Source organism: Microcoleus sp. ARI1-B5, assembly GCF_036705795.1.
In the GTDB taxonomy this organism is placed as follows: domain Bacteria; phylum Cyanobacteriota; class Cyanobacteriia; order Cyanobacteriales; family Microcoleaceae; genus Microcoleus.
The window spans coordinates 163,987-394,672 of sequence record NZ_JAUBVK010000001.1 but is presented as its reverse complement, the minus strand read 5'-3'; the positions used below and the strand labels follow the sequence as shown (position 1 = coordinate 394,672).

At 46.3% G+C, this 230,686-nt stretch carries 208 protein-coding genes, 1 tRNA gene and 3 pseudogenes (1 of these 212 cut by a window edge); 107 read left to right on the top strand and 105 right to left on the bottom strand.

Going from position 1 to position 230,686, the window contains the following annotated elements; translation table 11 throughout:
* Positions 1–1,239: the 5' portion of a family 10 glycosylhydrolase gene (locus QUB63_RS01800; protein ID WP_332943053.1), read on the bottom strand. It extends 264 nt beyond the left edge of the window; 1,239 of the gene's 1,503 nt are visible here — the first part of the coding sequence; the start codon lies at positions 1,237–1,239; the stop codon falls past the left edge of the window.
* A 292-nt stretch (positions 1,240–1,531) separates the two neighbouring features.
* Between QUB63_RS01800 and QUB63_RS01795 the strand changes: the two genes are divergently transcribed.
* Both QUB63_RS01795 and QUB63_RS01790 read left to right on the top strand, forming a co-directional pair.
* Positions 1,532–1,825 carry a hypothetical protein gene (locus tag QUB63_RS01795; RefSeq protein ID WP_332943052.1) on the top strand — a complete coding sequence of 98 codons (294 nt, stop codon included), beginning with the start codon at positions 1,532–1,534 and terminating at the stop codon, positions 1,823–1,825.
* Positions 1,826–2,365: 540 nt separating this feature from the next.
* The gene (locus QUB63_RS01790; RefSeq protein ID WP_332943051.1) at positions 2,366–2,662 is read left to right on the top strand and encodes a hypothetical protein; all 297 of its coding nucleotides are present in this window, start codon (positions 2,366–2,368) and stop codon (positions 2,660–2,662) included.
* On the opposite strand, the gene QUB63_RS01785 is transcribed toward QUB63_RS01790, so the two are convergent.
* The gene (locus QUB63_RS01785; RefSeq protein ID WP_332943050.1) at positions 2,659–3,843 is read right to left on the bottom strand and encodes a DNA cytosine methyltransferase; all 1,185 of its coding nucleotides are present in this window, start codon (positions 3,841–3,843) and stop codon (positions 2,659–2,661) included. The two genes, QUB63_RS01790 and QUB63_RS01785, sit on opposite strands and share 4 nt — an antisense overlap.
* Before the next feature lie 171 nt (positions 3,844–4,014).
* Here QUB63_RS01785 and QUB63_RS01780 point away from each other — a divergent pair, with 171 nt between their 5' ends.
* Both QUB63_RS01780 and QUB63_RS01775 read left to right on the top strand, forming a co-directional pair.
* Positions 4,015–5,637, top strand: coding sequence for an Eco57I restriction-modification methylase domain-containing protein (locus tag QUB63_RS01780; protein ID WP_332943049.1), 1,623 nt, complete (start codon positions 4,015–4,017; stop codon positions 5,635–5,637).
* A gap of 297 nt (positions 5,638–5,934) precedes the next feature.
* Positions 5,935–7,308, top strand: a complete 1,374-nt coding sequence (locus tag QUB63_RS01775) for an MFS transporter (protein WP_332943048.1) — start codon at positions 5,935–5,937, stop codon at positions 7,306–7,308.
* A 376-nt stretch (positions 7,309–7,684) separates the two neighbouring features.
* Here the strand turns inward: QUB63_RS01775 and QUB63_RS01770 are convergent, their stop codons facing one another.
* On the bottom strand, positions 7,685–9,043 hold the full coding sequence (locus QUB63_RS01770; protein ID WP_332943047.1) for a calcium-binding protein: 1,359 nt from the start codon (positions 9,041–9,043) through the stop codon (positions 7,685–7,687).
* Positions 9,044–9,275: 232 nt separating this feature from the next.
* Entirely contained in the window at positions 9,276–10,646 is a 1,371-nt protein-coding gene (locus tag QUB63_RS01765; protein WP_332943046.1) for an Mbeg1-like protein, read from the bottom strand.
* A 345-nt stretch (positions 10,647–10,991) separates the two neighbouring features.
* On the opposite strand from QUB63_RS01765, the gene QUB63_RS01755 reads away from it, so the two are divergent.
* The 4 genes from QUB63_RS01755 to QUB63_RS01740 all read left to right on the top strand — a co-directional run bounded on the left by QUB63_RS01755 (position 10,992) and on the right by QUB63_RS01740 (position 14,588).
* Entirely contained in the window at positions 10,992–11,507 is a 516-nt protein-coding gene (locus QUB63_RS01755; protein ID WP_332943044.1) for a GNAT family N-acetyltransferase, read from the top strand.
* 344 nt (positions 11,508–11,851) lie between these two features.
* Positions 11,852–12,598, top strand: a complete 747-nt coding sequence (locus tag QUB63_RS01750; protein WP_332943043.1) for a HEAT repeat domain-containing protein — start codon at positions 11,852–11,854, stop codon at positions 12,596–12,598.
* A 55-nt stretch (positions 12,599–12,653) separates the two neighbouring features.
* The gene (locus QUB63_RS01745; protein WP_332943040.1) at positions 12,654–13,553 is read left to right on the top strand and encodes an Rpn family recombination-promoting nuclease/putative transposase; all 900 of its coding nucleotides are present in this window, start codon (positions 12,654–12,656) and stop codon (positions 13,551–13,553) included.
* A 36-nt stretch (positions 13,554–13,589) separates the two neighbouring features.
* Positions 13,590–14,588 (top strand): Rpn family recombination-promoting nuclease/putative transposase, encoded by a 999-nt coding sequence (locus QUB63_RS01740; protein WP_332943039.1) that lies wholly within the window; start codon positions 13,590–13,592, stop codon positions 14,586–14,588.
* Positions 14,589–14,714: 126 nt separating this feature from the next.
* On the opposite strand, the gene QUB63_RS01735 is transcribed toward QUB63_RS01740, so the two are convergent.
* From QUB63_RS01735 to QUB63_RS01710, 6 genes are all read right to left on the bottom strand, one after another.
* Positions 14,715–15,488: a class II aldolase/adducin family protein gene (locus QUB63_RS01735; protein WP_332943038.1), complete on the bottom strand. Its 774-nt coding sequence runs from the start codon at positions 15,486–15,488 to the stop codon at positions 14,715–14,717.
* Complete coding sequence (locus tag QUB63_RS01730; RefSeq protein ID WP_332943037.1) at positions 15,485–16,198, bottom strand: hypothetical protein; 714 nt, start codon at positions 16,196–16,198, stop codon at positions 15,485–15,487. Before QUB63_RS01730 ends, QUB63_RS01735 begins: the two co-directional genes overlap by 4 nt.
* A 149-nt stretch (positions 16,199–16,347) precedes the next feature.
* A complete protein-coding gene (locus QUB63_RS01725; RefSeq protein WP_332943036.1) occupies positions 16,348–17,607 on the bottom strand; it encodes an NAD(P)/FAD-dependent oxidoreductase in 1,260 nt (419 codons plus the stop codon).
* Positions 17,608–17,755: 148 nt separating this feature from the next.
* Positions 17,756–18,523, bottom strand: coding sequence for a ChaB family protein (locus QUB63_RS01720; RefSeq protein WP_332943035.1), 768 nt, complete (start codon positions 18,521–18,523; stop codon positions 17,756–17,758).
* Positions 18,524–18,697: 174 nt separating this feature from the next.
* A complete protein-coding gene (locus tag QUB63_RS01715; RefSeq protein ID WP_332943034.1) occupies positions 18,698–19,069 on the bottom strand; it encodes a DUF5615 family PIN-like protein in 372 nt (123 codons plus the stop codon).
* Entirely contained in the window at positions 19,066–19,359 is a 294-nt protein-coding gene (locus tag QUB63_RS01710; protein ID WP_332943033.1) for a DUF433 domain-containing protein, read from the bottom strand. The genes QUB63_RS01715 and QUB63_RS01710 overlap by 4 nt, the downstream gene beginning before the upstream one ends.
* Positions 19,360–19,439: 80 nt before the next feature.
* Here QUB63_RS01710 and QUB63_RS01705 point away from each other — a divergent pair, with 80 nt between their 5' ends.
* From QUB63_RS01705 to QUB63_RS01695, 3 genes are all read left to right on the top strand, one after another.
* Positions 19,440–20,114 (top strand): polysaccharide deacetylase family protein, encoded by a 675-nt coding sequence (locus QUB63_RS01705; protein ID WP_332943032.1) that lies wholly within the window; start codon positions 19,440–19,442, stop codon positions 20,112–20,114.
* 134 nt (positions 20,115–20,248) lie between these two features.
* A complete protein-coding gene (locus tag QUB63_RS01700; RefSeq protein ID WP_332943031.1) occupies positions 20,249–22,354 on the top strand; it encodes a M10 family metallopeptidase C-terminal domain-containing protein in 2,106 nt (701 codons plus the stop codon).
* A gap of 186 nt (positions 22,355–22,540) precedes the next feature.
* Entirely contained in the window at positions 22,541–24,022 is a 1,482-nt protein-coding gene (locus QUB63_RS01695) for an S-layer homology domain-containing protein (RefSeq protein WP_332943030.1), read from the top strand.
* Between the two features lie 258 nt (positions 24,023–24,280).
* Here the strand turns inward: QUB63_RS01695 and QUB63_RS01690 are convergent, their stop codons facing one another.
* From QUB63_RS01690 to QUB63_RS01675, 4 genes are all read right to left on the bottom strand, one after another.
* Entirely contained in the window at positions 24,281–25,456 is a 1,176-nt protein-coding gene (locus tag QUB63_RS01690) for a sulfotransferase family protein (protein ID WP_332943029.1), read from the bottom strand.
* 12 nt (positions 25,457–25,468) lie between these two features.
* Positions 25,469–25,609: a hypothetical protein gene (locus QUB63_RS01685; RefSeq protein WP_332943028.1), complete on the bottom strand. Its 141-nt coding sequence runs from the start codon at positions 25,607–25,609 to the stop codon at positions 25,469–25,471.
* Positions 25,606–26,460, bottom strand: a complete 855-nt coding sequence (locus tag QUB63_RS01680; protein WP_332943027.1) for a hypothetical protein — start codon at positions 26,458–26,460, stop codon at positions 25,606–25,608. Before QUB63_RS01680 ends, QUB63_RS01685 begins: the two co-directional genes overlap by 4 nt.
* A 206-nt stretch (positions 26,461–26,666) precedes the next feature.
* Positions 26,667–27,329 (bottom strand): glycerol-3-phosphate ABC transporter substrate-binding protein, encoded by a 663-nt coding sequence (locus QUB63_RS01675; protein WP_332943025.1) that lies wholly within the window; start codon positions 27,327–27,329, stop codon positions 26,667–26,669.
* 205 nt (positions 27,330–27,534) lie between these two features.
* Here QUB63_RS01675 and QUB63_RS01670 point away from each other — a divergent pair, with 205 nt between their 5' ends.
* Positions 27,535–28,209 (top strand): acetoacetate decarboxylase family protein, encoded by a 675-nt coding sequence (locus QUB63_RS01670; RefSeq protein ID WP_332943024.1) that lies wholly within the window; start codon positions 27,535–27,537, stop codon positions 28,207–28,209.
* A 152-nt stretch (positions 28,210–28,361) separates the two neighbouring features.
* On the opposite strand, the gene QUB63_RS01665 is transcribed toward QUB63_RS01670, so the two are convergent.
* The gene (locus tag QUB63_RS01665; protein WP_332943023.1) at positions 28,362–28,841 is read right to left on the bottom strand and encodes an orange carotenoid protein N-terminal domain-containing protein; all 480 of its coding nucleotides are present in this window, start codon (positions 28,839–28,841) and stop codon (positions 28,362–28,364) included.
* Between the two features lie 283 nt (positions 28,842–29,124).
* Between QUB63_RS01665 and QUB63_RS01660 the strand changes: the two genes are divergently transcribed.
* Positions 29,125–29,715, top strand: a complete 591-nt coding sequence (locus tag QUB63_RS01660; protein ID WP_332943022.1) for a Uma2 family endonuclease — start codon at positions 29,125–29,127, stop codon at positions 29,713–29,715.
* 82 nt (positions 29,716–29,797) lie between these two features.
* Here the strand turns inward: QUB63_RS01660 and QUB63_RS01655 are convergent, their stop codons facing one another.
* The 4 genes and pseudogenes from QUB63_RS01655 to QUB63_RS01640 form a co-directional block, all read right to left on the bottom strand.
* Positions 29,798–32,935 carry an MFS transporter gene (locus QUB63_RS01655; protein WP_332943021.1) on the bottom strand — a complete coding sequence of 1,046 codons (3,138 nt, stop codon included), beginning with the start codon at positions 32,933–32,935 and terminating at the stop codon, positions 29,798–29,800.
* Positions 32,936–33,292: 357 nt separating this feature from the next.
* Positions 33,293–33,562: a hypothetical protein gene (locus tag QUB63_RS01650; RefSeq protein ID WP_442921741.1), complete on the bottom strand. Its 270-nt coding sequence runs from the start codon at positions 33,560–33,562 to the stop codon at positions 33,293–33,295.
* Between the two features lie 84 nt (positions 33,563–33,646).
* A pseudogene (locus tag QUB63_RS01645) lies at positions 33,647–34,565 on the bottom strand (hypothetical protein).
* Between the two features lie 45 nt (positions 34,566–34,610).
* Positions 34,611–34,925: a hypothetical protein gene (locus QUB63_RS01640; RefSeq protein WP_332943020.1), complete on the bottom strand. Its 315-nt coding sequence runs from the start codon at positions 34,923–34,925 to the stop codon at positions 34,611–34,613.
* 86 nt (positions 34,926–35,011) lie between these two features.
* On the opposite strand from QUB63_RS01640, the gene proS reads away from it, so the two are divergent.
* The 3 genes from proS to QUB63_RS01625 all read left to right on the top strand — a co-directional run bounded on the left by proS (position 35,012) and on the right by QUB63_RS01625 (position 41,974).
* Positions 35,012–36,817 carry a proline--tRNA ligase gene (proS, locus tag QUB63_RS01635; protein ID WP_332943019.1) on the top strand — a complete coding sequence of 602 codons (1,806 nt, stop codon included), beginning with the start codon at positions 35,012–35,014 and terminating at the stop codon, positions 36,815–36,817.
* Between the two features lie 98 nt (positions 36,818–36,915).
* On the top strand, positions 36,916–39,894 hold the full coding sequence (locus QUB63_RS01630) for an adenylate/guanylate cyclase domain-containing protein (RefSeq protein ID WP_332943018.1): 2,979 nt from the start codon (positions 36,916–36,918) through the stop codon (positions 39,892–39,894).
* A gap of 16 nt (positions 39,895–39,910) precedes the next feature.
* Positions 39,911–41,974: an adenylate/guanylate cyclase domain-containing protein gene (locus QUB63_RS01625; RefSeq protein WP_332943017.1), complete on the top strand. Its 2,064-nt coding sequence runs from the start codon at positions 39,911–39,913 to the stop codon at positions 41,972–41,974.
* A 150-nt stretch (positions 41,975–42,124) separates the two neighbouring features.
* Here QUB63_RS01625 and rpmB read toward each other — a convergent pair whose 3' ends face one another.
* The 4 genes from rpmB to rppA all read right to left on the bottom strand — a co-directional run bounded on the left by rpmB (position 42,125) and on the right by rppA (position 46,992).
* Positions 42,125–42,361 (bottom strand): 50S ribosomal protein L28, encoded by a 237-nt coding sequence (gene rpmB / locus QUB63_RS01620; RefSeq protein WP_293150949.1) that lies wholly within the window; start codon positions 42,359–42,361, stop codon positions 42,125–42,127.
* Between the two features lie 204 nt (positions 42,362–42,565).
* Positions 42,566–44,554, bottom strand: a complete 1,989-nt coding sequence (gene htpG, locus QUB63_RS01615; RefSeq protein WP_332943016.1) for a molecular chaperone HtpG — start codon at positions 44,552–44,554, stop codon at positions 42,566–42,568.
* Between the two features lie 254 nt (positions 44,555–44,808).
* Positions 44,809–46,140, bottom strand: coding sequence for a two-component system sensor histidine kinase RppB (gene rppB, locus QUB63_RS01610; protein WP_332943015.1), 1,332 nt, complete (start codon positions 46,138–46,140; stop codon positions 44,809–44,811).
* A gap of 162 nt (positions 46,141–46,302) precedes the next feature.
* Positions 46,303–46,992: a two-component system response regulator RppA gene (gene rppA / locus QUB63_RS01605; protein WP_332943014.1), complete on the bottom strand. Its 690-nt coding sequence runs from the start codon at positions 46,990–46,992 to the stop codon at positions 46,303–46,305.
* A 344-nt stretch (positions 46,993–47,336) separates the two neighbouring features.
* On the opposite strand from rppA, the gene QUB63_RS01600 reads away from it, so the two are divergent.
* The 4 genes from QUB63_RS01600 (at position 47,337) to QUB63_RS01585 (ending at position 52,391) form a co-directional block, all read left to right on the top strand.
* Positions 47,337–48,341, top strand: coding sequence for a multicopper oxidase domain-containing protein (locus tag QUB63_RS01600; RefSeq protein ID WP_332943013.1), 1,005 nt, complete (start codon positions 47,337–47,339; stop codon positions 48,339–48,341).
* A 165-nt stretch (positions 48,342–48,506) separates the two neighbouring features.
* Positions 48,507–49,553: a helix-hairpin-helix domain-containing protein gene (locus QUB63_RS01595; RefSeq protein ID WP_332943012.1), complete on the top strand. Its 1,047-nt coding sequence runs from the start codon at positions 48,507–48,509 to the stop codon at positions 49,551–49,553.
* A 77-nt stretch (positions 49,554–49,630) separates the two neighbouring features.
* Complete coding sequence (locus QUB63_RS01590; RefSeq protein WP_332943011.1) at positions 49,631–50,575, top strand: FTR1 family iron permease; 945 nt, start codon at positions 49,631–49,633, stop codon at positions 50,573–50,575.
* Positions 50,576–50,918: 343 nt separating this feature from the next.
* Positions 50,919–52,391, top strand: a complete 1,473-nt coding sequence (locus QUB63_RS01585; RefSeq protein ID WP_332943010.1) for a sensor histidine kinase — start codon at positions 50,919–50,921, stop codon at positions 52,389–52,391.
* An 11-nt stretch (positions 52,392–52,402) separates the two neighbouring features.
* Here QUB63_RS01585 and QUB63_RS01580 read toward each other — a convergent pair whose 3' ends face one another.
* From QUB63_RS01580 to QUB63_RS01560, 5 genes are all read right to left on the bottom strand, one after another.
* Positions 52,403–52,567 (bottom strand): hypothetical protein, encoded by a 165-nt coding sequence (locus QUB63_RS01580; protein WP_332943009.1) that lies wholly within the window; start codon positions 52,565–52,567, stop codon positions 52,403–52,405.
* Positions 52,568–52,855: 288 nt separating this feature from the next.
* The gene (locus tag QUB63_RS01575; RefSeq protein ID WP_332943008.1) at positions 52,856–53,341 is read right to left on the bottom strand and encodes a hypothetical protein; all 486 of its coding nucleotides are present in this window, start codon (positions 53,339–53,341) and stop codon (positions 52,856–52,858) included.
* 102 nt (positions 53,342–53,443) lie between these two features.
* A complete protein-coding gene (locus QUB63_RS01570; RefSeq protein WP_332943007.1) occupies positions 53,444–56,596 on the bottom strand; it encodes an efflux RND transporter permease subunit in 3,153 nt (1,050 codons plus the stop codon).
* A gap of 265 nt (positions 56,597–56,861) precedes the next feature.
* Positions 56,862–58,775 (bottom strand): efflux RND transporter periplasmic adaptor subunit, encoded by a 1,914-nt coding sequence (locus QUB63_RS01565; RefSeq protein ID WP_332943006.1) that lies wholly within the window; start codon positions 58,773–58,775, stop codon positions 56,862–56,864.
* A 158-nt stretch (positions 58,776–58,933) separates the two neighbouring features.
* Complete coding sequence (locus QUB63_RS01560; protein ID WP_332943264.1) at positions 58,934–59,896, bottom strand: glycosyltransferase family 9 protein; 963 nt, start codon at positions 59,894–59,896, stop codon at positions 58,934–58,936.
* A gap of 341 nt (positions 59,897–60,237) precedes the next feature.
* Between QUB63_RS01560 and ispD the strand changes: the two genes are divergently transcribed.
* On the top strand, positions 60,238–60,921 hold the full coding sequence (gene ispD / locus QUB63_RS01555) for a 2-C-methyl-D-erythritol 4-phosphate cytidylyltransferase (RefSeq protein WP_332943005.1): 684 nt from the start codon (positions 60,238–60,240) through the stop codon (positions 60,919–60,921).
* A 77-nt stretch (positions 60,922–60,998) separates the two neighbouring features.
* On the opposite strand, the gene QUB63_RS01550 is transcribed toward ispD, so the two are convergent.
* Positions 60,999–61,907, bottom strand: a complete 909-nt coding sequence (locus tag QUB63_RS01550) for a LysR family transcriptional regulator (RefSeq protein ID WP_332943003.1) — start codon at positions 61,905–61,907, stop codon at positions 60,999–61,001.
* Positions 61,908–62,312: 405 nt separating this feature from the next.
* Here QUB63_RS01550 and QUB63_RS01545 point away from each other — a divergent pair, with 405 nt between their 5' ends.
* The 3 genes from QUB63_RS01545 to QUB63_RS01535 all read left to right on the top strand — a co-directional run bounded on the left by QUB63_RS01545 (position 62,313) and on the right by QUB63_RS01535 (position 64,204).
* A complete protein-coding gene (locus QUB63_RS01545) occupies positions 62,313–62,606 on the top strand; it encodes a hypothetical protein (protein WP_332943002.1) in 294 nt (97 codons plus the stop codon).
* A 131-nt stretch (positions 62,607–62,737) separates the two neighbouring features.
* Positions 62,738–62,998, top strand: coding sequence for a hypothetical protein (locus tag QUB63_RS01540; protein ID WP_332943001.1), 261 nt, complete (start codon positions 62,738–62,740; stop codon positions 62,996–62,998).
* A gap of 105 nt (positions 62,999–63,103) precedes the next feature.
* Positions 63,104–64,204: a tetratricopeptide repeat protein gene (locus QUB63_RS01535; protein ID WP_332943000.1), complete on the top strand. Its 1,101-nt coding sequence runs from the start codon at positions 63,104–63,106 to the stop codon at positions 64,202–64,204.
* A gap of 330 nt (positions 64,205–64,534) precedes the next feature.
* Here QUB63_RS01535 and QUB63_RS01530 read toward each other — a convergent pair whose 3' ends face one another.
* The 4 genes from QUB63_RS01530 to QUB63_RS01515 all read right to left on the bottom strand — a co-directional run bounded on the left by QUB63_RS01530 (position 64,535) and on the right by QUB63_RS01515 (position 69,582).
* Positions 64,535–66,775 (bottom strand): phosphoketolase, encoded by a 2,241-nt coding sequence (locus QUB63_RS01530; RefSeq protein WP_332942999.1) that lies wholly within the window; start codon positions 66,773–66,775, stop codon positions 64,535–64,537.
* Between the two features lie 316 nt (positions 66,776–67,091).
* Entirely contained in the window at positions 67,092–68,330 is a 1,239-nt protein-coding gene (locus tag QUB63_RS01525; protein ID WP_332942998.1) for a COP23 domain-containing protein, read from the bottom strand.
* A gap of 2 nt (positions 68,331–68,332) precedes the next feature.
* Entirely contained in the window at positions 68,333–68,992 is a 660-nt protein-coding gene (locus QUB63_RS01520; protein ID WP_332942996.1) for a S1 family peptidase, read from the bottom strand.
* Positions 68,993–69,003: 11 nt separating this feature from the next.
* Positions 69,004–69,582 (bottom strand): COP23 domain-containing protein, encoded by a 579-nt coding sequence (locus QUB63_RS01515; protein WP_332942995.1) that lies wholly within the window; start codon positions 69,580–69,582, stop codon positions 69,004–69,006.
* 817 nt (positions 69,583–70,399) lie between these two features.
* Here QUB63_RS01515 and QUB63_RS01510 point away from each other — a divergent pair.
* Positions 70,400–71,011 (top strand): hypothetical protein, encoded by a 612-nt coding sequence (locus tag QUB63_RS01510; protein ID WP_332942994.1) that lies wholly within the window; start codon positions 70,400–70,402, stop codon positions 71,009–71,011.
* Between the two features lie 138 nt (positions 71,012–71,149).
* On the top strand, positions 71,150–72,526 hold the full coding sequence (locus QUB63_RS01505) for a cytochrome P450 (protein ID WP_332942993.1): 1,377 nt from the start codon (positions 71,150–71,152) through the stop codon (positions 72,524–72,526).
* 774 nt (positions 72,527–73,300) lie between these two features.
* On the opposite strand, the gene QUB63_RS01500 is transcribed toward QUB63_RS01505, so the two are convergent.
* Positions 73,301–73,588 (bottom strand): hypothetical protein, encoded by a 288-nt coding sequence (locus QUB63_RS01500; protein ID WP_332942992.1) that lies wholly within the window; start codon positions 73,586–73,588, stop codon positions 73,301–73,303.
* A 497-nt stretch (positions 73,589–74,085) separates the two neighbouring features.
* Here QUB63_RS01500 and QUB63_RS01495 point away from each other — a divergent pair, with 497 nt between their 5' ends.
* From QUB63_RS01495 to QUB63_RS01485, 3 genes are all read left to right on the top strand, one after another.
* Complete coding sequence (locus QUB63_RS01495; RefSeq protein ID WP_332942991.1) at positions 74,086–74,346, top strand: MoaD/ThiS family protein; 261 nt, start codon at positions 74,086–74,088, stop codon at positions 74,344–74,346.
* 518 nt (positions 74,347–74,864) lie between these two features.
* Positions 74,865–76,163, top strand: a complete 1,299-nt coding sequence (gene thrC, locus QUB63_RS01490; protein ID WP_332942990.1) for a threonine synthase — start codon at positions 74,865–74,867, stop codon at positions 76,161–76,163.
* Between the two features lie 111 nt (positions 76,164–76,274).
* On the top strand, positions 76,275–76,550 hold the full coding sequence (locus QUB63_RS01485; RefSeq protein WP_332942989.1) for a MoaD/ThiS family protein: 276 nt from the start codon (positions 76,275–76,277) through the stop codon (positions 76,548–76,550).
* Positions 76,551–76,653: 103 nt separating this feature from the next.
* Here QUB63_RS01485 and QUB63_RS01480 read toward each other — a convergent pair whose 3' ends face one another.
* The 3 genes from QUB63_RS01480 to QUB63_RS01470 all read right to left on the bottom strand — a co-directional run bounded on the left by QUB63_RS01480 (position 76,654) and on the right by QUB63_RS01470 (position 81,043).
* Complete coding sequence (locus tag QUB63_RS01480; RefSeq protein ID WP_332942988.1) at positions 76,654–78,543, bottom strand: ribonuclease J; 1,890 nt, start codon at positions 78,541–78,543, stop codon at positions 76,654–76,656.
* Between the two features lie 317 nt (positions 78,544–78,860).
* Positions 78,861–79,754, bottom strand: a complete 894-nt coding sequence (gene dapA, locus QUB63_RS01475) for a 4-hydroxy-tetrahydrodipicolinate synthase (RefSeq protein WP_332942987.1) — start codon at positions 79,752–79,754, stop codon at positions 78,861–78,863.
* Between the two features lie 245 nt (positions 79,755–79,999).
* The gene (locus QUB63_RS01470; RefSeq protein WP_332942985.1) at positions 80,000–81,043 is read right to left on the bottom strand and encodes an aspartate-semialdehyde dehydrogenase; all 1,044 of its coding nucleotides are present in this window, start codon (positions 81,041–81,043) and stop codon (positions 80,000–80,002) included.
* A gap of 559 nt (positions 81,044–81,602) precedes the next feature.
* Here QUB63_RS01470 and tig point away from each other — a divergent pair.
* The 4 genes from tig (at position 81,603) to QUB63_RS01450 (ending at position 86,636) form a co-directional block, all read left to right on the top strand.
* Positions 81,603–83,036: a trigger factor gene (tig, locus tag QUB63_RS01465; RefSeq protein WP_332942984.1), complete on the top strand. Its 1,434-nt coding sequence runs from the start codon at positions 81,603–81,605 to the stop codon at positions 83,034–83,036.
* A 772-nt stretch (positions 83,037–83,808) separates the two neighbouring features.
* Positions 83,809–84,498, top strand: a complete 690-nt coding sequence (gene clpP, locus QUB63_RS01460; RefSeq protein WP_332942983.1) for an ATP-dependent Clp endopeptidase proteolytic subunit ClpP — start codon at positions 83,809–83,811, stop codon at positions 84,496–84,498.
* A 9-nt stretch (positions 84,499–84,507) separates the two neighbouring features.
* Positions 84,508–85,851, top strand: coding sequence for an ATP-dependent protease ATP-binding subunit ClpX (clpX, locus tag QUB63_RS01455; RefSeq protein WP_332942982.1), 1,344 nt, complete (start codon positions 84,508–84,510; stop codon positions 85,849–85,851).
* Between the two features lie 26 nt (positions 85,852–85,877).
* Positions 85,878–86,636 (top strand): GNAT family N-acetyltransferase, encoded by a 759-nt coding sequence (locus QUB63_RS01450; protein ID WP_332942981.1) that lies wholly within the window; start codon positions 85,878–85,880, stop codon positions 86,634–86,636.
* 107 nt (positions 86,637–86,743) lie between these two features.
* Here the strand turns inward: QUB63_RS01450 and QUB63_RS01445 are convergent, their stop codons facing one another.
* Positions 86,744–88,801, bottom strand: coding sequence for a DNA polymerase III subunit gamma/tau (locus QUB63_RS01445; protein ID WP_332943261.1), 2,058 nt, complete (start codon positions 88,799–88,801; stop codon positions 86,744–86,746).
* A 545-nt stretch (positions 88,802–89,346) separates the two neighbouring features.
* Here QUB63_RS01445 and QUB63_RS01440 point away from each other — a divergent pair.
* Positions 89,347–90,258 (top strand): hypothetical protein, encoded by a 912-nt coding sequence (locus QUB63_RS01440; protein ID WP_332942980.1) that lies wholly within the window; start codon positions 89,347–89,349, stop codon positions 90,256–90,258.
* A 175-nt stretch (positions 90,259–90,433) separates the two neighbouring features.
* Here QUB63_RS01440 and QUB63_RS01435 read toward each other — a convergent pair whose 3' ends face one another.
* The gene (locus tag QUB63_RS01435; RefSeq protein WP_332942979.1) at positions 90,434–90,688 is read right to left on the bottom strand and encodes an ATP-binding cassette domain-containing protein; all 255 of its coding nucleotides are present in this window, start codon (positions 90,686–90,688) and stop codon (positions 90,434–90,436) included.
* Between the two features lie 432 nt (positions 90,689–91,120).
* Positions 91,121–91,858: a phycocyanobilin:ferredoxin oxidoreductase gene (locus QUB63_RS01430; protein WP_332942978.1), complete on the bottom strand. Its 738-nt coding sequence runs from the start codon at positions 91,856–91,858 to the stop codon at positions 91,121–91,123.
* A 303-nt stretch (positions 91,859–92,161) separates the two neighbouring features.
* On the opposite strand from QUB63_RS01430, the gene tatA reads away from it, so the two are divergent.
* Complete coding sequence (gene tatA, locus QUB63_RS01425) at positions 92,162–92,350, top strand: twin-arginine translocase TatA/TatE family subunit (RefSeq protein WP_332942977.1); 189 nt, start codon at positions 92,162–92,164, stop codon at positions 92,348–92,350.
* A 281-nt stretch (positions 92,351–92,631) separates the two neighbouring features.
* On the opposite strand, the gene QUB63_RS01420 is transcribed toward tatA, so the two are convergent.
* Positions 92,632–92,853, bottom strand: a complete 222-nt coding sequence (locus tag QUB63_RS01420) for a hypothetical protein (protein ID WP_332942976.1) — start codon at positions 92,851–92,853, stop codon at positions 92,632–92,634.
* Between the two features lie 41 nt (positions 92,854–92,894).
* Between QUB63_RS01420 and QUB63_RS01415 the strand changes: the two genes are divergently transcribed.
* Positions 92,895–93,149 carry a hypothetical protein gene (locus QUB63_RS01415; RefSeq protein ID WP_332942975.1) on the top strand — a complete coding sequence of 85 codons (255 nt, stop codon included), beginning with the start codon at positions 92,895–92,897 and terminating at the stop codon, positions 93,147–93,149.
* Between the two features lie 111 nt (positions 93,150–93,260).
* Here QUB63_RS01415 and QUB63_RS01410 read toward each other — a convergent pair whose 3' ends face one another.
* Positions 93,261–93,596 carry a hypothetical protein gene (locus tag QUB63_RS01410; protein ID WP_332942974.1) on the bottom strand — a complete coding sequence of 112 codons (336 nt, stop codon included), beginning with the start codon at positions 93,594–93,596 and terminating at the stop codon, positions 93,261–93,263.
* A gap of 91 nt (positions 93,597–93,687) precedes the next feature.
* On the opposite strand from QUB63_RS01410, the gene QUB63_RS01405 reads away from it, so the two are divergent.
* Entirely contained in the window at positions 93,688–93,999 is a 312-nt protein-coding gene (locus QUB63_RS01405) for a DUF6679 family protein (protein ID WP_006633466.1), read from the top strand.
* A 402-nt stretch (positions 94,000–94,401) separates the two neighbouring features.
* On the opposite strand, the gene QUB63_RS01400 is transcribed toward QUB63_RS01405, so the two are convergent.
* The 4 genes from QUB63_RS01400 to QUB63_RS01385 all read right to left on the bottom strand — a co-directional run bounded on the left by QUB63_RS01400 (position 94,402) and on the right by QUB63_RS01385 (position 97,449).
* Positions 94,402–96,036 (bottom strand): MBL fold metallo-hydrolase, encoded by a 1,635-nt coding sequence (locus QUB63_RS01400; RefSeq protein WP_332943260.1) that lies wholly within the window; start codon positions 96,034–96,036, stop codon positions 94,402–94,404.
* A gap of 758 nt (positions 96,037–96,794) precedes the next feature.
* Positions 96,795–97,007, bottom strand: coding sequence for a helix-turn-helix domain-containing protein (locus QUB63_RS01395; protein ID WP_332942973.1), 213 nt, complete (start codon positions 97,005–97,007; stop codon positions 96,795–96,797).
* Entirely contained in the window at positions 97,007–97,219 is a 213-nt protein-coding gene (locus QUB63_RS01390; RefSeq protein WP_332942972.1) for a helix-turn-helix domain-containing protein, read from the bottom strand. Before QUB63_RS01390 ends, QUB63_RS01395 begins: the two co-directional genes overlap by 1 nt.
* Before the next feature lie 17 nt (positions 97,220–97,236).
* Positions 97,237–97,449 (bottom strand): helix-turn-helix domain-containing protein, encoded by a 213-nt coding sequence (locus QUB63_RS01385; protein ID WP_332942971.1) that lies wholly within the window; start codon positions 97,447–97,449, stop codon positions 97,237–97,239.
* A gap of 133 nt (positions 97,450–97,582) precedes the next feature.
* On the opposite strand from QUB63_RS01385, the gene QUB63_RS01380 reads away from it, so the two are divergent.
* The 13 genes from QUB63_RS01380 (at position 97,583) to QUB63_RS01320 (ending at position 112,856) form a co-directional block, all read left to right on the top strand.
* Positions 97,583–97,816 carry a hypothetical protein gene (locus tag QUB63_RS01380; RefSeq protein ID WP_332942970.1) on the top strand — a complete coding sequence of 78 codons (234 nt, stop codon included), beginning with the start codon at positions 97,583–97,585 and terminating at the stop codon, positions 97,814–97,816.
* A gap of 111 nt (positions 97,817–97,927) precedes the next feature.
* Complete coding sequence (locus QUB63_RS01375; protein ID WP_332943268.1) at positions 97,928–98,248, top strand: hypothetical protein; 321 nt, start codon at positions 97,928–97,930, stop codon at positions 98,246–98,248.
* Positions 98,167–98,469 (top strand): HNH endonuclease, encoded by a 303-nt coding sequence (locus QUB63_RS01370; protein ID WP_332942969.1) that lies wholly within the window; start codon positions 98,167–98,169, stop codon positions 98,467–98,469. Before QUB63_RS01375 ends, QUB63_RS01370 begins: the two co-directional genes overlap by 82 nt.
* 499 nt (positions 98,470–98,968) lie before the next feature.
* Positions 98,969–99,235: a DUF4926 domain-containing protein gene (locus tag QUB63_RS01365; protein WP_332942968.1), complete on the top strand. Its 267-nt coding sequence runs from the start codon at positions 98,969–98,971 to the stop codon at positions 99,233–99,235.
* Between the two features lie 239 nt (positions 99,236–99,474).
* Complete coding sequence (gene dxs / locus QUB63_RS01360; RefSeq protein WP_332942967.1) at positions 99,475–101,382, top strand: 1-deoxy-D-xylulose-5-phosphate synthase; 1,908 nt, start codon at positions 99,475–99,477, stop codon at positions 101,380–101,382.
* Between the two features lie 451 nt (positions 101,383–101,833).
* A complete protein-coding gene (locus QUB63_RS01355; RefSeq protein ID WP_332942966.1) occupies positions 101,834–107,770 on the top strand; it encodes an AAA family ATPase in 5,937 nt (1,978 codons plus the stop codon).
* A gap of 210 nt (positions 107,771–107,980) precedes the next feature.
* Complete coding sequence (locus QUB63_RS01350; protein ID WP_332942965.1) at positions 107,981–108,385, top strand: response regulator; 405 nt, start codon at positions 107,981–107,983, stop codon at positions 108,383–108,385.
* Positions 108,382–110,046, top strand: coding sequence for a response regulator (locus QUB63_RS01345; RefSeq protein ID WP_332942964.1), 1,665 nt, complete (start codon positions 108,382–108,384; stop codon positions 110,044–110,046). Before QUB63_RS01350 ends, QUB63_RS01345 begins: the two co-directional genes overlap by 4 nt.
* Positions 110,047–110,228: 182 nt before the next feature.
* The gene (locus QUB63_RS01340) at positions 110,229–110,489 is read left to right on the top strand and encodes a hypothetical protein (protein ID WP_332942963.1); all 261 of its coding nucleotides are present in this window, start codon (positions 110,229–110,231) and stop codon (positions 110,487–110,489) included.
* A 66-nt stretch (positions 110,490–110,555) separates the two neighbouring features.
* Positions 110,556–110,873, top strand: a complete 318-nt coding sequence (locus QUB63_RS01335; protein WP_332942962.1) for a hypothetical protein — start codon at positions 110,556–110,558, stop codon at positions 110,871–110,873.
* Between the two features lie 66 nt (positions 110,874–110,939).
* Positions 110,940–111,257 carry a hypothetical protein gene (locus QUB63_RS01330; protein WP_332942961.1) on the top strand — a complete coding sequence of 106 codons (318 nt, stop codon included), beginning with the start codon at positions 110,940–110,942 and terminating at the stop codon, positions 111,255–111,257.
* On the top strand, positions 111,254–111,622 hold the full coding sequence (locus tag QUB63_RS01325; protein WP_332942960.1) for an aspartyl protease: 369 nt from the start codon (positions 111,254–111,256) through the stop codon (positions 111,620–111,622). Before QUB63_RS01330 ends, QUB63_RS01325 begins: the two co-directional genes overlap by 4 nt.
* Positions 111,623–111,629: 7 nt before the next feature.
* Entirely contained in the window at positions 111,630–112,856 is a 1,227-nt protein-coding gene (locus QUB63_RS01320) for an NAD(P)/FAD-dependent oxidoreductase (RefSeq protein WP_332942959.1), read from the top strand.
* 132 nt (positions 112,857–112,988) lie between these two features.
* Here the strand turns inward: QUB63_RS01320 and QUB63_RS01315 are convergent, their stop codons facing one another.
* From QUB63_RS01315 to QUB63_RS01285, 7 genes are all read right to left on the bottom strand, one after another.
* A complete protein-coding gene (locus QUB63_RS01315; RefSeq protein WP_332942958.1) occupies positions 112,989–115,391 on the bottom strand; it encodes a sulfotransferase in 2,403 nt (800 codons plus the stop codon).
* A 174-nt stretch (positions 115,392–115,565) separates the two neighbouring features.
* Positions 115,566–117,638: a Wzt carbohydrate-binding domain-containing protein gene (locus tag QUB63_RS01310; RefSeq protein ID WP_332942957.1), complete on the bottom strand. Its 2,073-nt coding sequence runs from the start codon at positions 117,636–117,638 to the stop codon at positions 115,566–115,568.
* Positions 117,639–118,430, bottom strand: coding sequence for an ABC transporter permease (locus QUB63_RS01305; RefSeq protein WP_332942956.1), 792 nt, complete (start codon positions 118,428–118,430; stop codon positions 117,639–117,641).
* Positions 118,427–119,671 carry a glycosyltransferase family 2 protein gene (locus QUB63_RS01300; RefSeq protein WP_332942955.1) on the bottom strand — a complete coding sequence of 415 codons (1,245 nt, stop codon included), beginning with the start codon at positions 119,669–119,671 and terminating at the stop codon, positions 118,427–118,429. Before QUB63_RS01300 ends, QUB63_RS01305 begins: the two co-directional genes overlap by 4 nt.
* 230 nt (positions 119,672–119,901) lie before the next feature.
* A complete protein-coding gene (locus QUB63_RS01295) occupies positions 119,902–121,368 on the bottom strand; it encodes a glycosyltransferase family 2 protein (protein ID WP_332942954.1) in 1,467 nt (488 codons plus the stop codon).
* Positions 121,369–121,426: 58 nt separating this feature from the next.
* A complete protein-coding gene (locus QUB63_RS01290) occupies positions 121,427–122,605 on the bottom strand; it encodes a glycosyltransferase family 2 protein (protein ID WP_332942953.1) in 1,179 nt (392 codons plus the stop codon).
* Positions 122,606–123,065: 460 nt separating this feature from the next.
* Positions 123,066–125,183 (bottom strand): thioredoxin domain-containing protein, encoded by a 2,118-nt coding sequence (locus tag QUB63_RS01285; RefSeq protein ID WP_332942952.1) that lies wholly within the window; start codon positions 125,181–125,183, stop codon positions 123,066–123,068.
* Positions 125,184–125,730: 547 nt separating this feature from the next.
* Here QUB63_RS01285 and QUB63_RS01280 point away from each other — a divergent pair.
* The 4 genes from QUB63_RS01280 to QUB63_RS01265 all read left to right on the top strand — a co-directional run bounded on the left by QUB63_RS01280 (position 125,731) and on the right by QUB63_RS01265 (position 130,180).
* A complete protein-coding gene (locus QUB63_RS01280; RefSeq protein WP_332942951.1) occupies positions 125,731–126,402 on the top strand; it encodes a PEP-CTERM sorting domain-containing protein in 672 nt (223 codons plus the stop codon).
* Between the two features lie 166 nt (positions 126,403–126,568).
* On the top strand, positions 126,569–127,405 hold the full coding sequence (gene crtA, locus QUB63_RS01275; protein WP_332942950.1) for a cyanoexosortase A: 837 nt from the start codon (positions 126,569–126,571) through the stop codon (positions 127,403–127,405).
* Between the two features lie 547 nt (positions 127,406–127,952).
* Positions 127,953–129,548: an outer membrane protein assembly factor BamB family protein gene (locus QUB63_RS01270; protein WP_332942949.1), complete on the top strand. Its 1,596-nt coding sequence runs from the start codon at positions 127,953–127,955 to the stop codon at positions 129,546–129,548.
* Between the two features lie 134 nt (positions 129,549–129,682).
* Entirely contained in the window at positions 129,683–130,180 is a 498-nt protein-coding gene (locus QUB63_RS01265; protein WP_332942948.1) for a 2TM domain-containing protein, read from the top strand.
* A gap of 112 nt (positions 130,181–130,292) precedes the next feature.
* Here the strand turns inward: QUB63_RS01265 and QUB63_RS01260 are convergent, their stop codons facing one another.
* Together QUB63_RS01260 and QUB63_RS01255 are read right to left on the bottom strand one after the other, a co-directional pair.
* The gene (locus tag QUB63_RS01260) at positions 130,293–131,168 is read right to left on the bottom strand and encodes a Uma2 family endonuclease (protein WP_332942947.1); all 876 of its coding nucleotides are present in this window, start codon (positions 131,166–131,168) and stop codon (positions 130,293–130,295) included.
* Between the two features lie 92 nt (positions 131,169–131,260).
* Positions 131,261–132,664: an NB-ARC domain-containing protein gene (locus tag QUB63_RS01255; protein ID WP_332943259.1), complete on the bottom strand. Its 1,404-nt coding sequence runs from the start codon at positions 132,662–132,664 to the stop codon at positions 131,261–131,263.
* Positions 132,665–133,274: 610 nt separating this feature from the next.
* Between QUB63_RS01255 and QUB63_RS01250 the strand changes: the two genes are divergently transcribed.
* The gene (locus QUB63_RS01250; RefSeq protein WP_332942946.1) at positions 133,275–133,718 is read left to right on the top strand and encodes a hypothetical protein; all 444 of its coding nucleotides are present in this window, start codon (positions 133,275–133,277) and stop codon (positions 133,716–133,718) included.
* Positions 133,719–133,765: 47 nt separating this feature from the next.
* Positions 133,766–134,005, top strand: a complete 240-nt coding sequence (locus QUB63_RS01245) for a hypothetical protein (protein WP_332942945.1) — start codon at positions 133,766–133,768, stop codon at positions 134,003–134,005.
* Between the two features lie 121 nt (positions 134,006–134,126).
* Here the strand turns inward: QUB63_RS01245 and QUB63_RS01240 are convergent, their stop codons facing one another.
* The 11 genes and pseudogenes from QUB63_RS01240 to QUB63_RS01190 all read right to left on the bottom strand — a co-directional run bounded on the left by QUB63_RS01240 (position 134,127) and on the right by QUB63_RS01190 (position 141,890).
* Positions 134,127–134,438 (bottom strand): DUF4926 domain-containing protein, encoded by a 312-nt coding sequence (locus QUB63_RS01240; RefSeq protein ID WP_332942944.1) that lies wholly within the window; start codon positions 134,436–134,438, stop codon positions 134,127–134,129.
* Positions 134,435–134,722 (bottom strand): annotated as a pseudogene (locus QUB63_RS01235) (DUF6883 domain-containing protein); the annotation flags it as partial. The pseudogene QUB63_RS01235 and the gene QUB63_RS01240, both read right to left, overlap by 4 nt.
* A gap of 310 nt (positions 134,723–135,032) precedes the next feature.
* A complete protein-coding gene (locus QUB63_RS01230) occupies positions 135,033–136,100 on the bottom strand; it encodes a CHAD domain-containing protein (protein ID WP_442922314.1) in 1,068 nt (355 codons plus the stop codon).
* A 455-nt stretch (positions 136,101–136,555) separates the two neighbouring features.
* Positions 136,556–136,894 carry a cytochrome c6 PetJ gene (gene petJ, locus QUB63_RS01225; RefSeq protein ID WP_332942943.1) on the bottom strand — a complete coding sequence of 113 codons (339 nt, stop codon included), beginning with the start codon at positions 136,892–136,894 and terminating at the stop codon, positions 136,556–136,558.
* Positions 136,895–137,021: 127 nt separating this feature from the next.
* Positions 137,022–137,522 carry a photosystem II cytochrome PsbV2 gene (gene psbV2, locus QUB63_RS01220; protein ID WP_332942942.1) on the bottom strand — a complete coding sequence of 167 codons (501 nt, stop codon included), beginning with the start codon at positions 137,520–137,522 and terminating at the stop codon, positions 137,022–137,024.
* Positions 137,523–137,669: 147 nt separating this feature from the next.
* Positions 137,670–138,158, bottom strand: coding sequence for a photosystem II cytochrome c-550 (gene psbV / locus QUB63_RS01215; protein WP_332942941.1), 489 nt, complete (start codon positions 138,156–138,158; stop codon positions 137,670–137,672).
* 151 nt (positions 138,159–138,309) lie between these two features.
* Positions 138,310–138,501, bottom strand: coding sequence for a translation initiation factor IF-2 (locus QUB63_RS01210; protein WP_332942940.1), 192 nt, complete (start codon positions 138,499–138,501; stop codon positions 138,310–138,312).
* Positions 138,502–138,986: 485 nt separating this feature from the next.
* A complete protein-coding gene (accD, locus tag QUB63_RS01205) occupies positions 138,987–139,940 on the bottom strand; it encodes an acetyl-CoA carboxylase, carboxyltransferase subunit beta (protein WP_332942939.1) in 954 nt (317 codons plus the stop codon).
* 223 nt (positions 139,941–140,163) lie between these two features.
* On the bottom strand, positions 140,164–140,385 hold the full coding sequence (locus QUB63_RS01200) for a hypothetical protein (RefSeq protein WP_332942938.1): 222 nt from the start codon (positions 140,383–140,385) through the stop codon (positions 140,164–140,166).
* 70 nt (positions 140,386–140,455) lie between these two features.
* Positions 140,456–141,277, bottom strand: a complete 822-nt coding sequence (locus QUB63_RS01195) for a prepilin peptidase (RefSeq protein WP_332942937.1) — start codon at positions 141,275–141,277, stop codon at positions 140,456–140,458.
* 352 nt (positions 141,278–141,629) lie between these two features.
* Complete coding sequence (locus tag QUB63_RS01190) at positions 141,630–141,890, bottom strand: hypothetical protein (RefSeq protein ID WP_332942936.1); 261 nt, start codon at positions 141,888–141,890, stop codon at positions 141,630–141,632.
* A gap of 91 nt (positions 141,891–141,981) precedes the next feature.
* On the opposite strand from QUB63_RS01190, the gene QUB63_RS01185 reads away from it, so the two are divergent.
* A complete protein-coding gene (locus QUB63_RS01185) occupies positions 141,982–142,413 on the top strand; it encodes a hypothetical protein (protein ID WP_332942935.1) in 432 nt (143 codons plus the stop codon).
* Between the two features lie 66 nt (positions 142,414–142,479).
* Here the strand turns inward: QUB63_RS01185 and QUB63_RS01180 are convergent, their stop codons facing one another.
* Complete coding sequence (locus tag QUB63_RS01180) at positions 142,480–142,695, bottom strand: DUF4258 domain-containing protein (protein WP_332942934.1); 216 nt, start codon at positions 142,693–142,695, stop codon at positions 142,480–142,482.
* 129 nt (positions 142,696–142,824) lie between these two features.
* Here QUB63_RS01180 and QUB63_RS01175 point away from each other — a divergent pair.
* A pseudogene (locus QUB63_RS01175) lies at positions 142,825–143,895 on the top strand (IS630 family transposase).
* 176 nt (positions 143,896–144,071) lie between these two features.
* Here the strand turns inward: QUB63_RS01175 and QUB63_RS01170 are convergent.
* Positions 144,072–144,581 (bottom strand): GNAT family N-acetyltransferase, encoded by a 510-nt coding sequence (locus tag QUB63_RS01170; protein WP_332942933.1) that lies wholly within the window; start codon positions 144,579–144,581, stop codon positions 144,072–144,074.
* Between the two features lie 94 nt (positions 144,582–144,675).
* Complete coding sequence (locus tag QUB63_RS01165) at positions 144,676–144,903, bottom strand: hypothetical protein (protein ID WP_332942932.1); 228 nt, start codon at positions 144,901–144,903, stop codon at positions 144,676–144,678.
* A 71-nt stretch (positions 144,904–144,974) separates the two neighbouring features.
* On the opposite strand from QUB63_RS01165, the gene QUB63_RS01160 reads away from it, so the two are divergent.
* Entirely contained in the window at positions 144,975–145,163 is a 189-nt protein-coding gene (locus QUB63_RS01160; RefSeq protein WP_332942931.1) for a hypothetical protein, read from the top strand.
* Positions 145,151–145,390, top strand: a complete 240-nt coding sequence (locus QUB63_RS01155; RefSeq protein WP_332942930.1) for a type II toxin-antitoxin system Phd/YefM family antitoxin — start codon at positions 145,151–145,153, stop codon at positions 145,388–145,390. Before QUB63_RS01160 ends, QUB63_RS01155 begins: the two co-directional genes overlap by 13 nt.
* Before the next feature lie 200 nt (positions 145,391–145,590).
* On the opposite strand, the gene QUB63_RS01150 is transcribed toward QUB63_RS01155, so the two are convergent.
* Positions 145,591–145,911, bottom strand: coding sequence for a type II toxin-antitoxin system RelE/ParE family toxin (locus QUB63_RS01150; protein ID WP_332942929.1), 321 nt, complete (start codon positions 145,909–145,911; stop codon positions 145,591–145,593).
* Complete coding sequence (locus tag QUB63_RS01145) at positions 145,908–146,327, bottom strand: hypothetical protein (RefSeq protein WP_332942928.1); 420 nt, start codon at positions 146,325–146,327, stop codon at positions 145,908–145,910. The genes QUB63_RS01150 and QUB63_RS01145 overlap by 4 nt, the downstream gene beginning before the upstream one ends.
* A gap of 292 nt (positions 146,328–146,619) precedes the next feature.
* Between QUB63_RS01145 and QUB63_RS01140 the strand changes: the two genes are divergently transcribed.
* Positions 146,620–146,850, top strand: a complete 231-nt coding sequence (locus QUB63_RS01140) for a type II toxin-antitoxin system Phd/YefM family antitoxin (RefSeq protein ID WP_332942927.1) — start codon at positions 146,620–146,622, stop codon at positions 146,848–146,850.
* A gap of 93 nt (positions 146,851–146,943) precedes the next feature.
* A complete protein-coding gene (locus QUB63_RS01135) occupies positions 146,944–147,237 on the top strand; it encodes a type II toxin-antitoxin system VapC family toxin (RefSeq protein WP_332942926.1) in 294 nt (97 codons plus the stop codon).
* Between the two features lie 253 nt (positions 147,238–147,490).
* Here QUB63_RS01135 and QUB63_RS01130 read toward each other — a convergent pair whose 3' ends face one another.
* The 3 genes from QUB63_RS01130 to QUB63_RS01120 form a co-directional block, all read right to left on the bottom strand.
* On the bottom strand, positions 147,491–148,138 hold the full coding sequence (locus tag QUB63_RS01130) for an AHH domain-containing protein (RefSeq protein WP_332942925.1): 648 nt from the start codon (positions 148,136–148,138) through the stop codon (positions 147,491–147,493).
* 4 nt (positions 148,139–148,142) lie between these two features.
* The gene (locus QUB63_RS01125; RefSeq protein WP_332942924.1) at positions 148,143–148,610 is read right to left on the bottom strand and encodes a hypothetical protein; all 468 of its coding nucleotides are present in this window, start codon (positions 148,608–148,610) and stop codon (positions 148,143–148,145) included.
* A gap of 232 nt (positions 148,611–148,842) precedes the next feature.
* Positions 148,843–149,388: a hypothetical protein gene (locus QUB63_RS01120; RefSeq protein ID WP_332942923.1), complete on the bottom strand. Its 546-nt coding sequence runs from the start codon at positions 149,386–149,388 to the stop codon at positions 148,843–148,845.
* A gap of 324 nt (positions 149,389–149,712) precedes the next feature.
* On the opposite strand from QUB63_RS01120, the gene QUB63_RS01115 reads away from it, so the two are divergent.
* Together QUB63_RS01115 and QUB63_RS01110 are read left to right on the top strand one after the other, a co-directional pair.
* Entirely contained in the window at positions 149,713–151,089 is a 1,377-nt protein-coding gene (locus QUB63_RS01115) for an NB-ARC domain-containing protein (protein WP_332942922.1), read from the top strand.
* An 83-nt stretch (positions 151,090–151,172) separates the two neighbouring features.
* The gene (locus QUB63_RS01110; protein WP_332942921.1) at positions 151,173–151,769 is read left to right on the top strand and encodes a Uma2 family endonuclease; all 597 of its coding nucleotides are present in this window, start codon (positions 151,173–151,175) and stop codon (positions 151,767–151,769) included.
* 498 nt (positions 151,770–152,267) lie between these two features.
* On the opposite strand, the gene fba is transcribed toward QUB63_RS01110, so the two are convergent.
* The 6 genes from fba to panB form a co-directional block, all read right to left on the bottom strand.
* A complete protein-coding gene (gene fba / locus QUB63_RS01105; protein WP_332942920.1) occupies positions 152,268–153,347 on the bottom strand; it encodes a class II fructose-bisphosphate aldolase in 1,080 nt (359 codons plus the stop codon).
* Positions 153,348–153,541: 194 nt separating this feature from the next.
* Positions 153,542–153,613 (bottom strand) — tRNA-Lys (locus QUB63_RS01100).
* Between the two features lie 67 nt (positions 153,614–153,680).
* Entirely contained in the window at positions 153,681–154,550 is an 870-nt protein-coding gene (locus QUB63_RS01095; RefSeq protein ID WP_442921747.1) for an aldose epimerase family protein, read from the bottom strand.
* 135 nt (positions 154,551–154,685) lie between these two features.
* Positions 154,686–156,764, bottom strand: coding sequence for a CapA family protein (locus tag QUB63_RS01090; protein WP_332942918.1), 2,079 nt, complete (start codon positions 156,762–156,764; stop codon positions 154,686–154,688).
* Between the two features lie 477 nt (positions 156,765–157,241).
* A complete protein-coding gene (locus QUB63_RS01085; RefSeq protein WP_332942917.1) occupies positions 157,242–157,370 on the bottom strand; it encodes a hypothetical protein in 129 nt (42 codons plus the stop codon).
* 332 nt (positions 157,371–157,702) lie between these two features.
* Positions 157,703–158,482 (bottom strand): 3-methyl-2-oxobutanoate hydroxymethyltransferase, encoded by a 780-nt coding sequence (gene panB, locus QUB63_RS01080; protein ID WP_332942916.1) that lies wholly within the window; start codon positions 158,480–158,482, stop codon positions 157,703–157,705.
* 719 nt (positions 158,483–159,201) lie between these two features.
* Between panB and QUB63_RS01075 the strand changes: the two genes are divergently transcribed.
* On the top strand, positions 159,202–160,239 hold the full coding sequence (locus QUB63_RS01075) for a bifunctional transcriptional activator/DNA repair enzyme AdaA (RefSeq protein WP_332942915.1): 1,038 nt from the start codon (positions 159,202–159,204) through the stop codon (positions 160,237–160,239).
* A gap of 192 nt (positions 160,240–160,431) precedes the next feature.
* Here QUB63_RS01075 and QUB63_RS01070 read toward each other — a convergent pair whose 3' ends face one another.
* Complete coding sequence (locus QUB63_RS01070; protein WP_332942914.1) at positions 160,432–162,192, bottom strand: serine/threonine-protein kinase; 1,761 nt, start codon at positions 162,190–162,192, stop codon at positions 160,432–160,434.
* A gap of 792 nt (positions 162,193–162,984) precedes the next feature.
* On the opposite strand from QUB63_RS01070, the gene QUB63_RS01065 reads away from it, so the two are divergent.
* The 3 genes from QUB63_RS01065 to QUB63_RS01055 all read left to right on the top strand — a co-directional run bounded on the left by QUB63_RS01065 (position 162,985) and on the right by QUB63_RS01055 (position 165,344).
* Positions 162,985–164,415 (top strand): form I ribulose bisphosphate carboxylase large subunit, encoded by a 1,431-nt coding sequence (locus QUB63_RS01065; protein ID WP_332942913.1) that lies wholly within the window; start codon positions 162,985–162,987, stop codon positions 164,413–164,415.
* Positions 164,416–164,552: 137 nt separating this feature from the next.
* On the top strand, positions 164,553–164,963 hold the full coding sequence (gene rcbX, locus QUB63_RS01060) for a RuBisCO chaperone RbcX (RefSeq protein ID WP_332942912.1): 411 nt from the start codon (positions 164,553–164,555) through the stop codon (positions 164,961–164,963).
* Between the two features lie 45 nt (positions 164,964–165,008).
* Positions 165,009–165,344 (top strand): ribulose bisphosphate carboxylase small subunit, encoded by a 336-nt coding sequence (locus tag QUB63_RS01055; protein ID WP_332942911.1) that lies wholly within the window; start codon positions 165,009–165,011, stop codon positions 165,342–165,344.
* A 237-nt stretch (positions 165,345–165,581) separates the two neighbouring features.
* Here QUB63_RS01055 and QUB63_RS01050 read toward each other — a convergent pair whose 3' ends face one another.
* The 3 genes from QUB63_RS01050 to QUB63_RS01040 form a co-directional block, all read right to left on the bottom strand.
* A complete protein-coding gene (locus QUB63_RS01050; RefSeq protein ID WP_332942910.1) occupies positions 165,582–166,217 on the bottom strand; it encodes a restriction endonuclease subunit R in 636 nt (211 codons plus the stop codon).
* A gap of 121 nt (positions 166,218–166,338) precedes the next feature.
* Positions 166,339–166,572 (bottom strand): hypothetical protein, encoded by a 234-nt coding sequence (locus QUB63_RS01045; protein WP_332942909.1) that lies wholly within the window; start codon positions 166,570–166,572, stop codon positions 166,339–166,341.
* 10 nt (positions 166,573–166,582) lie between these two features.
* Positions 166,583–167,809 carry a hypothetical protein gene (locus QUB63_RS01040; protein WP_332942908.1) on the bottom strand — a complete coding sequence of 409 codons (1,227 nt, stop codon included), beginning with the start codon at positions 167,807–167,809 and terminating at the stop codon, positions 166,583–166,585.
* Positions 167,810–168,062: 253 nt separating this feature from the next.
* On the opposite strand from QUB63_RS01040, the gene QUB63_RS01035 reads away from it, so the two are divergent.
* Positions 168,063–168,332 (top strand): hypothetical protein, encoded by a 270-nt coding sequence (locus tag QUB63_RS01035; protein WP_332942907.1) that lies wholly within the window; start codon positions 168,063–168,065, stop codon positions 168,330–168,332.
* Between the two features lie 95 nt (positions 168,333–168,427).
* Here QUB63_RS01035 and QUB63_RS01030 read toward each other — a convergent pair whose 3' ends face one another.
* Positions 168,428–168,802 carry a hypothetical protein gene (locus QUB63_RS01030; protein WP_332942906.1) on the bottom strand — a complete coding sequence of 125 codons (375 nt, stop codon included), beginning with the start codon at positions 168,800–168,802 and terminating at the stop codon, positions 168,428–168,430.
* A 329-nt stretch (positions 168,803–169,131) separates the two neighbouring features.
* Between QUB63_RS01030 and QUB63_RS01025 the strand changes: the two genes are divergently transcribed.
* Positions 169,132–169,701: a Uma2 family endonuclease gene (locus QUB63_RS01025; protein WP_332942905.1), complete on the top strand. Its 570-nt coding sequence runs from the start codon at positions 169,132–169,134 to the stop codon at positions 169,699–169,701.
* Between the two features lie 115 nt (positions 169,702–169,816).
* Here QUB63_RS01025 and ruvC read toward each other — a convergent pair whose 3' ends face one another.
* Together ruvC and QUB63_RS01015 are read right to left on the bottom strand one after the other, a co-directional pair.
* The gene (ruvC, locus tag QUB63_RS01020) at positions 169,817–170,350 is read right to left on the bottom strand and encodes a crossover junction endodeoxyribonuclease RuvC (RefSeq protein WP_332942904.1); all 534 of its coding nucleotides are present in this window, start codon (positions 170,348–170,350) and stop codon (positions 169,817–169,819) included.
* A gap of 304 nt (positions 170,351–170,654) precedes the next feature.
* Positions 170,655–170,879 carry a hypothetical protein gene (locus QUB63_RS01015; protein ID WP_332942903.1) on the bottom strand — a complete coding sequence of 75 codons (225 nt, stop codon included), beginning with the start codon at positions 170,877–170,879 and terminating at the stop codon, positions 170,655–170,657.
* Positions 170,880–170,937: 58 nt separating this feature from the next.
* Between QUB63_RS01015 and aspS the strand changes: the two genes are divergently transcribed.
* The 4 genes from aspS (at position 170,938) to QUB63_RS00995 (ending at position 175,433) form a co-directional block, all read left to right on the top strand.
* Complete coding sequence (gene aspS, locus QUB63_RS01010; protein WP_332942902.1) at positions 170,938–172,725, top strand: aspartate--tRNA ligase; 1,788 nt, start codon at positions 170,938–170,940, stop codon at positions 172,723–172,725.
* Between the two features lie 222 nt (positions 172,726–172,947).
* A complete protein-coding gene (locus tag QUB63_RS01005) occupies positions 172,948–173,232 on the top strand; it encodes a hypothetical protein (protein ID WP_332942901.1) in 285 nt (94 codons plus the stop codon).
* On the top strand, positions 173,181–173,435 hold the full coding sequence (locus tag QUB63_RS01000) for a Txe/YoeB family addiction module toxin (protein WP_332943257.1): 255 nt from the start codon (positions 173,181–173,183) through the stop codon (positions 173,433–173,435). The genes QUB63_RS01005 and QUB63_RS01000 overlap by 52 nt, the downstream gene beginning before the upstream one ends.
* A 408-nt stretch (positions 173,436–173,843) precedes the next feature.
* On the top strand, positions 173,844–175,433 hold the full coding sequence (locus tag QUB63_RS00995) for a GmrSD restriction endonuclease domain-containing protein (RefSeq protein ID WP_332942900.1): 1,590 nt from the start codon (positions 173,844–173,846) through the stop codon (positions 175,431–175,433).
* Between the two features lie 252 nt (positions 175,434–175,685).
* Here the strand turns inward: QUB63_RS00995 and QUB63_RS00990 are convergent, their stop codons facing one another.
* Positions 175,686–175,919, bottom strand: coding sequence for a hypothetical protein (locus QUB63_RS00990; protein WP_332942899.1), 234 nt, complete (start codon positions 175,917–175,919; stop codon positions 175,686–175,688).
* Between the two features lie 222 nt (positions 175,920–176,141).
* Here QUB63_RS00990 and QUB63_RS00985 point away from each other — a divergent pair, with 222 nt between their 5' ends.
* Entirely contained in the window at positions 176,142–176,366 is a 225-nt protein-coding gene (locus QUB63_RS00985) for a helix-turn-helix domain-containing protein (protein WP_332942898.1), read from the top strand.
* A 58-nt stretch (positions 176,367–176,424) separates the two neighbouring features.
* Here the strand turns inward: QUB63_RS00985 and QUB63_RS00980 are convergent, their stop codons facing one another.
* Positions 176,425–177,576, bottom strand: coding sequence for a glycosyltransferase family 87 protein (locus QUB63_RS00980; protein ID WP_332942897.1), 1,152 nt, complete (start codon positions 177,574–177,576; stop codon positions 176,425–176,427).
* 616 nt (positions 177,577–178,192) lie between these two features.
* Between QUB63_RS00980 and QUB63_RS00975 the strand changes: the two genes are divergently transcribed.
* The 6 genes from QUB63_RS00975 (at position 178,193) to QUB63_RS00955 (ending at position 181,292) form a co-directional block, all read left to right on the top strand.
* Positions 178,193–179,380 carry a M20 family metallopeptidase gene (locus QUB63_RS00975; RefSeq protein ID WP_332942896.1) on the top strand — a complete coding sequence of 396 codons (1,188 nt, stop codon included), beginning with the start codon at positions 178,193–178,195 and terminating at the stop codon, positions 179,378–179,380.
* Between the two features lie 190 nt (positions 179,381–179,570).
* The gene (locus QUB63_RS34965; RefSeq protein ID WP_442921748.1) at positions 179,571–179,636 is read left to right on the top strand and encodes a zinc finger domain-containing protein; all 66 of its coding nucleotides are present in this window, start codon (positions 179,571–179,573) and stop codon (positions 179,634–179,636) included.
* A 198-nt stretch (positions 179,637–179,834) separates the two neighbouring features.
* Positions 179,835–180,173 carry a DUF6972 family protein gene (locus QUB63_RS00970; RefSeq protein WP_332942895.1) on the top strand — a complete coding sequence of 113 codons (339 nt, stop codon included), beginning with the start codon at positions 179,835–179,837 and terminating at the stop codon, positions 180,171–180,173.
* On the top strand, positions 180,163–180,390 hold the full coding sequence (locus QUB63_RS00965; RefSeq protein ID WP_442921742.1) for a hypothetical protein: 228 nt from the start codon (positions 180,163–180,165) through the stop codon (positions 180,388–180,390). Before QUB63_RS00970 ends, QUB63_RS00965 begins: the two co-directional genes overlap by 11 nt.
* Before the next feature lie 132 nt (positions 180,391–180,522).
* Positions 180,523–180,921, top strand: coding sequence for a hypothetical protein (locus QUB63_RS00960; protein ID WP_332942893.1), 399 nt, complete (start codon positions 180,523–180,525; stop codon positions 180,919–180,921).
* Positions 180,922–180,935: 14 nt separating this feature from the next.
* Positions 180,936–181,292 (top strand): hypothetical protein, encoded by a 357-nt coding sequence (locus QUB63_RS00955; protein ID WP_332942892.1) that lies wholly within the window; start codon positions 180,936–180,938, stop codon positions 181,290–181,292.
* A 56-nt stretch (positions 181,293–181,348) separates the two neighbouring features.
* Here QUB63_RS00955 and QUB63_RS00950 read toward each other — a convergent pair whose 3' ends face one another.
* Genes QUB63_RS00950 through QUB63_RS00940 form a run of 3 tightly spaced genes read right to left on the bottom strand, consistent with a single transcriptional unit; the run spans position 181,349 to position 186,877 of the window.
* Positions 181,349–183,100 (bottom strand): GTPase, encoded by a 1,752-nt coding sequence (locus tag QUB63_RS00950; protein WP_332942891.1) that lies wholly within the window; start codon positions 183,098–183,100, stop codon positions 181,349–181,351.
* 6 nt (positions 183,101–183,106) lie between these two features.
* Positions 183,107–185,641, bottom strand: a complete 2,535-nt coding sequence (locus QUB63_RS00945) for a GTPase (protein WP_332942890.1) — start codon at positions 185,639–185,641, stop codon at positions 183,107–183,109.
* A gap of 36 nt (positions 185,642–185,677) precedes the next feature.
* Positions 185,678–186,877 carry a hypothetical protein gene (locus QUB63_RS00940; protein ID WP_332942889.1) on the bottom strand — a complete coding sequence of 400 codons (1,200 nt, stop codon included), beginning with the start codon at positions 186,875–186,877 and terminating at the stop codon, positions 185,678–185,680.
* A 215-nt stretch (positions 186,878–187,092) separates the two neighbouring features.
* Here QUB63_RS00940 and QUB63_RS00935 point away from each other — a divergent pair, with 215 nt between their 5' ends.
* Together QUB63_RS00935 and QUB63_RS00930 are read left to right on the top strand one after the other, a co-directional pair.
* The gene (locus QUB63_RS00935) at positions 187,093–188,583 is read left to right on the top strand and encodes an ATP-binding protein (RefSeq protein ID WP_332942888.1); all 1,491 of its coding nucleotides are present in this window, start codon (positions 187,093–187,095) and stop codon (positions 188,581–188,583) included.
* 590 nt (positions 188,584–189,173) lie between these two features.
* A complete protein-coding gene (locus tag QUB63_RS00930) occupies positions 189,174–190,829 on the top strand; it encodes a SpoIID/LytB domain-containing protein (protein WP_332942887.1) in 1,656 nt (551 codons plus the stop codon).
* A 342-nt stretch (positions 190,830–191,171) separates the two neighbouring features.
* On the opposite strand, the gene QUB63_RS00925 is transcribed toward QUB63_RS00930, so the two are convergent.
* Positions 191,172–191,471, bottom strand: coding sequence for a ferredoxin (locus QUB63_RS00925; protein ID WP_332942886.1), 300 nt, complete (start codon positions 191,469–191,471; stop codon positions 191,172–191,174).
* A gap of 697 nt (positions 191,472–192,168) precedes the next feature.
* Between QUB63_RS00925 and QUB63_RS00920 the strand changes: the two genes are divergently transcribed.
* Positions 192,169–193,182: a Gfo/Idh/MocA family protein gene (locus QUB63_RS00920; RefSeq protein WP_332942885.1), complete on the top strand. Its 1,014-nt coding sequence runs from the start codon at positions 192,169–192,171 to the stop codon at positions 193,180–193,182.
* A gap of 293 nt (positions 193,183–193,475) precedes the next feature.
* Positions 193,476–194,516 (top strand): chemotaxis protein CheB, encoded by a 1,041-nt coding sequence (locus QUB63_RS00915; protein ID WP_332942884.1) that lies wholly within the window; start codon positions 193,476–193,478, stop codon positions 194,514–194,516.
* A gap of 163 nt (positions 194,517–194,679) precedes the next feature.
* Here the strand turns inward: QUB63_RS00915 and QUB63_RS00910 are convergent, their stop codons facing one another.
* Positions 194,680–195,285 carry a glutathione S-transferase family protein gene (locus QUB63_RS00910; RefSeq protein ID WP_332942883.1) on the bottom strand — a complete coding sequence of 202 codons (606 nt, stop codon included), beginning with the start codon at positions 195,283–195,285 and terminating at the stop codon, positions 194,680–194,682.
* A gap of 161 nt (positions 195,286–195,446) precedes the next feature.
* Here QUB63_RS00910 and QUB63_RS00905 point away from each other — a divergent pair, with 161 nt between their 5' ends.
* The 9 genes from QUB63_RS00905 to QUB63_RS00865 all read left to right on the top strand — a co-directional run bounded on the left by QUB63_RS00905 (position 195,447) and on the right by QUB63_RS00865 (position 202,099).
* Complete coding sequence (locus QUB63_RS00905; RefSeq protein WP_332942882.1) at positions 195,447–196,355, top strand: DMT family transporter; 909 nt, start codon at positions 195,447–195,449, stop codon at positions 196,353–196,355.
* A 352-nt stretch (positions 196,356–196,707) separates the two neighbouring features.
* The gene (locus tag QUB63_RS00900) at positions 196,708–196,866 is read left to right on the top strand and encodes a hypothetical protein (RefSeq protein WP_332942881.1); all 159 of its coding nucleotides are present in this window, start codon (positions 196,708–196,710) and stop codon (positions 196,864–196,866) included.
* Positions 196,867–196,931: 65 nt separating this feature from the next.
* Positions 196,932–197,669, top strand: coding sequence for an SDR family oxidoreductase (locus QUB63_RS00895; RefSeq protein WP_332942880.1), 738 nt, complete (start codon positions 196,932–196,934; stop codon positions 197,667–197,669).
* A gap of 14 nt (positions 197,670–197,683) precedes the next feature.
* Positions 197,684–197,821, top strand: coding sequence for a hypothetical protein (locus tag QUB63_RS00890; protein ID WP_332942879.1), 138 nt, complete (start codon positions 197,684–197,686; stop codon positions 197,819–197,821).
* Positions 197,818–198,663 (top strand): aldo/keto reductase, encoded by an 846-nt coding sequence (locus QUB63_RS00885; RefSeq protein ID WP_332942878.1) that lies wholly within the window; start codon positions 197,818–197,820, stop codon positions 198,661–198,663. The genes QUB63_RS00890 and QUB63_RS00885 overlap by 4 nt, the downstream gene beginning before the upstream one ends.
* 251 nt (positions 198,664–198,914) lie before the next feature.
* A complete protein-coding gene (locus QUB63_RS00880) occupies positions 198,915–199,913 on the top strand; it encodes an NADP-dependent oxidoreductase (protein ID WP_332942877.1) in 999 nt (332 codons plus the stop codon).
* A 418-nt stretch (positions 199,914–200,331) separates the two neighbouring features.
* Positions 200,332–200,610, top strand: coding sequence for a hypothetical protein (locus QUB63_RS00875; RefSeq protein WP_332942876.1), 279 nt, complete (start codon positions 200,332–200,334; stop codon positions 200,608–200,610).
* A gap of 176 nt (positions 200,611–200,786) precedes the next feature.
* Positions 200,787–200,891 carry a DUF6544 family protein gene (locus QUB63_RS00870; RefSeq protein ID WP_332942875.1) on the top strand — a complete coding sequence of 35 codons (105 nt, stop codon included), beginning with the start codon at positions 200,787–200,789 and terminating at the stop codon, positions 200,889–200,891.
* A gap of 107 nt (positions 200,892–200,998) precedes the next feature.
* A complete protein-coding gene (locus QUB63_RS00865) occupies positions 200,999–202,099 on the top strand; it encodes a glycosyltransferase family 4 protein (RefSeq protein ID WP_332942874.1) in 1,101 nt (366 codons plus the stop codon).
* Positions 202,100–202,220: 121 nt separating this feature from the next.
* On the opposite strand, the gene QUB63_RS00860 is transcribed toward QUB63_RS00865, so the two are convergent.
* Together QUB63_RS00860 and QUB63_RS00855 are read right to left on the bottom strand one after the other, a co-directional pair.
* Positions 202,221–203,186 (bottom strand): glycosyltransferase family 2 protein, encoded by a 966-nt coding sequence (locus QUB63_RS00860; RefSeq protein ID WP_332942873.1) that lies wholly within the window; start codon positions 203,184–203,186, stop codon positions 202,221–202,223.
* 47 nt (positions 203,187–203,233) lie between these two features.
* A complete protein-coding gene (locus tag QUB63_RS00855; protein WP_332942872.1) occupies positions 203,234–205,171 on the bottom strand; it encodes a glycosyltransferase family 39 protein in 1,938 nt (645 codons plus the stop codon).
* Positions 205,172–205,226: 55 nt separating this feature from the next.
* Here QUB63_RS00855 and QUB63_RS00850 point away from each other — a divergent pair, with 55 nt between their 5' ends.
* On the top strand, positions 205,227–205,904 hold the full coding sequence (locus QUB63_RS00850) for a TenA family protein (protein ID WP_332942871.1): 678 nt from the start codon (positions 205,227–205,229) through the stop codon (positions 205,902–205,904).
* Between the two features lie 466 nt (positions 205,905–206,370).
* On the opposite strand, the gene QUB63_RS00845 is transcribed toward QUB63_RS00850, so the two are convergent.
* The gene (locus tag QUB63_RS00845; protein ID WP_332942869.1) at positions 206,371–207,666 is read right to left on the bottom strand and encodes a pentapeptide repeat-containing protein; all 1,296 of its coding nucleotides are present in this window, start codon (positions 207,664–207,666) and stop codon (positions 206,371–206,373) included.
* A gap of 119 nt (positions 207,667–207,785) precedes the next feature.
* Between QUB63_RS00845 and QUB63_RS00840 the strand changes: the two genes are divergently transcribed.
* The gene (locus QUB63_RS00840) at positions 207,786–208,241 is read left to right on the top strand and encodes an aspartyl protease (protein ID WP_332942867.1); all 456 of its coding nucleotides are present in this window, start codon (positions 207,786–207,788) and stop codon (positions 208,239–208,241) included.
* Positions 208,242–208,345: 104 nt separating this feature from the next.
* On the opposite strand, the gene QUB63_RS00835 is transcribed toward QUB63_RS00840, so the two are convergent.
* On the bottom strand, positions 208,346–208,858 hold the full coding sequence (locus tag QUB63_RS00835; RefSeq protein WP_332942865.1) for a DUF1648 domain-containing protein: 513 nt from the start codon (positions 208,856–208,858) through the stop codon (positions 208,346–208,348).
* A gap of 101 nt (positions 208,859–208,959) precedes the next feature.
* On the opposite strand from QUB63_RS00835, the gene def reads away from it, so the two are divergent.
* From def to QUB63_RS00820, 3 genes are read left to right on the top strand one after another with little or no spacing between them, the layout of a single operon-like run.
* Positions 208,960–209,520 (top strand): peptide deformylase, encoded by a 561-nt coding sequence (def, locus tag QUB63_RS00830; RefSeq protein ID WP_332942863.1) that lies wholly within the window; start codon positions 208,960–208,962, stop codon positions 209,518–209,520.
* Positions 209,520–209,720, top strand: coding sequence for a hypothetical protein (locus QUB63_RS00825; protein ID WP_293187114.1), 201 nt, complete (start codon positions 209,520–209,522; stop codon positions 209,718–209,720). Before def ends, QUB63_RS00825 begins: the two co-directional genes overlap by 1 nt.
* Before the next feature lie 59 nt (positions 209,721–209,779).
* Positions 209,780–211,117 carry a PrsW family glutamic-type intramembrane protease gene (locus QUB63_RS00820; protein WP_332942862.1) on the top strand — a complete coding sequence of 446 codons (1,338 nt, stop codon included), beginning with the start codon at positions 209,780–209,782 and terminating at the stop codon, positions 211,115–211,117.
* Positions 211,118–211,128: 11 nt separating this feature from the next.
* On the opposite strand, the gene QUB63_RS00815 is transcribed toward QUB63_RS00820, so the two are convergent.
* The gene (locus tag QUB63_RS00815; protein ID WP_332942861.1) at positions 211,129–211,809 is read right to left on the bottom strand and encodes a PEP-CTERM sorting domain-containing protein; all 681 of its coding nucleotides are present in this window, start codon (positions 211,807–211,809) and stop codon (positions 211,129–211,131) included.
* A gap of 559 nt (positions 211,810–212,368) precedes the next feature.
* Between QUB63_RS00815 and QUB63_RS00810 the strand changes: the two genes are divergently transcribed.
* Positions 212,369–213,421, top strand: a complete 1,053-nt coding sequence (locus QUB63_RS00810; RefSeq protein WP_332943256.1) for a Gfo/Idh/MocA family oxidoreductase — start codon at positions 212,369–212,371, stop codon at positions 213,419–213,421.
* A 326-nt stretch (positions 213,422–213,747) separates the two neighbouring features.
* Here QUB63_RS00810 and QUB63_RS00805 read toward each other — a convergent pair whose 3' ends face one another.
* Complete coding sequence (locus tag QUB63_RS00805) at positions 213,748–214,734, bottom strand: SGNH/GDSL hydrolase family protein (protein WP_332942860.1); 987 nt, start codon at positions 214,732–214,734, stop codon at positions 213,748–213,750.
* Between the two features lie 372 nt (positions 214,735–215,106).
* Here QUB63_RS00805 and btpA point away from each other — a divergent pair, with 372 nt between their 5' ends.
* From btpA to QUB63_RS00780, 5 genes are all read left to right on the top strand, one after another.
* Complete coding sequence (btpA, locus tag QUB63_RS00800; RefSeq protein WP_332942859.1) at positions 215,107–215,994, top strand: photosystem I biogenesis protein BtpA; 888 nt, start codon at positions 215,107–215,109, stop codon at positions 215,992–215,994.
* Between the two features lie 439 nt (positions 215,995–216,433).
* The gene (locus tag QUB63_RS00795; protein ID WP_332942858.1) at positions 216,434–217,360 is read left to right on the top strand and encodes a vitamin K epoxide reductase family protein; all 927 of its coding nucleotides are present in this window, start codon (positions 216,434–216,436) and stop codon (positions 217,358–217,360) included.
* A 625-nt stretch (positions 217,361–217,985) separates the two neighbouring features.
* Positions 217,986–220,121 (top strand): CHASE2 domain-containing protein, encoded by a 2,136-nt coding sequence (locus QUB63_RS00790; protein WP_442921743.1) that lies wholly within the window; start codon positions 217,986–217,988, stop codon positions 220,119–220,121.
* A gap of 934 nt (positions 220,122–221,055) precedes the next feature.
* Positions 221,056–221,316 (top strand): hypothetical protein, encoded by a 261-nt coding sequence (locus QUB63_RS00785; RefSeq protein WP_332942856.1) that lies wholly within the window; start codon positions 221,056–221,058, stop codon positions 221,314–221,316.
* Positions 221,317–221,483: 167 nt separating this feature from the next.
* Complete coding sequence (locus QUB63_RS00780) at positions 221,484–222,299, top strand: alpha/beta hydrolase (protein WP_332942855.1); 816 nt, start codon at positions 221,484–221,486, stop codon at positions 222,297–222,299.
* A gap of 38 nt (positions 222,300–222,337) precedes the next feature.
* On the opposite strand, the gene QUB63_RS00775 is transcribed toward QUB63_RS00780, so the two are convergent.
* From QUB63_RS00775 to QUB63_RS00760, 4 genes are all read right to left on the bottom strand, one after another.
* A complete protein-coding gene (locus tag QUB63_RS00775; protein WP_332942854.1) occupies positions 222,338–223,312 on the bottom strand; it encodes an alpha/beta fold hydrolase in 975 nt (324 codons plus the stop codon).
* A 24-nt stretch (positions 223,313–223,336) separates the two neighbouring features.
* Positions 223,337–225,001: an L-aspartate oxidase gene (gene nadB, locus QUB63_RS00770; protein WP_332942853.1), complete on the bottom strand. Its 1,665-nt coding sequence runs from the start codon at positions 224,999–225,001 to the stop codon at positions 223,337–223,339.
* A 486-nt stretch (positions 225,002–225,487) separates the two neighbouring features.
* Entirely contained in the window at positions 225,488–225,922 is a 435-nt protein-coding gene (psbU, locus tag QUB63_RS00765; RefSeq protein WP_332942852.1) for a photosystem II complex extrinsic protein PsbU, read from the bottom strand.
* A gap of 193 nt (positions 225,923–226,115) precedes the next feature.
* Positions 226,116–227,102: an adenylate/guanylate cyclase domain-containing protein gene (locus tag QUB63_RS00760; protein WP_332942851.1), complete on the bottom strand. Its 987-nt coding sequence runs from the start codon at positions 227,100–227,102 to the stop codon at positions 226,116–226,118.
* Positions 227,103–227,570: 468 nt separating this feature from the next.
* On the opposite strand from QUB63_RS00760, the gene hisF reads away from it, so the two are divergent.
* A complete protein-coding gene (gene hisF / locus QUB63_RS00755; RefSeq protein ID WP_332942850.1) occupies positions 227,571–228,341 on the top strand; it encodes an imidazole glycerol phosphate synthase subunit HisF in 771 nt (256 codons plus the stop codon).
* A 689-nt stretch (positions 228,342–229,030) separates the two neighbouring features.
* Positions 229,031–229,372 carry a low temperature-induced protein gene (locus QUB63_RS00750; protein ID WP_332942849.1) on the top strand — a complete coding sequence of 114 codons (342 nt, stop codon included), beginning with the start codon at positions 229,031–229,033 and terminating at the stop codon, positions 229,370–229,372.
* Between the two features lie 205 nt (positions 229,373–229,577).
* Here QUB63_RS00750 and QUB63_RS00745 read toward each other — a convergent pair whose 3' ends face one another.
* Positions 229,578–230,594 (bottom strand): sulfate/molybdate ABC transporter ATP-binding protein, encoded by a 1,017-nt coding sequence (locus tag QUB63_RS00745; protein ID WP_332942848.1) that lies wholly within the window; start codon positions 230,592–230,594, stop codon positions 229,578–229,580.
* Between the last annotated feature and the right edge of the window lie 92 nt (positions 230,595–230,686).

The window sequence follows — 230,686 nt, the reverse complement described above, 5'->3', positions numbered from 1 at the left end:
CATATCGGGAACGACTGCCGGCATTGCCCACACAGGCTGAGTTTGAATGGTTTTACCCGTCGCGCCGTCAACGTATTGACTCGGCACAGAAAGCGCGGTGTAAAACAAATCGTTGCTTTGGGGTACGTATTTCCAAGGCTGGCGGGGCAAATCTCCGCTGCTGCCACCCGATCGCAGTTCGACGTTCGCGTACACGTTGCTGCTAGCGTAGGAATACAGCACCGTACCCGCGACGTGATTTCCTTGCGCAGAGGGGGCTTCGGCGCGGCGGATTTGCGCTAGGGTGTCTTCGATGTAGTTGAGATAGTTGCCGGGGCCGATCGCGATTTGGCGGTTGTACTGGTGGTCTTTAGCGTACTCGATCCAGTGGTTGTAACCCAGCTTCTGCTGCGGCTTGTACTCGCGCTGGTAAGTCATCGGCATCGCCATGTCTAGGATTCCTTCTTCGAGCCAAGCGCGCCAATCCTGCAATACTTCTTGGTAAGGCTGCGTTTTATACCAGCCTGCATCGTTGCTTGGGCCGTCTCCCCAGGCGATCGTCGCCGCCGTAATTTTAACGCGCGGTTTGATGGCAAGGGCTTCTACATAAAGCTTGCGCACTAAATTTGTCACCTGATCGCGCCGCCACTGCATCCACAGGGGATCGCTGGCTGCGGGTTTGCCCGAGCGAGCGTTTTGTTGGTTGAAACGGGCGATCGAAGTAGGATTGTAGCCCCAATTCGGCCCGCCGTAGCGCACGTAATCCAACTGTACGCCGTCCACATCGTAGCGCTTCAGCAAGTCCAAATAGACGGAAACAGTATAATCTAGGGCGTCGGGATGGCCGGGATCGAGGAAACCTTTAGCTTCGCCGCCCTCTGTCAGCATCGCCCAATTGTCGCTGCCAGGGGCATCTGGGCCGTGTTGTTGCCAAACGTGATTCGGGGGAAGTTTGCCGCCGGAAACCACGGGTAGCGTCACCATCCAGGCGTGTACTTCTATACCTGCGGCGTGGGCTTTGTCGATCAAATCTTGGAGGGGATCGAAACCTGCTGGAACGTTGGGATCGAGGGTGCGGGGTTCGATCGCACTCGTGTAAAAGGCATCGCCGCGGCGGCGGACTTGGGCGACGATCGCGTTGGCATTTGCCCGCTGTGCGTCTGCAATCAACTTTGTGACTTCTTGAGGGGTTTTGAAACCTGGGTTGAATGCGTCTACCCAGAAGGCGCGAAATTCGCTGGTTCGGGTTTGTGGGGGCATAAGTGCCATCGCCCGTGAGGGGAACCAGTTTGATAACCAACCGGGAGTCAGCAGAAAACTAATTGTTAAGCCGATCGCGAACAGGCTTGACAAATAGAATGTTTTGTGTTTTCGCATGAGGAATGTGTGAGAAAGCGTTTAACTGTCGTTTACGGACTTTTGGTTCGATCGTCCGCTTGACATTTTCGCACATCTTTGTATTAAAGCAACTGATGGCGCGAAACTGTGTTCTAGAATAGCGATCGCCTATACTGAACTCTGGTATTTTGTATACAATTGCCCGAATTTTTCAATGTACGAACGCACTGATAGTGAGATTGAAGCAATTCAAGAACTGCTCTCGCCACACTTTGGAACTGGCTTTGAGCCTGACGAACTGGCTTTGAGCGAACAGACAATCATCGAGCACGTATTGGAGTATGTAGGTAGCCGATTTACCCGGATGAAGTATATCCTGGGTCTTGCCCTTGATTTTGCGATCGTCGCACAGCGTCTATCTAATGTTGATGACTCTGCCAAAAGACTAAGAGAGTATCTGACAATTGAACAATTATTTCAACGTTATCAAGTTGTCACTGAACGGTGAGAACAACAGGCAAATACACTAACTTTAAAATTTGGTCAATCAACTCAAGTAGGTATCCGACGTATAGAAGAGTCAATTGTTCAATTTTTTCACAGTCTCAATCGTTCTAAATATCCCAGTGCGTATGTTTACAATACAGGTCAATGGCAAAAGTTTCAATACCTGCTGATTCTCTGTTTTCGTCTGTCCGAGTCGGGACGATTTCAACTCTGTCAACAACTTATTGATTTTGGTCTTGAACGATTACCAAGGAACATATTTGTTACTAGAGACTCTTTACGAGTTCGCTTATTTTCCGATATCGTAAGCAATTACCCGCGCAGCGCTCCAGATGAGAATGGAGGTTTAGTTTTTCAAGCCATTGCTTGCGGTTATTTCAAAGCCGATCGACCTCATCTCAGCTTTGTCGTTGATAAGGTACGCACAGGTTCGTCCAGACAGCGGCGTTTTGGAGATATTGACTGTTATTACGGTCTGGATCTAGAAATATCAATAGAAGTAAAAGACTGCCACATTTCCCTGAAAAACCTCAAGCAACAATTGGGAAGTTTCCAGAAACAAGTAACAGGCAATCAAATTCTTGGTGTGGCTTTTGTACTCTCCATAGACGGCGAAGCGAGTTCTGTACTTAGCGACAGCGGTATCATTTCGTTCGCACAAGACGATCTCATTAAATCCGTGATGATCTGGGATTGGCAAAAGCAGGATGCAGCCGTGCATGAAATGCTTCACTATCTTGCTCACATCGAACAAAATCCTAGTGCGGTTAACAGGCTGCTGGGATTTATTCGCGATCGAGACCCCGAACACAACTCTCTTACTTATTATCAAAGTTAAACTGAGATTTCAAGAGCAAGCTGAATGGGAAAGTTTAGGTCTGCATTCAGCGATTTGATTGGTTGCGATCGCGCTCTAACAATTTCCTCATCTGAGTGACTTTGATAAGCCTTGACAACTTCCTTGCCTACCGCCAATCCGAGTAGTGGGGGTACGGCATTTCCGACTTGAATATACTGCGATGTTCTCGAACCAATCACCTCAAAATCATCATCAAAAGATTGCAACCTCAATCCTTCGCGGACAGTCAATCCCCGATGCTGGGTTGGATGAGTGGCTCGTGCAGACGAAGGTTTTCTCATGTTAGAAGTTACAGCAATAGCTGGTTTATTACTAGCTAGTCGAGCATAGCTATTGTGAAAACCGCTGGCTGGTTGAAGGATCTCGGGAATTGACTTTCGGTTTCCTCCATCTGGGATATGCTTCAGAATTTCAATTAAGTTTTGTGAATGATTGGCAGCCTCGTGATGTAGCAGTACATTGGTGGTTTTACGCCTAGCTATTTGATAGTCTGTTTGCGGCTCACTTTGGTAAAATTTACATATTTCCCCTGCATTTAATGGCGGTAAATCTGAAATTGCATCAGCTACAGTCACATAATAGTGAGAACTGGGCACGGGAAACTCAGGCGGCAGCAATCCATCAAGCCAACCTATAAAAAAAGCACGTTTTCGCAGTTGGGGTACGCCGTAGTCAGCGGCTTTTAAAAGGCGACATTTCATGTGATAGCCGATATCAGCAAAGCTAGCAATGACTGAATCGCGCACTTTGCCTCCCTGCATTACCAGCATTCCTTCAACATTCTCGATAATCACATAAGCAGGACGAATTTCTGCCACCAAGTCGCGAAAATTGCGCCATAAAGAATTGCGAGGATCGGCGCTTTCTCGCTTGCCAACGGTGCTAAATCCTTGGCATGGTACTCCCCCAGTAATAATGTCGATTTCTGCGGCCGAAATTTTCAATAATTCCTCTATTTCGGCAACGGTTGTCTGGGTTAAGTCAGATACCAGACAGGGAAGTGGAGATAAGTTGCGTTCAAAAGTTTGTTTGGCGTTTTGACAGTAATCTATGCCGCCGATCGCTTGGATGCCAGCACGTTTAAAACCCAGAGTTAACCCTCCCATACCGCAAAACAAGTCAAGGCTGCGCGGAAAACGCTTGGTTTGAGTTTTTGTCATCGTTAGCTACCTCCTGATAGAACTATATGAACAGTCAACATACTTTCGCAAAAGTTATATATTTTCGCCTGTGCTTGACATTTTCGCACATCGGTGCCAGTTTAGGCGACAATAGACTGAACAGGCGATTCACGCTCGGGATAGCTACGCTTCACAGACTTTTATCAACAAATGACAGCACCCCACTTTCAAACCCTAGCCCTTCCGGGTGACAGCAAGACAACAGCCAGCAATTTACTCGATCGAGTAGACATCCTACGCTTAGAAGCAACCCAAAAATTGCAGCAAAGCCAGAGGGGAGAAAAAGGACAATTTTTAACACCTTCCTCCGTGGCAAGTTTGATGGCTGGAATGTTTGAATTCAAGTGTTCAGATATATCTCTATTAGATGCCGGCGCAGGTATTGGTTCCCTGTTAGCAGCCGTTGTTTGCGAACTTTGCCAGCGCCAAAACAAGCCACGCAGCCTGCACGTTACCGCTTATGAAATAGACATTATTTTGATTGATTACCTCAAACAAACCTTAGAATTGTGCAGGATTGAATGTCAGGGTTTGGGGATATATTTTACCAGTGAAATTCGTCAAATGGATTTCATACAAGACAGCGCCGATATGTTGCAGCCCAGTCTATTTACAAAGCAAGTAAAACAGGAATTTACCAATGCAATTATCAATCCTCCCTATGCAAAGATTGACGCTAAATCCCAAGTCCGCACCTGGCTGCGTTCTATAGGAGTAGAAACCAGCAATCTCTACGCCGGCTTCACAGTTGCAGCAGCTAAACTGCTGAAACCAAACGGTGAATTAGTATCGATTACTCCCCGCAGCTTTTGCAACGGTTTATACTTTCGAGATTTCCGCCAAGTCTTCCTGCAAATGATGGCTTTACGCCAAATACACATCTTTGAATCGCGACAGCAAATATTTCGCGATGATGCGGTGCTGCAAGAAACTATTATTGTGCGCGCTACGAAACAAAGAGAAAAGCCCGATACTGTAATGATTACCTCAAGCAATGGCGTTGGCGACGAGCTAATTTTGTCTCACCAACTGCCTTATGCCGCTCTAATCAATCCCAACGATTCCGAGCAATTTATTCGGATTTTACCGGATGCTGTCAGCCAGGAAGTAGTCGAGCAAATGGCTCAATTTACTGGCACTCTCGATGAATTAGACTTAACTGTTTCTACCGGGAAAGTTGTAGATTTCCGCGTGCGATCGGACTTGCGGCTAGAACCAGAAAACGGTACTGTTCCGCTGATCTATCCAGCACATTTCTCGGCTGGCTGTGTTGAATATCCCACTACCACGAAAAAACATCAAGCTTTAGCAGTCACGGAAAAAACTGCTGCACAGCTTGTACCTAACGAACATTATGTTTTGACCAAGCGCTTCTCGTCAAAGGAAGAGAAAAAGCGAATCGTTGCAGTTGTCTGGAATGCCAACAAAATTAATAGTTCTAGCGTTGGTTTTGAGAACCATTTGAATTATTTTCACCAACAGGGACGCGGATTAGACCTCACCCTCGCGCGCGGATTGACAGTTTATCTAAATTCGAGTTTGGTAGATGCGTTTTTCCGACTGTTCAACGGAAACACTCAAGTTAATGCTACTGATTTGCGTAATTTGAAGTATCCTAATTTAAAGCAATTACTTTTAGTTGGCGCTCAAATAGGAGAAATATTTCCTACACAGCGGGAGATTGATGAACTTGTCGAGAGACAACTGCTGAACGCGACGAATCCGTTAGAAAATAGCCCGATGACAATCAAAAACCGCATTGATGAATATTAGGTTTGATCGTTCGGAATGCAAGTCCTGTGATTTGATGAGAACTTGCATTCCGATGCTGCGAACAGCATTAGTTTGATCGTGATGACTTTAGTCCTCTGATTTTATGAGGACTAAAGTCATCACTGCGAACAGCTTTGATTGCAGGCAATTTAACATGATGGTAAAATAGACTGTTTATATGGCTGCGGCTGGCATCGCAATGGCATATACTGCGATCGCACCAGTTTAATTGACCGGAAATTGTCGATCGCACTCAGTAAATCAAATCAGTAAATCAGCTCAGTAGTTAGCCCAAATATGTCTGCAATGGAAAAAAAACCGATCGATGGATTGTGGGTATCAGTATTGTACTTCGCTCAGGGTCTCCCTTACACCGTCGTTAATTTAATGTCGGTGATTTTTTTGAAAGGTATGGGAACCAGCAACGAGCTGATCGGATTGACAAGTCTGTTGTCTTTTCCCTGGGTATTAAAAGGTTTGTGGGGGCCCGTCGTTGATTTGTATTCCACTAAACGCAAGTGGATTTTAACAACGGAAATTATTTCTATTTTTCTGTTTGCGTTGCTGGCTTTTGGTGTATTAACGCCGGAACCTGTTATTATATCACTTGTGCTCTTTACGGCGATCGCCTTTGTGTCAGCTACTCACGACATCGCCATTGATGGATTTTATTTAAACGCTCTGAATAAAGACAAACAAGCGCTATTTGTCGGCGTTCGCAACACCGCCTACAGGGGCGCAGTCATTGCCGGCAGCGGTGTATTGGTGTTTTTAGCGGGGAAACTGGCAGAACAGCATTTAGTAACCGGAAATACTGGCGATACCAAAATATATCAGGACATTCAGTTGTCACTTTTGGGTTCATCTTTTAGCGTGTCTGCACTTAAATATGGATGGGCGACAGCGTTTGGCATTTGTGCCATTATATTTGTGCTGATTTATCTGTTCCAGCGCTGGTATCTTCCCTATCCCAAAAATTATGCTCTCGAAGCCGGCGCACCCCAGCAGACAACGAGCTTTATCGAGGCATTTAAAACCTATTTCGAGCAAGATAAAATTGGCTGGATTGTCACTTATGTCTTGATTTTTCGATTGGGCGATGCCTTAACATTTAAAATGGCTCCTCCTTTTTTAATGGATAAAGTTGAGAAAGGAGGGTTAGCTGTTTCTACGTCGGAGATGGGTTTGCTGTCGGGTACTGTTGGGGTAATTTTTCTGTTAATCGGAGGGTTGCTGGGCGGCTATTTGATTGCTACACAAGGATTGAAAAAATGGATGTGGCCGACGGCAATTCTGCAAAATTCGACTAACTTGCTGTATTGGATGTTGGCAATCAATCAACCGGGGATTGAATGGGCTTATGCCGTAAACTCGATCGAGCAATTCACTTACGGACTGGGCGTAGCTGCCTATACAGTGTTCTTAATGCGGACTGTCCGGCCCGAATACGAAGCATCCCACTACGCGATTACAACGGCTTTTATGGCAGCAGGAGTGCTGATTCCTGGGGTTTTTAGCGGCTACTTACAGGCAGGACTCGGCTATCAAAATTATTTCTTGTTCAGTTCACTGGCTGTGATTCCCGGTATGCTGACGATTTTCTTTTTGCCGCTAGAGGATGAGAAAAAATTAGTATCCATGCCCAGACCTGGATTGGACGATCCAGATTAATTAAATTGCATCTGTTGAGAACCCGCCGAACAACGGATACAAGGCGCAGACTTAAGTCGTGGAGAAATCAAAATTTTAGACCAAAGTTCAAGCTCTTATATTCATCTATGGAGTAAATCTAAAATCTAAAATCTAAAATCTAAAATCGACTGACGTTCCTAGTTGACTCCAGAAAATAGAGGACACAACATTGTTGTGTCCCTACTTAATACCAAATCCGGGTTATTCATCCCGGCGATAAGTTGCATGGTGCGTCGCTCGTTTAATCTGGAGCTACAGCGATAATTTTTCTCAGGCGACACACCCTACAAGGGTGAAATGATCGAGGGGGTTGGGAACCCGGATTTGGTATAATATCTGTATTGTCAGCCGCGAACTAAATCGAAATAAAATCCCTAGCTGTTAGCGGACTCCCTGGAATGCCGGTAATACTGGCAAGAACTTCGCCGCTGCTGGCAATTTCGATCGTTGTGGAAATATCGCCTTGAGTAACTCTCAGTTGGTTGAAGCTCAAACCTCTAGTCAAACCGATTAAATCTTGACCCTGTTGAAAGTCTATAAGTGTATCTGTACCGGCGCCTGTTCCTAACACTAATACGTCGCGTCCACCCCCGCCAATTAAGAGATCCGCACCCACTCCGCCAACGAGGGTATCGTCCCCGTCTCCCCCATTCAAATTGTCATCTCCTTTGCCGCCGAATAGCAGGTCGTTGCCGGCGCCACCGCTGATAATATCGTTGCTTTTGTTGCCGCTGAGAGTGTCGTTTCCCCCATTACCAACGATAAAATCTTCCCCGGCAAAACCTGAGGCTGTATTGTTGGCAGCGTCGCCCAATAAATAATTAATTTGCGACGGATCGAGAGCAGTTTTTATTGCCACAACGTTTCCGATAAAGGAGGTTCCCGGAGCGGTTCTCAATTGCTCTAAACTGCTGCGCGATTGCAATGCCTCTCCTAATTCCGGCAGCGCAAATTCTAAGCCAGCTAACAGCTCTAAATAATCTGAATCTGTAAAAGTAAAGTCAGGACTGCTCAACTGGTTGACCGAGATTTCTGCCTGAGTCAGGCCGGGAGGAGGAGTTGTTAATAAGCCTGCTTGCGTGTGCTTGTCTAACACCAGTAACGGGTTAATAATCGGGTTAGTAAATGTTTGCAAAACAACTTTTCCTGGCAGAAAAGCTTCTCCCCCTAAACTCACAAAATCTCCGCTAACAACGTAGTGAGTTACATTCTTGCCGGCGCCGGCTTTCTGCGTAAAAGTATTGACTGTACTCCGAGCAATTCCGGGAGAATTAAAGGTGACAATATCTCCGATCGCAGATGTGAATTCTGTGGCTGCTAGCTGCGTTATGGCGCCGCCCAAGCTGTGCCCGAGAAGGTCTGGCGGCAAGCGTCGGGGGTTTTTTGTTGTATCTTGACCGATCTGTGTCAGCCAAGTTCCTAGGGCTTGTTTGTTGGCTTCAAATTGGTTGAAACCGACGCCGCGCTTGTCTCCGTTGGCAATATCGTCTACGAGGGAGTCGGTGCCGCGAAATACCAATACGGGCGGTTTGTCTGGGGTGGTGGAAATTAAGCCGATCGCGTGAAATCCAGTTAGGGGATCGTCAAAGGTGCGATCGATTCGGTAGCCGGCTGCCGTCAAACCAGCTTGAACTACAGTTTGTAACTGGGGGTTGTTATCTATGTAAGCTAATTGCTTGGCTATAGTTTCGTAAGCGGCGGGGGAGGATGGCATATTCTTTTTATTTCCTGTCGTTTGATTGGGATTGGCTTTTTAAGCTACTCCACTCATTTTACAGTAAATTAGGTTGATCAACAATATTTATTTCTCCGATTGCGCGTTCCTAAATCAGCCAATAGTCGGCTTGTGGCAGCGGATTTCGCAAGAGCAAAAAACACACACTAAAAAAGATTTTTGCCCAATAACTTGCTGTTTTTGCGCTACCCAAACTACCATTTTTTATCCATTAAATCTGCACAAAATCCGGTCGCGTCAGGTCGTTAGCCGACACGCCTCTGACAGTCGCCAGAATTTCTCCAGTAATCGGGATAGTAATTACAGCTCCGTCAACACTTGGGGTAACAATAATTTGAGGGAAAGTTAGACCCCGCGATAGGCCAATTAAATCTTCACCCTTTTGAAAATCGACAATCGCATCTGCTCCGCCACCGGATTCTAATACAAAGCGATCGCGCCCTGCGCCACCAATTAAAAAATCGTTACCAAATTCGCCGGAAATCAAATCGTTTCCGTCGCCGCCTTCCAAATAATCGTTATTTCTGCCGCCGTACAAGAAGTCGTCGCCACCGCCGCCGATGATGCTGTCATTACCTCTATTGCCTCTGAGAGTATCGCTACCGCCGTTGCCGATAATTGTATCCTCTCCAGGGCCGCCGCTAGCAGCATTGTTGCGATCGTCGCCTAATAAGTAATTCGGTTGCAGAGGAGCTAAACCGAATTGCATTTGTCTGATTAAGTCCACAAAAGAAAATTCTGGGGCTGTTCTCAAACTCTCTGCACCCGCTCTATTTCTGATTGCTACTGACACATTTGCCAGGGGAAAATTTAGCGCAGCTATAAACTCGTTAAAATCTGAGTCGTTGTTGTTATAAGCAAAGTCGGGACTGTTTAAGTCTTGGAGGGAAATTTGCCTCTGGAAAAAACCCGCTGGCGGAGCAGTTAACAAATTTTCTGTTCGGTGTTTTGCCAAAACAGTTAAGGGATTAATACTCGGGTCAGTAAAAGTTTGGAGAAATACTTTTCCCTGTATAAATGCTTCGCCAAACAAGCTGACAATATCTCCGCTGACAATGTAGTGACTGACATTTTTGTTGCCTGCCCTACTGAGATTTTTCCGAAAATTGCTGGCGGTACTCGCTGAGACTCCGGGAGAGTTGAAAGTAAAGATATCGCCGGTGATAGATGTATATTCGCTCGCTACAATTTGAGCGATCGCTCCGCCCCAACTGTGCCCGACGACATCGGGCAATAACTTGCTGGGGTTTTTAGCAGTATCTTGACCGATTTCTGTGAGCCAGTTTTTGACATTATCTTTGTTTTTTTCAAATTCGGGTAAGCCGATGTCCCGGGAGGCGGAAAACATAGCGTCGCCGTCGATGAAATCTGTACCTCGAAATACGAGGACGGGCGGTTTTTGGGGGTCGGAGGAACCGAAGCCGATCGCATAAAATCCGGTTTCTTTGTCGTCGAATATGCGATCGATATAGTAGCCGTTAGTGTCCAGGAAGCGCGAAACTTGATTTTGCGCGTTCGGCTTTTGATTCAAAAAAATAATTGACTTGGCGAGAGCTTCATAAACAGCAGGCGAGGCACTCATAATATTTTATTGTGTGTGGGTTGGTATTTGCGATCGCTCTCGGATTGAGCTAGTTGTCCAATGCCAGCGATTATAACTGACAAGATTTGTATGGTACACTCGATCGTATCAACTCAAGAATCAATTTTTTGCGGTTATGACTATCATTCGTCAATATATTGCTCCATTGATAGCGATATTAGTATTTTTCGTGGCTCTGGTAGCAGTCAGCGCTCGCATCTTTTTGCCGGCTGACATGGCTGCCCCGGCACCGATTGAGGAAGCGATCCCGCCTCATCAAGCGGGAGGAGTGAATCCGATTTTCTTGGGGCTAAATTATTCCCCTCTCCCTGTCCGAATCCGCTGATGTCGGCGCTGTTGATACCGGGCTACGGGCTGCGATCGGGATCGGGACTCGATCGCGCAAAACTGCTAAAGTTCCTCCACCATACTTACAGAGAGCTTTACCCGGATCGGGAATTGGGACATTTGGCTCAAACTGTCGAGCAGTATTTTTCTAACCAGACGCCGGTTTGGTGGGTAGAGTGCCTGAAAAACAACCCCTTTGAGGCAGAAAGTTTTTCCGGGCTGCCCGAGGGGTCTCTAAATCCCAAATCTGTTGTCGGATGTTTGTGGTTGGGAAATGCGATCGACCAAACCACTGGAGAACGCCACGGTCACATTTTCCTGCTTTACATAGCACCGGAACACCGCCGTCAGGGACTCGGGGCAGCTTTAGTTATTCATGCGGAAAATTGGGCGCGTTCAAGGGGCGATCGACAAATTGGTTTGCAAGTTTTTTTGAGCAATCAGCCTGCGATGAATCTCTATCAAAAATTAGGCTATGAGAGTCATTCTGTCTGGATGATAAAATCTCTTTGAAAAACTAGAAGTATAGCCATTCTCAAGGACGGCGAGGTATAGACGGTAATGGGTAATGGGTAATGGGGAAAAAGGTAATTGGTAATAAAGCAATCGCTCGTGCTTGACCGAAATTGAGAACCACTATATTTGTTTGTAGTCAGGACTTGAGTTCTGATTCATCCAAATGATCGGGACTATTCGTCCTCACTGCGAAGTTTATGGAGGACTCTTCGTCCGAACGATCAAACTTAGGTAACAGCAGAGGTATTTGTTTGTAGTCATGTGCGCCCGATCGCACCCTACAATTATTGACCGTTGACTGAGTTGCACTCGGAGCATCCTCTGTGCGGTAAAGTTTTTTTATGAACAATAACGACTATTCCAACGCCCTCGATATTGACACGGAACTGGAAAGCCCTTTGGATCAATTTGACGAATCCGAACCCCCGCTGCCAGATCCAGAAGAAATGCTGCCTTTGCTGGAATCGCCGGAACCTCAGCACCGAATGATTGCGGCGCGGGCTTTTTGCGAACTCCAGGACGATCGCGCGATTTCGCATTTAATTAATTTGTTGAGAGACGGTTGCCCCTTGGTGCGGGTGAGCGCGGCCTATGCGTTGGGGCGAAATCCGAGTCCCGATGCTGTGGAACCGCTGATTCTTCAGCTCAACCGCGATTGGAACGGTTACGTTCGCAAAGGGGTAGTTTGGGCCCTGGGAAATTGCAGCGATCCCCGCGCTTTGCCATCTTTAATTGATGCTCTGAGAACTGATATTTCGGCGGTGCGTTTGTGGGCGGCGAGTTCTCTGGGTCAAATGGCAAAAGTTGGTTACTATGTCGTAATTGCTGCGATTCCGCCGTTGATTGAATCGCTGCGGGGAGATGCTGTGTCTGCCGTGCGAAGTAACTCCGCTTGGGCGATCGGGCAACTGGCGCGGGAGTTGCCGAATAATGTAGTGTACGCTGGGGCGATCGACGCTTTAATTGAAGCATTAGAAGAAGATGAAGATATGGGCGTGCGGGAAGATGCTAAATCTTCGCTCTTGCGAGTCGGCGATCCGCGCGGTTTGCAGATAATTGAAGACTTAGAAATGGAAGGACTGTTATGAGGAAATTTTCACAATTAAACACCGTTTATCAATTACCCCTTAGCCGTTACCAATTATGATATTCATCAATCCCAAGACAGATTTTGGCTTCAAAAAAATCTTTGCATCGCCCCAGCACAAAGAAGTGTTGATTAGCTTCCTGAATGCCATGCTCTACAACGCAGAGCCGACCATTCAAGACTTAGAAATCATCGATCCCTACGCCGCACCGACAATTACTGGTTTAAAAGACACTTACCTGGATGTCAAAGCCAAAATTACGGGCAACAAAACTGTCATTATCGAAATGCAGGTAATTAATGTAGAAGCTTTTACCAAGCGCGTCATCTATAATGCAGCCAAAACCTACGCAACTCAACTCAAACCGAGAGAAGGCTACTCAAAATTAAATCCTTTGATTGCTTTAACAATTACCGATTTTGTTCTGTTTGAAAATACAGAGAAATTCCTCACTCATTTTGTCTTTAAAGAAGTTGAAGAAAACATCGAATATTACAGAGAAATAGAGTTGTTTTTTCTGGAACTCCCCAAATTCAATAAAAGATTAGAAGAAGTTGAAGGTTTGATTCAAAGTTGGGCTTATTTTATCAAAAATGCTCCCGATCTGGAGGAAATACCGGATAAATTTGCATCAGTACCTGAAATGCAAACAGCTTTTAACATCGCCAACAGGTCAAATTTAAACCTTGAGGAATTACAAGCATTAGAAAAACGGGAAATGTTTTTTGAAGACCAACGTGGTGCTGTAATTAAAGGTCGTCGAGAAGGTAGAATTGAGGGGCAAATAGAATTAATTATGCGTCAAATTGCGCGGCGTACTGGTGAGATTTCGCCAGAAATTCAAACTCGCATCCAGCAGCTATCTCCCGAACAATTGGATGATTTAGGTGAAATTTTGTTAGATTTTACCACTCAAGAGGATTTGATTGCTTGGCTTGAATCGGCTTCCAAGTAAATTTTTACCGACCATACAATCGCTCAATTACCCATTATGCCTTTCATCAATCCCAAAACAGATTTTGGTTTCAAAAAGATCTTTGCTTCGCCCCAAAGCAAAGACATTTTGATCAGCTTCCTGAATGCTATGCTCTATGATGCACAGCCAACCATTGAAGATTTAGAAATCATCGATCCTTACAGCGCACCGAGTGTGACTGGATTAAAAGACACTTACCTGGATGTCAAAGCCAAAATTACAGGCAACAAAACTGTCATTATCGAAATGCAGGTAATTAATGTAGAAGCTTTTACCAAGCGCGTCATCTATAATGCAGCCAAAACCTACGCAACTCAACTCAAACCGAGGGAAGGCTACTCAAAATTAAATCCTTTGATTGCCTTGACAATTACCGATTTTATTCTGTTTGAGAATTCCCCGAAATTTCTCACACATTTTGTTTTCAAAGAACTGGAAGAAAACTTTGAGTATTACAACAGAGAAATTGAATTAGTGTTTGTCGAACTACCCAAGTTCAACACAGAACTCGAACAAGTGGAAAACCTGATTCAAAGCTGGATTTATTTTATCAAGAATGCTCCTCAATTCGATGAAATTCCCGAAAAGTTTGCATCAATGCCTGAGATTCAAACAGCTTTCTCCATTGCGAACAGGGCTAATTTAAGCGTTAAGGAATTAGTGGAATTTGAAAAACGGGAAATGTTTTTTGAAGACCAGCGAGGTGCTATTACTAAAGGGATAGAACAAGGTCGTCAAGAAGGTCGTCAAGAAGGTCGCCAAGAGGGCATACAAGAAGGTCTCCAGCAAGGTCTCCAACAAGGTCTCCAACAAGGTCTCCAACAAGGCGTAATTGAGGGACAAACAGGATTAATCATGCGTCTAATTGCGCGACGAACTGGTGAGATTTCGCCGGAAATTCAAACTCGCATCCAGCAGCTATCTCCTGAACAATTGGATGATTTAGGTGAAATTTTGTTGGATTTTACCAATCAAGAGGATTTGATTGCTTGGCTTGAATCGGCTTCTAGATAAATCTCTAAAAAAGTGATTAAGTTGGTAGTGAGGACTTTAGTTCTCTTCTTCTCTATGAGTCAATCAGGACTAAAGTCCTTACTACGAAACTACGAACCAATTTTATTGTGGATAATATCAAAGCGGCTAATCTAACAAGTCTGGTTCCCGGCGCACAATCATGTCGTAAAGCGGTTGAAAGCTAAACCATCCCATGCGGTGCGAGCCTACTTGCTGCTGTGTCAAACGCGCACATTCAGGCTTGATGAGAATGGGTTTTCCCGCTGCTTCGGCCATTAACTGCGCTTGACAAGAACGTTCCATTGCAATAAACCACCAAGCTGCTTCATCTACTGTTTGACCGACTGTTAACAGTCCGTGATTTTGTAAAATAATTGCTTTTTTGTCACCTAAAGTTTTGGCGATGCGTTTAGCTTCTTCGATTTCCAAAACAACACCGGTGTAGTCGTCAAATAAAGCTTGGTCTTCATAAAAAGAACAAGCATCTTGCGTCAGCGGGTCAAGCAGGCGGCCGAGACTCGACCAACTTTTGCCGTAGGGAGAATGGGCGTGGGCTGCTGCGATTACGTCGGGGCGGGCGCTGTGCACTTGCGAATGAATGGCAAATGCTGCTTCGTTTACGGGTTTGTTTCCTTCAACAACTTCGCCTTTGTGGTTGACTAAAATTAGGTCGCTGACTCGAATTAAACTAAAGTGCATTCCAAAGGAATTGACCCAGAAATGATCCAGGTGTTCGGGGTCGCGGACGGTGATGTGTCCGGCAATTCCTTCGCTGAATCCGAAGCGACCAAATAATCTGAGTGCGGCAGCTAAACGCTGTTTGCGGTGGCGGCGTTCTTCTTCAATTGAGTTGAATGTTGGAGGTTGAAAAGTAACTTTTGGAACTTTTACTGCAATCATAAGCTGTTTGGTAATTGGTGATTAGTCCTGCCGTCATTAGTCATTGTTTCATATTCGCTGAGGCGGAGGCCTGCTATGTTTTTGCAGTCGAAAGTGGCGTTATTGCCCGGACGCCGTTCGATTAATTCGATGATTTGTCCGGCGGGGTTTTGCAGAAACCACTGGGTTAATGAGCCGTAGTCTAAAGGTCGATCGGACAGCGGTTGAAAGTTTTTGTTTTGCCATATTGTAGCAGCATTCTGCACGTTTTCGACTCGAATCGCGACGTGGTGAACTGCTGCTAATCCTCTTTCTTCCTGGAAGCGGTTTTTTTGGTCGCCGGCTGCGTGGGGCGCATCCAATACTACTAAGCCGCCGGCTGGCATTAATAAGGTCATTAAATGCAGCCACAAATCCGAGGGAACATTGATGTTTTCCGAACAAAAGTTGATCGGGAATAAGTCGGGGCCTTCGACTGTTGTGGCGCCGAAGGGCCCAAAAGATTTGGCGTAGTTTTCGAGGGCGGTGCGGCTGGGAAATGTGATGACAAAGTGGTCGATCGCAACTGGTTCGCAATACAGGTGTGTTTCAAACGTCCAGGTTGTTAAAAAGTCGGGCGTGATAAATTTGGGGTTGAATTCCAGCAAGCCATTTTTTTCGATGAAAGGTGAGTCAAGATGGCTGTCAAGGTTGCGATCGAACTTTAGGGTTGGTAGGTTCAAATTTTTCATGTCTCTCACCCGATGTTAACTTTGCAAAACTGCGAATTTTGTTTACAGGCTGAAGTTGACTCACATTTAGTGCGCGTTACTTCAAAAATAACACAAAATTTAATACTGGCAAGCCGATCGCCCGATCGCAAGTCCCAAACCTCGATCGATCAAAAATCGGCTGATTTGCCGATCGCGATTCCAGCCAACCACGCCGTAGTCCACGCACTTTGGAAATTAAAACCGCCCGTCACGCCGTCGATATCCAAGATTTCGCCAGCAAAGAAAAGTCCGGGACAGCGGCGGCTTTCCATTGTCTTAAAATCAACTTCTTTGAGGCTGACACCGCCGCAAGTGACGAATTCTTCCTTAAATGCGCCTTTTCCTGCAATCTGATATTCGCCTTGGACGAGTTCTTGTAAAAGGCGATCGAGAATTTTGTTAGATAAGTCGGCCCAGCGTTTTTGGTCATCAATGCCGATCGCACTTGTCAAACGTTCCCAAAGGCGGTGCGGCATCGGAAACGGACAGCTAGAGACGATTAATCGGTGCGACAACTGCGATTTAACCCCTAGGAGTTGCTGCCGCAAAACCTCCGCATTGTACTGGGGAAGCCAATTAATCAGCACAGAAGTCTTATAATGGCGATCGTGCAAAAATCTCGCACCCCAAGCCGAAAGTTTGAGTACAGCAGGCCCGCTGACACCCCAGTGAGTAATTAACAAAGGTCCGCTTTGTTCTAATTTAGCACCAGGCAATTTCACCTTAGCATTAGGAACAGAAACCCCGGCTAAATCTTTGATTCTGCTGTCGGAAATATTAAAAGTAAATAGAGAAGGAACGGGCTGTTCTACAGTATTACCTAAGTCTTTTGCCCACTTGAAACCGGAGGGATTGCTACCTGTAGCGAGAAGAATGCGATCGCACCGCAATGTCTCCCCCGATTTCAACTCAATTGTAAATGTCGGGGCGCTGCCTTCGGGCCCGCCCTCTGCGGTATTCCCCGGTAATTTCTTTACTGAAACGACTGCATCGCCGGTGCGAATTTTCACGCCTGCATCCTCAGCGGCGCGGATCAAACAGTTAACAATTGTCGCCGAATCGTCTGTAATCGGAAACATTCGCCCGTCTTCTTCTGTTTTCAATTTCACGCCGTGACTGGCAAACCATTCTACAGTATCGCGGGGTTGAAATCGAGTAAAAGCACCGCGCAGAGCTTTCCCTCCTCTGGGGTAATTCTGCACTAAAACACCGCTGTCAAAACAAGCGTGAGTTACGTTGCAGCGTCCGCCGCCAGAGATGCGAACTTTTGCCAGGACTTGGCGGCCCGCTTCTAGTAAAGTGACGCGGGCCTGCGGATAGGTTTTGGCACAGGTAATTGCACTAAAAAAACCTGCTGCACCGCCACCTATGACTGTAATTTTTAGCATTCGATCGGACAAATTTTTTCTCGCTTATTCTGGTTCACAATGGGATTTTGCCGCCCCGCAAGTGGGACAAACCCAATTGTCAAAGCCTCTAGAACCGAAGTTCTAGAGGCTAGATGGTATCTTTTATTAGTTTACCACTGTCAGGGGACTAGACTTTTGCTAAAGGCTTAGTCCAAACGCCACTTTCATCTTCTTCGTACTCCTTGTGAATGGCGTCCCAGGCGGTGTGTTCTGCTTGGATCGAGTCGTTGCTTTCGTCAAATGCGGCGTTGTAGGATTCCATAAAGGTTTTTTGTGCTGCTTCCGACAGGTGCGATCGCACTTCTGGAGACAAGTCAGCCGGACTGTTGCAGCGACCTTTTACAGCGCGCGGTAGCGTCATTTCGCTAACTGAAACTTCTTCGCCGCCTGCGCTTTCAAGCAGGAGTTGAAATTCGCCAGATTTATCTGCGGGAACTTCGGCCATCACGAGAAATTCGCCTGCTTCGACGCGGGTTTGATAGATAGTTGCTTTGTCTTCGGGCATTCCCAAAGCGACTAATGCCGAAACTAAGCCCGCACCGGCCGAACCTGCGATCGCGCCGCTAGCTGCACCCAATAATACAGCACCCAGCGGGCCTGCGGATACTACTGCACCGACAAAGGGAATAAACAGCACGCCGACGCCAGTTAGCAAACCCAAAAAAGAACCGAATAAGGAACCAAAAATCGCGCCGCTTCTCAGGCCTCCTAAAATCACATCTTTTTTAGTCAGAAAGCCAGCAATTTTAGTTTTGGACTGAAAGTTTTTGCCCATTACGGAAATGTGGTCGCGGGAGACTCCCCGATCGAGCAACCGCCGAATTACGCCGTCTAATTGTTCTTCTTCCTTAAATACGGCTGAAACTGTGCGTTCTGCTAGATATTCCTCTGTCATTGTTCCTCCTTGATGGTTTGTCGATTATTTGTGCTTGTTTTTAGTATATGAGGACACTGTAGGGCGATCGCATCGATCTTGAGGTAGAGGTCGAGCGACTGCTGGTAGATTGAGTCTATATCAAAGGGGTTAAAGAGGCTGGTAGTTTCCGGTGCTAGCGGTTATTTTAGGCTTTTATTCAGCTCTAATGTACTCGGCTAGAAATACCAATTGATCGATCATTTCTTCGGCTGACTTAGCAGCAATCAAGTTGAAAAAACCCCGCAACTGCTCGCCAATCGAGTACCGCTGTTGAACACCCATAATAATTCCAGCATGACCGATATCTTCGGAAATAAAGGTACTGTGCAAACGACAAAAATCTTTAGTGTTGAAACTGTATATGGCACGCCCTTGCTCTGCTGCCCAGATGAGTTGTTCCTCATCTGAACAGCTAAGCTTGTTAGCGTCCGAGGTAGTTATCACGTCTACACCAGAAGTTCGCAGAGCGAGTATCAGCGAGCGTTGGAGAATATCCTCATCCATGTATAAACAAATTCGGCTCACGATAGCTTACCTGCCATATATTCTGCTTCCAAACGGTCATACTCTTCATAGTAAGCTGCTATGGATGCGTCCGTTGCTTCCTTGTTCGCGTAATAGTAAGTGAGCGCTGCATAAATTTGTGCTAAAGTCAAGTGCGGTATTTCATCAATGATTTGTTGTGGAGTCATCCCGGCATTAAAATCAATAGCAATGTTTTCTACTGTAATTCTAGTTCCTGCGATGCGGGGGCGGCCGCCGCAAGTTCCCGGCGTGCGGATAATTAGCGTTCCAATATCAACGGCAGTTGTCATATTTACCTCGATTGAGTTAACTTTATTCTATTGTAACGCAGCTTCATTTCTACCCGATCGCACTTTCGCAACATTAACCAATGCCACTAGCACCTTTGTTTCCTGTCGTTCATCCCATTCTCAAAACAGCTTTTCCCAGATGCCTGTGGACGGGAGATATCAACAGCCGAGAAATTGCCCTAACATTTGACGACGGGCCGCACCGGCTGCACACACCTCAACTGCTAAAAGTTTTAGATAAATACGACATCAAAGCGAGTTTTTTCTGGCTGGGATTTTGCGTGGACAGGCATCCAGAAACGGCTAAAGAAGTATGCGATCGCGGACACTGGATCGGCCTCCACGGCTACCAGCACGTATCCTTTGCCAAACTCAAAACCCACGAACTAAAACAAAGTTTAGCAGACACGCAAAAAGCAATTAGCAAAGCTTGCGATTTAGACCCAAAATTAATCCGCGACGTGCGGCCTCCGAACGGCATTTTTACGCCGCGAACATTAGAGTTATTGAAACAGTGGGAATATCGCCCGGTAATGTGGAGTGTTGTCCCGGAAGATTGGGTGCGGCCGGGGGTGAAGAAAGTTATCAGTCGCGTCGTGCAGCAAACAGAAAACGGTTCAATTATTGTACTGCACGACGGCTATTGCGGCGGCGAAGATGTTGCCGCTTCGGCTGATAAAATCATTCCCTTGCTTTTGTATAAAGGTTACAAATTTGTAACAGTCGATCGCCTTTGGGAACAAGTTTCTGCCTGATGGTGTCAGTGCGATCGCCACTCCGAACACAGAAACCGGGTTTTTTAACCGAGATTCAGGGGTTTTCAGCAAGTATTGCGATTAAAAACTCCGGTTTCTTGCCAAAAGTTCAATTTAGCAAAGAGGACGCGAAGATGGCACTAAAAGCAGACACTTTTTATAACCCGCCGCGCTTGGTAGGAGACGACACATCGGAAAATCTTACGCTTTCCGTGGGACAGCTTGCTAATTTTCCAGGTGGCGCGTGGTTGTTAGCTGGAGGGGATACTGTAACGGGTTCCTCAGATGCAGAATTGATTCTAGGAAATGCTGGTGACGATCGCATTTTTGGCAATGACGGCAACGACTCACTTTACGGTGGCAAAGGTGACGATGCGCTGGTAGGAGAAAATGGTAACGACTTGCTCAAAGGCGAAGTAGGCAACGATGATCTCTTCGGTTTAGCCGACGACGACATTTTGCGGGGAGGAAAAGGTAACGATGCACTGTTTGGGGGCCTTGGCAACGATACTCTCAACGGCGATATTGGTGTAGATACTCTCACCGGAGACGAAGGCAATGACGTATTTGTACTCACAAATAAACTCGGCGGTTCTACTGTTGCTCTAGCAGATACCATTACTGATTTTGACAAAGGCAAGGATAAAATTGCCTTAGCAGATGGGCTTCTGTTTGAAAATATCAGAATTTTGCCGGACTCCCAAAATTCAAACGATACTGTAATTCAGCAAGATACAGGGGAGTTTTTGGCAGTTTTACAAGATGTTAGCAGTAGCAGTTTAGAGCGATCGGACTTTATTGTTCCCGGCACGTTAGCCTTTAGCACCAATGATTTCATAACCAATGAAAGCAGTGTTTCCAAAACTGTCACCGTGACTCGCACGGACGGCAGTGACACTGCTGTCAGCGCCACAGTAACGCTGGATTATACCAATCCATCTGTTGCGGCAAACCTGCGGCCATCAAACTTAAATGCTGCCTTTTTTCCAGTCAAGTTAGGTACGGTCAATTTTGCCGCTGGAGACACTACACCTAAAACTATTAATATTCCTTTAGTCGATGATGCAATTCGTCATTATCCTCGATCGGCTTTGCTGACATTGACCGAACCTACGGGCATCACGAATATTAGCACGCAGAATACAGCTACATTAAAAGTTCTAGACGATAGCAACCCACCCTCTCCGATTCAAACCTTCGATTTCGTCAATGCGATCGCAGCCGACGGCAATCGACTGCTCCTCGGAAGCATAAGCATTAACTACAAATCCCCAGGAAATGCTTACTTGTTTGATACCAATACGGGGAAGAAGCTCCAGACTTTTTATCCACCTACTTATTCTGTTTTCTTTGGTAACAACGTCGCTATAGCTGATAACAAAGCCCTGATTTCATCTGGCGGCAACGAATCATACCTGTTTGATACGAATACAGGTGCACTACTGCAAAGCTTCAGCACTGGGGATACCAAACCTTTTAGCTCCGGCACTGATAGAAAAGTCGCCTTTGTGGGTAACAACGTCTTGATTTCTCCTACTCCAGACTTACCTTTGGGTTATCAAAAAGTTGCTCCTGCATACGTGTTTGACTCCAATACAGGCGGGCTACTGCAAAGCTTTTTTAGTCCCATCCCTAGAAATCTTTTTCCGGTTGAATATGCAAGTGCTGTCGGAAACAAAGTTGCGATCGCAGCCCAATCAAAACAACCGTCGGAAGCTTCCATGAATGCAGCAGTTTATCTGTTCGATAGCATCAGCGGTCAACTCCTCCAAACTTTGCCAAGCCCAGATCCTGCCGACAATAGTGCTACTTTCGGCAAGGCGATCGCAGCAGTTGGTAACGATATTCTCATAGGAGCGCCATTTGCCGATCGCGGTAGGGGTGCAGCGTACCTGTTTGACGGCAATACAGGCTCATTGATCCGAAAGTTTTCCAACCCAAACCAACCCGATTCCAACTTATACACAAACGATGGTTTCGGAGGTAGCTTGGCAGTTACAGGCAGTGAGATTCTGATTGGAGCCAGCTCCTACGAGTCTCAAGGCGCTGTATATCGCTTTAACAGTAACACAGGAAACCCGATCGAGACTTATTTGGGTACAGACTTTGGTTCCGTTTTGGGTAATGTTCAACCAGCTAGTTCCTTTGGGGATAACATCGCGATCGCAGGTGACAAAGTTGCTATCAGCTATTCTATTCCACGCTTCCGTGTATCAGGCGCTACTGCTGCTTTGTTTTAGCAGAGATAGTCAGAAACGAGGGTTTTTTACAATAGGACTTACGCATTCCCACCAAATAAACCGGGTTTTTCACCTAATTTGAGGGCTACAGCCAAAGATTTTCGTCCATCAAAGCCGGTTTCTTTAATATGAGTGCATAAGTGCTGTAGGTTTTGGTATATTTGCGAATTATGAGGAGGCTGTTATATGGTTCGATCGCACAAACGTCAAGCTGTCATCGCTTTAGTGGTAGCCCTGGGGATAATCATCGGGAATTTAGTGTTTCCAGGCTTGAATGTAGCGCCGGCATTGGCAGAAGCCAAATTTAAAGATGTTAAAGACCATTGGGCTCAAGCTTGCATTGAAGAATTAGCAGAGAAAAAAATCATCAGCGGCTACTACGAAGACGGCACTTTTCGCCCGAACCGCCCAGTCAGCCGCGCTGAGTTTGCGGCGATGCTGCGCAGGGCTTTTCCTGATGCGAAAACCGTCCGCAATCCGATCGACTTTGCAGATATCCCCACGAACTACTGGGGTTATAAACCAATTAGAGAAGCTTATCAGACGGGTTTTCTATCCGGATACAGCGGCAGTATTTTTAACCCGACTTTGAACATTCCCCGCTGGCAGGTTTTGGTAGCTTTAAGCAGCGGCTTGAAATATACGCCTGCAGGGCCTGCGGCTGAGATTTTGGATGCGACTTTTGAAGATGCGCGGGAAATTCCCGAACTGGCGAGAAATGCGATCGCCGCCGCTGCAGAAAAAAAACTCGTTGTCAATTATCCCGCCGTCAAACAGCTAGAACCTACACGCAATGCTACTCGCGCCGAAGTAGCAACTTTTCTGTGTCAGGCGATCGCCAAACCCGGACAAACAGCCCTAGTTCCCTCGCAATACATCGCGCAAGTTCCGCCGGATATCGGCCCGCCCAGAACCACAGAAATTTCGGAGTCTGGGAAAGTTAGGGCAGAAGTTTCTTTCGTGAAAGAAGCAGAAAATGCTAAAAATATCCGCATCAAAATCATCCGCGACGGTCAAAGTTTATTAGAAGAACCAGTGCTAATTCCGACTCGTTCTCTAGCAGACAATCCCGACAAAAAAGCCAGCGATGAAGTATCCGAAGGGCGTTTGTTATCGGTGCGAATCCGCGATTTGGACGGCGACAAAGAACCGGAAGTGCTGGCAGATTTAGTCTCAATCAACAGCGGCGTTCGCTGCTGCAATTATTCGTTTATTTACCGCTACGATTCGGCGGCCAAGAAATACACGCACATCAAGCATTTCTGGGGCAATGTGAGTTACGAAATAGTCGATTTTGGCAAAAATGATATCCCGGAGTTCAAGAGTCTAGACGGGCGATTTGCAGAGGCTTTTACAAATTATGCCGATTCTCGCTTGCCGCTGCAAATTTGGCAGTACCGCCAAGGTAAAATGGAAGATGTTACCAAGCAGTATCCGGTGGAAGTATACACGAGTTCTGCTGAGCTGTGGCTGGAATCTCGGAAGCGATCGAGCGAAGATGCAGAGGTGAAAGGGGTGTTGGCGGCCTTCATGGCGAGCAAGTATGTCGCGGGCCAGGAGGCGGAAGGTTGGCAATTGTTGGACAAAGTTTATCAAGGGCGCGATCGCACTCAATTCTTTGGGAAGTTGCGCGAGTTTTTGGTGAGCGCGGGTTATGCGAGTAAGTAGGTTTGGAGTTTTTTAACCGCAGGTGAACACAGGATATGCGAGTAAGTAGGTTTGGAGTTTTTTAACCGCAGATGAACGCGGATAGTCCGGCAGGGGTTGAAACCCCTGCCTCAAAGCTAAAGTCCTCGCTATGAGGACTGAGAAGAAGAATTGTCAACTGATTAGTCCTCTGAGCGAGGACTTTAGCTATTAGCCAGGGGTTTAAACCCCTGGCGGACTGGACTGAAGTGAAGTGATTTGATATAATTCCTCTAGTTTTTACCAGCTAAATTCCCTGTTCAAATATTCGGCTAATTCTAGATTGTGCGGCTGAAAATACTCGCGCAATCGCTGACAGACAACATCATCCGCAGGCTGATAATTACCACCGTTATATTGTTTGTAATCGCTGAGTTGATAATCTGGCAAATCTAAAAACTCAAAAACTAGGCTGAGTGTTGCAGCCGGATTCGCATAAAATTCTTCACTCTGCAAAATTAAAAACTGTTCTCTGGGAAAAAATTTCATCCACTGTTTGAGGCTGGAAGCATAAAGACTCTTGTAAATGTAGTGACAGTCTTTCCAATAATTTCTATCTTCTAAGCTTGTTTCTGTTGCGCCATCAAGCAACTGCAACTCAACACCGATCGCCTTTTCAAAACTTCTGCGTTCAGTACCGCGCCTCACCAGCATTTGATAGTGCGAAAAAGCCCGAGCGACTGGATTTCGCAAAATCGCAATCAGCTTGATTTTTGGCAAACACTCGTGCAATCTTTCCGCAGCTAGCGGGTGAGTCAGATAAGTCGGAGTTGCTTCTCCTGTCAAAAAATGATGCGCGTCTATTTGCGGCGGAAAGTGCGCTTGATACCAAGCTAATCCTTTGTTGAAATGTTCTGAAAAAAAACAGATTTCTTTATTGGCAGCCTGTAAAATCTGAGGGTGCGCAGTGATATATTTGTAGAGAGAAGTTGTGCCGCACCTCGGAGAACCGATTATCATGAAATCGGGTTCGCGCAATGCGGTTGAATTCCATTCAACTTGGGACAGTTCCGGGCGAGATGCTACAGTTTGCAGGCGGACTGCGGTTTGAAAAAGCGATCTCGACTCCTGGATTTTTCCCTGCTTGCTCAGCGCTACAGCTAAGTTAATGTACGCTAATGGAAAATTTGGCAAAATCTCGATAACTTCGCGGTAAAGAGCCACCAAACCGTCAATGAGAGGAGAATTTTTGGGCAGGGGCGCGTACATTAACGGGAAGTAAGCGGCGGTAAAGTTTGGTTGCAGGAGAATGGCTTTTTGGTGGCAGGCGACGGCTTCGGCAATTTGCCCGTTTTGTTGCAGGGCTTTTCCTAAATCGTGGTAAGCTGAGGGCGAATTGGGATTTTGGGCGATCGCATTTTCGTAAAGGGCGATCGCCGAGTGCAATTTTTCGCGATCGTTTAAGCTGTGCTGCATTTAAATTGTATTTTAAGAAACAATCAAATTTTTGTGGGGTGGGCTTTGAGCACCGCCCAAAATATGCAATTTTTCCCCATTGTTTTGGGTATGTGTAAAAATATCTTTAAAAGTGCGATCCTCTCCGAGGGCTTCGCTAACGGCAAAACTCATACTGGAATCCTGTAATAACCGCGCATCATCACCTTAACATCCAAGTGCTTCATTTCAGCAGTAGAAGCATCGTGAATCATATTTTCAGTCGGTGCAATATAAGCCTCGCCCGGTGCAATTCTCAGCTTCACCACCGGATATTCCCGATAGCGCTGCATAAACTCATAAGTTAACTGTCGCGTCCAAGGTTTCCCAACATCGGAATCAGAACATCCCAGCATTTCAAAAATATCCATCTCCGTCAAATTCACAAACAAAAAATAACGGCTATCCCGCCCTAAATTCACGCAAATCCGATTAGTAGCCTCCTGCTTTTTAGCCAGCGGCCGATTGTCCCAACTATCAGTATGCAAACCGTTGCGACAACCGCGTTTGTTATCAATTGTTGCCGTACTCAATCCCGGCTGCCGGCCTCCCATACCGCTGATAACTGGCGGCGCATCGGAAAGACAAAAAGGCTGAAAATAGTCAATTAGTCGATCGAGTATCTGTCCGCATCTTTCCTGAGATTTAAACTCAGCAACCTGTCGCGGAGTTGTTAGCGAAGAGATACCGGAATCAGCAAACAAAGCCAAAACATCCGCAGGTAAACGCACAATTCCTACACCCGAATAGTGCGGCGGCGGTTCATCAACCCAAAGCAGGGCCGACTCTGCGGGTGTCGGTTCCCTCCAAGGTTCTTTCGGCATAAAAGCACCTTCACAATACTGAATGCGATCGGGCGCAGTGTCAACAGCTAGCTGCGTGCCGGAACTCAACCGCACTCTGGGAATTGGGAACTCTGTTTCTGTCGCTTCCGACTCCAGATTTTGACAGTGATAAATTACTATACTTTGACGGAGATTGGACATTCTTTAATATTTATTAATCGCACTTACTAAAAACCCAGTTCGTAGTAAGGACTTTAGTCGTTTCTTTTCAGTTTCAGGACTTAGGTAAAAAGTGGTTTGACGCGCTACTTATAGCGGTAAGGTGCGCTGTGCGCACCCTACATATATACGAAATTTTTAGGATTGAAGTCAGAACGATCGAACTTTTTACCCTTTGGCAATTTTGCCTAATGAGTGCAATGTGTGCAGTGAGTGCAGTGACTGCACATCGCCCCAACCTCAAACCCTTCAGCATTGGGAAACTGCCAGAGAGTTTGTGTTAAAGTTGCGCGATCGACATTTTGGCGGGGAACTGAAGAAAGAGTCAAGACGCGGGCTTCGTCGTCTGTGCTTTCTACCAAAATTTCGCCCTCAGCAACCTTAATTGCATCTCGGTGCAAAATGCTGATGCCCAACATTCCAGTCATCCCCAATTCTGACAGTTTAGCTGCAATTTCATTGAGAAATTCCGAGTTGCTGACAACTGCTGCTGAGCGTTCTACTGCTGGCGATACAGCTTCAGTAACGCGGACAAATTCTAAGGGAAACCAAACCCATTCACCTGATACTTGATTTTGTTCTACCTTCCACATATACGGAATAGCATCGCTGTATTCTGCCGTCGGCTTGACATAAGCATTGTTGCCGTCAAACTCTTCGACCAACCTTTCGTTATCCCACAGGTCAAAGTGTTTGTGAAGCAAGCAAATACCTACCTGCTTTTGCAAGCCGTGACGGCGGATAACAGCACCCAGTTCGGTCATGTTGTCTTGGGCTTGTTCCAGCAGGTCTCTTGCCGTGAAAAAATGCTCTAAACTATCGAAAACATCTCGCTTGTAAGATGTCAGCATACAGGTTTAGGTTTCCTTCTAAATATTCACTCTTATAGACCATATTTAACTTTCTCTCGAATGTCAACTGTTTGCCGACAATCAACACATTAATCTTTTTTATACGTAAAATTACTAAGAATTTGTGAAGAAATACAAAAAACTGTTGCTCTTTGAGGCGCTAAGCTAAAATAAATATAAAATATCAGACATAAAATCACTTAAAATGGTATATCCACCTGCACCTTGGAATCTGCAAGGTTATGCTGTTGGGACTTTACAATTGGTAGATGTGGCACTCGTGCGCCCCTTGGTTCCCTCAGAGTTAGAAATTGTCTCTTTGTTGCCGGGGAAAACGCTAGGCGGCATTTATATATCCTCCTACGGGTTGGGTTCCGTGATGGAGTACAATGAGTTAATTGTAGTTAGCGCGATCGCCAGCTATGCAGGGAAATGGGGCGCTTGGGTTTCCCACATCTACGTAGACAATCATAACTCAGTAGCTGGCGGGCGCGAAATTTGGGGACTTCCTAAAGAATTAGCTCAATTTAGTTGGGAAGGCAGCGATTCGGTAAAAGCATCACCGCTAGGCTACCGCGTCAGAGTTAGCCAAGGAAACCGTCAACTGTGCAATCTCAATTACAGCAAACAAAGTTTAGCCTTACCGCTGCCTTTGAGCGGAAATGTTTTCAGCGTATCAAGCAGCAATTTGCTATTGTTTAAAGGAGAATTTCAGTCTCGCGTCGGTTTGATTAAAGGCGAATTAGAAATAGATCGAGAAAGTCATTTTGCCAGTTTGAATTTAGGTCAGCCCTTGCTAACAGTTGCCTGCGAAGATATGCGTTTAGCCGCAGGTGTGCCGGAAGTTGTAGGGAACAGAGCCGCTGAATTCAGTTATTAGTTGGAATTGGTAGGGCTGGCAATGCCCGCTTTACTCTCGCAGGAATTGCAGGTCAATACCAAAGAAACCGGGTTTTTTACCATTAAAAGCGTTGATGCAGTATTTTCGCAAAAAAACCCGGTTTCTGATTGCTCGTGCTGATTGTACTTAAATTAAATCCCAGCGCCCGGAGCGGCTTCAGCACCCATTTCTAAAACTGTACCGCGAAGGAAATCAATTTGCTGCTGAAAGTCCATCCCCTGAACCTTTCCTAATAAAGCTTTTCCTTCATCGGGAAGTTTATAGTCGGGAGGCACGGGAATAATCGTTCCTTCGTCCATTCCTACTGCTAGGAAATACCAAAAAGCCAGCTTGGTTTCAGGGCTCATCGAGCCGTAGATCCGGCTGATTTCAGTATTGGCTTTTGAGGCAATGTCGCGCATTACTTGTAGTTGTTCTTGGTGGGGCAGCGCTTTGACTCGATCGAACAAACCCTGAGCAATTTCGGAACCGGAAGCACCGGGAGCCGCTGGCGTTATTGACTTGCCCATTTCGGTGTAAACAAACCACAGCAAACCTAATTGGTCGTCTACACTCAAGCTTTGAATATCTGCTTTTCCTTGGTCGTAAGCACCGGCAGTAGTAAATGTCATTCAAGCCTCCAAAATAATATGTATTGCTCAGCTTTCTTAGTGAGAAAACTTTTTTTGCTACTTAATAAAAGTTAGCGAATAAATACCTAGGCTAGAATCTTGCTTAAGGTAGAGATGCTCCCGGACAGTAATTAAGGATTGAGGTGAGGAATCGGCTAGGAAATTTACAACTAAAGGATGATGCGATCGCCCAAAACACACTTGTTAGCCACACTGCTTATTAAGTAGTTTTTGTCAAGCAAACCAGTATAATTTCAACAGACCTGTACTGAGGTGACTTGTTATGACGATCGCAACTGCTAAACGCTTCACCACAGCCGAATATCACCGCTTGACAGAACTGGGATTTTTTGCTGAGGACGATCGAGTTGAGTTAATTAATGGAGAACTTGTAAAAATGGCAGCTAAAGGTACCGCTCACGAAACCTGTCTGAGAAGATTATTGCGGGAATTAAGCGCCATAGTAGCAGATCGCGCAACTTTACAGTGTCAGTCTCCCATCGTTTTACCTACAAACAGCGAACCTGAACCGGATTTTTCGCTCGTGCAAAATCGCCCTGACGACTATCTATCCTCTCACCCCAGTCCAGCAGATATACTGTTGCTGATTGAGATTGCAGATTCTTCTTTGAGTTACGACAAACAGGTTAAGTTGCCTCTTTATGCTGAAGCGGGAATCTCTGACTATTGGATATTTAATTTGTCAGACACTTGCTTGGAATGTTACAGCGAACCCTATCAGAATGCACCCGGTCAATTTGGTTATCGCAGGACACTGATTTTTCTGCCAAACGAGTCTGTTAATCTGCCTTGTTTTCACGACTTGGCACTTGATTTATCGAGAGTGTTTCCGCCACAGGTGAATTTTGAATGATTTTGATATTATTCCCAAGAAAATAGGCTGGCACACAGCCAGCCTAGAATCAGGAGAACTTTAATTGAAACTTGTTGAAATTCTAGCTAAACAAACCCGAAATACCGCCGACTGCTATTGCTCCAGCCAAAGCCGAAACCACCACAGAAGTCAGAGCCGTACCGAACAGCCACCAAGCAGCAGTTGCGGCGGCTTCCCGCGCATCTTCTGCTTGCTGCTTGGTCTTGTTCTTGATCTCTTTAATGCGTTTTTTGGCTTCAGTTTGCAAGCGTTCTGAGCGCAATAAAACGCTATCCCTGGCTCCTTCCATTTGGTCAACAATTCGGTGAGCGTCAGTCTCGGAAATATCGGAACGAGAACTCAGCAGCGCCACTAAAGTACCGCGATCGAACTCGCCCAAACGCTGCTTGATCGCGTCAAATCCGGCCTGCGGATCGTCAAATACTTTGCGGAAGTCCCGCTTGATGCCTTCGTAGTTGAGCTCCGGGCGATCGAGCGAATTGAGGTAATCCCGGATTTTCGCGAAAATACCGTCAATTGTTGACTGGAATTTGTCTTGCACCATTTGAATTTGTTCGACAAACTCGTTGCGCACAGATTCAATACGATCGGCAATTTGGTTGGCTTCCTCTTGGGAGATGTCTTCCCGCTGCGACAGCAAGGCTACCAGCGTACCGCGATCGAAGTGCTTGAGCCGATCGCCCAAACTTTGCATCCCAATGGACGGCTCGCTAAACAGCAACTGCAAATCGCGTTTGATGCTGTCAGGATTAAGTTCTTCCTTGTCCGTATTCCGCAAGTAATTTTCCAAACTTCCTTGGAAATCCTTTACAGTTTTTTGAGCGCGAGATGCCAATCGGCGGGGCGATTTCACGATGCTGCGAATCGAATCTTGCACGCGATCGATGGTCTGATTGATTTGTTCTTCGCTCAAATCTTCCCGCTGCGAAAGCAGCTTGACCAAAGTTTCGCGATCGACCTGAGACAGTCTTTCCCGAAGCGCCAAGGCACCTTCTTTCGGATTTTCAAACAATTTGGTCAAATCCCGATTGATGGCTTCTGGATCGAGTTCTTCCAGGTTTGTATTGCGCAGGTACTCGCCAATTTTCGCAGTAATTTCTTCGTACTGCTGCTTAGCTTTATCCGCAACCAGTTGCGGCGCGTGGATAATGTTGTCGCGCACCGATTCGATTTTGTCGATCGCCCCATTTACCTGTTCCTCGCTGAGGTCTTGGCGCTGCGACAGCAACTGCACCAGCGTCTCGCGATCGAATTGAGACAAGCGTTCTCTCAGCGCTTTCAAGCCAGCTTGCGGGTCGCTTAACAGCGTTTGAAACTCGCGCTCGATCGCTTCAGGATTGAGTTCTTCCTTATTAGTATTGCGGAGATACTCTTCTACCTTTTGCCGCACTTCTTGCGCTTTTGATTTCGCTTGCTCTTGCAATTCTTGAGCTTGGGAAATTACGCGATCGCGCGAACTTTCGAGCCGCCCGATTAACTGATCCGCTTCCTCGGGGCTGAAATCCTCCCGCTGGCCGAGCAACTGTACCAGAGTATCGCGATCGAATTGTGACAGGCGATCGCGCAAAGCCTCAAAACCAGCATCGCGATCTTCCAACAGGGCTTGGAAGTCCTTCTCGATACCTTCAGGATTCAATTCTTCCTTGCCGGTCGATCGCAAATAATTCTCAATCCGGCTGCGCAAATCCTGAGACTGTTCATCACCAGCAGCAACTTGCACAATTTCCAAAACTTCTTGGCGCACGCTTTCAAGCTGTTCGGCAATTTCCGCCGCCTGTTCCTGACTAAACCCCTCGCGGCGGCCCAGAATCCCTACAAAATAATCGGGATTAAACATCTCTAACTGGCGCAACACTGCTCCCGGAGAAGCTTCGGGATCGTAAATAACATCCCTAAATTCCTGCTTGATAGTTTCTCGGTTGAGATGCCAAGGTTGAGCATTCAGCAAGTAATTTTCCACATCAGCCTTAGCTGTATTAAAAGGCAGCGCAGGCACTTTGTCGCCCACCTTAGAAGCCAAAGATTTAGCTTGTTCCTTCCCTTTTTCTGTCAGTTGCTGCAACTGACCAGAGATTTTTTCCACATCCAAATCCGACAAATCCGTCCGCGACAAAACAGTGCCGACAAGAGCTTCCACACCCAACTGCATCGCTCGCTTCATACCGCCGCCGCTGCTGGATTCCGATGTGTTTTCCCTACTTTCCAGAATTTGAGACAGCTTGGCGTTTAGTTCGTCAGACTTGAGCAAATCGGGAGCGGCAAACTTGAGAAAATCAACCAACTCTAAATTCGGGTCTTTCTTGTCTTGCTGCTTGCCGAATGTTTGCTGCCAAACGCCTTCGAGTTGGTCGGCAACTTGATTTACTTCCTCTTTAGAAAAATCGCTGCGACTGCTAATTAAATCCACAAAAGTCTGGCGGTTAACATTCTTCAGAACGTCGCTTCCCGCAAGAGATTTGATATCGTTATCGCCCAGCAGCTTTTCAAATTGACCGCGAATTTCCTTGACATCCAGCTTCGGCAACTGCAAAGAACCGACATAATCTTGCAGTGTTTCGCGAATGCTATCCGGGTCTACAGCCGAACTCAATTCGCGGCGGACAGCGGCAACAGATGCCTCTACAGTATTGACCATTTGGTCGCTGGCCATCTTGCCGCCGATCGCTGCACCGGCAGTACCCATGACGCCTTGAACGCCGGAAAAAGCAGTTTTGATCAAGGAGCCAATCATGGAACCGACGGCGCTAGAACCGAGCCATACCAGGGTTAAAAAGTACGCCGACCAAATGACCACACCAATAATTGCCGCTCCATCTACCGAGGCAATTGAAGTTAGTTTTACTGCCAGAAAACAAGCTAAAAATAAAGCTAAGTTAACTGTGACTAAAATCCAACCCCCGACTAAACCTTCGATCTTGCGAACTTTAGTGCCTAAACTTTCGGACTCGCCATCATCGTCGTCATCGGGCAAAGCCTCGTCCCAATTTGATATTTTGGCAGCGATCGAGAAATTTGTTAACAAGAATTGGAAGCCGAAAGCCATGATGACTCCGGCGATTAATGCCACGAAAAACTGAGGGCTTAAAAACATCAGCCCTCCGATATCGGGGTGGTCAAACGGCACATCTATTTCTACTGGCATTTGGGCAATATTGAGTTTGGGACTGTACAGCGACATTAATAACTCGCTTTCAAACATACATTACCTCCTAAAGTTTTATGCCGACTCAGGCATATTGAAATTCACCCCTAACTTTTACCTAGGGGATTTGGAACTTTTTAGATGGTGGTTTTTTTGGTCAGGCTTTATCTTACGGAAGCCCTTACTGGTGAAATCGGGATGAGTAGTAAATCTGTTCTCTAGTTATGTCATCCTTACTGCTGATTATGGCTCTTGAAGCTGAAGAATAAATCCGTCTAAAGTCAGAAATCAGCTTTTTTTTTGCGAGTGGTAGCAGCAGAGTTCGCCCAAAAAAGGCAAGTTTGAGGCGGGGGCGATCTATAGTCGTAAGGTACGGTGCGGCGCACCCTACATATCGTAGAGTGCGCTACTGATTTAGGATTCGGTTTGATTTTGAGTATTGAAATGTGCTAGTAATTGCGATCGATCTAGCTGCATAATCAGCCGCGCAATCTCGATGGATTCTAGTTGAATTAAAGGCTCGATTAGTTGAGATAATTCTTCATCGATTTCGCCAAAATACACTTGTAACATACTTTCAACTATCGGACGTTTACCTTCCTGGATACCTTGCTGGATACCTTGCTGGATACCTTGCTGAGTTGCATCTTCAAGCCGTTGCAAGTAGAGGGGTGACAGTTCCATAATTAACTCCCGATCTTCTCGATCTCTAATAAATGGTAAAGTGATATTCAGCGCACCCGACATATTGTAGAGTGCGCTGCTGAGTTAGGATTCCGTTAGACTGTTAGGCTCAAAACGTGCTAGTAATTGCGATCGATCGAGCAGCATAATAATTCGCGTGATTTCGATGGTTTCTAGTTGAATCAAAGGCTCGATTATTTTGGTTAATTCTTCATCAATCTCGCCAAATTTTACTTGTAGCATACTCTCAACCATCAAGCGTTGATTGCGCTGAATACCTTGCTGGATACCTCGCTGAGTTGCATCTTCAAGTCGTTGCAAATAGAGGGGTGACAGTTCCATAATTAACTCCCGATCTTCTCGATCTGTGTCTTGGCGGACTTCTAAAATCGTTCGCAAGTTGTACAACAATTCTAACGCGCTCAACCGAAATAAATTATCGGAGGGTAATTCTCTCAATTCGGCAATAGCTTGCTTTTGGACGTTTCCCTTCCCCAAAACTCTCAGCCACAGCGTTTCGGGAGTGCGGGGGAGTTGGTGAATTGCAACGATCGCTGCTTTCAGAGACACATTCAAAAAATAAACTCCAGTTACCCAATTTTCAGGTTCAGAAGTCGCCCCAAATCCAGCTAGCATCGCGTCGGAAACAGTCGGCGACAGTATCCAGAGTTGGGGTAAATCAGCCTCTGCAATCCGGGTATTATCTCTAGTGGCGACTCGTTCATATTCGGCATGGACATCAAAGAGTTTACCCAGACAACTGCGAATTTCTCCGGTTTGCACGCTTACTGCGGAATGGTTCAATTACAGCGGGTTTTGCTGCGATTTGACCCAGAATGCCGAGGGCTGTTGGTTCGACATCAGGTTCCGCTTTCGGGGCAAAGAAAACGTCAATCTGCCTCACTTCTCCAGCAATGTCGCGGCTGGTTTCGACATTGCCGAGAGGGGTTAATAGTTCTTTGAGATATTGTTTTGCGAATTGGTCGTGAATGAATCTGGTCATGAGAATTATCAGCTATAAACTGTTTAAAAACCTCACTGTCAACTGTCAACTGTCAACTGTCAACTGTTTGCAGCATTTACCCTCACAGTTGCGCCGGCTGCGAATGCAGCCGTACTCCTCAAAACGTTCGCTGTGTTTGCGAACAGTAGGATAGGCCAGTAAATGTAAAGGAATTCCGATTAGTTTGTACAGCAATCGACCCGCAGCATGAAGAATATCCCAAAGTTCGCTCAAATTAGGTTCTCGAACAAATTCTCCTATTTCATCTTTTAAGGCAATCCACTGAGATTGCAGAGTAGGATTGTGACAATTATCAAATGCTGTCATACCTTTTTGATAATTTTCCCAAATTTTATTCATAGATTTAATCAAATCAGGCTGAGTTCTGATAATATCAGAAGTTAATCTGAGATGACAATTATCCGGTATTTTAAGGAAATCAGCCAATGCGACTCTCTCAAATGCTTTTCGTCACCCTGCGGGAAGACCCCGCAGAAGCAGAAATCCCCAGCCACAAACTATTGCTCCGTGCTGGATACATCCGCCGGATCGGTAGCGGCATTTACGCTTATCTCCCTTTGATGTGGCGAGTTCTCAAAAAAGTCTCCCAAATTGTGCGCGAAGAAATGGACGCTACCGGCGCTCAAGAATGTCTCCTCCCGCAACTGCAACCTGCCGATTTGTGGCGAGAATCCGGCCGCTGGGATACCTACACTCAAGCTGAAGGTATTATGTTTGCTATGACTGACAGGCAGCAGCGAGAAGTGGGACTGGGCCCAACTCACGAAGAGGTAATTACTACAATTGCTAAGGATATGATTCGTTCTTATCGGCAATTGCCCGTACATCTCTATCAAATTCAAACTAAGTTTCGCGATGAAATTCGCCCGCGTTTTGGGTTGATGCGCGGTCGCGAATTTATTATGAAAGATGGCTATTCTTTTCACACTAGCGAAGAAAGCCTGAAGAAAACTTATCAGGATATGGCTCAAGCTTACAGCAATATGCTGCGCCGGTCGGGCTTGGAATTTCGGGCAGTAGATGCTGATTCTGGTGCCATTGGCGGCTCTGGTTCTCAAGAGTTTATGGTGCTGGCTGAAGCGGGTGAGGATGAAGTTCTCTATACTGAAGACGGTCAGTATGCTGCTAATGTGGAAAAGGCTGTGTCTATGCCTGCTGATGCGGAACCTTCGCCTTTTGCAAGTTTTGAAAAGCGGGAAACGCCGGGGACTGAAACAATTGATAAACTTTGCAAGTTTTTGAAGTGTTCTCCGACGCAAGTTGTCAAAAATGTGCTTTATCAGGCTGTTTATGATAATGGCACCACTGTCTTGGTATTGGTAAGCATTCGCGGCGACCAAGATGTGAATCAGGTAAAGTTGTTGAATGAGTTGACGAAGTTGGCGGGCAACTATCAAGCTAAAACTGTTTTGTTTTTGACGGTTCCTGATGCGGAAGCTCAACGGAAATGGGCTGCTAAATCTTTGCCTCTGGGTTATATGGCTCCGGATCTTGCTGATGATTATATCGCTGGGAGTAAGGAGGTAAATTCTAAGTTTTTGCGTTTGGTCGATCGCACCGCCGTCGATCTGACAAACTTTGTCACCGGTTCTAACGAGTCAGGATACCACGTTGTCGGCGCTAATTGGGATAAAGAATTTCCCCTACCAGCAATGGTTGTGGGCGTTAGAACTGCTAAAAAGGGCGATCGGGCCGTGCACAATCCCGAACAAACCTTGCAAACCGCCAGAGGCATCGAAGTGGGGCACATCTTCCAATTAGGCACCAAATACTCGCAAGCAATGGGCGCCACCTACACCAGCGAACAAGGCGAAGAAATGCCCTTTATCATGGGCTGCTACGGCGTCGGCGTGTCGCGGCTGGCTCAATCTGCCGTAGAACAATCCTACGACAAAGATGGGATAATCTGGCCGGTGGCGATCGCCCCGTATCACGCCATCATTAGCATCCCCAATATTTCCGACGCCCAACAAGTCGAAGTCGCCGAAAAACTCTATGCAGAACTCAATCAATCGGGCATTGAAACCTTATTAGATGACCGATCCGAACGAGCCGGAGTTAAATTCAAAGATGCCGATTTAATTGGCATTCCCTATCGAATTGTGACTGGCCGTTCCCTGAAAACAGGCAAAGTTGAAGTTGTGGAAAGAGCAACTCACAAATCACATGAAATTCTGATTGAGGAAGTCAATTCTACTTTAAAACAGTGGATTGATGCCGCCATCAAATAAGTTTTTGTAACGGTAAGGTGCGTGCTGCACCTACATTGAGGCTAGCAAGGTGCGCAGTGCGCACCCTACATAAACTTCTATAAAACTTAAAACTCGATATGAATCTGAACCTAAATCAGTTTCTTCGATTCCCTCAATCCCGAATTGGGCGATACTTAGCCCAAGTAACTGTCGTGGCGATCGCTTACGCCGTGGGGGCGAGGCTAGCATTTGCAATTCAAGGTGTCAATCCCTTTGCTGCCTCGGTGTGGCCGCCCGCAGGAATTGCACAAGCCGGACTTTTATTGTTTGGCCCAAAAGTCTGGCCTGCGATAGTTTTGGGTGTATTTTTCCTCAATTTTGTTAACCCAACTGAACAGATATTCGCGGTTTGGCTGGGAGGAAACGTCGGTGCTATTCTGCAAGCTGTTTTTGCAGCAACTGCGCTGCGCTGGCTGGGGTTTCGTCCCTCTCTAGAACGTTTGAAAGATGTAGTTAATTTAATCTTGTTTGGCGGTCTAATTTCTACTCAAATCAGTTGTACTATTGGCGCATTTTCCATATATTTAGCGGGTAAAGTTGATTTGACAGAATATTGGTCGGTTCGGTGGAATTGGTGGTTGGGAGATACAATGGGAGTTTTAATTTTCACTCCCTTAATCCTCATATTTTTTCGCCCTAAAGTAACTGCCGACCGTTTAAAAAGACAAACCGAACTCCCGAAAAATTATTTAATTTGGCGGGGAGTATGGTTGATATTATTAATTGGAGCGAGCTGGCTTGTCTTTGAATCGAAAAATGAAGCTTCTATTTCTCGCTATCCCCTGGAATATTTGCCGTTTCCTTTGATAATTTGGGCGGCGCTCCAATTCGGTCAGCGGGCCGCTGTCCTAGCATCGTTCATTGTCTCAAGTATCGCAATTTTTGGCAGTTCTCAGGGAGGCGGGCCGTTTATAGCCAAAGCCGAAAATATCAATCAGGCTATCTTATTTTTACAAGCTTTTATGGCGGTGGTTACGATTACCTCGCTGTTGTTGGCAGCGACGGTAGCTGAACGCGCGGAGGCAGAAAATTGTCTGCGAAAAAGCGAAATTAAATATCGAGAATTGGTGGAAAATGCTAACAGTATTATTGTGAGATTGGCTCCAGACGGCACGATTACTTTTTTTAATGAGTTTGCCGAAATATTCTTTGGGTACAATCAGGAAGAAATCCTTGGCAAAAGTGCAATGGGGACAATTGTTCCCGTGAGCGACACGGAAGGGAATAACTTGGAGTTGGTTTATAATAAAATTTTACAAAATCCCGATCGCTTTACTAGCTATGAAAATGAAAATATCCGGCGCAGCGGCGATCGCGTTTGGGTGGCTTGGGCAAATAAGCCGCTGGTTGATGCAGCGGGAGAACTGTTGGGCATCCTCTGCATCGGCACAGATATCACCGATCGCCGAAAAGCTGAAATAGCGCTGCTTCATCTGAACGAAAAGCTGGAAATCCGAGTTGAAGAGCGGACAAATGCCCTGAAACAAAGCGAAATTCAGCTACAGAAACAGAAATCGGCATTAATTGATTTAGCCAAAAATAAAGCGCTGAATCAAGGCGACTTAACCAAAGCGCTTCAAGAAATAACTGAAACTGCTAGCCGTACTCTGGAAGTTGCCCGATCGAGCGTCTGGCTGTACGATCGCCCTAAATCCAAGATGGAGTGCCTGGATTTGTTCGATCGCGCTCTCAACCAGCACTCAGAGGGTATGGAATTAGCAGCAGCAGACTATCCTGTCTATTTTCAAGCACTGCGAGAAGAACGCGCAATTGCTGCCTTTGACGCGCAAAAAGATTTTAGAACTAGAGAATTTCTGGAATCTTACCTAATTCCGTTCGGCATCACTTCCATGCTAGATACACCGATTCAAATAGGCGGAGAAACAGCAGGAGTTCTCTGTTTGGAACACGTAGGAATGCCGCGCTATTGGACTATCGAAGAACAAAGTTTCGCTGTTTCTCTAACAGACTCTGTAACTTTCGCAGTGGAAGCGCGAGAACGCCAGCGCGCTGAATCAGCGCTGCGGCAAGCTGAGGCAAAATACCGCAGCATTTTTGAGAATGCGATCGTCGGTATCTTTCAAACTACTCCAGATGGGGAATATCTCAGCGTCAATCCTGCTTTGATTCGCATTTACGGTTACAGTTCCTGCGAGGAGTTGATGGGAAATTTAACTGATATCAACCGCCAGCTATATGTATACCCGGAACGCCGCGCCGAAGTCATCCACTTAATGCAAACAAACGGCAAAGTATCGGATTTTGAATCTCAAGTTTACCGCCAAGATGGCAGTATAATTTGGATTTCCGAAAATGCTTATACTGTCTGCGACATACATGGAAATTTGCTTTATTACGAAGGTACTGTCGAAGATATCACAACTCGCAAAGAAGCTGAGGCAGCTTTGCGCTTAGAACAAGAAAAATCTGACCGTCTCCTGCTCAACGTTTTGCCGCAAGCGATCGCCGAAAGACTCAAACAAGACCAAAGCATCATCGCCGATACTTTTGCCGAAGTAACAGTATTGTTTGCAGATATAGTGGGTTTTACCCAAATTAGCTCCCAAATTTCTCCGCCGGAATTAGTTTCCTTGCTTAACGACATTTTTTCCACATTCGATCGCCTAGCCGAAAAGCACGGATTGGAAAAAATTAAGACGATTGGCGACGCTTACATGGTAGTTGGAGGGCTGCCGATGCCCCGCCAGGATCACGCAGAGGCGATCGCCCAAATGGCCCTGGATATGCAGCAGGCAATTAAGGAATTCAGCAATACCCAAAATCAAGATTTCAGCATCAGAATCGGCATCAACAGCGGCCCGGTTGTCGCCGGAGTCATCGGCATCAAAAAATTCATCTACGATTTGTGGGGAGACACCGTTAACACCGCTTCCCGCATGGAATCCCACGGCTTACCGGGGTGCATTCAAGTCACGCCTGCAACTTATCAGCGATTGCAGGAAAAGTATTTATTAGAAAGTCGCGGCACAATTGAAGTCAAAGGCAAAGGTGAGATGAACACTTATTTTCTGAATGGCATAAAATTACTTGATTAGAAATATAAAACTCTGTATGAACTCAAACAAAAATCAGTTTCGGCGATTTACTCAATCAATAAATTGGAAATACTTAGCAAAAATAGCTGCCATTGCTTTTGCTTACGCTTTAGGAGCAAAAATAGCATCTTCAATCCCCGGCGTGAATAAATTAGCTACCTGCGTCTGGCCGCCCGCAGGAATTGCACAAGCTGCAATTTTATTATTTGGTCGGCGCGTTTGGCCGGGAATAGCTTTAGGCGTATTTTTTTACGAGACTATTAACCTCAAGGTATCCTTAACACTTGCAACACTTAGTGCCTTTTGCGCTTGTTTACAAGCTTTATGCGCATTTACTTTGCTGCAACGGCTCAAGTTTCGCCCCTCACTCGAGCGGCTCATCGATGTAGTCAATTTAGTCTTTTGCGGTGCTGTAGTTGCCACTCAAATCAACTGCACTCTCGGCACGCTGCGCCTGTGTGTAACTAATCTAGTTGACTGGAGCGAATATTGGCAAATTCGATGGAATTGGTATCTCGGAGATACATTAGGAGTTTTAATTTATACTCCACTGCTGTTGATAACATACCAAAAAATAGCGGCAGGCAATCAACAAAATACAGGCAGTCAAACAATTGTCAATAGAATCGGGCGCGGCATCTGCTTGCTGTTATTAATAACAGTAAGTTGGCTAGTCTACACCTCAAAAAATGAAGGTAATCTCTCCGGTTATCCCCTCGAATACTTGCCATTTCCCTTGGTAATTTGGGCAACCATTCAATTCGGACAGCGCGGCGCTGTTTTAGCATCTTTTCTTGTATCCAGTATCGCCACTTGGGGCGGTTCTCAGGGAAGCGGCCCCTTTATTGCGAAAGCCCTAACTATCAATCAATCAATTTTATTTTTGCAGGCTTTTATGAGCGTAATTGTAGTTACTTCGCTGCTATTGGCCGCCACAGTGACCGAACGTGCATCAGCAGAGTATTCGTTACGGGAAAGCGAAATTAAGTATCGGGAATTGGTGGAAAATGCTAACAGCATTATTTTAAAAATAGATACGGAAGGCAATATTACTTTTTTTAACGAATTTGCACAGAAGTTTTTTGGTTACAGGGAAGAAGAAATACTGGGAAAAAACGCTGTTGGCACAATTGTCCCCCAGATAGATACAGCGGGAAACGACCTGGCCGTATTATTGAGCAATATTTTAAAGAACCCGGAAGAGTATACGACCAATGAAAGTGAAAGCATCCAGCGTAACGGAGATCGCGTTTGGGTATCGTGGGCAAATAAACCGCTGTTTGATGCGGCAGGAAAGTTCGCGGGATTGCTGGCAATCGGTACTGATATCACAGACCGCAGGCGGGCTGAAATTGCGCTTTACAAGCTGAATGAAGAGTTAGAATTTAGAGTGAAAGAACGAACTAATGCTCTGAATGATACTTTAAATGCACTGCGAGTTCAACAGGAACAATCAGAACGCTTGCTGTTGAATATTTTGCCTGAAGAAATAGCAAATCGGTTGAAGCGGGGAGACAGTACGATCGCAGATACTTTTGCTGATGTTACTGTCTTATTTGCGGACATAGTAGGTTTTACTCCATTGAGTGCGCGAGTTTCTCCAACAGAATTAGTGGGCTTGCTGAATGACATTTTTTCGACATTTGACAACCTAGCCCAAAAGCACGGTTTGGAAAAAATTAAGACGATTGGCGACGCTTACATGGTAGTTGGAGGGCTGCCAATTCCTCGCCCGGATCATGCAGAGGCGATCGCAGAAATGGCCCTAGATATGCAGAAGGCAATAATTGATTTCAGCAATACCCACAATCAACATCTTAGCATCAGAATCGGCATCAACACCGGCCCGGTTGTCGCCGGAGTCATCGGCATTAAAAAATTTATTTACGATTTGTGGGGAGACACCGTTAATACCGCTTCGCGCATGGAATCTCACGGCTTGCCGGGGAGCATTCAGGTAACAGCGGCAACTTATCAGCAATTGCGAGAAAAGTATGTATTTGAAACCCGCGGTGCGATCGAAGTTAAAGGCAAAGGGATGATGACTACTTATTTACTGCAATGCAGAAAATGGCTCTAATCAAGGTTTGTAGTGAGGACTGAAGTCCTTTCTTTTCTTACTTAGGAAGAAGGACTAAAGTCCGATGCTGCGAACAGGTTTTTTCGTAAAAGTAAGGGCGATCGCACTTTTAATTTGCGCGATCGCCCTTTGCTCAACTAACAAGGTTATTTAAAGCTTGTAAAGATTAATTCCAGCTTCCTTAGCCATAATTTCCAAACCCTTGTGTTCCAAGGTTTTAATCGCCTTCGTAGAAAGATGTAATTTTACCCAGCGCTTCTCCTGCGGCCACCAAATCCGCTTCCACTGCAAATTTGCCCCTTGCAACTTATGAGTGCGGTGGTGCGAGTGAGAAACCGCAAAACCGTTATTCGCCTTCTTGCCCGTTAGCTGACATTTCCGTGACATATTGCCCTCCAGACTACTTTTTTTGATGCAGCCTTTCATTATATAGCAACTGCGGACTACCCCCCTAGCCCCCCTTGTTAAGGGGGGGACAAGAAAACCTCCTATCGCCCGCAAAGCTTGGAAAATCAACTTTGCAAAACCCCGCAAAGCTTGGAAAATCAACTCTTGCTCCCCCCCTTGCTAAGGGGGGGTTGGGGGGGGTTCTTACATTGCACGCTCAGTCAATTTTGTCAAGACTTGATTCGATCGCTCAACAAACTCCTGCATCCCTTCAGCATCGAAACCCTTCTGCGCCATCAAAGCCAAGTCATAAACGTGGTGACAAATCATGCTCGCCAACTGCGCCGACGGAGACTCGCCACCGCCTTGAATAATCGCACCCTGACTCAAACTCGCCAGATTTTGAATCAGCGGGTGAGACGTATTCACCAGCAAAACGTGTTCTTCGGGGAATTCGGCCGCTTGCTGCTGTAAAAGCGCCGTCATGTCCCGCATCCGGCGCAAAGCTTCCGGTAACAGGACGATCGCAGGTGGCGCCGCCTCAGCAGAGTCAGACTTCAAAGCTTCAGTGCGGATGTTCACTTTTGGCTTGTTGAGAGCTTTTTGGAACAGTTCTTTAACTTGTTCGCTGCGAGTTTTGTTCGTCGCCGGATCGACAATTTCCGCTTCTTTCTCTTTGTCAATTAGCGTGTCGTCAATGTCAGAATCAACCCGCGAGAATTTGACATCTGAGTATTCGCGTTCCAAGAAACTGATAAAGTGCGTGTCGATGAAAGAATCCATAAACAGCACTTCTAAACCTTGGCTTTTGTGCAGGGCGACATAAGTTGCTTGAGACGCCGGATCTGTGCAGTAAAACACCCGATTTTCGTGGCGTTTTTGATTGCGTTCCAAATACTCTTTCAGCGTCGTGTAAGGTTGCGTCGAAGTAGAACTGTCCGATTTGGGAGTGACATCTTGCCACAAATCTCCGTCCTCAGTTTGCACCTGCACTTCTGGCGTCACAGTTTCTGGCTTGTCGGCGGTTGGCTCGTAGGTGCTGCGGTAGATTAAGATATCTTCGACTTGTTTTTTGAACTTGTCATCGTTGAGAGTTCCAAACTTGACAAAAGTGCCGATATCTTGCCAGCAGCGGATGTACTCGTTGCGGTCATCGCGGTAGAGTTCTTTCAGGCGATCGCCCACTTTTTTCGCAATATAATCAGCGATTCTCCGCACTGTCCGATTGCTTTGCAAAGAACTGCGAGAAACGTTCAGCGGAATGTCGGTACTGTCAATGACTCCCCGCAGCGGCATCAAGAATTTAGGGATGATTTCTTCGCAGTGGTCGCTGACAAAAACCTGATTGCAGAATAGCTTAATATTGCCTTGGGTGACATCAACATCCGGCCGCAGTTTCGGAAAGTAAAGAATCCCGTTGACAATGAAAGGATAATCTGTATTCAGGTGTACCCACAGCAGCGGCTCATCTTGGAACGGGTAAAGGTAGCGGTACAGTTCTAAGTAATCTTCTTTTTGCAAATTGCTGGCTGATTCCCGCCAAATTGCTTTGTGCTTGTTGAGTTGCTCTCCCTCAAATTTGATGGGAACCGGCATGAAATCGCAGTAGGTTTTGACTAACTGCTTGATGCGGCTGGGTTCTACATATTCCAGTTCTTCATCTTGAAGTGTCAGAGTAATTGTAGTGCCGCGTTCGGTGCGGGTGGATTCTGATAGTTCAAAAGCGGGGGAACCGTCGCAAGACCAATGTACTGCTTGCGCGCCTTCTTGGTAAGAAAGGGTTTCAATATCTACCTTCTTCGCCACCATGAAAGATGAGTAGAAACCGAGGCCGAAGTGACCGATAATTGCGTCGTCGCCGCTGCCTTGATATTTTTGAATAAATTCTTCGGCGCTGGAGAAAGCGACTTGGTTGATGTATTTTTTTACCTCGTCGGCGGTCATGCCGATGCCGTTGTCGGAAATTGAGAGGGTTTTGTTTTCTTTGTCAATTGCAATGTTGATTTGCGGTTCGCCCATGTCGCCGCTGTATTCGCCGGAACGGGAAACCATTTTGAGTTTGGCAATGGCATCGACGGCGTTAGAAATTAGTTCCCGCAAGAAGACTTCGTGGTCGGTGTATAGCGACTTCTTGATAATCGGGAAAATATTCTCGGTATGGATTGTGATTGTTCCCTGTTCTAAAACTGTCATAGTTTTTCTGTGTGGTGAATGCTAATTGTTGATAAGTAGGTGGTGACAAATAAACATTAGGTGGGGAGAGGGAGGGCGGGTTTTGCACTCATTTTCTCGCTTGTCTCATAAATTATTAGCTAAACCCGCCCCTACAAGAGACTAGGTTTTTTTGCCGTTACCTACTTAGCTACTTAATGATTTTCGGCGATCGCGCTATCTTCTGCAAAAGGGATTACCCTAAAAAGACGATTCGGTTTCCCTCACATAGTAGCTCACAAAGGCAACCGCAGGAGAAAGGTGCTGCCGAAACCCAATTCGCTGCGGGCGCTGAGGCTGCCGCGGTGCGCGCGGGCGATCGCGCGGGCGATCGCCAATCCGAGTCCCGAACCGCCTGTATGGCGCGATCGATCGCTGTTGACTCGGTAAAATCGATCGAATATGCGCCCTAAATCTGCCGCCGCTATCCCAATACCGGTATCTTGAACCTGAATTATCGCCTCCTGGTGACTGCAATCTAAGATAACTGTGACTTTTCCGCCCGCCGGAGTGTATTGAATGGCATTGACAATTAAATTAGCAACCAGACGGTAAAGTCGATCGGCATCGCCGACAACATTCAACTGCTGCTGTACGCGGATTTCGGATGTTAGCGCTACCTCGGAGGATCTCGCCAAAGCCGCCAATTCCTCGACTAAATCGCCAACCAAGTCGTTTAAACAACAAAGCTGAGGGCGATGCGATATCGCTTGAGAGTCCATCCGCGCCAACAGCAACAAATCAGCCACTAACTGAGTCAATCTGCGGTTTTGGCGATCGACAGTCCGCAAAACTTCCCGCGCTTCTTTCTCATCTAATTGTGGCATCAACAGCGCCGATTCTACAGTTGCTTGAGATGCCGCTAAAGGCGTCCGCAATTCGTGGGCAGCATCCGCTGTAAACTGTTGGATTTGTCGGTAAGAAGAATAAATCGGTTTCATCGCCAATCCTGCCAGCCACCAACTAGAAAAACCCACCAAAATTAACGCGACCGGCAATCCCAATTTCAACATCCATTTCACTGTACTGAGATAACTGTTGAAGTCTTGCAAACTCCGCCCTACTTGAAAATATCCCCAATCTTGCTGCGTTTGAGTGTGCAGCGATACAGAAATTTGGTGATAAATATTGCCTTGGCTGTCAGCGAGTGTTTGCCAGTGTTTCGAGTTAAATGTCGGCGGCAATGCTTCGGGATAAGCGCCTGCTGTAGCAATCAAATTTCCTGAATAGTCAAATAAACGGATATAGTAATAGCTTTGGTTGATCGCGCTTAAAATATGGCGATCGGCTAACTGTTCTTTAACGCCGTTAACTCCAATTACGCGGAGGTTTGGCAAAAGTTCATTGACGATTGGTTCCAGGCGTCCGGGCTGCTGTAGCTTGATTTCGAGGCTATCGTGGAGTGTCCCCGCTACCGATTCTAGTTCGCGATCGATGGCGATCCAGTGCGCGTGGGCGATCGCCTTATATACACCAAATCCCAGCAAGCTTAAAATCAAACCCATTACTGTCGCATAGGAAAGAGCTAATTGCGATCGAGTTCGGTTAAATAGTTTATTTTGATTCATTTTTCATAACTTAAGCTGTCAGTCAGACAGTCCGCCAGGGAATGAATTCCCTGGCTAATAGTTAAAGTCCTCTAAAGAGGACTGAAGAACTCATTAGTCCTCTTTAGAGGACTTTAGCTTTGAGGCAGGGGTTTCAACCCTTGCCGGAGTATCGGTTTTACTTTAATTTCTCATCCGGTATCCGACGCCGTGGACGGTTTCAATTAAATTCGCGCAGCCAACTGATTCGAGTTTGCGCCGCAGCAAGCGCACTTGAGCGGCGACTACATTGCTAAAGGTATCTGCACTGGCTTCCCATATCTGATTCCGAATTTGGTCGGTAGTGACAATTTGGTTCGGATGTTTCATGAAATATTCTAACAGTTGAAATTCTTTGTTAGTCAGCGAAATTGCCTGGTTTTTGTCGCTTTGATTGAGATGAAAAGCTGTGCGATTGCCGCAATCTAAGGCGAGATTTCCGATTTGTAGCTGTTGGGGCTGAATTTGGGGCGATCGCCTCTGCAACGCCCGCAACCTTGCTAACAGTTCCGCCATCCCGAAGGGCTTGACTAAATAATCGTCAGCCCCGGCATCCAATCCCGCTACTTTATCTTCCATCCGGTCTTTTGCTGTCAGCATTAAAACTGGTAAAAAACTGTGTTTTGCGCGCAATTTTCGCAGCAATTCTATTCCCGACAATCCCGGAAGCAACCAGTCAAAAATAGCGAGGGTGTATTGCGTCCACTGACTGTCTAAATATTCCCAAGCTTCGTTGCCATTTTGCGCCCAATCAACTATGTATTTTTCCTGCTTTAAGGTGCGCTCGATCGCTTTTCCTAAATCGGGCTCGTCTTCAACTAGCAATACTCTCATAAGATTAATTTACCAGAAAGAATTGGTTTAAAGCCCCAGCCCCGAGATCCCTTGAGAAATTAAAAGAAGACTATTCATTACTCCAATCCTCTTCCTTTCAGGTCAACTGTCCCAGGTCAACTGTCCCAGGTCAACTGTCAACTGAATGAAAGCGGTAAATCTCTATACATTGTTGGCCGCCAATAGCACTAAACCCTACCTGCTAGCATCGCATAGCTGCATGAAATCAGCATGAAATCTTCTGAGTTCGCATAAAAAGATAATAGTTGACAATAATTGACAACAAGCTGGAAATGTCTTATACTCTAATGCGACCCAATTTTTGAGAATAATTTTCAAGAAGTATGACAGACTTATCCGATCGTCCCGCCATTAAAAAGCCGGGGCGCTGGAGTCGCCGCCAACTCCTACAGTTAGGAATAGCTGGTGCTGGGGTAGCGGGCGGGGCGATCGCACTGCAAAATTTTACCCAAAGGCGATCGGCTGCGGCGAGAATACCGCCAATGCCGGCCGATGCAGTCGCAGCTAGCAGTATCAACCCGATGCAAATTGCGCGGGATTTTGATTACGGCACGGTGACGCGGGAAAACGGGCGCACGGTGCGGGAATTTCGCTTGGAAGCTAATACTTCGATCGTCCAACTTAACAGCGCCGTCACTTTCAACACTTGGAATGTGAACAATCGCGTGCCCGGGCCGACATTGAGGGCAACCGAGGGCGATCGAATCCGCGTCATTTTTTCTAACAAAGCCGGACATTCTCACTCGCTGCACTTCCACGGCGTTCATCCCACAGAAATGGACGGCATTAAACCGATCCGAAACGGCGCGGCATTTATCTATGAATTCGATGCCGCTCCCTACGGCGTGCATCTATATCACTGTCACGTTGCCCCCGTCACGCGCCACATCGGTAAAGGACTGTATGGAATGTTCATTATCGATCCGCCCAAACCAAGACCCCCCGCCGACGAAATCATATTAATCATGGGAGGATATGACGTAAACGACGATAAAAAGAACGAACTTTACGCTTTTAACGGGCAACCTCATTATTATATGGAAAACCCGATTTCAATATACAAAAATCAGCTAGTCAGACTTTACGTTCTGAACATGATTGAGTACGAAGCGGCAGTGACCTTTCACCTGCACGCCAACTTTTTTGACGTATATCGCACGGGAATGACTTTAACTCCCAGCGAAAGAACCGATGTAATTACAATGGGAGTAGCTGAAAGACATATTTTAGAATTTAGCTACGCTTACGGCGGAAAATATATGTTTCATCCCCATCAAGATGCGATCGCCGAAGCAGGCTGCATGGGTTTATTTCAAGTCATCGCTTAACCCGAATCGCGATCGAGCCCGTGCACCAATTAGAGTTAAAAAAGTCTTAAATTATCTACCAAAATTTCTCACAAATAGGTAGAATTAGTAGCTCGCGAATAATTGAGAATATTTCTTAATAGCTTGCTATCCCAACTGAACCTAACGTAAAAATCATCAACTGCCATGTTACCATCCTTTCGCTTATTACCTACAGCCGCTGCTACAGCCATCCTCGTTGCTCTGGCCGGTTGCGTTTCCACCCCCACGGCCAGCAACACCGACAGCGCGGCCTCACCGGGCGCCTCACCCGTCACCGCCAGCAGTCCCGCAGCAACAAGCGGTCACAGCATGAATCACGGTGGTGGCAAGGGCGGGATTAACATCAATACTGCCTTGCTTTCGGAGTTAGATAAACTCGAAGCCAAGTTAGGAGTACCCGCACTTTCTAACAAGATTCAAGCCAGCCGTCCTTACGCAAAAGTCGAAGAATTGGTTTCAAAAAATGTCATTACTCAACCCCAATTCGACCAAATCAAAGACTTGGTAACTATTGAAGATGTTGTCCTCACAGGTGAAGCCAAAGATGTAGACTACATGACTAAATTGGGCTTGATGAAAGGGCATCTTTTCGTAGCCAAAGAACTCTTGGAGGCAGGCAAAGCAGACCAAGCAGAACCGCACATCGGACACCCGGTAGAAGAAATTTATGCCGACGTGGAAGACCAGCTTTCCGAACGCAAAATCCCGGAATTCAAGAATACTTTAATTAAATTGCAGGATTTAGTTAAAGCAGGTGCAAAAGATGCGAACCAAGTGAATGCAGAATTTACCGCATCTATGCAAGCTGTAGATAAAGCAATTGCCGCCCTTCCCGAAGCGCAGCGCAAAGATCCGAAATTCGTGCTGCAAGTGATTAACGGCTTGCTGGATACAGCTAATTCCGAATACGGAGCGGCAGTTGCTAACGGCAAAATTTCCGCAGTTATTGAATACCAAGATTCGCGGGGTTTCGTCATGTACGCGGAAATGCTGTACAAAGATATCGCCGCTCAAGTGGCTAAAACTAGCCCGGAAACCGACAAAGCAATTGTTGCTAACATGACTGAACTTAAGGCAAATTGGCCAACTGCGATCGCGCCCCCAGCCCCCGTAAAAACCACCGAACAAGTCACCCAGCTAGTTAAAGCGATCGAGAACGACAGCCAAAAAGTTCTCAAACCCGCATCCTAAAAAAGTTAACTCAAACAGCCAGGGGTAATTGGTAAAAAAATTACCAATTACCTCCACATATTACCTAAACTAAAAAGATGAATTTTAGCGAAGCATTGCCCACATTTGTAATTACTCTCCGCGAAGGAGTCGAAGCCGCCTTAGTTGTCGGAATCGTTCTAGCTTGCCTCAAAAAGTCGGGACAAAGTTATTTAAGTCCTTGGGTTTTCGGCGGTGTCGGCGTCGGACTTATTGCCAGCGCTTTAATAGGTGTACTGTTCGGCTGGACTATTCAAATTTTGTCCGCATCCAATCAGCCTTTTGCACCGATTATGGAATCCCTGCTAGAGGCAACCTTTGGGCTTGTAGCAATAGCAATGCTGAGCTGGATGCTGATTTGGATGACCAAGCAAGCGCGATTTATGAAGGCCGAAGTCGAAGGCGCTGTAAGTGCTGCCTTAACGCAAAACTCTCATGCCGGTTGGGGCGTATTTAGTTTAGTTTTAATTGCCGTTTTGCGCGAAGGATTTGAAACTGTTTTGTTTGTCGTCGCTAAGTTTCAACAAGGCATTATTCCGGCCCTCGGCGCTTTGGGAGGCATACTTTCAGCCACCGGACTCGGCGTCCTGCTGTTTAAATGGGGAGTAAAAATTAATATCCGCCTGTTTTTTAAATATATGGGCATTTTATTGCTGTTCATTGTAGCGGGTTTAGTGGTATCTACTTTGGGATTGTTTGACAGCGCGGTGAATATTTTATCGCAAGCAAATCGCGAGTCAGCAGGGCTGTGTTTCTATTACGAAAGATTTGCCAAAGTCCACTCTTGCATTCTCGGGCCGATGGTGTGGAATACCTCGAAAGTGCTTCCCGAAGAAAAGTTTCCCGGTTTGTTGCTGAGCGCGCTGTTTGGCTACACGGACAAGCTTTATTTGGTGCAGGGCCTTGCTTATTTCGCGTTCTTAATGACCGTTGGCGGCATTTACTTTCAAAGTCTGGCGGGTCGAGTGTTTTTTCCATTCAAAAAAACTCAGGTGACGAAATAGGAAATTAAGTGCGAGATACAGCAATACGGTTCAGTTAAGCTGTTGTGCATCTAGATTGTGTATGGTGTTCGAGGAGCCGATGGGGAGAGGATTTTTGATTGTCATCGAAATATACAATTTAAATGCACAACAGCTTAACACTATTTATGTTCCGGAGATCCCCCTAAATCCCCCTTAAGAAGGGGGACGAAAGAGAATACTCTTGTCCCACCCCCTACTCCCCTTAAAAAGGGGGGCGCCGGGGGGATCTGCCTTAAGTGAACCGTATTGATATCTACAGGGTGCATCTATCTAGGAACGTAAAATTAGTGAAATTTTCCCAGATTCAAATTAAGGATTTTTTATGATTGGCTTAGCGATTGCTGCGGTTTCAGCCAACTCTGGAATGCCTCATTGGGAATGGCTGCAAGTTATCATCGTAGTTTCCTATTATGCAATTCCAACAATGCTGGTTTCTGCCCTTTACAAAGGGCGAGATATCCCGTTTCAGTGGATGTTTCTGGTATTTGGAACATTTTTCGTCGCCTGCGGCACAACCTATGTTATGGAAACATGGTATGTTTGGTTTCCTGAATCTTTAATCTCAGAATTTATGAAAGCAATTACCGCTTTCGTAGCTGGGAGTTCAGTTTTCCTGCTGTTAACATTGATGCCTTTTGCACTGGCACTTCCCAGCCCAGCCAAGCTAGAAGCAGCAAATTTAGCATTAGAAAATGAGATTGCAGAACGCCGGAAAGCTGAGACAGCACTCGCTGAACTAGCCGAAGTATTGGAACAGCGAGTTAACGCCCGAACTGCCAAACTTTCCCAAGCAAATGATTCTTTAATCAAAGAAGTTTTAGAGCGGAAAAAAGCCAAAAAAGCGCTGCAAGAATCCGAAGCAGAATTGAGAAAAAAAGCGCAAGAACTAGAGCGAGCTTTGCAAAAAATTCAGGAAACCCAAGCTCAATTAGTACATACCGAAAAATTATCAGCTTTGGGTGAACTGACAGCAGGAATTGCCCACGAAATTAACAATCCCATCAACTTTATTGATGCGAACATCTCCTACGCCCGCAATTATGTTGAAGATTTGTTACGTCTGGTCAACTTATACGGCAAATATTATCCCAATCCGGTAGCAGAAATTCAGGAGCAAATTGAGACAGTAGAACTAGATTTTCTCAGCGAAGATTTGCCAAAACTGCTTGCTTCTATGAAGGTAGGAACTGACAGAATTTGCGTGATTGTTTCGTCGATGCGTAATTTTTCGCGTTTAGATACAGACGGCATGAGTTTGGCTTCCATTCACGAAGGAATCGACAGCACGCTGTTAATTCTCCAGCACCGACTGAAAGCGAACGGCAAAAGTCCTGCTATCGAATTGATTAAAGATTACGGCGACTTGCCGCTGGTAGAATGTTATGCAGGGCAACTAAATCAGGTGTTTATGAATATTATCAGCAATGCCATTGATGTTTTGCGAGACTGTTCTAATTCGCCTGTTTTGAATGCCCAGAGAAGCTGTCCGACAATTCAGATTTGTACGGAAGTGGCAGAATGCGATCGGGCAATCGTCCGCATTTCCGACAACGGCCCTGGAATGACAGAAGAAGTCAAGGCTAAAATATTTAATCACTTTTTTACCACAAAACCCGTCGGTAAAGGAACGGGTTTAGGGTTATCAATTAGCTGCGAGATTGTTCGAGAAAAGCACTGCGGTTGCTTGGAGTGCCTTTCGGGAGTTGGAGAAGGTACGGAGTTTGTAATTTCGCTGCCAATCAGGCAGCCGAAGTCAGAAACTAGCAGGTTATTGCAAATGCAGGAGGCCGTTTGAATTGGGGGTTTTTAACGGCAGGTAGCGCAACGGGCGGGACGCCCGTGCCACAATAAACGCGGATACGTGCAAAGGTGAGGAACATTAGCATTTTGCATGGCTCCTCCCGCAATAGTAGCAGGGGCATTAGATGCCAGCACGAAGGTAAATGCAGCAGCGTAAATTAACTTTTTCATCCCTGTAATCCCTGAAAACTTAACTAATTGGTGTTCTTATTTATTAGTTTTGCTGTCAGGAATCAAATAGGGAGGAAATTTTAGCTATTTAACAATTACAATACTTACACAAGTATCACAATAGTTAAAAAAAAAGGTACGTAGTTGCGCTTTAGCGCTAAAGCGCAACTACGTACCTTTTTTAATGTCCCAGTTTCGTCCAGGACAGAATTAATTATTCGACTCTAAATTAAGAAAAACCCGATCGCTCAAAACAAACCGGGCTTTCACAAATAAACTCAACTCAAATTACTGAGTGAATGTAAAACGACCGTTCACTTTTTCTCCCTTAATATCCGCATTTACTTTCACAGGATACTCACCCGCACCTTTGACGGGAAACACAGCAGTGTAATGTTTGTCGGCCGGATCGTATTTGAAGGCTAGCGTTTGCTGCTTTCCATTCGGCAACTGCACTTGTGCCGACACTTTCGCGTTAGGCACTGTTTCCTTTTTATCGCCTTTCTGCACATACAAATCTAAGTGAGTTCCAGTAGATTCTTTTTCAGGTACAAACTCTAAATGGTAAGCTCCAGCATTGACAACTTGACCGCCTTTAGCTCCTTTTGCACCAGCAGGAGCAGCGGCGGGAGCGGAAGAGGCAGGTTTTGAGGCAGCAGGAGGGGGTGTTGGAGTGATTTTTGTATCGCTTGCTTCGTCGCCTTTACCGCAAGCTCCCAAAAACAGCAATCCGACACTGCCGAGAATAATTAAACTTGATTTGATTGTTTTCATGTGCTTTACTGTTGGCGGACAATTATTTGTAGATTATGGCATTTTAAAACAGGGCGTCAAGGAAAATTATCAAAAATTATTCAGCAATAGCCAGAATCGTTGCTAAAAAGCAGTTAAACCTGCTTTTTCATCTTCAACAATAGGCTGAGGTTGTTGAGGTCGTAAAAACCTCCCAAATTGAGCATACAAAGCTGGTAAAACTAGCAGAGTTAAGGCAGTAGAAGTAAATAATCCTCCTAAAACTACTACTGACAAAGGTTGCAAAATTTCTTTGCCAGGGCCGCCTTCTAAGACTAAAGGTGCTAAGCCCAAAGCAGAAGTTAAAGCAGTCATCAGGATGGCGTTGAGCCGTTCCATCGAGCCTTTAACAATAGCTTCTTTAAAGGGCATTCCTTCGGCAAATTTAGTGTTGTAGTTGTCTACTAACAGCAAGCCGTTGCGGGTAGCTACGCCGAATAATGTGACAAAGCCAACCAGGGAAGCTACAGAGATGATGCCGCCCGTCAAAGCTACAGAAATTACTCCTCCAACTAAGCCGATCGGCAAATTAATCATAATCGTAGCAGTTGAGGGAATTGACTTGACGGACAAGTACATCAATACTGTAATTACCAAAAAGGCGATCGCGCTAAACACCATAATATTCTGCGAAGCCCTTTGTTCCGCCTCAAATTGACCGCCGTACTGAATAAAATAGCCCTTCGGCAACTGCACCTCCCGTTTGACTTTAGCTTGAATTTCATTCACAACCGATCGCAAATCCCGACCTTTAGCATTAGCCGCCGCCACAATCAACCGAGAAACATTCTCGCGATTAATCGTATTTGGGCCCGTACCGTATTTAACAGTCGCAACTTGCGCCAGGGGAATTTTACCCCCCCTTTCATCCCCCCCTTTATAAGGGGGGGAAAGAGGGGGGGTATCAACCAACAAATTCTGAATAGTTTCGAGGTTGTTTCTGGCTTCCGGCTGCAACCAAACAACTAAATCAAAAGTTTGCTGCACCTCCAAAACTTGAGAAACAACCTTGCCGTTTAAAGCTGTCTCAATTATTTCAGAAAGCTCACCAATTTTCAAACCGTATCTACCCGCAGCTTGGCGGTTAAACTTAATTTGGATTTGTGGCACTGGCACCTGCGGTTCTAGTTGCAAATCCACAATTCCTTCAACTGTTTTCATTTGCGCTTCAACTTGGGCACCGAGGCTGCGAAGTTGATCCAAATCCGGGCCGAAGATTTTGACAGCAATCTGACTTCTGACACCAGACAAAACCTCATCCATCCGGTGAGAAATAAAACCGCCGATATTTGGTGCAACTCCCGGCAATTTAGCAAATTCCTGCCGCAAAGACTCCAAAGTTTTCGACCGATTTTTCATCCCTTCTTCGCTCAAACCGATATCGATGTGAGCTAAATTCACTCCCGCAGCATCAGCATCACCCGGAGATCTGCCCGATCGCACTTGCACGTATTCAAACCTGCGATCGTCCTTAAGAGCATCTTCCATCGCAAAAGCCGCGCTATCCGTCGTCTCCAAAGACACCCCCGGATAAAGCAGAATAGTATTCACCAAAGTTTGCTCCTGAAACTCCGGCAAAAACACCCGTCCAAAGGAAGGCAAAATAACTAATGCAGCCACCATACTAGCAGCAGCTAAAGCTAAAATAATTCCCGAAGATCGCATTGACAATTGGATAAAAAAATGATAGATACGCTTGCAAAATCTCGGCAGCCAAGGTTCCTCGGAACTCATGCGTTTGTTAGGCAACAAAATAGCACAAAGAGCCGGAGAAACGAGCAGCGATTCTAGACTAGAAATCACCACAACTACCAAATAAGTAATCCCCATCGGCGTAAAAATGCGACCTTCTACACCGGGCAAAGTAAAAATAGGAGAAAACACCACAATCCCAATTACCGTCGCTCCAATTAACGAATCTCGCACCTCCTGACTGCCGTCAAAAATCACATCCATTACCGGGCGCGGATGCCCAGAAGCAGTATTTTCTCGCAAATTGCGGTAGGTATTTTCTGCATAGACAATCGCATCGTCGATCGCAGTTCCGATCGCCACGGACAAACCCCCCAAAGTCATCGTATTCAGTCCCAATCCCAGCCAATACATCGCCAGCAGCCCGAACAGCCAAGTTAGGAAGAAATCGAGCAAAACCACCGTCAGAGTGCGCCAATTCATCAAAAACGGGATGAGAATTGCAGTGACGATGATACTGCCTTCCACTAAAGCCGATCGCACATTCTCCACCGAGGAATTGATATATTCTTCCTGACGGAAAGTCACTGTTACCTTAATATCCTTGGGCAGAGCTTGCTGTACCTCAGCCATTGCCGCCTCAACCGCTTTCGTTACCGTCGGAGTATCAGCAACTGGCTGCCTGTTTACCATCACAATCACAGCTTTTTTGCCGTTAAAACTGCCGTTTCCCCGCTTGATTGCAGCACCAATCTTGACATCGGCGACATCACCAATTCTGACGGGCGTTCCCTGGCGAGAGGCGATCGCAGATTGCTGCAAATCTGCCACTGACTCAATCCGCCCCACGCCCCGAATTAACGTTTCGCGATCGGGCGTAATTAAATACCCTCCCGGTGCGTTAACATTCGCAGCCTGCGCCGCTTCGGCCACTTGCTGCAACGACACATTAAAAGCTTTCAACTTTGCAGGTTCTACTAAGACTTGATACTGCCTTTGTTCGCCGCCGTAAGCCACCACTTGAGCAACCCCAGTCACGGCTAGAAGGCGATTTGTAACTTGCCAATCAACCAGACGGCGCACTTCCATCAAAGGAGTAGTTTCTGATGTAAAAGCATAGGTAATTACCAGGCCGACAGGAGAAGTTCTCGGAGAAATTTGCGGTGTTTCTACGCCAGCAGGGAGTTTGCTTTGAGCTTGCTGCAACCTTTCGGTTATCAACTGGCGCGCTTGATAAATTTCTGTTCCCCAATCGAAGATAACTTTAACAGCAGAAAGGCCCACAGCGGAAGCCGATCGCACTGCTGTTACTCCCGGAGTTCCGTTAATTGCACTTTCGATCGGCAGTGTTACTAAAGACTCGATTTCTTCGGGTGCGAGGCCCGGTGCTTCCGTCTGAATTTCGACTTGCGGGGGCGCAAAAGGCGGGAAGACATCGAGCGACATTTGGGGGATGATATATAATGTCCAAAGACTAATAATAATGGTGGCGAGAACGACTAGCCAGCGGCGGTTAATTACCCATCTCAGAATAGTGCTGAACATTTTATGATTTTTTGAGTTTGTAGAGCAATACCGTTCAGCTAACACTGTTAATCCCCCGGAGATCCCCCTAAATCCCCCTTCTTAAGGGGAGTAGGGGTCGACTTTAAGAACTCTATTGTTGCCCCCTTTTTAATGTAGGGGGACTCTAAGAACTCTCTTGTTCCCCCTTTTTTAAGGGGGGTTAGGGGGGATCGAGCTTAGCTGAAGCGTATTGGTTTGTAGAGGCGTACTTGTGTAAATCAAATTGCGATATTAAAGCATTTTTTTACTTCAAAATATTGACTTTTGTCTCTTGAGTTTTAACGTGATGGTTGTCATTGTCTAACAGTAATTCATCATCCAAGGTTGGTGTATAAGCCGAAAAACTATTATTTGCAGAATCCGCTGCTATTGCTGGCAATTTGCGCCGATTTCCCCAAAATACTCCGGCTGCAAAAGTCACGGAGGCGATCGCAATTCCTCCCCCAACTCCCGCCCACAATAAAGACACAGGCAAATTATTCAAATTAACCTCTGTTACCTTGGGAGTTGCCTCTTTCTTTTCCTCGTTTTTTGATGACTTGCTGCCGCCCCGCAGAGATTGGGCGTAAAGTTGAGGTGCGCGCTGCGTTACAATCAAATCTCCATCGAATAAACCGCTCTTAATTTCTACTAAATCTCCGGCAGTTTGACCGACTTCAATGTCAACAGCTTGATAAGCATCACCATTTTGGACGTAAACGGTTTTTTTACCGCTAACATCTACTACCGCCGCCATCGGAATTGCTAAAATATTTGTGGCAGTTTTGTCGGTTAAAATTTCCAACTCCGCAAACAGTCCAGGCTTTAATTCGCCGTTACTATTATCTAGTTCTGCTTTCACCGGCACAACTCGCGTTTCTCCTTCGACGGATGAGCCAATTAAGGTGATTTTTCCTTTGAAAGTGCGATCGCCCAAATTAGCAACTTTCACCCTGACTTCCTGGCCCTGTTTTACCTGATTCAGGTCTTTTTCGTAAATGTTAGCTGTAGCAAAAACGCGGCTGTCATTTAAGAGGCTCATCAACGGTTTTTCAGCGTTTACTGATTCTCCTGGAGTGATGGAGCGATCGGCAATCGTACCAGAAATCGGAGCAATTACGGTGACAAGTCCCTGCTCATTCGCAACAGTCCCTAATTGTTGCAGGCGCGCTTGATAGGCTGCATCGGCTAAGCGAATGCGCGACTGAGCGACGGCGACGGCAGTTTTGCCGCGTTTGACTTGATTCTCGGCTTCCAACACTTCCCGGCGGCTCTGAGCCTTGGTGAGTTGAGCTTTTGCCTCTGCCACCTTGCCTTGGGAATCGCGCAATTCCCGCACGGGCAGGTCTACTTCAGCTTGTTTAATTTCGGTTTCGGCTTTGATAACTTCGGGACGGCTTTTTGCCTTCGCAACATTGGCTTTTGCTTCGGCGAAGTGGGCTTGCGATTCCAGCATTGTACGCCGCGCGATCGCACCTGACGCCACTAACTCTCGATCGCGATCGTACTGTTCTTTAGCCACAGTCAGTTCAGTTTCCGCCCGCGCTATTTCTGCTTGCGCTATTTCAATCTGACGCTGATAATTTTCTTTAGCAACTTTCACAACAGAGCGCTTATTTACTAATTCTTGCTCTCGCTCGTACTGTTTAGTTGTTGCTGCTAATTGAGTTTGGGCTTGTGTTATTTCGGCTTCAGATATTTGAATTTGGCGATCGTAATTTTCTTGGGCTAGTTTGAAATCCCCTTGCGCTTGCTGCAAATCTGCCTCAGCTTCGGCACGTTTCGAGAGAGATTCAACCCGCAACTGTCCTAATTCAGAACTCGACAAAACAGCAACCGGTTGACCTTTTGATACTTTGTCCCCAGGCTTAACTAGCAACTCTACCACTTTCCCAGCCACCGGAGCCGTCACTTCTACCTTTTGGTTGGGCAAAGTTTCAATTTGTCCTGTGGTTTTGATGCCGATATCCAGTCGCTGGCGCGTGGCCGGGGAGACTTTAATTCCTAACCGTTTTGCTGTGGAGGCATCGACAGAAATAGCAGCAGGAGTTTGAGTTGCTTCGCCGCTTTGATGAAATTCATTTCCGTGTCCCGCGTGGGCGAAAACGGCGGTGCCAGAGGTGAGGAATGCGAGGCTGATAATTAACCCAGAAATGCGGTAGAGCTTTATTAGGGGCATGATTGAGTAGGGGCGAATCTGAACTCAATCCTCAGTTTTGCAGACAAATATGAAATCAGGATGAAATAAGTTAAATAAACCTCATTGCTGTAGGGGCGGGTTAAGCACGCCAACTTCCACATAACAGATAATTCCTGTACAAAACCCGCCCTCTTAAATTAGCCGCCCCACACTTTCTTCAAAACCTCTTGAGGAGAAATGTCAGCCATTTTGCCAGTAGGAGATTTAATTCCCAAAAATCGATCGCTCTTGGGCAGCAATTTTGCAGGTTCAGTCGGGCCGAACAAAGCTATTGTATAAGTTTGAACTGCTACAGCCAAGTGCATCGGCGCGCTGTCAGTACACATCATCAAATTAGCAGCAGCAATGGTGGCCGCCAACTTGCCGACATCATCCGGCGAGATAACTTTTACACTCGGACAGAGCTCGACTAACTTTTTCACGAAGGCTTCATCTTCGGGACCTTTCACCACCACAACGGGTAAATTCGGCTGTCGCTGCTGACAGTCTTGGATAATTTGCTGCCAGTTGTCTATAGGGTAAATTTTGTCAATACCTTTAGACAAAGCTAATTGACTGGAACCGCCGTGAATTAGAATGTAACCGCTTTCTTTGATTCCCAACCGCTGCTGTTCGGCTTCCGCCCACTGAATGTCCTGTTTTGGTACATTAATTGCGATCGCCGGACAAGGATTGTTAATGTTGAATCCTTGCAGCAAATCGTGGTACATTGAAGCTGCGTACTGGTCAGTTTTCAGAGGTACGGAATCGGTGAGAAATCGAGCGCCGTTGGTTCCCGAATACCCAACTCTCTGGGGAATGCCTGTCAGCCACAGCAGCAGTCCGACAGTCCACCGCTGGCCTAGGGAAACAACTGCTTCGTATTCGCGATCGCGAATTACGCCCAGTAAATTGCCCAAATCTGCCATCGCATTGCGGTCTTTGAAATTGTACGTCAAGACTTCTTTGACGGACTTGCAGACTCGGTAAGCGCCCTTCGCCCTCGGTTCCACGATGACATCAATCTGAGCCTCTGGATAAGACTGCTTGAGGTCATCAAGGGTAGGGAAAAATAAAATTTGGTCGCCAATCCCGCCTGGGACAAGTGCTAGTATTCGCATCATAAACGATCGGGCTATTATCTATCGAGGTAGCTCTCAGCGATCGGCTTTCAGCTATCAGCTTATAGTATTTTTAGACGTTAAAAGCCAATACCGTTGGGTTAACACTGTTTATCCCCCGGAGATCCTTGCAGCATACCCCCAACTCCCCCGAATCGTTGCGGGAGTTGGGGTTGACTTTAAGAACTCTCTTGTTCCCCCCTTTTTTAGGGGGGCGCCGGGGGGATCGGTCTTAACAATCGCGTATTGCCTTAAAAGCTACTGGCTGACAGCTAAATAACTGACCCAAAAGTACAGAACGCTCTTAATATATACCTAGTTGGGTGAAGAAGGGTTAGTTAATGCACTTATTAATTCCTGCGGCGGGTTCGGGGCGACGGATGGGGAGTCAGCGGAACAAACTGCTGCTGACTTTGCTCTCTAAACCTTTGCTGAGTTGGACTTTGGCCGCTGCTGAAGCTTCGCAGCAGATTAGCTGGATCGGCATCATGGGCCAGCCTGAGGATTTTCCTGATTTTAAGGCAATTATCAGCGATTTAGCTTTGGTGAAGCCCGTCGAACTGATTCAAGGAGGTGCTACCAGGCAAGAGTCAGTTTACAACGGCTTGCAGGCTTTGCCGCCAAATGCCGATCGAGTCTTGATTCACGACGGCGCGAGGTGTTTGGCAACTCCTGAATTGTTCGATCGATCTTCCGAAGCTCTCTTGAGCTGTCCGGGCTTGATTGTCGCCGTCCCGGTCAAGGATACGATTAAGGTCGTAGACGAGTCTAGGATCGTGCGAGACACGCCGGACAGGCGCAACTTGTGGGCTGCCCAGACTCCCCAAGGATTTGAAGTGAAATTGTTAAAGCAGTGTCACGAACAAGGGCGACAGAAGGGTTGGGAAGTTACAGACGATGCAGCTTTGTTTGAAAAATGCGGTTTACCAGTGCAAATTGTGGAGGGGGAAGAGACTAATTTGAAAGTTACAACGCCCGTAGATTTGAGCGTGGCAGAATTCATTTTGCGCGGAAGATACGGATAAATTCTCTGCAACCTGCGCCGGCAGGTTTTGTCTGTCGAGAAGCGGTTTGAACCGCCGATTATTCTTGAATTAATACTTTAAACCGCCGATTTTTTCTGGTAATTACATCCTACATCCAAAAATGCAAACACGGCCGGAATCAACAGCGCATCCCTCAAAACAGCCACCCCAATTACCCTTTCAAAAGCTGCGGGTAAACTGCAAACTTTCACCTCAGCAGGTATCGGTTCCGCCGCCAAACGCGGCATAATTGCTGCACCCAAACCTTGCATGACCATACTGACAATAGTTGAATCTTCGCTGAGTTCGTAAGCGATATTTAAGGGAAACTCCGAAGTTGTTAAATATTTGCGAAGCGGTATAGAACAAGCAGTTTCCGGCGGCTGCAAAATCAGCGGATAAGCCGCTAATTCTTTCCAGGTAATTTTAGCACTTGACAATTTGGCAGTTGGCGGCAGCAACACAACATATTTATCCCGCAAAATTACTCTAGTTTCAAATTCGTCGCCGATGGGAAGAGAAACAAAGCCGATGTCTGCTTTGCCCGATCGCAAAGCTTCTTCCACAGCCTGGGTATAATACACTTCGGTAATGCTGACGGCAATTTTGGGAAAGCGATCGCGAAATTGGGCAATAATACCCGGTAGGATATGAGTTGCGACACTCCGAAAACTCACTATCCGCACCTGGCCTCCCTGCAAACCTTTTTCTAAATCGGCTTCTTTGACCATCATTTCTAACGATCGCACAATTTGACGCCCGTGAAGCAACACCCTTTCCCCCACCGGCGTCAGTTGAGCACCGTGTCGCCCCCGATGGAACAATTGCACTCCCAATTCTGCTTCTAAAGAGGCGATGGCGTGGCTGACTGCGGATTGTGACAGTTCCAACTGCAAAGCCCCACCGCTAAAGTTTGCACAGTCGGCTACTGCTATCAAAGCCTGAATCTGAGAGAGTTTCATCCGCCGCGTGTTGATTTCGTTCATAGCGTTTCCTAGAAGGAAGAGTTGACAGTTGACCTGTGACAGTTGACCTGTGACAGTTGACAGCTTGCCCCGAGCGAAGCCGAGGGGTTGACAGTTGACAGAGGGAAGACGGAAGAATGAAAAAAAACTCGAACGCAAGGGTTTCAGCAATTAATAACGTCATACTAAGCGTCGGGCGCGGTTGGTATATATATCTATCGATTTTATTCATAGAACCTATGCAAGCAATGATTTGATTGTTATTTAGGCAAGAGTTATCGTTGATTCATCACGTAAAAAACAAGAGTGTCCAGGAATTGTAAGGCGATAAAAATATGCTGTAAATGCCAGCAATTTATTGTAATTTATAGCTGTAATTTTTGATGGTGCAATTCCTGTTTGATTGAGGATTTGAAGGTGTTTGCTATGTCTACTTGCAAAAATCGGCTGTCTCCCGAAAAAACAAGAGTTGTTTCGATTGGCGAGCGAGCTAAATATGCCAAAAAACAAAAAGGTATCTCGCTCTTTTCAGCTATGAATCAACTTTGGCAAGGTTTGCTCGCCGCCGCCTCCGGCGAGAACGAAGTCAGAATTTGGCAGACGCGCGATCGCAATGGTAACACTTGCTGGCACGGTTGCGATCGGGCGACAGGTCGCTATACCTCCGCAGCCACGGATGACGAAATACGCGCTTGGATCGATGGCCGTTATTGTCAATAGTAGATTGTTGGTTGTGTGGGGGCGGGTTTTTAGGGATTGTTTGCGATTATCAAAGATTTTGGGGGAACCCGCCCCTACGATACTTGGGGAGAATTTGTGGATTTTTGATTCTTAATTTCCAAGGAGATGCTATGCTTCAAAGATATTCCGAATGTGCAGCGCCCGTTAGCGGAGCCCTCGAAGAGGATCGCATAATCCTCATGAAAAACGAGGTGTACAAATTGCCTCAAACTCATCGAGAAATTCAAGTTTTGTCAGGAATTGCTTGGATCACGCTTGACAAACAGGACATCATCTTGCACAGCCCAGAAAAAGCCTCGCTTCCACCCAGCAAAAACTTTGCTGTCATATCCGCTCTCAACAATATGCCGCTGATTATGGCAGTCTGCTAAGACAAAAGCCCGCGCCAGAACCTAGCAATTAACAAAAAATCGGCAGGAACACCCCAAAAAGCTCTATCTTAATAGTTATAACTTGGCTATTGGAGGACTCGATCGGTGTACTGCCGCTCTTACCACTTCAGCTATCTCGCAGCTATAAGTATTGTCTTATCGCCCGCACTCAGCTTGCTGGCAATTTCAGATGCTCGGGCATTTACCCCAATTATAGATGCGAGGCGCGCGATCGCTCGCGATTCCCTACGGGATAGCTTCGCCGCGCGTGCCCAAGCAACAGACCCCAAAACGCAAGCAGAACAACTCTTGGAAACAGGAGTAAAACAGCACCGCGAGGGTTTGTTTCGAGAAGCAATCCAGACTTTTGAGCAAGTTTTGGCAATTCGCAAGCAACTAGGCGACAAACCGGGAATCGGAGAAACCCTCAACAATATGGGGGAAGTTTACGCCGAAATGGGTTCGCAGCCCAAAGCTTTGGAAGTTTTGCGGCAAGCTTTAGCCATTCACCGCGAAATCGGCGAAGGGCCCCGCATCGCGCGCACTCTCAATCTCATCGGTTTTGTCAACCGGGTTGCAGACAAGTTTGACGAAGCGATGAAACTGCACCAAGAAGCTTTGGAACTCGCCAAAACCGCCAACGACCAAATTGAAATAGCAGAGTCTTTTCACAACATCGCGGCGGTGTACGCAGAACAGGCAAATTACGCCAAGGCGATCGAATTTTACCAGCAAGCCAGGACGATTCGCACCAAAGAGGGCGATCGGCGCGATTTAGGCCGTACCCTCAATAACATGGGCGGCGTCTATTACAACATCGGCGACTTTAACAGAGCGATGGAATTTTACCACCAAGCCTTAGCAATTCGCCGGGAAATCGGAGACAGGGCTGGCGTCGGCCGCCTCCTCAACAACATGGCACTTACCTCTCGCAAACTCGGCAAAGATACTCAAGCGCTGATCTATTTTCAGCAAGCAATACCGATGTTAGAAGCCATCGGCGACAAGACAAGTATCGGACGCTTGCTCAACAATATGGGCGCAATTTATGAAAGTCTCGGTCAATCTGCCAAAGCTCTCGAATCCTACGAGCGAGCTTTGAAAATGGCCCGCCAAGGCGGCGATAAAGCTGGAGAAACTATAGCGATGGAGGGCATTAAACGATTGTCGTCTGGGCAGCTTGTACCGCAAAATGGCAGTATCTAATCATCACAGTTTATGGAATTAAGCCTGTGCGATCGGGAGCATCTCATTTTTGCTTTTATAGTTTGTAGGGTGTGCAAGGCGCACCGATTGACTTCCTAGCTCATTCTCCCAGCGGTATAGGGGTTAATTTTGAGGTACGTTGTTGCGATGAAAGCGCTCTTTCTTATATTATTCAAGAGCGCTTTCATCGCAACAACATACCTTTATTTGATATGACAAAGGCTATCTAATCATCACAGTTTATGCAGTTAATCCTATTCGATCGCAATATCTTAGCCTTCGGGCATTGAGAATCTCCCGTTTTTAACCGGGAGATTCTCAAATTATAACTTAATGAACCAACTCGATCGCCCTTTTAGTCAACGCCTCAGCAGTCAACCCATTAAACGCCATCAACTGACCAGCACTAGCAGTCGTTTCCCCCCGCTTCCAAGCGAAAGTATCGCGCGGGCAATTGCTGCGGAGCATCACAGGTTCCAACATCCCAGAAGCACCGCCTGTCACGCCAATCAAGGCATCTCCACCAAACATTTCGGCAAATTTGTCATCGCTCAAAAAGCCGCCGTCAGCTTCCGAACAAGTATCCCAAGCAACATCGCCTGGACGGTACAAACGCCGGGGATTCACAACAGAAACAATCCGCACTCCAATGCCTTCTGTTTCCAAAAATGCCGCCGCTTCAAACACTGGCATTAAAGTCATGTCGCCGACAACAGCAAACACAACTTTCTTGCTCCCGCCTTGATTGTGGGGAGCTTGGGGAGAAGCGACTTCGTGCAGCACAATTGCACCATCTTCCAAACCTTGGCGAGTCTGTTCAAACGTGGTGCGAATTGGCAGCGGCGACTTGCTCGCAGTAATCACAACTCCCTTATTTTTAGCAGTCAAAGCCCATTCGTAACAAGCTTGAATGCTGTTAGCATCGGGTGGAAACAAAGGAAACACATTTCCGTTCCGCATCATCGCCGCAAAATAAGCCTCAATTTCCGGCCGCTGGTGCGTCCAACCGTTGCGGCCTTGTTCCAATGCACCCGCTGTAAATAAGGTGACAGTTGCCGGAGTTGGACGGCGCAATTCTGCCATTGCTTGGGTTACAGTTTGCCAAATTGGTAAACCGTTGATGGCAAAAGATTCGTAAGAACACCACAAACTGCGCGCTCCGAACAGCGACAAACCTACTGCCAAACCCGCGCAAGCATCTTCGCTCAAAGGTTCGTAAACTTGACCGTTTGGCGATTGATTGTACAACTCATCGGTCGTCGGGTGAATGATTTTGAGAGCTTGGTTGATGTTGGCAATTGCCGATGCTTCATTGCCGTCAGCATTAGTGACAAGAAAAGTGCGATCGCGCTCGCCGACTGTTCCCACCAAACGTCCCATTGCAGTTGTCGAAATCTTCGGTTCTCCCCCAACTGCAAATTCTTCTAAAGGCAACTCGCCCAAATCTGCCAGCGGCAATGTAAACTCAGTAACAACGGTTTTCGCCGCAGGCCCGCCGCCAGCGCGCTCGCAATTTGTCCGCACCAACTGCCAAGCATCAGCAGTCAAAGCGCGCTCTTTTAAAGCGCTGACAATGTGCGGAGCATCCAGCGTATCTTTTGGATAAAGGTTGTGAGATTTTGCGCCGCGCGCGTGGACGCCCGCACCTTTCAACTGTTTGATAATAAACGCAGTTAATTTGCCGCCGAGAGCCGATTTTGCCGCTTTGTCAACTCCTTGTAAAACAGCTTTAGTAAAAGCCATGCGCTGTTCTAATGAAAAAGCAGTGCTGTCAACATAATCTCCCGCTTGATTTTTGTCGTCAAATTCCTTAGCATCAACTAAGATAACTTCTTCAAAACCGTTGCCTTGCCAATAAGCAATCATTTCAGCATTGGTTTTAGTCGAAACCATGCTGTGATGTTCTTGAGAAAATCCGTTCCAAACTAACACGGGCAAAAAGTTAGTAGCCTTCGGATAAGCAGTGTGGAAATGCGCCATGCTGCTCATCGGATAGGGTTCGCCCATGCCGCCGTCCCCCATTGTGAAAGCGAACAGTTTGTCGGGGTGTAAAAGCGCGCCAGCCATTGCGAAATGCTGCCCTTGTCCGAGGGGGCCTGCTGGTGCTAAAAGGCCGGGAATGAAGCCGGAAAGATGTCCTAATAAACCGTCTTTTTCTCGGAATTTATCGCGTACTTGCTGCACGTTGAAAATTCCCATGTCTTCTAAAGATCGATCGAGAAACATGGCGCTGTAAAATCCCGGCGCGTGGTGTCCGACTTCGGTGACAATGTTCTTGTGTCCGAGCATCACCAAAGCGGCATAAGCCTCAGCTTGGCTGGCAAACCCCCCCGGATGTCCCGATGCCTTGCTGGCGGTGACTTGCAGCGTCAGGTAGCGCAGGGCGTCTGCTCCCAGCATCGTTTGAAAGACGGCCGCGGGATCGGCAGAGTCGGCGATCGACTTGCTCCCGCTTGCGATCGCAGGTGCTTTCCCGTAAGTCTCAAAACCCGGCACACTCTCGGAGAAATACTGGATTCCTTCGCAAAAACTGGGAATTGCTGACGTTGCCTTCGGCGTAGTTGCAGTCATGCTTGATACCTGAAAAATTTGACTTGAATTAATGTAACAGTAATTTTATAGCTTTCTTGTTGCAAAAAATCATCACTTCTGCTAAGTCGGATGATAAATCAGTCCAATATCTCAAATTTTCATAGCAACCGCCAAAACTGTGATTCGGTTCTTAATTGCTAAAACCATGCCTTTTCTTCCCTCTTCCCTCTTCCCTCTGTCAACTATCAACTGTCAACTGTCAACTGTCAACTATCAACTGTCAACTGTCAACTGTCAACTGTCAACTGTCAACTGTCAACTATCAACTGTCAACTATCAACTGTCAACTATTCATTTAGGGTTCGCTAACATCTAACTGCAGCCGTTCCCCGACATTAATATAAATCCCATTACCGCTTTCAAAAAGAGAAGGTGTAGCCTTTTCACTCGCCAGCCAAACAAAGAAACTGCTAAGTGCAGGAATAGGATCTTGATCGCGGCGCAACGTGTAGATCAAACCTTCGCACGGCCCATTAACGCGGCTAGTCGTGCAAATCGCTTTCTGGTTATTTACCAGACCGACAGTGACATAATTTAGCTGTTTGTTGCGGTTATAATTATCAAGGCGCTGAGTCACTTGTTGGCAGCGAGTCAGAGGATCGTAGCCAGCACTAGAAAAGAAATTAGAATTCCAGCGAATCCAAGGCTCCCTGATCCCTTGTGGATTTTGATACACAGTCACCGGACCGCCCGTCGAGGTATCACACACAAATCCCCCCAGCCTTACATTCCGTTGGCTTTGATTGGAGGGCCGGCTGATAGAAAGACTGCTGAGAATATCCCAGCCGTTACGATTAGTTTGCGATCGCAACGCCGTAAAAGCATCGATCGGGATTGCTGCATTCAACCCCGTTTTAATCTCTTCAATCTGACCGTTCCACGGGCTCTTCACTGTGCCGACAGTATCTCCCTGGCCGTGAATTCCCACAACTCTGCCATCAGCATCAAATACAGGCCCGCCGCTCATGCCGCGCCTTGTCACAGCTTGATAGCGCAGTCCGTACCCCGACGATGCGCGGCCGGGGCGAGAAGAGATAATACCAGCAGTAAATTCGAGTTTTCTTTCAGATCCAGAGGCGACGGGGAGCGGATAGCCAGCAACGTAAATAGTAGAACCAACAACAGCACGTTCCGACTCGCCGAGCGGTGCTACTGGATACTGTTCTCGGCTCTGAAATTGGATCAAAGCCAAGTCTATATCGCGATCGTTTTTCGGGAGCCTCTGTATTCTAATTGCTGTATAATTTTTTTCTAAATGAGTGCGAATGCTGTATTCTTGAGCGAGGCTTGCCACTACATGATTCGCCGTCAGAACAGTGTAAATATTGCCCTCTTTAGCAATAATTACTCCCGATCCGCTAGCAGCAAAACCCAGCGTGTTGTTAACTTCTACAGTTGTGAACATCGCTAGCTCGGCAATTTCTTGGGCTGTTTTAGCACAAGCAGCATATTGTTGACCGACAATTGCTGCCGCCGTTACTGCACCGGTGAAGATGACTGTCATCGCGTCAAACCGCAAACCCCACGAATTCATCGCTAACTCCCTGGATGAGACGAGACGAACTGCAAATATGTACTGATAGGAATTCCCCAACTAGATTTAACCATCTTTTCCAATAATTCCGGCGTCGGTTCACTTCCATCTTCAAAAGCATAGACGCCAAAACCGGGATCTCGATACTTACCTCGACCGTTAATTCCAACCAAGAAACCTTTGGCATTAAAAATCGGGCCACCGCTCATGCCAATTTTAACCTCATTTGTATAGCCCAACCTATAGCCTTGAGGTAAAGATTTTGGCAGCAGCAGTTCTACGAACCCCTGCGCTACGGCCAAGGTTCCAGTACCTGCGGGAAATCCGGCAGCCAGCAGCGGCTCTCCCACGGCTGGCTGCTGCGCGCCAATGGGTGCTACTTTATACTCGATCGCGCTGCGAAACAGAAGGGTCGCCAGATCCGTATCGCCCAAGCGCTGCGGAACTCCCAACAGTTGGTGGATCTGGCCGTCGCTCGTAACGATGGTGCGATCGCCCCTGTCAAAAGCCACAACGTGCCAGCTAGTCAACACAGTATAGGTTTGGCCCTGGCGCTGGACGATCGCCCCTGAACCCGAGGATTTCGAGGTCTTGATGCGTATCGTCGCCTCCCGCGCCAATTTTTCCACGTCACCCCCAGGAATTGGCCATGAGATTGGCAATTTTCCAGTCTTTACGGCAGTTCCGAGGGCCCAGAAAAAGGGGGCAGTTGCGCCTTATCGCCCATATTTTCCCCTGGTTTTTCCCCTAGCTTTTCTCTGACATCAATGTAAGGAATTTGACTGCTTTCCTCCGTAGAGGGCATTCCCACCTGTCCTTGGCGCCAAGCTAACAAATTATACAAAGAGCCGATCGGGTCTTGGCCCGGCCGCAGGGTATAAATCAAATTTTGGCACACACCATTGACTTGATTCGCCGTGCAGATGACGTTTTGGCCGTTCATCTGGCCAACGGTAATGTACTTGAGCATTCGGTTGCGGCGATAGCTTTCGAGGCGTTGGCTGACTAATTGACAGCGAGTTGCCGGATCGTAGCCCGAACCGGAAAAATAATCAGAAGTCCACTCAATCCAAGGCTCTACTGCACCTTGAGAATTTTGGTACATAGTCACTGGTACACCTGTCGAGGTGCTGCACCAAAATCCGCTTTCCCCGACGTTTGGCCGGGCCAAACTGGGCCCTGAAGCCACCGTCACAGAGCACAGGGCGATCGCTGTTGTCGCCAAAACTTTCGTTAATTGCTGTTCGATCATGTTTTTGCTCGATTTTTAGTAGATTTGTGACAAAAAGCACCTGATTCTGCGATAATACTCTTGATAAGCAAGTTAATTAGAGATCCGGATCACAGCAAATTTCAGCTCGCTCGACTGCACATCAGAAACTCGGAATCATGGCCCACACTCACAGGTGCAGCCCTACGGAAACCAGTTTTTTTTGTAGTTCAGTTACCTGAAATCTTCTGTATGTTGTTCGCTACTTGCACATTCCCTAGAACAGCGCTGGCGGCGCAGTTGTTGAACCATCCCAAAATGCGTGCCCAAGTCTGAATTTTGTCGTCATTACTACTATCAAACTCAAGCTTTCGCAACCGGAAAGAGGCTGTTCACCTCAGACCTTGGGATAGCTAAATTTGCATGGGGTACATTACACCACTGACAAGGTATTCGATCTAACTTGCGACTTGAATCGCGAGCTTTATCTGCAAAGATCCGGAGACGGCCGGGCTACACCAATGAGGGGAGATACCCCTGTTGTAGGATTTAACACTAAAACAAAGGTATTAGCAAGCAACATTTCGGACATTTTTTGATTGCCGACCGTAGAATCAGGGTTTCATGGCTAGCCTCTGCGAGGCTAGGCTAATCGGGAACAGGGTCTGCTTTCGAGTAAATCAAGGGTTTCAGGCTACGATCTAAAAACTGTCCGGACTGTTAAACAAGAACTGTTAACTTGTTTTCGTCTTCGTACTGCGGAAATACTTCTAAGTGAGTGTAATCAGGGATTAAGTGCTTTCTATCACCAAAATCCCTCTCCCGACCTACACAGAAGTTTAGTTGAGTATTAAAAACTATGAGCCGTACCTGCAAACAGTTCGGGTATTTAGCGACTGGATTAATTTTGATGGGCGGTAGCAGTTGTTCTAGCTATGATGCTGCAGCTAAATCGACCGCAAACCAGAGCCAACCCCCAGCCAGCACCGGTCAATTCCGAAGCCTACAGCTAACCGGAAATCAACTTGAGGCTCGATCGACTCAAGCACCGCCGGCCTCTAACTCTGTTACTTCAGTTTTAGGCAGTTCTGCAGTATCAGAAGACAGCACAGCGAAAGTTACGGTTTACAAGGTAGACAATCTCTGTCAAAGTCTGAAGCCGGCAACAGTTACAGGCCCAGACAACCAGTTAATGTCATCGGCAGTTAATGAAGTATTAAAGCAGGAGATTTTCGCTAGTCTGGGTTTAGTTGGTTATCGGGTTAGGATCGCTCGCGACCAAGGAATAGCTACCGTAGATTTACGGGCCTTGGGGAATTCCCGCCAGAAATTGCAAAATCTGTCGAGTTGTCAAATGTTAGGTTTGTTTGGGGGCGTGCGCCAAACTTTAACCAGCTACGATCCTTGGCAAATCAAAACTGTGCGTTTTACAGAACTCGGAGAGGACATTTTGAGTACCGTTCGAGAATAACGTCTTAAAATTATTGGAGATGGGACTTACGCAATTCTCCCCTTAAAAACAAGGGTTGGGAGGGATTGAACAAACCTTCAAACCCTTTGAGATTTGTTGATACTGCTAAGTCCTGTGACCAATACCCAGGTAATTCCTATGACACTACCTAACGGCCCCAAAGCTCCACCCTTTGTGCAACTCATTCAATGGATCGGCGATCCCCTGACATTCATGGATAAATGTGCGAAGCAATACGGCGACATTTTCACAGCTCAATTGGGCAACATCGAGCCATTGGTGATGATCGACCACCCGCAAGCTGTCCAGGAGATGCTCAACAGCAACGCGCTTCACGCTCCAGGCAGGCTCAACAGCATTCTTAAACCATTGCTGGGCGAACAATCCATGATTATGCTCTCGGGAGAAAGGCACAAACGATCGCGCCAATTATTGATGCCCCCCTTTCACGGGGAACGGATGCGGAATTACGGCCAACTAATTTGCGATATCGCTCGAGATGTTGCCAGCAAGTGGTCGGTCGATCGACCTTTTGTGGCCCGCAGCGCCATGCAGGAAGTCACCATGCGAGTGATCTTGCAGGCTGTCTTCGGCCTGGATGACGGGCCGCGGTTGCAAGAACTCAAGCCGCTACTTGGCTCAGTCGTCAATATGACCGACTCTCCCGTGCGATCGAGCATACTGTTTCTGAAGTGGATGCAGCAAGATTGGGGCTCTTGGAGTCCTTGGGGACGGATGAAACAGCGGCAGCGGACAATTGACGAACTGATGGACGCGGAAATTGAAGAACGCAAACTGCAACCAGACGCCAACCGCACCGACATTCTCAGCTTAATGATGGTCGCGCGCGACGAAAACGGGCAACCAATGACCAATGAAGAATTGCGCGACGAGTTGATGACGCTGCTGTTTGCAGGCCACGAAACCACAGCAACGGCCCTAGCTTGGGCGTTTTACTGGATTCACCACTTGCCCTCGGTGCGCCAGAAGTTGCTGGAAGAATTGGACAGTTTGGGGGAAAATCCCGACCCGATGGAGATTTTCCGCTTACCTTACCTGAGTGCAGTTTGTCAGGAGACGCTGCGAATTTACCCCGTGGGAATGCTGACGTTTCCGCGAGAAGTGCTCAGGCCCGTGGAACTTATGGGACATCAACTCGAACCGGGCACGGTTGTCGTCGGCTCGATTTATTTGACTCACCGGCGGGAGGATTTGTATCCAGAACCGCTGCAATTTAAACCAGAACGGTTTTTGGAGAGGCAATTCTCGCCTTACGAGTATTTGCCCTTTGGAGGCGGTAGTCGCCGCTGCATCGGCTTAGCGCTGGCGCAGTTGGAGATGAAATTGGTGCTGGCAACCATTTTGCGCGATTTCGACCTTGAATTAGCCGAGAAACAGCCCGTACAGGCCAAACGCCGAGGGGTGACTTTAGCGCCAGCGGGCGGCGTGCGGATGGCCCTGCTGGGGCGGCGGATGCGGCGGCAGATGCCTGAAGCGGTTGCTAGTGGGGTTTGATGTCGCAGCAGCAGCCGTCGATTCACGCGGACGATAGCTACGCCCCGCCTACTTCTGCCTTGAGTGCAAACAATTTAGGCCCAAAGTGCGATCGACCGCTGCTGCCCCCATTTTTGGTAGCACCCGCTACATAAAAATAGCTAGAATCCTTCACCTATAACCATCACCCACCCTCCAATTTCAAAATTCCTGTCTAAAATGGTATGAACCTTGCAAACATACCCTGAGAGCAAAAGTGGGTGATTGCAATAGCCCTCTTGATATCTCGAAAGCTTGCCTGCCATACTTTAAAAACATATGCATACCCTGTTATTCAGCAAGGTCGGAAGCGTGTTGGCATTGCCTGCAATCTTCCGGCCTCTTTATTTTTTGGGGCGATCGAGACCTTCAGCTAGAAATACAGAAGGCAAGGCAAAAGTATCAATTTTCCTCGTGTTTGAAATAGATAGTCCTGGACGGGCGGGTGGTCATACCATTTTTGATTTTCGCATTGAAGCATTGAAGATTGGGGAATGACTTATCAATTAAGGGTTTGGATCGCGGGCCGACAGTTGCATTTTTTGGGGAAATGATATCATAAACCGGGTTTTTTGCGAAAACACTTCGTGGCAGCCCGCAGATCGGCGTAAAAACCCGGTTTTTTTGATGGGAGTGCGTCCTGGACAGACCAATCTAGAGGTTTTGCCTCTAAGTTCAATAGAATCCGGCTGCAAGTTTAAGGAATTACTAAGGAATAATTAATAACTTGTTAAATAATCTCCTTTTATAGTTCCCTCAATCTTCTGTTTTCAGAAATTCCGACACCGAGACAGACTTCGGGAGACTCTCGATATCTTGAATTTCGCTTTCGTGGGCAAAAAACTCGACTTCTTTATCGTCAATCTCGATCTGATAGCTAGCGGTAGCAGTCACAATCCGCTGCTTTTTTTTATCTTCTATTAAAACCCAACACACGACAGGTCTTACCCACCTCTCAACGTGCTGGCTTTGCTTCGTACTCCCAAAGGCATACCAGCCTTTAGCTTCAATAATTTGAAGCACTTTAAAATCGTTATTTGCCATAAATATCTCGATCGCGTTAACTTGACTGTTATTCTTAGATAGAACGGCACGCTTGGCTTTGCCCTGCTTAGCTTAGAAAATTCCAAGCTGCACTTGACAACCAGATTATTGTCGAAAATCAGCCGTTTAGCAGGGCATTGTCTGCGTTGTTGCCCGCTAAATTTCGTGCGATGTTTTTGTACTCTCCTACAATTACCTTAAAGTATCTATACCGCCTCTTCAAAAAAAGTTTTGCAGGAGCCTCAACAGCAGCAAACTCGACATTAGCTAGCTGGATATAAGCGGATGCAAACTGCTTCTAACCGCTGGTTGGTGAGAGCGATCGGCATACAAGGCTGTGCGGTTTTTTTTGCTGCAATCAACTGTCATTTTTACCAGATGGGGCAAAACTAAACTAGAGATTGCCGCTTTCAATTCTAAGCCTCGGCGCGCCTAATTCCCAATTAATTGTATGGTGTAGTTGATAATTGCCAAACTGTCGATCGCACAAAACAGCCGTGTCTAACTCTTCGATTACCATCACCGTTAAATTGTTCGCCGCCTTCGGTGAAGCCTACGGCGTTTCTGAACTTACAGTAGAACTTCCTCCCGAAACCCCAGTGGTAAGAGTCCTCGAAAGCTCGATCGCCCAATACCCTCAATTAGAAAAGTGGCGCGAGCGCACCCGTTTCGCCATCAACCTAGAATTCGTCTCCCCCGACACCATCCTCCAAGACGGGGACGAAGTTGTACTCATCCCCCCCGTCAGCGGCGGATAATACGATTTTGGATTTGCGATGGCAGAATTAAAAAATTGGGAACGATCGCGCGCTGACTTCAGAAACCCGGTTTCTTCCCAGATTTTTCGTTACTCAACACAAAATGGGGTAATTCTTGGGTACGCTGTTGCGATGAAAGCGCTGTTATATACGTATAACAGCGCTTTCATCGCAACAACATACCTCGAAACCCGATTCTCGGCCCCCATGGGCGGGCCCAATAGTTGTGAGTTACCCAGCAAAAAAAACTTTATAAATTTTTGAAATTAGTTTTGCAGCACCCTCGTTCTTGAGTTCGGTTAATCGAGAGGTTTTTGCTCTCTAGCAGCATTCTCCGGCAGAGCCTGTAAACCAGTCAGACAAAGAGATTGAGGACGCTCCAGCTACCTCACATTTCCGACAAAATAGTGCGGGAAATCAATCCCGACTAAAAAAATCGGGTATGGTTGACGGCGTAGATCGACCGTGTTAATCTTGCACAAGAATTAGAAAACATCGCAAAACTAGAGAGTTGAGCTATGACCCAGGCAACCAGAACACAATCCACAGCAGCAACCTTCACAGCCCTCAAGTGTAAAGAATGCGGCGAAGAGTACGAACTCCAAGCCAAGCACGTCTGCGATTGCTGTTTTGGCCCGCTAGAAGTCAAGTACGACTACGAAGCTATCCGCCGCCGCGTCACTCGCCAAACCATCCAAGCAGGCCCCAACTCAATCTGGCGCTACCGCGAATTTTTACCAGTCGCTACAGAAAACGTCATTGATGTCGGCACGGGGATGACTCCTCTATTAAAATCCCACCGCTTGGCGCGCCGCCTCGGTCTCAAAAATCTTTACATTAAAAACGATGCCGTGAATATGCCCACTCTTAGCTTTAAGGACAGAGTGGTGTCAGTTGCCCTCAGCCGAGCCAGAGAATTGGGTTTCACCACGGTATCATGTGCCAGCACCGGCAATTTAGCTAACTCCACCGCTGCGATCGCAGCCCACGCCGGCCTCGACTGCGTAGTCTTCATCCCTTCAGACTTAGAAGCAGGCAAAGTCCTCGGCACTCTGATTTACAATCCAACTGTCATGGCAGTTCACGGCAACTACGACCAAGTTAACCGCCTCTGCTGCGAAGTCGCCAATACACACGGCTGGGGATTTGTCAACATCAACTTGCGCCCCTACTACTCCGAAGGCTCGAAAACCCTCGGCTACGAAGTTGCCGAACAGCTAGGCTGGCAATTGCCCGACCACATCGTCGCCCCCCTCGCCTCCGGCTCCTTGTTCACAAAAATCTACAAAGGCTTTAATGAATTCATCGAAGTCGGTTTAGTTGATGACAAGAAAGTTCGGTTCAGCGGCGCTCAAGCTGACGGCTGTTCCCCGATCGCGAGCGCATACCGCGAAGGCCGCGATTTCGTGACACCAGTCAAACCGAATACCATTGCTAAGTCGATCGCGATCGGCAATCCAGCAGACGGTATGTACGCCCTCGAAATCGCCCGCAAAACCAACGGAAACATCGAATCCGTCAGCGACACCGAAATCATCGAAGGCATGAAACTGCTGGCAGAAACTGAAGGCATCTTCACAGAAACCGCAGGCGGCACGACGATCGCAGTCTTGAAGAAACTCGTAGAAGCAGGTAAAATCAATCCCGACGAAACTACCGTTGCCTACATCACCGGCAACGGCTTGAAGACTCAGGAAGCAGTTCAAGGCTACATCGGCGAACCCATCACCCTCGAACCAAAACTGGAAGCATTCGAGCGCGCCCTGGAACGCGCCCGCACCCTCGAACGCTTAGAATGGCAACAAGCTTCGGTTTAATAGTTATTGGTCATTAGTCATTAGTTGTTAAGCTATTGACTAATGACTGCTGACTAATGACTAAGGACTAATGACTGCTGACTAATGACTAAGGACTAAGGACTCAAAAAAATGACCGTCAAAGTTTTAATTCCCACTCCGCTGCAAAAATTCACTAACAATCAAGCCACCATTGAATGCGGTGGCGGGACTATTTCCGAACTGATTGAATCGCTGGAAACAAATTGTCCCGGCATCAAAAAAAGCCTGTGTGACGAAAAGGGAGAACCCCGCAGATTTCTCAATTTCTACGTCAACAGCGAAGACATCCGCTTTTTGGACGGCACGCAAACTTCCCTCCAAGATGGCGATGAAGTCAGTATTGTTCCGGCTGTTGCTGGCGGCTGATGAGAGCGATCGCAGATGATGGCAGATAAACGCAGATAAACGCAGATAGAATTAATTACTATCTGCGTTTATTGGCGTTTATCTGCGGTCGATCAACTTCATTCTACGAAACGACGGAAGCAACTTTGGCTGCCGTCCGGGGGCGACGACGACCTGTTACTTTATTAGCAGGAACGGGTGCTGGTGTTGGCGCCGGTGTGGATGATTGGCCGCCTAATAGCTTAGGTGCTTCCAGGGAACCCGGAGTCACTGCTGGTGTTTCCCATTTCACAAAAGATGCTCCTTCGGGAATTTGCATCAGGAATACTAGCATGGGATTGCTTTGAAGTTCCCGGCGCAACACGCGGCTAATTGCGCGTTCAATTTGGGTTTGAACTCCTACCCAGTCCACATCAACTCCTGATTCCGAAGTTGCAGAAGGTCTGACAAACTCCGACCAGCGATCGCTCAACACAGTGTCAATGGTTTGAGCGATCGATTGTTGTAACAGGGCGCGATCGGCTGATGTGACCACACCTTTCAAGTGTATTTGCGGCGTAGCAACCAACTTCCCTTCTGCATTCAACGCCGCAGCTACTGTCACCGCGCCATCTCCGGCTAACTGCTGGCGTTCTTTGAGGACGTTCGCCTTCACTACGCCCGATCGAGAAGCATCTACCAATTCTATTCCTGAAGGCACTTTACCGCTAACTCGGATCGAATTTTCAGTTAATTCTACGACATCGCCGTTGTCAACAATCACCATATTGCTCGCGGGAATGCCCATGCTTTGAGCCGTCTTGGAGTGCTGAACCAGCATCCGGTGTTCCCCGTGTACCGGTAAGAAGAACTTGGGACGAGTCATGTTAATCATTAACTTTTGGTCTTCCTGACAGCCGTGGCCGGAAACGTGAATGCCTTTGTCGCGGCCGTAAACCACGTTTGCTCCCAGCATCATCAGTTTATCGATCGTGTTTACCACTGCGATCGTATTTCCCGGAATCGGATTAGCTGAGAAAATGACTGTATCGCCTGTTCTGATTTTCAGTTCGTGATGTTCGCCGTTAGCAATCCGAGTCATCGCCGCCATCGGTTCGCCTTGGGAACCCGTAGTCAAAATCAAAACCTTGTCTTCAGCCAAGTTGCGGATTTCTTTCAGAGGTTTGAAAAGACTGTCTTCGCATTTGATGTAGCCGAGATTGCGGCAGTGAGCGATGACATTAAGCATCGAGCGGCCCACCACTCCGACATACCGATTGTTTTTCTTAGCCAAGTCCAAAACAATTTGCAATCGGTGTACCGACGAAGCAAATGTCGTCACCATCACCCGTCCCGTTGCTTGAGCGATAATTCTGTCTAAATTCGGAGCGACAGAACGTTCTGAAGCGGTAAAACCAGGAACTTCCGAGTTAGTAGAATCGCTGATCAAGCACAGGACGCCTCTTTCGCCGTACTCCGCCAGCTTTTGCAAATCAAAATGCTCGCCGTCTACAGGAGTGTGGTCAATTTTAAAGTCTCCGGTGTGAATTACAATCCCGACAGGAGTGTGAATTGCCACCGTGAAACTGTCAGCCATCGAGTGAGTGTTGCGAATGTATTCGACTAAGAAATTTTTGCCAATTCTTACCGTATCCCGGGGGCGAACCGTTCTCAATTCCGTGCGGTGAGACACTCCGGCTTCTTCCAATTTTCCGGCTAGCAAAGCCATCGCCAAACGCGGGCCGTAGATGACTGGAATTTCAAATTGTTTGAGGTGATAAGGGATGCCGCCGATGTGGTCTTCGTGACCGTGTGTCACGATCATACCTTTAATTTTGTGGCTGTTTTCCCGCAGGTAAGTCATGTCTGGGAGGACAATATTTACACCGTGCATTCCATCTGTGGGGAACGCTAAACCTGCATCTAAAAGAATTATTTCGTCGCCGTACTCGAACACGCAAGTGTTTTTACCGATTTCGTGCAGCCCGCCGAGGGGAATAACTTTTAGAGCCGATGCAGTTGTATTTTTGATCATGCGTATCCTTTGTTAGTTATTTTGTTATTTGTCTGTTGTCTGTCGTCTGTCGTCTGTCGTCTGTCGTCTGTCGTCTGTCGTCTGTCGTCTGCTGTTCGTTGGTAGGGCGATTTTTTTCCAAATATTTATGGAAAACTCCCAGGCGGGTTTTACTATCCCGTGCAGTCAGTTGTTTTCTGCCTTCACTCTTTAATCCTCAGTCTTTAATTATTGACTGTTAGTAAGTAGCTAACAGTTAATTACTAATGACTGATGATTAAGAACTAATGACCGATCGCAACCAATATTCAGTTGTCTGAAAACTCGTTCTCGCCTATCTAGCTAGCAGATACTGCAGCTAGCTGACTCAGTACGTCCTTTAACTTTTCAGTTACCTCAACGGGCGGAGCGCACAGTGGCGGACGGGTGGAACCTACATCCCAGCCTTGAAGTTTGAGAGCTGTCTTGACGGGAATGGGATTTGTGGTGAGAAAAAGAGCTTTAAACAGGTCAAAAAGTTGCAAGTGAATCTGGGTAGCGACTTGAACTTGACCGGCCTCGAAAGCTTTAATCATCTGTTGCAGTTGCTCTCCTACCAGATGGCTGGCTACGCTAACTACGCCAGATCCTCCTACTGCCAACATTGGCAAAGTTAGGGAATCATCTCCAGAATAGATCGCAAATTCCGGTGATGTCAAGCACCTAATTTGACTTGCTTGATCCAAGTTGCCGCTTGCTTCTTTGACTGCCACAATGTTGGGGATTTCTGCCAATCGAGCTACTGTTTCCGGCCACATATTTTGGCCTGTGCGACCGGGGATGTTATATAACATTATAGGCAATTCTGGAGCAGATTGCGCGATCGCCCGAAAATGATTGTACAAACCTTCTTGCGGCGGCTTGTTGTAATAAGGAACCACCTGCAAACAGCCGTCCAACCCGAGTTTAGCTGCTTTTTGCGTAGCTTCGACTGCTTCTGAAGTTGAATTCGAGCCGGCTCCTGCGATTACCAAAGCTTTACCGGCTACTGCCTTTTGTACCACCTGAAATAATTGGTACTCTTCATCCCAGCTCATAGTAGGAGACTCGCCCGTTGTTCCGCATATTACCAAGCTATCAGTACCGCGATCGGCTAAATGAACTGCCAATTGTTCTGCTACCGCATAGTTAACGCTGCCGTCTTCCTTAAACGGCGTAATCATTGCAGTCAGAACCCGTCCAAACTTTACCACACTTTCTCCGATTTTAGACTGTTGATTTTTGATTTTAAATTTTTGATTTCAGATGAAAGGTTTATCTAAAATCTTCATTTCAATTGCCGTATGGCCAGCTTCAGTCGATTTGAGATTTGAGATTTTAGATTAAATAATTGAGTCCCCAGATGAATCTGGGTTCTTCAACAGGAGTCTAAAATTTTGGGTTCTCCACGACTTACTTAAGTAGGGGGCTGGCATCCGTTTTTTGGGCCGAGTCAGCCCTAAATAGAAGCAGCCGCTGCTTGGATTCGCAGCAAATCTTTATCGGCCAGCAACTCAGCTATCTGCACCGCATTTAAAGCAGCCCCTTTGCGAATTTGATCGCCGCTCAGCCACATCTCCAACCCGCAGGGGTGAGAAATATCTTGGCGAATCCTGCCGACTAGCACTTCATCCTTACCGCTGGCTTCGGCTGGCATCGGGAAATAATTAGCTTGCCAGTCTTCTACCAGCTTAACCCCGATCGCCTCTTTTAAGATTTCCCTGGCCTCGATCGGACTAAAAGGCTCTGCAAACTCCAGATTAATCGCCTCCGAATGAGCGCGGAGTACGGGAACCCGCACGCAAGTTGCAGTAATTTTAATCTCGTCCGTACCAAAAATCTTCCGAGTTTCGTTGACCATTTTCATCTCTTCCTCACAATACCCCAAATCGTTAATCGGCGTATTGTGCGGAAACAAATTAAAAGCCAAGGGGTAGGGAAATATATCGGTTTTGGGAGTTTCCCCTGCCAAAATTGCTCTGGCTTGATCTTTCATTTCCTCCATTGCCCTCGCGCCCGCACCGCTGGCAGACTGGTAAGTAGCTACAACTATGCGCTTGACTGGCCGAACTTTGTGAAGCGGCCAAACAGCAACAGCCATCAAAATTGTCGTGCAGTTGGGGTTGGCAATGATACCTCGGTGAGTTGCCGCCGCTTGGGGATTGACTTCGGGAACCACTAGCGGCACGCTCGCATCCATCCGGAAAGCGCTGGAATTGTCGATTACCACGGCAGAGGCTGCCACTGCTTTCGGAGCCCAGAGTTTAGAAGTAGAGCCGCCGGCAGAGGCGAGCACTATATCTACATTATCGAACGATCGCTCGGACACCGCCTCTACCGGCAGCATCTCGCCGCCAAAAGGCAAAGTTGTGCCTGCTGAACGTTCCGAAGCCAGCAGCTTCAGGTCAGAAATGGGAAATTTCCGGCTGTGCAAAAGCTCCATTAACTCGGCACCGACAGCGCCGGTAGCTCCTAAAATGGCAACTCGATAGGATTGAGACAAATTAGTTTCCTCCACAAATTAGAGTCTAAACGATCGAAATCTAAAATTTAAATACTGCAATACTCAATATTAAACTTAATTAATGTTATGCGATCTGGGCACAGTCAGACGGTGGCAAGGGTGCAGTTAACCGGAACGGTCGATCGTACTCAATCCCAGTTTAGCATCTTTCGCCGCAAGCGTTGCTTGCAGCTATTGGATCGTCCGCGCCCTATCGGCATCGGGTTAGGTTTTGGGATATATCTGCCTTTTAGCAGACGCATCCATTGACTTGACGTGCCACTTATGCCGGCTACATTGACATCACAGGGCGATATGTGCTAAGGTGCATCGGCAATTAGTGGACTTAACCTCCACATTCCTAGCAACAAAACCTAGTATCCTCAAACCAAAACTATTTGGCAAGAGCGAAAAAAGTAGCCGGAAACGACTTACAGTCTCATCCGGTAGAGGTGTTTGTAGTTGTGCCGCTACAATTCAAAACGTACAAACTTAAAATGCAGGCAAAGTCAGATTTGTATGTATTTTATTAGATTATTGTTAAATATCACAAAAGCCGATGAAAGTAACCCAGGAAAAACTTCCAGCTAGCCAAATAGGTTTGGAAATCGAAGTCCCATCAGAAAAGTCAAAACAAGCTTACGAGCAGGTAATTAAACAATTCGCTCGCGAGGTCAATATTCCTGGGTTCCGCAAAGGCAAAGTTCCCCGCCAAGTTTTGCTGCAGCGCCTGGGCCAGACTCGTTTGAAAGCTACAGCTTTGGAAAATTTGATTAATGATTCGCTGCAAAAAGCTCTCGAACAAGAAAAAATTCAGGCAATTGGCAGTTTTGAACTGCGCAGCGAGTTTGAAGAATTGCTAGAGAAGTTCGATCCAGAACAGTCTCTAACTTTTTCGGCTAAGGTTGACGTACAACCAGAAGCGAAAATGGGTCAGTACACCGGTTTGCAGCTTCAAGCAGAAGAAGCTAAGTATGACGAGGCTCAGGTAGATGAGGTACTGGCAAAATATCGCTCGGACAAAGCTACTTTAATCCCCGTAGAAGGCAGATCTGCTCAGTTGGGAGACGTGGCTTTGGTTGATTTCGCGGGTAGATTTGCAGAAGCAGCCGAAGGCGAAACTCCCGCAGAAATTCCCGGCGGCGATGCCGAAGACTTTCAAGTAGAACTGTCGGAAAATCAGTTTGTACCGGGCTTTATCCAAGGCATGATCGGGATGAATCCGGGAGAAACTAGAGAAGTTTCCGTGCAGTTCCCTCCGGAGTACAGCAGTGAAGAATTAGCGGGAAAACCGGCAGTCTTTACGATTACCCTGAAAGAACTTAAGGAAAAAGAATTGCCGGAACTCGACGACGACTTTGCTCAAGAAGTCAGCGAGTTTGAAACTTTAGCAGAACTCCGCGAATCCCTGGAAAATCGGTTTAAAACAGAGCAAGAAAACAAGACATCTGCTAATAAGGAAAAAGCCATATCAGCAGCACTGGTGCAGCTAATAGATGTGGAAATTCCCGAAACAATGCTCGCTCGCGAAATCGACTATTTGCTCAACCAACAAGCCATGCAGTTGAAAAATTACGGCATAGATATCAACCAACTGTTTACCGAAGAAAATATGGGGCCGATGCGGGAACGTTCGCGCCCGGAAGCAATCGATCGGCTTAAGCAGACTCTAGCTCTGGCAGAAGTAGCCAAGCTGGAATCTTTGTCTGTGGAAGACGCAGAAGTAGCAGCAGAAGTAGCAAGAGTCAGAAAGCAGTTTCCCAAAGGAGATTTTGACCCTCAAAAGTTGCGGGAATTTGTAGCAGAAGACTTGCTGAAACAAAAAACCCTGAAATGGTTGGAAGAAAAAGGGACAATTGAACTCGTACCTGAAGGCTCTCTGAATCCCGCAGCAGAGGAAGAAGCAGAAGAATCAGACGGCCCAGATTCTGCAGAAGCAGCCACGAGCGTTGAAGTGGAAGTCGTAGGCCAAGATTCAACAGTTGACAGTTGACAGTTGACCTGGGACAGTTTGAGAGCGACCTCTACCTAGAAGGAAGAGGATTGGAGTAATGAATAGCCTGATTTTAATTTCTCCCTCACTCGCGAGAGGCTTTCAACCAATTCTTTCTGGTAAAAGCTTCTAGTTTTGCTTCTAGAAACTACAAGGAGAAGGGCGCGCTTAGCAAGCACCGATTGGTGCCAAATTAACGTCAAACGCAGTCAGAGACTGTTGTTTGATGATTGGGCCCCGAGCCCCCCTAGCCCCCCTTAAGAAGGGGGGAACCGGAGGTACTCTTTCGTCAACCCCTACTCCCCTACAACCAGGGGAGTAGGGGTCGAGTAGGGGGTATGCGAGGGGGATCTAGCCTAGGCGGTAAACGAGATTTATCAACTCTTAAGCTTAAGTTGACACGAATGCCGCGCACCTGATGCTTGCTACAACATGGCTGGCGCGCGGGGGCTAGAAACCCGGTTTGTATTGAGATGTCTCGCCTCCCAACCCAGATTTTGCTAAGAAACCGGGTTTCTTTTGCTAAGTTCTATACAAGCGTAGGGCGCGCACTAGAAACAGCGTTGATTTGTAACTAAGTGTTTTAACTCATTCACCCTCGGAACCAGGCGAGTCACGCCAGCGTTGCGCAAAGCAAAGAAAGCAATTTGAAGACTCAAAACTCCCCATTCCCCCGATCGGGGTTCATTCGAGGCATAATAGTTAAAAGCTGGCGGCTTAATTTAAAGCTTTCATCAGCAGCAAATTGTCTAGTATCCTTGACTGGTGTCTTATGGTTGTATCTCAATCTTCAAACTACCTAATTACAAGCTACAACGATTTTGATGTCAGCTCTAGTCCCAGCAATGTAGTGCCAATGGTGCTAGAACAGTCGGGGATGGGCGAGCGGGCATTTGACATTTACTCGCGCTTGCTGCGGGAGCGCATTGTGTTTTTAGGAACTCCCGTCACTGACGAAGTGGCTGACTCGATCGTAGCTCAGCTATTGTATCTAGATGCCGAAGACCCAGAAAAAGATGTCCAAATGTACATTAATTCCCCCGGCGGCTCGGTGACGGCGGGTATGGCAATTTATGACACAATGCAGCAAATCCGCCCGGATGTGGTGACGATTTGTTACGGTTTGGCAGCGAGTATGGGCGCATTTCTGCTGACAGCCGGAGCCCACGGGAAGCGGATGTCTCTTCCGAGTTCCCGGATTATGATCCACCAGCCGCTCGGAGGCGCTCAAGGTCAAGCAGTTGATATTGAGATTCAAGCCAAGGAAATCCTTTATCATAAGCGTAAGCTGAATCAACTGCTAGCGCACCACACAGGTCAACCACTCGACAAGTTAGAGGCAGATACAGAGCGCGACTTTTTTATGTCAGCCGATGAAGCCAAAGATTACGGATTGGTCGATCGAGTTATCGCAAAAGAAAATCTTCCGGCTGCGGGAGAAAACGTCACTGCACTGAAATAAGAGGCTGTTATGTCTAAGTACGACTCCCATCTAAAATGTTCGTTTTGCGGCAAGTCTCAAGAGCAAGTGCGCAAGTTGATCGCAGGCCCAGGGGTGTATATCTGCGACGAATGCGTTGACTTGTGCAATGAAATTTTAGATGAGGAGTTGTTTGATTCGAGTGCAGTGCCGGCGGCGGCGGCGGTTCCGAAGCAGGAAACGACGCCAAAGCGCCGCGCTACCTCGGGCAAAAGTATGTCGATGAGCCAAATCCCCAAGCCGAGGGAAATAAAAAATTACCTCGACGAAAACGCCATCGGCCAAGAAGAAGCGAAAAAAGTGCTCTCGGTGGCAGTTTACAACCACTACAAGCGCCTCAGCTTTATTCAAACTAAAAATAGCGGCAAGCACCCCCCGGAAGAAGTAGAACTGCAAAAATCAAATATTTTGTTAATCGGGCCGACGGGCTGCGGCAAAACTCTCCTGGCTCAGACGCTGGCGGATATGCTCGACGTGCCGTTTGCGGTGGCTGACGCGACGACGCTGACGGAAGCCGGCTATGTCGGGGAAGATGTGGAAAATATTTTGCTGCGGCTGCTGCAAGTGGCAGATATGGACGTGGAAGAGGCGCAGCGCGGCATTATTTATATTGATGAAATTGACAAAATTGCCCGCAAGAGCGAAAATCCTTCGATTACCCGGGATGTGTCGGGGGAAGGGGTGCAGCAGGCGCTGCTGAAAATGCTGGAGGGGACGATCGCCAATGTACCTCCTCAAGGCGGTCGCAAGCATCCCTATCAAGACTGCATCCAAATTGATACCAGCAATATCATGTTTATTTGCGGCGGCGCTTTTGTCGGTCTGGACAAAGTGATCGAGCAGAGAACGGGTAAAAAGTCAATGGGTTTTATTCAGCCGGGAGAAGCTGCGCCGAAGGAAAAGCGGGCCGCTGATGTACTAAGGCAACTGGAACCAGACGATTTGGTAAAATTTGGGATGATTCCGGAGTTTATCGGGCGGGTGCCGGTGGCGGCGGTGTTAGATCCGCTGGATGAGGAAACGCTGATGGCGATTTTGACTGAGCCGCGCAATGCTTTGGTTAAGCAGTATCAAAAGCTGCTGAAGATGGATAACGTACAGTTGGACTTTAAGCCGGATGCTATTCGGGCGATCGCCCAGGAAGCATACCGCCGCAAAACAGGAGCGCGGGCGCTGCGGGGAATTGTCGAAGAATTGATGTTGGATGTGATGTACGAGTTGCCGTCGCGGAAGGATGTTGCCCGGTGTACGATTACTAAGGAAATGGTCGAGAAGCGATCGACCGCCGAGCTGTTGGTACTTCCGTCTTCGCTGCCCAAGCCAGAGTCAGCTTAAAAGCAAGGTTTTCAGCACAGCCACTTATGGAATCTCGCATTCAATCATACCTGCGCTTTGCCGCGAGCCAGCAGCGTGACACCGATCGGATCGGGCCGTTCCTCGCTACCTTCAGCCGTCACAGCGCCAACCCTTATCTCAACTATGCGATTCCCGACGACGGCGCCGCACCCTCGCTCGCCGATGTCAACGCCCTAATCGCTGCCTACTCTGTGCGCGGGCGAAAGCCGCGTTTGGAGTATGTCGCGAAACTAGCCCCTGCTGTCGAAGAAACGCTGATATCCGCCGGTTTCACCGTTGAGGGACGCTTGCCGCTGATGACTTGCACTCCGGGTTCGGAGAAATTGCTTCCCCTCCCCCCGGACATCGAACTCATTGTGCCAGTTTCCGAGGCCGAGATCCTCGGTACAGCGGCGGCGCAACACGAGGCTTTCACAGAGGCTGCACCAAGCCCTGAAGACGTTGACAGCCTTCGGAAAACTCTGGCTGCAGGTGGCATCGCCGTACTCGCTCGCTCCGCAGCAACGGGCGAACCTGCTGGGGGTGGAATCTGTACTGTGCCGACAAATCAGACGACAGAAATCGCCGGTATCGGCGTGCGCGTCCCTTTTCGCCGACGGGGCATAGCAGGGGCTTTGACGGCCCGGCTGGTGCGAGAAGCTTTCGACGCGGGTGTTGCGGTGGCGTTTCTGATGGCGGGACACGAGGAGGAATTCCGAGTTTACACCCGCGCTGGATTTTGTGCGATCGGCGAAATTTTGCACATTTCGCTCCCGCCCAAGTAAAACGCCTGTCAAATAGGTTCGCAGCATCGGACTTTAGTCCGCTAATTTAGATGCGGACTAAACTCCGAACGATCGAACATCTTGATTGAGCTCCCAAAATCAATCGATTACCAATCTATAAAATCATCCCCATCAACCTCAGAAGATAACTCAGGAAAATCTTCTTCAGTTTCCAAGCTGAAACTCCCCGATTCCCAAATCTCTAAATCATCCGACAAATCGACTACTTCCCCCTCAAACATATCAGCCCATTGCCTGCTCGTATTCGCGACAGATCGAGCATCAGCCCGCACCGCTACAGCCTTAGCATTTAAGTCATTCTGAGAGTTGGTAGAGCCGTTTGTCTGGCGCAGGGGTTCAGAAATATTTGGCACATTAGCAGCAGTATTTTCAGCCACTGAGGAGTGTTTTTGATCTTCTCCCCCGTCCACCCAAAAATCATCGGGAATCTCAGAATCCGCCGAGTTGTGCACCTCTTGATTCGCATCACTCACAGCAGGAGAATTCCTAGGAGTTTCGGCAACACGTCCGTTATAATTTGGCAAATCCTGGGCGCGGGAACTATTAGTTTCAGCGGGATTTGTCAATCCCACTTTTACTGTTACTTGTCGGTTAAAAACTTGCAAAAAAGCTTCTTCAATATTAGCTACTTTGTCTTTAGCTGTATTGAGCAGCTTCGGCGCTCGGATTTTAACATAGGCAGTATTATTGGTAAAAATTACTAGATTTCCGTGTTGGCGAAGCAGGACTTGAGTGCTGAACGGTCGCACTTTGGCAAGTACCTGTTCCCACACTCTATTTAAATCCATTTCATCGGCTGAATTAGTCGGTGAATAATTTGTTTGATTCGTTTCAGGAGTTGGTATCGCTTCGGGAATCGGCGCAGGAGGTGTGCTTTCTGTGCGATTAACAATAGGTGGTGGCTGCGGTGGCGGATTTTGAGGTTTGGCTGCGGGAGGCTGTTCGATATGAGCTGTGGAACTCCCCCCCGAAGCCTGGGGGGGTTGGGGGGGGTGAATTTGGGATTGACCAATATTTTGACTTGCTTCGCCTGCTGGTTGTGGCTGAGTTCTAATTGCCGAAGGCAACAATCCCAACAGCGTTACTTCCAGCCACAATCGCGGCTGAGTGGTGTTTTTAATTTGCACTTCGTGGGTTTGCAAGTGTTTCTGACTTGCCAAAATTAACTCGGCATCCCACTTGCGCGCAAAATCGCATAATTTTTCCCAAGTTGCAGCGGTTAAAGCTACTAAATCATAGCGTTTCGGTGCAGATGAGGCTATTAGCAAATCTCGGTAAAAGCTCGCAAGACTTTGCAGCACGATTAGCGGTTCCCTACCGCGATCCATGAGGTGGCGAGTCATGTCTATTAATGCTGTAGCGTTATCGTTCTCAATGGCTTGCAGCAGTTCCATCAAGTCATTTTCCGGGACTGCACCGACTAAATCCCAAACTTTTTCGACTGTTATTTGACCGGGAAATAAGCTGAGTTGGTCGAGCAAGCTTTCGGCATCTCGCAGGCCTCCTTGGGCGATTTGAGCGACCATTTGCACTGCATCGCTGGCAATGTTGATGTTTTCTAATTGGGCAATTTTGTGCAAATGAGCGGTCATTGAGTCGAGGGGAATCCGGCGGAAGTCGAATTTTTGGCAGCGAGATATGATAGTTGGTAAGACTCTTTGAGGGTCGGTTGTGGCGAGGACGAATACGACGCGATCGGGCGGTTCTTCTAAGGTTTTTAATAAGGCATTAAATGCTTGGTTGCTGAGCATATGAACTTCGTCGATTACATATACTTTATAGCGGCACTGTACGGGGGAAAATTGGGCTCGTTCGATCAAGTCCCGAATGTTATCTACTCCGGTGTTGCTGGCGGCGTCAATTTCGATGACATCGAGTGTTGAACCTCGGGCAATTTCTTGACAAACGTTGCATTTGCCGCATGGTTTCGGGGTGGGGGCGCCGGTAGAAATACAGTTGAGGGATTTGGCGAAAATTCTGGCACTAGAGGTTTTACCGGTGCCTCTGGGGCCGGTGAATAGATATGCTGGTGCTATGCGCTGTTGCAGGATGGCGCTGGTGAGGGTTTGGGCGATCGCCTCTTGGCCGACTAATTCGGCAAATGTCTGAGGGCGATATTTGTGGTGCAGGGGTTCGTAGGTCACGATCGAAGTATGGGTGGTATTAGCTGTAATCTTAGCTAAGGACACGTTGTTCGATCGCACCGTAGCTCTACTCTCACAGCCAGCCGTCCGGTGGACTCGCGGGGCTGCGAGCGATCGCTCGCGTAGCAATTAGCACCCGCTCGGAGCGTCCGCGACTCGATCGTCCGGGCGATCGGTTGTTCTCCAGAAGTGTTTTTGGCGAGCGATCGAGAGAGTTAGTATTGATTTATGTGTCTTTACTTTTCTTGGCCTAGAAACCGAGTCCGCCGAACCAACATTTTTTTTGACCTATATGGGTATAATCTATCACAGAGAATTCACCATTTTTTTTTGCCGGTGCGGGCGCGGAATTTTCCGATATTTCGAGAACCAGCTTGCAGTTAAAGATAAAGTATTAATTAGAGGGTGCCTGTTCGAGTTTCAGAAATCCCGTTCTACCAAGATGGTGGTGGAATGATGTCAATGTTGGTCGATCGAGTTACACTGCCAGCTCTACTCTGGAATCCTGTATAAATATAGCGTCAAATTTTACCCTTTAAAAGCCCATGTCAACCCAAATAATCCTTGTAGAACCAAGGTTGGCAGTAGCCTCTCCCAAACCTAAACAGGCTAAACCCGGAGATCCGTCCTCAGACCAACTCTTGATGGGAGCGTCGGGAGCACTGTTGTTATTGCTGATCGGTTTAGCGGTGTTTACCAAGCTAAAAATCGACGATTTGAGCAAAAAGCTCAAATTTGAGGAATTTAGAAATCGAGAACTCCAGAAAAAATACAAAATGGCTCTGGAAACCATCTCAAAGATGGAAAAAAATCCCGACCTCATTCACTCGCGAGACTTTAATTTAGACTACCTGAGAATGCGGATGGCGGAAGAGGTCTTTCACTTTGCCATTGTGAACCAGATTAAGGTAAAAGTCAAAGACAAAATTAGTATTGCCCTGCGTCCGACTCAGGGTGCAGTGGGAGATAAAAACGGGAATGCTGGCAGCGGCAGGCAAGTGGATTCGATGTTTGATATCGAATACGAAACTGGCGATCCCGCCGTAAAAATAGAAAAGCGAGTGCTGTTTCGGATTCAAATTAAGCTGATGAAACTGCCGACGCAGGCAACATCGGCGACAATTAATCAAATCATTGACTGTTTGGAAACTTATCTGAGTCCTTCAGACGATCACGACAGTTGGCAGCCGACTATTCAAGGTCGCATCGTTCATATTGAGTGGGATCAAAAAGCGAAGCCGACGCCGATGTTGGTGCTGGAACAGTCGAATGAAGGGGTGAATGTTACCTTTAGGACTACGAGAACGCCTACCGGCAGACCTGCAAATGCCAATGAGAGTCAGTTGGCAGGAGCTAAGGGGCAAAAAAGCGGCAAAGGTAGTTCTAAAAGTGCAGCTAAAGGTGGGACAAAAAGTCCTGCCAAAGTAGGAGGGAAGCGTCCCGGTTCTCGGAAATAAGTTTAATTTTGTTTAACCGAAAGAAGGCCTGTTGTAGCGGGTGTGAATTTGTCTTGTGGAAGGTAGCTGTCTTCTATAGCATTTCTCAGGTACATTAGGTACAGGTTGAGATTTTAGATTGGGGGATTGAGGAATTGTTAATGAATTGGTGAATACCTCACTTACTTGAGAAGTGCTATATCGGAATAATGCGATCGGCTATATCTAAAAAGCGGTTGTCCTGGGTGACAAGCATGCATAGTGCAGTGCTGTAATGCGGCCAAACCTCCCATGATTTCACCACATCTCGACCTGATTTGCTGTCTAGCGCTGCGGTGGGTTCGTCTACTAATACTAATTTCGGCGGGCTGACTAATGCCCGGGCGATCGCAACTCTTTGTTTCTGTCCGCCATAAAGACTGTCGGGGCAATCATCTATTCTTTCTTTCAACCCTACTGCTTGCAGAATTTCCTCTATTTTATGATTAGTTTGTTAGCGAGAAAGATGGCTGTGCAGTTCTAAAGACATTTGCCGGTTTTGCTTAGCTGTCAGGCATTTGAGGAAATTGTGAGTTGGGAAAAAATAGCGGATGTCAAGGCGGACTTTAACTAATGTATTTTTGCTAGTTTACCGTATTTCTTAGTCAAGAATTTGGAGACTACCTTCTTGGATAGCAAAGCTCCAATCAACGTTAACCAAGTTGTTTTACCCGACTCACAATGCCCATTCACCAACACGATTTCGCCCGGATAAATTTCGGCGTTGCTGAATTAATGTATGAATTGCTGAGGAACGGGAACATCCTGAAATTTTAGAGCATCCCCGTCTGTGAGAGAGCCGCAAGTGTCAAACCCACTATGAAGTATTGTAAACAGATTTCAGCTATTTAGGGACATCAAACAGCACCTCGGTCATGTAATGTTCGGCCCAATCTTGACCGAAAGCTTTTTCGAGTACGCGGCGGGTTTTGTCGTTTTGCTGCTGCTGAGTGCAGTAGTAAATTTGAGCGTCGAGAATTTTCGATGCTTCGGCGACAGAAACTGGTTCCGAAGCCACTGCGAGTTTGCAGTGAATTTCCACGTAGGATTCAACTATGTCGAGAAATCGGCTTTCTTCTTCCTGTGAATCGGGGCGCACAAACAGGCAAAATTCTGAGAAAATATCGCCCCATTCGGGAATTTGGCGGGGACAAGAAAACTGGTTGACGGGCAGAGTTTGCAGTCGAGTGCGGTAGGTTTCCGACAAAGTTCGATCGGGATTTAGGGGAGAAAGGTCTGCGATCGCCGCGCTAATTTGACCTTTACCTGCTACGATGTCTGTGCCGAACATCGGCAAAGCGTAATTCGGTCTCGGAAACATCACGCAGTGCAGGATATCCAGCAGCGGCCCGACTTTAGCTAGTTCCAGGTGTATTTTGCGGAATTGGGGAGTTTGATAGCAGCGGTTTTCTATGATCAGTTTTTCTCCTTCGAGCCGCCCTTCCACATATCCCAACTCAGCGGGGAGGTGGTAGGGTTCGAGGTCGAGGTACCGGCGCCATACTGATTCTATCCGGTCTGCTAATTCGCGGATCAGGTAGTGCTGTTGCTGGCGCAGGGAAGGTTGGGATCTTTCTAACATTCTTATTTATCGGGCGATCGCTTAATAAAACTTGATTCTACTGTTGCAGGATGCAGGAAACAAGGTAGATACTTTTAAGGATATCAGCAGATCGACGTGCGATCGAGCAAGTTTTACAGAAAAATCCGCCCTCTTATTGAAAGCCCTGTGACTTGAGTCCAGGGATTCCAAGCGGCACGGGGCAATAAATTGCCCTAAAAACCCGAGTAATTGGTAACATTTGCCGAAACTCTCCGCTAAAATAAATGCTATTAGCGGTAATTCGCAGATAAAAAGCCAAGTAGGTAAGCGCGGAGATTTTGTATGTTTGGTCTGGGATTGCCCGAATTGGGCATTGTTGCAGTAGTCGCTATTCTAATTTTCGGCCCCAAGAAAATTCCTGAGTTGGGCAATGCTTTGGGCAAAACGCTGCGGAGTTTCAAGGAAGGGGTCGGTCAAGCTGATGATGAATCTGCCCAGAAGGAGAAGGAAGATCGAACCCTAGGAAACTAATTTGCTGAATTTCCTGCAAAAAGAAACAGCAACGCTCTGTCATAGTAGTTGATATTCCCGCTAGCAAATAACCCCAGGGCTGGCCGCACTCAAAACCATCACTGGAATTAACAAGCTGAGCTCCAGTGCAAACATAATGCTGGTGGGATGACCTGTTTTGAGGACAATGGATAGAATCTGTCCGGTGAAGATGAAACCGATCGATTGTACTAAATACACCACACTCATACCGATCGCCGAACATCGCATATAACCGCTAATTCAGCGAACGGGTGCTCTGGCTAGAAACCGTGCGCGCGATCGCAGCCTTCGTCATGATTGGGGATCGCCTCTTTCGGAGTATAAAAAGCATTTTTTGTTTGAGTGCGATCGCGCAGCCCGCAAAGCGCAAGCTTGTAGATATGTAGCAAGATATTGGTAGCTCGCACTACAAAAGCAACACGCTGGCTCCTCCCCATAATTGCGTCTTGCGTTACCGATGCTGAATAGGTTTTTACCATCATCCTGGTGGGAGTTCAACACAGGCTTACTGCACAATTATTGATTGAGAAAAACCAGCCGGCGGCACCACATCTACCCTAAAGCCGATGGGTGGGCAGCATTGAGACAATCAGTTTTATTGAGCAAAATCCAGCTACGTCTTTACCTTCATATTTTCCTCAATTTTTTTGTGCAGGCTAAGAGTGAGGCGATGGCGATCGACATCATGTTGATTGGCGCTGGAATTGCTGGACTGGCTGCGGGTTGCCGAGCCCCGATCGATCGCTACCAAACTCAAATTTTTGAATCGCATGACTAATCTGGCGGCTTATACAGGGCCCGGAAGCGCCAACGCTATACCTTTGATGGCTGCTTCTACTACCTATTTGGTTGTGGAGCCGACCGGCCTTTTTATGCTGTCTGGGAAAAATTAGGCTCGGTTCAGCGACGGCAGTTCGTGCATCGCGATCGATGAAAAGCGGATCGTTGCACGCGATCGAACCCTGATTCTCTGCCGCAATCGCGATCGATAAAGCAGCACAGTCTGTTTAGATTGTGGCTGTTGGATTGTGGCTGTTTGAGCGATCGCGACAGTCAAGTCCTGATGCTGGGATCTATTCTGGCAAATGCCTCCCGCGAGGGATGCTGCCGGCTGCAAAATCTGCAATTGGATAAATGGTGTACAGGATAGATTTGGTGGTAAAATGAAATATGGTAACTCCCATCGGTGCCAAAGTTTCGGAAAACGTGAAACTGGCCAGTCCATAGGGCTGTGCCTTCCGATGTAAAACCCAAAGTACGTTAACTGTAAACAGGCAATCTTTTTGAGCACATACACTGCGCAGGAGAACTGACAAATGCTACAGCGCAAAATCTATCAACTCTGTTGTGATGGTCGTGAGGTTTCTATTTTTCTTCGAGATCAGCAACGTTGGATAGAGCGCGCTCGTATCCTAGATATTGAAGGGGATCTAGTCACGCTGCGCTACGAAACCGACGAAGAAGACGAAATTAGTTCCTGGGAAGAAATGGTGCGTCTAGAAAGTATTGGAGCTGTGTCCCAAAAGTTGGCTTCGGTGTCGAGAACTAACTGCGAACCCCTAGTTTCTGACGATTGTCCCGAAGCCGAGCAAATTCGCAATCACTACCCGGACTCGAATTTAGAATAGTTTTGAGCTAGACCTTGAGGCACAAACAATACTTGGGGGGAAAGAAAACGACTTTTCTCCCTTTTTTGTCGAGGAATTGGGCAAAAAACCCGCTTTAGGTCAAAAATATTCTGGATTGTTAGCACATAAGCTGTGACGGCATTTAAATTTAAGCTCGATCGCGCGATGAGGGCCCGCGCCACAAGAGCAGTCGGGGACGCAGAACCGATGAAAAACAGATGCTGCGATTGCTTTCATCAGAAATCGCGCTATGGCTGTCGCTCACAATCACAGAAATACGCGATCGATGCGTCCAGAAATGAAGAGCTTACCGCTGCTGAAACCGGGTTTTTTGCCGGGGTGCGTCCGTCCATGTTCTGTTGTTTTGTTTGTGTGCTGGCTGGTTTCGACCTCCCAGACAGTTTATTCGCCTTGTATTTCCTCATCTAGGAAAAGTTCGGACTCCGGTATCGCTTCAAAAACCGGACAGAAACCGTCGGGGGTAACTTTAAAGCCAAACAAAGCAGATAGCTGGTTCCAACAGCGCTGGCCGCGGTAGTGCTGGCAATTGCCGCAGCATTCGAGGTTGGCTTGAACGGCGTTGCCTTCAAACAGCAGTTCCCGCTGGGAGATGCCGCGCAGTACCAGTTCTTCGCCTTGCCAGCGGGCTTCTACCAAACCGGTATCGGCAAAATTTGCCCACCGAGGATCGGCTGTAATCGGATTCGGCAAGCTAATTGCTACCTCTGTCCCTAATTCGCTGAGTTCTCCTTCATAGTTAGTTTCCGGGATTGCCGGCTGCAAAAACATTTCCCCGATCGGCAATTCAACAACAGTCCCTACCGCCGGAGTGTGCAACTGGTAGCGGTTTCGCAGCTCGTCCAAGTTAGCCAAATCAGCCAAATATGCAGGGGAACCGTGCAGCAAAATTACGTGCTGGGGACGCAAATTGTGGATGAGCTGGGTAGTCCCCGGGCCGTCGCAGTGTTCGGCGAGCAGATAAGTTTCAATGAGCCGAACTCCAGATTCTTGCCAGTTGGCCAGCCATTCCCTGACGGGATATCCGGGTTTTTGAGGTGCGAGCAAAATCCAAGGATTTGTGCGATCGGCAACATACAAACCCAAATCAGCAAACTTGTCTGTAATTACAATACACGGGGTGGTGCCCAATCCGGGGCGCTGTTCGGCCCCCAGCCGGCGGACGCGCGGTTTCACCCTTTCGTCCCAAAACAAAGGTTGGTGGAGAGCAAAATTTTGGACGGCGGTGGGAAAATGGGGCAGCAGTTCCAGATAAGCGTCGCACCCGTCGGCGACAGTGCCGTCCACCCAAATATCCAAGTCGCGGCCGGTGAAGTAGTGGTGGCTGCGGAGCAGCATCAGCAGTTCTTGACCCAAACCGAGGGCGGGTGCGGGTAGCAGTACCGAGTACCCGTCGGCGATCGCCCGGTGGATGCGATCGGCCAATTGATTCTCCAGTTGTCGGCGGTGAGGGTGGCGCGCCGTGCCGTAACTGCCTTCCAAAATTAACACGTCCGGCTTCATGCCCCGGAGTTCTCCCAGCGGCAAACCTTCCACCAAACGAGAGTTGGACAGAAAAAAGTCGCCGGTGTACACCAGGGTGTAGGTGCGGTGGGGGGCTTCATAAGTCAGGAGCACAGTCGCCGCTCCGGGCAAATGACCCGACGGGAACAACTGCACGCTCAGTCCCCGGCGCAGTTCGACCGACGACTTCCAGGGCAGTGCCTGACAGAACCCGGACTCCGGCTGCTGAGCCTGTTGGGGCCAGTTGAGCGGTAGCAGTCGCGCTGTCACTTCGCTGGCGTAAATTGGCAACTGGGGGAAAGCCTGGTGGAGTGCTAGCAAACCTCTGGCGTGGTCGGAGTGGGCGTGGGTGCACACCACGAAATCGGCTGGCAGCGATCGATTTAGTATCGCTGACAGCGGTGCGACATCCTCTACACCGCAGTCGAGTAAAATGCGGTGCGGCCCCATTCGCACTAGCAGACAGACCCCTTCCTGTGCGTGGCCTGCGCCGTAAGGTAAACAATCGAGATCCATCACTGCGGTTAGCTCCCTGTGCAAGCGCGCAACTTGCAGTATCGCAACATCTAAATGTTGGCTGCGACTGCATTCATTCATTCGATCGAGTTGAGTCCTAGACGCAAAAACCAGGTTTGATGGAGGAAAAGACTGTGTTGCCGCCCTCGTTGTCGGTCAAAAAACCGTCGCTCAAAGTTCTGGTGCGTCAGCCCTGGACTTAAATTTTTCCTCTACGGCTCCGGTTCCCGTCGTGCAACCAAAGTAATTGCACTTAAAATTTGATGCGATCGAGGAAAGCGATTTTCCGAAGGCATTGGCAGAAATGGGCATTCCGCCTTCAACAAAGTTAATGCTAGTGGTTCTTGCATCAAAAGTTACATTTTATTGCACCTTGTAAGAGCAGCGAACTCGATCTCATAAGCTGAGTTTTAAACATTTTTTCATAATTTGTCCCTGCTAAAAGCTAGTCTTTTTTATGAGAAGATTTTAAGTCAGCAGCCCAAAGATGTTGACAAAACATTACAAATCTTCATCTCTCGGGTTTTGAGGGCGTGTATAGTCCAACAATCAAAACTCGGAAAACCAGACTCATGCAGGCTGAGTCTTGCTTTCAGACCGATAGCGACTTTATGAGTGCGATCGGTTTCTTTGTAAAAGTTTGATACATTTTTCTAAGCAAACCTTGTGGCGATCCAGGAGACGCATCTTGCAGTGTCGGGCTTTTTTCTTAGAGCAACTCTCGAATTTTTAGCCTAACTCGCCCCATTGGTGCGCCCTCAATCTTCCAAAATCTCAACTAAATCTTCCATCGTCACGTCGAAGGCGCGGGCAATTTTGTAGACAGCAGACAAATCGACTGTGTTTAAAGCATCGCGTCTCCCGTAGCTTTTTACCGTGTTGTAGTTGACTCCTGAGCGATCGGCAACTTCTTTAAACGTCCAACCCCTTTGCTCAGCTAGTTCTCGAATCCGCAGTCTAACGTATCCCATTAATCGTCCAAAATCTCAACTAAATCTTCCATTGTCACGTCGAAAGCGCGGGCAATTTTGTAGACAGCAGACAAATCGACTGTGTTTAAAGCATCGCGCTGAACGTAGCTTCTGACAGTGTTGTAATTAACTCCGGATCGATCGGCAACTTGCTTTAGCGTCCAACCCTTTTGCTCAGCTAGTTCTCGAATCCGCAGTCTCACGTAGCCCATTAGCGCGATCGCCCTTACTATTCCAAAAACTCGACCAAATCTTCAATCATTACATCAAAAGCTATAGCGATTTTCTGAACGGCACTCAGGTCAACTGTATTCATGCCGTCATCCCGTCTAGCGTAACCCTTAACTGTATTGTAATTAACGCCAGAGCGATCGGCCACATCTTGCAGCGTCCAACCCTTTTCTTCTGCCAACTCTCGAATTTTTAGCCTAACTCGCCCCATTTTGCCCTTGACAACAGGTTAGTATCAACCTTATATTTACAAGAATTCAAAACGATCGCCCTCCGAGCCTGGAAAACTTAAGGGCGATCGCCTTTTCTACCACACCGCGCTTGGAGCGCGGAAGGATTACCCTATGATACCAACATCAAAGCCTAAATCACACATTCATCCCTGGTGTATCGTGCGGCAACTGCCGAATATGCAGCGATTGGTTGTGGCGCGCTTCCACCGGCGCGGCGATGCTGACGGCTATATCCAGATTTTACGGCGGTTGTTACCTGCGACTAAACACGCGATCGTCTTTGATACGACTGGGGCTGAAAAATTGCCGGAAGTGCGATCGACTGAGTTAGAGCGAATGTTGTAATTTTGATGGGGGCGATCGTATTTGATGATAAGTGCGATCGTCCCTTCTGCAAATTCACTTGGCAACTTATAAGCTACAATATTCCAAGAGTATCTACGAGCTTTAATTCCTATGAATACTCAATTAATGGTGAAACCTTCCTCCTTGATGCCCCAAGGCCTCAAAATGGTAGAGTTTGGGAATATTTACTTATTCAGATTTACCGACGATCTTCAATCTCGCATGGAAGAACTGCTAGAGAGAAAAAAACTAGATTTACTAACTGCCGATGAAGTTCCAGAATTAGCTGGCATCATCGAACTATCCCGAATTTTTACCTTGATTAACGCCCAACTTTCTACCCAAGCCAAATGGTGTCCGATCGCACTCGACAACTTATACGACAACGAGCTAAATACCTCTGCGAATACTGTCACTCTCCAGAATACCTAAGCCCCGATCGCTTTACCATAGATCATCTCATGCCCAAATCTCTCGGCGGAGCTGATGACAGTGAAAATTTAGCATTAGCTTGCCGTCGTTGCAACGAACGCCACTACAATTTTACCAAGGGAATTGACCAGGAAACTCAGCAAGAATCTTTCTTATTTAATCCTCGTCATCAGCAATGGTCAATCGATTGCGCGATTTTCGCATTGAAGATTTTAGATTGACCCCACGGATAAATGCGGGGGACGCAAGGATGAGCGTTGAAGATTTTGGATTGATTCCACGGATCGATCGCGTGGCGGGTACCACCTTTGAAATTCTTGGTCAGAGCATTTCATCTGGACAGCAGATGGTCTAAATATTGTCAGTAAAACTCCAGTAGGTCGAGCAACTTGCAATCGGCTTGACCTTAATGACGAACGTTATGATGAAGAGGATTCGATTCGGCGATAGCGCAGGTTTTGGGTAGAAGGTGGTTGGCATCCACCTGCGGAAGATCCTCGTCATTCGATTTTAGATTTTAGATTTTAGATTTGGGATTGACCCCACAGATGCAATCCGGGGGACGCAAGGATTTTCGCATTGAAGATTTGGGATTGATTCCACGGATGCAAGTCCCTGGCGGGTACCACCTTTGAAATTCTTGGTCAATTAGAATAAGCAAAATGGCTCAATTCAACTTGACTTCTGCTATGTTATGTGCCATGAATAAGGGATCTAAAAATGAATTTCACAATCAAACTGCTTGATGTCGTTGCATTACTAGAACACTTACCACAACAGGGCTTATATCGCGGTCAAGTGGGAACAGTAGTTGATGAATACGATGCAGAATTTGTTGAAGTTGAGTTTAGCGATTTGCAAGGTTGTACCTACGCGCTAGAAGCTTTTAGCAAGTCGCAGTTAATGATTTTGCATCACAGTCCGCTTGCAGAAACCCAATGGCTAAAAAGTCAGCCATCAGTACAAAAACCAGTTTTAAATCGCTAATAATCCCCGTGCAGCTAATAATTAGCCGTTACCAACTAACAAGATAAGCATTTTTTATATTGACTGTTGGCGGTTTACTTATTATAATTACCAGGTCAAAAATAACAAAAATCTTACGCCTAACAGTTTTTCTCAAATAACAGGTAAACTATTCTAAGTTTGCGCGTACCGAACGCCGCAGGCTCAAACTATTATCTGTTAAGGATTCGTCCTAATTCTTAGGAGCGGGATTTTAAAATATGCATCTCAGCGAACTGACTCATCCAAACCAATTACACGGCCTGTCGATTCATCAACTCGAACAAATTGCCCGACAAATTCGAGAAAAGCATTTAGAAACAGTAGCTGCCAGTGGCGGACACCTCGGCCCGGGATTGGGTGTAGTCGAACTGACCTTAGCACTCTACCAAACACTCGACCTCGATCGCGACAAAGTTACCTGGGATGTCGGCCACCAAGCTTATCCGCACAAATTGATCACCGGCCGCTACAACCAATTCCACACCCTGCGCCAAAAAGACGGCGTTGCAGGCTACCTCAAGCGCTGCGAGAGCAAATTCGATCATTTCGGCGCCGGTCACGCTTCCACGAGCATCTCCGCAGCCTTAGGGATGGCGATCGCGCGCGACCTCAAAGGCGAAAACTTTAAAACTGTAGCAGTCATCGGCGACGGCGCCCTGACAGGCGGCATGGCACTAGAAGCGATCAACCACGCGGGCCATATGCCGAAAACCAATGTGATGGTAGTGCTCAACGACAACGAGATGTCAATCTCCCCCAATGTCGGCGCAATTACCCGCTATTTGAACAAGATGCGACTCTCGCAGCCGGTGCAGTTTCTCAAAGATAACTTAGAGGAACAATTCAAACACATTCCCTTTGTTGGCGAAACTTTTACCCCAGAAATGGAACGCCTTAAAGAAGGGATGAAACGGTTAGCAGTCTCGAAAGTAGGGGCTGTAATTGAAGAATTGGGCTTTACCTACATGGGCCCAGTAGACGGACACAATTTGGAAGAGTTAATTGCCACTTTCAAACAAGGTCATACTATCCAAGGGCCTGTGTTGGTTCACGTGGTAACGGTGAAGGGCAAAGGATATGCGATCGCCGAAAAAGACCAAGTAGGATATCACGCCCAAAATCCCTTTAACTTAGCCACCGGCAAAGGCATTCCCTCCACCAAACCCAAGCCTCCAGCTTACGCAAAAGTCTTTGCCCACGCCCTGGTCAAGCTAGCAGCAGATAATCCGAAAATTGTCGGCATTACCGCCGCAATGGCAACCGGAACAGGCCTAGACAAACTTCAGGAAAAACTACCGAAACAGTACATCGATGTCGGTATTGCCGAACAGCACGCAGTGACTTTATCGGCTGGTTTAGCCTGCGAGGGAATGCGCCCGGTTGTCGCAATTTACTCAACATTTTTGCAGCGGGGATACGACCAAATAGTTCACGATGTCTGCATCCAAAACTTGCCTGTTTTCTTCTGTTTGGATAGAGCCGGGATTGTCGGCGCCGACGGTCCCACGCACCAGGGAATGTACGACATCTCATACTTGCGCTGCTTGCCAAACATGACAATTATGGCACCGAAAGACGAGGCGGAATTGCAGCGGATGGTAGTCACGGGAATCAACCACACCAGCGGCCCGATCGCCATGCGTTACCCGCGCGGCAACGGTTACGGCGTTCCTCTGATGGAAGAAGGTTGGGAAGAATTGCCGATCGGCAAAGCCGAAATTCTCCGCAACGGCGACGACTTGCTAATATTGGGTTACGGTTCGATGGTTTATCCGGCAATGCAAACCGCCGAGATTTTGAGCGAACACGGCATAGAAGCAACAGTCATCAACGCGCGTTTTGTCAAGCCCTTAGATACCGAATTAATCTTGCCTTTGGCACAGCGAATCGGGCGAGTTGTCACTTTAGAAGAAGGCTGTTTGATGGGCGGTTTCGGTTCAGCAGTAGCCGAAGCTTTGCTGGACAATAATGTTGTCGTCCCAGTGATGCGGCTGGGCGTACCGGATACATTAGTAGATCATGCCACGCCAGAGCAATCCTTTGCAACATTGGGTTTAACTCCGCCGCAAATGGTCGATCGCATTTTGGCAACATTCAGCCGCAAACAGTCGCCCGTCAGCGTGTAAATATCTAGAATCGGGAGCTAATATCGCGTCCGGTGGATGTAAGGTTTGTAGTGAGGACTAAAGTCCTCACTACAAACTGTTTTGAGTGCGGGCGAAGCGAAGCGCGTTGCTGAGGGAATTGACCGGACACTATCTAATTCGGCTAAAAAATTTTCCTTTATTGATAAATTTATTGAAATAAAGAAAATATTTTGTTATAATGTAAAGACCGTACTAATTTTAGGTTAGAGGTTTCCGGCTGAAAAAACACCGTCAGCCATACATTCTTATTTTGACAGATGGTGGTCAATTTGACTGGCTCTTAAACTATAAAACCCTGACATGGGGAGTTTAAACATTATCCAGCGGAATTATTGGGTGCAAGCGATCGAAAAAACCTCACGCAGATGTCGGAAAACTCTCTCCGGGCGAGGTTTACAATCAATTACCACACGATTTTTGACGGCGACTTATGATGAAATTTCCTGGATACCAAATTCTGGCACAAATCTACGAAAGCGCTAATTCCGCAGTCTATCGAGCTAGCCGAGAACAGGACGATCGAGCAGTTATCCTCAAGGTACTCAAAGAAGACTATCCTACACCTGCGGAACTCACTCGATACAAACAGGAGTATGAAATCACTTGCAACTTAGATATAGAGGGGATAGTTAAGACTTATGGATTAGAACCATATCAAAGAACATTAGCGATCGTCCTTGAGGATTTTGGTGCATTCTCATTCAGACAACTTCTCGACCGTCAGATCGAATCAAATTCTGACTTTTCTATCCGAGAATTTCTCAAAATAGCCATCAATCTCGCTGAAATTTTAGGTCAAATTCACAGCAGCAATATTATCCACAAAGATATCAACCCCTCCAATATCGTCTTCAATCCAGAAACCGGAATTCTCAAAATCATCGACTTTGGCATTTCCACTCAGTTAACCCGCGAAAATCCTACCCTAAAAAATCCCAATGTTTTAGAAGGGACTTTAGCCTATATGTCGCCGGAGCAAACGGGACGGATGAACCGTTCCCTAGATTACCGCACGGATTTTTACTCCCTCGGTGTCACGTTCTACGAATTGCTAACCGGACAGTTGCCGTTTGAGACAACTGATGCCCTGGAGTTGGTGCATTGTCATATTGCCAAACAGCCAGTAGCACCCCATCAGGTTAATTCAGAAATTCCCAATGCCGTTTCAGACATTGTGATGAAACTGATGGCGAAAACGGCGGAGGAGCGATATCAAAGTGCTTGGGGAGTAAAAGCCGATTTAGAAGCCTGTCTCAATCAACTGCAAACTCAAGGAGAAATTTCCGAATTTCCGCTTGCCGCTCAAGATATTTCTGACAAGTTTCAAATTCCGCAAAAACTCTATGGACGTGAGGCAGAGGTTGAAACGTTACTGACGGCCTTTGAGCGAGTAGCGGACAGTCCCCAATCAAAAATCGAGATGATGTTGGTGGCGGGTTATTCCGGTATCGGGAAGTCATCGCTGGTTGCCGAAATTCATAAACCGAATACCCGACTGCGCGGCTATTTCACTGCTGGCAAATTTGACCAGTTTCAACGCAATGTTCCTTACTCTGCTATTGTCAGCGCCTTTAAAGGATTAGTGCAGCAACTGTTAACTGAAAGCTCTTCACAACTAAATCAATGGCGAAAAAAACTTTTAGCGGCATTTGGTACTAACGGTCAAGTCATTATTGATGTAATTCCCGAAGTGGAACTGATTGTCGGCAAACAGCCAGCCGTGCCCGAGTTAGGAGCAACTGAGTCGCAAAATCGCTTTAATTTCGTCTTTCAAAACTTCATCCGGGCATGTTGTACAAAAGAGCATCCCTTAGTTATCTTTTTGGACGATTTGCAGTGGGCAGACTCCGCCACGCTCAAGTTGATAGAACTGATGATGACCGATGCTGATACCGAGTATTTATTTTTGATTGGGGCGTATCGGGATAACGAGGTTTCTTTAGTTCATCCGTTAATGTTGACCTTAGATGAAATTGCTAAAACAAAAGCAATTATCAATCGAATTCATCTATCGACTTTGGATTTAGGAACCGTCACTCAAATTATTGCCGATACCCTCAAAACTGAAGCAGAAAATGTCAATTCGGTTGCCGAATTAGTGCATTTTAAAACCGGGGGAAACCCCTTCTTTATGAATGAATTTTTGAAATTCCTTTATACAGAAAATTTTTTGTATGTAAACTTGCAGACTGGCAAGTGGCAGTGGGATTTAGAGCAAATTCAAGCCCAAGGATTTACAGATAATGTCGTCGAGCTAATGGCTGGAAAAATTAAAAAACTGCCAGAGCCAACGCAAAGTTTATTAAAGTTAGCCGCCTGCATAGGCAATCAGTTCGAGCTGAAAACGCTAGGTTCGATCGGGCAAAAATCTCTGATAGAAACAGTGAGGGACTTAAACGCAGCCGTTGCTGAAAATTTAGTAGTTCCTGTGGGGGATATGGCGGATGTGAAATTAGCCATCGCTTCAACCGAACTGTCTGCTAGCCAAGTCTCAACGACCAATCAGCCCTTACCAGAATACAAATTTGTCCATGACCGCATTCAGCAGGCAGCTTATTCTCTTATTCCCGAACAAGACCTAACCATCACTCACTATCAGATCGGACAATTGCTGCTTCAAATATTCTCTCCCGAAGTCAGAGAAGAGCGAATCTTTGCCCTAGTCAATCAATTGAATTATGGGATGGCGCTCGTTGCCGACCAAACCGAACGCGATGAAATGGCGCAACTCAACCTTGTTGCGTGCCGCAAAGCCAAAGCGTCAACTGCCTATCAAGCGGCTCGCGAGTATGTCGAGATCGCGCTAAAGTTACTCGGAGAAGAGCCTTGGCAACGACAATATCAGATGACCTTAACCTTGCACGAAATCGCCGCAGAAGTGGCCTCTCTCTGTGGCGATTTTGACCAAATGGAGCAGTGGGTAGATGCCGTAATCCATCATGCCAGAACTCCTCTAGAGCAAGTGGGCGTTTACATCGTGAAAATTGAGGCATTAGCGTTCCAGAATAAGTTTTTGGAAGCCATATCTCTCGGTAAATCGATTTTGAAGGAACTAGGCGTTGAGTTTTCCAATAACCCCACGAAAGAGGATATTCAGCAGGCAGTCCAAGAAATTAACACCTTGATTGGCTCTCGCCCCATTGAGGAGTTATTTCATCTACCAGCAATGGTCAACACCCAAAAGCTAGCCACAATGCCGGTAGCGTCAAGTCTCATAGCATCTTGTTATGTGTCTGCTTCACCTCTGCTTCCACTGGTGGTTGCCTTACAAGTCAATTTATCGCTCCAGTATGGCAACAGCCCTTTATCATCTCTTAGCTATGCCTATTATGGCTGTTGTCTCAACACCTTTCTACAGGATGTGACGGCTGCCGAGCAGTTTGGTCGATTAGCTTATCGTTTGGCATTGGAGCCGACTGGCAAAAACATGCGCGCTGAAACTTTTGCGGTGATTGCACTTTTTATATACCATCACAAGTCTCATTTGCGAGAAACTTTGCCCCTGGTTCAGGCAGGCTATCAAGCAGGACTGGAAACAGGCAAGCTAGAGTATCTTGGGTACAATGGACATATCATTTGTTCGCATTCCTGGTGGGCTGGTAAACCTTTGGCGGAACTAGAACCCCAAATTCAAGCTTATCGTCAGCAACTGCTCGATTTTAAACTACTGACAGCGGCGAACTTATGTTTAGTATATTGGGAAACAACTCTGTTTCTCCTGGGTAATCCAAACCAAGTTGATCTGTCCTTTGAACAGGCTGCCAATGAAGAAAATTTGGCTAACGATCTGTACCGATTATTCATTTTCTATCTGCACCGAGCAATTTTGAAATTTTTGGTGGGAGAGATAGATGTGGCGAGGGCAGATGTTCTGCGAGCTAGACCGTATATCACAACAAATGCAGGAACAGTTTGCGAAGCTGGTTTATATTTCTATGACTCCCTGATTGCCCTTGCCACTGTACCTGAGTCTGAATCTGAATTAGCAGCGCAACGGCAACGAGTTGAAGAGAATCAAGCCAAATTGCAGTTTTGGGCAGAAAACGCCCCCATGAACTATTTGCATAAGTGGCAGTTGGTAGAAGCAGAAAAATACCGGGTTTTGGGACAGAATGCAGAAGCTATTGAGCTTTACGATCGAGCCATTGCTGGAGCCAAAGAAAACGAGTACATCCAAGAGGAAGCCTTAGCTAACGAACTCGCCGCTAAGTTTTATTTGAACTGGGGTAAAAAAAGAGTAGCTCAGGTTTATATGCAAGAAGCCTATTACGCCTACACTCGCTGGGGAGCGTTGACAAAGGTCAAGGATTTAGAAACAAAATACCCGCAGTTACTGACTAAATCATCGTCGCGCCCCAATATTACTTCCACCCACACGACAAATACCAGTACCGCCACTGGCTCTCAATCAGCATCAGCGTTAGATTTAGCCACAGTGATGAAAGCATCCCAAGCCATTTCCGGCGAAATTGTCCTCGATAAATTACTCGCTTCCTTGATGAAAATTCTCATTCAAAACGCAGGAGCGCAAACAGGCTTTCTAATTTTGGAAAAAGCCGGACAATGGGTAATAGAAGCTGCGGGAAATATCGAAGACGATATCGTCGCAGTATTGCAGTCAATCCCCATTGACGGAAACCTACCCCGCTCGCCGATCGACTACGTAATTCGTACCAGAGAAACAGTTGTTGAGAACGATGCCGCGCAACAGGGCAAATTTAGACTTGACCCCTACATTCAAGCGCATAAAACCAAATCTCTTTTGTGCGCGCCACTGCTCGATCGAGGTCAACTCGGCGGCATCATCTATCTAGAAAATAACTTAACAACCGGAGCGTTTACCCTCGACAGATTGGAAATTATCCAACTATTATCGGGACAAGCCGCGATCGCGATCTCCAATGCCAAACTCTACGCCGAAGTTAAAGAAAGCGAAGGACGGTTGACTCAATTCCTAGAAGCAATGCCTGTGGGTGTCGCTATCCACTCACCAACAGGACAACTCCACTATGCCAACCAGACAGCACAACAGTTACTCGGCCTCAATATAGCACCAGAATCCAAAACCGAGCACATAGCCAAAGCATATCAAATTTATCGTGCCGGAACCCAACAGTTGTACCCAACCGACCAACTGCCGATCGTGCGTTCCTTGAAGGGTGAAACAGCCAAAGCAGACGATTTAGAACTTCACCAACCAGATAAGATACTCCCCTTAGAAGTTTCCACCACGCCAATTTTTGATGATACAGGCAAGATTGCCTATGCGATCGCCGCTTTCTCTGACATCAGCGATCGCAAACAGGCTCAGAAAATTTTAGAAGACTATAACCGCACTTTAGAACATCAAGTAGCCTCGCGCACGAAAGAATTGCAAAACACCCTCGACACTCTCCAAGCCACTCAAAACGAGCTAATTCAATCGGAAAAAATGGCCGCCCTCGGACAACTGGTGGCCGGGGTAGCCCATGAAATTAACACGCCTTTGGGAGCAATTCGCGCCGCGATCGGCAACACGGATAAAGCCTTAGAAGCCTCGTTGTTTCAACTGCCCCAACTGTTGCCCCAACTCACCGAGCAACAGCAAGCCGAATTTTTCACCGTCCTCAAACAAGCTCTGAGCAGTCAATCCAGCCTCAGTACCCGCGAAAAACGCCAAATTAAACGCACGCTGACTCAACAGCTTGAATCTCATCACATTGCCAATGCCAAACAACTGGCTCACCTGCTAACAGAAGGAGGAATACATCAGAGTTTTGACTCTCAACTGTCTTTGCTGCAAACGCCCCAAGCCAATCAAATCGTACAAATTGCCTACGATATCGCCCGCCTGCAAGCCAACAGCCAAAACATTAACAACGCCGTCGAACGAGCTTCAAAAATAGTCTTCGCCCTCAAGAGCTACGCTCGTTACGACCACACTGGGGAAAAACGAGCGATCCAGATTACTGACAACATTGAAACCGTGCTGGAATTGTATCACAATTATCTCAAGAAAGGTGTCGAGGTCACTCGTCACTATCAACCCGTTCCAGAGATTCCTTGCTATCCCGACGAACTCGTGCAAGTGTGGACAAACTTAATTCACAATTCAGTTCAAGCTATGGATGGCAAAGGGACGCTGGAAATCGGCGTGCATCAGAAAGAGCAAAATATTGTAGTTGAACTCACAGACTCGGGTTGTGGGATTTCTCCAGATATTCAAGAGCGAATTTTTCAACCTTTCTTCACTACCAAACCAGCAGGAGAAGGGAGCGGTTTAGGGCTGGATATTGTCAGAAAGATCGTGGAAAAACATCAGGGAACAATTACTTTTGCATCTGTCAGTGGCAAAACTACCTTCACGGTGACGCTGCCTATGGGGTAATATAGATGACAAAATCAATGATTTTTGCAAGCTCGTCTTTGACGGGCATTTCATATCATATCCGGTTGAGTGACCGTAACAAAAGAGGTTTGTAGTGAGGAAGGCGCGTCCGCATTTTGCTCAAATCCGTAACAAAGGACTGAAGTCCTTACTGCAAACATATAATGGTTAGATGACCGGACACGAGATCAATTCGATAACCATAAAAATATGACTGAAGTAGCAATTGTCTGTGTTGATGATGAAATAGTTATCCTAGAAGCTCTTCAAGAGCAAATTAGCCGTCACTTTGGCGAGCAATTTTTGTATGAAGCTGCCGAAAGTGGTGAGGAAGCTCTAGAAATTATTGAAGAGCTAACTGACGGGGGAGTCAAGATTGTTGTAATTGTCTCTGATTGGTTGATGCCCGGAATGCGGGGAGACGAGTTTTTAGTTCAAGTCCACCAGCAATTCGGCGATATTACCGATATTACAAAGATTATGTTAACCGGACAAGCCGATCGGGAAGCTATTGAACGAGCCAAGCGGGAAGCTAATCTGTACTGCTGCATTCATAAACCGTGGCGGCAAGAAGAGTTGCTCGAAACCATCACAACAGCCCTGAAATTAGGATGAACGAACTAGCAATTCTTGTGGTAGATGACGAACCGATGCTGTTGGAAGGTCTTGCTGAGGAATTACAAAGAAACTTCGGTCAAGATTACCAGATTGAAGCGGCCCAAAGCGGTGAAGAAGCCCTAGAACTTCTCGAAGAACTGCAAGCAGAAGGTATCGAAACTGCTGCGGTTGTTTCTGACTATCTGATGCCGGGAATGAAAGGCGACGAACTCCTCTGTCAGATTCATGCCCAATATCCCAATGTATTGAAGATTATGCTCACCGGTCAAGCCGCAGCAGATGCAGTGGGCAATGCTGTGAATTCAGCTAATCTCTACCGTTATATTGCCAAACCCTGGGATGCTACGGATCTCCATCTGACGGTTAAAGAAGCTCTCAGCAAGTATTGGCGAAGCAAAAAACTCGAAGAACAGAATGCTCAACTGCGGGAAAATGAACGTCGCCTGAATCAGATTTTAGAAGCAATGCCCATTGGTGTGACAGTTCACGATAATGGGGGAAAAATAACTTATGCCAATCAGAAAGCCAAGGAATTACTCCAGCTAGACATTTTACCTGAAACCAAAATCGAGCAAAGTTCAACGGATTTCAAAATTTATCAGGGGGGAACTGAGGAATTATATCCCGCACAGAAATCGCCGATCGTGCGCGCTTTAGCCGGGGAAACAGTTCGTGCTGAGGATATCGAAATTCATTACCCCGATCGGATCGTTCCTTTAGAAGTCTCGGCTACACCCATTCGGGATAAAAAAAGCAAAATTTCTCAGGCGATCGCGGCTTTCCACGATATCAGCGATCGCAAACAAGCTGAAGCCGAACGAGAACAGTTTACCCAAGAATTGTTCCAACTTAATGAAGCTTTTTCCCGATTTGTTCCCCGTCAATTTTTGCAATTTCTGGCTCGAAAAAATATCAACGAAATTAAACTGGGAGAATCTATTGAGAAAAAAATGTCGGTTTTGTTTGCCGATATCCGTGCTTTCACAACCCATTCGGAGCAAATGACCCCAGAAGATACGTTTAAGTTTATCAATGGCTATCTCCGGCGCATGGAACCTGCAATTATTGAAAATAGTGGTTTTATTGATAAATATATTGGTGATGAAATCATGGCACTGTTTGAAGTGAGTGCCGATAGTGCGGTGAATGCAGGAGTGACTATGTTGAAAATCCTCGCTGAATACAACCTCAGCCGACAACTACTCGACCGCCAACCCATAGAAATTGGCATTGGCATCAATACAGGAAAGTTGAGGCTAGGAACTGTAGGCGGTAACTTTCGCATCGATACCACCGTCATTGGCGATGCAGTTAATCTCGGTTCGCGCCTCCAACAGTTAACAAAAGTCTACCAAGTTCCGTTTCTGATTTCCCACACCACCTTAGCTGCGCTCGAAGAACCGATGAAGTATGCCCTGCGCCTCGTCGCTCAGGTGCAAGTTCGAGGAAAAGCTCAAAAAGTGGGGGTGTTTGAGGTATTTGAGGCCGATCCTCCGGCCCAAAAACAAGCTAAATTGGAAACGAAACCGATTTTTGAATTAGCTTTAGTTCGCTACTATCAAGGCTCTATCGAGGATGCCAAATTGCTGTTCGCTAGGTGTTTAGAAAGAAATCCCAGCGATTGTGTTGCCCAAAGCTATCTGAAACGGTGTGCTTAACCGGAATACTGCCGGACGCAAAAAATAGTTTGACATTCTATTGATGACCGTAAGGTGCGCACTGCGCACCCTACATATATACGATCCGATCGAAAAAAGATTGACAATAAGCGAGAAAAAACAATGACTAATGTGAAACCAAATCGCACTGTACGGCGGGGAAGACTGTTCCCAGAGATTCAGTGGTCAGAAAAAAAAAAGCCCAGTGGCGCGCTGAAAGAGAAGCATTTTATCAGCGCTGCAAACCAATTTTCGATCGCCTCAAACCAGAACTAATTGAGACTCACTACAACTGGTACATGGCGGTTGAACCCGACAGCGGGGAATATTTTATCGAAAAAGATTCTTTAGCCGCTGGAAAAATGTGTCGTCTGAAACATCCCAATGCTACTATCCCGCAGGTCTTTCGGATTAATGAAACAGGAGTTTGTGGCACGATATGATTGAAGGAAGATTTGGTGATGAGGACGAGCTAATATAGTACCATCTGACACAAAGGAGAATCAACAATGACTTATCTCAACCCAACTCGCAGAGTACCCCAGAAAAGATTGCACCCAAAACGCACACTTTCTCCCGAAGAAATAACCCAATGGTACGCTGAAAGAGCTGCATTTCGCCAGCGGTGTCAACCTATATTCGATCGCCTCAAACCAGAATTGATTAAAACCCATTACAACTTGTACATGGCGGTTGAACCCGACAGCGGAGAACATTTTATAGAAAAAGATTCGTTAGCCGCCGGAAAAATGTGTCGCCAGAAACATCCAAATGCTATCCCGCACGTCTTTAGGATTAATGAAACAGGGGTTTGTGCCACGATATGATTCAAGGATGGTTTGGTGATGAGGACGAGCTAATATAGTACCATCTGACACAAAGGAGAATCAACAATGACTAATGTAAAACCAAATCGTACCGTGCGGCGGGGAAGAGTGTTCCCAGAAATTCAGTGGTCAGAAGAAAAAAAAGCCCGGTGGCGAGCTGAAAGAGCCGCATTTCGCAAGCGTTGCAAAGTAATTTTCGATCGCATTAAACCAGAATTGATTGAGACTCACTACAACTGGTACATGGCGGTTGAACCCGATAGCGGGGAATATTTTATCGACAAGGATGATATGGCGGCTACCAAAATGTGCCGCCAGAAACACCCAAATGCTATCCCCTACCTTTTCCGCATCAACGATACAGGAGTTTGTGGCACGATATGATTGAGGGAAGCTTTGGCGATAATGACGAGCTATTTTTTGAAGTTGAAGTGATTGCTGATAACGGCTTAGAATTACCTGTTGATGCTCTGCTAGATACAGGTTTTTCGGGCTGGCTAGCAATGGATGAGCAAGATTTAGAGGGACTAGATTGGATTTATATTAGGCGACAAGAAATGCGGACAGCAAGGGGAGAATTTGATTTCGATCTTTATGCAGGAAAAATCAGAATTGACGATCGAGAATTTGACATTCCCGTTCACGTGGGTGCGGGAGTACCGGAAGTTTTAATCGGGCGCCAGTGGCTGAAAACTCGGCGGTTAGTAGTTGATATGTCTGCGGATGTTTTGACATTGGAAGCGAATTAAAAGCAAAATGAATTTAAAAAGTTTTGATATAGTAATAGTAGGAGCCGGCCCAGCAGGAGGCCACTGTGCCAGAATCCTAGCCAAATCCGGCCGCAATGTCTTGCTTGCAGAACAAAACGACAATTTTAATAAAAATGACTTTTCCAGCGCCGCCACGCCTCTAGAAACCCTCTCTCAATTCGATTTACCCCAATCAGTCATCGGCAGTTTTTGGCACAAACTGACTATTGAAACGAGCAAAGTCAGTCAAACTTGGGAGTCTCCCGAAAGCTTGGGAGTTGTTCTCAACTTTGCGAAATTTAGAGCATTTTTGGCCGAAGAAGTTGAGCGATTTGGCGGTGAAGTTTGGCTGGGTTGTCGCTACACCGGACATTCGCAAGCCAACGGCGAAACCACAGTAGAATTTAAACAGTTATCTGACGGTCAACTTATCAAAGTTAGCACGAAAGTCTTGGTTGATGCTAGTGGTTTTGCTCGGGCGATTATGTACGAAAAAGAAAACGACAAGCCGGATTTTTTGTCGGGAACCGGCATCGAATATTTAATTGAAGTAGAACCGGAAATTTACAATAAATATGCCAATGATTTAATCTTCTTTTTGGGCGATAAATGGATGCCGAAGGGTTATTCTTGGATATTTCCGATGGAACAAAACAGGCTGAAAGTTGGTGCGGGACGCATTTTTTTAGATTCCAAAACGGTTAAGCATTTGTCACCGCTGAAAAAATACATTGATTTGCTGATTGATGAATATCTGAAGTCTAAAAATTATACAATTATTGACAAACACGGTTCGACGCTGAAATACAGTCCTGGTTTGCAGGATATTTATTGGAAGGATAACATAATTGCGATCGGCGATACTGTCTCGACAGTTAATTTTCTGGGCGGCGAGGGGATTAGACACGGGATGGATGGTGCCGAAATCGCGGGGAAATACATTGAAAAATATTTGGAGGGGAAAATCTCAGATTTTGCGGATTATGAGACCCAAATGCACCGCAAGTTCGATCGCAAATGGAATATTTCGGAAAGGTTGGCGGTGAGAAAGTATATCGATGATGTGAATGATGAACTGACAGATAAAATGATTTCTTATTTAAAGTACATGAAAACTAAAGATGTGATGGATATTTTATTTTATTATAAGTTTGAGAAGATTTCTCGGGGATTTGGCGGTTATTTGCGGCGTAAATTTCAGGGATTGGTGCAGCGGCTGAGAAAAAGTTTCTAGCAATTATCTAAACAATCATAAATTAGGTTCGCAGCATCGGACTTCAGTCCTTTCCCGGTCAGACTAAAGTCCTGACTGCGAACCATAAAGTTAGTTTGTAGTGAGGACTTCAGTCCTTTTTTTTTTTGCGGACTAAAGTCCGATGCTGCGAACCAATTCCCAGAAATTTTCTGCTGTGATTTGAATGCGCGGTAGCGACATTAAAGAATCGTCAAAATTGCTAATACTCGATCTATATGATACACCGACACTATACCCACTTGCTCCGATTAAATGCGCTACAATTTTATCGACATCTCCGTAAGGATAAGCAAAACATTTCACAGATTTCCCTAATCCCCGTTCCAAGATAGCGCGAGATTTTGCCCCTTCGCGCACAATTTCTGTGGGCGACAATGCAGTCAGAGGCTGATGAGTAGCAGACATCGAACCGAATTCAATCCCTGAATCTCGCAGTTGCCGAATTTCTGGCCATCCCATTAACTGTACTTCTTCAGTATCTGCTTTTTCCCAACTATTTGTCTTTCCTATCGACTCCGCTACCAGAAAAACAGTCGCTGTAAAATCAAACCGTTTTAACAGAGGGAAAGCGTAGGTAAAAAAGTCGAGATAGCCACCGTCAAAAGTCATTAATACTGCTTTACCGGGTAAAGGAGTTTGATCCCGTTTCGCCCTTTGCCAATTTTCCCAACTCGCACTGTAATAACCATGCTGTTTGAGATACTGCAACTGTTGTTCAAAAACTTGGGGAGTAACTGAGTCTACACCATCAGGATTAATGCGGCGGTAGGCGAGAATCGGCAGTTTTTTTGTAACGCGATGATTGTCAAAAAGTTGAGGTTTCACCGAGTGATAATTTTCTCGATAAGCCAATTTTTGCCAAATGATTTCAGGTGCGTAAAATACTTGCTTTGGCAATTCGTTTTCTAGGGGAATTTGGATTGTCGCTTCCCCCGCGATTGCTGCCGAGTTCGCTAATTCCCGCAGCGCCTGCGCCGGGAGTGCGGCCCGGCGGCTGACACTGGTTCCTGTTGCACCGTATCGCCTGCCGAACATCACCGCATGGGGCGGGTAAATGCCTCCAGAACCCGCTGCATTCAACCAGTCGGGCTGATTCGACCTTTGTTGGGCGGCCGAGGCTAAGCGCGATCGCAGCGATTTCTCATTATCTAACGGTTTGCCCAGCAAAGCTTCACGCACGGCGGCGACGCACAGCTCAAAACCGATATTTCGAGTAATTGTCGATCGCAAATTTTGAGCAGAAACAAAATTATGTTCCACCGCAACGGTTACAATACTGACAGCAACACCGCCTACTTTCACCAGCACGTCAATTTCTGAAAGCTCAACTTTTATATTAGGCAATTCTTCGCTAACTTCTACAGCTATAAAATCATTTTTAAGCAGCACTGTTTGTGCATTATCTGCTGTTTTAGGCCTGTAAAAACGCTCTAAATTCCAATTTGGACGCCCCCATATTTCTTGTAAAAATAGCGTCCAGTCAAATTCTTTAGGCTGCGAAGATACCGGATTGCACTGAAAGAAGCGATCGAGAATTTGCCAAGCAAACTGGGCTGCGATCGCATCCTCCAAAACCGCACCCGCCACAATCCCGTCGCAGACTGGCAATTCAACAACACCGAGTTCATTGCCTTCTAATGTAATTGTACAGCACAGGCGATCGCCTATTTGCGGAAAACAGCAAATATCCAAAATTGGTGCGGTAACTTCCACCGCAACTTGACCGGCAATTTCATTATTTACCCACCTAATTTTATCTAAAATATAGACAATTTCATCTTTCTTAAAAAGACCATGATATTTGTGAGATTTAGTGCTGGCGATATCTCGATCTATTCCTTGATGCCAAGGTAAATTCAAACTCAAATTCGCTGCTTGCTGCTTGTAATTGTCCAGCATAGCACCGTCATATTCAATGCCAAGAAAATTACAAATTTCTCCTAAAGTTTTAATTTTGTCATCTAAAAGCTCTTCATACTTAACTAAAATATGATGAGATTTATTAACATATTTATGGCTAGTTAACACCGCATCTTGCCAGCGCTCGATACAGTGATCTAAATCCCAAACACCCCCCCACAAATCGTTAAACTTCCTAGTAGCCTCATACATAGAAGCTATGCAATCCATACTGTTGCGCAAAATATGTATAAATTTTGCCTCCGGCAAAAAGCGCTCTATATCGGGAATAAAATAGATGTGTTCCGGCGTTTTTTCCAACCAAATACTTTTGTTTTGTTCCGCAGCCAAACCATCCAAAACTCTCACAAACCAACTAACTTTAGTTTCCACACTTTGACTGTCATCAAAACCTTGCAAAAGTTCAGGGCGATTAATCTCGTCCTTAAAAAAAGCTTCCATCCTACTTGGCAACTTTCCCGCGAACTTGTCGTACAGTAAATAGTGAAAAAACTTTGATTCAGGAAAAGAAATAACTTCGGGATGAGCCGCTAATAGACTCTGAAGAATTGTTGTGCCGCTGCGAGGGGAGCCTACTAAAAATATTCGTTGCATTGTTAGATTTTATATTGATAAACGGGCGATCTAATTTTTTTCGTTGGGTGGGGGCGGGTTTATCTAGATTGTTGGTAAAAATTAAATATGGTTGGCGAACCCGCCCCTACAAAACTTATGTTTTACCGTATTTATCCGCGTTAATCCGCGTTCATCTGCGGTTTCACAAACATCCTAACTCCAAGTAAAATCCTCTTTCAACAAATCGGAAAGCTCCTGATTGTAAGGCTTAAAATAATTGGTTAATTCTTGTTCGATTTCCGCAGGCATATTACTGTAATCCTCAGTATTATTACCCTGATATTCTTTGACAGCACTCGCCTGGATATCCAAGAAATCTAACACCTTAGAAAACACGTTACCAGGATTTTTTTGAAAATCTTCGCTTTTGAGAATTAGCAACTGTTCCCGGGGGAAATAATCGAGCCAATTCTTGATTTGTTCGACATAAATTCCCCGCGACAAGTAGGAATAATGCTGGTGATTGAAACTGTAATAACCTTCATCGGCTTTGATTTTTTCAATTTCTCCTTTCAGTCGGTCGGGTTCAGATGCGATCGCCTTTTCAAAATCCAGCTTTTCGCAGCCGATCGCCACTTCTAAATGATAGTGCATCCACGCTCTTTGTACCGGGTTGCGCAGCATCACAATCAGCTTAACATCCGGGAAACACTTGTAAACGCGCTCGGCCACCAACGGATGGTAAATATAGTAAGGAGTCATCTCCCACAGCAGCACCTTGTCACCCGCGACACTCCGCGTCAACTGCTTGCTGTACCACTCAACACCGCGCTCGAAATTTAATTCAAAAAAGTGTGTTTGCTTAGCACCTTCTTTGATATTTTGCAAGTGATTTTCTAGATATCCGTATAAAGCCTCGGTGCTGCACTTTTGAGCCCCCAGAATTAAAAAGTCAGGAGACTGCTTATTTTTCAACTGAGTGGAAATCTTGGCGTAGCTGGGATTATTTTTATTCAAAGCGTGAACTTTGTCAGTTGTTTCTGGCAAATCTGCAACCTGCATTTTGCCGTCAAACTCCCAGCGGTAGGGCGGACAAAGAATCGTTTTTTGGTGTACAGTCGATCGCACGTACAGCGGATAAACGTGCCAGTGATAATCGTAAGCATAGGCCCAACTCTTCTCGTAAACCCCAGCATTCACGTAATACTGACCGTTTCCTAAATCCAGCCTGTCTACGTGCAGCCGGATTTTGCCTTTACCTTTTGCCAGCGGTACCAACCGGCCCATTTGATTAGTATTAGTCTCAAAACAACTTTGACCGTCTTCCCGGCTGATTGTCACGCCAAAAATAGCAGCAGAAATCGGCTTTGGCACCGAATAATGAATTTCCACAGTAACAGTATCGCCGCTGTCTATTTCCTCATCCGGCAACACTTTTACATCCGTAATTTCTACTTCCAAAGAACCGAAACGGTTTTCATTAACTCGCAGTTGCGAACCCGTACTTGTCGTTTCAGGAGGACGCATGGGAGTGCGCTTTTCTGTTTCCGAGCGCATTTCCGACAAATACTGACCGACTACGACTTCCGTCTCCCCGTAAGCCATGATTTTACCTTCCCGCAGCCACATACCCCGATCGCAAGTTTTTTGAATTTGCGCCGCACTGTGAGAAATTAAAACAATCGCGGCTCCTTGATTTTTAAACTCATCTATCTTTTTCAAACATTTAGTTTGAAAAGCCACATCCCCAACCGACAAATATTCATCAATTAATAACACCTCTGGATTGGTATGAATTGCCACCGAAAAAGCCAACCGCATTCGCATCCCCGTGCTGTAAGTCCGCAGCGGGCTGTCGATAAACTGTTCTAATTCCGCAAATTCAACAATATCAGAGAACCGGCGCGCTGCTTCCCGGCGAGTCAAACCCGCTACCACCGCACCCACAAACACATTTTCTCTACCAGTTAAATCTGAGTGAAAACCCGCACCCAAATCCAACAAACCGCCAATTCTGCCGTTAACTTTAATCGTGCCTTCTTCAGCGCGGCCGATACCGCCGATAAGTTGCAGCAGTGTCGATTTTCCCGCCCCATTCTTGCCGAGAATTCCCAGCATTTCCCCTGGCGCAACTGTAAAGCTGACATCCCGCAGCGCCCAAAAACTCGCCTGCGGTTTCATCCGCCACCAACCCCACAAAGCAGCCTCCATAATTGTCAGAGGTCGATCGGCACTGTAGCGGTTGAAACGTTTCCCCAAACCGTTGACTACAATAGCTTGACGCATTTACAATTCCTCCACAAATCGATCGCTTTGTCGTCTAAAAATTCCTAGTCCGATCGGCAAAAGAGCAGCCACAACCAAGCTAAGAATTAGCAGCGATTGCCAGTCCGGCTGCGTACCTTTGAGCAGTATTGTTCGGTAAGCTTCAATCAGCGGCACCATCGGATTTAACTGATATAAAGGCTGAAATTCTTTGGGTACACTTTTGAGGTCGTAGAAAATCGGAGTTAGGTAAAAAAGCATCTGCAACAACACGCCCAAAGTGTGCTGGGTGTCGCGGAAAGTCACGTTAATCGCAGCGAGGGGATAGGCCAAACTCACCGTCAAAATGAATTGAATAATCATCAAAAGCGGCAGGGCAAACAGCGCCGAACTTGGCTGAATTCCGTCTATTGCCAAAAAGATAATTAGCACCGGCAGCGCCAGCAAAAAGTGAATCAATCCGGTGGTAGTTGTCACTACAGGCAAAATAGCGGTCGGAAAATTTGGCTGTCTGATTAAAGGCAGGTTGCCAGTAATTAGTCCCGTCGCTTGAAACAGCGCCGTCTGAGTCCAAGTCCAAATTAACAAACCGCTGAAGGCAAAGGAAGAAAACTGCGGAATATTTACCGGAATTACCGATCGAAATACAAAAGAAAAAACAGCCAACTGCAACAGCGGATTGATCAGAGTCCAAGCAATCCCCAGGGTCGATCGCTTGTAGAGTAGTTTCATGTCGCGATCGACCAACTCCCGCAGCAAATCGAAAAAATGAGCAATTTTGCGCCTATTTACCAGTTTTACCGCATTTATCACTGTACACCCCCAACAATTATCGGCCCTTCAACTTCCTGCAATTCTGGGCCCGGGAGAGCAGCCAACCGCTGGGCTTGCAACTGCGCTTCCCTGTAAGCAAAAGGACTTTGCAGAGCTCCTAGCAACTCGCTGACAACCAATTTGCGGGGGAACCAGCCCGGACGCCTCAAACGGCGCAGCAGCCACCAGTTCAGCCACTGAGACCAAGCAAAATGCAAAATTTCCAGGCGGCCGACTGTGCGGTTGCGATCGCACGTCAGCAAATAAGCCCCAAAACCGCGCCCGTTATCCCTTAACTGCAGACTCAAAGCCTCGCCGCTGCGCCTGTGTACGTGCCACACAAAAGCTCTCGGATCGTAGAAAGTCGAGTATCCCTTCGCCAAAATCCGGTGAAACATCTCGATATCCCCAGCCCCCCGAGTCGGAGTCCCCACATCCAAAGCCGGGTCAAAATTCCCAACTTCCGCGAACACTTGACGCCGGAAAGCCATATTTGCGCCGACTCCGTAAGCGCTCGCCCACAGCAAGCTCTGCGTCGAAAGCTTGCTACCATCAACTTTAAAACTGTGGACGTATTGCAGCATTCCTCCATAGCCGAATTCAAATTGAATTTGAGCCTCTGTTTCGAGTTCCGCCGGCGCGACTAAACCGCTAACTGCCATAATTTCCGGCTCAGCAAAACCCGCAGCCATTCCCCGCAGCCAACCGACATCGGGCCGCACGTCGTCGTCAGTAAAAGCAATAATTTCGTGGCTGGCTTCAGCGATGCCGCGATTGCGCGCCCAATCCAATCCTGGCCGTTCTTCCTTGACGTAGCGTACAGGCAATCGCGCGACCAATTCAGCGGTGCTGGTGTTGGAAGGAGCGTTGTCTACGACGATAATTTCGCGATCGGGATAGTCCACGGCAAGAATTGCTTCCAAAGCGCCTTTGAGCAAGTCCGTGCGATCGCGCGTGCAGATGACCACACTAATCGGCGGCAGCGGATAATTCGGCTCTGTTTGCAGGCCCAACTGAAGAGGGAGAATTGCTTTTGCCAATTCCTTGCCTATTTGCGCCACAATTGTCGATCGCACGCGATCGGCCGGAATAATTGCCTGCCAAGGATCGTTCAATATTTCCACCCATTTTAGAGGCACTCCCCGGTAGCACACCAAGATGCGGATTTTTTCATATTTCTCAAGTCCGCGAATCGGATTTATCGGTTCGGAAAACTCAAGTTTCAGCAGTTTTATTCCCATAAATTGATCCTAAAATTGGTAATTGGTAATTGGTAATTGGTAATTGGTAATTGGTAATTGGTAATTGGTAATTTACTCGTTACCAGCAGTGCCTGGTAACGGATATACGGAGGAAGAGCCTCCTAATCCTGTGCCGAGGCAGAGCAAGAGTGATCGGGGTTCCCAGGCACAGCGAAAGGAACCAGTTAATCCCCATTACCCATTACCCATTACCCATTACCCGTTAGCAATTATTTAACTGCCAACTCATAATTATTTTCCAAAGCAATTAGAGAGTTTTCGAGAGCCGTTTCGGCATTTTTGGGCATACCGTTAACCGCGATCGCAATTAGCAATTCATCCGACACGAGATTTGCCAAAATTGAACGCAGGTGGATGCCCCGCAGCGGCTCGACACCGAATTTGGGAGGAACGTGGCCGACAGGAAGTTCACCGTAAAAGAGATAAATGCCATCGGGCCGTTCAGCGTCGAGCAACCTTTCTGCTGCTTCCCAACCTTGCTGCAAATCGATTTCAATTTCGCGATCGCTCAAATCGGCGCGGGCCGGCCCACCTTGCATAAAACTAGAAATTGCCGATCGAGTTTTCAACTCATCAATCACCCCCCGGAAATACCAATAACCGCGCAATTTTCCCCGCAGCCACCGCCAAGTTGTCCGCATCCCCAAACTTTCGAGAACATCCAGAGATTTTCTCAGTACCGCCGCCAGCAAATCCACCCCCGCAGGCCAGACAAACGCCACGGCAGACAAAATTTTATCTGCTAAAGAATAAGGAATTTCGTAGTCTTTGATGTGCAGTAGCGGTCTGAGTTCCGGGTGTCGGTGACCGATCGAAACATCCGATCGCCCTTCTTGACGAGCTCGGCGAAAAGAGCGATCGAGATTGTTAGTTTCGTGTTCGTAATGATAGCCCACAGCTTCAGCAGCCATCACAAAAGGTACATCAGCTTTCAGCAAGCGCACCCCAAACTCGTAATCTTCCCCGCCGCAGTTCCCGAAAGCCGAATCGAAGCCATCGAGACGAGCAAACAGTTTTGCGTCCAGAGAAAGATTGCCGCTGAGCAAATCTTGGTACTCGAACCTGTGATGGGGGCGGCTCATCTGGTAAAATTTTTCTTCCCACCAAGAGCGCACTTCCACATCAAAATATTTAGTTCCTCCCTGCAACTTTGGCGGGTAAGGGCCCATGACAGCAGAGCCAGGACGTTCTTGGTGAGTGCGAACGTGGCTTTCCACCAAAGGCGGCATTGCTTCGATATCATCGTCGAGAAACAGCAGCAATTCTCCGCTAGCCGAAGCCGCGCCCGTATTGCGGGCAATTGCTGCACTCCGGCAATTTACCTCGATCGCGTGCAGCTTAAACGGAGCTTTGTAGTCTTGTAGCATTGCCAAAGTATCGTCAATGCAGTTATCTGCGACTACTGTAACTTCGATGAGGTCGATCGGATAAGTCTGCGAGTGCAGAGCATCAAGAGCGCGCCGCAGCGAAGAACTTCGATTGTGACTGGGAATAATTACGCTAACAGTTGGATTTTCTCTATTCATATTAGATTTGATTGGTAATTGGTAATTGGTAATTGGTAATTGGTAATTGGTAATTGGGAATTGGTAATTGGCAAAACAGGGAATTGGTAATTGGTAATCGGTAATCGGTAATTGACTGTCAACTGACAACTGACAACTGTCAACTTTCAACTTTCAACTTTCAACTGTCAACTGTCACTGTCAACTGTCAACTGTCAACTGTCAACTGTCAACTGTCAACTGTCAACTGCTTCCGAGAAGCAAAATAAGCCATCGGGCCCTTGACACAGCCCCGCAATTGAGCTAACAGCAAATCGCTCGGAACCGACTCCGGTTGCTTTCGCAAAGAAGCAACTAATTCAGGAATTTGTTTGTGCCGCAGCCATCCCCAAGCTAATAGAGGCACACTGAATTCTCTGTTAATGACAAACATCCGAGTCCAAAAAGCATAGACTCCGATGCCGTAGCCGTGCAGCGTTTTTTCCAATTCTTGCCAGGTGCGGCGGTGGCGGTGCCAGCTCAAGGCTCTCGGCTCGTAGACGATGCGGTAGCCCGCGCGCAAGATGCGGGCAAACAGTTCGCAGTCTTCGCCGCCGACGGTGGGCGTCCCCGCCCCCAAAGCTTCGTCAAACAAGCCGATCGAGCCGATCGAACTTTTGCGCAAAGCCATACTCGCCGAAACACCCACCGGAGCCACAATCAGCGGATTGCAATGCGCCCCGTCAAAAACTCGGCGCTCGAAGCCCCGCCCGTGGGGGCTGTAGCGCTCGAACCATTCTTGCGCTTCTGTTTCCAGTTCTAAAGGCACGATCAGCCCCGTGACGCACATAACTCGCGGATCGCTAAAATTTTGCAAGAGCGATCGCAGCCAGTTCGGATCGGGCACTGCATCGTCATCTGTAAACGCTACGAAGTCGTGCTTAGCTTCGCGTAAAGCTCGGTTGCGGGCAGCGCTGGAACCCGGTACGTCCTCGCGCACGTAGCGGACTTTTGGGTAATTTTCGACCAGTTCCCTGCTCGCCTCCGTGGCGGGACAATTGTCAATTACCAAGTATTCCTGACCGTCGTCGGGCAGTCGCATAAACGCTTCAAGAGCGCGATGCAAATCTTCCGGTCGATCGCGCGTGCAAACCGCTACAGTGGCTGCGGGCATTGCCTGCACGGGCCCGCGTTCGTCCCATGCGAGGGCATCGTAGAGCCAATTTTTCCAAAGGCGATCGCCCACAGCATTCATCAGAGTTTCCCGCAATTGGGAGCCGTCTATGCGACCTCCGACTGCCGGTAAAGTCGCTTGACCGATCGGTTTTCCGTGCAGTCTAATTAAAACCAAGGCTTTGCTGTAACGCTCCTCAACCGCTATTTCTGGCGGGAGTTGGGAGATTTCCAGGTCGAGAATAGCTGTTGCCATTTTAGATTTTAGATTTTAGATTTTAGATTGCGAAAAATTATTGCAAAAAACTCAGATATTCTCCGTATTTTACCGGATGTATTTTAGCCCAAATTATTGTCCGAGATAGCGACTTATCAATGCCCGACTTGCCGATCGGCGATCGCGAATCAAACATAAAGCCTCATTTTGGTGATTGCTGTTATTTATTTTTACTTTCGATCGCCCGCTGATGTCAAGTTTTTTTCCGACATATTTTTTACCGCCGAAGACGATCGCACGTCGGGGCTGATGTCAATTGCAGGTGTTAATCGCCCATGCTTTCGAGGTGACGATAGAAGATTTAGTCGAGATTTTGGCAAATTGGGGGCTAACATTGAAAGGACGCTCAGTCCTTACTACAAACTGGTTCGATCGTTCGGACTGAGCGTCCTTCTCCTTCTCTAAACGTTGGTAGTAAGGACTGAGCGTCCTTCTCCTTCTATACCCGCGTTTGACTTTGCTGAATTTCTGCCAACAGCATCTCTTGGCTTTTCGCAGGTTCTTTGCAAGTCAAACACTCGCAAACTAAGCCGATCGCACCTTCAGGCAAATCAGCCTCAATCTGACAGACAGCAGTCGGATAATACCGCGAAATCAACCCCGAAATCTGGTCTGGCGAAGTACGAACCAGGGTAGAATGCTGATACCAATCCAGAGCCGAAAGCAGACTCGGGCAAGCTTGCGGAGCATCTCGGACAATGCTGCTGAAAGCTTGCAAAGCTTGTTGGGCGCGATCGAGATATTCTAAATTTGGGCCCAGCAGCGCGAGGCGAACCAAACAGGCGATCGCAATTCCATTCGCCGCAGGAGTGGCATTGTCCGTATAACTGCGTTCCCGCACCAACAAATCCCCGCTAGCATCCTGAGCAGCATTGTAATACCCTCCCAATTCCACGCTCCACAAAAACTCATCAAACTCATCTTGCACCTGCACAGCTTTCTCCAACCAAAACTGAGAACTTGGTAACTGCTGTGCTGCTTGGGCCTTTCCTAACATCAAACTTGCTTGATGCAAATCCAACAAAGCTTTCACAAACAAAGCATAATCTTCCGACTGCGCCGCCACAGCAGATTGTCCGTCATAATTCAGCCGTTGAAACCGCCCGTCAGTCCACTGATTGTCTAAAATAAAATTAGCAGCTTTCGCAGCCAATTCTAGATATTCCCAATTCCCAAAAACAGCCGCCGCCCGCGCCAAACCCGAAATCATTAAGCTATTCCAAGCCGCAATCATTTTCGTGTCAGTAACTGCGGGAATTCTCCCCGGCCAACTGTCGTTTTTCGCTTCCTGATTGTTGCGGGCTGGCCCAAAAGTTTTCACAGTATCGGGATGGCCGCCGTAGCGCACAGCAAAAAGTTTAGCCAAAGCCGTTTCTACCGTTTCGCTGAGTTTTCCCGGATGGCGGCGCTGCAATACATTCTTGCCTTCAAAATTGCCGCTGCGACTAACAGCAAACTGTGCTTTAATTTCTCTTAATTCCTCAGCAGTTAACAGTTGTTCCAGTTCGGCGTAAGTCCAAACATAAAAAGCTCCTTCTTCCGGTTCAGACCCCCCCGTTGCCCCCCCTTGGTAAGGGGGGGTTGGGGGGGTAAAGCTGTCGGCATCCTGTGCAGCGTAGAAATAGCCAGTCGGCGCGGTCATTTCTCGCTTCAACCATTCTACTGTCCGCGCGATCGCACTTTCAAAAGCAGGTTCTTGGATGCCCGCGCTCCACAAATTCGCCAAATACTCAACAATTTGACCGTTGTCGTAGAGCATTTTTTCAAAGTGCGGCACAGTCCAAGTCGCGTCAACCGTGTAGCGGTGAAATCCCCCCGCAACGTGGTCGTAAATGCCGCCCAATGCTAAGTCTAAGCCCCGCTGAGTGCAGACTTGTTTGCTGTCGTATTTTGAATCAACAAAATTGAATCGCGTTCCCCGCAGTGCTAGCTCAGCATAAGGCATCATCGGAAAACTGGGCCCGGGGTTGCTGCCGGCAATAATTCCGGTATTGAGTTCTAAGCCTTTTTGGAAGATTTCGCGATTTAATTCTGTAGTTGCTGCTGACAGCAGTGCCGACTGTTGCAGGTTGTCTAAAATTTCTCCTTTGAAGGCTTGCAATTTGCGCTTTTCTGTGTCGTAAAAGCGGCGAATAGATTGCAACACTTCTAAAAATCCGGGGCGTCCGTAGCGGGGAGTTACGGGGAAATAAGTGCCACCGTAGAAGGGAACTCGCTCGTCGGGAGTGAGAAAAACGTTGAGCGGCCAACCGCCTTGGCCGGTCATCATTTGCAAAGCTTGCATATAAATGCTGTCGATGTCCGGGCGTTCTTCGCGATCGACTTTTACGGGTATAAAGTGCGAATTCATGTATTCGGCGATCGCGCGATCGGAAAACGCTTCCCCTTCCATCACCGTACACCAATGGCAGCTAGAATAGCCGATCGACAGGAAAATCGGTTTATTTTGGCCCAGGGCCGTTTCTAGGGCTTCGTCGCACCAGGGCCACCAGTCGATCGGGTTTTCGGCGTGTTTCCGCAGGTACAGGCTTTGGGATTGAGCAAGACGGTTGACCATAATCAAATCTACTTTAACTCTTACTGACTGCGCTTGTGGGTTCTCTAGCAGTTTAGCGCGATCTGTTTTACCTGAGTTGTTGGCTATCGCCCTGTTTTAAGCTGTACAGCATTTCACCTGTATATTTCGATGGCGATCGAAAATCGTCAAATCCTCTCCCCCTATCCCCTATCTCCCTCTCCCCTTCTCGGCCTCGATCGCCATACACAATCTAGATGCACAACAGCTTAACACTATAGCTAATTATCTAGAGCTAAAATGGGTTTATCATCTCGGATAACATTCAATCAACAAATGTTACAGTTTTTCTTTTGCTGAGTACAGCGGTTCCTGCTGCTGCGATCGCCATCTGCCTACGTAAGAGAAAACACCTAACTAGGGGTCATCAATCTCCAAAATTTGGCTAAATCCAAGGCTCGTCATCTTCCCAAAAAACTTCATCAAAACTTTATCAAATCCCCTTGCGTTGACCTGTCTTTCCGTTTATATTGAAGATGTCAAAGATAAAAAACTAAGTCCAGCCAACTAGAAAATAAAGGTATCAATCATGAAATCCACATTAACTGTAGTCAAGTCTATTTTAGCTGTGGCCGGTGTCGCTGCTCTTAGTGCTTTATCCGCTGCACCTGCCTCCGCATTCAGCTTTGGTAATATCGTGGGTGGCGATACGGTTGGAGACTCTTATGTTAATGACTTTAGCTTTGATGTCACAGACACTGGCAACAACAGCGTTGGATTCAAAATTGCCAATAATAATACATCCGTAGCCGGCATATATATTGGTTCAGTCTACTTCGACACAGGTAATAACTCTAGTTTATTGAGCGCCTTTGGCATTAATACTGGTAATACTGGTACGGTTAATTTTGCAAATAATGGAACTGCTAATATGCCACAAAGTGCGAACCTTAGTAGTGCTTGGTCTACTGATTTTTCAGCTACGAAACAAGGTGCTGCGTCAAATGGTGTCCAAACAGGTGAGGTTTTGGGGTTGAGTTTTGGTGGAAATTATAATAACGTAGTTTCCGCGTTGAATGCTGGTACTTTAAGACTAGGGTTGCACGTGCAGGGTATTAATGGCGGTAGCGATACTTTCGTCAGCAGCAGCGGCAACACTGAAAATACTCCCGAACCTTTAACAATGCTTGCAGCAGCCGCCGCCGTTGGTTTTGGTACTATGTTCAAAAAGCAACGCGAGCAGGCTCAAAAAGCTGAATAGGCTATCATTTTAAGGGGTTTTGCATCATGGCTTGACCCCACAATGATAACTTTTAGATAGCTCTAAAAATCTGGTTTCAGAAAGAAACCAGGTTTTTTATGATGCTATTGGTTTTATTTAAAGGGTATGATACGATACAATCAATCAATTAATAAGTCATATCAAAATGTTCAAAAGAAAACTTTTTGGGCTAATCATTATCGCCACAGCTTTAGTAACCCTGAACATGACACTCCTTTGGAAACTGGGGGATATGGCTCATTTTTATATGAGTCTAGTTTTTTGGTTGGCTGTGGGTTCCCTACTTTGGGACAAGCAGGATATTCTCAAACAAAGCGGGGTAAAAAGTGACATATTATCCAGAGTTGCTGGGACATTATTAATAGCTTTTATTTTATTTAAAAGTGCTATGGTTTCCAGTAAATTCGATCAATTTTTAAGAATAGCACCTTTTTTGTCAGGTTTAGGCTTGGGCTTAATTGCGGTTGGTTTTCAGGATTTAAAACAATATTGGCGTGAATTGGTAATACTATTTTTTCATGGCATTCCCAGTGTAATTACATCACCTTTATCGGATCTTATTACCTCGTTTACTGCTAAGTTTGCTCATGTTACTTTGTGGTATTTAGGTTTTGATGTAATGCGTGAGGGTAATTATGTTGCTTTACCCACAGGAAGGGTGCTTGTGTATGGGGGATGTTCTGGTATGGAAGCAATGAATTACTTATTAGGTTTATCTGTAGTTTGTTTGGTGATGTTTCCTACTAAACAAAATAAAGCTTTAGTAATAGGTTTCGCAATAGCTTGTGGTTTTATTATTAATGGTTTTAGAGTGGCAGCAATGGCAGTGTTAGTTGCATCTAAGCGCCTAGATTTATTTAAATATTGGCATGAGGGTGAAGGTTCTTTGGCGGTGGGGATGATTGCGGTGATTTTGTTTGGGATATTTTATCAATATATGTTGAAAAAAGATAGCAAAAGCAGTAAAAAATTGGCAAATTAATTAGTTTAAAGCTGAGGTAATATGAGGCAAACAGTAGTTAACATATAGCAATTCGAGCTCTCATATGAGGTGTGTCTGGTAATCGATAATGGGTAATGGGTAATGGGTAATCGGTAATGGGTAATGGGTAATCGCTTACGCCTATAGCTCCAGGGTTTCTGGAGGTACAGACGCTCGGTAGTGTGAAAACCCGGGAGCCGCATCTGGCATACCTGATGTGAGTGAGAACCGCTATACCATCAACATCCTTGAGTATCCCAGAATGGTAACCTGGTACTTGGGATGATTTTATCGAATATAGCACTCATGAGCGAAATATTCGCGGACTCTTGGGTAATCGGCAATCAGTAATCACCGAAAAGCTTGCGGTTCAAAAGCACGCGCGACGAAGCTATCGGGTTCCCCTACGGGGTTCGGTGAAGGGTAGGGAATGGCCCATTATTCATTACCCATTACCCATTACGCATTACCAGACATACCTCACTCGGGGCGATCGAGGCTATACTCAATCATGTTTTAATATTATGACTGATTATTTAGAGCCACAATGAGTTTATCATCTCGCAGAACCTTCAATCAACGGCTAGGACAATTTTTGCTGAGTGCGGCCGTTCCTCCTGCTGTTCTCAAACAGTGCCAAGCTGAATCCTCGAACCAAGCCGAACCCTCGAACCAAGCTGTATTAAAAACTAATACTAAGAAAGCTCCTACCAAAAAAGTAGTTCCAGAAGTAGAATTATTAGTGCCGACTTTTTTAGGGAACGACCAGCGCAGATTTTACGGTAGAGGTGTGCCGAAAAGCTTGAAATTAATCGATAAATTTCAACTGGGAAGCGGCCGGACTTTTCTGGGAAGGCGATCGCAAATTTGGAGCGGCGCGGGTTGGACTGGACAGCCAACAATTACCAGAGACCGAGACAAAACTTATTTAATTATAGGTTCTTTCGACCACTATTTGCACAAAATAGACATGGCGACAAATAAAGAAGTTTGGCGCTATGAATTTGATGATATAATTAAAGGCAGTTCCACAATTTATATCGACCAAACAGCCACCGCTGAAAACAGAATTGTGATTTTGCAAGGCAGCCGCAGCGGGGGAGGCGGCAAAAATGTTGTCCCGAGTTTTCGGGCAATATCTTTTAGAACGGGCAAGGAACTGTGGAAGTTGGACATCAAGAGAACGCCCAGTTACAGCCAGGATAATGACAGCAGTCCTTTGTATTTGGGTGATGGCCTGTTGTTCAATGCGGGCGAAAATGCGATTGGCTATTTTCTCAATAGTTCTGCCAGCAAAGCCAAAGTCAAACAAGGAATCAAGCAACCGCAGATATTGTCGGAAGTGCAGCTTTATGCAGCGGGAGACATCGGCAAACACGGCGGCAACTTGGTAGCGGAATCATCGCCGTCAAGGCTCAAAGATAGAATATTTATCTCTGCTGGTTCGGGTCATATTTACGGTATTAGTATTAAAACTCAAAAGATAGTCTGGGATTTCTATACTGGTTCAGATATCGACGGAAGTGCTGTAATTTCTAAATCGGGGAAACTGTTTTGTGCGATCGAAAAACAATACATTGCGGGCAACGGCGGAGTCCTAAAACTTAATCCGAACAAAGAACCTAATGCCAGCGTCGAATGGTTTTTACCAACCGGAAATCGCCGACTTTCTGGCTGGGAAGGCGGGATAATTGGCTCGGTGGCGCTGAATGATGAGTACAATCCTGGGGAGTTTCCGCTGCTATTTGCCACAAATGCGATCGACGGCAATTTGTACATCGGTTCCCAAGATACGATAACAGGTAAAAAGAATGCTGTGCCTTGGCGCAACCAGTCTTACGATACTCCGGTAATCGTGTTTAAAAAAGAAATTGGTTCTTCGATTTCGACTCCGATTTTTACCGATGGCAATAAACTGATAAGTGCGGGATACAATGGTGTTTATTTGTTCGATTTGAAGTGGGAACGAGCGAAATCGGGGGATAAGAATGCTTTGAAAAATGCTAAAGGCGAGTTTTACCGTTTGAAGGTAAAAGAATCAGGCAGATTTAAACCGGGTTTGTCGTTTGAGGCGACGCCTGTAGTTTGGGACGGAATTGTGAGGATTTGCGCGCGGGACGGCTGGATGTATACTTTGGGCTAAAATCAAGGTTTGATCGTTCGGAATGCGAGTCCGCATTTTCCGGGTGTTGAAATCCGCCACTGTCCCTACCTGCCGTTTAACAGCGCTTATCTCTATCATAGAAAGGATCTCAGGAATTATAGGAAACTTGTTATATGGCGACCAATGACAGTCAAATAAATCAAATTTACGGTTCTGAGGATGCCCAGGGTATTTTACAGCTTGCGATCGCCCGGCGACAGGATGAAGGGGAATTATCCAGAGTGCAGTTGTTCGAGATTGCGGCGGAATTGGGCATTTCCGAACAGGATATTGTGGCGGCGGAACAGCAATGGTTAGCAACTAGAGGGGAATTTCAAGAAAAGCTGGTTTTTAACACTTACCGCCGTCGCAAATTGCAGAAAAATGTGACAAAGTACGGCATTATCAATACTTTTTTAGTTTTGTTCAATCTAGCAGGAGCGCACGAGCTTTCTTGGTCGCTTTTCATTTTACTAACGTGGGGATTGGGATTGTCGCTGAATGCTTGGAATGTTTATCAAACTGAAGGGGAAGACTACGAACAAGCGTTTCAAAGGTGGCGTTTGAAGAAACAAGTCGGACAGTCGATCGGCACTGCGACGGATAAGTTTATGAAGTGGTTGCAGTCGTGATAAGTTACATAATCCCCGGTTAAATACATATAAATCCTGTAGGGGCGGGTTTTACCAACCATAATTGCCTAAAATCAATAATCTCATAAACCCGCCCCCGCGCAACTTAATTTTACCCTTCAGGAGCGATACCCAAAGCTCTTAACTGAGCCGCCAGTCGATCGCCGCGCTGTCGTTCTTGCTCAGCTTGTTGTTGAGCTAATTCTTTCTCCTGTTGTTCTTGTTCGGCACGCTGTTGCTCGCGATCGGCACGCTGTCCCTCTTGTTCGGCTCGTTCTCCACCCGTCAGCAACAAATTGCCTTCTTCGTCCCAAAAACGCAACCAAGGCAATTCCGCATTTTGATACTGTCCTTGCCAAATTCCTAATTCCACACCCAAAGGCGCAATCGGATAGTGTCCGCGATCGTTGGCCGGCAATAACTGATAGTTACCTGTTAGCAACTGATACACTTCTACGCTGGCTCTACTCACTTCATAAATAGCGTAGAACGGCACGCGAATTGCTTGTTCGTAAACCCAAAACTTGCCAGTCTTAGGAGTTGCATCTCGTTCTTCCGAACCGTCGCCCGAAACAAATTCGATGACAATTAAAGGTGCGATCGCTTCGTACCACATCACGTAAGAACGCCGAATTTGACCGTCAACTAATGGCGACACGTTTGGAACATAAAACCAATCGGGTGCTTCAGCTCCTCTGTCTGTCGGCTCTGTTAAACGCCAATAAATGCCGCAATCTTGACCTATGCAATATTGATTGTCCCGATGGCGCTGCTGCAATAGCGGGGTGATGGCATCAGTCAGCAGAATGCTTTGGGGATGCTCCTGAAAGTTTTTCACAAATGTACCGTCTTCGTCGGGCAGTTGAGTGTGGTCGGGAGGGCGATCGGTTATTGGTGTATAGTTTGTATCTCCCTCGGATTCTGGGAGCTGAGTGTGGTCTGGCAGTCGATTTGCTATGGTCGAGGCTTTTGTTTTAGAAGCAGTCATACCGGTAACAGTTAATTAAATTTAGATTATTTATCTAAAATGTAGCATTTTTATTGCGGAATCGTTACTGTTTTATTGTTACAAATTGCATCTCATCTTCCCTCGCGATAATATTCAGTTTTCACATATTGTCTCAGCACTGGCGATAAACTGAACAGCGCTTGATTATCTTGTTCTTGTTTTTCAATCAAGGCTCGATTTCCCAAAGATAGCAGCGCCTTGCATAAATCGTCCGGCGATAATTGCACATTTTCTAGCAATTTAGAAATTGAAACAGGCTCGATTTCATTCGCGATGCAGCACATGACCTGTTTCTCTAATTCTGATAAGCGATCGCACTGCTGCTGCAATCTTGCTTTCAATTCCTCTGGCAAGAATAGCATATCATATTTTAAGAATTCGGCAACTCTGCTGCTAAATAATTCTTGAATCATGGCTGCAACTATTTTCAACCACAAGGGATTGCCTCGGTAAGTGTCAATCAGGGTTTGCCATTTCTCCGGTTCTAGTAAACCTTTTTCTCTGAGTATTTCGCCTGCTGCTGCACCTAAACCGTTGAGTGCCAAGGTGCGAACGCGGGCGTTTTCTCTGTTTAATGCGACAATTTCTCTAGGCGGTTCCCAACTATTTATCATTAAGCAACTGTTGTGGCAAGTTGCGCCTATAAGTTTGAATAGAGTGCTGTAATTTTCATATTCAGGTCGATAATTGCCTGCTATTTGTCCGCTGCTGAGAATTGTTTGTACGTCGTCTAGGATGATGAGGCAGCGGTGCGATCGCAATTTGTCGATTAGCAGCGATAGCTGTTCATCGGTGCTTGTTGGCAATTCGGTTTCTGGTAGATTAGATAAAAATTTAAGTAGGCTTTTTAGGGTATTATGGAGGGTTGGGGATGTGCCGAGACTTCGCCAAATTATATATTCAAATTGATGCTGGATTTGTGGGAGGAGGTGGAGTGCGAGATTGGTTTTGCCAATTCCACTGAGTCCTAATATTGCAACTAGGCGGGTGCGATCGTGTATTATCCACTGTTGTAGGGTGGCGAGTTCGGATGTGCGATCGTAAAATGAGCTGATATCTGGTGCGTCTCTTAAGTCTTGGCGTATTTGGGGTTGGGTGTTTTCTGGGGGAGAGGGCGATCGATCTTTTGGAACTTCTGGAGATTGGAAATTATCTGCACAGACATTGATGTTATTAACTCCTACAAAAGCTTTCCCAATAGGTGATGAAACATTGGAGATGTGCAACCTTTTGAATGTGGATTTAAAATTAGATTTATTAACTGCTTCACCTAATACATCTGAAAGTATTTTCCATAATTCCGAAGCAACATCCCTAGCATGACCTTCGCTGCAATGAGCTTCCTGTGCGATTTTCGGGTATTTTTGACCTTGCCAAGCACCGAGCAATATAGCCTCTTGCACGTTGTCGAGGTGTTTTCCTGTTTTGGTGAAAACAAGGTTGTCGGCAAATTTTAAGATTTCTTCAGCGTCCATCGATCGGGGTGGTGTGCGGGTTTTAGCTATTGTATCCGACATTTTCCGATATTACCAGATAAACTATGACTTTTTACTAAACTGTGATTTGTAAAACTACCGACATTTTCCGATATTATCCGGCTTGACAAAACTTTATATTTTTAGGGATTATAAGAAAAATTACTAATGAAGCAGTAAATATGGGCCCCGTCAAATTCAACAAAGAAAACGTAAATAAACTTACAAGAGGTATGAAAGGTGTATATGGGATATATGATGCAGAATTCCCAAACGGAACGGCATACCTAGGGATGTCTGAGTCCTGCATTCGGGAAAGGCTATTGGCTCACTTAGAACCGAACAATAGGAACGGGAGCAAGACGATCCATATGCTTGTCGAACACAATCATGATTTATGGTTTTCTTACGAAGAAACTTATAATCCCCGTCTTCAAGAAGCAGAAGAAATTTTTAGGTTGCAGAAGCCACCAGCAAATAGAAGATATGAGTGGAAACCGTTAAGAGAGGAATGGGGAAGCCTGTAATTTTTTGACTGACAAGTGTCCTCAAGTTTAATCAAATTTTTGTTTGTGGCTTCCTCTAATTTTTCTTGATAAGGAGTTTTCTCGTGGCAATCGATCTAGATTTATTCTCGGGCAATAATTACCGCTCGACTATTCAGCGGTATTGCAATCAACTAGGATGGAACATTAGCGACATCAACGATCGCCGTACCATCATCAATTTTACAATGAATTCTGGCAGTACCCAGACACTCTTTATCATCCGCTATGACACGACGCTGGAGTTTTCAGTGCCGAGTGGTGTTAAGTTTAACAATGATGATGATGTTCCGGGATGGATATCTACACTTATGCTCAAAGAAAACTCTAAGTATAAAATAGGTTTCTGGAGTATAGAACAGATTAATGACCGACCAACTTTTTCGATCATGCACAATGCTGAAATCAGTTTGATTGACGTGTCATACTTCCAAAAAGTTGTAATGAAATTAATTCAAGAGTGTGATAGCTTTGAGCAGACTATCTCAAAAGCATTGAGGAGGTATTAATCAAATCTGTATAGTAGTTACAAAAAGCTATTTTTGGATAAAATAACATGGAAACTTTGCCTGTAAAGATGTCAGATATTAGAGTTCCCAATCTGAGTGAACTCAATCCAGCAAAAATACGCGCTATAGAAAATTCTTCCGAATCTTTATCAAATCTGCTTCACGATAAAGACGATCCAATTGTTCTCTATCGCGGTACACCTCCTTACGAATTGTGTGACGGCAGACACAGAGTTTATTTGGCCGATCAACAAGGCATTAAATTAGTTCCGGCTGCTTTCAACTAAATCTAATGAGAAAAGTAGAATTTACTTATTAGCAAAAGAGCGATCGCCCTTGCTTTCCTAAAGCGCGATCGCCCTTTCTTTTACTTCATCCGCAAGAGCGATCGCCCTTTATTCCAACCAACTACCGCCGATACAAAGAACCAGCAAACTCTAACACTTCTTCCTGAGAGCGCTCGGGCAAATGATTAATAATTGCTGTAATTTTCTCTGATATTGACAGCCAGTTGTTTGTACTCGCTTTCCAAACAACAATAAATTGCTCGTCTGATAACGCACGCAAAGCTACAGTTTCTCCCTCTTCATTGGTAAACTCCACTTCATAAGTGCGATCGGAGTAGCATTCCACTATTGCCCCTTTGTCTCCTGAATGAAGACGATCTTCAGGCAAATTTACTAACAATTCAACAACATCAAAGAGTTCAGGCTGTATCATTTCCTCCTTACATATAAAGTTGTCAATCTAGCCGCATTACTATTGGGCGGTACTACCCCACCCGTGCGAACAATCTCTCGCTGTCCTTCAATGCCTGTAATTTCCCAATCTACACGATAATGCTCCCCATGCAGGTCAGTTCGCTGTAAAATTGCTTCAAATGAGAGTGCTTTTGTCTGAATTTGTTGTAAGAGTTCCTGATAATTGTCTCTAGTAAATCCCAGATGAAGTTGGAACATCAAAGCCTTATCGCCACCTACGGGGTTGTCTGGGTTAAGAGCATACTCCGTTAATTTTCAAGAATCAACTGCTACACTGCTAACAATATCTCCCAGTTTCATCCTTCTCACCCCGCGTTAGTTCTATTTTAGCAGACAGGAGAAATTAGAGTTCGATCGCCCTTTCTTTCCTGAAGTGCGATCGCCCTTTCTTGAGTTACACGATGAAGGACACGGCACTGCCGTTTCCCTACGAATATCTGTTATTGTAGGTCATATTTGTAGGGGCACGGCATTGTCGTGTCCGGCTTCTAGTCCCCGCAGCCGATTCCCTACGGGATAGCTACGCTTCACGCACTTTCTTCGCCCGGAAAACCTAACTTTCCGGCTGCGAATCTCCCGAAGCTGCATCATCAACCGCAGGATGAATTAAGGTCGATCGCAAACCTTGCCTAATTTCCGAATTCAAATACCTGCGCTGCAAAACCTGCCATTTTTGCCAAGCCCCGTAGCGCTTTTGGGCCAACAAACCAGCCAGTTTCGGCAACTCTTTTTGCAAATCGCGATCGACAAAATCTGTCAGAAACTCCCCTAAAACTTCACAATCTTGAATATCGCCCAAACATTCCTGAACAGCTTTCACATCTTCCACATAAGCTTCATAAGTCGCGCCGTAAAAATCGCCAAACAGATTCATCAAATAGCGAACCCGCTTAGCTTGCTTCCGCAAATCGTGCAGAATAGTTCCCTCCGCTGCTAACTTCTCTTCCACAGCAGACTCATTCAAATCATCAGAAACTTTAACTTTCCCATCCTCATATTCCGTGCCCAGCAGCCAAGCAGGATGCAGGAAAAACTCGCTGACTTGAGGTAACAGTAAATCCGGCAAAACCTCAGCAATTGGCAAATGTTCGATCGCCCGAAACAGCGGTTTTTCTACCCAATTCTCGATCGACTCCTTCAGCGACTGGTAACTTTTGTGTTCCAAAACAGCCCTCACCGCTTTCAAAGCCCGACGGCGCTGTTTGAGCAAATTCAACAAAGCCTCATCCAAAACTTCCTGTTCCTCGGCTGGCAAATTCGGGTAATAGCGGTTTTGGAGACTTTCGAGCATCACATCCAAATCCCTGAGCGTTCCCAGAATCCGCCCCACCTTACCAATTTTGCGTTCAGAAGCTTCTTTTGGCAAGTCTAAAACCGGAGCAAAACCCGTTACAGCCGATCGCAAACGCCGCATTCCGACTCGCATTTGATGAAGTTCTTCTGGATCTTTGTCTTTGATAACTTCATCCTCGTGCTCTACAGTTTTGCGGAAATACTTGTCAATCGCGACAGAGGCCGCGTCTCCGAGAGTTTTAACTTGAGTTTTAACTTTTGCTGATGTTTTTACGTTCATGGTAGGTGTAGAGTCCACTTTCGCGATCGACTTTAATTTTGATTTCAAGGTTTTTCTAATAAGGTTTTACATCCTAGCACACACTTTTTATTCATGAACCGCAGCCATAATAAATCTTAATGTAAAGTGCTTGACAATTTATCCAAAGTCAGCATTTAGTAATTAATTCGCGATCGCACTTGCGAGTTCAGAAACCCGGTTTCTTCGTATATTTCTCGTTCCGCATCGCAAATTTTTCTCAGAAACCGGGTTTCGACGCCCCATTTAGCAATCTCGAATCTAAAATCTTCAATTCTTTAATCTTTAATCTTTAATCTAAAATAAAATTCCCTCCCCCGCCCTTGGGCTAATAAACGTCTGATTTCTGGCGCGCTTTCCCCAATAGGTTAAGATCGCTCAAGGCCCGACATTTATTTACCAAAGGGAGAGAGAGGGTGCGATCGGGAAGACAAGTTTTAAATTAAATCAAGTCCGCCCAGCTTGTCCGACTTCCAAGAGGCAGTTTAGCCTTTCCAGTCTTTCTCAGATTGTTCGAGCACGTAGGTGGCTACATCCTCGATTTGTTCGGGCTTCAAGCGGCCGGCGAAAGCAGGCATAGCATTTTTGCCCTTAGTTACCTGAGTGGTAATAGCTTCGAGAGAATTCATGCCGTACTTCTCAAGAGCACTCTTTTTCAAGGTTTTCATGGCCATAACGACGTTGCCGCCACCGATGTGACAAGCAGAACAGTTGGCGCTAAAGATTTTAGATCCTTTAACAGCATCACCTGCCAATGCAGGGCGGCCGAAGCCCACAGTCAAAATTGCGAACGCTAACAGGGCGATCGATAAGAGTCTTTTCAACGCAGTTCTCCTCTAATGGACACGCAAAGGGTGATTCTTTAGATATTTTACCTGTTAAAACAGGCGCGATCGCCACTACGCGATTGCTTTCTCCCGAGTAATTTACCACTTTTTTGGCAGTGGCGATTCAACTCTCAAGATTATCGATACCCCATCCCGGAGCAATCTTTGCGGCCCGGAGCACAAAAGCAGCCAAATTTTCAATTTCAGTCTGGCGCATCCAGCTTTCCGGCACTTGGCGGCACCAAAAAGTTTCCTCACTGCCGTCATAAGTCATCGGTTCTCTCAGATACGCCACCAAACTATTGATGTCGCTGCGGGCAGGCGTTGCGCCCTCCAGAGCCTTCAAAGACAAAGATACAGTCGGATCGGGCAAAGTGGCTCCCCCGACATGACAGTTGAGGCAGTTTTGCTCAAACAACCGCTTGCCTGCCGACAAATCCTCAGCCGAAAATAACCGAGTGTGTCCCTCAGAGTCCAATTCCAGTGCTACAGGTTCGCTGACTTTCAAATAGCGAGTCACATAAGAATCGGCAGCAGCCAAGACTGGTTGAGGTGCCAGCAGCACGATCGGCAAAATAATTAAAATTCCCAACAGAAAGCAGACAAAAACACCGCGACGCAGCATGAGCGACTACAACCTTTTGCGATCATCAATGAGCAGGACGTAAATTTTAGATTTCAGATTTTAGAGCGGAAAACGGCCAGCCCGCAATCCTGGCCAAAGCCCAGCCTTCTCCCAATCCAAAATCCAAAATCTAAAATTTAAAATGGATTAACGAGCGCCTTTGCCACCCGCCCACTGCTTGGAGACAATTTTCGGCTGCAACAGAATGTGACCGGCAATCGCGTACAAATCCTCATCCGAGAGATTTCTCATCTCAGCGAAAATATCCGCGCTCTTCATGCTCGGATGAACTTCCGAAATTTCTTCAAACCCGTCATAAGTCGTGGGATTTTTCATGTAATCCACTAGCGACTCAATATTATTGCGGGGCGGGTTGGCCAAAGCCAGAGTTTCCGGGCTCAAATTCACGTTCGGGTCAGTTTTTGTCATGCCCGCAGCGTGACATTGAGCGCAAGCCGAGTTGAACAGGCGTTTGCCTTGCTGGACTTGTTTGAGGCTCAGCACTACCGGAGCGCCCTTGTCATTCAAAGTCACAGTGCGAAGTTCAGGGCTCAGTTCGACAGCCATCGCGCTGCTGACAAATAATTGAAATGTCAAGAATACAGCGGTCAGAGCAATGAAATATCTTTTAAGCATGGTTCTCCTTAAAAAAATCCGGCAAATTATTGAACGCTAAGAGAGCATATCTGGCAAACAGATTTCTGTTCAAAATTCCCTCCTTCTGCGGCAACTGGCGAAAGTTTGTGCAGCCTTACCTTATATAAGGTAGAGGAATTTTGCGATCGATCTAATCTGCAATTCGTTTTGAGTCGCCCCTTTTTTCGAGAGCGGACATAATTGCCTTAACATCCTCCAAAGCCAAGCGGGTTTGAGGGTGCTTGTAGGCAATTTCCAACTCGTCGCACAAGCGGAGCACGTCTTCAACAGGGACGTTGAAGTCTTCTGCTATTTCTGCGATGGACAGGTCTGCAAAACCCATAATTTTTAGGTCGCTGACTGGTCAAAATTAAGTTGACGGCTATTGACTGAAAGCTGGACAATTTAGCAAAGCGCTGTTAGCTCCCGTCTGTTAGGCAAGTTCTGGGATTTTGTGCGATCGCCAGCTAACTAACCGCTAACTGCCACTAGGCATTTTTGCCCAGCCAAACAGAGGGGCCAATCAACTTCCAATCAATATCATCCCACTGCTGCGTCCTTATTACCAATAGGACTTGTACGCGGGGCTGAAAACCTGGTGTCTCCGTGAATGTCTTGCTACCAAACTTAATATTTTTCCTATAAACCTGGGTTTTTTCGCAATTCCTCTGAAATTTTGGTCTTTCCCCCAGACTCACCAACAGACACTCAGGCGATTTGAGATTTTAGATTTTAGATTTTAGATTTACTCCACAGATGCAATCTGGGGCTTAAACAGGAGTCTAAAATTTTGAGTGCTCCACGACAGGAGGCGGGAGGCGCAGCAGCTTAGGGAGAAAGCAGATTCGCGTGAGCCGGCGCGGGCACAGCGTGGTGGCTGTCGCTAGCATGAAGGGCGGGGAATTCCGAGTTTGCCAAGAAAGGCTCTTTCTGGTGGAGGCTGATAAGCTGAGCGAGAGTTTTCTTTAATTGAGTCCGGGGTACGATCGAGTCTACAAAACCGTGGGCGAAGGAGTATTCGGAAGTTTGATAATTTTCCGGCAGCTTTTCCCGCAGAGTTTGCTCGATTACCCGCCCGCCCGTAAAGGCCACAGTAGCTTTTGGCTCTGCAATTATAATGTCTCCCAGCATGGCAAAACTGGCAGTGACGCCCCCGGTGGTCGGGTGGGTCAAAATTGGGATATAAAGCAGTCTCGCTTCCCGGTGGCGCTCCAGAGCCCCGGAAATTTTAGCCATTTGCATCAAGCTGAGCATTCCTTCCTGCATTCTCGCACCGCCGGAAGCGCAGACAATGAGTACGGGTAAGCGTTCCCGCGTGGCGTGTTCGATGAGGCGAGTCAGCTTTTCTCCGACAACTGAGCCCATGCTGCCGCCGATGAACTGAAATTCCATGACTCCGAGGGCGACCGGCCAATTTTCGAGTTTGCCGGTGCCTGTTTCTACGGCGTCTAGGTGGCCTGTTTTTTCTTGAAATTCTCGCAGTCGATCGCTGTATTTTTTCCGGTCGCGAAATTTCAGGGGATCGGTGGCGTGCAGTCCTGCGTTAATGGGCATCCAGGTATTGGGGTCGATCAACTGCTCGATGCGCTCGTCGCTGTAAACTCTGATATGATGCCCGCATTCCAAGCAAACCATTTGATTTGCTCGCAGGTCTTTGGTATAGCTCAGGGCATCGCAAGCTTCGCATTTATGCCAAAGTCCGTCGGCAATTTCTCGTTCCGGCCGTTCTTGGGAGTTCGGTACTGATTTTCGTCGATTTGCAAACCAATCAAATAGAGACATTAAAACTTGGGAATTGGTAATTGGTAGTTGGTAATTGGGAATTGGTAATTGGTAATTGGGAATTGGTAATTGTTAGTTGTCAATTGCCAGTTGCGATCTCAAATCCGGTTACATGGGAATTATACTATAGAGCGCCAGAGCGCGAGCGCCCCGCTCCGAAAATCATTATTCCGATGCTCGTGTCAACGATATCATTTATCTACTAAGGACTATTGACTAATAACTAATCATCAGATTCTGGCTCATCTTCAACTGGACTGATGAGCAGCGATGCAGTTCGCTGGTGTTCTGGAAGAACTTGCAGGGCTGTAGCACTTCCTGCCCCAAAATAAGATGCTATGCCCAAGTCTACAATCCGAGCGGGGATTTGATGACCAGCCAGGAGCTGCTGCATTAATTCCGCTTCCCACCGAAAGCTAGTCGTTTTAAGTGTAATCCAAGACACGGGACAATTTTACCAATTATATGAACCGATATTATGTTCGATCGCGCTTTTTACCTGCAGATCGCAAACCCTAATTCGGGAAAAACAACTGCAAGTAAGTAGATAAGATCGCTTCGCCCCACAGAGCCGTAATTGCTGCACCGAGAGCCAGAAACGGGCCGAAGGGCATGGGTTGACGCCGTGAGAGCAATCCGATCGCGATCGCCCCACCGCCGACAAAAGCCCCAGCTACACAGGCGAGAAATCCCGCTAGCAGCAAGAGTTTCCAGCCAAGCCAAGCTCCCAGGGCGGCGGCCAATTTGGTATCTCCCATCCCCATAGCAGTCTGCCCCAAGCCGATCGATCCTGCAAGTGCGATCGCGTCAAACAGCCACAACCCGACAACTGCTCCCAAAATTCCGTCTAGTACAAGATAGTGTACTGAGTCGATCGGGCTTCCGGTCGGCCACCAACCCTTCAATACTTGGAAAACCAATCCGAGCACCAAACCCGAGCGAGTTAAAGAATTCGGCAAAGTCATTGTATCGCAATCAATCAAAGACAAAGCCAACAGCCAGCTAAACAAAACCCACAAACCTAGAGTTTGCACGCTCACCCCAAATTTCCCGAAGATGAGCAAAAACAGCAAACCCGTAGCGGCTTCCACCAGCGGATAGCGGGCAGAAATCTTACTGCGGCAGTGATTGCAGCGTCCCCGCAGCCACAGCCAACCGAGCACGGGTATATTTTCGTAAGTTCTGAGTTGATTTAAACATTTGGGACAGCGAGAGGGAGGGTGTATCACCGACAAACCTGCAGGCAACCGATAGATTACCACATTCAGGAAGCTGCCGATCGCCGAGCCGATAACAAAGACGATCGCGGTGACAAGGCAATTAAAGATTATTTCCATTAAGTTGGGGGTACGACTGTTGACTGTTGACTGCTGACTGTTGACTGTGGTTATTTATTAGTTGTTAGTTGTTAGATTGTGCCCGGTAAATTACTAATTACGTTTGTAGCGATAGATCCAAATTCTCGGATTTGGATGCGGACTAAAGTCCGAACGATCGAACCTTTTTTTGCAATTGTGCGATGTGTTTTGATTTTAATCTGTTACCAAATTCTCGGATTTGGATGCGGACTAAAGTCCGAACGATCGAACCTTTTTTTGCAATTGTGCGATCTGTTTTGATTTTAAGCTGTTACCAATGACCAATTCCCAACTACCAACTGTCAACTGTCAACTGTCAACTGTCAACTGCCTAATACATTTGAGATTCAAATTCGTCAAAACTAACAAAACGTTCACCGGGCAATAAAACTGGCTGCGAAGCAAAAATTAGCTGGCCTCGATCGCTTCCGTGACAGACAACTACACCAACAGGACGCTGCATCTGCTCGGAATGCACTTTCAGATACATACTATATGCCGATCGAGCTACTCGGATCAAATCAGGAGCTAGCAAGCTGTGACTTTCGGAAATTTCTATCCTAGGTTGTGAGTTAGGCTGGTATCGGGTCACTGGAAACTTATGATAATGGTATAAGTCTAGCTATTGGTGTTGGCTCTAGTTCGATCGAACTGACCTTATTTTTTAAAGAATAGACTAGAATGTGGAAATTAATAGATTAACTTACAATCCTCCCTTAGCTGCGATCGAACTGCGGCTGCGAGCGCTCCTTTCCGCCGAACTGTACGCTGCAGCGTGGGTAGATCCGTCCCCCGCGACGCTAATGGGGGTTTTCGAGCACCTGCGCACTCTCCGCTACATCCTCCACGACTACGTGCCCAGACCCGTCTCCGAATCTGTGCCCCACCCGGGGGAGGTGCGCTACCAGCGGCAAACAAGCACTTTGCTGTTTACCGATTTAGCAGGGTTTACGTCGCTGTTGGAAGCGAATGCGGCCCTGGGGCGCAAGGGCGCCCAAACGCTGCTGGGCGTGATTAACGACTATTTTGCCTCGATGATTGAAATTGTCACATTTTCAAGAATTACAAATCCATTTTTATGTTTGAATGCCTCGCGCTTGACAGTGCGGGGTTGAACAGTTCCTCCGCAATACTCACATCGGTATCGATACATAGGATTAGGCCTCAAGTTCAGTGAGTTCCTAAACCGTGATGATTAGATAACGTCGGTTACTAGCGAAACGTCCAACCACTGCAACAGGTGTTTGTCTATCCAGTGCAGTCCCCACTACTACATATTTTGTACCTCTGGGGTCGCCTTTTTCAACCCGGATAATCTGACCGTTGAGAATCGCCTCTTCCACATCCAAGATGGTCAGCAAATCCTCAGCCATTTCTTCCATTGCGCGGGCTGACATATCGTACTGGCGGAGGCGAATTTTTTCTCGGATACGGTTAATATCGTTGCGAGGGACTGGCTGATTAATGTTATACCATTTTTTTAAAGATGTGATAGACTTGTGTAAAAACTAAAGGAGAGCATTACAATGTCGGGTCGTCCTCATATAAAGATTACCGAATCTGTAGAAAATTTACGAGAAATCCTCAAACAGCAAAAAATAATCCTAGCTTATAACAAAGTTCAAATGCTTTATTTATTTCAGTCAAAACAAGTAGAAACTGTGCGGGAAGTATCCGCAGTTTTAGGTAAAAGTGAGGCAACGATTCATCGCTGGCTCTCCCAATATAGAAAGGGCGGTCTGAAAAATTTGTTAAAAAATAGGCAGGTTTTCGGTCGCCCAAAAAAGTTCTCAGTTGAAATAGCAGCGACCTTGCAACAAGAGTTGAGAGACCCCGAAGGATTTAAGAGTTATAAAGAAGTTCATCTTTGGCTCTGGTTGATTAAAGGAATAGCCAGTAGTTACCCGGCTGTATATTCTTTAGTAAGAGGGGAATTAAAAAGTAAATTAAAAATTCCAAGACCTCGCAGTATTTCTCAGAAATCTACGGCAATTAATGAATTTAAAAATAACTTGCATCAACAGATAAAAGCTTTACTACACAAATCTTTACCTCAAGTAAACAAATATAAAAAAGTCACTTATTGGTGAGCGTGATGAAACGCGGATAGGGCTGCATACAATTCGTCGGCGCCTGACGCTTTCCGGCGTAAAGCCAATCGGAAAGCATCAATGGAAATAAGAGTGTTTTTGGCTGTATGGGGCAGTATCGATCCCAAAAGAGAAAAAGTTTTTTTTGGGAGTTTTCGCATTTAGACAAAGTTTGTTTTGAAGCATATTTACAACTTTTGTCAATACAATATCCTCATGAATTACACATCATTCAAGTAGATAACGCACCCGCTCATAATTTAAGCTCATCTGAATTACCCGACAATGTTATTTTACTATTTCAGCCTCCGGCTTGCCCCGAAGTAAATCCCACAGAAAGAGTGTGGGAATATCTCAAAGATTTTTTAGCGAAAGTCGGTGTTTAGTAATCTTGACGAACTCCGCATAAAAGTCCAGGAAATTTTGGCATCTTTCACGGAGCGTGTCATTGGTTTTCTCACCGGATGGTCTTGGATTTTACATTCTTTATCTCTATCACATCTTTAAAAAAATGGTATTATATCTAGGCAATGATACCAAATGATACCATTTCTCAAAAATTTTGCCACAAAAAAAGTGTTGGGTTTGTTTACACGAACGAGAGTTTGTTAGGTGCGGATCTGTAAGATTGTCGATATATCTTTGGGGGTTTTTCTCAGGCGATGCACCCTCGGACTACTTCGTCACTCGCACAGACTAAACTCCGATCGATATTTCACCGTTCCGCTGCAATCTTGGCAAGCTCCACTTTCTAACTCCAACACCATAAAAGCTTCATCGGGTACATCATATTCGCATCCCAAGCTCTTGCTACTAGCAGGAACGAACCCGAAACGCGAATAGAAATCTGGATAGCCCAGCACAACCACTGCCTGAAAACCCGATCGCGCGCACTCTTTTAAACCTTCGCGGATCAGCAGCGATCCTATACCTTGCCGCTGATAGTTGGGTAGAACTGCGACTGGCGCCAACCCCAAAATCGACAAATTGCTAGAACATTTTCCTTCGACGACAACGGGACTGAAGAAAATGTGTCCGACAACTCGATCGCATTGTACGGCAACGAGGGAAAATGTAGATGCAATTCCCCGCAATCGATCGACTAAGTTTGCCTCATTTTCTCGCCCGAATGCCAGAATATTGACATTGCGAACCGCTTCTACATCTTCTGGCTTTTCGGTACGGATATCCATAGCTTAGATTGATTAAAGTCGGTAAATCCTGTGTCGATCGCGAATTCAATTGTAACATTTGGTCGATCGGGCCGACGAAATGATACAGAAACCGTCAGCCTGAATCGGTAGGTTGCAGGAAATCGCTGCTATATTTTTGAGCTGTTCTCAAAAGGTAGCATGAATTTGTGCGAGATCCATTTAAGAGTGTTTCTGCTTTGACTCGACAGTCTGGAAACTCGAACACTGATGCCACAACTTGCCCGGATGTAAGTGCTTGTAGCAGGAGAGTCACATTGAGGTTGTTGAATGGATCGGACTGCGGTAAGTCTAGGTTTATCATGTTAATTTTTGAAAGAGCGATCGCGAGCTTCACGCCCCTGTGTGCAATCATCGCCCTTTGAAATGGTGGAAATGGATAAAATTGTCAGTGGAAAAAGAGGTTGGGTGACACGAGGGTTAAGCGAATATGCAGGATGGGGCGATCGCTCATTCTTTGCTGGGGCGATCGCTCAAGGGGAAAGCTACCAACTTGCACGGGCGATCGCAATCGGAGTAAACTTAGTTTATGGACTTAGTTTTTTAAGATTATGGAAACTGTAAATATCGATCGAGCTCAGACAAATCTCTCAGAACTATTATTGCGTGTGGAACTTGGAGAAGAAATTATTATTTCAAACGGAGCTATCCCAATAGCGAAGTTGGTTCCGTTTCGTAATTCATCCAATCGACGAGCTAGTTTAGGGCAAGATCGAGGGAGATTTATTATACCAGAGGACTTTAACGCTCCTTTGCCAAAAGAGATTGTGGCAGCATTCGAGGGGGATTAAAAGTGAAACTTTTGCTGGATACGCAGTGTTGGTTATGGTGGTTTGCTGAACCTGAGCGATTGAATGAGGAGGATCTCGCGCATATTGCCGATGAAAGGAACGAATTGTGGTTTTCTGTTGCTAGTATTTGGGAAATAGGTATAAAAGTTGCGATCGGAAAATTGCCGCTGCCAGAACCGGTAGATAGCTACATTTTACGATTACTCGGGCGACTCAGTACCTAGAGGGGCTTGACGGCGGTGACGAATGTGTACGATCGCAACTGTATCGCCCTCCACCACAAACAGAATCCGATAGGTTCTTCCTTTACCAACCCACAGTTGTCTAATTTCTCGACCGATGATGGCCGCTTCGGGTGCAATTGAGCAACGGTAAGGAAACTGTTGCAGGGACGCGATCGCGTCTTGGAGGTCGTAATACCATTGATTTGCTGCATCAGTGCCCAGATAATCGCACATCCAACGGTAGGCGGTTTCAATTTCTTCAAAGGCGGGTGGTTGAATTAGGACTTGATAAGTCATAAACGAGGGGGGATATTAAACTGCTGTTGTAGCACCTTCATGGCTCTCTCGGCTGGAATACCTTCACCTCGATCGAAGCTTTCGAGTCCTTTGCGGATGCCGATAATGGCTTCGAGATAGTCGATGCGCTCTAACAGTTGTTCGTAGGTATTGAGTTGGCGGTGTGGAGTGGATTTGAGCGATCGCACCAAGCTCAGAAGCTCGGTGAGCAGTTCGTCAGGGGTGCTATCGATTTCTTGGATGAGAAGTTCTTTGATGGTCATCGTGGCTTCTGGTGGAAGATTGATACTTCTTTGAGTATAACGATTCTCGAACGCTATGAGTTTCGATCGGTCGATCGCTCTTGTTTGAAAAAATAAGAAGGGCGATCGCACTTTTTTGCTGTGGCGATTCCCTAGTGGATACCTACGCTTCACGCTAAGAGTGTGGAATCATCGCCCTTTGAAATGGTGCAAATGGATCGGATTGTCGGCGGAAACAGAGGTTGAGGTGACACGAGGGTTAAGCGAATATGCTTGCTGGGCGATGCCAACCGTCGGCTTCGCCTACGCCCGTCAGAGCGAGCTATGGGATAAAGTATTGACAAACTAGCTAACTTGTATAATACAGTTATTAGGAGGATTATGAGAGATTGAAATGCTTTAAAAGAACGCTTGCTGATTGCTCAGGCTCGGATATCAACTATCAAAAACTATTTACGGTCTAAAAATGATACAAATTACCACGACTGAATTACCCCAAACCCTCCAGACTCTATTTATAGAGGTCGAACGTACCAAAACCCCCCTCACCATCATCCATGAAGGAAAACCATTAGTGATTATCTATCCTGCCACTACCGAAACCCAACGCGCCGCATTTGGCACAATGAAAGGAAGCGGTGAAATATTAGGAGATTTAATTGCTCCTGTCGCCCAACCCTGGGAGGTTTTAGAATGAAACTTTTACTCGATACCCATATTTGGCTTTGGTATTTACTTGGCAACGAACGCCTATCGCTCCAACTTCAAACGGCTATTTCCGATTCTGATAATGAACTTTGGCGCTCGTCCAATTAGCATTTGGGAGACGGTCATCCTTGCAGAAAAAAGACGGATATTTTTACAGCCCAGTCCGGTTATATGGGTTAATTTAGCTTTAAAAACTTTGGAAACTCGTGAAGCCCCAATGAATCATGCCATTGCCATTTTAAGTCGCGAGATTGCACTACCCCATCAAGACCCCGGAGACCGATTTATTGCCGCCACAGCCATTTACTATGGGTTAAAATTAGCTACAGTTGATGCCAATCTTACACATAATTCGGTGCTACAAACACTCAGTTAGGTAATATTCTATATTTCTGTGGGCGAGATCCCTTTTTTGCTGTGGCGAGATCCCTACGGGATGGCTACGCTTCACACCCTTGAGTGTGCAATCAGCGCCCTTTGAGATGGTGGAAATGGATCGGATTGTCGGTGGGACAAGAAGTTGGGGTGACACGAGGGTTAAGCGAATATGGAAGATGGGCGATATTAATGCGTGAAATAAGATGTTAGTATGAGACAGGAGAGTTACTTGACTAACCTAGTTGCTTTGTTTAATTAGACTTGGGCTTTTTAAACATATTAAAAAGTGCGATACCATACCAATCTCCTATAGAGATTTCTTCTTGTGCCAATTCCGTTAAATCATCTCTAATAGCAGCTATGAGTGCAAGTAAAGTTTCTTCAACTTCAACCGGATTGTTATGCTTATTATCATTTACAAGAAGGTTCCATTCATCTCGAAGACGCTCAAGCACCATTTCGGAATACCCTGATTTAAAACCATGATATGACTTGTGAATCTTATGTGGTAATGGTATTATATTTTGCGAAGCATTCATATCTATATTTGTAATTCTCACTACCTGTTTTATTAATTCAGATTTATCCCAAAGATGAACTGGAATAATATGATGGTCTATGAGTTCTGTAGTTCGAGGAGTTTCTCCTCGTTCGAGAGCTTTAGCTATTTCTGGCTCTATTTTCTCAGATATATGCAAATGTGATATCAACATAGCAAGGTCTAATGGTGAACTAAGTGACTCTGTCTTTACAATTTTACCTGTTTTAACATCTTTGATAAGAAACTCTTGTGCATATTGATCGTACATCATCAAATACTCACCAGGCTGAATATTGTACCTCTTATGAAAGACGGAGCCGGCTGTAACTACCTGATTTGTCCACTGTCCCATTCCCATAAAATTACCCCAACTCACCACTAAGTATTTTTAAAAGCAACAAAAAAAGTATTTCAAGTTCGTCTTGGTCTAAATTATCTCTCACAATTTGAGAGCGCAACTTTGAGCGATCTAAACCTTTGATTTTGCGGATCACTCTTTTCTCTTCAGGTTCTAGCTTATTGCGGTTTTCAATTTTTTCAAATTCTTCGTTAAAGTGGTTAATAATTTGTTCAACCGTAGCATTCTCTAACTCATTGCGGAACTGATATGGATCGAACTCAGGTCGCTTCTTATCCCAAGGAGAAGGGACTGGATTACTACCATCCCCTAACCAAAGGTCGAGAAGCCAAAATATTAATCCAAGTCCAAACATTGCGAGCCAAAACCACCATTTGATGATTTTCCCAATAACTCTCACTACCTTACCTGATATTTGCAGGAACTTTTCGCTGAAATCTTTTGCTTTTTCTGGCTTTCGATTCTCGGTCATCTTATCTCCTAAGTTTGTGGCTTAAGTGAAAACTCAAAGTGGATCAATATTTGTAAGTGGAACTGAAAGTTAACATCGGGCGTGTTTGCGAAGCGTACTGTTGGCCCACGCTCTCCGTATAATAATCGCACTTTGCAAAAGTGGAAATGGATAAGATTGTAAGTGGAAAAAGAGGTTGGGGTGACACGAGCGTCAACCCAACATACAAGATGGGATCGCACTACGAATTTTGCTAACGTATTGCGGGATCGTTATGAACCACGAAATTTGTTTCCCAATTGTTGTTGTGAGGAACTACTCGAACCATAACAGGAGATCCACGGAAAGGATTTTGACAATATGTCTGCTGACCATGTTGAGGCGATCCAATAATACATTTCTGGTTGAGTGTGCGTAATCGCTTTCCATCATCTTTGAATTCGATTTCTCCACCCACACTAACAACCTGTACTTCTATTTTAGCAGTTACTTTCCCAGAGACTGATGCCCCTTGAATCTCTTGAGCAGTGTACCAGAAAACATCAGCCCCACTTCCACCTGTATATTCAACAGCGAGAGCATTACCGTATGTCCATGTCACCGACGGGAAATAACAAGTGACACGTTGTCTGTCGCGTCCGCTTCGACAAGTTCCAGGTTTAGGGCCATCAATCATTCCAGGATCTCTTGAGGAGGCAGAGATAGCCGAAGTAGCCACTATCAACGCTGCGATCAGAAATGAACGCATTGAAAAGGTGAAAAATCGCAATCCTCGATTTTTTTGATAAGCTGTTTTCATTTGCTAATTCCTTTGTTGACGGATAACTATTTTTTCTATTTTTAGTGGAAATCTATTTTGAAAGCTAATCCTTAATTAGACAGCCACTGCGTTAGAATACACCATTACATTGGATAGGACTGCAACTAATCAATCCTTACGGTGACGCTTTATACTTCTCCTATAGTCCCTATAAATCAAAGCTTTGTCTAGCCCAAAAATGTTCAACTTTGTTCCCAGTATGCCTCCAGCGATCCTTAATTTAATTTAAATTTGTATCAAAATGTATTAAAATGTAGTAAAATGTGATCTATAATACAAGCCAAGTCACAGTTCCTGCTCCCCATGAACCTAAAAGAAGCGTTAAAACTAGCCGACAAAATAGTCTTCGAGAAAACTGGTGCACACCTAGACGACGTACAGGAAGCGGTACTAAAAGGCACTGTAGAACGTGAAACATACAAGCACATAGCCAAAGATTTTGACTGTTCAGCAAGTAGTGTGAGGAAAGTAGGCTCAGAATTATGGCAGATACTTTCAGAAGAGTTAGAAGAAAAGGTCAGTAAAACAAATTTTAGAGCAGCTATGCAGAGGTTACAAAACTCGAATCTGTTAAACTTTGCACAAAACGTGACACAAAACGTGAGCGGTAGTTTCAACATTTGTGGAGAAGCTAGACACCCGCCAAACATACCAAACGCACACCCGCAAAATAAAGAAACATCGCATCAAGATTTAAGCGAGATGCCACAATTAGGTGCTTTCTACGCTCGCACCCCACAACTCAAAACCCTCACAACCTTGATTCTACAACAAAACAACCCCCTCACAGCCCTCACCGGCATGAGCGGCATCGGCAAAACCACACTAGCAGTACAACTCGTCCAACAAATAAAAGACGAATTTGAATACGTCATTTGGTGCAACCTCGACACATCCCCCACCCTCGGTGAATTTGAAGCCAACTTAATCCAGTTTTTCTCGCAGTCGGAAAAGGAAGATTCACCCACAACCAACCAGAAAGCATTACCCCTAATTAAATATTTACAAAAACATCGCTGCTTAGTAGTCTTAGATGACATTCACAATTTGTTCAGCAGCGGCGAATTAGCTGGAAAATATAAACCAGAACACGAAGAATATCGCTCTTTATTCAAAAAAATAGAAAAAATATCCCATCAAAGTTGCTTCCTGCTCATCGGTTGGGAACAACCCAGAGAAGTTACTCAAGTTAAAAACCAAAATACACACATTAACACCGTACAACTCAAAGGTTTAGACATCGCAGCCGCACGGGAAATACTCAGAGAGTATGGATTAGCAGACATCGACAACTGCTCAGCACTGATTCACCGCTACCAAGGCAATCCCCTCTGGTTAAAAAGCATCGCCACTCTGATCCAAGAGTTGGGCGGATGCGTGACAGAGTTATTACCAAATGATACTATATTGTTGCCGGAAGATTTGAAAGATGTTTTACAGCAGCAGTGCGATCGCCTATCCGAACTAGAAAAACAAGTCCTCTCCTTGTTGGCGAAAGCAAGCGATACAATTAACCTCACCCAATTATTAGATAATAGCCTAATTCCCGCATCAGACTTGGTAAATGCGCTGCAATCTCTATCGCGGCGCTGCTTGATTGAACAACAAGCAAATTTTTACACGATTTCACCTGTACTGAGGCAATATGCGATCGCCCAGAATCATCGCAGTAATATTTAACTGTCAAATTAACTTTGATGAATAGTCCCTATTTAGGTTATACTAAGGCAGGGCTACTGATTTTTATTCGGAGCATTACGCCCATGGTCGTACAAGTTTCAGAACTAATAACAATTGTTAAAGAAGAACGCTTTACCTTACCAGGTTATTATACTTGGGAGCAATTTGAGGCGCTAGAAACCTTAATAGAAGATGCCCCAGGCTTGCGCATAACTTATTTAGATGGGTGTGTGCAGTTTATGACACTAGGCGAAGACCACGAACAGATAAAAAGTGTTTTGGCTATATTTATAGGACTTTACTTTTTTGAGAAAGGGATTAATTTCATTCCTGTAGGGAGTGCAACTCGCAGAAACCAGGCAAAAGACGTATCCTTTGAACCTGACGAGTCTTATTATATAGGTTCAAGGAAAGAGCATCCCGATTTAGTTGTGGAAGTGACGATTTCTAGCGGTAGCACAAATAAACTAACTAAATATCTGCGACTTCGCATCCCAGAAGTTTGGTTTTGGGAAAATAATCAGTTGGCTGTCTATCGGCTGCGCGACGATGATTACGAGCAAGTTTCAAGAAGTGAGTTTTTGCCGGAGTTGGATTTAGAATTGCTGGTACGCTGCGTTTTGATGCCTTCAATAATTGAGGCAAGGACGGAGTTTATCAATGGGATTCGGCAGCAGTAATTGGGTTAATTAATAGGATACGCAACAAATATTTGGCTCTCCTATGTATAGGAGCGTACATTTTTATTTAGGCGGGGGCTCGATTCATAAAAAAAATTCCAAAATTCTGTAGGGGCGGGTTCATCAACCATCTATGAAACCCACAAACAATCTCATAAACCCGCCCCATCCCCGCCATTATTTACATCAACATTTTACCAATAAATTGAGCGTACATTTTTATTGTTGGTGGGCGGGGGCGGGTTTATAATATTATTCATTTTTACCATAAATTGTTGTGAACCCGCCCCTACAAATTGGGTTTATTATAATAATATAACAACCTGTCCTAACCGACTTGGCTGTTGCTATATCTAGCTAGCGGAGACTCTCGCACTAATGCAACAGCAAAACTGAGATGCAGCTACTCTCCACAAACAAAAAACCGGGCAACTTCACAGCTACCCGGAAATCCAAACTTGAGACTTCAGACAAATCTAAAATCTCAACCTAAAATTCTTAAACAGCGACAGTCTTCTTAGCAGAAGAGCTCAATTCGCCCTTAGCATACTTAGCTGCAAAATCATCCAAAGATACTTGCTTGATCTTTGTACCCTGACCGGCGCAACCGAAAGAGTTGTAGCGATCGCTACAAACCTTCTGCATATACTTGATCGACGGCTTCAAGAAGTGGCGGGGGTCAAACTCGTCGGGCTTAGCAAACAAAGCTTCGCGCACCGCAGCGGTAATCGCCAAACGGTTGTCAGTATCGATATTGATCTTGCGAACGCCGCACTTGATGCCCTTTTGGATTTCTTCCACAGGTACGCCGTAGGTTTCGCGGATTTTGCCGCCGTTGTTGTTGATGATTTCCAGCAAATCTTGGGGCACAGAAGAAGAACCGTGCATTACCAAGTGAGTATTTGGCAAGCGGCGGTGAATTTCTTCAATGCGGCTGATTGCCAAAATTTCGCCAGTCGGCTTGCGAGTGAACTTGTAAGCGCCGTGAGAAGTGCCGATCGCAACTGCGAGAGCATCAACACCGGTTTGCTCGACGAAATCAACAGCTTGTTCGGGATCTGTCAGCAACTGATCGTGAGAAAGCGCACCTTCAAAGCCGTGGCCGTCTTCTGCTTCGCCCATTCCTGTTTCCAGAGAACCCAAGCAACCGAGTTCGCCTTCAACGCTAACGCCGATCGAATGAGCAACATTCACCACATCGCGAGTAACTTGAACATTGTACTCGTAGCTAGCGGGAGTCTTAGCATCCGCTTCCAGAGAACCGTCCATCATCACGCTGGTAAAACCTTGGCGCATGGCAGAATAGCAAGTGCCCGGGGCATTGCCGTGGTCTTGGTGCATGGAAATGGGAATGTGAGGATAGGTTTCAACTGCTGCCAAAATCAAGTGGCGCAGGAAATTTTCGCCAGCGTAGGAGCGAGCGCCGCGAGAAGCTTGCAGGATCACGGGGCTGTTGGTTTCGTCAGCAGCGCGCATGATCGCTTGGATTTGCTCCATGTTGTTGACGTTGTAAGCCGGTAGGCCGTAACCGTTTTCAGCCGCGTGGTCGAGCAGCAGTCGCATAGGTACAAGCGCCATAGATATTCCTCCTAGTTATTTGTGGTTTCTGGGCAGTGGATTTTGGACAAGTTCAATTCTTACGACAATATTAAGACAATTTGTAGCCGATCGCGCATTATGTTTCCAGATTTACTGAAAAGTTCAAACAAGCAAAATTTTGAGTTTCGAGCATTCAACTCAAAACTCAAAATTTTCAACTCTCTACTTTTTTATGGGTCGCCCGGGATTTGAACCCGAGACCAATCGGTTAAAAGCCGAATGCTCTACCGCTGAGCTAGCGACCCGCGAAAACATTGTTACCGCACACAATTTCTAATAGTAGCACCCATCATTTTAAATAGCAAGTCTTTTTCACAAAAAAGTTGCAGTCATCCGCACGAGCATCTGGCAAGTCGCTCCCGGCTGCAAATAAATCAAGTGTTCGCCAGTGTTGAGGGCATTTCGAGGAGCCGTCCAGGGTTCCAGACAGTAAAAATCCTTGCCCTTCACCATCCAAAAAACCAACTTCCCATAGCTGGAGTTATAGCTGACGGTGAGCCGCAAGCCCCGGGCCGCATCAGTGACAGTAGCAGCAAGACCGGTCAGTTCATCAAAGGAAACATCAATTTCATCCAGAGTGGGGTCAAAAACCCCCGTGAAATAACCCTTGGAGTGCGTGTTCTGATCTCTGTACTGCATCCCGGGAATCTCAAAGCGGAGATTTGTCTTGTCGGGAGCTAAAAAGTAAGGGTGCAAGCCGCTAGAAAAAGGCATCGGTTCGTCACCAAGATTGGTGTATTCCTGCACAATTTCCAAAGAATTGCCTTTAATTTGATAAGTAAAAGCTAATTGGAAATCAAAAGGATAAACAGCCTGGGTCTTCTCGCTGCCCTCAAGCATCAGCGTAAGAGCCGCGCAACCCTCCGTAACTTGTTCCGTCGCCGTCCAAGGCAAGTCGCGAGCAAAGCCGTGCTGTTTGAGATGAAGCTCCACTCCCTTGTGGGTGTAAGTATTGTCGGGGAGATTGCCGCAGATGGGAAACAAGATGGGAATCCCGCCGCGTACAGTCAGAGCCCGATTGGCGAACCGTTCCGCGTCCAAGTACAACATTTCTTTGCCTTCAACCAGCCAGCTAGTGGCAATACCGCCCCGTTCCGGCACAACTTCTAGGGTAGAGTTAGCGGTTTCGTCGGAGAGGATATAGGTTTTGTACTGCTTTTGCTTCAGCGCGATCGCAAACACATTTGTCATCGGTAGTAGGTCGTCGATCATTGGTTGTTAGTAAATCGGTCGTTAATAATTGGTCGCTGGTAGTTGATTTTCACCCATTACCGCCCCTTTCCTCCCCCGCGTTTCCACGCCTCCGACGCCCGTCGGCTAACCAATGCTCCCAGCTATAGGAGGCAGGGCGAGCCCAGGCTGTGAGCGGTCGCTGTTTTTGCCTGGAACGATCGCCTTTTTCGGCTGCTCTTGGACTGCGACTTTGAAAGATAGATCCCGAGTCGGGGGAAGATAGCCTTGGGGACTGAGCACCCCTGGGGAACTTGGAGATGGGGGCGAAATAAACGGTTCTTTGATGAATGGCTCTTTGGTAAACGGATCTGGTTCCCGGCTGGGATTTTGAGGTTGAGTGCGATAGATGCGCGGCGGCAAATCAAGACTCGGAGGCGGGCTTGACTCAATTGCAGGCCCAGTCCCGTTCTGGAAAAATGAGGAGTTGTCGGGCTGTTTGGGCGCAGCCGGTACAGCGGGCAAAATCAAAGTAGGTTTGGGTTGTCCAGGGCCTGTCCTATTGCTTTCACCAGTCAGGGGGACTGGGGAACTGGGCGCGGTTTCTGTAGCGCTTTTTGCTGCTCCAGGCCTGGTGGAATTTGGAGTCTTTGGTGCCATTCCTGGGTTGATTGGGGCATCGAGAACTACAGAAGATCGCATCGGCTGAGCGAAAATACTAGAAATTTGTTCGACTTTTTTGAGGATGCGATCGCCCGCCGATCCATTTACAACCGAAGGCTGAAACTTTTTCACCTCCACAGGCAAAAATTCTACCTTCATATTCCTTTCTTTGAGCGATACTTTCAGGACTGCGGTATCGTAATCGCTGCGAGCATTCCCACCGAATATAAAATCACCCAGCGAGTAAACTATCGGGCGGCCCTTGTAAATTTCTGCACCTTGCAGGACATGGGGGTGGTGTCCCACTACCAAATCTGCTCCTTGGTCGATCGTGAACCGAGCTAAATCTATCTGCCAGTCCCCCGGATAATCTGCCAATTCGACTCCCCAGTGGTAATTAACAATAATCCAGTCTACCTGACCCCTGAGAGCTCGAATATCCTCTGCCACGCGATTGTTGCGGCGGGGGTTAGTGCCAGCCTTCCCTTGGTCGGCGGCATGAAGGTCAGCATCGTAATAACCGAGATATGCGATCCGCTGACCCTTAACCTCAATAATATTTGGACGCCTCGCTTCTTTAATATCTCTACCGGCTCCCAGATGCCCGATCCCAGAATTATTTAGAGTATTTATAGTCTCCACCAGCCCCGGTTCCTCGTAATCCATAGCGTGGTTATTTGCCAGATTGACAATATCCACTCCTCCTGCTGTTAATACTTTCACCGATTCTGGATCGGCTTTAAAATTTAATTGTTTTTTGCCCGGGCCCAAGGTAGAGCGAGTCAGGGGGTTTTCTAGGTTAACCATCGACACATCTGCTTGGCGGTACTCGTCCATATTGGCAAAAGCCCAACGGTAATCGTTACCTGCAGATGCTGCGAGCCCATCCAATAGATTCACATTTCCTCCGAACATCAGCGTTACGGTGGGGTCGTAGGGATTAGCAACCTGCTTTTGTTGCACTACGGGTACTAATTCTAAAGCCGCTTGCACCGCATCCGGACGTTTGGGAGGCGGCCCCGACATTAAAGCTGCTTGCTGGTACCCCGAGACTGGCGATACTAACCGCATGGCCTGAGCCTCGTGGTAGCTCACCCAACAGCCTAAAATAAATGAGGCAAGTGCCGAGCCCACCAGCAGCAGAGAACGATATGTTTTAAATTTAACCCAATCGACGACCAATAGGGAACGGTAACGACGCTGCCGCCGGTTTGCCGGAGTAACAATTCGTACTGACTGTTTCCAGAGAATCTCTGGTTCCCCAGCCAAGCGCGCGTGAATTCGCACCCCTTCTACTGCTGGCGAGTTGAGTCTCCAGAGTTGGTGGCAAATAAATTTAACTAAGCCTTCGCGGAGAGTGTTCCCCAGTAATGTATTCTCTGGCGCAAATTCGCGCTGGAATTCTACTAAAATTTGGACGCATCCAGCCTGAGCCTGTTCGACGCGGGCATAAATCCCTTCGGGTCGCAGCAAGCTGTCAATCCAGTAATTCAGGGCTTGAAAGTTGCCCGATCGCGCTAGCTCCAAGATAGACGGCTGCGACCAATTTTCTGCATATACCATCAATTAGCCTCCTTAACACGTTATAGCGATGATTTCAATATATTTTGAACGGAACCGCCATTCTTTTAGCTTAACCGCCACTTCGCTGCCCGCTTTGAAGCTAGTTTTTGGCCGCCACGATTTTCTACATTTAGGTACTGCCTGCTGTCAGTGATTTTTATCACATTCCGGTAACAAAATTTGAGATTTGAGATAGAGTCAAGAGGTTGTAGGCTCAAGATCGAACTAACGTCCGAACTTGAGTGCTCGGGGGCGACTTCTGTCTTCAGGCTGTGTATCCGTCTCAGCATCAAGTTAAGTTTATGATTACAGTTGGGTTGGAGTCAAATCATTTGCCAACAAATTGAAATTTGAGCGACTTGAAGGACTCGATTTGAGATTTGAGATAGAGTCAAGAGGCTGTAGGCTCGCGATCGAACTTTCGTCGAAACTTGAGGCTCCCTAGCGACTTGAGACAGAAGACGGCCAACGTAACGTTTACATTAAATTGAGATGTTCCGATTTTAGCGGTAGTTGCGGGCTGAGCGATCGTCCGTACAGATGCAGCAGCAGGCCGCGATCCCATACAAGACGTGTCAGTCGATTTTCCATTTTTCGATTTTCCATTTTAGATTTACTTGCAGCTCCGTGAATCAGCAAGCAGGAACAGGAGTATAAAATTTTACGATCGATCCTGGATCGATCGTGTTGGGGGCTTGTACAGCAACCGCCACATCGGGCGCCCAGATAAATAACCTCATGAATAGAGCCGATACCCGTCAAGCATAAATGGTTTGATTCCCGTACTGTCCAACTGTCAAGCGGTCAACTGTCCACTGTCAAGCGGTCAACTGCTATACCAGTTTTTAAGGCGGCTCAACAACCCGCTAGGTAGTATCAGCCTGCTATATTGGTAATTTTTGCATCCACCATCAACTAGATATTGTTCGATTGATGCTTTACAAATTGGGAAATTTGTGTTCTCTAACTTCTAGCGAATAATCTTTGACAGCTTGAGTAATTGTTTCTCGCAAATTGGTGTAAGATTTCGCAAACGGCGGTTGTTTTTCCGAAAGTCCCAACAAATCGGAAGTAACCAAAACTTGTCCGTCGCAGTGCGGGCCCGCGCCGATACCAATGGTGGGAACTGTTAATTTTTTAGTAATTTGAGCGGCTAAGTCTGCGGGAATGTGTTCTAGGACGATCGCAAAAACACCAGCTTCTTCAAGTGCGATCGACTCGGCTTTGATGCGATCGGCAGATTCTGCAGTTTTGCCTTGTTTTTTGTAACCGAGTTGGTGTACCGACTGCGGAGTTAAACCAACGTGTCCCATCACCGGAATCCCAGCGGATGTTAGCTGCGAAACAGTCGCCGCCATTGCTGGATATCCGCCCTCCAATTTTACAGCTTGAGCGCCGGTTTCTTTCAAAACTCTCCCCGCCGAGTGCATGGCTTGCTGGGGACTTTCCTGGTAAGTTAAGAATGGCAAATCGACAACAATCAATGCTTGTTTGACTCCGCGACGCACAGCTTTAGCGTGGTGCAGCATTTCATCGAGGGTGAGGGGGAGTGTTGTCTCGTAGCCCAAGACTGTCATGGCGAAGGAATCGCCGACGAGGATGATGTCTGTGCCGGCTTGGTCGAGTAGTTGGGCGATCGCACAATCATAAGCTGTCAGCGCCACAATTGCACGCCCTTGCTGTTTCCACTGAATAAGTTGATGAGTAGTTACTGCCATTTTATTAACATATAATCTTGTAGATTTTGTACCTTTGATATAAACCCTCTTTCTGCCATTATTTCATCGATGTGGTTGGTGACGGCCCTTGTTGTAGTAACTCTGCCCATCTTTTACTTTTTTGCTATGTTACACAATTATATCTAGCAACTTCTAATAATATTAGATCGAGCCACCGTTGCCTATTATACATTATTTTTACAAGTTTTGTAGCTATAGCCTTCCTGGCAGCAAACGCGCCACCGATCGCTCTTAACAGTTGACAGTTAACAAATTCATAAAATTGATGGAGTTAAGTTTTGTTGCAGTCGCCCAACCTACAAGCTAAAGATTGAAGCGATAATTATCGATCGCACAATATCGCATAATCCCGAACAGGGCGGCTGCGGGGAATTGAAATATGCGATCGGCCAAACTGGCGAAAACTCTAACTCCGGCGCGTGTCAACAGCCAATCCAAACACTCACCGTCAGTAAAATCACCCCCATGACTAGGCTATATTGAGAACACATCTCAGAAAACAAGCGGAAATTGGTTATCAGTATTAGTCGTATATATTTTTTCCTCGGGCTGGGAGTCACCGCCCTTTTCCGTAAAAACTATAATCTTGTGGCTGTTCTTGTTGGGATAGATGCTGCAAAAAAAATAGTTGTTAATTTTTCGGTTGCCCAACTTTTGTTACCTCAGCGATATTAGTAACATTGCAATCTAAAAAAAATATGCTGACCGATGATTTAATGTATCAAGCACTTGTTAACAAAGATGTTTCCTGCGAAGGGACTTTTATTGCAGCAGTAAAAACAACAGGCATCTTTTGTCGCCCAACTTGTACAGCAAGGAAACCGAAAAAAGAAAATGTAGAATTTTTCCCAACTGCCAAAGATGCGATACTTCACGGTTACAGACCTTGTAAGATTTGCAAGCCTTTGGAAATGCTGAATGAAACACCCGATCGCATTCAAGCTATTCTGCGTGAAATCAGCAACAATCCCGCCACAAAATTTACAGATTTGGATTTGACCAAAAGAGGCATTGAGCCAAGTCAAATCCGCCGCTGGTTTTTGAAGAATCACGGCATTACTTTCCATTCTTACCAAAGAATGTTGCGGATAAATTCAGCTTTTAAGAAAATACAAAACGGCGAAACAGTTACTGCCACAGCCTACGAGAGCGGTTACGAATCGCTCAGCGGTTTTAACGATTCATTTAAATCGATTTTGGGCGTATCGCCATCAAATAGCAAAACCAAACAAGTAATAGATATCACCCGATTGGAAACTCCCTTAGGAACTATGTTTGCCTGTGCCGTTGCCCAAGGTATTTGTCTTTTGGAATTTACCGATCGCAAAACTATCGATCGGCAGTTTCAGTCATTGGCTAAACTTTTAGATGCGACTGTACTGCAAGGCACAAACAAACATTTTGATGTGTTGCAATCACAACTAAATGAATATTTTGCAGGCAATCGCAAAGAATTTTCAGTGCCGCTGTTTACGCCGGGAACGGAATTTCAGCAGGCTGTTTGGCAAGAATTACAAAATATCCCCTACGGTGGAACTTGTTCGTATCAACAACAAGCTATTACCTTGAAAAATCCTAAAGCAGTTCGTGCTGTAGCAAATGCTAACGGCACGAACAGAATTTGTATTGTGATTCCTTGTCATCGAGTAATTGGAGCCGATGGAACATTAACAGGTTACGCGGGCGGTTTGTGGCGAAAGAAATGGTTGCTCGATTTGGAAGCAGAAAATCGTTGATTATGAATAAGACCGGGCGGTTGAAACCGCGTCTATAAAAACAAAATCTGCCTCCGCAGGTTGAAAAGTGAGCGGTTAACATCACATTTATGGAGACAAAATCCACTCTAAGCGGGTTGGAATTCTTGATTTTATTCATTCCGCAGAGGCCCAATTCGTTTGTGTAGACGCGGTTTCAACCGCCGTCTGCATCTACCGCCATCCCAACCACCGCAACACGGGCACGACTAAATAATGACTCACTCCCAAACAAAGCCCGATCGCACTTCCCAACAAACCAAAAAACACAATAGAGCCCCAAACTTGCAGCCAGCCGAAGGAAGCACCAGACGACAGCGACAAAATCCCCAAAAAACTCCCCGGAAAAATGCTCAAAGCATTCAAAAACAGAAACATTCCCGTCGAACAAACAGCCACCACCAAAGCGTGAACTAACTGATGGCTGCGCAAACCCATTCCCACAGTCAAAGAGGCGATCGCAAAAGCCCCCAAAATAATCCCCTGCACGCCACTAGAAGCTGTTGCTTCCGTCCAGCACAAACCCGCCAACAAATAGCCCTGAGCTCCCATCAATCCCGACAGCCAATACTGTTTTTGCTGGCGAAAACTCCCCGCATCCGTCAAACCGATCGCAGTTCCCCAACCCGCAAAGGCAAACAGCAGCACTTCTGGCCCGACAGTAAAACTCATGTTATGGATTAATTGGTGCAAACCTTCATTTAAAAAATTGGCAACTTCCGGGCCAATAGGCGAAGCATAACCCAAAACCAAACCGCCGATCGCCCCCGCACATCCACCAACGCCGCCCAGCACCATTTCCCAGCCTGTATCCAGAGAAGCTACCACGATTTGGGCGATCGCGCCGAACACCAAAACCGTCAAACTTGCCGTTTTTTGCGCCGCCGCCACCACTACTTGCCGGCAAAATTCCACAATAGCTTGACCTGCTGGGGCGAGCGCGATTTTGCCCTTACTCTTAGCATAAATCTCCTGCAAGCGCGATCGAACATCCGCAGCCGAAGCCGGACGCTGCTGCACGTCCGATCGCACCATATCATCCAACAAATTCGCCAAAGCCGGACTCACAGACACAATGTGACGCCACCGCAACTCCCCCGTCATCGGATCTTCAATTTCCGCCGGATACTTCCCAGTCAGCAAATGAATGCAAGTCCGCCCCAAAGCATAAAAATCCGTCGCCGGCACCACACCGCCGCCCACAATTTGTTCCGGCGGGCTGTACCCGGGCGAAATCAACCGCGTCGAGCTCGGAGAATCTTTCCCCACCGGTTCGCCACCGCCCATCTGCTTAACTCCCCCAAAGTCGATCGCCACCAACTGCAATCCGCCCAAACCCTTGCTCAGCAAAACTTGTGGCGATTCCGGGTCTCGCAGCATCAAATTGCTCGGTTTAATATCGCGGTGAATAATCTGACACCTGTGCAACTCCTCTAAAATTTCCACAGCTTGACTCAACCAACTAAACACCCATTCCTGCGGGCATCCCTGAGGGTGATCTTCGAGAATTTCTTCTAAAGTTTTGCCGTGAATCTTTTCCATTACCAAACAAGGCAAGCGCCTCGCTGCGGCATTTCCATCCCCGCCTGCAAAATTTTGGGTTTGCACGTGAAAATAACCGTCCGGCTCGACTCTCGGGACGCCCGGGTGGCGCAAAAGTGCCAAAACCCAAGCTTCTTGCTCGAACAGTTTCAGCGCTTTCGGGGCAGTTTCCAGCAACACTTTCAGGACGCGATCGGTTTGAGTTTCTGCGTCCCAAACTGTGTAGATGGCTGCAAAACCCCCGGTACCGAGGACTTGTAGAGGTATGTAGCGATTTTTTAGCCGCAGCGGAGCTCCGCAACTATGACAAAAATTGTTGCCCCAAGTCTGAGGGTAGGGCCTTGGGCAATCTGGATTGATGCAGTGAACGGCTTTTGAAGGGGGGTGAGGCACAACCAGGGTAGAAATGGGGCTAGATATCCATACTAGACTTACGTGCAGCTAACCCAGAAACCCGGTTTTGAGCGAGGTTACATTCTTGTAACGACGGATGGATTTGGTCTGAGGAACCAGCTTGCGGCGCAAGTCCTGTCCATAATTATGTGCTATGATGCCGACTTTTGACTTGTAGGTACGTTGTTGCGCTTGGGCGCTCTTGTATATATGAAAGAGCGCTCTTCGCGCAACAACGTACCTTTACTTTATTTAATGTGACATTTGCATCCCAGACTGTTGCCGATCGCGCTTCCAACCTCAGAAACCGGGTTTCTGTGTATATTTCTCGTTAATAAACGCCAATTTTTCGTAGAAACCCGGTTTCTGGACCCCCTACAGGACTTGAGATTTGAGATTCCTACAATCCTCTATTGCAGTTCGATCGCGAGCGCCCACCATCATAAGTATTTATAACTAATTTTTTCCTACCTCCCACCCAAAATTTAACATCTCAAATTTAATCGATCTCCACCATAAATTTAAGTATTTATGACTAATTTTTCCTCTCTCGCCAATCTAAAATCTAAAATCTAAAATCTAAAATCTCCTCGATCCCCAGCCTTTCCCCCTGCATCCTTCGCCACTTTCGTTTGATAAGATATGTTACATAAAATTTCCTAATGTAAAGCTAAATAAACAATACTTATGATGATTAAAAGAATATTAAAATCTCAGGGCGCCACTTTATTGATATATTTCTAAGAGCCTGCGATCGGGCAAAAAAATTAAGCGAATACTAGGAAGCGAGATATGGCTTACGCTCAAACCCAAACTCAGTCAAAAACTGGGTATAAAGCCGGAGTTCAAGACTATAAACTAACGTATTACACGCCGGATTACACCCCAAAGGATACAGATGTTTTGGCGGCTTTCCGGGTAACACCGCAGCCGGGAGTTCCCCCAGAAGAAGCAGGCGCTGCTGTGGCTGCTGAATCTTCCACAGGTACATGGACGACAGTTTGGACAGACCTCCTGACCGACCTCGACCGCTACAAAGGTCGCTGCTACGACATCGAACCAGTTCCCGGTGAAGACAACCAATATATCTGCTTCATTGCCTATCCTTTGGATTTGTTTGAAGAAGGTTCCGTCACCAACTTGCTGACCTCTTTGGTCGGTAACGTTTTCGGTTTCAAAGCTTTGCGCGCTCTGCGGTTGGAAGACTTGCGGATTCCCATTGCTTACCTGAAAACCTTCCAAGGCCCTCCTCACGGTATTACCGTTGAGCGGGACAAATTGAACAAGTACGGTCGTCCTTTGCTGGGCTGTACAATTAAACCCAAATTGGGTCTGTCTGCTAAGAACTACGGCCGTGCCGTTTACGAAGTTCTGCGCGGCGGTTTGGACTTCACCAAAGACGACGAAAACATCAACTCGCAACCGTTCATGCGCTGGCGCGATCGCTTCCTGTTCGTTCAAGAAGCTATTGAAAAAGCCCAAGCAGAAACCGGCGAAGTCAAGGGTCACTACCTCAACGTAACAGCCCCCACCTGCGAAGAAATGATGGAGCGGGCTGAGTTCGCTAAGGAAATCAAAACCCCCATCATCATGCACGACTACCTGACCGGTGGTTTCACTGCTAACACCACCTTGGCCAAATGGTGCCGCCGCAACGGTATCTTGCTGCACATTCACCGCGCTATGCACGCCGTGATTGACCGTCAGAAAAACCACGGTATCCACTTCCGCGTGCTTGCCAAGTGCTTGCGGATGTCCGGCGGCGACCACCTGCACTCCGGTACAGTTGTGGGGAAACTCGAAGGCGAAAAAGGCATCACGATGGGCTTCGTAGACTTGATGCGCGAAGACCACATCGAAGAAGACCGCAGCCGCGGTATTTACTTCACCCAAGATTGGGCCTCCATGCCCGGTGTCATGCCGGTTGCATCTGGTGGTATCCACATCTGGCACATGCCGGCTTTGGTGGAAATCTTCGGCGACGACTCCTGCTTGCAGTTCGGCGGCGGCACCTTGGGCCACCCTTGGGGTAACGCACCTGGTGCAACTGCTAACCGCGTTGCTTTGGAAGCTTGCGTCCAAGCTCGTAACGAAGGCCGCAACTTGATGCGCGAAGGCGGAGACATTATTCGCGAAGCTTGTAAGTGGAGCCCCGAACTGGCTGTTGCTTGCGAACTCTGGAAAGAAATCAAGTTTGAGTTCGAGGCAATGGATACCGTTTGATGATTTTGGGTTTGAGATTTTAGGTTTGAGGTCGCAAACTTGCTGGGAAGTCTTTATGTTTGAAGAAGATTTACTTGTAAGTTTGCATCGAAAATCTAAAATCCAAAATCTAAAATTTGAGGGAGCTGGGGTCAAAAATGGATCTCAAACAAGTTGCGAAAGACACCGCTAAGGTGCTGGCAAGTTACCTAACCTATCAATCCGTGCGGATAGTGGTCGCTCAGTTGAGCGAAACCAATCCTCCTCTGGCAATCTGGTTGAACGACTTTTCCACGAAGGCCAAAATCCAAGATGGAGAAGCTTACATTCAAGAGTTGCTGAGGGAAAATCAAGATTTAGGATTTCGGATCATGACTGTGCGAGAGTATCTGGCTCACGATGTGACAGAATATTTGCCAGAAATGGTTTCTACTGGCATTCAACAGGCGAATATGGAACACAGACGCCAGCATTTAGAGCGAATTACGCAACTTAATTGGTCTGTTTCTAGCAGTAATCCTGAAACATCAATAGATTCTGAACCGAATCTGGATAATTTGTCGAGTTAATCGATCGACTTGTGCGATCGAACACACACCTTAGAGATACAAAAAATGAAGACTTTACCGAAAGAGCGTCGTTACGAAACTCTGTCTTATTTGCCCCCGCTGACAGACGCGCAAATTGCCAAGCAACTCCAGTACATCCTGGATCAAGGCTACATTCCCGGCGTAGAATTCAACGAAACCTCTGCTGCTGAAATGCGCTACTGGACTTTGTGGAAGTTGCCTTTGTTTGGTGCTCGCAGCGTCCAAGAAATCATGGCTGAAGTTCAAGCTTGCCGCTCTGAAAATCCTAGTTGCTACATCCGCGTCATGGGTTTTGACAACGTGAAGCAGTGCCAAGTGCTGAGCTTCATCGTGCACAAGCCGAACACCAGAGGCTACTAAGCTTTAACATCCCTATTTTCTAGGGAAAAAGTTAGCTAAAACTTGAGGCGCGGGAATTCTCCCCGCCTCATTTTTTTATGGCGATGATGATTAGACTTATTAAATAAATCTTTGATTGATAGATCGACCGCAGATGAAAGGCAGATAAACACAGATCAACGCAGATAATTTCAAGATAGTCTCCGAATCAAAGCAAGATGTATCTTCTTCCGACTTCCATCGGACTTCTTCCTTCTTCTAGAGCTTGCAAATAGCTTTGAGGACTTGCAGCAACACAACTGAAGATTCTGGTTCCATCAAATTTAGCAAAGGCATTAACTGATAGCTTGAGGAATTTCCGCGCTGGATATTGACGAACTGATAGTGCATTCCGTTGGTTGTCAAACCCCAGATTGCATCTTGATATTTTAAATTTTGATAAGCATAGGTAAGCAGTTGGGATAAACCCGTAAATGCGTTGATTCCCGAGTTTTTAGTTTCAATTACCAAAACCCAAAAAGATATATCGGTTCTTATGGGTTTTAATTTGTTGACTGCCAAAATATCAAACCGCCCTTTAATAATTATGTCTTCATCTTCAATGCTAATTTCGGCAATGTCTTGTTCTAGACTAATTTTAATAGGTGGGCGGTAGAAGCCAGCTAATCGCATTAAGGGAAAAGTAGTCAGAGCTTGTACCAATCCTTCAGAAACGCGATCGGTTGAGATGTATTCATCGAAGTCATCCCGGATTTGTATAAGTTCCTGCTGTTCGTGTTCTGTTATATCTTCAAGGGATAACAGCGAGGTAAATGAGCTGTTGTACTGCTTTTCTAAGCCGAAAAGACGGTGGACTTCTCCTAATGTTAAATTTTTGGCATTAATAACTGTCATAATCTTCAAACCAATTAAGTCTCTATTGTAATTCTAACATATTCGCAAAAGTATGTTCGCAGCATCGGACTTCAGTCCTTAAGTCTGAGGCTGAAAGGACTTGCATTCCGATGCTGCGAACCTAATCTATCTGCTCCACTACAACTCCGTCAACTATTTCATAACCCCAACTAGAATGTCTGGCTGCAAGTTGTTTTGCCATGTCATATTCGCCCAAGATGCAAAATTCTGTTAACTGCTGAAAACCTAAACTTTTCTCGCGCTCCAATCTTTCCTGACGCAGCTTCTCTCTTTCTGGAGCTGAAGGATTTTGGCGCTCACTTCCCAGCGGATTGATATCGCTAACTCGTTTCATTTTAGCCTCATTAAAAAGGGATAGATTCTACAATTTCACCGTCAACTATTTCATAGCCCCATTCCGGGTTGGCAGCAATTTGTTTTTCAACTATACTTCGACCGAGAGGAGTTTGGTAAGCTTTTTGCAAAGAGGAAATACTGGGGATTTCGTCGGCGGTTGGCGGCTCTTTTTGTTCGACGAGTTGGGGCGGTTCTGCGATTGGTTCAGATGTGGATTGATTCAGGGCAAATTGCGGCGCGATCGCCCCTAATTTCTGCATCACGCTTTCTTTGGTAATTTGCGGTTTTTCGTTGAAGGAAGAGGGCAAATATGCGTTTTGTACGCCTTGGTTTTTGGCTTTGAGCGCATCGTCAGCAATACGATCGCACTTTCGCAAAAAACCCTCCCACAAATCCTTACCCAAAACCGGATTTCTCAAATCAGCGCGGGCTTTAGACACTGCTGCTTCCAGCGGTTCGCCTTTGTGTACGTAATACTGAATTCGCTCCTCCTCAAACGCCGGATAAGGCACTTCCGGCTCAATTTCCCACTCCCGCTTAACTTTCTGGCTTTCTCCTAAAGGAATTCCGGCAATAAATTCATCCCAAAAAGTCGAGGTTAAGCCCTTTGTCATGCTGTCAATAATTTTAAAAGCCCATCCCGAAGGATTGCCAAATCCTAAGTTGCGATTTCTGGCATATTCTTCTAAGGTTCGCTGAAAGTTATGCAGTTCAGCTTCGCAATTCCAAGGCCCGCTAAATCGGTAATTTGGATTGACTGCAACGGCTATTTGCTGGCGCGGTTGCCCGAAAAATTTGTCGGTTTTAACTTCATGATTTGGGGGTGAAGTTTCCGCAACTATTTCTACAGGGGGATTGTTGTTTTCGCGGATTGTTTGTGTTATAATATCAGCAGGATTAGCTCCAAAACAGCTCTTAAAATTTTCCTCAAAAGCGTCAAGATCCGCCCCGAGTTCAAGGGTTTCGGTGTTGGGATTTGTGGATTTTTCTTTCAGGAGCGATCGCACTTTCAGCAAGCGTCTCGCGATTTCTTGTTCTTCGCGATTTAAACCCGTGGCTTTTTCAATTTCGCCGCTGTTAGTTTTCACCCATTCGCCGGAGTTGGAATGTTGTGCTTGCCATTGCAATAATTGGCAAAGAAAAATGCTCGCCGTGACTCCCCCGGTAATTTGGGCGAGTTTGGGATAGTAGATGGCGGGATTTCCTAGATTTCCTAAAAATATTCCTATTTTCATTTTGTATATTCCTAAGTCCCGTAATAGTAGGGTGCGCCACAAGCACCTTACCCCGTAATTGTAGGGTGCGCCACAAGCGCCGAGAGCTCGACTAAAGTAGCATTGAGAAACTTAAGATTTTCTTTAAGCTTCTGTCTATTCCCGACTGAATGGAGTTTCTAGAGGAAAGATGGGGAGCGCGTATTCGATCGCCTGATTGACAGAACAGAGTTAAACGTAATAATAAATTATTTACTCTACATTTCCCCCCAAAATGAATCCAGAACGCCAAGAGGCTTATTTGAACTTGATCGAGCGAGTGCTTACCTGTCCCAACGGCCAAGAACCAGAGGTTTTAAGTTCCTGTTCCGATTTAATAGATGCGGGATTTGTGCAGATGCTAATCCAGATATCGGCTTCCATGGCCCGCGAAGGTGATGCAGATACTGCTAATTTTTTAGTGCAACTTGCTCGTTTGCTGGGGAAATCTTTGGGTTTGTCGCCGGATTTGGTGCCTGCTGGGTACAGCAGCGCACAGCGGTAGATAAAAGTACGCGCGGCGTAGCTATCGTCCGCTGGAATCGCCTCGTTGTATCATGTTTTGGGAAATCGGGGCGATTTTTAACTGTATCGATGGCTTTACAGTTTATATTCGAGAGGCTCACAAAAATCATTTACCCCAGTTTTAAATACATAAATAATCACCGATGTCACCAAAATCTGCGGGCAAGTTTTTGCGGCGACTAAATCTCTAAATGCAGCATTCAATTGTCCGTTTGTCAAGTCTTCTTTTACCTCAGATTTGCAGATAGCAACGCGGCATCTTTTTGCCAATCCGTCCAGCCAATTTTCAGAGATATTCGGTTCTTGTCCGGCTTGAATTGCTAGAGATATCGCTGCATCTTCGATGTTGCCTTCGCAATCTTCGATTTCGTCTAGCGCTTTTAGGGCTTCGGGATATTCGGCTAATTGCGATCGAAATTGGGCAATTTCTTGTGAGGTAATAATCACCATAAGATTTTCCTGTGTTCTCTGCGGGCAGAATAAGTTTAGCAGTTAAAAGTGATATTATAGCATTTTTTTGCTTGAGGTTGGGATGCGGCGATCGAAATTAATTAATTTTTCAACTGATATTTGGCACTTCGCAATAGTCGGCTAGGGTTTAAACCCTGGTCTCAAAGCGGAAGTCCACGCGATGAGGACTGATGTTAAAATTGATTAGTTTCGCCTGTCATTGCGAAGGTCGCGAAGCAATTGCAGAGACTGGGTGATGGATCTGTCATTGACAGAAACAGGCGCTAAAATAGGTTTGCAGGACTCATATTTCTCGGGAGTCAGAAAAAATGACAACAGTTACTTTAAACTTAGATACTGTCGAACTAACAGACGAACAGTTTTACCGTTTGTGCCAGATGAATCGAGATTGGCAATTTGAACGGACAGCGAAAGGAGAAATCATCATTATGTCACCAGTAGGCGGAGTTAGCGGCAATCGAGAAGCCGATTTAATTGGCTTAGTTTGGCTGTGGAATTACCAAAGACAGCTAGGGAGAGTGTTTAGTTCTTCGACAATTTTTCGGCTGCCGAATAACGGAGACCGTTCTCCCGATGCGGCTTGGGTTAGCTTAGAAAGATGGTCGGCTTTGACAGCAGAAGAACGGGAAAAATTTCCGCCAATTTGTCCTGACTTTGTAATTGAATTGCGCTCGCGTACCGACCCGCTGCGCCCGCTTCAGGAGAAAATGCAGGAATATCTCAACAGCGGCTTGCGTTTGGGTTGGCTGATTAATCCTCAAGACGAACAAGTAGAAATTTATCGCCCTAATCGCGATGTAGAGATTGTACAATTTCCTGTAAGTTTATCGGGAGAAGATGTTTTGCCCGGATTTGTTTTGAATTTGCCGATGATTTGATTTTTTTATATAAAATGTTTGTAGTGAGGACTTTAGTTTTCTTCCAAATCTGAGGACTAAAGTCCTCACTACAAAGCAATTTTGTTTGTCTCGTTTGAGGCGAGATAATATTACATCACAGTTTTTGAGTTGCCAATTCTATTTTCTTCGGACAAATATCATCATCGTACCAACCAGTCAAAGCCACAGCCAAAGCATCCGCAGCATCATCGGGTTTCGGAATGTAAGCTAACTCCAACTCCCGCGCTACAGCTTCTTGCACTTCCGATTTATCAGCATTGCCGCGCCCGGTCAAAGCTTGCTTAATTTGAGCGGGCGTAAACTCGAACAGCGGCACTCCGCACTGAGCTAATACTAGCGTCAAAACGCCCCGCGCTTGCGCTACAAGTATGGTATTTCCCATTTTGTAAAAAAACAGTTTTTCGGCAATTGCTAAATCTGGTTTGATCTCGTCAATTACCGCGTGCAAATCTTCGTAAATTGTTTTCAGCCGCTGTCCCATTTCCTCCTTGGGCGTTGTTTTAATCACGCCGCAATCAATCATGGAAATGCTGTTTTGGTCTTGTTTTCCTGGGACAATTTGACAGGAAATTGCGCCGTATCCGAGATGTGCTAAGCCCGGATCTAATCCTAAAATTCGTTTTTCCATTAACCCTTATTCAGTGTTTATCTGTCCGCTCAAATCCGTTAATCGTACTACACAAGCTGGCGCACAGATGCTCCCTTCTCAATTATTCAATTCTTTAATATAAGACTAATTTGAAAAGTCTTGCTATAGTTATAGAATTTATCTGTGATTTGCATAAGTCGGGGCCGGACACGGCCAGGCTGTTTCTCTACAGATGATATCCTCTAATTTTGGTGGTAGCAATGGTATAAGTTTGTTGGCAAAGCCCAAGCAAGTCGTTTGGATCAAGCTTGTTTGCTTACTTTGAAGGCTCTACCCACAGCAATTATTCTGACTGTAATGCTACGATATCTTCACATCTACCAGAAATTCTACGGTATACCAAGCTCAATACTACTGCCAACCGGACACGGATCGAGTCAATAGCCGATCGCGCGCGCATTTTTGGCTCGACTGGGGTTAACCCCACTCGGCGGAGGCGATCTGTACTCGATACGCAGGTAAGATGGGCGCGAGGTATCGCGATCGCCCCTGCATTTGCATTCAGCACAATGTTCAGGCATACTGCATAATTAAAAAGCTTTATTTTTAGTCCATAACCCCCAACCATGAGAACTTACTACTGCGGCGAACTGCGAAGCGAACACATCGGAGAGACTGTCACCCTTTACGGCTGGGTGGATCGCCGCCGCGATCATGGCGGGGTGATTTTTCTCGACGTGCGCGATCGATCGGGTATCGTGCAAATTGTCAGCGATCCTGAACGCACCCCCGATTCCTATCACGGGGCTGAGGCTTTACGCAGCGAATACGTGGTTAAAATTACCGGGCGAGTCACCAGCCGCCCCGAAGAGTCCCTCAACCCGAAATTGCCTACGGGTGAGGTGGAAATTTATGCTGACGAAATTGAGTTGTTGAATGCGGTTCGCAAACAGTTACCGTTTCAGGTGGCGACGGCGGAAAATGAAAGCGTGCGGGAAGATTTGCGGCTGAAATATCGCTATTTGGACTTGCGGCGCGATCGCATGAGTCGCAATTTGCAGCTTCGCCACCAAGTCGTCAAAGCCATGCGCCGCCACCTGGAAGATGTGGAAGGTTTCATGGAAATTGAAACGCCGATTTTAACTCGCGCGACTCCCGAAGGTGCGAGAGATTATTTAGTTCCCAGCCGCGTCAATCCCGGTGCATGGTATGCTTTGCCGCAGTCGCCGCAGTTGTTCAAACAATTGTTAATGGTGTCTGGTTTCGACAGATATTATCAAATTGCCCGCTGTTTCCGCGATGAAGATTTGCGCGCTGACAGACAGCCGGAATTCACGCAATTGGACATGGAAATGAGTTTCATGTCTGTGGAAGAAGTAATTGCCTTAAATGAAGGTTTAGTCTGCCATATTTTCCAAACTGTGAAAGGCATTGAATTGCCTTGTCCTTTCCCGCGTTTGACTTACGCGGAAGCAATGGATCGCTACGGTAGTGACAAACCAGACACTCGCTTCGGTTTGGAATTAGTGGATGTTTCCGATTTGATGAAAGACTCGGGATTTAAAGTATTTTCCGGGGCGGTTGCTGCGGGCGGAATTGTGAAAGTTTTGCCGATTCCGGGCGGGAATGATGCGATTTCTAACGTGCGGATTAAACCTGCAGGCGATTTGTTTAAGGAAGCCAGCGAAGCCGGTGCGAAGGGATTGGCTTACATCCGCGTGCGGGATAACGGCGAAATTGATACGATAGGCGCAATTAAGGATAATTTGACGGAAGCGCAAAAACAGGAATTGCTCGATCGCACCGGCGCGCAACCAGGTCATTTGCTGTTATTTGCTGCTGCCGACGCCACAACTGTCAATAAGACTTTAGATAGATTGCGTTTGTTTGTCGGTAATGAATTGGGATTGATTGACAAAGACAAGATGAATCTGCTGTGGGTGACAGATTTCCCGATGTTTGAATGGAACGCCGATGAGAAGCGTTTGGAAGCATTGCACCACCCGTTTACCGCACCGCATCCCGATGATATTGACAATTTGAAAACAGCCAGAGCTCAAGCTTACGATTTGGTATTAAACGGTACAGAAGTCGGCGGCGGTTCTCTGCGGATTTATCAGCGGGAAGTTCAGGAAAAGGTGTTTGAGGCGATCGGCTTATCGACTGAGGAAGCTTACAATAAATTCGGCTTTTTGTTGGATGCGTTTGAGTATGGAACTCCGCCCCACGGAGGCATTGCTTACGGTTTGGATCGGTTGGTGATGCTGTTGGCTGGTGAGGAATCGATTCGCGATGTCATGGCGTTTCCGAAGACGCAGCAAGCCGGGTGTTTGTTGACGAATGCGCCGTCTAGTGTGGATGAGAAGCAGTTGAAGGAGTTGCAAGTGCGATCGACTTATACGCCCAAGTCATAAGCCGATCGGGACTTAGGCAAAGCCTATGTGTCATGCTGAGAGAAGGGAAGCATCTCGCTGGATGCTTCACTAGACTGCGTTTTGTTCAGCATGACAGACACGATTCTGCGTCCTGGACTGTGATTGAGTCAAAACTTTGGCTGATACTGTATGCTAGAGTTACATTCCAGGTCTTGAGACTAAAAACGCTATAATTAGCATAATCGAAAATAGGTAAAAACGATGTCAACAGTTTATCGTTTAAAAGCCAGCGAACTCAATCATCATTTTTTAGAACAAATCAAGGCGACTTTTGGAGATAAAGAGATTGAAATAATTGTTTCTGAGTGTGATGAAACCGAATATCTTTTGAAATCAGAAGTCAACAAAAATCGACTTTTAAAAGCTATTGAAAATGTTAAAGAGGGGCAAAATTTAGTTGAAGTTAATTTACATAATTTGCAAGGAGCAGAAGAATTGTTTTTGAATCTTCTGCTTTTGCAGATTTTAATGAATGGGCAAAATTAGACAAAAAGATTTATCGCAAAATTGTAGAATTGATTAAAGATATAGACCGCTCACCTTTTGAAGGATTGGGAAAACCTGAACCTCTGAAATACGAGTTAAGTGGTTTTTGGTCTAGGCGCATTGATAACGAACATCGTTTAGTTTACCAAGTTACGGATCGAGAAATTGCGATCGTCGCTTGTAAGTATCATTACACTGAATAGATGTGATTGCGTTTCCGAAGACGCAGCAGCCGGGTTGTTTGCTGACAAATGCGCCGTCTGGTGTGGATGAGAAACAATTCACAGAGTGCGATCGACTTATACGCCCAAGTCATAATTATGAAACACCTTGACAATTTAACTATTTGTAGATTCCCGACTTTTTAAAGAACTCGGGAATCTGGATAATTGTTTTTTTTAGGTAGGCTTACTTATCGGGACTTAAACAAATTTTCAACCCAAACCAATCCCAAACAGGCTTTATACGCCATAAATGGAAGTTGTTTCCTTTATAGCGTGTTTGTTGATGTGAAAGCGTCAACTACAATCGATTGTATAATGATTAGCACTGATTTTTTGTTGAAGCCCTCCTATGCTATAATTATAAAGGTAGCTTCAACTTAACTCTCTATGGCTGACTCTCACTACTTTATTAAAAACTTAATCAATGATGTCGAAAGGGGAAGAATTAGAATTCCCTCTTTTCAACGGGGTTTTGTTTGGGAACCCAGTCGAGTTTCCTACTTCATAGACAGTATTTATAAAGGTTTCCCTTTTGGTTCTGTATTACTTTGGAGAACTAGAACTCCTTTACGGACTGAAAGGAATCTCGGTCCCTATAAACTTCTTGATAACGATCCTGAATATCCCATAGATTATGTACTTGATGGGCAACAGAGAATAACTTCTATTTTTGGTATATTTCAAAGTTCTCTTATTGCTGACCAGGGAGAAAACACTAATTGGACTAATCTGTTTTTTGAAATAAATAGCGAAGAATCTGTCCCCTTTCAATATTTGGAAGATTTTACCAATTATGATGCTACAAAATTTTTCCCGCTCAAGTATGTTTTCGATGCTCCTAAGTATAGGCAAGTTACTAGAAACTTAGATGAGAGTTTAGCACAAAAGATAGACGAGCTAGTGTCAAGATTTAACCAAGCCAAAATTCCTGTAGAACGATTTGAAAATGAAGAACGGAAATATGTTGCAACCGTTTTTGAGAGGATCAATCGGCAAGGGGTCGAATTAGATACTTTTCAGCTTTTGTCGGTTTGGAACTGGAGTGAAGATTTTGACTTACAAGAGAAGTTTAGAGAACTTACTGAAGAACTGGAACCATTCGGCTTCAAAGAGGTAGGCTCTAATTTGCTTCTCAAATGCTGCTCTGCGGTAGCAATGAATAGTGCCGATCCAGAAGATTTTATGGAACTTCCTGGTAGTACAGTACGAGAAAAATTTGATGAAATTCGGACAGGCATATTCAGGGCTATTGACTTTTTGAAGGATGAGCTAAATGTTTTCAGTCTTAAGCTTTTACCAATGGAAAACATATTACCCGTTTTAGCCTCGTTCTTCGCTTCGCCACAAAAACAACCACCTCCTATACCTGATGAGCAATACAAAACTATCAAGAAATGGTTTTGGCGTTCATGTTTTTCTCAAAGATATGCAAGAGGAGGACCTAAGAGTACCGCTGTAGATTTGGCAGAAGTACAAAATCTTAAGGCAGGCAAACCTCATAAACTTGGAGACTTTGACATATCCTTAGATACTAGCTTCTTTCTTAAAAACTCGTTCCGAATGTCTACAGTTGCAACAAAAACCTTTATTATCCTTTTAGCACAAGGAAAACCCTTAAACTTTATTCAAGGTACGAATATATCTTTGCAAGAGGTTTTATCCCAAGGTAATCGAAAGGAATTTCATCATATTTTTCCCAGAGCTTACTTGGAACGTCTGGAAAAGTATAACGATGAGCAAATTAATTGTTTGGGAAACTTTTCATTACTTGCCCGAACTGACAACAATAAAATCAGCAATCAACCACCTAGCAAATACCGTACTGAGATGCCTGCTGACGCTAAAATTTTTCAGGAGATAATAGTAACACATTTCTGCCCTGTCAATACGTTCACTGATGACGACTATGATAGCTTTCTGGCATTAAGGTCTGAATCGCTACTTCAAAAAGCAAAAGAACTTTCCCAAATTGTTTAGTTGATAAAGTTCTTGCAGTCTAGCTGTCTGCTGATACATCTTTTTATAAGTGCAATCTGCCTTGATTGTTATGGTCTAACGGGACTCAGACAAAAACTGAATCCAAAATGGCTTTAAACCTAGATAGAGAAATGTCTAGTCCTCTTAGAAGGGTAAGCTCGCTCACGCCAGAAAACCGGATTGGCGATCGCCCTTCAATGAGATATAAAGACCGATCGCACTTCACAAAAAAAGTGCGATCGCCCTCAAATATTACTCTTTCCAGTAACGGGTTAAAATCCGTATTACCTCACCCGCTAGAGGCGATGGTAGAGGCGGGCTCCATTCCCCAACTTCTGCAAAACCTAAAACGTGCAGCAGATTAACGATGCTGTCTACCGCTTTAGGAACGCCGCACAACAGCAAACGAATCGGTTGCTTACCTTGAGGTACGTCAGGAATTTCTTCCCGGAGTAGTTCGGGAACTGACTTTGGCTGTGATATCATAGAGTTTGAATTACACGAATAGTGGAATTGCGATCGCCCTCAAGTTTTCCAGGCCAGGGGCGATCGCTTTTCCGTTTGTACATCCTCAGTCTAGTTCAATCGCTGCCGTTTGTCAATCGTTACGACAAAATAAATGGTTGCAGCGACAATTTATGGGAGAGTCAAGGTTGCAGAATGGTAACATCAGCTTGCAAAGTTATCGCTAGCAGTTGAGCATCAGCAGTGATCCGTTGGAAATTGGCAGTTGTGATGGCCGATCGCAATATCAGCAATAAAGAATTGGCTGCTTTAATTGGGATGCACCCAACTTCTGTGTCTAAAATCAAAACCCGTCGCCGACTCACCAGAATTGACGAAGCAACCCTTAGCGCTTTGTGCAGAGCACTGAACTGTCAGCCTGGGGATTTAATGGTGTATGAGGAGGACAATCCCGATGACTTAAAATGACATGGTAAAAACGCTACCTATTACTTACTCTTGGCCAGATGAATGTCTATTTCCTGCTTCAGCTCGGTCGGTCAAATTCAGCAACCTGTTTTTGACGAAGAGATGTAATCGCTAAGACTAAAACACTTAACGTAAGGCCTAAAATCGCATAACTCGGTAGTGAAAAAATAGTTACTTTAAACAAATAAGGCAATTCCCCCCCCTTCCAGTTCCACCGCTTTCCTAGAAACACCAACAGCCCGCCATGAATCACTGCGGTTTGCACCATGACACAGCCAACGCCCAATAACCAAACCGACATTCTTTGCCTAGAGAAGGCACAATTTTTAATCTGAAAACATAAATCGTTCAGCAAAAAAACAACCGCCGGTGCTAACATCACAGAACTGGTTGGCTGAGAATAGTTGATAGCAATACTCAAAGTAGAAATTAGCACCATTTCAGATAAGTCAACTTTTTGTGACCAAGCATTGCGAGATTGTTTTTTGTAAAAATACCAACTCACTAAACCAACTAGCACCAGAATAATCGAGTCAGAAAATAGCTTCGCCACGAAGGGACTATCGGGGAAAAATCTCGGCCCCATAACCCTTAAATCAAGGCGACTCATAGAAATATAAGCATTATTCGATGGATCGTTGAGCCAGAGTGGAAATCCACGAGTCGCATCCTGTATAAATCCTGTTAAGGAGTTGCCCGTTACAGCTAGACCTATAACTGTCAAAAAAGTTACCGTGACTATTGATATAAAAACTAGCTGAAACCGTCTTTTGATTAAAAAATAAGGAATAAACAATATAACTAAAGTGGGTTTAAAAAGGGCTATTCCTAATAAAGCTCCTGCAATTATATCCCGATCTTTTCTAGCATAAATAAACATCCCTAACAGCAGAACGGCAATAAAAGTTGCCACATTGCCAACTTGAAGGTCGAAGACAAAACCGTAGAGGAATGCAACTGATATACTACAAATAGTCCGAAAAGCTCGTGAGTGCGACACCAACAAGATATTCGCTCCCCATAAAACAAAACCTGTGGCAATAAGATGCAGCCAAGTCCAGATAGTGAATGCAGTCTTCATCGGGAAATAGCCCACAAACCAGAGGGGAGGAATGATATTAGGTGGATAAACAAAAGATGGAATAAACCCACACACTTTAGTGATGCTACAGAAACCGATGTTAAACACCTCGACATTAAAGGGGCTCAAATGCTGATGGGCTAATCTACTCGCTACATAAAACCACTTAAAATCCCAGTAAGGCGGATCTGGCCGCTCAGTCAGATTGTAAACCAACCAACCCGTATAACAGAGAAATCGCGTAAGAACTAATACAATAACTGCTTGCAAAATAAAGTAAACAATAGGTTGACGAAAAAACTGAGTCAACCTTTGGCTCGAAGGATGTTTTAAAAACAAAGAATCTTGCCATGCTGTTTTTTCGCTATCTAATCGCCAATTAAAATTGAGAAACAAAGCGACTGCAATGAGAATAATTACATTCCAGAATCCAAAGCTAATCATAACAAATAATTTTAATAAATTTACTATTTGATAATATCACAACCAGAAATCCTCAACTAAAAATCAGCATTTAAACCTAAAACATAGACTTTTATTCCCCGTTTAAACCTAACTCTCTCTTCTCTCTTTTCTCTGCGTCCTCTGCGCCCTCTGCGGTAAAAAAAAAATCTTATTCCCAAACAAAATAGCATTGCCATCTAAAAGCCCGATCGCACTTTTGCCCCTTGTAACCCTGTTCGCCCCCAAACATATGCGTTAACCTAGTTGACTACAACTTGTACCGCACTCCCCAACTAAATTCATGCTTTCCCGCATCAAAGAAGTAGCCGCCACCCTAGCACCCCGCTTAATCGAAATACGCCGGCACATCCACTCGCACCCCGAACTCAGCGGTCAAGAATATCAAACCGCCGCCTACGTAGCCGGAGTGCTCGCTTCCAGCGGAGTCCGCGCCATTGAGGGAATCGGCAAAACAGGAGTGCTCGGCGAACTCAAAGGCCACAGCAGCGAGTCCCGGTGGCTGGCAATTCGCACCGATATGGACGCTTTACCGATTCAAGAACGCACAAACTTAGAATTTGCCTCCCGCAACGAGGGAGTCATGCACGCCTGCGGCCACGACATCCACACCACCGTCGGTTTGGGCGCAGCCATGATATTGTCTCAGCTAGGCGAAAAATTGCCCGGTCACGTCCGCTTCTTGTTTCAGCCGGCGGAAGAGATTGCCCAAGGTGCTCAATGGATGATTAAAGACGGGGCGATGCAAGATGTTGAGGGCATTCTCGGAGTGCACGTTTTCCCGACGATTCCCGGCGGTTGCGTCGGTATCCGCCACGGGGCCCTGACGGCGGCGGCAGATGACCTAGAATTGATTGTGATTGGCGAATCCGGCCACGGTGCGCGTCCCCACGAGGCGATCGATGCAATTTGGATAGCTTCTCAGATAATTACCACTTTGCAGCAGGCAATTAGCCGCACGCAAAATCCTTTGAGGCCTGTGGTTTTGACGATCGGGCAAATTAGCGGCGGACGTGCGCCGAACGTGATTGCCGATCGCGTAAAATTGCTGGGAACCGTGCGATCGCTGCATCCGGAAACCCACGAAAAACTGCCGGCTTGGATCGAACAAATTGTCTCCAGCGTTTGCGAGACTTACGGCGCTAAGTACGAACTCACCTACAAGCGCGGCGTGCCCGGAGTCCAAAACGACCCAAAACTCACTCAATTAGTCGAAACTGCGGCTTTAGAAGCTTTAGGGCGATCGCGCGTTCAGATTTTACCAGAACCATCCCTCGGCGCGGAAGATTTTTCAATGTATTTAGAACACGCGCCGGGAACGATGTTTCGCTTGGGAGTGGGACTGGCTGACAAACCGAACTATCCCCTCCATCACCCGCAGTTTGAGGTGGATGAAGCCTCAATTGTGACCGGCGCTGTCACCTTGGCCTATGCCGCCTGCCAATATTGGAAGCAGCAAGCAAGTAAGTGATATCGTTTCTAATCGCAGTTGTAGGGTGTGTCGCGATCGACAATCCCTCAACTAATAGCGACAATCTAATAGATCCGCACCTTACCCAATATTTACTGTAGCTGTAGGGTGTGTCGCGATCGACAATCCCTCAACTAATAGCGACAATCTAATAGATCCGCACCTTACCAAATAGCTAACTAACCGTAGGGTGCCCAGCGGGGAAAAATGTTTAGTCTGTGGTCGTTACATTCAGCCGCTCGGCACCCTACAATAAAAACTAAAACCCTTGATTGTACAGCCAAGTTATGATACTCAATTAAGTAGATGGGTGCAAAAAACATATATATGTCCGAAGAGAGCGAAACGAAGTGAAGCGACGCACTTCGCTTCCGGTTACGAGAGTTTTACATTCTGTTACATACCACGGTTTATTTGCGCCTACCTACTTACTTGTATGCGATTCAATTAATTGATGAGTGGAATTAAGCGCCAAATCACCCTTGACAGCCGGCACATTGCTAAACACCTGCCAGACACGCCACAAATGAGAAGATTGCTAAATAAAGGACGTGCTGCTCATATTTTTAACGATGAACCTACGATGAATCAGGTAGCTCAAGCCATAATAGAAGATGGAGACTTTACAGGTACGATTCGGGGCTACGATCGTTATGGTATGTTTTTTATTGAATCAATTGGTTATAGAGTTGACCCGGATGGTAGCCGTCTGTTACTTTACTACGGAGAGATAAAAGTTGATGCAGAAAACCGATACCACGTTACGCCTCGAACCCGACGTAGTGAAGAATAACTGGGAGTTTACAGAGGTATGGATCGATCCAAATCTTTCACCTCCTTATCTGCTTTTGTTACTAGGTGATGCTGAGGGGAATTGTCGAATCTACGATCCGGCTGAGGGTTATAAAGTTGTGTTTTCTAGTAAGAGTTATGATGAGGCGCAGTATTGGCTTTTAGAAGATGAGTATGAGCCTGTAGAAGGGCGACTGAGAGTGTCGGAGTTAGTTTGAATGATGCACGTTGAAGGGGCGATTCCCACGGGATAGCTGCGCTTCACGCGCTTTTGCTCTCATGCCTCACTCTATTAACTTATCGTCAGCAATAAGTATGATATAATTGAAAATACGATCTTTGTAAAAGCCATGTCTCAAGCAACATTAACTGATGTTTCCTTAGATCCAATATTAGAGCGCTTGACGCAACTTGCCCAACTAGAACCTGACTGGGATTCTTATGGTGCATTAGCAGTTTCGCCCGTTGCTTTTGTAAAAGCCTGTCAGTTGCTTATTCATATCAAATACTCTCTTTCGCCTTTAGTTGGCGAGCTAATTTTACCCTATGATGCAGCACCAATTGCTAATGGTAGCCTACAACTGGAATGGCGAAGCCCATACGGCAATCTAGAAGTGGAAATTAAACCTGATATGAGTTTCAGCTATCTACTAATTAAGGGAGAAGGAAACGAGAGAAAATTTGAGGAGAAAAACGAGGTATCATTATCTGAAGTCCTGAATGTGGTGTCTCAGCTATTGATTCCATAAGTCAGGATGAGATAATGCTAGAAGAAATTGCAGACAATGAGATTCTTTATCGTCGGATTCCTCATGTACATCTTTATGAGGATGGTACTGTAAAATCAGTTGCTTTCCAGGTTAGAGGAAAACCTGATAACAGTATCTCAGTTGAGTTGGCGAGGCTAACAACTCCCCAGGAAGTTTTAGCCCGTGCGAGAAATCCTGACACTACAAAAGTGGGTGTGTTGGTAGCAGGATATGCCCGTTCTTTAGGTTTCATTATCCGCCACGATCCCTTGCAGGATAATCCAGCTCATTGTCTTATTGAGGGGGAAAACAATAAAGTCAAGTGTAAACTCTTGGCTGAGGCTACAACTATTTTGACTTTGCCTGAGTAAAGGCGATCGCGCTTTTTGACAATTTGGGATGTAAGGGCGATCGCTCTTTTTCAGATTCAAGTATTCGGATTAGCTGTTGCCTGCGTGATGTACTGGATAATCCCGTCAAAATTCTTACGGATTTCTGCCAGTTGTTTTACCCCAGTATTAGAAGCAGAAATCGCTTCCTCTTCCTTCAGACGAGCGGCTGCAATTTGCTTCTCAATCTCTCCGTAAACTTGTTGCTCAAATTCTCGCAACTGCCCTTCAATTTGATTTTCGAGGTTTTGAGCTATCGCGATAAACTGACTTGTAATTTCGCTTCGAGCCTCAGCCATTTTCTGCTCTTGCTCCTGTTCTTGTTTGGCTTTATAAAATTCCGCTCCGATTGAAACTAATGTTAGAAGAGGGCCGACAAACATAGCGACATTAGCAATGTCTTTAGCAATGTTGACTGCTTGCCAAGGTCGAAAGTTAAAGCCGATAAATTCTCCGACAGTCAAAACAGTTTTATGGAGATTGCTTCCTACTACATCCATAGAGCGTAAAAAACCCCCTCCAGCAGTAGGTAAAAACCCTCTTGTCCCTAAGTCAGTAAGTTGACTTACATCAAGTCCTACTTTTTCTCCAACTTGGAAAAGCATTTCAACTTGCTCTATCAGTCGATTCCTATCGTCATTTTGTATAGATACTTTTTGGTTGACCTGCAAACGGGCTACAAAAGCCTGGACTAAATTACTTTGCAGTATATCTTTAACTTCATCTTGTATTGACTCAACTGCTGCCTTCACAGCTTGTTCCATTTCGCGTCCAGCTCTCTCATAGTGTTGTTGTACCTTACTTTCAGCCTGTTTATTAAGCATCTCAAAGTTATCTTTGCCACCAACTGCTGAGGCTAGGATTCTTCCTTCATTAACAACTGCTGATGACAATAGTAGTGCTATGCTATGAATCTTGGTACGGAGACGATCGCGCTCTTTACGCACTGTGCGAGATAACCGTGTCAGCACTTCAAAAAAAGCAGAATCTTCGCTAGAGTTGCGAGTAAAGCTCAACTGAGCCTCATCCACACAGCTTAGAGCAATTCGGACAGGTGTATCAAAACGAGCAAGGGAGCCACGACGCTCTACAAACTGATTGAGAGCATCAATAAAAGTTGGAAATCGGCTGATGTCCGTCAGAAAATCATCTTTATCATCAATGCCTTCACAGTAGTCTTTGGCATCGATAAAGCAGATCGGAAATTCATCAAGACTGTAAGGCTTCAGTGCATCAGCAAGACTTTTGCGGTAGTTGGCAATTTTTTGCTCTTCTTCTCCTGCTTCATCAGACATTTTATTGATAACCAGCATCATTTTCCAGCGATAGCCTTTTTCATAGGCTAATTTCTTAAAATTCTCTGCTGTCAACGAGTCAAAGAGCATATAGGTGAGGCAGAAAACCAGTAAGTCAGATTTATGAATGGCATCATAAGTAATTTCATCGTGATCTTGGCGGTCTGTAAAAAGTCCGGGTGTATCAATTAGCTTGATGTCGTTCCAGTCATAATTGGTAGTTTTATCAGTAGCAATATCAGCATCAATGCGGATATCCCGCCGTCCTGTCATGGCAGAAATTATAGTTGATTTACCTGCACTGTACTGACCAACAAAAGCTACTCCCAGAATCCCCTGCTCTCGATAATATTTTAATTCATCACGCACTTTTTTGCGGATAGCTGTTAGTTCGGGTGTGTTTCCCTGAGCCAGTAAGTTGTCAAATTTTACTAGGGTCTTTTTGAAAGATGCACCGACATCGGCAGCTTTAAAGTTGGGGGTGTTCTGAGTCATGGTAGTTTAGTTTTTTTTGGTAGATTTGAGATAGCTAAAGGAAATATCCTCTTGAAGGATGTGTTTGATATCCTCTAGTAATTTTAGTCGCTGAACTTTCGATTTTGTTACAATCTTCATGTTACGCCCGAAATCTCGGTGAACTTTAGCAATGGTTTCGGCGATCCGCTCATCTGTGAGAGGTTCGTTTTCTTCAACACACCAGTCAATAATTCGCTTGGCATAAGCACGATTTAGATAATTTTCTGTCTCTGATAACTTCTTTTTTGCTTCTTCAAGCTGAGTCGCGATCGCCTCTAGTCCTTGAATTAGCTCCGCAAAGTAGGCATCAATATTCACGGCAACAGCATCACAAAACTTGCTGAAGTTAGCCTCAGCGTCTCTGAGTGTGGCTTGCTTATGCTTGCTCAATTGCTCATTTAGTGAAGTTGAAATGTTTTTAACAGCCTCGCTACGCTTTTGATCTTTTGATTTAAAGCGATCGGCAAGCCAATTGATCATCAAACCACTAACCATTACGATTGCAGTCGCAGCAAGCGCAGGTAAACCAAGAGGTGTTAAAGCTAGTCCTGCTAAAGGTATAAGAAGAATGCTACCTATTTTAAAAGCTAGTTTATTGAAAGTCTTAGAATCCTGCTCGACAAATTGAAAGTTACCACCTTCTAGTTGAGCAATTAGTTTTAATTCATTTCCGACTTCTTCAAGAACTTCCTGAACTTCTTTGTTAAATTTTTCGCCATTCTCTTGAGATGCGGCTTTCAGGCGTTCCTCAAATCGGATAGACTTTAATTTTTGTTCCCATCCAGACTTCATTTGATTTTCCTTGGATTCCCAATAAGCCTCAGCAAAGGATGGAATAGCATTGATAGCATCTTGAAAAATTGATACGATTTGTTGCTGTAAAGATTCACGGCTGTCCCTTCCTGCTCTATGGATTTGCTTTTCGATCGTCTGACGCTTATTTTTCAGCGTCTCTGTCAATTTTTCATAGACTAAAGCTTGTTGATTTACCCACTTATAAGGATTATCAATTGCGCCTACGGTAGAACCTAGAAGAGTTTGAGAGCGCCGAATTGCGCCATGATTAACCAGAGATACACGAATTAAATCAAGAAAATCCTGCATCCGACTTGCCTTAAAAAGCTCCTGTTTCTTCTTTGCGTGTTCTGGTTCGCGGGAAAGCTGCGCCGCCAGCAACATCACAGGAACAATATCGAAGTAGTCATTAGCATAATGCTCTTGGGCGTAGCGACGGATACGATCAATGTGTCCACCTAGCCCACTTTGACCATCCATCACAAACACTTTATCGGGGTTCTTTAAGAAATGCTCCAGCCGTCGAGAATCGCGTAAGTTATTCTTGACATTCAGTAGAATAATTAATGGCTTGGCTTTTTCCTTTAGTAACCGCAAGAAAGCAAACTCACTCTCTTGGATACTGTCATTTGTCACGACATAACAAATTACATCTGACTCGTCGATAATACTTTTAGCAATTTCTTCATCACTTTTGCCACCGGGAGCGCCAATCCCAGGAGTATCAATGATGCGGATATTCTTCCACTCGTACACCCGATTAAACCGAGTTGTGCGCTGCTTGCCTACACCGATCGCATCCCATCCATCATCTGTAACGATGGCGTGAAGAGTGCTTTTCCCCGCCTTAGTTTTGCCCATAAATGTGATGCTGAAATGATTGAGAGCGCGTTCCTTGGCCCGAAGCGACTCCCGTACACCCTCAATTTCTTTAATAATCTCGGCACTCAGAGAGTTTCTAGTATCCTCAAGTTGCTTGGCGACTTCCTTAGCAGTGGTAGCCTGACCTTTACCACCTGTTTTATGTTTGATGTCTTCGATAGCCAGTTGAATATTTTTGCCCAAATTGGAAAGTGCTAGTAAAGCTCTTTTAAGTGCCAATTCGGCAAATTTGTAATCTTCATCAGCGATGACTGCACACTGACGAATTGCCTCGTCATATTCTGGCCCAGTTAACAGGATTTCCCGTCGTATTTGCTCAACTTTTTGTTCACTCCCAGTGAGTTTTGCTACATTATCCACCAATGCGCGTGAAAGGAGAGAATCAGCCCCTTTAAGGAAACGCGCACCGATAGAGAGTTTCTCTTGCTGATTGTCTTCGCCTATAAATCGGGTATCAGTGAAGGCTCCTACTTCTGCAAGCTGTCGCTGTATTTCTCCCGTTGGCCAGTTCCAAATCCGTGCTACTTGTTCCGCCATCTCCCGCTCTAATGCTGAACAGAAACCGTCAACATAGGCGATCGCCAACATTTGCGACATGGCCTCACTTTGCTCACCGGGCAACACTTTCCGAGCTAAATCCTCTACAGAAAGCTGGTTTTCGTCTTGAGCCAGAATTTTTTCCATCTCAGCGAGAGTGCGTTGAGAAGCGCCGATCTGCGTTGCTAGTTCGCGTAGTGCTTTCGACTCTTCACTGTGAATCTGCTGATCCGCACATACCATGTGCGTGACTAATAGGAATGGGTAGTCTAGGTGTTCGGTGGTTTTTGAGATTAGGTCAGACATATTAATTTATTCAATATTTGGATTGGTCACAGTAAATCAATCACCCAAAGACACGTTTAGCTCCCAGTTTTTTTCCTCCATCTCTTGATATGAGTATGTCAGATCGCCTCGCCTACCGATCTGAATTGTGTAAAACTCTGCTTTTCGTATCCCATTCACTTCGATAGCAAATTGGCAGTGGTTATCAGATATTATTTTACCTATGCCTAACTCTCCAGTCGCAATAGTTTCTCCTTTATGATCTTTTACTAGCACCTGCCTACCACTTTTAATATCCCCGTAACCTCCTTTTCCATTACAAAACTGACCCACTCCACCGAAGAAGTCATCCTTGAGTGTTAGTGAACCTTTAATATTGTGATTGAAACCTAAAAAAGGTATTCCTTTAAAGGTTATAGTTGCTAAGACAATAACTCCTACTACAATCAAACGTTTTTGACGCTCGGGATTTTCATTAAGATAATTTTTGCCGATGTCTAACAATTCTTTGAATTTTCGTTCTCTAAGCAAATCAATAATCGGAGTCAATAGCTCAGTCAAATTTGCAAATTTATCTGTTGATAATTTTTTTGAATCTGAACTAACCTCTGCCTTTAGCTCAAACTCTCGATTCCAAGCCGGAAAATCCTCACCCACCTGCTGCCCGTAAACCTTCACAGATGCGATCGCCCCCGCCTTCAAATTCGTCAACTCCCTGCGGACAATCCTGATAGAAACCTCCTCATCAGGAACCACATCCGACTCCAGCATCACTTGCAAACAACCGTCTTGCAAACTCGCAGTCGCCGTAATTCCCTTATTTTGCAACGGCAGATTTAACAGAGATGCGATCGCCTCCACATCCCCAAGCTTAGCCCGTTCCTTCAAACTAAGCTGATTTGACTCCGTATTTTCACTAGCACTTGCCCGCCCCTCTGTAACATCCGTAACAGGCAACTTTAGCCCCGCCACTTCAAACTCTTGACTCCACGCCGGCACCTTCGCCCCCGTCTGTCGCCCGTAAACCTTGACTTTATCAATCGATGCAGCGCCCAAACCAGCGATCGACTTACTCACCCACGCAGCTAGGGCTTGCTGACTAGGCGCTTCTGTCGCTTCCAGCATCACCTGCAAACAACCATCCTTAAGGGAAGCTGCGGCGGTGATACCCTTAGCTTGTAGCTGGCGGTTCAGCAGAAGGGCGATCGCCTTTGCATCTCCCTGTTTCGCGAGTTCCAGAATATTCGGTTGTGTCATAACAGGTAGATACAACTAGCGCTGAGCCTAACATTTTCTGCTTTAAGTATAAATTATTTCCTAATTCCCAAAAATTTTCAAGCCATATAAAGTCATATTTAGTAGTTTTTTCCATCCCAACTAGGTCATAAAAAGTCACATTTAGCTGGTTGCTACTAAAAAAGTCATATTTAGTTGGGTTACAATCAGGTCAACCCCTTGCATATGCCTGACTGATGGACGTTGAAGAAGCCTTAAAATTTACAGACCATCTAGCTTTAACTACTACAGGAAAACACTTAGATAGTCTGCAAAAGGCTATACTGCGCGGCGCTTGGGACAATCAAAAATATAAAGAAATTGCACAGGAACACCACCGTTCAGAAAAATATGTTAAAGAAGTTGGTTTCAAATTGTGGAAGCTTCTGTCAGTTGCATTAGGTGATGAACAAGTATGTAAAGCAAATTTTAGAGCAAAGCTGGAAAATTTACGAGTTGGGAATGTCTCACTCGTGGGGAATGGCTGCATCCATATTGGCAACATCTCCGCAGAAAATGTGCACTCCCCAGAAGTCTCACAAACTGAACCGCAAGACAAGGATAAATTTAACGAAAAAACAAGCAATTCCGAACCAAAAGTGCATTTAGACTTAGGGGACGCACCAGAACCCAACCTATTCTATAACCGCACATCCGAACTCACCACCCTCAAACAGTGGATTTTGCAAAACCGCACCCGCCTCATCACCATATACGGCTTATCCGGTATTGGCAAAACTGCCCTTACTCTCCAACTAATCCCACAAATTAAACACGAATTCGATTATATTATTTACCGCAGCCTCCGCAATTCTCCACCCCTGCAAACACTCCAAACCGACTTAATTAAATTCCTCTCCCAGCAGCAAGAAACTAACCCCCCCAACCCCCCCTTATCAAGGGGGGGCGAAGAGATTCAACCTCTTTCTCCCAGGCGCGGCGAAGAGATTCAACCTCTTTCTCCCCCCCGAAGCTTGGGGGGGTTGGGGGGGGTAATCAACTATTTACGATCGCACCGCTGTCTCCTAATCCTCGATGACCTACAAACGATTTTCACTCCTCAACAACTCGCAGGCCACTACCAACCGGGCTATGAAAATTACGGCACATTCTTCAAACAACTAGCCGAATCATCCCACAACAGTTGCTTAATTTTACTCAGTTGGGAAAAACCCAGAGAAATTGCCGCCCTAGAAGGCGAAAACCGCCCATGTAAATCGCTGCAACTCAACGGTTTAAGCCTGGAAGCAGGGGAAATATTCAGAGAAAAAAGATTAGCAGAAGAGGAGAAATGGTCACAACTGATTGACCTTTACCGAGGCAATCCCCTCTGGTTAAATATAATTGCAACTATGATTCAAGATTTATTCGGCGGCAGCGTTTCCGAGTTTCTATCCTATGATACCCTATTTTTAGGTGATTTAGAATCTCTGCTGCACCAGCAGTGCGATCGCCTATCTGAATCAGAAAAACAAGTGATATCCTGGTTAGCTAATGAAGTCGAACCAGTTGAAATATCAAAAATTTCAGCCAATCTCGAATTATCCCCATCAGCCTTATTACAAGCTGTGCAATCCTTGGGACGGCGTTTATTAATTGAAAAAGTGAAACAAGGTGAGAAAACGCTTTTCACACTCCAGCCTGTATTGATGGAGTATTTGAAAAACCAGTTTCTAAAGTTTGGATAGTTTCAGGGCTTCTCATGGGAGGCTAGAAACCGGGTTTCTGCGAAATTTTGGGTTTAGTAGCGATGAATCTAGGAAGAAACCCGGTTTCACCAGAGCACAACTATTTTGCAAGGTGCGTCGCTACTCGAAAAGTCGCTCTTGTTTAGGGATTTATCGCAGGCGACGCACCCTACGACTATTATTCCGGTTGTTAGTTGAGTGAAGTACAGATGCTGGGGTAGGGAAACGTCATTGTCTATTAGTGTGAACTTAAGCCGAAAGACCGCTTAACCCGAAAGACCGCCAGGGGTTAAAACCCCTGTCTAATAGCGAAAGTCCTCTGAAGAGGACTAAAGAAATCATCAGTCCTCTTCAGAGGACTTCAGCTTTGAGGCAGGGGTTTCAACCCTTGCCGGACTTCGGGTTTAACGCGATTGTTGACACGCCTTTTGCGATTGCAACGCTCGTGAGCTCGCAATGACACGCTTACATGAGGAGAATTCTCGCAACCAAACCAGCCTATCTTCGGGAATTCCGCTCTCCGCAGCCGCCAAATGTGCTAACGTACAATCAAAAATCCCCAAATTTCAACTATCGGGAGATAGATAACTGTGTCCGCTCAAGCACCTCCAACTCCCCATTACAAATGGTTTAGCTGCATTTCTAGCACTGTTTTCGCCGCATTGTGCCTGTTGCCCATTTTCAGCGCTGCGGGATACGCCCAAACTCCCCAAAATAGAGCCATCAAAATCGGCGTGGTGCAGCGGTTCGGTACCAAAGCAACCGACAAACTCACGCTGAAAGCATTACCGGGCGATAGCTTAACATTAAGTTACAAAACTCCTCAAGGCACAGAAACCAAAACTGCTGCCAGCATCAAGCTAGAAATAGCCAATAAACCTCTGGAAGCGCCATTAGTAGAAGAACGAGTTGTTCTGAGCTCCCACCGCAGTTTCGAGAGTGCAGAAGATAGCGCCAATCAGTGGCGCGCTCAGGGAATTGATGTGGAAATTGCTCAACCTTTGCGCTGGCAAGTTTGGGCGAAAAGAGATACTTACAATTCTCCTATAGTGCGGCGCTGGCTGTTGCAAAGTTTGCAAGCTCAAGGTAACAAAACAGCTTTTTTAGATACGAAAGTTTTTAAACAAATACCCCAGGCATTTTGGGTTTTAAACGGCTTTCGTTTCAACCGCAATGAGTTAGATGTGACTGCGGGGAAAAATGCGATCGAGGTATTGGAACAAACTACCCAAGAGGCGACAGCTACCGAACCAGAGAAAGCAATTCAACAAACTCGCCGTTATGGCGGCAGCTTGCGCCTGCAAAAAAATGCTTACGGCACTTATACTTTAGTCAATGAAGTGCCGACGGAAACTTATTTGCGCGGTGTTGTTCCTCACGAAATTGGGGCTTTTTCGCCTTACGCTTCGATTGTCGCTCAAGCTATTTTGGCGAGAACTTACGCCCTGAGAAATTTGCGCCGGTTTGCTGTGGATAATTACGAGTTGTGCGCTGATGTTAACTGTCAAGTTTATCAGGGTTTGACTGAGGTTTACCCGCAAAGCGATCGCGCGATCGCCCAAACGAGCGGTTTAGTCCTAACTTACGAAAATCAGCTCGTAGACGCGCTCTATTCCGCGTCTAGCGGCGGCGTGACGGCGACTTTTGGCGATGTGTGGCACGGCCCGGAACGTCCGTATTTGCGATCGATCGTCGATTCCCCCAAGAATGTCTGGGATTTGTCAAAGCAGAGCTTGTCTGACGAAAACAACTTCCGCCGTTTTATGACTCTGAAAGCAGGGTTTAATGAGGAAAAAGAAGACACCTTCCGCTGGCGCGAAGAAGCTTCATTGACATCGATTGGTGGATTTCTCAAACAGTATCTTCAGAAGAAAAAGCACCCGCTGGCTAATTTTAAAACTCTCACAAAAGTTGAAGTGGTGGAAAGGTCGGTCGCAGGTCGAGTTTTGCAAATGAAGGTACAAACTGATTTGGGCCCCATCGATATCGATAAAGATGAGATTCGCAATGCTTTTTTCCCGCCGATTAGCACGCTTTTTTACCTCGATCCAATTTACAATCCTGACAAAACTCTCAACGGTTATGCTTTTGTCGGAGGCGGTTTCGGACACGGGGTGGGAATGAGTCAGACTGGCTCTTACAATTTAGCTAATTTGGGCTGGAGTGGATCTCGCATTCTGAGTTTTTATTTTCCCGGCGCTCAAGTTGTGCCGCTGAGCGATGCAATTACATTTTGGCGCGAATAGTCGATCGAAGTCGCCATAAGAGTCGGCGATTTAATTCGCCACTAAACAAACAAAGTCCGCCTTTGCGGACTAAATATCAGTCGTAAAACTTTTAGATTTTAGACTTTGGATTCTAGACGGGTTTCACCGTTAATCTAAAATCGGGCATCTAAAATCTAAAATTATTTGGTCAGCTATCTGCTCAAACAGCTAGGAATTCGTAGCTGGGAGTGACAGACTGCTGGCGGCTTTGTTACAGTCTTAGACGCAGAAACCCGGTTTCTTAACATAATTGCCGTATTTGGGCTTAATTCTGGAAACGAGAAACCGGGTTTCTTAGGGTATCACGCAGAGCGTCCTTTTTTAGTACAGCTCTTCTTCTTTGTGAGTTTCTATCGTACAGTCAGACTTCGGATAGGCGACGCAGGTGAGAACCATTCCGGCCTCAATTTGGTCGTCATCTAAGAAAGATTGGTCGGATTGGTCAATTTCGCCTGCTGTGATTTTGCCGGCGCAGGTGGAGCAAGCACCAGCGCGACAAGAGTAGGGGAGGTCTAGTCCTGCTTCTTCTGCAGCATCAAGAATGTAAGTATCGTCGTCAACGTCAATGGTCTGGTTAATTCCTTCGGCTTCGCTGATGAGGGTAACTTTGTAAGTTGCCATGCACTAAATCCTCTCAAAAATTCAACAAGATTGATAATTTTTCCTAATGCAACCTTCAATGCTCTATTAGCTTTGAGGTGAGCTCTTAGGTTCGTTCCCTTTTTGATAGTAGGGGAAAGAAGCAAGGTTGCAACACTTATTTACAAAATATTTGAATGGGATTAGTTATAACTTTTTCTAATTTCATCTTGATTACTTATACCTATGTTGGGCTCAGCCGTGTGATACTGTTGCCGCAAGACTTGCGCAAAATAACCCAGTTTCTCTTAAAAATCCTGTTTAGAGCCGTAAAGCCCAAAAAACCGGGCTTTTGGTATGCGGTATGTCGATCGACTTTCAGCCAGACTTGCTGGAGTTTGTCCCCGCCAGCCGTGAACAGTGGACAGTTGACAGTTGACTGCTTGACAGTGGACAGTTGACCGCTTGAGGGCTTGTCAGTCAGCGCAGTCGTTGGGTTGACAGTTGCACAGTACGGGAATCAAACCATTTATGCTTAACGGGTATCGGCTCTATTCATGAGATTATTTATGTCCTCACGCCATGTGGCGGTTAGCATAGATCGCACCAGACTTGGTGTTGAAAGCCCGCCTAAATCGCACCACAGCCTAAAATCTGCGCGATGGAACTGTGAACCCCTGCGCTGCAAGTCTTTAACTATACTAAAATCTAAAATCTCAAATCTCAAATCTAAAATCCTATGACTCAAATTAATACTGGCATTGGTTTTGCAGTAAATTCTCCAATTCGCGTGGGGATTGTGGGTACTGGTTTTGCTGCTAAGTTGAGGGCCGAGATGCTGGTAGCTGACGCGCGATCGAACTTGGTAGCAGTCGCGGGCCGCAACCCGGAGAAAACCGCAGCATTTTGTCAAACATTCGGGGCGGAAGCTGAGGTTTCTTGGCGCAAGCTGGTTGAAAGAGACGATTTAGATTTGGTAATTGTCTGTACTGTGAACCGCGATCACGGGGCGATCGTCCTCGCCGCGCTGGAAAATGACAAGCACGTTGTGGTGGAATATCCTCTATCTTTAGACGTGTCTGAAGCAGAAAGGGCGATCGAACTTGCCGCCCAAAAGCAAAAACTCCTCCACATCGAACACATCGAACTGTTAGGCGGCTTGCACTCCTCCATCAAAGAATCTTTGCCATTAATCGGTAAAGTTTTTTACGCCCGCTACGTTACTATTACTTCTGTGCGTTCCGTACCTGAGCGCTGGACTTATCAACACTCCCTATTTGGTTTTCCCTTAATCGGTGCAATTTCTCGACTGCACAGATTTACTGATTTGTTCGGGGAAGTGACAAGCGTTAACTGTCAAACTCAATTTTGGGACACTAAGCCAGATTTTTATAAAGCTTGTTTGTGCAACGCGCAGTTGCGTTTTGCTAATGGGGTTTTGGCTGAAGCTGTTTACGGCAAAGGCGACACATTTTGGCAGTCGGAAAACGTTTTTACAATTTACGGGGAAGAGGGAACGCTGGTTTTTACTCCCGAATCCGGTCAATTAATTCAGGGAGAAAATAGGCAGATGATTCAAGTAGGAACGCGGCGCGGTTTGTTTGCGAAAGATACGGACATGGTGTTAGACTGTTTGTTACACGGTACGCCTTTGTACGTCGAGAATACAAGTAGTTTGTACGCTTTGAAGGTGGCAGATGCTGCGAGGATATCGAGCGAAATTAGGCAAAATGTCGCCCTTAGCCATTTATAAATAGGACTGACGCAATAATAAATCGTTTTTTATGCTATGTATAGGGTAAGGTTTGCCGCGGCGCCTTACAGTAAAATGGCCAGAGTCTATATATAGTAGTTCGTACTCTAACTTAAATTAAAGAGTTATGCCTGCGAGCAAAAATATTTAGAACAAAAAGCACTGTAGAATGCAGGTTTGAGCCTTGACGACCCTTTTGTCACTGCTGCCAAACATCAGCTTTCGTTGTGCTAAAAATTTCAAAAAACATAGATAACATTAGGCTGCTTTCAGTCACTAAAAAAAAGGAATTTATGCCGGGACACGACATTATCGTTATTGGAACTTCGGCAGGCGGACTCAAAGCACTGGGCGCGATCGTCGGTACTCTGCCGAATGACATAGATGCTGCCATCTTTATTGTTCAGCACCTCCCAGCCGATAAGTCCAGCATTCTTCCCCAAATTCTGGCAGATGTAGGCTCTCTCCCGGCATCTCACCCGTCCGACGGAGAGCCAATTCAAAAAGGGCGAATCTACGTCGCGCCGCCGGATTATCACCTGTTGCTCAATCAAGGCTCAATGCGCCTGGTGCATGGGCCTAAAGAAAATAGATTTCGACCCGCCATCGATAGCTTATTTCGTTCAGCCGCTCGTGCTTATGGTTCAAGCGTGGTGGGTGTGGTACTGACTGGCTATCTGGATGATGGCACCGTGGGGTTGCAGGCAATCAAGAAACGGGGCGGAGTGGCGATCGTCCAAGATCCAAAAGAAGCAGAATACCCCAGTATGCCAAAAAGTGCCTTGCGATATGTGAAGGTCGATCGCTGCCTGCCGCTGGCAGAAATCCCACACCTGCTAGTCCAGTTATCAAAGCAACCTGCCGCCGAGCAAGAGGCCTACCCCATGACCGAAGAGATCGAAATTGAATCTAACATTGCCCAACAGCAAATGAATACTAAGGAGCTTTTAGAGAATGTAGAAGCGATCGGGACTCGGACAACTTACACCTGCCCTGAATGCAACGGCAGCATCTGGCAAGTTGACAAATCAGAGCCGCTGCGGTTTCGCTGTCACACGGGGCACTCCTATACGGCTGATACATTTCTGGCAGAGCAAACTCAGAATTTGGAGAAGGCCTTATGGTCGGCAGCTCAAATAATGGAGGAAAAGGTCACGTTTTTGCGTCAAATGTCTGAGCGAATGAAAAATTACAATTTACACAGTGCGGCAGCAAAATACCAAGATCACGCCAAAAACCTGGATGGCGAAGTATCACTGATTCGAGGCATAATTCTCAAGGGCTTTGCCACGAAACAAAACATTGCCGAAACAGATGAAGAGCAGCCACAGTAACTCAACCTCGATCGCGTTTTATTTCCACCCAGCAATACGCTTAACGAGTGTTTTACAGCCGCGTAAAATTTTACTCGTTAAGGCGCAGCACTTATTACTTTAGACAACTGAGAAATGTGACGGTAATGTTCTAGACGTATAGTATATTTAGCCTCATTTAAATTTAATTTAATTGTGTAATGCTGATATATCGAGGTTGATTTTTTACTCGATTTATCCAAGTTTGAATTGCGGGAAATCTCGTTAAATCAAATCCGCCCTCGCCCGCAACGTGAGTGTAAGCAAATAAACCGATGTCAGCAATAGTATAGCGATCGCCTACAAAAAAAGCATGGTTTTCTAAATGCTGTTCCATCACCGCCAAAGCAGCATAACCCGGTACTTGTTTTTGTTGAAGTTCTGCTTGATATTCCTCAGCTTTCCCTGTCAAATACCAAAAACGAGAAGTAGCAATAAAAGGTTCGTGACTGTACTGTTCAAAAAACAACCACTGCATCACTAAAGCGCGTTCAAATTTATCGCTGGGGAAAAACTCCGTTCCTTCGCTCAAGTAAAACATAATCGCATTCGATTCAAACAGAAATTGACCCGGTTCTATTTCTAAAACAGGAATACGCCCGTTAGGATTTTTCAGCAAAAACTCGGTAGTTCGACTTTCTCCTTTGAGAATATCAATTTCCCGCCGCTCGAAGGGAAGATGGATCTGAGTTAAAAGCAAGCGGACTTTGTAGCAATTCCCAGACGGAGAATATTCGTAAAGTTTAAACATATTTTTTTTACCGCAGAGAACACAGAGAACGCAGAGTTAAGAAAGAAAGAAGTTTACAGATTATTGTAGCATTGGCGGGTAAGAGCAGAATTGCTACTTTCAGAAGTAATATGGTTAAGGTGCAACCCCGATCGCCCAAGTTCATCAATATTGGAGACTCAATGAAATTATACTGGAAAGAATTTCACTTAAATTCAGAAACTATCGGCTTAATTTACGGTTTTTTGGGCGTAGTTGGATTTAGTTTGACACTTCCAGCAACCAGAGCAGCAGTGAGCGATTTAGACCCGCTTTTTGTAGGTTTGGGACGCGGATTGGTAGCAGCTATACTAGCAGCATTGACTCTGCGGATAACGCATCAACCCATTCCCTCAAAACAGCAATTTCGGAGTTTATTAGTTGTCGGATTGGGAGTGGTTTTGGGATTTCCCGTACTGTCGGCTTGGGCTATGCAGCAAGTACCTGCCGCCCACGGTGCTGTGGTGTTGGGATTGTTGCCTTTAGCAACAGCGATCGCGGGAGTTTTGCGAGCTGGCGATCGCCCGGATGTCACTTTTTGGATTGCTAGCATTGTCGGTAGTACAACCGTTGTCGTTTTTGGAATTATTAGCGGTGCTGGACAGCTTCAGCCCGCAGATTTAGCTTTGTTTGGATCTGTAATTGCTGCTGCTTTTGCCTATGCTGAAGGTGGGCGATTAGCTAAGGTTTTAGGTGGGTGGCAAGTTATTAGTTGGGCATTGGTGATTGTCGCTCCTTTCGAGGTTTTGCCCACAATTTTTGTGGTCTTAAAACAAGGGTTGATAGCTTCACCGATCGCCTGGTTGGGTTTTGCTTATGTGAGTATTTTTAGTCAATTTATCGCATTTTTTGCCTGGTATCACGGTATGGCAATTGGTGGAGTAGCCCGGGTAGGTCAAATTCAGTTGTTGCAACCATTTTTGACGATTCTAGCCTCGGCAATTTTGCTTGGTGAAACTCTGGAGCCGATCGCCCTAGTCACCGCCTGTTTGGTTGTGGCCAGCGTAGCTGCGGGTAAAAAAGCATCAATTAAGCGGGCAGAGGATTTGTGAGGCGATCGAGATATTAACTTTAGTTTGAATCACTTAAACGATCGCAGCCTTTTTCTCAACAGTCTCTGAGCAGACTACTGACTATAATCATGGACTTTCAGATATCTACTCTATTCTATCTAAAGACAGATGTAAAGTGGCGCAGCGCGATCGTGAATTGTCTAGTCTCGCGCCTCACTATGCTGGAAGACATCGCTCGGGTTGACGATTTTCTGAAACTTTATTCGCATCTTTAACCTAAGACTGATGGCAATAACTCCGCATCATGAAATGATAAATCGGTGATGCAAAACTGATTGACAACGCACCTCTTCTCTCTCTTCTCTACGATCGCCCTAGCAACGGAGATGATTTGGTAATTGAAGTAGGTAAAGATGAGGTGAATTACGCTCGCACGATCGATTCACCCACGGTCGTTTTAACCGGACAGAACTCAAACGGTGTCATGATAGCGGTTCGGATTAGTTACGCTGTTGGGACACAAACATCGATCGCTCTACAAGCTAATTGAGCTGTTTGAATAATCCTGTACTCAACTTAAACATTACCCACACTCAATAATGGGCCTCCGTCAATATGTCTGAGATTCAAAACAAAGTAATCATTATCACCGGGGCCAGCAGTGGATTGGGTGAGGCGACTGCGAAGCGACTTGCTGCTAGTGGAGCCAAACTGATGTTAGGTGCCCGCCGCGAAGATCGGCTCAAAGAACTGGTTGCAGCGATCGCCCGATCGGGCGGAACTGCAAGCTACCTAGTTACCGATGTGGTCGATCGCGTGCAGGTAGAAGCCTTGGCGAAGGAAACTTTCAGTACCTACGGCCGGATCGATGTGCTAGTCAATAATGCCGGCTTGATGCCGCTCTCTCCCCTCGATCAAATCAAGGTGGAAGAGTGGGATCAAATGATCGATGTCAACATCAAGGGCGTTCTGTATGGGATTGCTGCGGTGCTACCGATTATGCGCCAGCAAAAGTCCGGTCACGTGATTAATGTATCGTCAGTAGCCGGACATAAGGTGTTTCGCGGATCGGCCGTCTACTGTGCCACTAAGTACGCGGTGCGAGCGATCTCTGAAGGGCTGCGACTAGAATCAAACGGTGAAATCCGATCGACTAATATCTCGCCAGGAGCCGTTGCTACTGAGTTGACCAGCACGATTACCGATGCAGATACAGCAGCGAGCATGAATGCAGTTTATGAAATCGCCATTGATGCAGATGCCATTGCTAGGGCGATCGCCTATGCGATCGAGCAGCCCGGTGATGTTGATGTTAATGAAATGATTATCCGTCCGACACGTCAAGAACTTTAGAGTCACAGAACATCATGAAAGAGCGAAAACTCGGCGATCGAGGATTAGTAGTCTCGGAATTAGGACTGGGCTGCATGGGGATGTCCGAGTTCTACGGCACCCCAGATGAAGCAGAATCGATCGCTACCATCCATCGCGCCTTAGAACTGTGACTTTGCTCGACACGGCGGATATGTACGGCGTCGGCCACAATGAGGAGTTAGTCGGTAAAGCAATTAAAGACTGTCGCGATCGAGTGATTATCGCCACCAAATTTGGCAACGTGCGCGGTAGCGACGGCAGCTTTCAGGGCGTCAATGGCAAACCCGAATATGTCCGCTCTTGTTGTGATGCCAGTCTCAAGCGTCTGGGCGTAGATGCGATCGACCTTTATTATCAACACCGAGTCGATCCAAACACTCCGATCGAAGAAACCGTCGGCGCAATGGCAGAGTTAGTCCAAGCCGGAAAAGTTCGCTACCTCGGCCTTTCCGAAGCCGCCAGCGCCACCATCCGCCGCGCCCATGCAGTGCATCCTATTTCCGCACTCCAGACTGAATATTCGCTGTGGAGCCGCGAGCCAGAAGCCGAAATTTTGCCCGCCTGTCGAGAGCTAGGAATTGGGTTTGTGCCTTACAGCCCTCTGGGGCGGGGGTTTCTCACAGGCAAAATCAAGAGCCTCGACACCTTAACGGAGGGAGACTATCGATCGCAAAGATATCCTCGCTTTCAAGCCGACAATCTCCAGCAAAATCTGGAACTCGTCGAGCAAATCGAGCAAATGGCCGCCCAAGCGGGCATCACAGCCGGACAGTTGGCGCTGGCTTGGGTTTTAGCGCAGGGCGAAGACATTGTGCCGATTCCAGGCACCAAACGCCGCACCTATTTAGAAGAAAATATTGCAGCAGCCGATGTGACGCTGACTCAAGCAGAACTAGACCAAATTGCGAAAGCGCTGCCATTAGGAATTGCGGTGGGCGATCGCTACCCCGATATGAGCAGCGTCAATCGTTAGGATTTGGCGAACTTTAAATGCTCTTGTCCCCCCCTTAAGAAGGGGGGTTAGGGGGGATCTCCGGGTCAATAAAACACGCCCTAGCCGCAGCCATCTCAATCTTTTTCGTTGACTTTTTTATTAAGAGAACCAGAGGAATGCAACTCGAATAAATGTAATCTTTGACATCCATGCCTTTAGTAAATGTGAAAAAAAATAGATAAAACTCAAGTCAATCTAGTTCTGAAAATCTACCTAATAAGGAGAAAATCATGACAAATATAATGAGCCGCGAAATTCAGCTAGTCTCCCGCCCCAAGGGGATGCCCACCGCAGATAACTTTACGATCGCCCAAACCCAACTAAAGCCGCTTCAAGACGGGCAGGTACTCGTTCGCAATCTCTACATTTCGGTAGATCCATATATGCGCGGACGCATGAACGAAGGGAAATCCTATGTTCCGCCCTTCGAGTTAGGCAAACCGCTAGAAGGCGGCGCAGTCGGCGAAGTCATCGAGTCGCGCGCCCAGGAATTCAAGCCGGGTGATGTTGTCACTTCCAACTTTGGCTGGCGGGAATACTTCACCGCAGCGCCGAAAGAGTTGCATCCCGTTAGCCGCGAGATTCAACCGCTCTCAGTTTACCTCGGTGCCCTCGGCATGACGGGGATGACGGCTTGGGTAGGGTTAAATTTGGTAGAGGTTAAAGCCGGCGATGTGATTTTTGTTTCCGGAGCCGCCGGTGCGGTGGGAAGTGTGGCCGGACAACTGGCAAAACTGCGCGGATGCCATGTCATCGGGTCAGCCGGTTCAGCGGAGAAAGTCAAGTTTCTGCTGGAAGAATGCGGATTCGATCGCGCCTTCGATTACAATGCCGGCCCTGTTCTCGAACAACTCAACCGGGCGGCCCCGGACGGAATTGATGTTTATTTCGACAATGTAGGAGGCGAAACCCTCGAAGCGGCGCTCTCGGCGTTACGGGTACACGGCCGGATTATCGCTTGTGGTGGCATCTCCGGTTACAACGAGCCGCAGCCGGGCCCTTCCAATCTATTTAACATGATTGGCAAACGGTTGACGATGAAAGGGCTGCTCGTTCGCGATTGGCTCGATCGTCAGGGCGAATTTGAACGGGAAGTGGGCGGCTATTTCCAAGCTGGAAAACTGAAGAACCAGGAAACAGTTGTGGAAGGAATCGATCGGGCTGCGGGCGCGTTCATCGGCCTTTTTGAGGGAAAAAATCTTGGCAAGATGGTGGTGAAGTTGGATTAGGGGGCGACTTTTTGCCTGATGTGTTCGATCGGCTGCAACAAGCATATCTGGTAGATACACGATCGCATAACGGGTTGGGGCTGGATCGAGCGATCGCGTTGGGTATTTGGTAGAGGCGCATTGTCGATCGGTGCAGATCCAAGATTTGGGAGCTGGGAAAGAACGCTACTTTCAGAGCTTTCTTACCTTTGATTTGATAATTAGGTAGAGCTTGATTCCCTGGCTGACAAATGATGATGTGTATCCAATTACAGATAAAATCATCCTCTAAACTGTTCCAATCGATAGATCATATTTACATTGTTTAGTTTTACCATAAAATGACTGTAAACAAAATACACATAGATAATTACAGTGTTCATAAATAACTGGATTTTTACTAATAAAAGCAGTTATTTGTTAAACAGAGGAGAAATTCATGGAAAATACTAATACTTTGTTCGATCAAACTTTCCGCGACAGCGAAGGCAACATTGTCATAGCTCAGCCGCCAAATCTACCACTCACTGTCGGGATTGTAGCTAGTTTATTAAAGCTCATTTTTACAACAGGTCAAATTTATCTAGTGTTGGAGCTAGTAGCTTTTGGCGCCTTGTTTACTTGGGCTTGGGAAGAATTATTTCAAGGCGTTAATTACTTTCGTAGAGCATTAGGTCTGATTGCGCTTGTTGGGCTGATTGCGTCGAAAATTCTCTAAGTACGCAAGCATAAATAAACTCAACATAGAAATCGAAGGTTTTCTCATTACTGAGGTGACTTTTCACAGCCTTTAACTCTATAGCCTGTCTAAATCATTCATACAGATTTGTAGGGGTAGTGCCAAGAGTGGCTACTCCCGGATCGGGGTTGTTCGCGAGGGGATTACCCCTACAAATGGCTCAAGGTGAGTTAATGCGGTTCTTCGCAGAGGCGGCGCGGTATCCCGCTGCCTTCTTACCCAGTCAGGGTGTGTGCTGGGAAGCGATCGATGTTGTATGAGTCAGTTACACAAAATTAAATACTCTCGATACATGAAATTTATTTGACAAAATCTCTAATTTAGATATACAATCTTGTTGTCAAATTATTGGGATAATTCAAATAACATGAACTGGGACAATAACTCAATTGTAATTTATTCCAATTTTCCATTTCATGTAGAAGATTGGTCTCCTCTATCTGTGAATAAAGGTATTGGCGGAAGCGAAGAAGCGATAATTTACTTAAGTCAAGAATTAGTTAAGTTAGGCTACCAGGTTACTGTTTTTAATCGATGCGGTGAGATGGAAGGCGAATATAATGGAGTAGTTTATCAGTCTGTTGATAAATTTAATTCCCAAGATCACTTTAATGTCTTAATCTTTCATCGCGCTTGGACACAACCTATGCTAATGAAAGTGAAAGCCAGAAAAACTGCTGTGTGGATGCACGATAACCCGCAATTATTTCCTCCAGTAGAAGAGTCTCAGCGTTTAGAATTTCTGGCAAGTTTTGACAAAATTTTTATGTTGTCAAATTTTCATAAATCTCTGCTGCCAGACTGGATTCCTGAAGACAAGATATTTTTAACAACCAATGGGATTAATCTCGAAGATTTTAATTTAACAGGAATTACTAGAAATCCCAAGAGATTAATTTCAATTAGTGATTATACAAGAGGTATTGAAAATTTACTTTCTCAATGGGATCGGGTTCTCAAAGAAGTGCCAGATGTTGAATTACATATTTTTTATGGTTGGCAAGGAATTGATGCTTTAATTAATTCACCTTATAGTGATAGGTTTCCACAATTACCAGATAAAAAGAAACAACTTCTACAAATTTTCGCTCAGGAAAATGTCTATGAACATGGCAGAATCGGACACAAAAAATTAGTAGAAGAATTATTTAAATCTGGAATCTGGGTTTATCCTTGTCATACTGCTGTGGAGATTTTCTGTATTAGTGCTTGGAAAGCACAAGCTGCTGGTTGTGTTCCTGTGGTGACAACTTATGCAGGTTTAAATGAAACTGTGAAATCAGGTATCAGAATTAAGGGGCCTGCTGGCGATGAGGAAACTAATAATGCTTTTATTGCAGCAGTGATAGACTTGCTAAAAAATCCTGAGAAACAAGAATCTTTAAGACAGGAAGCATTAGCTCTTAAAGATTCATTTGGCTGGGATAAAGTCGCTCAACAATGGCATCAGGAGTTTATATCCGCTTAAATCAAGTAGAAAATAATGAATCCACAGCCCACATTTTGGAGCTTGTCAAGGGCTCAGGTGATTCAGCAGACGCACAATACAACCGCAGGGCTAAGTCCTCAAGATGGTAAACAAGTCCTGCTTATTTACCATTTTTTTGACGAAAAGGATCGAAACCAGCAACTTCGGCCAGCGTATAAAGCGGGCGGCCCTTCACCTCCTCGTAAATCCGCCCGATATACTGCCCCAAAATCCCAATACTCACCAACTGCACCGCACCCAAAAAGAAAACCGCCATCATCACAATTGTCAAACCAGTTAATGCCGAACCCGGATAGAAAAGACGCCAATACAAAACCAAAAAAGCCATTAACACAGATACAAATGCAGCAAATAATCCCAAATAAATCGAAAGTCGCAGCGGCACCTTTGAAAAAGATACTAAACCGTTCATCGCCAAAGTCAAAGATTTTCTAAACGTATATTTGACCTCGCCAGCAAAACGCGGATCTCGTTCAAACTTAACTGCCGTTTGTTTAAAACCAATCCAAGCGCGCAGTCCCCGAATGTAGCGGTTGCGTTCGGGCATTGCGTTTAGTACCTCCACAACACACCGATCCATCAAACAAAAATCCCCCGTATCTATGGGAATATCAACATCAGCAAGATGGCGCAAAATGCGATAATACATATAAGCTGGCAACCGCTTAAACCAACCTTCTTGACGGCGTTGAGTGCGCTGGGCGTACACAACTTGATACCCGAGCCGCCACTGTTCTACCATATCTATAATTAGCTCTGGCGGGTCTTGCAAATCGCCGTCCATGATGACTACAACTTGACCGATCGAAAAGTTTAAACCAGCAGTTACAGCTATTTGGTGGCCGAAATTGCGCGCCAAACTGAGGTAACAAATTCGCGAGTCTTTTTCGTGCAATTCTCGCAAAATTTCGAGAGAGCGATCGCGGCTGCCGTCGTTGATTAAAATTAATTCTACTGGGCCGTCCATGCGAGCCATCACTGCACTAATTCGCCGGTACAATTCAGCGAGATTTTCTTCTTCGTTATAGATGGGAATTACCAAGGAATATTTAGGTGTATCGTTCATCGCAGTTTCTGTTTAAAAATCGGGTTGTCAACTGTTAAATCAAAAGTTTATTTGTTCACAAACACGCTCAGCGGCTCCATCGACCATTTTTGTATGTAAGTTTGATTTTTGACGACGAGTTCTTTCCCTTGTCTGCCCTCATTTTTTATAGCCGAATAAATTATCGCACAAGGGATAAAACTTTTGTAAGGTTCCGAGTTGAGTTTTTGCTTGACAACTGGATCTATCGTCGAAATGTGTTCGATGCGGGGTGCTGGTTTTCCCGGCTCTGGAAACATTACCCACAAGGGATATTCCCAGACATTTTTCGCCCAAAATGACAGTCCTATATTCGTGCAGTTTTGAGATTTAACAAAATCTACTGCTGTATTGTAAGCAACCTCGATTTTCGGCCGGCTTGCAAAGTAAAGCTCGTGTCTGCTGCTATTAAAAATGTTACCATCTCCCAGGAGAGGTCTAAATTGGTTGTGAAAAATCCAAGGGAGCGACATAAAAATCAGAATCGCGACCAGATAATTCGCTATTTTATGATTTGATAATTGCGATACTGCTAATCCAAATATCGGCGAAAATAATACAAATATTGACAGGTGGTGGCGACCGTGCCAAGGCTGCAATTTTAGGAGAAAACACAGCATTAAAAATATCATTATTACAGAAATTAAATAAGTTACTACTATTTTTTTTTGTCTCAAATTTGGGGTGTTAAATATAAGTGCGATCGCGGCAAATATCAGCCAAAAGTGAATGGGATTTGTAGCTGTGTTTTCATTGAATGACGGTGTAGCGATCGCAAATACTTGTCCGGGAGGCCAAGTGATGCGCGGGTCGTTTGTAGCTACGCCCAGTATTCTGTGCAGGATGTTAATCACTCCCACAATCGCACCGTTAATTCGGGAAATCCTCGTACCGGCTTGCATACCTAAATTTCTAATTACATTAGACAAAAAGGTTGGTAGCGTCAATACTTCAACTTTATATTCTTTAGTAAAATCTTGAGGCGCTCCGATCGCATAGCCGAATAAATCATAATTTCGCCAAAAGTGACCGACATTCAAGACAAAAGTCACAGCGGCTATTATCAAAATTGGTTGCAGCATCTTCCCCCGAAAACCTTTAATTCCTCCTAGAATAAACCAAATAATAAAAGGCAAACAAAATATATAAGCTGTCGTTTTTGTCAAGAGAGCTAGACCCAAACTCGCCCCAATTTTGAAAGTATTAAACCCCGTGATTCCTGCGGCGAGCCCTGCTAAACCGCAGCAAACAAAACACACTACCCAGAAACATACAGCATAATCGTTTTGAGTGCTAGAACCTTGGAGGATACCCATCGGCAAAGTCGCAGCAAAAACAGCAGCAAAAACTTGACCCCGCTTCTTAGCGCCCAGTTGCTTAGCAATTAAAGAAACTGCGATCGCGCTGCCCACCATACTCAACCACTGTACCAAATTAGCATAGCGATCGCCCCCGCTTAAAATCTGAAAGTGCATAATCGCAAACTCAGCCCCCGGCGGGTGATACAACTGCGGCACGTAAGAAGTAGGATAATGCTCGACACTGCGGTTTTGCATCCAGTGAGCAACCCGACTCATGTGATAAGTCATAGAATCCCAATTGTTAGGCGGTGCAACTACAGCAATTAAACCAACCGCAGCAAAAATAAACAATACACCGCCTAGCAACCCCGCTAATACACTAGAAAAGTTCTCCTCTTGACTTTTCTCAACAATTGGCTTAACACTTTGAAATTTTAGATAAACAATCGAGCACAAAATATCTGCTAACAACCACAGCGCCAACACCCACTCAAAAGTCAGCAACCTAAATAAACTTAAAATTTCAGTAGATAAAGCTACAATAACTCCCCACACAATTGCTGCGGACAAAATAGCACTGCGCCAACACTTATCTATTTTCTCAAAAATGAGAAACAAAAGCCCCAGAGCCACCAATGGAATCAAGCCAAATATATCTGTTATCATAGATGTTTAGCCGGACTTTAAAAACTACAATCTTAACCGATAGATTAAAAATCGCATGAAAACCTCCAATTATCTTTGGCAAGCAAATCAAGACTTAAGCGAAGCTTGTCTGCAACATCCCTTTGTTAGGGGCATTGCTGACGGCAGCCTCCCCCAAAATAGTTTTGCATATTACGTTGCACAAGACGCATTTTTTCTGGGAGCATTTGCTCGCGCTTACAGTATCGCTGCGGCAAAAGCACCTGACTGGGAGGGATTTGAAATCCTCCACAATCTCGGCAGCGGCGTTTTAGAAGAATTGCACCTGCATCAAGGATATGCAGCGAAATGGGGTGTAAACTTGCAAGAAGCTAAACCGGGAATTGCTACCCGCCGCTACACGGATTTTTTATTAGCAACAGCCTGGGGAAGCGGTGTAGGTTTGACAGCAGCGGCAATGACTCCTTGCTTGCGGTTGTATGCTTTTTTGGGACAGCAGCTAGCTAAGCCTAATATACCGGAACACGCCTTGAGCGACTGGATTTTCACCTATAGCAGCCCTGAGTTTGAGATTTTAGCTTCACGGCTCGAAAGTTTGGTCGATCGCTACGCAGAAGCGGAGCCCGAAGTAGAAGCAACCTATCGCTACGCTATGCTGTGCGAAAGAGACTTTTTTCAGGCAGCTTGGGAGGTAGATTCAACAGTTGACCTGGGACAGTTGACCTGGGACAGTTTAAGAGCGACCTCTACCTAGAAGGAAGAGGATTGGAGTAAATTAATACCATGCGTGGAAAAAATCTTGCTACAATAGAATTGTTGGGCGGAGCGAACGTCCGGGTTGTTTCGTCCACCCAATGTGTAAGGTGCGGATCTATTAGATATGGCGTGAAATTTAGGGATAGTTCACAGCGACGCACCCTACGATTGCGGCTTTGCAGGATGAGAGGAAAAATGGTATAAGTTTATCCAAAAGATATTCAGAGCGATCGCCCCTAAGCTACCCACAGCCCGATCGCAAATCTGGCCCAAACGTATAGCAGAAATATACCAAACAATCCCATCAACAAATAGGCGCTGCCAAAAATCCACAGAATTCTACTGATAGCAAATATCTGCTGCCTCTGCTCGCATTCCGAGGAATCTCGCCCCCCGAATTAGTAAGGGAAAAAGCAGATAAAAGGCAACAGAAATCCCTCAATACTACAGCGGTACTGCTAATTTTAACGTCCGAGTTTATTGGGAATACCTTCGCAGCCGCCGGGAATAGTCTCTCTCGACTTCGAGCCGCACCAAGCGCAGCAATAATACCGCTGCTCGTCCGACAGCCGCTTGACAGCGGTGAAATCAGCGCGTTCAACCACAGCGCCGGTATATTCGCCCGTTTGATAGTTGGCAAATTCCGTGCGGCTGCGGGGAGATGCAGTTTCTGCCGAGCCGTAGAATAATGTGGCAGCTCTCATGTCAGCGCGAGCGAGATTGGCGTCGTACAAGATAGCGCGGGAGAGGTTTGCTTTGACTAAATCGCACTTGCTGAGATTGGCCCGGACAAGGTTCGCTTCGCTCAACTCCGTCCACCGCAAATCGGTGCCAGCGAGGTCAGCACCCGCTAACATGACGTTTAAATCGATGACGCGGATGCCGCGATCTCTGTCTTCAGCGTAGCCGCCATCGCCGTCAAGGATGGGGCGGCCTAAAAGCCGATCGCGCTTCAGAGGAGTAACCAATCTCGACTGCGACAAAAACCGCAGAATTTTCGCTTTACCTTCAGCATCCACACTGCTCATAATCGCAGCGGTGCGGCCTTCGGCGATCGCCCTTTCCTGCGGCCAATCTTCCAAAAACCCTTGCTCGTCAAGGGCTAAATCCGAAACCCCTTGAAAATAAGCATCGATCGTTTGCTGCTGCGTAATTCGATTTTGCTGAATCGTTAAATCTTTCGAGATCACGTACTGCCGCCAAGCCACATAAACGCCCAAAATTGCGATCAAAATTTGGCCCAAAGCGCCGATTAACTCGCCGAGAGCTCCGATAGCATCCCAGTTGATTTGGATGTTGCGGCTTCCCGGTTCAGTATTAGTACCGCTGAGCATCAGCAAGCCCACAATCCCAGCTAACAGCCCGAAGCAAGAGATGATCAGCGTGCGCCAAGTCGGCGGAATTACCTGCACCCAGATTTTGCCCCAACTCGGCCACATCATCCGCAGCGATATGCCGATCGCACCGACGGCCCCAATTAAGCCGATCCAAATGCTATCGTTAGCCAGTCCTACAATCATCGAGGCGATCGCCGCCAGCGTCAGCACCGAACCCGTCATCTCAGCAGTCGTTTGTGCAGGCTGCTGCGGCAATAAAACCTTGCGAGTTGGAGGCGGCGGCGGCAGCGGTTTTTCCGGTTCAGCAGTAGCGACGATTGTCGCTGATTCCGGCGGCACAGTAGGCATCGCACCGTTAGGGCTTTCTACAGTCACGTTCGACTTAGGAGGATTGGGTTGAGGAGAGTTGGGTTCTGGTGTCATGCGTTGAGGCAAATTCTAACTTTAACAGGTCACTAAAACGATTTTAACCAACCAAGCACGATTCTAGATAGCATTACAATAGAAATATCCAGTAATTACACTCAAAGAGGTAAAATAATATGACCCTGGTACTCCCCAATCTTCAAGGAAAACAAATGGGTCAAGTTTTGACAACAATCGCCGTCACGAATCGCATCGATCAAGTTCTCGCTGAGCGCGGGTTCATTCCTGCGGGTGAAATTCGTTCATTCACTCTCGACAAAGTTCTAGTCGATACTGGAGCCACTCTGCTTGCCTTACCAGCTCCCATTATCAGCCAGTTGGGTTTAATCCAGCTTGGAGAAACCAATGTAGAAACTGCTGCGGGAATCAGAAAAGGGCGGATATTTCAAGATATTATGCTGGAAGTTGAAGGGCGACAAGCAGTGTTTGACTGCCTGGAAATGCCCGAGGGAGTTGATGCAGTTTTGCTGGGCGTAATTCCGATGGAAAGACTAGGCTTAGAACCCGATTTTAAAAATCAACGACTGCGAGTATTGCCGATGAACAGTCAGCAAACATATCTAATGAGTTAGCACATCCGTTCGTATTGAGGACTTTAGTCCTTATTCAAGATTTCATAAGAAAGGACTAAAGTCCTAACTACAAACCATTTTCATCAACAGTATTTACCATACATCTAGCGAGCCAAGTAAGCCTTGACTAAATACACACCAACCGTCCCCAAAATCACAACAATTATTCCCAAAAGCAACTCCATGCTCAACCTTTGAGCATTACCCAAAGCCACAAGAATTTGCTGCCGCACTATAAAAGCAAACAGCCAGCAAATCTCCGCTTTCAGCCAAACCAAAAGGCTTCGCCCCAAGAGATATTGCCTGCGCGCATTTTCCTGAGTAATCCGCACCGGATAGTTAAAAGTATGCCGATAGCGCGATACGGCAGTTAAAACCACAAAAATAATAGCAGCCACTGCCGGCAGCATCCAAATCATCACCTTGTCGCCCAAAGCATCAGGCTGCCCCCCCAAGCCGAAATGAATCGGAATCCGATCGGGCAAAACCCCCCAAAATTGTACGATCGGCAAAATCGACACTACAATGGCGATCGCCCCCGCGAGCTCTACCGCCAAATCAGCAGGCGAAAGCCCCAGAGAAATAACAGGCCGTTGGTTTGGTGCGTTTCCAGTCATGGCTACTTAAAATTAGATTAATATTGAAAATAATAGTATTGGTTCCAATTGCATCCCCCAGCAGCTATCGTTGGGGATTTCCAAACATCTCGCGAGGTTTTATGACGGCTCAGGTTTTGGTTGAAAAGAAAAAGTTAGAAAAACCGCCCCTAACAATACACACTTTAGGCGATCGCGTCCTGCGGCAGCCAGCAAAGCGCGTCAACAGCGTCGATGCAGAAATTCGGCAGCTAGTCCGAGAAATGCTGCAAACCATGTACAGTGCCGACGGCATCGGTTTGGCCGCCCCCCAAGTCGGAGTCAACAAACAAGTAATCGTGCTCGACTGCGAACCGGACAATCCCGCCACACCCCCATTGGTTTTGATCAACCCCACCATCAAAAGTAGCAGCGGCGATATCTGCATCTTACAAGAAGGGTGTTTGAGCATTCCGGGAGTCTATTTAGAAGTCAAACGCCCAGAAGTCATTGAAGTGTCATATCGCGACGAATTCGGTCGCCCGCAAACCCTGAAAGCGACAGATTTATTGTCGAGGGCGATTCAGCACGAAATGGATCACCTCAACGGAGTGCTGTTTGTAGATAGAGTAGAAAACAAGCTCGCACTCAATGAAGAATTAGTCAAGAACAAATTTTCGCCAAAGGCAGTAAAATCAGTATGATGGCAGGAACTCCAAAAAGTGGTTTATTGTTAGCTCTTTCGTGCATCACTGCGATCGCCGCAGTCGGCTCAATCTTTGAGCTATCTTCGGGAGAAGCTCAACTCGGCAACGTAGTTACCGGCATCATCCTCGCCCTCAGCATACCGCTCACAGGCATATTTTTCTATGCAGCCGTTCAGGATGCCAGAGCAAATCTCTAAGCAGAGTTAGGAGTCATTAGTCAAATGACTGATGACTGATGACTGATGACTAATAACTAATGACTAATGAAATCGGATTTCTGCGACAAGTGCCCGCCAAAGGCGCTGCGGGAGGCCCAGCGTCCAAGTACCAACTTTCTGAATACGGGGAAGTGGCCATCGGACGCGATCGCAATTGTCAAATAGCTTTAGAGTCGATCGCCCACGGCATGGTTTCCCGCCGCCACGCCGCAGTCCGTCCCCTGACTCAGGGTAATGGGACGAGATGGCAAATTTGCGACCTCAACAGCGCTAACGGAACTTATATCAACGGCCAAAAGCTCGAAGGCTGCCAAACTTTAGAAACAGGCGATCGCATCAGTCTCGGCCAAGACGGCCCAGAATTCATCTTTGAATCTCCCGCAACCCCACACCCAACTAAACCCCGATTCCCCGCCACAAAAACTGGCAATTTTGCAGTCAGTGAAAAAGACGCTCTCACTTTAACTCAATTATTCCCGATCGCCTCCACAGGCAAACAATTAAGCCAAAAAGCCTACTTATATCCAGGTATTGCCACAGTTATTTTTGTCGTGTCGATGTTTGTCGCCGTCGGAAATTCCGCAGCCTTCAACTTTCTGCTGTCAGCTTACCTCGCCGGTGCCGCTTACTACTTCATATATCAACTGTGCGGCAAACACAAGCCTTGGTGGGTATTGCTCGGCACAGCTTTAGCTACAGTCTTGATATTGCTGGGCCCCTTATTGATGGGATTTATATTAGTATTCAGAGAGATTTTGCCCGGTCGCTTGCCCGCAGAAGGCGAAGAAATTAGTTTTTTGCCTTTTTTAATCAGAATGTTCTTCGGGGCGGGTCTAATGGAAGAATTGCTGAAAGCCTTGCCCGTTTTGGGAGCTTTGCTCCTGGGAAATTGGCTCAAAAATCCGTGGCGCGATCGCATCGGCGTTTGGGAACCTTTAGACGGAATTCTGTTAGGAAGTGCTTCAGCAGTCGGCTTTACACTATTAGAAACTCTGGGGCAGTACGTTCCCAATATCATCCAAAATGTCACCCTGCAAGCAGGGCCGGAAGCCGGACAATTAGTAGGATTGCAGTTGCTAATTCCCCGAATTTTGGGCTCCGCAGCCGGACACATGGCTTACAGCGGCTATTTGGGATATTTTATCGGTTTGAGCGCCCTCAAACCCAGGAAGCGCTGGCCAATTTTGGGCGTAGGTTATTTTAGCGCTTCCGCACTTCATGCTTTGTGGAATGCGTCGGGTGCTGTCAGCGTGCTTTTGTTGGCCTTGGTGGGAGTTTTGTCCTATGCGTTTTTGGTAGCCGCCATTTTGAAAGCCCGGGCTCTGTCTCCGAATCGATCGCAAAATTTTGCAACTCGAATATCTTCTGAAAAATGATTGCTGAGTGCTTAATTGTTAACAGCCGCGCGCCAAACAGCCATTTTTTTCTTGTGTTTTAACCAGCTTAAACCTGCCAATGCTAAAGCTGTCCCTCCAGCGGTGATTGGTTCTGGAACTGGTTCGGCTGCGGTATCCACTAGGGTGTAAGAAACCTTCGCATCGTTGATAATTCTACGTCCGTCTATGGCAAGAACACGCTCCCTGTTGCTAATTATTGTCTCACGATACCCCGAGAAATAAGATGTCCACCTATCAGGACTGCTCACCCCGTTGGTAGCCATAGACCAAGATGCCCTGCTGTCATATTTGACGTAAAAAGGCTTTCCTGGTACGTCGGGAAGGTCAATTTCTCTAATCTCTGTTTCGCCGTCGCCTGTTTGCAGTCCGCGAAAATCCCCTTGAAAAAATAAAGCTATAGCCCCTGCTAAATCGTAGTATTTTTTAGAGACAGAGGCCGTGATAAAGGTGTTAAATCTTCCCTCACCAACTGCAATTTGTTCAGCTCCTATTCCTGTCAGTGAGGAATTACTCAACTTAAAAAAACCACTACCTGCACCCTGTTCCACTTGAAAATTGTAGGTGAGGACGGCGGCTTGTGCTTTGTCAACTCCAGCCACTGACACCGCTGCAAAACTTAAAATTGTGCTGGCGATCGTACTTCCCAATCTCTGCTTTTGTTTCTGATTCATGGTTGGCCTCATCAGATTTTACCTAAGCGTAGTTTATTGCACTGGGCGATCGCCAGTAAGTATGCCCATTCTTAACATAAATTCTTTTGAATTCAAACATTGCCAAATCTAAATCTCGAATTACTACGGATGCGAGCCGGACAAAGTTTGTATGATTTGTTACTTGTTAACTCTTAATTTTTGACCGAAACAAGAGAAATGTTCGATCGTCCCACAAAAATATTTCTACGGGTTTTTGTGGTGACGATGCTGCGGGCGATTGGGCCAATAGGGATAGCTACGCTTCACGCATTTTAGGTGCATATTTCATGAATTTTGTCAATACGCAATTCCCAAAAATTCGATCGGGTTCCGGATGCCACCTGCCATCTGCCGTCTCGCTTCTGCCGTCTGCCGTCTGCCTTCTGCCGTCTGCCGTCTGCCGTCTGCCTTCTTCGTTCTCTTAGAAATTCTTCACAAATAGTTTGACTGTGGTACTATCTGGATGGCTGTGAGTAGCTTAGGGAAGCCAACGGGCTTGATTCCTGTGGTGGAGGAGAATCCAGGAGTGCTAGATAGGATGTCATTGGGATACGCAAACGTTTTCGCCCACCGAAGTCAACCCGAACCCCTCCGCATTGGGGTCATTGGGGTTGGCAATATGGGCCAGCACCACACGCGAGTTCTGAGCTTGCTCAAAGATATCGAACTTGTGGGTGTTGCAGACATAAATGTAGAGCGGGGAATTGATGTAGCAAGCAAATACCGGGTTCGCTTCTTTGAAGACTACCGGGATTTGCTCGCCCACGTAGATGCAGTTTGCGTCGCCGTTCCAACTCGCCTGCACCACCCTGTGGGGATGTCTTGTCTCCAAGCGGGTGTTCACGTTTTAATTGAAAAGCCGATCGCGGCTAGCATTGCTGAAGCCGAATCTTTGGTCAATGCGGCTGCTGAAGCCCACCGGATTTTGCAAGTGGGTCACATCGAGCGCTTCAATCCAGCTTTTCAGGAACTCGGCAAAGTGCTGAAAACTGAAGAGCTACTGGCATTGGAAGCTCACCGGATGAGTCCCTATTCCCAGCGGGCTAACGACGTATCGGTAGTTTTGGATTTAATGATCCACGACATCGACTTGCTCCTGGAATTGGCAGATTCCTCAGTGGTGAAGCTGACAGCCAGCGGCAGCAGGGCCTCAGATTCAGGTTATTTAGACTACGTGACAGCGACGCTGAACTTTGCTAACGGCATTGTCGCCACTCTGACTGCCAGCAAGGTGACGCACCGCAAACTCCGTTCAATCGCGGCTCACTGCAAGAATTCTTTGACAGAGGCAGATTTTCTCAACAACGAAATCTTGATTCACCGACAAACAACCGCCAATTACGTGACGGATTACGGTCAGGTGCTTTACCGTCAAGATGGGTTGATCGAGAAAGTTTACACCAGCAATATTGAACCGCTCCACGCAGAATTGGAGCATTTTATTAATTGCGTGCGGGGTGGAAATCAGCCTTCTGTGGGAGGAGAACAAGCTCTCAAAGCTCTGCGGCTTGCGAGTTCGATCGAGCAAATGGCTCTCGACGGTCAAGCTTGGTATCCGAAAGAGCTAGAGCCTACTTTGCAAGTTAGCTAAATCTAGACAAATCGTGTCGTTTCCGGGTGCTTCTACAGTTTGGGTTTGTTGTTCGCTCTTCTAGAGTAACTGTTCGGGCGCAACCGGATTCGATGTCAGTCGATTTGAGATTTGAGATAGACTCCACATCCTCAATTGGGGGATTAAACTGTCGATGTGAGATTTGAAGTTTGAGATAGACTCCACATCCTTAATTGGGGGATTAAACTGTCGATGTGAGATTTGAGATTGACTTGCAGCTTTGAATCTAGGGGCTTGAACTAAGGTTTAAACTTTTTTGCTCTCCCCAACCTAAGTCGGGGGCAAGTATCTATGTTTGGGTGAAGTCACGATTTAGGCGAAAAAAGAGCAACTATTTGACGACCGATCGTTTTGCTAACTAGCTGATTTCCTTGAGGACTGAGGTGAATGCTGTCTCTATACAAAGTTGAAATTTGAGCCGCACAATTGAAAATGGGAAGAAAATCTATGTAAGTAATTTTCTCGCGTTCGACGAGTTCGGCGAGACGCTCTCTAGCCTTGACTTCCCAGTCGCGAGGGCCCGAGTCGCCGAATTCGCCCCGCTTGGGCGTCACGGCTAGCAAAAACTTGACGTTGGCGGATACAGCTATTTTCTGGATTTGGCAAATAGCTTCTAAGTTGCAACCGACTAGATCCCCGCTTTCGGGGGAGGGTGCTGCAAATTGGCTCCCCGGCACTGTTGGTAGCAGGTAGCGGCTCAATAACTCTAGTGTGGCCGATCGAGGTTGGCGCGAGGGATAAGATCGATCGCGCCCCACCACCAGAGCACAGGGAGCCGATGCAAACAAATCGTCCGTATTCAGCAGCAACACCAAAACCTTTGCTCCAAAAACACCGAACCGCTTGGCGTAAGCCAGTTGATTCCTCGGCCCCCAAGAATTGGCTGAGGCGTTGAGAACTTCAAAATCCGAATAGTTGACTTTTGCACCTGATTGTGCATCGCTCGCCAGATGCTGTACTTGCAGCCTCAACAGCCGAGCCATAATTTCCGAGATGGTATCTGTCTGATGCGTCCACCAACCGCCGTTGGCGACAGAATCTCCCAACAGCAAGACGCGCAGAGTTTCGGGATCGGGACTTGGGGCGATCGCTCCAGTACGCATCGAATACTCGTTAATCTCAATCCGGTTAGCCAAGCGGCGCACCCTCTGGTTGGGCGCCAACAAATAGCCGCACTCGGCATCGGCAATGTAAATCAAGGGATTGCCAAAACCCAGCAGCACCCGCAGCAGCACTTCGATTGCTGCCCACAATCCGGAGGTGAGGGCCAAAACGATCAGAACAACTTTCAACAATTAACCTCGATCGAAAACGGATACCGTGCCACGTACAATCGTCGTGGATCTCCCAAAATTTTAGACTCCCGTTCAAGCCCCCAGATTCATGTGTGGGGTAAATCTACAGTTCAAGCTCCCAATGCAGAGTCAATCTCACCTGGAGAATGGAAAATCCACAGTTCAATCTCCCAGACTGCAATGCTGCGAGTCAAATCTAAAATCTAAAATTTTAAATCTAAAATCGACTAACTGCTGCTGAATTCGGGGTTTTAGCAACTTGACGGCGCGATTGAGTCATCCGAATCGCCCCCGTGGATATAGAATTCTAGAATATACCGTCAAAACCCGCCGTCAGCCGTCAGTGAACTTGGTGGTTTCAGGAAACCCGTGGACTTAAAACAAATATTCAAAACGCCGAATCCCATAATCGGTGTCGTACATTTACAGCCTTTGCCAACTTCTCCCCGCTGGGGCGGGAACCTCAAAGCTATTATCTCAAGAGCCGAGCAAGAGGCTACAGCGCTGGCTTCTGGCGGCGCAAACGGTATCATAGTCGAGAACTTTTTCGACGCTCCTTTTGCCAAAGACAGCGTAGATCCGGCTGTGGTAAGTGCCATGACTCTGGTAGTCGAGAGGCTAACCAATCTCGTGACGCTGCCGATCGGCGTTAACGTGCTGCGAAACGACGCCCACAGCGCGATCGCCATCGCCTCCTGCACGGGAGCCCAATTCATCCGCGTCAACGTCCTCAACGGCATCATGGCTACAGACCAAGGCTTAATTGAAGGCCAAGCACACCAGCTACTGCGCTACCGCCGGGAATTGGGCAGCGATGTCAAAATATTAGCAGACGTGTTAGTCAAGCACGGGCGACCCCTGGGCAGCCCCAACTTGACCACAGCAGTCTCTGAGACGATCGGGCGCGCTTTAGCCGACGCCGTAATCCTTTCCGGCTGGACAACCGGCAGCCCTCCCAATCTCGAAGACTTAGAACTCGCGAGTGCAGCAGCGGCGGGAATTCCAGTTTTCATCGGCAGCGGCGCCTCGTGGGAGAACATTTCTACCCTCATGCAAGCCGCCGACGGCGTAATTGTTTCGAGCTCCCTAAAGCGAAACGGGCGCATCGAGCAGCCGATCGATCCGATCCGCGTCAGTCAGTTTGTAGAAGCCGCCCGCCGCAGCTTGTCCCAGAAAGAGCGCGAACAGGAAAACAGAGACACTAATGGCTCAAGAGGGCCCACACCGGAACCGGGCAAAGTCGGAAGTAAAACGTAAAATGGGTAATTGGGAATGGGCAAAGCGTGTCAACTTAAGTATGAAACCTGAGACATCTCGCTTTTATTCGAGGCCAGATCCCCCTCGCATCCCCCTCCCGGGGGACTTTGATCGGTTCCGGTTCCCCCCTTAAGAAGGGGGGCTAGGGGGGATCAGAGCCTCATTGTCAGATAGCAGACCGGCACTACGTTTGACATTAAGTTGACACGGCTTTGGGGAATGTGTAATTGGTAATTAGTAATTGGTAATTGGTAAGTGGTAAGTGGTAATTGGTAAGTGGTAATTGGTAATAGCTGAAAACTAAAAGCTAACCATGAAAAAAGCACCAATTCTCAATTCTTAATTCTCAAGGACTAATTCTCAATTCTCAATGACCAATGACTAATGACCAATGACCAATGACCAATAACCAATGACCAATTAATTACCAAATCAAAAAATGATTCGCCGACGTTCAACCCCTTGGATTCATCGCTGGTCTAGGACTGCGATCGCAGCGATCGCAGCCATCGGCGTCGTAGAAACGGCCTATCTGACGATCGCTAAATTCACGACAGGCTCAGTCATTTGTCCCACCAGCGGCTGTGACAAAGTTCTCAACAGTCCCTACGCTACAGTTTTTGGCACAGTGCCTTTAAGTTTATTAGGTTGTGTGGCTTACCTGAGCATAGCAATCCTGGCATGGGCTCCCAAAGCCGTCAACCCCGAAACTAAGAAAGGACTGCACTCTCAACTAGAAAATCAAACTTGGCAAGCGCTATTTATCATCACCGCTGCGATGGTAATTTTCAGCAGCTATTTGATGTATTTGATGGCTTTTGAAATTAAGGATCTGTGCATTTACTGCATCAGTTCCGCCGTATTTTCCCTGTCGCTGTTGGTGCTGGTGCTAGTCGGCCGCGAGTGGGAAGATATCGGACAGTTGGTGTTTACAGGCATTTTGGTGGCGATGGTGAGTTCGATCGGCGCTTTGGGACTGTATAACAGCGTCAGCTCACCTGCTCCTTTTGTTTCTTCTACCCCCGGAATTCTACCCCCTGCCGTCACTACAACCTCCGGCCCGGCACAAATTGCTTTGGCGCGCCACCTCCGACAAATCGGCGCTAAAGAATACGGCGCTTACTGGTGTCCCCACTGCCACGACCAAAAAATCCTGTTCGGCAAAGAAGCAGCCAAAATAATTGATTATTTTGAATGCGATCCCAGAGGGCAAAATTCCCGCGCTGAAATTTGCCAAGCTGCTGCTGCGAATGTTAAAGGTTTCCCGACTTGGGAGATTAAAGGTCAGTTTTATTCGGGGACGCAATCTTTGGAGAAACTCGCTGAGTTATCCGGTTACACCGGGCCGCGCAACTTTCAAAACTGACAGTAAAGCTTGAGATTTTAGATGGGAAATTTTAGATTTTTTGGGAGTAAATATCCTGGTTTTTAACGGGAGCATCTCTTTGGGAGAGTAAAAAGCTTTTTTTGAGGAGTGCGAGTTTAAGAACACAACACAGCTTGTATACACCTAGCGATCGTCCCGCTCGCAATCCTCAAAAAGCCAAACAGAGATGCTCCCTTTTAAACTTAGTTTATCGTTGTCTCCGGCTGCGAAATCAATCTAAAATATGCCATCTACAATCAATAAAAAATTAGTAAAAATTAGTTAGATAGAAAAAGTTTAAAACAAGTTGTGGCTGTTTATTAGGTGGGCGAATAAATACTAGGAATTTTACACCAAAACTCAAGAAACCGGGTTTCTACTTCCAAACTCATTGTTGAAATGACATATTTGGGTTGAGAAACCCGGTTTCTGCTGTTGCAGCCCGATCGCCCGCACCGAAAAACCCAAAAATTGGATAATCTAAAATCTAGAATCTAAAATCTAAAATCCACCGCTCGCCCGCACCGAAAAACCCAAAAATTGGAGCATCTAAAATCTCAAATCCAAAATCTCAAATCGACCCGATCGCCCCCAGATGTAAAAGCTATATCTAGTAGTAGCTTAGATGCTCTTGGGGCGAGGCGAAAATCCCCAAAATATGCTAAAAACTATCAAAAAATGGCTCGATCGAGAACGCCGAGTATTAATTACTGCGAGTGCCGTTGCCGGTACGGTGATTGTACTGCGCTGGTTCGGATTTTTGCAGGTGTGGGAATGGGCTGCTTTCGACCACTTTGTGCGCTGGCGGCCCGTCGAACCAATTGACTCGCGCATCGTGATTGTAGAAATTAACGAAGCAGACTTGCAAAAATACGGCTACCCAATTTCCGATGCTGTATTGGCCCAATTGCTCCAAAAATTGTACGCTGCTTCGCCGCGGGCGATCGGCCTCGACATTTACCGAGATTTGCCAACTCAACCGGGTAACGCCGAATTGCTCAAAACTTTTAAAACTATTCCCAACTTAATCGGCATTGAGTTGATGCCAGACGAAACCAGGTTCGGAGTTCGCCCGCCTCCGGTACTTGACAAGCTCTCGCGCATCGGTTTCAACAACGTTGTCATCGACGCTGACTCAAAAGTGCGCCGAACTTTGCTCTACGCTTGGCCTCTCGACGGCAAAACCCATGAAAGTTTCGCGCTGAGAATGGCTTTGCTTTACCTCGATCGCGAAGGGATTTCCCCAGAACCAGCAAAAGTCAATCCTAAATACTTGCAGTTAGGCAAGGGGGTGTTTCGGCGTTTTAAACCGAATGATGGTGCTTACGTGCGATCGGACAGCCGCGGCTATCAAATTCTCGCCAACCTGCGCGGCCCGCGAGGCAGTTTCCGCACTGCATCAATGAGCGACGTGCTTTCTGGCAAAGTACCGACTGATTTTGTGCGATCGCGCGCTGTCTTGATCGGCTCAACTGCACCCAGCCTCAAAGACTTTCACCAAAATGCTTACAGCTCCGGTTTGTTTGCTTCTCCCCAACAAATACCCGGAGTCGAGCTTCAGGCTCATTTCTTGAGCCAAATTTTGAGTGCAGCCCTCGACGGGCGCGAGGGTATCAAAGTTTTGCCCGAGGCTGCGGAGTTGCTGTGGATTTTACTGTGGTCGTGGGCGGGAGCCAGTGTGAGCTGGAAGTTGCGATCGCTCGGGCGATCGGCTTGGTGTTTGTCAAGTATCTGTATCGGTCTGAGTGCCAGTTTATACATAGTCTGTTTGGCAGGTTGGTGGGTGCCGTTAATTCCTCCAATCCTCAGTCTTTTGGGTTCTGGCGCCGCAGTTGTGGGTTATCTGGCTCACTTACAAGAAGAACTCAAACGGTCTAAAGAATTTTTACAATGGCTGATCGATACAATTCCCGACCCGATTTTTGTCAAAGATAGAAATCACGGCTGGGTTGTTTTGAATCAGTCATATTGTCGGTTTATCGGCTATCCTTTGGAAGTTTTAATCTGCCGCACAGATTACGATTTATTTCCCCAAGCCGAAGCCGATATATTTTGGCAGCAAGACGAATTAGTATTGCAAACTCACCAGCCGCGAGAAAATGAAGAATATTTTACCGACGCTCACGGAATTACGCATCTAATTTCGACTAAAAGATCCCTGCACAAAGATGCTGCCGGCAACCTATTTTTAGTCGGAGCGATCAGAGATATGACCGAGCGCAAGCGCCTGGAAGATGCCCTCAAGCAAAAAAATGCCGAACTCAGCCACCAAGCATATCACGATGCTCTCACCGGTTTGCCCAACCGCAAAATGTTTCACGAATCCTTGCATTCCTCTCTAGAAAGAGCTTCCAGCAATCAGGAATTGGTAGCTTTACTGTTTTTAGATTTAGATGGATTTAAGTCAATCAACGACACTCTCGGACACAATGTCGGCGATTTGCTCTTAAAAGCAGTTGCCAGTCGGCTTAAAAAATGCTTGCGCGGCAGCGATACTATCTCGCGGTTGGGCGGCGACGAGTTCACAGTCATTCTGCCCGGAATTCCAGGTCGCGAGGAAGCGGCGAAAGTAGCCGAAAAAATTTGCGCCGCTATCATGCAGCCTTTTATTTTAGAAGAACATACAGTTTCTGTAACAACGAGTATTGGGATTAGTTTGTATCCAATTGACGGTCAAGAGCCACAAAATTTAGTCATAAATGCCGATACTGCGATGTATCGTGCTAAGAATCTCGGTAAAAATCAATATCAATTTTCTTGATGAAGAAGGAAGAAGTCATTAGTGATTAGTCATTAGTCATCAGCCATCAGTCAGAAGGAAGTCGGAAGAAGGAAGTCGGAAGAAGGAAGAAGGCTATAACGCAATACGCGATTGTTAGCAGCGGTTGTTCGCAGCGAAGAACGCTATACATAAACGCGATGACATGAAAGCAATCTCTGTATCTATTTTTCACATCGTTTTGACTCTCTTAATAGTCTTAACAATCGCGTATTAGGCTATAACGGCTTCGCTCGGAGGGTAAAAAGAAGTCCGAGATCCGAGGGTTTCAGCAATGCGAGAACGTCCTCACCGTCTGGGGCGGTTGTTATGCCCGTTTAAAAAAAGAATGCAACTGCAGGCAAGCACGAAACTACGATAGTTATAATAAATTCCAAATTTTTAAATTTAAAATTGTTTAATCTGTCATCTGTCATCTGTCATTAGATAGACTTACCAAAAATATGAAACTTATTAGAGCAAACTGCCGTGTCATCTCAATGTTAAAAAATATTAAAAAAAATTGAGATTAGTTTACAAAAAGAATACAAGGGCAGGTTCGCGCTCCCAATCCTTATGCAATAAGTCATACCATGTCCGGTCGATTGACGGCGCTCGGATAGAACGCACGTGTGGAATGCGAGTCCGCAAAAAATAGCGGACTCGCATTCCACACTACAAACCGTTTTTGTTATTGTATATCGACCGGACATGATATCATTCCATCGAAAATTGTCAATCAAAAATCGAAAATAGTAGGAGACCGGAGGCGAAATTAACATCGCCAAAAAGCCTTGATTTAAAAGGGTTTACGTAAACTTACAAAAATTAATTAAAGGAAATGTAAAGAGCTCAGTGGAACTACGTAAATTCATAGATATAATAGCTGGTACAGACGTGCATCTACTGCGGTGATTTGAATAAGGCTGTGAATACTATGCGTACTTTGATTGGACTCACAACCACGGCAACCCTGGCTCTGTGCCTGCAAGTGAATACGATCGGCATCGCCAATGCCGCCTTACTTGCTGGCAATTCAACCAGCAACTCAACAACAGACCGTAGCTTGCGCGGCCCGACGCCATCGACCTCCACAGTTTTGACAGTTGCGCCAACTTCTCGGGTTCCAAATAACCCAAAAAAATACGAACCAGACCCCGACGGGAGTCCCAAAAGCGACGGTACGGGGACGCGCTGAACCCAATTTTTTAATTTTTTACTCCTGGACATTCACCATCAACGAGATTTGTCGGCCCTAGCTTTAGACACGGGATGGAAAGCGATTGACGGTTAAAAGCGCAGTCCGTAGCCTCACAGCTATTGACACTGCGCGGGATTTTCAATAAAACATTTTTAATAAAACATATGTCAACACAACGTCCGCAGGTCACAATTCCTGATACAGAGATACACTCACTACGGTCATCAAATGTGGAGCAAGAATTCCGAATTTTTGTTGCTCTGGGGCACGCATACGCTAATTCTGACAAAGCCTATCCTGTCCTCTACGTGCTAGATGCTAATGCAGTTTTTGGAACAGTTACAGAAACAGCTCGCTTTCTGGCAATGCTTAAGGAAATACCGGAAATTATCATTGTCGGTATTGGCTATCCGATCGACAGTTTTACAGAGGCAGCAGCTTTCAGGACGCGAGACTATACCATCACCACCGTTGATACCTGGTACCAAAAAACTTTCAAAGCTGTACAACCTGATGCTCCCGAATATGTTGGTTCAGGTGGAGCAGCCAATTTTCTCCAATTTGTTGGCAAAGAACTAATGCCTTTTGTCAATACAACTTACAGAACTATTCCTGAAGATAGCGCTATCTGCGGTAGTTCATTTGGTGGTTTGTTCGCACTTTATGCGTTATTCCACCAACCTCATACTTTCCGGCGCTATATCATTGGCAGCCCGACGGTATGGTGGGACGAATCAGCGATTCTCAACTATGAAAAGGAATTTGCGGCTAACAACACCCGTTTATCAGCAAAGGTGTTCATGTCAGTAGGTTCTTGTGAAAGCGATCGCATGGTGGCGGGTTTCCAGGAGATGGCTGGGATAATGCAAGATAGGCAATATCAGAATTTGGAACTGATAACACATATGTTTGAGGACGAGACTCATGTATCCGTTACTCCAGCCACAATTAGTAGAGGTTTAAGAGCCGTTTTTACTTAGGGTTGCGAGTTGAGACATTGCGGAAATATGGCATCCAGTTAGATATTCAGACTAGCCAAAAACTCCATCAGCAATTGATTAACCTCAGTTGGACGCTCTTGTTGAATCCAGTGTCCGGCACCCGGCAACAAAACCTTCTTCTTCAAGTTCGGCACTGTTTGCCCCATTCCATCAACAGCGTCTCGGTTCATCGCAATTACCCCGTCTTCCTCCCCTGCTACAAAAAGTGCAGGCTGGCGCAGCTTCGCCCCACTCAGAAAAGCTGTTAGTTCCCAGGATCGGTCTAAGTTCCGGTACCAGTTCAGCCCGCCTCGAAAACCTGTTCGTTCAAACTCGCCTGTAAAAAAGTCGATATCTTGTTTGGTTAACCAAGCAGGAAGCGTCTGTGGCAGGGCGCCAGTGTCAAGAAACTTCTCAGACTTACTGAACAGAGGGCGCAATCGATGCTGGGGCGGTGCGTCTCCCGAACCGGAGTAGAGTAAGATGCTTATCGTCTTGCGGACATCTGCTTCGAGTTGGGCCTCGGCTAATCCTGGTTCCTGGAAATACAACTGGTAAAACTGCTGGTTTTCGCCTACCATGCGTTTCAGCGCTTCTGTAGGACGGATGGAAGTCCAAAGTCGGGGCTTGTAAGGGACACTCAGCAGAACGATCGCCCTAAAAATATCTGGTCTTAACAGGGCGCAATACCGGGCAACAACAGCCCCCCAGTCATGACCCGCGATGACCGCCTGTTCTTGATTGAGGGCATCAACAAGACCAACAATATCTGCGGTTAATTCGAGAATGTTGTAAGCTTCGATAGGTTCGGGTCGATCGGTTTGACCGTAGCCGCGTTGATCTGGCGCTACGACGTGGTAACCTGCCTCGGACAGTGCTGTTAGCTGGTGCCGCCAGGAATACCAAGATTCTGGGAAGCCGTGGCACAAAACGACTAACGGGCCGGAACCCTGTTGGGCAATGTGCATCTTGATGCCATTTGTATTGATGAATCGGTGCGTTACTAGCGCCATAGTTTAATCACTAAATCCGAACACTTATAGGGCTTGTGTGGTTCTAACGCTTTCTTTGTACCAATGGGTGTTCTGGATTAAAGTGTGACTGCACCAAGCCGGATCGGTCAGGGGATAGTCCACCCGGTAGTGACCGCCGCGACTTTCCGTGCGAAACGCAGCACTTTTGAGAATTAAGTAGCCAATATCCAATAAATTGCCCACTTCCCCCCAATTTCGCAAAACCGAGCTATTCTCCGCATCAGCCGGCGAAAAATCAATAATTTGTCCGGGCCGTAAATTATCAAGTGCTTGACTCAAAGCCAAAGAAGCAAATTCTTGCCGCCAAATCTCAACTTGGACGATCGCACTTTCCAAATCGCGCATTCCCCGGCAAATTCCCGCACTCTGCCACACCAAACTCGGCAATTCTACCCGCAACTTTTCGATCGCCTGAATATCCTGTTGTGAAATCGATTTTTCTAAGATTTCCCCTGCATCTTCATCATCGGGGAATGCCTTAGACTTTTCACCTTCTACCTGCAAAAGTCCCATTTGCGCGCCAAACACCAGACATTCCAGCAGCGAATTGCTCGCCAACCGGTTAGCGCCGTGCACCCCCGTGCTGGCAGTTTCTCCCACCGCGTACAAACCCGGAATCGAAGTTTGGTTGAACTTATCAGCCACAATCCCTCCCATCCAGTAATGGGCGGCGGGCGTCACGGGCACCGGTTCGGAAAAAATATCAATTCCCCAATCAGCGCACACTTGAATAATATTCGGAAACCTGTAGCGCAGCCGATCGACCGCAATCGGGCGCAAATCCAGCCAAACGTGAGGTTCCCCCGTCTTCTGCAAGTGGCGGAAAATAGCGCGGCTGACAACATCGCGAGGGGCGAGTTCCCCGCTGGGGTGAGAATCAAAAGCAAAGCGATATCCCTTGCTGTCAACCAAATGAGCTCCTTCTCCGCGCACCGCTTCGCTAATGAGAAACCGAGGCGCGCCCACTTTGCTGAGTGCCGTCGGGTGAAACTGCACAAATTCTAAATCTCGCAGCAGCGCCCCGGCGCGCCAAGCAATGGCTACCCCGTCCCCGGTACTTACCGACGGATTGGTCGTTTGAGCAAAAACCTGTCCGCCGCCGCCTGTCGCCAGCACCACGGCTTGGGCCTGCAGCCATTTGACTTGTGAGCCGCAAATCGAGCTAATCCCCTGACAGCGCCCGGTTTCGTCGTCTAGCCACAGACTCAAAGCAAAGGCAGGGGATACGAGGTGAATGTTTTTGCGGCTCAATACTTTTGCTGTCAGGGTACTGATAACGGCTTTGCCCGTAGTGTCGGCGGCGTGGAGAACTCGGCGGCGGGAGTGGGCGGCTTCTAGGGTGAGGGCTAAATCTGGGCCGGTGCGATCGAATGCAACGCCCATTTTTACGAGGGAGTCTATGCAAGCAGGAGCTTCTTCTACTAAAAATTGCACCGCCTCCAAATCGCAAAGACCGGCTCCTGCAGCCAGTGTATCTTTAACGTGCAGCGCTGCAGAATCTTCAGGGGCGATCGCCGCAGCAATCCCTCCTTGGGCCCAATCGCTGGCAGAAACAGGCAAGATATTTTTATTGATCAAGCCCACGTGCAAATGTTCTGGGAGGCAAAGTGCCGTGTACAAACCGGCTGCGCCAGCACCTATCACCAATACGTCAAATTTGTCAGTCATAAGTCGGGCGATTTTAGATTTTAGATTTTAGATTTTAGATTTTAAAATTAACTTTACAGATTAATCTGGGGAATATAACTGTCGATTTTATATTTGACTCTACAGATGACTTGAGGGGCGGGAACTGTCCATTTTAGATTGAATAATTGAATAATTTCATCTACAGATGAATCTGGATTTAAACTAATATCTAAAATTTTTGGCTCTCCACAACATCGGAGCCTTGTATCCGTCTTTGGGTTCGATCCTGTTTCAAGGCATTCGGCATTCATCAGCCGGAGCCCTAAGCCAGAAGCCAGAAGCCAGAAGCCAGAACCCACAAGCCCTAAGCCCTAAGCCCTAAGCCATAATTCATGAATTAACAAAAAATTAGTTCAGACTAATGACTCATGACTAATGACTCATGACTAATGACTCATGACTAATGACTCATGACTAATGACTCATGACTTCTACCGAATGCCTTCAAAAGAGGCCCGCTGCTATCTAGTCGTAGAGACCGTTATTCAACCTGGTGTCTCCTTCAATAAAGACTGATTCGACATCAGTTACGGTGAATTTGTCCAGGTTAGCTTGCAGCACCTTTTTCTGAGCTTCCGTCAACCCTGAAATGTTGAGTACGTCCTCAACTTTTTCGTAAGGAGCATTCTTAATAATTTGTCCAGCTAAAGTGGGATACAGCCCTCGAAATTCGCGAAAGTCCCGGACGGCGCTGTTGTTCAAATCAAGTTTTTTGCCGTATTCTGTGGCAAGCTTGTCATCGGCGCGATTGGTTCTAGCCGGAGCTTCAACCGCTATGAGCGAGGATGATGGCAAGACGATGCGGCTCAAGGTCGCCGCGATCGCGCTCGTGTCTCCAGCCCATGCAAAGCAGCCCAGCACTAAGCCCAATACTGCCAATAGACGACCCAATCGTTTCATGAAGTTTTGTCTCCCAATTTCATACACAGCATTTATGTAGAGACTACCATTTTGCTTATGCAGTTTTTCAGATAAATCCGCAGCAAGCAGAGGACTGTTAACAAAATTTACATTTACCTATTGACAGTGCGGTAAATATATGATATGGATCGAGGCGCTCGGTTAATTTTTGGGCCCGCCCCCAATTTTCTAGCTATCGGGAACTCTTTCCTTTGGTTTTCAGAAAAGCGTTCAAGTCAGTATAAGTACCCCCGTAAGTCACGCTGGGAGTGTCGTAACCCTTCAAAGCAACAGTGTGCTGCTCGAAAGCGTCCTGGGCCCCCAATTGGGTCAGGTATTGGTAGGTGGTTGCTCCTACGGCGATATCCTTGCCGAGTTGCTTGGTGCAAGATTCCAGGCGAAATGCTGCGTTGACAGTATCTCCCAAGGCGGTGTAGTCCGATCGGTCGCTGCTACCAGAATTTCCCACCATTGCATAACCGGTATTGATTCCAGCCCCGACTCGCAAAGGAAAAGGCAGGGGGTAACGGCTGCTGAGTTCGTCTGTTGCCTTGTGCAGTTCGCTCAAAGCTTGGCAAATCCGCATCATTTCCTCGCTGCTAACACCGTCGGGTTTGTGGAACCAGACAGCCATGATCGCATCGCCGATGTATTTGTCCACCCAACTGCCGTGTTCGCGAATGATGTGTCCTGCTTTGCGGAACCAATTCCCAATGACTTCAGAAAGCAGAGTTTCGTCTAGCTGTCTGGTCAAAACTGTAAAGTCTCGGATGTCCATTACCATGACGCTGATCAGGCTGCGCACCGTCAAAGTCGCCGTAAAATCTTCCGAGTCTGTGTCGTGTATGCGATCGAGCCGGCGGCCTGCTGTTGGGTGATGGAAGTCCAACTCGGTTTGACCGAAAATAATTCGATCGCCATTTCTGAGCGTGACAGGAATGCTCACCCGCCGCCCGTTGACAAAGGAACCGTTGCGGCTTCCCAAGTCGATCAGGTAAAACTCTCCGGTCTCCATTTGCTGTAGCATCGCGTGATTGCGGGAAATCCAGCGATCGGTCAATACAAAATTATTGTCATCATTCCGCCCTACTGTCCAGCAATTGCTGCCGGAGAGCGGCAAGTAGCGATTGCCGCTTTCTGTACGAAGTAACAAATGTGGATTGGCTTGCAAAGTCACCACAGCCCTAGAAACAACATCAAGTCAACCGATTTGAGGTTTTCAACTTTAAATCTTAACTTTACCGCGCGGCTTATAACTGAGATTGCTGGTAAAAAACCTCAAATTGGCTGCTCTAAAATCTCAAATTGTTTAGTCGATCGTCGATGCACCGAACCTTTCGCAGGATTGCCCAACCGCGCGGACGATCGCCAGCGCTGCGGTAGTTATGGTTCGATCTTAAGCCAAAGTGTCATATTTTTCACCCCAAAGATGTATCTGGGGAATTAAATTTGCTGCTTTTTGGCCAAAATATAACTTATTTATGCTTCTGTTGCCCCGAAAAAACAGGAAAATGGCTCTCGTGCTCAGACCGAGTGTTGTTAACACCAGGTATCTTTAAGATTTGTTGCTTAACTTCCGGTTTTTGAAGAAATCAACAAAGCCTTGGACGGGTTGCGGCGGTCAATCAATTAGAAACACGAGAATTTTATGTTGTCGAAAAGAATTTTGCCTTGTCTGGATGTGAAAGCCGGCCGCGTGGTCAAAGGTGTCAATTTTGTCAACCTTAAGGATGCTGGCGATCCGGTAGAAATGGCTCAGGTATACAATGATGCGGGTGCTGATGAGTTGGTGTTTCTAGACATTACGGCGACGCACGAAGACCGGAACATTATGATTGATGTGGTGTACCGAACTGCCGATCGAGTATTTATCCCTTTGACGGTGGGCGGCGGCATTCAATCCTTGGACACTATTAAAAGTTTGTTGAGGGCGGGCGCTGATAAGGTGAGCATTAATTCGGCGGCGGTGCGCGATCCGAGTTTGATTGACAAAGCGAGCGATCGATTTGGCAATCAGTGTATTGTATTGGCGATCGACGCCCGCAAACGCCAAGATGCCGATAATCCCGGTTGGGATGTCTACGTGCGCGGAGGGCGAGAAAATACTGGAAAAGATGCGATCGTCTGGGCCAAGGAAGCCGAACAGCGCGGCGCGGGCGAAATTCTAGTGACAAGCATGGACTCTGACGGCACTCAGGCAGGTTACGACTTGTCATTAACCCGCAGCATCGCCGAAGTGGTGGAAATTCCCGTCATTGCTTCCGGCGGCGCCGGCAACTGTCACCACATCTACGAAGCCGTCACTGAGGGCAAAGCAGAAGCTGCACTGCTGGCTTCCCTGCTGCATTACGGGCAACTAAGCGTCGGAGAAATTAAGACTTATCTGGCAAAATGTCAAGTTCCCGTGCGGCAGCAGTAGTTCAGTTGTCAGTTATCAGCATCTGATATCTTCCAGCAACAGGCAGGATGCCTGTTCCACGATAATTACATTTTCTTGTGGGGTGGGAAATCCGCCCACCCCGATCGGCCTTATTGCAAATTGTGCCTGATGTCAAGTGCATTAAACAGTTGACAGTTGACAGTTGACAGTTGACAGTTGACAGCTTGCCCGAAAAGCCAGCTGTTGGGCGTTGCCCGAAAAGCCGGTCGTTGGGTGGACAGTTGACAGTTGGATAGTACGGGAATCAAACCATTTATGCTTGACGGATATCGGCTCTATTCATGAGGTTATTTATGTTCTCACGCCATGTGGCGGTTGCTATACCAGTGAAAAAAAGAATCCAATTGCAGACAACCTGAAAACCACACAATCAGTCATTCCCAATTCTAAAATCTAAAATCTAAAATCTAAAATCTAAAATTCTAGGGCTTCTGGCGATGCACCATACTCATCTATCGGAAGACACAAAGCCAAAATATTCCCTGAGAAGGATTTCAAATATCAGCTTTTTCAGCTAAATATTATATATTAGCTCAATTAGAGAGAGAGCAACTGCTAAATTCAGTTGTTTTTATCAAACTTGAGTTAAAGATTGTGCAGAATTTGAGTGAAAGTCAGCCTGTTAACAATCTCAGCGCTCAAAACTTCTAAAAACGGAGAATTTTTGTATGTCTTTTATCAGCTTTAACTTTCCTGTCAAGCGTTTAGTTAGCAGTTTAATAGCTGTTTGTTTTTGTGCTTTGATGTTTGTTTCTAGTGCTTTCCCAGCTTTTGCCGTTACCAGCAGCCCCACCAAAGGTGAAGATAAACTTTTGGGGATTGAGAAAGAAGCTCAAGAAGTTGTCTTGAAAAACCCGATGTCTCTCGAAGAAACTCAAGAAAAAACCAGCAAAGGGCCTAACGAAGTTCAGGGAGACGCTGACCTTGAAAAAATGAAAAATCCTTCCAATACAAACGCTACATCCTTTGAGCAACAAGTCAAAAAGGCTGTCAGCAAAATCAAAGACTAACTGCACAGTTATCAGCCTTAAAAAGTAGGGACACGGCACTGCCGTGTCCTTATCGTTTTTGTGTCCGATCTCTATTTAGCTGTAGTTTTAATAATTGATATCAGAGCGTTCGATCGTTCGGAATGAAAGTCCGCATCCATTACGCTTGACTTGCATTCCGAACGATCGAACCAATTCTCTTGTGTTGTTCTCGGAGGACACGATATCAGATCGAATAAAAAAGTGGAAATGACTTGGCATCTTTCGGCTTGACGAACACTCTTTGCTGCGGCTGCAACTGCAAGTTATCGAATCTTTCTCTGGTTAAATTAGCATTCACTACTTGACCGTCATCTAAGGTTAATTCTACCTGAATTTCCCATCCCAAATGAATCAAGCGACTGATTCTTGCAGGCACTGTTGCACTATTTTCTGTAGTTTCAATTACCACGTCGTGAGGGCGCAAGAAAATCTCCGGGTTGGCTGAGTCAAAGCCGTTGTCTTGAAACATTCTCGAACTGCTGGGCAAGACATTGACTGGGCCGATAAAACTCATGACGAATGCACTGGCTGGATGGTCGTAAATTTCTGCGGGCGTGCCTACTTGTTCGATTTTACCTTTATTCATTACTGTAATTCGATCGGCAACTTCCATCGCTTCTTCTTGGTCGTGCGTCACAAAGACTGTGGTAACGTGTACCTCGTCGTGGAGTCGGCGCAACCAAGCGCGCAAATCTTTGCGGACTTTGGCATCTAGAGCTCCAAAAGGTTCGTCTAGCAGCAACACTTTCGGTTCCACAGCCAGGGCTCTGGCGAGGGCCACCCGCTGCCGCTGCCCTCCTGAAAGTTGCGACGGGTATCTGTCGCCCAATCCTGCTAATTGCACTAAATTCAACAATTCTTCTACCCGCGATTTGACTTTCGCCGGTGCAGTTTTCTGAATTTCCATGCCGAAGGCGATGTTTTTTCGCACTGTCATGTGCTTGAATAGCGCGTAGTGCTGAAACACAAATCCAATTTTGCGGTCTTGGACGCTGGTATTTGTGGCATCTTCGCCTGTCAGCCAGATTTTGCCGGAGTCGGGCATTTCTAAACCTGCAATCAGCCGCAGCAGGGTAGATTTGCCGGAACCAGACGGGCCCAGCAGTGCGACTAGGGAACCTGATTCAATCTGCAAGCTGACTCGATCGAGTGCTTGGAAACTGCCAAACTGTTTTGATACGTTTTCGACGACTATGCCCATAGGAAGTTCGGCAACGGATTCTGTAACGGATGTAACGGATGTAACGGATCTAACGAATGGAAGTCCGAGGGAAGTCGAGAAATGGAAGTCGG

Excerpts from the sequence above, each read along its gene's own strand:
- QUB63_RS01705 (WP_332943032.1), top strand. The coding sequence starts at position 19,440 with ATGCCACTAGCACCTTTGTTTCCTGTCGTTCATCCCATTCTCAAAACA.
- QUB63_RS00945 (WP_332942890.1), bottom strand. The coding sequence starts at position 185,641 with ATGTCTGACCTAATCTCAAAAACCACCGAACACCTAGACTACCCATTC.
- QUB63_RS01045 (WP_332942909.1), bottom strand. The coding sequence starts at position 166,572 with ATGAAACGAGTTAGCGATATCAATCCGCTGGGAAGTGAGCGCCAAAAT.
- QUB63_RS00970 (WP_332942895.1), top strand. The coding sequence starts at position 179,835 with ATGAGTGGAATTAAGCGCCAAATCACCCTTGACAGCCGGCACATTGCT.
- QUB63_RS01395 (WP_332942973.1), bottom strand. The coding sequence starts at position 97,007 with ATGGGATACGTTAGACTGCGGATTCGAGAACTAGCTGAGCAAAGGGGT.
- QUB63_RS01640 (WP_332943020.1), bottom strand. The coding sequence starts at position 34,925 with ATGAATAAAATTTGGGAAAATTATCAAAAAGGTATGACAGCATTTGAT.
- QUB63_RS01110 (WP_332942921.1), top strand. The coding sequence starts at position 151,173 with ATGGTCGTACAAGTTTCAGAACTAATAACAATTGTTAAAGAAGAACGC.
- QUB63_RS01750 (WP_332943043.1), top strand. The coding sequence starts at position 11,852 with ATGAACAATAACGACTATTCCAACGCCCTCGATATTGACACGGAACTG.
- QUB63_RS01660 (WP_332943022.1), top strand. The coding sequence starts at position 29,125 with ATGACGATCGCAACTGCTAAACGCTTCACCACAGCCGAATATCACCGC.
- QUB63_RS01345 (WP_332942964.1), top strand. The coding sequence starts at position 108,382 with ATGAACGAACTAGCAATTCTTGTGGTAGATGACGAACCGATGCTGTTG.
- QUB63_RS01065 (WP_332942913.1), top strand. The coding sequence starts at position 162,985 with ATGGCTTACGCTCAAACCCAAACTCAGTCAAAAACTGGGTATAAAGCC.
- QUB63_RS01290 (WP_332942953.1), bottom strand. The coding sequence starts at position 122,605 with ATGGCAACAGCTATTCTCGACCTGGAAATCTCCCAACTCCCGCCAGAA.
- QUB63_RS01540 (WP_332943001.1), top strand. The coding sequence starts at position 62,738 with ATGCTTCAAAGATATTCCGAATGTGCAGCGCCCGTTAGCGGAGCCCTC.
- QUB63_RS00950 (WP_332942891.1), bottom strand. The coding sequence starts at position 183,100 with ATGACTCAGAACACCCCCAACTTTAAAGCTGCCGATGTCGGTGCATCT.
- QUB63_RS01255 (WP_332943259.1), bottom strand. The coding sequence starts at position 132,664 with ATGGACGCTGAAGAAATCTTAAAATTTGCCGACAACCTTGTTTTCACC.
- QUB63_RS00865 (WP_332942874.1), top strand. The coding sequence starts at position 200,999 with ATGAACTGGGACAATAACTCAATTGTAATTTATTCCAATTTTCCATTT.
- QUB63_RS01690 (WP_332943029.1), bottom strand. The coding sequence starts at position 25,456 with ATGCAGCACAGCTTAAACGATCGCGAAAAATTGCACTCGGCGATCGCC.
- QUB63_RS00875 (WP_332942876.1), top strand. The coding sequence starts at position 200,332 with ATGGAAAATACTAATACTTTGTTCGATCAAACTTTCCGCGACAGCGAA.
- QUB63_RS01500 (WP_332942992.1), bottom strand. The coding sequence starts at position 73,588 with ATGGCAAATAACGATTTTAAAGTGCTTCAAATTATTGAAGCTAAAGGC.
- QUB63_RS00910 (WP_332942883.1), bottom strand. The coding sequence starts at position 195,285 with ATGTTTAAACTTTACGAATATTCTCCGTCTGGGAATTGCTACAAAGTC.
- QUB63_RS00880 (WP_332942877.1), top strand. The coding sequence starts at position 198,915 with ATGACAAATATAATGAGCCGCGAAATTCAGCTAGTCTCCCGCCCCAAG.
- QUB63_RS01330 (WP_332942961.1), top strand. The coding sequence starts at position 110,940 with ATGACTAATGTAAAACCAAATCGTACCGTGCGGCGGGGAAGAGTGTTC.
- hisF (WP_332942850.1), top strand. The coding sequence starts at position 227,571 with ATGTTGTCGAAAAGAATTTTGCCTTGTCTGGATGTGAAAGCCGGCCGC.
- QUB63_RS00840 (WP_332942867.1), top strand. The coding sequence starts at position 207,786 with ATGACCCTGGTACTCCCCAATCTTCAAGGAAAACAAATGGGTCAAGTT.
- QUB63_RS00775 (WP_332942854.1), bottom strand. The coding sequence starts at position 223,312 with ATGGCGCTAGTAACGCACCGATTCATCAATACAAATGGCATCAAGATG.
- QUB63_RS00795 (WP_332942858.1), top strand. The coding sequence starts at position 216,434 with ATGATTCGCCGACGTTCAACCCCTTGGATTCATCGCTGGTCTAGGACT.
- QUB63_RS01370 (WP_332942969.1), top strand. The coding sequence starts at position 98,167 with ATGGTGTCCGATCGCACTCGACAACTTATACGACAACGAGCTAAATAC.
- QUB63_RS00785 (WP_332942856.1), top strand. The coding sequence starts at position 221,056 with ATGCGTACTTTGATTGGACTCACAACCACGGCAACCCTGGCTCTGTGC.
- QUB63_RS01050 (WP_332942910.1), bottom strand. The coding sequence starts at position 166,217 with ATGACAGTTATTAATGCCAAAAATTTAACATTAGGAGAAGTCCACCGT.
- QUB63_RS01390 (WP_332942972.1), bottom strand. The coding sequence starts at position 97,219 with ATGGGCTACGTGAGACTGCGGATTCGAGAACTAGCTGAGCAAAAGGGT.
- QUB63_RS00975 (WP_332942896.1), top strand. The coding sequence starts at position 178,193 with ATGCTTTCCCGCATCAAAGAAGTAGCCGCCACCCTAGCACCCCGCTTA.
- QUB63_RS01675 (WP_332943025.1), bottom strand. The coding sequence starts at position 27,329 with ATGCTGACATCTTACAAGCGAGATGTTTTCGATAGTTTAGAGCATTTT.
- QUB63_RS01580 (WP_332943009.1), bottom strand. The coding sequence starts at position 52,567 with ATGAAAAAGTTAATTTACGCTGCTGCATTTACCTTCGTGCTGGCATCT.
- QUB63_RS01440 (WP_332942980.1), top strand. The coding sequence starts at position 89,347 with ATGTCAACCCAAATAATCCTTGTAGAACCAAGGTTGGCAGTAGCCTCT.
- nadB (WP_332942853.1), bottom strand. The coding sequence starts at position 225,001 with ATGACTGACAAATTTGACGTATTGGTGATAGGTGCTGGCGCAGCCGGT.
- QUB63_RS00940 (WP_332942889.1), bottom strand. The coding sequence starts at position 186,877 with ATGACACAACCGAATATTCTGGAACTCGCGAAACAGGGAGATGCAAAG.
- QUB63_RS01650 (WP_442921741.1), bottom strand. The coding sequence starts at position 33,562 with ATGGAACTGTCACCCCTCTACTTGCAACGGCTTGAAGATGCAACTCAG.
- QUB63_RS01730 (WP_332943037.1), bottom strand. The coding sequence starts at position 16,198 with ATGAAAAATTTGAACCTACCAACCCTAAAGTTCGATCGCAACCTTGAC.
- QUB63_RS01385 (WP_332942971.1), bottom strand. The coding sequence starts at position 97,449 with ATGGGGCGAGTTAGGCTAAAAATTCGAGAGTTGGCAGAAGAAAAGGGT.
- QUB63_RS01310 (WP_332942957.1), bottom strand. The coding sequence starts at position 117,638 with ATGCGTCAAGCTATTGTAGTCAACGGTTTGGGGAAACGTTTCAACCGC.
- QUB63_RS01335 (WP_332942962.1), top strand. The coding sequence starts at position 110,556 with ATGACTTATCTCAACCCAACTCGCAGAGTACCCCAGAAAAGATTGCAC.
- QUB63_RS01150 (WP_332942929.1), bottom strand. The coding sequence starts at position 145,911 with ATGACTTATCAAGTCCTAATTCAACCACCCGCCTTTGAAGAAATTGAA.
- QUB63_RS01430 (WP_332942978.1), bottom strand. The coding sequence starts at position 91,858 with ATGTTAGAAAGATCCCAACCTTCCCTGCGCCAGCAACAGCACTACCTG.
- QUB63_RS01030 (WP_332942906.1), bottom strand. The coding sequence starts at position 168,802 with ATGGTGATTATTACCTCACAAGAAATTGCCCAATTTCGATCGCAATTA.
- QUB63_RS01355 (WP_332942966.1), top strand. The coding sequence starts at position 101,834 with ATGATGAAATTTCCTGGATACCAAATTCTGGCACAAATCTACGAAAGC.
- QUB63_RS01155 (WP_332942930.1), top strand. The coding sequence starts at position 145,151 with ATGGAAACTGTAAATATCGATCGAGCTCAGACAAATCTCTCAGAACTA.
- QUB63_RS01265 (WP_332942948.1), top strand. The coding sequence starts at position 129,683 with ATGGCGACCAATGACAGTCAAATAAATCAAATTTACGGTTCTGAGGAT.
- QUB63_RS01770 (WP_332943047.1), bottom strand. The coding sequence starts at position 9,043 with ATGCCATCCTCCCCCGCCGCTTACGAAACTATAGCCAAGCAATTAGCT.
- QUB63_RS01745 (WP_332943040.1), top strand. The coding sequence starts at position 12,654 with ATGATATTCATCAATCCCAAGACAGATTTTGGCTTCAAAAAAATCTTT.
- QUB63_RS01795 (WP_332943052.1), top strand. The coding sequence starts at position 1,532 with ATGTACGAACGCACTGATAGTGAGATTGAAGCAATTCAAGAACTGCTC.
- panB (WP_332942916.1), bottom strand. The coding sequence starts at position 158,482 with ATGGCAGTAACTACTCATCAACTTATTCAGTGGAAACAGCAAGGGCGT.
- QUB63_RS01755 (WP_332943044.1), top strand. The coding sequence starts at position 10,992 with ATGTCGGCGCTGTTGATACCGGGCTACGGGCTGCGATCGGGATCGGGA.
- dxs (WP_332942967.1), top strand. The coding sequence starts at position 99,475 with ATGCATCTCAGCGAACTGACTCATCCAAACCAATTACACGGCCTGTCG.
- ispD (WP_332943005.1), top strand. The coding sequence starts at position 60,238 with ATGCACTTATTAATTCCTGCGGCGGGTTCGGGGCGACGGATGGGGAGT.
- QUB63_RS01195 (WP_332942937.1), bottom strand. The coding sequence starts at position 141,277 with ATGGAAATAATCTTTAATTGCCTTGTCACCGCGATCGTCTTTGTTATC.
- QUB63_RS00895 (WP_332942880.1), top strand. The coding sequence starts at position 196,932 with ATGTCTGAGATTCAAAACAAAGTAATCATTATCACCGGGGCCAGCAGT.
- QUB63_RS01450 (WP_332942981.1), top strand. The coding sequence starts at position 85,878 with ATGGAATCTCGCATTCAATCATACCTGCGCTTTGCCGCGAGCCAGCAG.
- QUB63_RS01165 (WP_332942932.1), bottom strand. The coding sequence starts at position 144,903 with ATGATAAACCTAGACTTACCGCAGTCCGATCCATTCAACAACCTCAAT.
- QUB63_RS01005 (WP_332942901.1), top strand. The coding sequence starts at position 172,948 with ATGTCAACAGTTTATCGTTTAAAAGCCAGCGAACTCAATCATCATTTT.
- QUB63_RS01125 (WP_332942924.1), bottom strand. The coding sequence starts at position 148,610 with ATGACCGAGAATCGAAAGCCAGAAAAAGCAAAAGATTTCAGCGAAAAG.
- QUB63_RS00825 (WP_293187114.1), top strand. The coding sequence starts at position 209,520 with ATGGCAGGAACTCCAAAAAGTGGTTTATTGTTAGCTCTTTCGTGCATC.
- QUB63_RS01180 (WP_332942934.1), bottom strand. The coding sequence starts at position 142,695 with ATGTCAGCCCGCGCAATGGAAGAAATGGCTGAGGATTTGCTGACCATC.
- accD (WP_332942939.1), bottom strand. The coding sequence starts at position 139,940 with ATGTCTCTATTTGATTGGTTTGCAAATCGACGAAAATCAGTACCGAAC.
- QUB63_RS01655 (WP_332943021.1), bottom strand. The coding sequence starts at position 32,935 with ATGTTTGAAAGCGAGTTATTAATGTCGCTGTACAGTCCCAAACTCAAT.
- QUB63_RS01075 (WP_332942915.1), top strand. The coding sequence starts at position 159,202 with ATGCTGACCGATGATTTAATGTATCAAGCACTTGTTAACAAAGATGTT.
- QUB63_RS00920 (WP_332942885.1), top strand. The coding sequence starts at position 192,169 with ATGACTCAAATTAATACTGGCATTGGTTTTGCAGTAAATTCTCCAATT.
- QUB63_RS00870 (WP_332942875.1), top strand. The coding sequence starts at position 200,787 with ATGGCTCAAGGTGAGTTAATGCGGTTCTTCGCAGAGGCGGCGCGGTAT.
- clpX (WP_332942982.1), top strand. The coding sequence starts at position 84,508 with ATGTCTAAGTACGACTCCCATCTAAAATGTTCGTTTTGCGGCAAGTCT.
- QUB63_RS01515 (WP_332942995.1), bottom strand. The coding sequence starts at position 69,582 with ATGATCGAACAGCAATTAACGAAAGTTTTGGCGACAACAGCGATCGCC.
- clpP (WP_332942983.1), top strand. The coding sequence starts at position 83,809 with ATGGTTGTATCTCAATCTTCAAACTACCTAATTACAAGCTACAACGAT.
- proS (WP_332943019.1), top strand. The coding sequence starts at position 35,012 with ATGCGACTCTCTCAAATGCTTTTCGTCACCCTGCGGGAAGACCCCGCA.
- QUB63_RS01585 (WP_332943010.1), top strand. The coding sequence starts at position 50,919 with ATGATTGGCTTAGCGATTGCTGCGGTTTCAGCCAACTCTGGAATGCCT.
- QUB63_RS01685 (WP_332943028.1), bottom strand. The coding sequence starts at position 25,609 with ATGAGTTTTGCCGTTAGCGAAGCCCTCGGAGAGGATCGCACTTTTAAA.
- thrC (WP_332942990.1), top strand. The coding sequence starts at position 74,865 with ATGACCCAGGCAACCAGAACACAATCCACAGCAGCAACCTTCACAGCC.
- crtA (WP_332942950.1), top strand. The coding sequence starts at position 126,569 with ATGTTCAAAAGAAAACTTTTTGGGCTAATCATTATCGCCACAGCTTTA.
- QUB63_RS01480 (WP_332942988.1), bottom strand. The coding sequence starts at position 78,543 with ATGATCAAAAATACAACTGCATCGGCTCTAAAAGTTATTCCCCTCGGC.
- QUB63_RS01300 (WP_332942955.1), bottom strand. The coding sequence starts at position 119,671 with ATGGGAATAAAACTGCTGAAACTTGAGTTTTCCGAACCGATAAATCCG.
- QUB63_RS01135 (WP_332942926.1), top strand. The coding sequence starts at position 146,944 with ATGAACTTTGGCGCTCGTCCAATTAGCATTTGGGAGACGGTCATCCTT.
- psbV (WP_332942941.1), bottom strand. The coding sequence starts at position 138,158 with ATGCTTAAAAGATATTTCATTGCTCTGACCGCTGTATTCTTGACATTT.
- QUB63_RS01530 (WP_332942999.1), bottom strand. The coding sequence starts at position 66,775 with ATGACTGCAACTACGCCGAAGGCAACGTCAGCAATTCCCAGTTTTTGC.
- QUB63_RS00815 (WP_332942861.1), bottom strand. The coding sequence starts at position 211,809 with ATGAATCAGAAACAAAAGCAGAGATTGGGAAGTACGATCGCCAGCACA.
- QUB63_RS00745 (WP_332942848.1), bottom strand. The coding sequence starts at position 230,594 with ATGGGCATAGTCGTCGAAAACGTATCAAAACAGTTTGGCAGTTTCCAA.
- QUB63_RS00925 (WP_332942886.1), bottom strand. The coding sequence starts at position 191,471 with ATGGCAACTTACAAAGTTACCCTCATCAGCGAAGCCGAAGGAATTAAC.
- QUB63_RS01025 (WP_332942905.1), top strand. The coding sequence starts at position 169,132 with ATGACAACAGTTACTTTAAACTTAGATACTGTCGAACTAACAGACGAA.
- QUB63_RS00850 (WP_332942871.1), top strand. The coding sequence starts at position 205,227 with ATGAAAACCTCCAATTATCTTTGGCAAGCAAATCAAGACTTAAGCGAA.
- QUB63_RS00780 (WP_332942855.1), top strand. The coding sequence starts at position 221,484 with ATGTCAACACAACGTCCGCAGGTCACAATTCCTGATACAGAGATACAC.
- QUB63_RS01320 (WP_332942959.1), top strand. The coding sequence starts at position 111,630 with ATGAATTTAAAAAGTTTTGATATAGTAATAGTAGGAGCCGGCCCAGCA.
- QUB63_RS01680 (WP_332943027.1), bottom strand. The coding sequence starts at position 26,460 with ATGTCCAATCTCCGTCAAAGTATAGTAATTTATCACTGTCAAAATCTG.
- QUB63_RS01485 (WP_332942989.1), top strand. The coding sequence starts at position 76,275 with ATGACCGTCAAAGTTTTAATTCCCACTCCGCTGCAAAAATTCACTAAC.
- aspS (WP_332942902.1), top strand. The coding sequence starts at position 170,938 with ATGAGAACTTACTACTGCGGCGAACTGCGAAGCGAACACATCGGAGAG.
- QUB63_RS01055 (WP_332942911.1), top strand. The coding sequence starts at position 165,009 with ATGAAGACTTTACCGAAAGAGCGTCGTTACGAAACTCTGTCTTATTTG.
- QUB63_RS01130 (WP_332942925.1), bottom strand. The coding sequence starts at position 148,138 with ATGGGAATGGGACAGTGGACAAATCAGGTAGTTACAGCCGGCTCCGTC.
- QUB63_RS01375 (WP_332943268.1), top strand. The coding sequence starts at position 97,928 with ATGAATACTCAATTAATGGTGAAACCTTCCTCCTTGATGCCCCAAGGC.
- def (WP_332942863.1), top strand. The coding sequence starts at position 208,960 with ATGACGGCTCAGGTTTTGGTTGAAAAGAAAAAGTTAGAAAAACCGCCC.
- QUB63_RS01160 (WP_332942931.1), top strand. The coding sequence starts at position 144,975 with ATGGATAAAATTGTCAGTGGAAAAAGAGGTTGGGTGACACGAGGGTTA.
- QUB63_RS01270 (WP_332942949.1), top strand. The coding sequence starts at position 127,953 with ATGAGTTTATCATCTCGCAGAACCTTCAATCAACGGCTAGGACAATTT.
- QUB63_RS01670 (WP_332943024.1), top strand. The coding sequence starts at position 27,535 with ATGGTATATCCACCTGCACCTTGGAATCTGCAAGGTTATGCTGTTGGG.
- QUB63_RS00845 (WP_332942869.1), bottom strand. The coding sequence starts at position 207,666 with ATGACACCAGAACCCAACTCTCCTCAACCCAATCCTCCTAAGTCGAAC.
- QUB63_RS01735 (WP_332943038.1), bottom strand. The coding sequence starts at position 15,488 with ATGATTGCAGTAAAAGTTCCAAAAGTTACTTTTCAACCTCCAACATTC.
- rppA (WP_332943014.1), bottom strand. The coding sequence starts at position 46,992 with ATGAGAGTATTGCTAGTTGAAGACGAGCCCGATTTAGGAAAAGCGATC.
- QUB63_RS01400 (WP_332943260.1), bottom strand. The coding sequence starts at position 96,036 with ATGGATCTCGATTGTTTACCTTACGGCGCAGGCCACGCACAGGAAGGG.
- QUB63_RS01695 (WP_332943030.1), top strand. The coding sequence starts at position 22,541 with ATGGTTCGATCGCACAAACGTCAAGCTGTCATCGCTTTAGTGGTAGCC.
- QUB63_RS01505 (WP_332942993.1), top strand. The coding sequence starts at position 71,150 with ATGACACTACCTAACGGCCCCAAAGCTCCACCCTTTGTGCAACTCATT.
- QUB63_RS01775 (WP_332943048.1), top strand. The coding sequence starts at position 5,935 with ATGTCTGCAATGGAAAAAAAACCGATCGATGGATTGTGGGTATCAGTA.
- QUB63_RS01085 (WP_332942917.1), bottom strand. The coding sequence starts at position 157,370 with ATGGAAAATCGAAAAATGGAAAATCGACTGACACGTCTTGTATGGGAT.
- QUB63_RS00890 (WP_332942879.1), top strand. The coding sequence starts at position 197,684 with ATGAAAGAGCGAAAACTCGGCGATCGAGGATTAGTAGTCTCGGAATTA.
- QUB63_RS01565 (WP_332943006.1), bottom strand. The coding sequence starts at position 58,775 with ATGCCCCTAATAAAGCTCTACCGCATTTCTGGGTTAATTATCAGCCTC.
- rcbX (WP_332942912.1), top strand. The coding sequence starts at position 164,553 with ATGGATCTCAAACAAGTTGCGAAAGACACCGCTAAGGTGCTGGCAAGT.
- QUB63_RS01090 (WP_332942918.1), bottom strand. The coding sequence starts at position 156,764 with ATGGTATATGCAGAAAATTGGTCGCAGCCGTCTATCTTGGAGCTAGCG.
- ruvC (WP_332942904.1), bottom strand. The coding sequence starts at position 170,350 with ATGGAAAAACGAATTTTAGGATTAGATCCGGGCTTAGCACATCTCGGA.
- QUB63_RS00810 (WP_332943256.1), top strand. The coding sequence starts at position 212,369 with ATGTCATTGGGATACGCAAACGTTTTCGCCCACCGAAGTCAACCCGAA.
- QUB63_RS01740 (WP_332943039.1), top strand. The coding sequence starts at position 13,590 with ATGCCTTTCATCAATCCCAAAACAGATTTTGGTTTCAAAAAGATCTTT.
- QUB63_RS01350 (WP_332942965.1), top strand. The coding sequence starts at position 107,981 with ATGACTGAAGTAGCAATTGTCTGTGTTGATGATGAAATAGTTATCCTA.
- QUB63_RS01115 (WP_332942922.1), top strand. The coding sequence starts at position 149,713 with ATGAACCTAAAAGAAGCGTTAAAACTAGCCGACAAAATAGTCTTCGAG.
- QUB63_RS00860 (WP_332942873.1), bottom strand. The coding sequence starts at position 203,186 with ATGAACGATACACCTAAATATTCCTTGGTAATTCCCATCTATAACGAA.
- QUB63_RS01780 (WP_332943049.1), top strand. The coding sequence starts at position 4,015 with ATGACAGCACCCCACTTTCAAACCCTAGCCCTTCCGGGTGACAGCAAG.
- QUB63_RS01210 (WP_332942940.1), bottom strand. The coding sequence starts at position 138,501 with ATGGGTTTTGCAGACCTGTCCATCGCAGAAATAGCAGAAGACTTCAAC.
- QUB63_RS01560 (WP_332943264.1), bottom strand. The coding sequence starts at position 59,896 with ATGCGAATACTAGCACTTGTCCCAGGCGGGATTGGCGACCAAATTTTA.
- QUB63_RS01285 (WP_332942952.1), bottom strand. The coding sequence starts at position 125,183 with ATGGTCAACCGTCTTGCTCAATCCCAAAGCCTGTACCTGCGGAAACAC.
- QUB63_RS01410 (WP_332942974.1), bottom strand. The coding sequence starts at position 93,596 with ATGGACTGGCCAGTTTCACGTTTTCCGAAACTTTGGCACCGATGGGAG.
- QUB63_RS01260 (WP_332942947.1), bottom strand. The coding sequence starts at position 131,168 with ATGACTGCTTCTAAAACAAAAGCCTCGACCATAGCAAATCGACTGCCA.
- QUB63_RS01550 (WP_332943003.1), bottom strand. The coding sequence starts at position 61,907 with ATGAACGAAATCAACACGCGGCGGATGAAACTCTCTCAGATTCAGGCT.
- QUB63_RS01315 (WP_332942958.1), bottom strand. The coding sequence starts at position 115,391 with ATGCAACGAATATTTTTAGTAGGCTCCCCTCGCAGCGGCACAACAATT.
- QUB63_RS01405 (WP_006633466.1), top strand. The coding sequence starts at position 93,688 with ATGCTACAGCGCAAAATCTATCAACTCTGTTGTGATGGTCGTGAGGTT.
- QUB63_RS01575 (WP_332943008.1), bottom strand. The coding sequence starts at position 53,341 with ATGAAAACAATCAAATCAAGTTTAATTATTCTCGGCAGTGTCGGATTG.
- QUB63_RS00990 (WP_332942899.1), bottom strand. The coding sequence starts at position 175,919 with ATGATATCACAGCCAAAGTCAGTTCCCGAACTACTCCGGGAAGAAATT.
- QUB63_RS01365 (WP_332942968.1), top strand. The coding sequence starts at position 98,969 with ATGAATTTCACAATCAAACTGCTTGATGTCGTTGCATTACTAGAACAC.
- tatA (WP_332942977.1), top strand. The coding sequence starts at position 92,162 with ATGTTTGGTCTGGGATTGCCCGAATTGGGCATTGTTGCAGTAGTCGCT.
- QUB63_RS01240 (WP_332942944.1), bottom strand. The coding sequence starts at position 134,438 with ATGATACAGCCTGAACTCTTTGATGTTGTTGAATTGTTAGTAAATTTG.
- QUB63_RS01035 (WP_332942907.1), top strand. The coding sequence starts at position 168,063 with ATGAATCCAGAACGCCAAGAGGCTTATTTGAACTTGATCGAGCGAGTG.
- QUB63_RS01665 (WP_332943023.1), bottom strand. The coding sequence starts at position 28,841 with ATGACATTTACTACTGCCGGTGCTTACGACCAAGGAAAAGCAGATATT.
- QUB63_RS01545 (WP_332943002.1), top strand. The coding sequence starts at position 62,313 with ATGTCTACTTGCAAAAATCGGCTGTCTCCCGAAAAAACAAGAGTTGTT.
- rppB (WP_332943015.1), bottom strand. The coding sequence starts at position 46,140 with ATGAATCAAAATAAACTATTTAACCGAACTCGATCGCAATTAGCTCTT.
- htpG (WP_332943016.1), bottom strand. The coding sequence starts at position 44,554 with ATGACAGTTTTAGAACAGGGAACAATCACAATCCATACCGAGAATATT.
- QUB63_RS01140 (WP_332942927.1), top strand. The coding sequence starts at position 146,620 with ATGATACAAATTACCACGACTGAATTACCCCAAACCCTCCAGACTCTA.
- QUB63_RS00905 (WP_332942882.1), top strand. The coding sequence starts at position 195,447 with ATGAAATTATACTGGAAAGAATTTCACTTAAATTCAGAAACTATCGGC.
- QUB63_RS01720 (WP_332943035.1), bottom strand. The coding sequence starts at position 18,523 with ATGACAGAGGAATATCTAGCAGAACGCACAGTTTCAGCCGTATTTAAG.
- QUB63_RS00960 (WP_332942893.1), top strand. The coding sequence starts at position 180,523 with ATGTCTCAAGCAACATTAACTGATGTTTCCTTAGATCCAATATTAGAG.
- QUB63_RS01595 (WP_332943012.1), top strand. The coding sequence starts at position 48,507 with ATGTTACCATCCTTTCGCTTATTACCTACAGCCGCTGCTACAGCCATC.
- psbV2 (WP_332942942.1), bottom strand. The coding sequence starts at position 137,522 with ATGCTGCGTCGCGGTGTTTTTGTCTGCTTTCTGTTGGGAATTTTAATT.
- QUB63_RS01525 (WP_332942998.1), bottom strand. The coding sequence starts at position 68,330 with ATGAATTCGTGGGGTTTGCGGTTTGACGCGATGACAGTCATCTTCACC.
- QUB63_RS01600 (WP_332943013.1), top strand. The coding sequence starts at position 47,337 with ATGACAGACTTATCCGATCGTCCCGCCATTAAAAAGCCGGGGCGCTGG.
- QUB63_RS01280 (WP_332942951.1), top strand. The coding sequence starts at position 125,731 with ATGAAATCCACATTAACTGTAGTCAAGTCTATTTTAGCTGTGGCCGGT.
- QUB63_RS01765 (WP_332943046.1), bottom strand. The coding sequence starts at position 10,646 with ATGAGTGCCTCGCCTGCTGTTTATGAAGCTCTCGCCAAGTCAATTATT.
- QUB63_RS00855 (WP_332942872.1), bottom strand. The coding sequence starts at position 205,171 with ATGATAACAGATATATTTGGCTTGATTCCATTGGTGGCTCTGGGGCTT.
- QUB63_RS01170 (WP_332942933.1), bottom strand. The coding sequence starts at position 144,581 with ATGGATATCCGTACCGAAAAGCCAGAAGATGTAGAAGCGGTTCGCAAT.
- tig (WP_332942984.1), top strand. The coding sequence starts at position 81,603 with ATGAAAGTAACCCAGGAAAAACTTCCAGCTAGCCAAATAGGTTTGGAA.
- rpmB (WP_293150949.1), bottom strand. The coding sequence starts at position 42,361 with ATGTCACGGAAATGTCAGCTAACGGGCAAGAAGGCGAATAACGGTTTT.
- QUB63_RS01570 (WP_332943007.1), bottom strand. The coding sequence starts at position 56,596 with ATGTTCAGCACTATTCTGAGATGGGTAATTAACCGCCGCTGGCTAGTC.
- QUB63_RS01785 (WP_332943050.1), bottom strand. The coding sequence starts at position 3,843 with ATGACAAAAACTCAAACCAAGCGTTTTCCGCGCAGCCTTGACTTGTTT.
- QUB63_RS01120 (WP_332942923.1), bottom strand. The coding sequence starts at position 149,388 with ATGAAAACAGCTTATCAAAAAAATCGAGGATTGCGATTTTTCACCTTT.
- QUB63_RS00835 (WP_332942865.1), bottom strand. The coding sequence starts at position 208,858 with ATGACTGGAAACGCACCAAACCAACGGCCTGTTATTTCTCTGGGGCTT.
- QUB63_RS01630 (WP_332943018.1), top strand. The coding sequence starts at position 36,916 with ATGAATCTGAACCTAAATCAGTTTCTTCGATTCCCTCAATCCCGAATT.
- psbU (WP_332942852.1), bottom strand. The coding sequence starts at position 225,922 with ATGAAACGATTGGGTCGTCTATTGGCAGTATTGGGCTTAGTGCTGGGC.
- QUB63_RS01725 (WP_332943036.1), bottom strand. The coding sequence starts at position 17,607 with ATGCTAAAAATTACAGTCATAGGTGGCGGTGCAGCAGGTTTTTTTAGT.
- QUB63_RS00750 (WP_332942849.1), top strand. The coding sequence starts at position 229,031 with ATGTCTTTTATCAGCTTTAACTTTCCTGTCAAGCGTTTAGTTAGCAGT.
- fba (WP_332942920.1), bottom strand. The coding sequence starts at position 153,347 with ATGGCGCTTGTACCTATGCGACTGCTGCTCGACCACGCGGCTGAAAAC.
- QUB63_RS00935 (WP_332942888.1), top strand. The coding sequence starts at position 187,093 with ATGGACGTTGAAGAAGCCTTAAAATTTACAGACCATCTAGCTTTAACT.
- QUB63_RS01625 (WP_332943017.1), top strand. The coding sequence starts at position 39,911 with ATGAACTCAAACAAAAATCAGTTTCGGCGATTTACTCAATCAATAAAT.
- QUB63_RS00995 (WP_332942900.1), top strand. The coding sequence starts at position 173,844 with ATGGCTGACTCTCACTACTTTATTAAAAACTTAATCAATGATGTCGAA.
- QUB63_RS00790 (WP_442921743.1), top strand. The coding sequence starts at position 217,986 with ATGCTCTTGGGGCGAGGCGAAAATCCCCAAAATATGCTAAAAACTATC.
- QUB63_RS01380 (WP_332942970.1), top strand. The coding sequence starts at position 97,583 with ATGATACCAACATCAAAGCCTAAATCACACATTCATCCCTGGTGTATC.
- QUB63_RS00820 (WP_332942862.1), top strand. The coding sequence starts at position 209,780 with ATGACTAATGAAATCGGATTTCTGCGACAAGTGCCCGCCAAAGGCGCT.
- QUB63_RS01245 (WP_332942945.1), top strand. The coding sequence starts at position 133,766 with ATGGAAACTTTGCCTGTAAAGATGTCAGATATTAGAGTTCCCAATCTG.
- QUB63_RS01325 (WP_332942960.1), top strand. The coding sequence starts at position 111,254 with ATGATTGAGGGAAGCTTTGGCGATAATGACGAGCTATTTTTTGAAGTT.
- QUB63_RS01420 (WP_332942976.1), bottom strand. The coding sequence starts at position 92,853 with ATGATGGTAAAAACCTATTCAGCATCGGTAACGCAAGACGCAATTATG.
- QUB63_RS01710 (WP_332943033.1), bottom strand. The coding sequence starts at position 19,359 with ATGACAACTGCCGTTGATATTGGAACGCTAATTATCCGCACGCCGGGA.
- QUB63_RS00955 (WP_332942892.1), top strand. The coding sequence starts at position 180,936 with ATGCTAGAAGAAATTGCAGACAATGAGATTCTTTATCGTCGGATTCCT.
- QUB63_RS01040 (WP_332942908.1), bottom strand. The coding sequence starts at position 167,809 with ATGAAAATAGGAATATTTTTAGGAAATCTAGGAAATCCCGCCATCTAC.
- QUB63_RS01510 (WP_332942994.1), top strand. The coding sequence starts at position 70,400 with ATGAGCCGTACCTGCAAACAGTTCGGGTATTTAGCGACTGGATTAATT.
- QUB63_RS01700 (WP_332943031.1), top strand. The coding sequence starts at position 20,249 with ATGGCACTAAAAGCAGACACTTTTTATAACCCGCCGCGCTTGGTAGGA.
- QUB63_RS00915 (WP_332942884.1), top strand. The coding sequence starts at position 193,476 with ATGCCGGGACACGACATTATCGTTATTGGAACTTCGGCAGGCGGACTC.
- QUB63_RS01590 (WP_332943011.1), top strand. The coding sequence starts at position 49,631 with ATGAATTTTAGCGAAGCATTGCCCACATTTGTAATTACTCTCCGCGAA.